Annotated in this window: 117 protein-coding genes and 1 tRNA gene (1 of these 118 only partly in view); 53 read left to right on the top strand and 65 right to left on the bottom strand. The window is 39.1% G+C overall.

All coding sequences use genetic code 11. The annotated features are described in order from the left end of the window. Positions 1-16: 16 nt before the first annotated feature. The 6 genes from OQ267_RS10000 to OQ267_RS09975 form a co-directional block, all read right to left on the bottom strand. Positions 17-532, bottom strand: coding sequence for a YdeI/OmpD-associated family protein (locus OQ267_RS10000; RefSeq protein WP_265835754.1), 516 nt, complete (start codon positions 530-532; stop codon positions 17-19). Positions 533-984: 452 nt separating this feature from the next. Continuing rightward, positions 985-3,996, bottom strand: a complete 3,012-nt coding sequence (gene dnaE / locus OQ267_RS09995) for a DNA polymerase III subunit alpha (protein WP_265835753.1) — start codon at positions 3,994-3,996, stop codon at positions 985-987. A 168-nt stretch (positions 3,997-4,164) separates the two neighbouring features. After that, on the bottom strand, positions 4,165-5,481 hold the full coding sequence (gene dinB / locus OQ267_RS09990) for a DNA polymerase IV (RefSeq protein WP_265835752.1): 1,317 nt from the start codon (positions 5,479-5,481) through the stop codon (positions 4,165-4,167). 292 nt (positions 5,482-5,773) lie between these two features. Then, positions 5,774-7,735, bottom strand: coding sequence for an OmpA family protein (locus OQ267_RS09985; protein WP_265835751.1), 1,962 nt, complete (start codon positions 7,733-7,735; stop codon positions 5,774-5,776). Between the two features lie 36 nt (positions 7,736-7,771). Beyond that, entirely contained in the window at positions 7,772-8,743 is a 972-nt protein-coding gene (locus OQ267_RS09980; protein ID WP_265835750.1) for a type IX secretion system membrane protein PorP/SprF, read from the bottom strand. Positions 8,744-8,804: 61 nt separating this feature from the next. After that, entirely contained in the window at positions 8,805-14,864 is a 6,060-nt protein-coding gene (locus tag OQ267_RS09975) for an Ig-like domain-containing protein (protein WP_265835749.1), read from the bottom strand. Positions 14,865-15,815: 951 nt separating this feature from the next. Here OQ267_RS09975 and OQ267_RS09970 point away from each other — a divergent pair. Beyond that, entirely contained in the window at positions 15,816-15,992 is a 177-nt protein-coding gene (locus OQ267_RS09970) for a hypothetical protein (protein WP_172406585.1), read from the top strand. A 17-nt stretch (positions 15,993-16,009) separates the two neighbouring features. Here the strand turns inward: OQ267_RS09970 and OQ267_RS09965 are convergent, their stop codons facing one another. From OQ267_RS09965 to proS, 5 genes are all read right to left on the bottom strand, one after another. After that, entirely contained in the window at positions 16,010-16,657 is a 648-nt protein-coding gene (locus OQ267_RS09965; RefSeq protein WP_088302994.1) for a response regulator transcription factor, read from the bottom strand. A 568-nt stretch (positions 16,658-17,225) separates the two neighbouring features. Beyond that, on the bottom strand, positions 17,226-17,750 hold the full coding sequence (locus OQ267_RS09960) for a Crp/Fnr family transcriptional regulator (RefSeq protein WP_253249089.1): 525 nt from the start codon (positions 17,748-17,750) through the stop codon (positions 17,226-17,228). Between the two features lie 205 nt (positions 17,751-17,955). Next, entirely contained in the window at positions 17,956-18,774 is an 819-nt protein-coding gene (locus OQ267_RS09955) for a TIGR02757 family protein (RefSeq protein WP_265835748.1), read from the bottom strand. Between the two features lie 170 nt (positions 18,775-18,944). Continuing rightward, the gene (locus OQ267_RS09950) at positions 18,945-20,084 is read right to left on the bottom strand and encodes a cystathionine gamma-synthase (RefSeq protein ID WP_088302996.1); all 1,140 of its coding nucleotides are present in this window, start codon (positions 20,082-20,084) and stop codon (positions 18,945-18,947) included. Between the two features lie 66 nt (positions 20,085-20,150). Continuing rightward, a complete protein-coding gene (gene proS / locus OQ267_RS09945; protein ID WP_088302997.1) occupies positions 20,151-21,623 on the bottom strand; it encodes a proline--tRNA ligase in 1,473 nt (490 codons plus the stop codon). Between the two features lie 198 nt (positions 21,624-21,821). Here proS and OQ267_RS09940 point away from each other — a divergent pair, with 198 nt between their 5' ends. After that, entirely contained in the window at positions 21,822-22,805 is a 984-nt protein-coding gene (locus OQ267_RS09940; protein WP_088302998.1) for a hypothetical protein, read from the top strand. A gap of 20 nt (positions 22,806-22,825) precedes the next feature. Beyond that, complete coding sequence (locus OQ267_RS09935; RefSeq protein ID WP_088302999.1) at positions 22,826-24,349, top strand: OmpP1/FadL family transporter; 1,524 nt, start codon at positions 22,826-22,828, stop codon at positions 24,347-24,349. 53 nt (positions 24,350-24,402) lie between these two features. Here the strand turns inward: OQ267_RS09935 and OQ267_RS09930 are convergent, their stop codons facing one another. The 3 genes from OQ267_RS09930 to OQ267_RS09920 all read right to left on the bottom strand — a co-directional run bounded on the left by OQ267_RS09930 (position 24,403) and on the right by OQ267_RS09920 (position 29,300). Beyond that, positions 24,403-26,814 (bottom strand): hypothetical protein, encoded by a 2,412-nt coding sequence (locus tag OQ267_RS09930; RefSeq protein ID WP_265835747.1) that lies wholly within the window; start codon positions 26,812-26,814, stop codon positions 24,403-24,405. 46 nt (positions 26,815-26,860) lie between these two features. Further along, complete coding sequence (locus OQ267_RS09925) at positions 26,861-28,696, bottom strand: UbiD family decarboxylase (RefSeq protein WP_265835746.1); 1,836 nt, start codon at positions 28,694-28,696, stop codon at positions 26,861-26,863. Between the two features lie 124 nt (positions 28,697-28,820). Further along, positions 28,821-29,300 (bottom strand): Dps family protein, encoded by a 480-nt coding sequence (locus tag OQ267_RS09920; RefSeq protein WP_088303002.1) that lies wholly within the window; start codon positions 29,298-29,300, stop codon positions 28,821-28,823. Positions 29,301-29,582: 282 nt separating this feature from the next. Between OQ267_RS09920 and OQ267_RS09915 the strand changes: the two genes are divergently transcribed. Together OQ267_RS09915 and OQ267_RS09910 are read left to right on the top strand one after the other, a co-directional pair. Further along, positions 29,583-31,118, top strand: a complete 1,536-nt coding sequence (locus tag OQ267_RS09915) for a LysM peptidoglycan-binding domain-containing protein (RefSeq protein WP_265835745.1) — start codon at positions 29,583-29,585, stop codon at positions 31,116-31,118. Next, a complete protein-coding gene (locus tag OQ267_RS09910) occupies positions 31,115-31,765 on the top strand; it encodes a uridine kinase family protein (RefSeq protein ID WP_088303004.1) in 651 nt (216 codons plus the stop codon). Before OQ267_RS09915 ends, OQ267_RS09910 begins: the two co-directional genes overlap by 4 nt. A gap of 100 nt (positions 31,766-31,865) precedes the next feature. Here the strand turns inward: OQ267_RS09910 and OQ267_RS09905 are convergent, their stop codons facing one another. From OQ267_RS09905 to OQ267_RS09890, 4 genes are all read right to left on the bottom strand, one after another. Next, positions 31,866-32,531: a CoA transferase subunit B gene (locus OQ267_RS09905; protein ID WP_265818372.1), complete on the bottom strand. Its 666-nt coding sequence runs from the start codon at positions 32,529-32,531 to the stop codon at positions 31,866-31,868. Positions 32,532-32,593: 62 nt separating this feature from the next. Next, positions 32,594-33,295: a CoA transferase subunit A gene (locus tag OQ267_RS09900; RefSeq protein ID WP_088303006.1), complete on the bottom strand. Its 702-nt coding sequence runs from the start codon at positions 33,293-33,295 to the stop codon at positions 32,594-32,596. Positions 33,296-33,848: 553 nt separating this feature from the next. Beyond that, positions 33,849-36,227: an endonuclease MutS2 gene (locus OQ267_RS09895; protein WP_265835744.1), complete on the bottom strand. Its 2,379-nt coding sequence runs from the start codon at positions 36,225-36,227 to the stop codon at positions 33,849-33,851. Between the two features lies 1 nt (position 36,228). Continuing rightward, positions 36,229-36,780, bottom strand: a complete 552-nt coding sequence (locus OQ267_RS09890) for a DUF4296 domain-containing protein (RefSeq protein WP_265818375.1) — start codon at positions 36,778-36,780, stop codon at positions 36,229-36,231. Positions 36,781-36,850: 70 nt separating this feature from the next. Here OQ267_RS09890 and OQ267_RS09885 point away from each other — a divergent pair, with 70 nt between their 5' ends. From OQ267_RS09885 to OQ267_RS09870, 4 genes are all read left to right on the top strand, one after another. Continuing rightward, a complete protein-coding gene (locus OQ267_RS09885; protein WP_265835743.1) occupies positions 36,851-37,555 on the top strand; it encodes a YggS family pyridoxal phosphate-dependent enzyme in 705 nt (234 codons plus the stop codon). Next, positions 37,552-38,019 (top strand): GNAT family N-acetyltransferase, encoded by a 468-nt coding sequence (locus OQ267_RS09880; protein WP_088303010.1) that lies wholly within the window; start codon positions 37,552-37,554, stop codon positions 38,017-38,019. Before OQ267_RS09885 ends, OQ267_RS09880 begins: the two co-directional genes overlap by 4 nt. 1 nt (position 38,020) lies before the next feature. Further along, complete coding sequence (locus tag OQ267_RS09875; protein WP_265835742.1) at positions 38,021-39,286, top strand: aspartate kinase; 1,266 nt, start codon at positions 38,021-38,023, stop codon at positions 39,284-39,286. 81 nt (positions 39,287-39,367) lie between these two features. Next, a complete protein-coding gene (locus OQ267_RS09870) occupies positions 39,368-40,552 on the top strand; it encodes a class I SAM-dependent methyltransferase (protein ID WP_265835741.1) in 1,185 nt (394 codons plus the stop codon). Positions 40,553-40,613: 61 nt separating this feature from the next. Here OQ267_RS09870 and OQ267_RS09865 read toward each other — a convergent pair whose 3' ends face one another. From OQ267_RS09865 to OQ267_RS09850, 4 genes are all read right to left on the bottom strand, one after another. Then, on the bottom strand, positions 40,614-40,811 hold the full coding sequence (locus OQ267_RS09865) for a cold-shock protein (RefSeq protein WP_088303013.1): 198 nt from the start codon (positions 40,809-40,811) through the stop codon (positions 40,614-40,616). 198 nt (positions 40,812-41,009) lie between these two features. Then, positions 41,010-41,645, bottom strand: a complete 636-nt coding sequence (locus OQ267_RS09860) for a peroxiredoxin (RefSeq protein ID WP_265818380.1) — start codon at positions 41,643-41,645, stop codon at positions 41,010-41,012. Positions 41,646-41,797: 152 nt separating this feature from the next. Continuing rightward, positions 41,798-42,895, bottom strand: coding sequence for a serine protease (locus OQ267_RS09855; protein WP_265835740.1), 1,098 nt, complete (start codon positions 42,893-42,895; stop codon positions 41,798-41,800). A gap of 8 nt (positions 42,896-42,903) precedes the next feature. After that, positions 42,904-43,470: an RNA polymerase sigma factor gene (locus OQ267_RS09850; RefSeq protein ID WP_088303016.1), complete on the bottom strand. Its 567-nt coding sequence runs from the start codon at positions 43,468-43,470 to the stop codon at positions 42,904-42,906. 191 nt (positions 43,471-43,661) lie between these two features. Between OQ267_RS09850 and OQ267_RS09845 the strand changes: the two genes are divergently transcribed. The 5 genes from OQ267_RS09845 to OQ267_RS09825 all read left to right on the top strand — a co-directional run bounded on the left by OQ267_RS09845 (position 43,662) and on the right by OQ267_RS09825 (position 46,817). Next, positions 43,662-43,880, top strand: a complete 219-nt coding sequence (locus OQ267_RS09845) for a hypothetical protein (protein WP_088303017.1) — start codon at positions 43,662-43,664, stop codon at positions 43,878-43,880. Positions 43,881-44,025: 145 nt separating this feature from the next. Then, entirely contained in the window at positions 44,026-44,247 is a 222-nt protein-coding gene (locus OQ267_RS09840) for a hypothetical protein (protein ID WP_029284797.1), read from the top strand. Between the two features lie 131 nt (positions 44,248-44,378). Beyond that, entirely contained in the window at positions 44,379-44,600 is a 222-nt protein-coding gene (locus OQ267_RS09835) for a hypothetical protein (protein WP_088303018.1), read from the top strand. A 232-nt stretch (positions 44,601-44,832) separates the two neighbouring features. Further along, on the top strand, positions 44,833-46,179 hold the full coding sequence (purB, locus tag OQ267_RS09830; RefSeq protein ID WP_265818381.1) for an adenylosuccinate lyase: 1,347 nt from the start codon (positions 44,833-44,835) through the stop codon (positions 46,177-46,179). 86 nt (positions 46,180-46,265) lie between these two features. Next, the gene (locus OQ267_RS09825; RefSeq protein WP_088303020.1) at positions 46,266-46,817 is read left to right on the top strand and encodes a NifU family protein; all 552 of its coding nucleotides are present in this window, start codon (positions 46,266-46,268) and stop codon (positions 46,815-46,817) included. A 169-nt stretch (positions 46,818-46,986) separates the two neighbouring features. Here OQ267_RS09825 and OQ267_RS09820 read toward each other — a convergent pair whose 3' ends face one another. The 8 genes from OQ267_RS09820 to OQ267_RS09785 all read right to left on the bottom strand — a co-directional run bounded on the left by OQ267_RS09820 (position 46,987) and on the right by OQ267_RS09785 (position 58,616). Then, the gene (locus tag OQ267_RS09820; protein ID WP_265835739.1) at positions 46,987-47,781 is read right to left on the bottom strand and encodes an inositol monophosphatase family protein; all 795 of its coding nucleotides are present in this window, start codon (positions 47,779-47,781) and stop codon (positions 46,987-46,989) included. Between the two features lie 51 nt (positions 47,782-47,832). Further along, positions 47,833-48,981, bottom strand: coding sequence for a prolipoprotein diacylglyceryl transferase (locus tag OQ267_RS09815; protein WP_265818384.1), 1,149 nt, complete (start codon positions 48,979-48,981; stop codon positions 47,833-47,835). A gap of 353 nt (positions 48,982-49,334) precedes the next feature. Then, positions 49,335-50,657: a tRNA (N(6)-L-threonylcarbamoyladenosine(37)-C(2))-methylthiotransferase MtaB gene (gene mtaB / locus OQ267_RS09810; protein ID WP_265835738.1), complete on the bottom strand. Its 1,323-nt coding sequence runs from the start codon at positions 50,655-50,657 to the stop codon at positions 49,335-49,337. A gap of 130 nt (positions 50,658-50,787) precedes the next feature. After that, the gene (locus OQ267_RS09805; protein WP_088303024.1) at positions 50,788-51,357 is read right to left on the bottom strand and encodes a UbiX family flavin prenyltransferase; all 570 of its coding nucleotides are present in this window, start codon (positions 51,355-51,357) and stop codon (positions 50,788-50,790) included. Positions 51,358-51,882: 525 nt separating this feature from the next. Then, positions 51,883-52,047: a hypothetical protein gene (locus OQ267_RS09800; protein ID WP_265818387.1), complete on the bottom strand. Its 165-nt coding sequence runs from the start codon at positions 52,045-52,047 to the stop codon at positions 51,883-51,885. A gap of 223 nt (positions 52,048-52,270) precedes the next feature. Then, the gene (gene treY / locus OQ267_RS09795) at positions 52,271-56,332 is read right to left on the bottom strand and encodes a malto-oligosyltrehalose synthase (protein WP_265835737.1); all 4,062 of its coding nucleotides are present in this window, start codon (positions 56,330-56,332) and stop codon (positions 52,271-52,273) included. Continuing rightward, entirely contained in the window at positions 56,325-58,196 is a 1,872-nt protein-coding gene (gene treZ / locus OQ267_RS09790; RefSeq protein ID WP_265835736.1) for a malto-oligosyltrehalose trehalohydrolase, read from the bottom strand. Before treZ ends, treY begins: the two co-directional genes overlap by 8 nt. Positions 58,197-58,382: 186 nt before the next feature. Beyond that, positions 58,383-58,616 carry a hypothetical protein gene (locus tag OQ267_RS09785; RefSeq protein ID WP_265835735.1) on the bottom strand — a complete coding sequence of 78 codons (234 nt, stop codon included), beginning with the start codon at positions 58,614-58,616 and terminating at the stop codon, positions 58,383-58,385. 298 nt (positions 58,617-58,914) lie between these two features. On the opposite strand from OQ267_RS09785, the gene OQ267_RS09780 reads away from it, so the two are divergent. Continuing rightward, positions 58,915-59,436: an RNA polymerase sigma factor gene (locus OQ267_RS09780; protein ID WP_088302368.1), complete on the top strand. Its 522-nt coding sequence runs from the start codon at positions 58,915-58,917 to the stop codon at positions 59,434-59,436. Positions 59,437-59,726: 290 nt separating this feature from the next. Here OQ267_RS09780 and OQ267_RS09775 read toward each other — a convergent pair whose 3' ends face one another. Further along, positions 59,727-60,590 (bottom strand): OmpA family protein, encoded by an 864-nt coding sequence (locus OQ267_RS09775; protein ID WP_265835733.1) that lies wholly within the window; start codon positions 60,588-60,590, stop codon positions 59,727-59,729. Positions 60,591-61,013: 423 nt separating this feature from the next. Between OQ267_RS09775 and OQ267_RS09770 the strand changes: the two genes are divergently transcribed. Continuing rightward, on the top strand, positions 61,014-61,331 hold the full coding sequence (locus OQ267_RS09770; protein WP_088302366.1) for an RNA recognition motif domain-containing protein: 318 nt from the start codon (positions 61,014-61,016) through the stop codon (positions 61,329-61,331). 174 nt (positions 61,332-61,505) lie between these two features. Here the strand turns inward: OQ267_RS09770 and OQ267_RS09765 are convergent, their stop codons facing one another. The 3 genes from OQ267_RS09765 to OQ267_RS09755 form a co-directional block, all read right to left on the bottom strand. After that, the gene (locus OQ267_RS09765) at positions 61,506-63,182 is read right to left on the bottom strand and encodes a sodium:solute symporter family transporter (RefSeq protein ID WP_265835732.1); all 1,677 of its coding nucleotides are present in this window, start codon (positions 63,180-63,182) and stop codon (positions 61,506-61,508) included. 89 nt (positions 63,183-63,271) lie between these two features. Continuing rightward, positions 63,272-64,426 carry a galactokinase gene (locus tag OQ267_RS09760; protein WP_265835731.1) on the bottom strand — a complete coding sequence of 385 codons (1,155 nt, stop codon included), beginning with the start codon at positions 64,424-64,426 and terminating at the stop codon, positions 63,272-63,274. A gap of 6 nt (positions 64,427-64,432) precedes the next feature. Further along, entirely contained in the window at positions 64,433-65,500 is a 1,068-nt protein-coding gene (locus tag OQ267_RS09755; protein ID WP_265835730.1) for a UDP-glucose--hexose-1-phosphate uridylyltransferase, read from the bottom strand. Positions 65,501-65,658: 158 nt separating this feature from the next. On the opposite strand from OQ267_RS09755, the gene OQ267_RS09750 reads away from it, so the two are divergent. The 11 genes from OQ267_RS09750 to OQ267_RS09700 all read left to right on the top strand — a co-directional run bounded on the left by OQ267_RS09750 (position 65,659) and on the right by OQ267_RS09700 (position 82,665). Next, entirely contained in the window at positions 65,659-66,357 is a 699-nt protein-coding gene (locus OQ267_RS09750) for an NUDIX hydrolase (protein ID WP_088302362.1), read from the top strand. 100 nt (positions 66,358-66,457) lie between these two features. Continuing rightward, on the top strand, positions 66,458-67,048 hold the full coding sequence (locus OQ267_RS09745) for an RNA polymerase sigma factor (RefSeq protein WP_088302361.1): 591 nt from the start codon (positions 66,458-66,460) through the stop codon (positions 67,046-67,048). 99 nt (positions 67,049-67,147) lie between these two features. After that, positions 67,148-68,176, top strand: a complete 1,029-nt coding sequence (locus tag OQ267_RS09740; RefSeq protein WP_265835729.1) for a FecR family protein — start codon at positions 67,148-67,150, stop codon at positions 68,174-68,176. A 171-nt stretch (positions 68,177-68,347) separates the two neighbouring features. After that, positions 68,348-71,734: a TonB-dependent receptor gene (locus OQ267_RS09735; RefSeq protein ID WP_265835728.1), complete on the top strand. Its 3,387-nt coding sequence runs from the start codon at positions 68,348-68,350 to the stop codon at positions 71,732-71,734. An 11-nt stretch (positions 71,735-71,745) separates the two neighbouring features. Then, the gene (locus OQ267_RS09730; protein ID WP_265835727.1) at positions 71,746-73,125 is read left to right on the top strand and encodes a RagB/SusD family nutrient uptake outer membrane protein; all 1,380 of its coding nucleotides are present in this window, start codon (positions 71,746-71,748) and stop codon (positions 73,123-73,125) included. Between the two features lie 21 nt (positions 73,126-73,146). After that, positions 73,147-74,625, top strand: coding sequence for a redoxin domain-containing protein (locus OQ267_RS09725; protein ID WP_265835726.1), 1,479 nt, complete (start codon positions 73,147-73,149; stop codon positions 74,623-74,625). A 424-nt stretch (positions 74,626-75,049) separates the two neighbouring features. Then, a complete protein-coding gene (locus tag OQ267_RS09720) occupies positions 75,050-75,727 on the top strand; it encodes a response regulator transcription factor (RefSeq protein WP_265835725.1) in 678 nt (225 codons plus the stop codon). After that, positions 75,727-77,079, top strand: coding sequence for a sensor histidine kinase (locus OQ267_RS09715; protein ID WP_265835724.1), 1,353 nt, complete (start codon positions 75,727-75,729; stop codon positions 77,077-77,079). The genes OQ267_RS09720 and OQ267_RS09715 overlap by 1 nt, the downstream gene beginning before the upstream one ends. 56 nt (positions 77,080-77,135) lie before the next feature. Continuing rightward, complete coding sequence (locus OQ267_RS09710; protein WP_265835723.1) at positions 77,136-78,404, top strand: TolC family protein; 1,269 nt, start codon at positions 77,136-77,138, stop codon at positions 78,402-78,404. Between the two features lie 28 nt (positions 78,405-78,432). Beyond that, positions 78,433-79,506: an efflux RND transporter periplasmic adaptor subunit gene (locus OQ267_RS09705; protein ID WP_265835722.1), complete on the top strand. Its 1,074-nt coding sequence runs from the start codon at positions 78,433-78,435 to the stop codon at positions 79,504-79,506. Between the two features lie 30 nt (positions 79,507-79,536). Beyond that, on the top strand, positions 79,537-82,665 hold the full coding sequence (locus OQ267_RS09700; protein ID WP_265835721.1) for an efflux RND transporter permease subunit: 3,129 nt from the start codon (positions 79,537-79,539) through the stop codon (positions 82,663-82,665). A gap of 86 nt (positions 82,666-82,751) precedes the next feature. Here OQ267_RS09700 and OQ267_RS09695 read toward each other — a convergent pair whose 3' ends face one another. Next, entirely contained in the window at positions 82,752-83,285 is a 534-nt protein-coding gene (locus OQ267_RS09695) for a DinB family protein (RefSeq protein WP_265835720.1), read from the bottom strand. Positions 83,286-83,566: 281 nt separating this feature from the next. On the opposite strand from OQ267_RS09695, the gene OQ267_RS09690 reads away from it, so the two are divergent. Beyond that, complete coding sequence (locus tag OQ267_RS09690; RefSeq protein WP_265835719.1) at positions 83,567-85,402, top strand: ABC transporter ATP-binding protein; 1,836 nt, start codon at positions 83,567-83,569, stop codon at positions 85,400-85,402. Between the two features lie 197 nt (positions 85,403-85,599). Here OQ267_RS09690 and msrA read toward each other — a convergent pair whose 3' ends face one another. The 4 genes from msrA to OQ267_RS09670 all read right to left on the bottom strand — a co-directional run bounded on the left by msrA (position 85,600) and on the right by OQ267_RS09670 (position 91,362). Continuing rightward, positions 85,600-86,091 carry a peptide-methionine (S)-S-oxide reductase MsrA gene (gene msrA, locus OQ267_RS09685; protein ID WP_265835718.1) on the bottom strand — a complete coding sequence of 164 codons (492 nt, stop codon included), beginning with the start codon at positions 86,089-86,091 and terminating at the stop codon, positions 85,600-85,602. A gap of 367 nt (positions 86,092-86,458) precedes the next feature. Next, a complete protein-coding gene (locus OQ267_RS09680; RefSeq protein WP_265818407.1) occupies positions 86,459-87,502 on the bottom strand; it encodes an NAD(P)-dependent alcohol dehydrogenase in 1,044 nt (347 codons plus the stop codon). Positions 87,503-87,645: 143 nt separating this feature from the next. Beyond that, positions 87,646-89,706 carry an ATP-binding protein gene (locus OQ267_RS09675; RefSeq protein WP_088302348.1) on the bottom strand — a complete coding sequence of 687 codons (2,061 nt, stop codon included), beginning with the start codon at positions 89,704-89,706 and terminating at the stop codon, positions 87,646-87,648. Positions 89,707-89,865: 159 nt separating this feature from the next. Beyond that, complete coding sequence (locus OQ267_RS09670; protein ID WP_265835717.1) at positions 89,866-91,362, bottom strand: PLP-dependent aminotransferase family protein; 1,497 nt, start codon at positions 91,360-91,362, stop codon at positions 89,866-89,868. Positions 91,363-91,426: 64 nt separating this feature from the next. On the opposite strand from OQ267_RS09670, the gene OQ267_RS09665 reads away from it, so the two are divergent. From OQ267_RS09665 to OQ267_RS09645, 5 genes are all read left to right on the top strand, one after another. Then, complete coding sequence (locus OQ267_RS09665) at positions 91,427-93,292, top strand: TonB-dependent receptor plug domain-containing protein (RefSeq protein ID WP_265835716.1); 1,866 nt, start codon at positions 91,427-91,429, stop codon at positions 93,290-93,292. A gap of 110 nt (positions 93,293-93,402) precedes the next feature. Beyond that, entirely contained in the window at positions 93,403-94,407 is a 1,005-nt protein-coding gene (locus OQ267_RS09660; RefSeq protein ID WP_265835715.1) for an SDR family oxidoreductase, read from the top strand. A gap of 369 nt (positions 94,408-94,776) precedes the next feature. Next, positions 94,777-95,583, top strand: a complete 807-nt coding sequence (locus OQ267_RS09655; RefSeq protein ID WP_265835714.1) for a phytanoyl-CoA dioxygenase family protein — start codon at positions 94,777-94,779, stop codon at positions 95,581-95,583. A 160-nt stretch (positions 95,584-95,743) separates the two neighbouring features. Next, positions 95,744-96,424, top strand: coding sequence for a CDP-alcohol phosphatidyltransferase family protein (locus tag OQ267_RS09650; RefSeq protein ID WP_265835713.1), 681 nt, complete (start codon positions 95,744-95,746; stop codon positions 96,422-96,424). A gap of 49 nt (positions 96,425-96,473) precedes the next feature. Beyond that, positions 96,474-96,935 carry a GtrA family protein gene (locus OQ267_RS09645; protein ID WP_088302342.1) on the top strand — a complete coding sequence of 154 codons (462 nt, stop codon included), beginning with the start codon at positions 96,474-96,476 and terminating at the stop codon, positions 96,933-96,935. A gap of 31 nt (positions 96,936-96,966) precedes the next feature. On the opposite strand, the gene OQ267_RS09640 is transcribed toward OQ267_RS09645, so the two are convergent. Then, entirely contained in the window at positions 96,967-97,959 is a 993-nt protein-coding gene (locus tag OQ267_RS09640; protein WP_265835712.1) for an MBL fold metallo-hydrolase, read from the bottom strand. A 116-nt stretch (positions 97,960-98,075) separates the two neighbouring features. Between OQ267_RS09640 and OQ267_RS09635 the strand changes: the two genes are divergently transcribed. Continuing rightward, entirely contained in the window at positions 98,076-98,429 is a 354-nt protein-coding gene (locus tag OQ267_RS09635) for a winged helix-turn-helix transcriptional regulator (RefSeq protein ID WP_265835711.1), read from the top strand. Positions 98,430-98,523: 94 nt separating this feature from the next. After that, positions 98,524-101,031: an excinuclease ABC subunit UvrA gene (gene uvrA, locus OQ267_RS09630; protein ID WP_265835710.1), complete on the top strand. Its 2,508-nt coding sequence runs from the start codon at positions 98,524-98,526 to the stop codon at positions 101,029-101,031. A 133-nt stretch (positions 101,032-101,164) separates the two neighbouring features. Here uvrA and OQ267_RS09625 read toward each other — a convergent pair whose 3' ends face one another. Then, positions 101,165-101,773, bottom strand: a complete 609-nt coding sequence (locus tag OQ267_RS09625; protein ID WP_265818416.1) for a GIN domain-containing protein — start codon at positions 101,771-101,773, stop codon at positions 101,165-101,167. 287 nt (positions 101,774-102,060) lie between these two features. Here OQ267_RS09625 and OQ267_RS09620 point away from each other — a divergent pair, with 287 nt between their 5' ends. After that, entirely contained in the window at positions 102,061-102,978 is a 918-nt protein-coding gene (locus OQ267_RS09620) for a hypothetical protein (RefSeq protein WP_088302337.1), read from the top strand. A gap of 55 nt (positions 102,979-103,033) precedes the next feature. Here the strand turns inward: OQ267_RS09620 and OQ267_RS09615 are convergent, their stop codons facing one another. Further along, a complete protein-coding gene (locus tag OQ267_RS09615; protein WP_265835709.1) occupies positions 103,034-105,829 on the bottom strand; it encodes a substrate-binding domain-containing protein in 2,796 nt (931 codons plus the stop codon). 252 nt (positions 105,830-106,081) lie between these two features. Between OQ267_RS09615 and OQ267_RS09610 the strand changes: the two genes are divergently transcribed. From OQ267_RS09610 to OQ267_RS09575, 8 genes are all read left to right on the top strand, one after another. Further along, the gene (locus tag OQ267_RS09610; protein WP_088302335.1) at positions 106,082-107,416 is read left to right on the top strand and encodes a sugar porter family MFS transporter; all 1,335 of its coding nucleotides are present in this window, start codon (positions 106,082-106,084) and stop codon (positions 107,414-107,416) included. A gap of 7 nt (positions 107,417-107,423) precedes the next feature. Next, positions 107,424-108,383 carry a carbohydrate kinase family protein gene (locus OQ267_RS09605; protein ID WP_265835708.1) on the top strand — a complete coding sequence of 320 codons (960 nt, stop codon included), beginning with the start codon at positions 107,424-107,426 and terminating at the stop codon, positions 108,381-108,383. Positions 108,384-108,502: 119 nt separating this feature from the next. Continuing rightward, on the top strand, positions 108,503-111,532 hold the full coding sequence (locus OQ267_RS09600) for a SusC/RagA family TonB-linked outer membrane protein (protein ID WP_265835707.1): 3,030 nt from the start codon (positions 108,503-108,505) through the stop codon (positions 111,530-111,532). An 18-nt stretch (positions 111,533-111,550) separates the two neighbouring features. Then, on the top strand, positions 111,551-113,248 hold the full coding sequence (locus OQ267_RS09595) for a RagB/SusD family nutrient uptake outer membrane protein (RefSeq protein WP_265835706.1): 1,698 nt from the start codon (positions 111,551-111,553) through the stop codon (positions 113,246-113,248). A 19-nt stretch (positions 113,249-113,267) separates the two neighbouring features. After that, the gene (locus tag OQ267_RS09590; protein WP_265835705.1) at positions 113,268-114,644 is read left to right on the top strand and encodes a DUF4960 domain-containing protein; all 1,377 of its coding nucleotides are present in this window, start codon (positions 113,268-113,270) and stop codon (positions 114,642-114,644) included. 24 nt (positions 114,645-114,668) lie between these two features. After that, the gene (locus tag OQ267_RS09585) at positions 114,669-116,228 is read left to right on the top strand and encodes a glycoside hydrolase family 32 protein (protein ID WP_265835704.1); all 1,560 of its coding nucleotides are present in this window, start codon (positions 114,669-114,671) and stop codon (positions 116,226-116,228) included. Between the two features lie 8 nt (positions 116,229-116,236). Further along, positions 116,237-118,198: a glycoside hydrolase family 32 protein gene (locus OQ267_RS09580; protein ID WP_265835703.1), complete on the top strand. Its 1,962-nt coding sequence runs from the start codon at positions 116,237-116,239 to the stop codon at positions 118,196-118,198. A 37-nt stretch (positions 118,199-118,235) separates the two neighbouring features. Then, positions 118,236-119,753: a glycoside hydrolase family 32 protein gene (locus OQ267_RS09575; protein WP_265835702.1), complete on the top strand. Its 1,518-nt coding sequence runs from the start codon at positions 118,236-118,238 to the stop codon at positions 119,751-119,753. A 247-nt stretch (positions 119,754-120,000) separates the two neighbouring features. Here the strand turns inward: OQ267_RS09575 and OQ267_RS09570 are convergent, their stop codons facing one another. The 12 genes from OQ267_RS09570 to OQ267_RS09515 all read right to left on the bottom strand — a co-directional run bounded on the left by OQ267_RS09570 (position 120,001) and on the right by OQ267_RS09515 (position 135,675). Beyond that, positions 120,001-121,401, bottom strand: coding sequence for an MFS transporter (locus OQ267_RS09570; RefSeq protein ID WP_265835701.1), 1,401 nt, complete (start codon positions 121,399-121,401; stop codon positions 120,001-120,003). A gap of 387 nt (positions 121,402-121,788) precedes the next feature. After that, entirely contained in the window at positions 121,789-122,964 is a 1,176-nt protein-coding gene (locus tag OQ267_RS09565) for a TlpA disulfide reductase family protein (protein WP_265835700.1), read from the bottom strand. A gap of 40 nt (positions 122,965-123,004) precedes the next feature. Then, the gene (locus tag OQ267_RS09560; protein ID WP_088302326.1) at positions 123,005-124,441 is read right to left on the bottom strand and encodes a PKD-like family lipoprotein; all 1,437 of its coding nucleotides are present in this window, start codon (positions 124,439-124,441) and stop codon (positions 123,005-123,007) included. 11 nt (positions 124,442-124,452) lie between these two features. Continuing rightward, positions 124,453-125,187, bottom strand: coding sequence for a DUF4843 domain-containing protein (locus OQ267_RS09555; RefSeq protein ID WP_265835699.1), 735 nt, complete (start codon positions 125,185-125,187; stop codon positions 124,453-124,455). Between the two features lie 13 nt (positions 125,188-125,200). Continuing rightward, entirely contained in the window at positions 125,201-126,634 is a 1,434-nt protein-coding gene (locus tag OQ267_RS09550; protein ID WP_088302324.1) for a RagB/SusD family nutrient uptake outer membrane protein, read from the bottom strand. A 26-nt stretch (positions 126,635-126,660) separates the two neighbouring features. Beyond that, a complete protein-coding gene (locus tag OQ267_RS09545) occupies positions 126,661-129,981 on the bottom strand; it encodes a SusC/RagA family TonB-linked outer membrane protein (protein WP_265835698.1) in 3,321 nt (1,106 codons plus the stop codon). Positions 129,982-130,192: 211 nt separating this feature from the next. Continuing rightward, entirely contained in the window at positions 130,193-131,386 is a 1,194-nt protein-coding gene (locus OQ267_RS09540; protein ID WP_265835697.1) for a FecR family protein, read from the bottom strand. 94 nt (positions 131,387-131,480) lie between these two features. Beyond that, positions 131,481-132,080, bottom strand: a complete 600-nt coding sequence (locus tag OQ267_RS09535; protein ID WP_265835696.1) for an RNA polymerase sigma factor — start codon at positions 132,078-132,080, stop codon at positions 131,481-131,483. 375 nt (positions 132,081-132,455) lie between these two features. Further along, on the bottom strand, positions 132,456-132,812 hold the full coding sequence (locus OQ267_RS09530; RefSeq protein ID WP_088302320.1) for a response regulator: 357 nt from the start codon (positions 132,810-132,812) through the stop codon (positions 132,456-132,458). A gap of 174 nt (positions 132,813-132,986) precedes the next feature. Beyond that, positions 132,987-133,568 carry a hypothetical protein gene (locus OQ267_RS09525; protein ID WP_265835695.1) on the bottom strand — a complete coding sequence of 194 codons (582 nt, stop codon included), beginning with the start codon at positions 133,566-133,568 and terminating at the stop codon, positions 132,987-132,989. Between the two features lie 244 nt (positions 133,569-133,812). Continuing rightward, positions 133,813-134,412, bottom strand: a complete 600-nt coding sequence (locus tag OQ267_RS09520; RefSeq protein WP_265835694.1) for a hypothetical protein — start codon at positions 134,410-134,412, stop codon at positions 133,813-133,815. A gap of 198 nt (positions 134,413-134,610) precedes the next feature. Next, a complete protein-coding gene (locus OQ267_RS09515; RefSeq protein WP_265835693.1) occupies positions 134,611-135,675 on the bottom strand; it encodes a response regulator in 1,065 nt (354 codons plus the stop codon). A 1,096-nt stretch (positions 135,676-136,771) separates the two neighbouring features. Between OQ267_RS09515 and OQ267_RS09510 the strand changes: the two genes are divergently transcribed. Further along, on the top strand, positions 136,772-137,893 hold the full coding sequence (locus tag OQ267_RS09510; RefSeq protein WP_265835692.1) for a Gfo/Idh/MocA family protein: 1,122 nt from the start codon (positions 136,772-136,774) through the stop codon (positions 137,891-137,893). Between the two features lie 56 nt (positions 137,894-137,949). On the opposite strand, the gene OQ267_RS09505 is transcribed toward OQ267_RS09510, so the two are convergent. Both OQ267_RS09505 and OQ267_RS09500 read right to left on the bottom strand, forming a co-directional pair. Then, the gene (locus OQ267_RS09505; RefSeq protein ID WP_088302314.1) at positions 137,950-139,734 is read right to left on the bottom strand and encodes an ABC transporter ATP-binding protein; all 1,785 of its coding nucleotides are present in this window, start codon (positions 139,732-139,734) and stop codon (positions 137,950-137,952) included. 563 nt (positions 139,735-140,297) lie between these two features. Further along, a tRNA-His gene (locus OQ267_RS09500) sits at positions 140,298-140,371 on the bottom strand. A 176-nt stretch (positions 140,372-140,547) separates the two neighbouring features. On the opposite strand from OQ267_RS09500, the gene rnhA reads away from it, so the two are divergent. Further along, complete coding sequence (gene rnhA, locus OQ267_RS09495) at positions 140,548-141,021, top strand: ribonuclease HI (RefSeq protein ID WP_088302313.1); 474 nt, start codon at positions 140,548-140,550, stop codon at positions 141,019-141,021. Here rnhA and fbp read toward each other — a convergent pair. From fbp to OQ267_RS09475, 4 genes are all read right to left on the bottom strand, one after another. Beyond that, positions 141,018-142,097: a class 1 fructose-bisphosphatase gene (fbp, locus tag OQ267_RS09490; protein WP_265818435.1), complete on the bottom strand. Its 1,080-nt coding sequence runs from the start codon at positions 142,095-142,097 to the stop codon at positions 141,018-141,020. The two genes, rnhA and fbp, sit on opposite strands and share 4 nt — an antisense overlap. A gap of 19 nt (positions 142,098-142,116) precedes the next feature. Continuing rightward, entirely contained in the window at positions 142,117-142,608 is a 492-nt protein-coding gene (locus OQ267_RS09485) for a metallophosphoesterase family protein (RefSeq protein ID WP_088302311.1), read from the bottom strand. Positions 142,609-142,711: 103 nt separating this feature from the next. Then, positions 142,712-143,413 (bottom strand): tRNA1(Val) (adenine(37)-N6)-methyltransferase, encoded by a 702-nt coding sequence (locus OQ267_RS09480; RefSeq protein WP_265835691.1) that lies wholly within the window; start codon positions 143,411-143,413, stop codon positions 142,712-142,714. 58 nt (positions 143,414-143,471) lie between these two features. Continuing rightward, a complete protein-coding gene (locus tag OQ267_RS09475) occupies positions 143,472-143,855 on the bottom strand; it encodes a VOC family protein (protein WP_088302309.1) in 384 nt (127 codons plus the stop codon). Positions 143,856-144,136: 281 nt separating this feature from the next. On the opposite strand from OQ267_RS09475, the gene purL reads away from it, so the two are divergent. Next, entirely contained in the window at positions 144,137-147,847 is a 3,711-nt protein-coding gene (purL, locus tag OQ267_RS09470) for a phosphoribosylformylglycinamidine synthase (protein ID WP_265835761.1), read from the top strand. Between the two features lie 227 nt (positions 147,848-148,074). On the opposite strand, the gene OQ267_RS09465 is transcribed toward purL, so the two are convergent. After that, a complete protein-coding gene (locus OQ267_RS09465; RefSeq protein WP_265835690.1) occupies positions 148,075-148,908 on the bottom strand; it encodes an energy transducer TonB in 834 nt (277 codons plus the stop codon). Positions 148,909-149,110: 202 nt separating this feature from the next. Between OQ267_RS09465 and OQ267_RS09460 the strand changes: the two genes are divergently transcribed. The 3 genes from OQ267_RS09460 (at position 149,111) to OQ267_RS09450 (ending at position 154,076) form a co-directional block, all read left to right on the top strand. After that, positions 149,111-151,285, top strand: a complete 2,175-nt coding sequence (locus OQ267_RS09460; RefSeq protein WP_265835689.1) for a glutamine synthetase III — start codon at positions 149,111-149,113, stop codon at positions 151,283-151,285. 691 nt (positions 151,286-151,976) lie between these two features. After that, positions 151,977-153,158: an AIR synthase related protein gene (locus OQ267_RS09455; protein WP_265835688.1), complete on the top strand. Its 1,182-nt coding sequence runs from the start codon at positions 151,977-151,979 to the stop codon at positions 153,156-153,158. 123 nt (positions 153,159-153,281) lie between these two features. Further along, positions 153,282-154,076, top strand: coding sequence for a S1/P1 nuclease (locus OQ267_RS09450; protein ID WP_265835687.1), 795 nt, complete (start codon positions 153,282-153,284; stop codon positions 154,074-154,076). 102 nt (positions 154,077-154,178) lie between these two features. On the opposite strand, the gene OQ267_RS09445 is transcribed toward OQ267_RS09450, so the two are convergent. Both OQ267_RS09445 and OQ267_RS09440 read right to left on the bottom strand, forming a co-directional pair. Next, positions 154,179-155,399 (bottom strand): M12 family metallopeptidase, encoded by a 1,221-nt coding sequence (locus OQ267_RS09445; protein ID WP_265835686.1) that lies wholly within the window; start codon positions 155,397-155,399, stop codon positions 154,179-154,181. Positions 155,400-155,789: 390 nt separating this feature from the next. Next, entirely contained in the window at positions 155,790-159,143 is a 3,354-nt protein-coding gene (locus OQ267_RS09440; protein ID WP_265835685.1) for a TonB-dependent receptor, read from the bottom strand. Positions 159,144-159,943: 800 nt separating this feature from the next. On the opposite strand from OQ267_RS09440, the gene lpdA reads away from it, so the two are divergent. The 3 genes from lpdA (at position 159,944) to OQ267_RS09425 (ending at position 162,865) form a co-directional block, all read left to right on the top strand. Beyond that, positions 159,944-161,332 (top strand): dihydrolipoyl dehydrogenase, encoded by a 1,389-nt coding sequence (gene lpdA, locus OQ267_RS09435; protein WP_265835684.1) that lies wholly within the window; start codon positions 159,944-159,946, stop codon positions 161,330-161,332. Positions 161,333-161,464: 132 nt separating this feature from the next. Next, positions 161,465-162,304: an MBL fold metallo-hydrolase gene (locus OQ267_RS09430; protein WP_265835683.1), complete on the top strand. Its 840-nt coding sequence runs from the start codon at positions 161,465-161,467 to the stop codon at positions 162,302-162,304. Beyond that, the gene (locus OQ267_RS09425) at positions 162,305-162,865 is read left to right on the top strand and encodes a GNAT family N-acetyltransferase (RefSeq protein WP_265835682.1); all 561 of its coding nucleotides are present in this window, start codon (positions 162,305-162,307) and stop codon (positions 162,863-162,865) included. 109 nt (positions 162,866-162,974) lie between these two features. Here OQ267_RS09425 and OQ267_RS09420 read toward each other — a convergent pair whose 3' ends face one another. Then, the gene (locus OQ267_RS09420; protein ID WP_265835681.1) at positions 162,975-163,535 is read right to left on the bottom strand and encodes a biliverdin-producing heme oxygenase; all 561 of its coding nucleotides are present in this window, start codon (positions 163,533-163,535) and stop codon (positions 162,975-162,977) included. 34 nt (positions 163,536-163,569) lie between these two features. Beyond that, positions 163,570-164,540: the final stretch of a TonB-dependent receptor gene (locus tag OQ267_RS09415; RefSeq protein ID WP_265835680.1), read on the bottom strand. The gene runs 1,360 nt beyond the window's last position; the window shows 971 of its 2,331 coding nt (coding positions 1,361-2,331); the start codon falls outside the window, past its right edge; its stop codon occupies positions 163,570-163,572.

Below are 164,540 nucleotides of genomic sequence, written 5' to 3'. Positions count from 1 at the left end.
ACTCATAACTATTAACCTACAACTCCAAACTCTTTTTACTTTCCCTGATCATTGTACCATAATCCTGTCGCTTTTCCATCGCATTAATAGTCATGACCAATCTTTTTGTACGCGTGGTTTCGGTTTTGGCCTCATTAATCCATCTAATAAAATAGTTCTGATGGGATTTAGGTTGTTGCATGAAACAAATAAGCAGCCTTTCATCTTCAGACAGGCATATTTCCAGGTCTGCAGGCATTTCAATTCTAAAATCTTTATCCTCTTCCAGCCATAACTCTACTTTAGCACCAGCTTCCTTTCTTATTTTTTTACGAAGTGTAGCGTTAATGGCAATAATAAAATCGCCCTCACCCATTGGTACGGTAGCTATTCCGGAAATATCAAAATCATCGATTTTCCCTTTTACCCTGAAAGAAACCTTACAATCAGGCTTGATTTCATTCGCTAAGACAGCAGGAATGAAGACATAACTCCAACCTGTTTTTTCGCCCATTTGTCCAAAACGCTCTATTTCTGCATTGATCTGAATCATATATTCATTTAATGTATAAAATCATTTGCGCTTATGTTAAGGGTTTTAATTACAAAACATGAGCTCCTGGCTATTCTCCAAAAAGAGAAGAACCTCAGTACTATCGGGTTTGACCTCATAAAACAGTGAAGAAATCTTTTTAATTAATCCCTGCCTTACTTGAGGATCAAAGCCTGTTTACTTGTAAATAAATGGCGAATTGCTAATTAACTTCAAGATTTTATTGAACTTCTAAAGCCCTAAGAAATGCCTTTAAAACTTTCTCTTGCATTTTATCCGGATGTACAAGGTAGTTCCCATTTTTACTTGATTTTTAGTTTAATATACAAATCTAAAAATTATTAGTAATAACTACTAAATCTGTTTCTATTACATCTATTACCCTATACTTTGCTAATTGGCTTAAAAAACAGCTGATTCATGAGCCGATTAGCCATCCCATTCGGCTACGATTAATGAACAGCTACCGGATTCATTACAATATCCAGTTTGGCAAACTTCAACACTTCCACACTGGGGAAGCCGAAATCTTCCACTATTCTACCCAAAATCAAATAGCAACCCTTTCCTGTAAAGGGATATATGGGTGTTGTATTTGGAAAATGGGTAGTATCAAAAAAATCACCTTTCACATCCAGAAAAGTACCAAACCACATTTTAGTATTTTTAACCGTATGCACAGTTTTTTCGCAGACATAATTCCCCACCATGCGCACTGTTTCACCTACATGTTTGCCCAAATCTGCTGCCATCACCTCTCCGCGGTAACTGGTTTTCAGGAAATCAAACATATTAAAGTTTAATGAGTAGCCTAACAGTTCCCATTCTACATAAGCATCTTCCAGTGCAGAGTTTTCTAATGCAGGCAGTACATATTCCTTACTTTCCAGATTAAATAATTCGGCTGAATGCGTTCGCTTTTGCCTATGCCCTAGATAATTATAAATCTCCCAAAGCAAGGTTTTCTTATCTTTCCCGGTACACCTTAAAGCTCCGAGCCGGATTAATAAAATGACTTGTTCCAGCGTAATCTGAGTACGTTTTACAAATTGCTCCAAATCTTTATAAGGACCATTTTTTCGGCGTTCTGCTGGTATTTGTTCGATCATTTTATTTTCTAATCCCATTATCCCCATAAACCCCAGGTAAACATCGTTGCCATTAATATTCACCACTTCATCGCTATGATTTACGCAGGGGAGATAAACCTTTGCGCCTGTTTTCTTTAGCTCATGAACATAAACCCAACGACTATAAAAGCCACCATAGTTATTTAAAACGGCCACCATAAATTCTTTTGGATAATAGGTTTTAAGGTATAAACTCTGGTAACTTTCTACGGCAAAAGATGCGGAGTGTGCTTTTGAAAAACTATAACCTGCGAAGGAAGAAATCTGCCGCCAAACCTCTACAATCAGTTCTTCTGCATGCCCCTGAAGCCTGGCGGATTGAAAAAATTTATTAACCAGCTCCTCAAAAGCAAGTTTCGACCGGTATTTGCCGCTCATGGCCTTTCGCAATACATCTGCATCGGCTAAATCCAGGCCTGCAAAATAATGACAGACTTTAATTACATCTTCCTGGTAAACCATTACGCCATAGGTTTCCTTCAGCTGCTCTTCCATTTCCTTACAAAGGTAAACCACTTGATCAGGTGCATGGTAACGCTCAATAAATGATTTCATCATGCCTGAACTGGCCACGCCGGGGCGAATAATCGAACTGGCTGCCACCAGTGTTAAATAATCTTCACACTTTAATTTTTTCAACAATTGCCGCATAGCAGGCGATTCGATATAAAAACAACCCACGGGTTGCCCTTCACGCAGAATCGCATTTAATTGAGGATCGTGTTTAAACGTTTTGAAATCATGGATATCAATCGCTTTACCTTGGTTTTTCTCGATCAGCTGAACAGCTTCGCGGATGTGTCCGATTCCCCGTTGACTTAATACGTCAAATTTCTCATAACCAATTGCTTCTGCTTCATACATATCCCATTGAACGGTTACATAGCCTTTCGGAGGCATATCAAGCGCAGTATAATAAGTAATTGGCTCATCAGAAATTAAAATTCCGCCCGCATGAATGGAACGCTGATTGGGCATACTTCTCATATACTGATGCACGGCAATTAATTTTTGGTAAGTTGTATTTTTCTGGTTTTCACGTTCTTTCGCCGGATCAGTAAAACCATCAATCTCTTCTTTTGGTAAGCCCAATACCTTTCCAATCTGCCTGATGATTGCCCGGTCTTTAAAGGTGCTCATCGTTCCTAAAAAAGCAACATGCCACCGAGGGTATTTTTCAAAAATATACTTTTGAATAACCTCCCGCTCATCCCATGCAAAATCGATATCAAAATCAGGTGGGCTGGTGCGTTTCTCATGTAAAAAACGCTCAAAATATAAATCAAGATCAATGGGGTCGACATCTGTAATCCGCATGCAATAGGCTACGATACTGTTGGCTCCCGAGCCCCGGCCTACGTGATAAAACTTATGTTGACCCATCGCATAGCGAACGATATCAAATGTGATTAAAAAATAGGCACAATAGTTTTTAAACTCTATGATACTCAACTCTTTTTCCATCCTTGCCCTGGCAACCGGGTGATCATTTCCATAGCGGTAGGCCAAACCCTTGTAAGCAATTCGCCGGAGCAGGATGCGATCAAATATTTCACCTTCTTTGGTATATGAAAACCTGTTTTTAGATTTCACCTGTGGTTCAAAATAAACGCTCAGGTCACAGGCATCTATAAGCCGTTGCGTATTATCAGCCATAAAAGGAAAGGCTTCAAACTTTGCTTTCAATGCCTTTTCTGTAATCAGGACTTCATCATCACCACATTTAGATGATTCGGACACCATACTTAACAGCGTATTCAGTTCAATTGCGCGTAAATACTGGTGCAAGCGGTGCTCTATCTTACTTCCCACCGTAACAGGATGCCAGATTACCAGTTTTTCCTTTTGCTGCAGTAAACTATGTTTATAAAGGTAATTTAGCTGGCTGCTTTTAATCCCAACAAACTCATTCGTTTTTAAAACCCGGTTAAAGCTTTTGATAAATGGATAGATAACAAAAACATGTTCAAAAACAGGCGCATTATCTGGTAAAGTTCTTCCTTCAATATTATGGATGCTTAAAAATTCATTAAGCTCTCGCATCCCTTCTTTATTTTTTGCGATACCAAAATACAACAGCTGATCATCTTTCCGGAACTCAATCCCGGCAACTGGTTTTAAATGATAAGGTATATTTCCTGACTGTGTTTCATCAGGTGCCCTGGCAATCCCCTGCTTATAACAGGTTCTGATAAATTCTATTGCCCCGGTAGAATTATTGATATCTGTCAACACCATCTGATGAATACCCAAAGCACGGGCCTTCGAAACAATAGTTGGGATATCCATTGTTCCATATTTTAAACTATATGCAGAATGTACGTTTAAGAACATTTTTGTTGTTTTCGTTATTCGTTTGTCATTCAGCGTTGTTCGTTTGCCGTTTAATGTTTTCAGCCTGTTGTCCTCTGTTTATAGCTGTTCAATGCGCTATTTCCTAATGACATTTCCTTAATCCTATTCGTCTATTTCCCATTTATACCTCTATTTCCGCAAATACTACTATCCATCCAACTTTGTAGCTGTACCCAAATCGGAATTGATAAAAGTTCTGATTCTTGATTTTTTACGCGCTTCAACGGGTTCACTTTCTTCCTCTGATTGTTTTTCCAGGTGCTTTTTTCGGGGATTATATTTAATCACCTTTCCATATTCGTCCCGTTCGGGTCGCTTGACAATACAGGCCTTAACTACTGATTCAATGCCATAATGATTTCTGACCTTATCCATTGCCTGGTACAGGTCGTACTCTTCTTCTGAGGTATGGTACAGGCCAATTTGTTCAAATCCACTTACCAGATGGGAAAGTTTAACCCCGATTAAGCGCAATAACATCCTTTTGGAATACAGTTTCTTAAACAAGTCATGCGCCTTGCTAATTAAAAAAGAATCAAGTGCGGTGTATGGAATCCTGGCCTGCTGGGTTACAGTTTCAAAATTGGCGTAACGGATGGTAACGGTAATGCAGGCAGTTAATTTTTGCTGACTGCGGAGTTCATAAGTTAAATTGCTAACCATCCCACTCAGTATGGCCTTCATTTTTGAGATATCCATGCTATCGTTCTCGAAAGTGGTTTGGGTACCGATGGATTTCCTTTCGCGATAAGGAACAACAGGAGAAAAGTCAATTCCATTGGCTTTTTGCCAGATGCCCAGGCCATGCTGACCTAAAATTTTAAACATCAGTTCCTGAGGAATTTCAGCTAAAGTCTGCACTTTACGCACCCCCATTTCACTTAGTTTTTTATGCGTGGCATCACCTATTCCAGGTATTTTATAAATGGCCAGCGGGTTTAGGAATGGGCGAACCCCGGGAAAGGGGATTTCCATTTCGCCATCCGGTTTACACTCATTGGTCACAATCTTAGAAACCGTTTTATTCACCGATAAACCAAAAGAAATGGGTAAACCGGTTTCCCTGATAATGGTTTGCCGGAGTTCGGAAGCAAATTTCATACAGCCAAAAAACTTATCCATCCCCGTCATATCGATATAATGCTCATCAATACTCGCTTTTTCAAACAATGGAACACGTTCGGAAATGATTTCCGTAATCTCATGTGAGGCTTTTGAATAATCGTCCATATTTCCTCTTAAAAAAACAGCCTGTGGACAAAGTTGCTTCGCCATCCGGCCAGGCATAGCTGCATGCACACCAAATTTCCGGGCTTCATAACTGCAGGAAGTAACCACCCCCCGATCAGAATTTCCGCCTACGATAACAGGTTTACCAATGAGTTTAGGATTCTTCTTCAACTCTACTGACACAAAAAAAGCATCCTGGTCCATGTGAATAATTTGCTTGTTCTTGTCCGTCATTCTCCTAGCCGTTTAAATTATTTTCGTATTTACCTCTAAACAAAAATACTAATATATTTAGCTTAAATACTTTCTTTCCAAGTTTAATTACCAACAAAATACTAACATTTTTAGTTTAAATTATTTGAGAATATTAGCCGCAGTGAAATCACACATCCAACAGGTTACCTGATAGATAAGCAGCGTTAGCGCATTTTAAATTTTAATTTAAAACACAAAAAAAATGCGCTGACATTTCTGCCAGCGCATTTAAAAAAATTAATTTACTATTATGGTAACCTGAGTGTACCTCTTATTGTTTAACAATTTTGAATTCTGTACGCCTGTTCAATTGATGCTCTTCCTCGCTGCAAGCCATCCCATTAGCACATGAATTGATTAACCTTGTTTCTCCGTAGCCTTTTGCTTCAATCCGGTTTTTATCTATGCCCCTTGAAATGATATACTCCACCACAGATTCAGCACGCTTTTGCGATAACCTCAAGTTAAAGGCATCATGACCGCGGCTATCAGTATGCGATTCGATCTCGATCCAGATGGTTGGATTATCTTTCATAATTTTGACAAGTGCATCCAGTTCAATTGCCGCATCAGGACGGACATTCCATTTTTCAAAGTCATAGTAAATGTTTTCTAACCTGATTTCCTTTTCTAATTCTATCGGCTCCAGGTGCAGATCCTGAACGATCGCCGATACCTTATCGACAGAGACTATGTCAAGGTTTACGGCATCAGTACGAAAATGACTAGCCTCTGCCGACACTGTGTAAGCTGATCCGGCTGATAAACTAAATTTATATTCCCCCTGATTATCTGTTTCTACTTTTGAACTTCCTCCGTTAATTCTGGTCAAGGTAACCAATGCACCGGCAACAGGTTGTTTGCTTTTACGATCATAAATTTTTCCAGTCAGTTCAACAGCACGGACAGACTTCAGATCAAGCAGATAAATATCGTCGCTACCCATCCCATTCAAACGGTTTGACGACAGATGTGCCACGCCGCTTTTCTGATTTAAACTAAAGGCAAAATCATCCTGAGGCGAGTTGAAAGGATAACCCAGATTTTCAACCTGCCAGGCGCCTGCAGTATTCTTTAATGCGTGAAAAACATCAAGACTGCCCATTCCAACATGGCCATCGCTTGCGAAATACAAATTATTCCCGGCTACAGCAAAGGGGCTACGTTCATTGCCTGCTGTATTGATTTGCTCCAGGTTGACCGGACTGCCCCACTTACCTGTATCATTTTTCAAACAAACATAAATGTCTGTCCCACCTTTCCCACCGGGTTTGTTTGAAGAGAAATACAGACTCCTGCCATCACCAGAAATAAAAGGATCACCAACAGAATATTCGTTGATCGCATTATGCACAAAAGCCACCGGTGCTCCCCAATTCCCACTGGCATCCTTCACGCTACTATAAATAGACACATTTACCGTACTGGGTTTATTTTTTATCTTCTTTAAGGATTCGGGAATCTTTGTCATCGTGAAGTACATCGTATTTCCATCAGCAGTAAAAGTGGCTGAGCCCACATGATAACGGGCACCGGTTTGCAGAGGAAACATTTTTAAACTGTCTGTAGAAGAAGTTTTGATATACAATTTCAGGTAACCATTACCTGTCCAGCCGTAGATCTTTTGATCAGGCATTTTTGCTCCATCAAATCTTAAAAAGGGCGATTCTGATACCAAACCGGGAGTAACTGTAGTTCGGTCTGACGTAAGCACAATGGCACCATTGTATCCAACAGATCCCCAGTCAGACTGCGGACTGTTCAGTTCTTTCTGATTAATTATTTCAACTTGCCGGGGATTCTTCATCCATTTTGAAGCTGAATCGCAGGAAGCCAGCCAAACGTTTGCATCTTCTTTGGAAATGTTCTGACCGAGCTTAATATATGATTTGTACTGAACTTTAGCTGCGTTATATTTTGAATTGCTTTGAAGTGCCTTGGCATAACCCAGTAGATTTTCAGGCTTGCTCCCCGGCATTTTTGCAGCTATGGCATACCAGCTTTCGGCCTGTTTATAATTATTGATAAAGGCATATGCCATGGCCAAACGCTCTGCCGTATGTAAATTTTCCTTTTTTCTAAAAGCTTGTTCATATAAATCAATAGCCTTCGCATAATTAAACAACTCAAACTGGTGATCTGCAGATTTTAATATATACTGGGCATTTACTGACCCTGATAAAGCCAACACGCAACAAACGGTAAAATATATTTTTTGTAGTTTTTTATTCATTATAATAGCTAAAAATTCCTTTAATAGTCGATTTAATTAAAATACCCTCGGTGTAGCCAACCTGATGTTTGGCTTAATAAAGGAATAAGCAATTGATATTTCATGCGTGCCTCCGCTGTAGCCTTGTAATGCACCAATGGAAAAATCATAGCCATAGCCAATCCGCAGCTTTTCTGAAGGAAAAATCTGAATGGATGCAACTGCTGAATTTCGCTGACTAAGATCTTTTTGAAGGTAACTTTTGTCGTAAATTTTTAATCCGGTACGGTAAGAACCACCTACCCACAAAACCTCCTTAATCATTAAAAATGCATTTAGATCTAAACTGGTGGGCCCTCCCCGGTCGTCTTTAAGCAAAAACGATGGCTTGATCTGAAAATCTTCAGACAGTGGAAATAATGCGCCCGCGGTTAAATAGTAATGGGGTTTTGGTTGGGAAATAAAAGCATAGCGATCAACATTGATGTAAGTAGCAATCAGGTTATCAACCGATAAACCAGCATAATAGCGATCATTAGCAAAATAAACACCTGCGCGTGCATCAGGGACGATTGTACGCTGCACTCCAACGGGTTGAAAAACCTCTGTATGATTTGGGTTGAGCATCGATCCGTCAATACCCAATTGTATCATACCTACACCTAATCCTAAAGCAAGTCTTGAACTCCCGTCATCATTCATCCGTATCCGGTAAGCATAATTCCCATAAATACTCAGATTCGTTTGTGCGCCTAATTTGTCGCTTGAAACCTGGAGCGCAAGGCCCACATTCTGGCGGTTTGCCGTGGCATCTACGGCTAATGACATGGTGCGCGGTGCCCCGGAAATACCTGTCCACTGACTTCTGTAAAAGCTATGTACATTCAGTACTTCTTTATAACCAGCATAAGCCGGATTGATATAAATCCCGTTAAACATGTACTGGCTAAACTGCGCATCCTGCTGCGCCACCGAATGCTGCGAGAGAAATAAAACGCAACAACCGATTAACAATAATATTTTTTTCATCATTTTAATATCCTTAACAGAAGTCCACCTTTTAACGGGATAACTTCTTAAAAGTCATTTTCTAATTTTTAAATGCCCTGATTAATGTAGTGTACCCCTTAAATACTTCCACTTCATTACTTCCGGTTTTTTTAACACGCAACAAGTAATAGTAAGTACCTTCATTTAAGCCCTCACCAGTCCAGTTGTTTTGATATCCTTTCGTATGGAAGACTTCATTTCCCCAACGGTTAATGATTTGCAGTTCATTTGACTGATATTGATTTAAGCCAATAATTTCAAATGCATCATTAACACCATCACCATTTGGCGTGAACAGGTTTGGAATTTTAATTTCTGTAAAACTGGCCGTAATTACTACTGATGCGATATTGGTATAGTATCCATTGGCATCTTTTAGCCTATAGGTAAAGGTATCGCTACCGGTAAAGCCTGTATTTGGCGTAAAGGTTACTGTACCATCTGCATTTATCACTATACGGCCATTTCTAGGCTGACTTACAATTTCTATGCTTGATTTTACAAAAGTCGAACTTCCGGCATCGTCATTTAACATAATATTGATGGTTACCGGTGCATTTGCCGTCACCACCGCGGCATCATCAACTGCTTTTGGAGATTTAGGAAAACTGGTAACCGTAGGGGCATCATTGTTTTCCTGTGTACCTGAAATATCACTCACATTAATATTATCAGCTGTTTTTGCATTTGCGGTTGCGGTATTGGTTACTGCACCCAGATCTTTATCTGTTTGTGTAATGGTATAAACAGCTGCATCAGTTACCGTTGCACCAGGAAGCAAACCTCCTGCAACAGCAATTGCCTTATTATTAATCCCAAGCCTGGAATCTGTTAAGGTTACACTGTTTAAAGTTACTGTTCCTGTGTTTTTGATCAGAAATGTATAAGTGATTTGATTACCGTTCAATGCAGCTGTTTTAATTAATGCAATAGAACTAATGGCAGGTATATTTATTGGGGTTACTGTTACCGGAATGGTTACGGTAGCGACTCCACCTTTACCATCACTTACTGTAACGGTGAATGAATCTGTGCCGGTATATCCTGTTGCCGGTGTATACACATAGGAGTTTCCGTTAAGGGTCACCGTTCCGTGAGCTGGTGTTACTGAAGTGTTGAATGTCATTACGTCGCCATCTGGATCAGATGCCGTAATAACTCCATTAAACGGTGTATTTTGAGTCGTGGTAATTCCAGGAGCACTCGCAACAGGAGCCCGGTTGTCTCTGATATTGACTACCGCAGGTGTTGTTATTGCGGTAATGCGCGGATTATCAGTAACGCCAACCATCGTTAAAACGACGGTCTCATTTCCTTCATTGAGGTTATCGTCCAGCACAGGCACGTTTAAGGTCACTGATGTTGCACCTGCCGGGATGACAATTGAAGAACCTAGCGAAGTATAATCTGATCCTGCAGTTGCTGTTCCTGATACAACAAAATCTATTTTGGTATCAGTTGTAGAAACCTGACTAAGTGTAAAGGTAAATTGCCCTGGAGTTGATGGTTCAGCACAATCTTTCGTTCCGGCTACGGTAACCGTTCCAGTTGTTCCGTCGATGATCATGATGGTTGCAGGTACGCGAAGGATCACCAGCGATGGATTGGTTGAGGTAGTCAACGTAGCCATTACAGTTTCGTTTCCTTCGATTAGACCATCGCTAAGCACCGGAATTTGAATCACTGCTGAAGTTACACCTGCAGGGATTGTCACTGTTTTTACCACTGGAGTATAGTCTTCTCCTTCTCTCGCAGTGCCGCTCAAAGTATAACTGATTACAGTATTGGTAGCAGATGGCTTGCTCAATGTAATGATAAACGTTCCATTGATAGTACCATTTTCATTACCATCATTTCCTGCCTTTATAGTGGCTATAAGTGGGCGGTTATCAAGAATAGTAGTCTGTATGGCCGCATTTCCAAGAGATGCCGGACCATTTAGGTTCTGAATGGTGATGGTATAATTTTCATCATCTTCATTGATACCATCATCATTAATGATCACCGGAAAAGTAATGGTACTGCCTGGCTGCCCTAATACCGTACCTGCAGGAAATGTAAGTGTTTGCGGGCTGAAATTATAATCATTGGAATTTGTTGTACCATTAATAATTGCGGTAACAACCGAAACCGGCGATGCCAGAACGGTACCCGCTGTTCCTGAAAGGGTTACCGTATAATTAACAGTTCCTGCGTTCTCATTTACCGAGGCAGGGCCTGATAATACCACTGTGGGATAAATAACCACCTTAACTAAAATAGGGTCACTCATCACACCATCAGCTGTAGTGAGCGTATAAGTATAAGTATCTGTTCCGGTATAGCCACTGTTCGGGGTATAGGTTACTTTTCCTAAAACATCAACAGTTGTTGAACCGTGGGTACCATTGGTAGCGGAAACTGTACTATTGGTCGCTGTTGCACCGTCATTCCCTTTTACGGTAGTAATAACTGGTGTATTTGTCAGGGTGGTGATCTCATCAGCAGTACCAACAGGTTTAACTTCAATGACAAAGGTTTGTACCCGACTCTGATCAACGCCACCGTTTTCAGTACCGCCATTATCATGAATGGCTACTGATACAGTCGCTCTGCCGGCAAAGTTACCCGAAGGTGTAAAGGTTAGATTTCCGTTAGAAGATACAGCTGGTTGAACACTAAATAAAGCATTGTTATCATTACTGGTAATAAAATCAACAACTTGAGCCGATTCGTTCACCGGACCGGTACTGATTCCTGACGCCCATCCGGTTACAGTTTGCAAACCTGAATTTGCATTAACTAGCTGATTGCTGCCTTTGATAAATGCAGGTGCATCGTTTACAGGAACAACTGTGACATTAACAGTTACCAATGAAGTTCCGCATACATTATCGTTCACCAAAACGGTAAAGGAATCAGGGCCATTATAATTCAATCCGGGCGCATAACTATATGTACCTGTCTCAGAAACCGTTACGGTTCCGTGTGCCGGATCTGAAGCTTTCGTATAAGTTAAATGATCGCCATCCGGGTCTGTTGTGGTTGCATTCCCAGTTAACATGACATCTTCATTGGTAGTTACCGCATAGGTATTGGCCGATGGCTTATTGGTAATATTAATTGTCGCACTGCCATTCATGGCCTGTATACAAACTGGCGTAGTAGAACTGGTGGCTGTTATGGTATAAGTACCGGCCCCGGTTTGATTACCGAACGAAATAGCAGAACCATTTCCTAAAACTGGATTTCCCGTATTGATGCCGGCCATTTGCAGTTGATAACTTACATCCGTTTGCGAGTTGGATAAACCGACCTCTACACCTGCCGTGCCTGCACAATAAATACCTCCGCCTGTTACATTGTAAATAGTTGGTAAAGGATTAACTGTGATCTGAACAACTCCGCTTACTGTTGGGATGGTGCAACTTCCAGAAGTGACCTGCCTCCTGAAATAGGTAGTTGAAGTGAGCACGCCAGGGTCGTAAGATAGCTGAGTCGCTCCGCTGATGTCGGTGAAATTTAAATTATCCAAACTAGACTGCCATTGATAATTGTAGCTGCCTGAACCATCAACAGGCACAGTACCTGTAATATTTCCCGGATCGCCACTTTCACAGAAAGCCGCGATGGCAGGTGCTGTGATGATATTATTGCTTAATGTAGATTGTATGGTAACGGTTAAGACATTTGTTGGTACAGGATCGCACCCCCCCCCTGTAGCACTGTCCATCCTTCTGAAATATGTAGTTTGATCTATAACTGGTGCATCATAAACAGCCGAATTAGCGCCTGATATATCTGTAAAGTTCGCTGTTGAACTTGTGGTAGAGGACTGCCATTGGTAACTATAGCTACCTGATCCTCCTGATGGAGCAGACTGTGTGAAAGCCACAGGATCACCTGTTGTACAAAATGTCTGATCTCCTGAAATCGTTCCAGCTGTTAATGCAGGAGTTATCGTAACTACGATCGGAATTTTATCGCTTTCACAGCTTCCATTGGTTTGGCTCACATAATAGGTTGTATTGCCTACTGCTGACGTTCCGGGAATTGGAGCATTGACACTCGAAGTTCCGTTTATACTTGTATACCACAATAAAGTATCACCCGAAGGCGGGGTAGAAACAGAAGAAACTAATGACGGCGCAGTTGTACCCTGGCAATACGTTACTGAACTTTTAATTATAACAGGATTTACCGGTGTAGAAAGCCTTGTGATACTCGTATTATTTGAGGTATTTTCAGGCGGTTCGATATCACTTGAAGCACTTGCCGTGTTATAGTTACTATAGGCAATTTTGGCTTCATCATTATAATTTCCTGAGCCTGTGAGACTGTAAGTGATAGGGAAATTATAATACCTGCCCCCTTGAACGTCTATCGGCTGATTACTGATATAGGTTACTGTAGATCCTGATTGTGAAATATCCCAGCCGGTACTTGAACCTGCAGTAAAGGTATATCCTGAAGGTATAGTTTTCGTAATGACCAAATGGTTACCAATTGCAGTATTGGAAAGATTTTCCATCGGCCTGTTGCCAACGTTACCAGCCCGCATGGTAAAAGTCGTCGTCGTATTACCAGAAGTATTCAGACAATAACGATCAGCTGTTTTATCGATGAAAGCATCTGTTCCTGTTGCCTGAACAGGAATACTGGCCACTGATGTATTATTATTTATATCCTGATCCTGAATATCCGTAGTAGTAATATTAACGGTGTTGTTAAGCACATTACCGGTTGGTATTGTATTCAGCGATCCCGAGACGACAATTTTAGCAGACGCGTTTGCGGCAATATCAAAACTACCGGCAATCCGGCCAGTTGTATTTGGGCTGGCAGGTGTAAAATTAGCACTTGTAAATCCGGTAGGAATAATGCTGTTAATGGTGAATGCCCCGTTGGAAAGCGCATTACCCTTGGCATCAGTCAGCTGATCATTGAATTGCACATTAGTCAATGCGGCATTTGTATCATTGATGACATCTAGCGTGTAGGTTACCTCGTTATTTGTGCCCGCCTGAAGAATGTCACGGTTTGCACGTTTCACAACCCTGATGTTACCAGGTGTAGTCACCAGTAAATTGCGGATCTCATGATAGTTGAAAGCGCCACCGCTTGATGCTGCAAAACCCATTTTCAGCGTTGCCGGCGGCACGTCAGGAGATAAATAATTGATCAATTCTGCAAATGGACCTTCAGCAGATTTTTCCATTCTCACAATTACCCGGTATTGCCCTGATTCCGGCTTGATTTCAATTTGTACTCTCCTAAAAAATTGTTCGTCGGTGGGCCTGGTATCTGAAAATGAATTTCCTGGTCCTGTACCTATATTATAATCAATTTCATTTCTTAGTCTGATATCACCAATATTACCATTTCTATTTCCTAAACGTACCCCGGTTAAAAATCTATTGGTTGGTAATATGCCGTCAACAGTCTGCTCAGTTCTGTTTGACGTGGTAATACCCCTTACAACAACGGTATTAGCTGTTTCGCTCGTACCAAAACCACCATTTCTACCCTCGATGGCATTTCCATAATTACCAAACGCATCCAAACCTACACTAATATAGCCGCCGGCTAAGCCATCAAGAACCGGGGGGGTTGATTGAATATTGGGAGCATAACCTAAAGACCCTCCAAAGCCACCTAACCTGAAAGGCTGACTAGCATCAAATAAGAATACAGCAATACCATCACCTCCATTATAATTATTTTCACTGTTTGCCGCATTGCGCCACATCTTGTATTCAAAGTCGATCAATACACCTAATGTTGAGGGAAAAGATTTGTCTACATAGGCATAGCCACGCTGATTAACAGTTGAATTGGTTAAACGCAACCATCCGGCACCAAGCGGATCAGCTACCCCTGAAGTTAAAATTGCCGTACCATCTGCTCCGCCAGGACCACCTATAATGATTTGCGGAGAACCAGATCCCCTAAAATTCTCTGTAATGGTAAACTGCGAAAATGCATCAACAGCGTATGCAGAGAACAGAAAAAAAATAAAAATAAATTTTATAAAACAATTTATAAACCTATTTGTTTCATACACAATAGGTGCAAAATCATTACGTAGGTAAATACGTAGATGAAATAAAACTTTAATCATACAGGAATAGAATATTAAATTGCAGCAATAAGATGTTGCAGTAGTTTTTTGGCTTTAAGGCACAGTTAATACCTATCTATCTTATAAAGAAGATGCTTTAAGTTCATTATGAAACTTACATCTCCTTATTTAAAATAAGGCTGCAAATATCCGGAAAGAATCTCAATTAAAAAATTAATGCCTGTATTTTTGCATTATTAATTATACATAAAATCAAAGACTTTGATAATTATCAAACGTTTTTTTTTGGAGATATAGGAAGTACAACTTAAAAACAGCGTGAATTAACAATATATCTGGCTGGAGCAAACAGGTTGGATATCTGATTCTGTTAGGATCAGAATTAAAGTCCTATAGGAGACGACATTTACTTGATAGGAACAGCTTAAAAAAGATATACGACTTGCTATAAGATTATAAAGATATAACCTTAAATAAATCGTTTATAAGAATAAAAGATCAGGCGAACACAAATTAATGTCATTTCAGATGATAAGATCGTATTTTTAGACACTGTTCATAACATGTAATTCTAGACCAATTACTGAATAAAACATATTCAGTTAACGTGAAAAAACATAAAATTTCTTAAAACATCTGTAGCACTTAAAATGCCTTACCTGAACAAATGGCATTAGTACCTTAAAAATAAATCCTCTTGGCACCCTGGATGTTTCCGGATTTTTACAAGAAGGGCACACTGGGCATACCCTTGATGGTGGATTATCAATTTGAGTTGACATAAAATAACTAAAAGTTTGATTGGTATAAACAAAAATATTTATTCTCAACGAAAAAACATATAGTTATGGCAACATATGCAATTAAAGTTGACAAAAGTATGCATAAAAAACTTCGGATAATAAATATTGATATTAATATTCCAACATTAATATAAAACTATTACTTCTTTTAATATGTTATCCTAATAATTATATAAATATTAATGATATGAGCACAAAAGATAATACCAGCGATAAAACACAAGGCACATCAAAAGAGAAAGCCACATTTGATCAGAATGGTAAAGGCGCATCTGAAAAATACGGACAATCAGGCGATACCCCAAATGAATCAGCAGATGAAAATGGAACAGGTACGGCTAAAAAACAAACCCATAAAAAATAGAAAGAGTTTAACTCTTTCTATTTTTCGTAAATACTCATTTTTTCAGCGAGTTCAATAATACTTTTGATTTTCAGCTTCTGGAACAATCTTAATTTATAGGTACTAACAGTTCCCATTTGTAAATTCAGCTGATTAGAAATATCTAAAACGCCTATTCCTTTGGTCAGAAGTTCTGCCACTTCTAATTCTCTACCAGACAGTTTAGTAAATGGATTATCGGCATCGTTTCCTAAAATGCTGTTGAACATGTTTTCTTTAACATTTCTGCTCGAATAACGGCTTCCTGCTAAAATCGTGGTAATAGCCGTTACAATTTCAGATTCTTCTGCATTCTTAGTCAAATAACCTGAAGCACCAGACTTTAAATAAGGAACAGCATAAATATTTTCATTCAGCGAAGAGAAAACCAAGATTTTAGCTGTAGCCTGAACAGATTTAATCTGGTCAATTACCTTTAAGTTATTCCCACCTGGAAGGTTAACATCAATAATAATTAAATTAGGCGCTTTCTGAGCTTCAACTAATGCCTCTTCCATTGTACTGGCATGGATAATTTCAACCCCTGACCAGAAATCAGATATTAAATTTTTTAACCCTCTGCGAACAATCTCATGATCATCAGCAATAAGTACAGTGAAAGTACTTCCCGTATTTTTTGGTTTCATTGTGTGTTTATAAAGTTGTAATTATTCTCAAAATTATCAATTTTACCATATTCCGTAGTCCGTTCCTTTCAAAAAAAGACTATTTTATTGATGGCTCAAATGTAAACATTATTATACAATTTTGCTTGTTTTTACATTTTTTTACGAAAAAAAATTTATTTGCATCTTCAATCCGTTTAATAACGTGCAAGCTATGAAAATCTTACTTATTTTTAGTAAAACGTTATACCAAGAATTTTCTCTGCACTAAATCGATTAATTTCGCTAAATACGTTCAAAAATTTGAATTTTAGCTGATTTTAATTAAGTATTACGAAAACATTCACCATTTTTACAATTATAGCAATGAAAACATCAAAAAATCAGGAGCCGGTACGATAAATAAAGATGGGAAGAGAGGAACTTAATTATGAAAACTGTTGTTAAGGAAACATCACATCATCACAAATTAAATAGTAATCCACAATAAGTTGTAACTATATGAATTTAACGATGAATAATAATCTGACTCAAGTTTAATCGTAATAGTCAGAACATATTTTCAACAAATGGCACTAACCTTATTTATTTAGATTTTTGCCCTGATCCGGCTTAAAGTTTCTAAACGAATGGCCAGAAAAGATGCAATGTGCTTAAGTGAAACGCGATGAATTAAATCAGGAAAAGACATCAGAAAGCGCTTATATCTTTTTTCTGCTGATGAGATTCTGCAAAGATAGGCCCGCTCTTCAGCAGAACGATAATACAACTCCATTATTTTCCTGCCTACAATATTTGCCTCAGGGAAGTGTTCAAAAAGATATTCTGTAAGTTCATGCGGAAGGGCAATCAAATCAACATCTTCCAGGGCCTGTAAATATTCTTCTGAATCAGCATTTACCCATAGATTACTGATTGTACCTACAATTTCATTTTCTTTTGAAATCCAGGTTGTAATTTCCAGATTGGCATCTTTAACAAAACCTCTGACTATTCCCTTTACGATTAGAAATAAATATTCATTTCGATCTAAAGGCGACATGATGAATTTATTTTTTTTATAGCTTACCGGAAAAGTATACTGATTGATGCGCTGTTCAATTTCTTTATTCAAAGGATGGAATTTTTTGAAAATCGATATCAATGGAGAAGAATTATTAAATCTTTTCCATTTATCTTCATCAGATAAATTAACAGCAATCATTTATAAACAACTAAGTAAAGGGCTAAAAAATGCCTAACTACGTGTACACACGAACAGTAAAACATTAATCCAAAGAAAAGAATTTTTTCTTGACATTTCTCAAATTTGACTTATTTTATAAAATTTTCTCTACTCCTAATCCGAATAACGCATAATCATATTTAACCGGATCATTAGGATCAAATTGTTTCAGATGCGCTGTCAATTCTACAGCAGTTTGCCAATCAGTTTGCTTTCTGTGAATTAGGCCTAGTAAGCGCCCTACCCGATCTACATGCACATCACAGGGACAAATCAAATCTGAAGAATGAAGTGTGTTCCAGATTCCAAAATCGACACCATGATCGTCTTTTCTGACCATCCAGCGTAAAAACATATTTAACCGCTTGCAGGTAGACTTTTGTTTTGGTGAAGATATATGCTTTTTGGTTCGGTGCGGAAAATCTTCCTGTGAGAAGAAATAGGCCCTAAAATAGTTCAAAGAATCTTCAATAGTTGACTGCCTGATGGGCTCGCCGCCGGGTACAGAAGTAGCCAATATTCCAACAGCATGATTTTGTGGAATTAAGAAGGCCTGCTCCAGGCTATCATAATTTTGATAATGTAGCTTAAAAAAAGAAATAAAATAAAGCAGATCCGTATCATTAAACGTACGATGCTTGAAACCCAGCAGTTGTTTTAAATCGCCATCTTCATGATTCACCATAAAATCATAAGGTGCATTATCCATTCTAAGCAGCAGTTCTTTACACTTATTTATAATGGTCTTGCGTTGACCCCAGGCCAAAATTGCAGCAAAAAAACCCGCTATTTCTATGTCTTGCTTTTTCTTAAAGCTATGTGGGATGCAAATCGGATCATTCACAATAAAATCAATCTGATTATATTGTTCAACCTTTTGATCAAGAAAGTTTTTGAGTTCTAAAAATTGCATTTGTACAGGATAAAGAAAAGTATCCAAACTTTCTTCATTAATTAATCAAATGATATAATTTGCAGGTTGCAGATGAAAAAGGATAAGCCAGCTTAGGATAGATTCGTGTGAATCAGAAATCGGATATATAAAAAGATCGGGCAAATGATCACATCTGCCCGAAAAATAAGCTATGCGAGGGCGTTCTCAAGATCTTCTAAAAGATCCTCAATATCTTCCACCCCAACGCTTAAACGAAGTAAATTATCAGTAACCCCTACTTTTTCACGTTCTTCCTTAGGGATTGAACCGTGCGTCATGGTAGCGGGGTGATTAATTAAAGACTCTACGCCTCCCAAAGATTCAGCAAGTGTAAATACCTTAAAATTAGAGGAGATCCTGAATGTTTCCTGTAGGTCTGCTCCTTTAAGCGTAATAGAAATCATTCCACCAAAACCACGCATTTGTTTTTTTGCCACATCATGATTAGGATGATCTTCAAAGCCCGGCCAGTAAATTTTATCTACTTTTGGATGGTTTTTCAGGAAATGAGCAATACGTTCACCATTTTCACAATGTGCTTTCATCCGCAAATGCAAAGTTTTGATGCCACGCAAAACCAGAAAGGAATCCTGAGGTCCTGGTGTTGCGCCGCAGGCATTGTAGATAAACCAAAGGTCTTTGTAAAGCTGCTCATCACTGGTTACCAAAGCACCCATAACCACATCAGAGTGGCCTCCAATATATTTGGTAACGGAATGCATCACAATATCGGCACCTAAATCAATCGGGTTTTGTAAATATGGCGAAGCGAAGGTATTATCAACAGTCAGGATCAGATTTTTCTCTTTTGTAATTTTTGCTACCCCTTCAATATCAATAATCTGCATGGTTGGATTTGTAGGTGTTTCAATCCATACCAATTTCGTTTTATCGTTGATATAAGGTAGCATATGCTCTGGTTTGGAAAGATCCAGAAAATGAAACTTAATCCCATATTTGGTAAAAATTTTGGTGAAGATCCGGTATGAACCACCATATAAATCATTTCCGGTAATTACTTCATCACCTGGTTGAAGCAATTTCAAAACGGCATCTGTAGCACCCATTCCACTCGAAAAAGCAAGGCCATACTTCGCATTTTCTAAAGCTGCAAGGCAATCTTCCAAGGCCTTTCGTGTTGGATTGGTACCTCTAGAATATTCATAACCTTTATTGTCTCCAGGCGATTTCTGCCAGTAGGTTGAAGTTTGATATATAGGCGTCATCACAGCGCCGGTTGTTGGATCAGGTTCCTGACCTGCATGTATTGCTTTTGTTCCGAATTTCATTTTTTCTAAGATTTGAGACAGGGAATCCAGAATTGAGTTTTATAATTCATCCCCTGTCATTACCAATTAATATGCTCTTGCAAACAACACTCTTTGGGTAGACGGTTTGCCTGAATAAATACAAATGCCATCTTCCAATTTGTTATCCAATGGAATACAACGGATCGTTGCTTTGGTTTCTTCTTTAATTTTTTGCTCTGTTTCAGGTGTGCCATCCCAGTGGGCAGAAATAAAACCTGCTTTTGTATCCAATAAATCTTTTAATTCCTGGTAAGAATTGGCTTCCGTAATATGTGCATCTCTATATTCCAATGCTTTATTGAACATACAAGTTTGGATGTCTTCCAGTAATTTGATGATATAAATATCAAGACCTTCCTGTGGCACCGTTTGTTTCAGCTTGGTATCCCTTCTGGCAATTTCAACTGTTTTATTTTCCAGATCTCTGCCACCAATAGCAATGCGAATCGGCACCCCTTTTAATTCATAATCAGCAAATTTAAAGCCCGGACGCTGGGTATCTCGATCATCATACTTTACTGAAACACCCATGCCTTTCAATCGCATGGTCAGTTCGTTCACATAGGCTGTAATTTTAGCAAGATCTTCTTCACCCTTGTAAATCGGAATGATCACAACCTGAACCGGGGCCAGTTTTGGCGGGATAATTAATCCTGAATCATCACTATGTGCCATAATCAGTGCGCCCATCAAACGAGTGGAAACACCCCATGAAGTTGCCCACACATGATCCAGCTTACCATCTTTACCTGTAAATTTCACATCAAATGCCTTTGCAAAATTCTGACCCAAAAAGTGAGAAGTTCCGGCCTGTAGTGCTTTACCATCCTGCATTAAGGCTTCTATACAGTAAGTATCCAAAGCACCCGCAAATCTTTCATTGGGCGATTTCCGACCTCTAATAACAGGTACAGCCAGCCAGTTTTCAGCAAAATCTGCATAAATATGCAACATGCGTTCTGTTTCCTCAATGGCCTCCTCCGCTGTAGCATGAGCAGTATGCCCTTCCTGCCATAAAAACTCAGCAGTACGCAAAAATAAACGGGTTCTCATCTCCCACCGCACCACATTGGCCCACTGGTTAATCAGAATAGGGAGATCACGATAAGACTGTATCCATCCTTTATAGGTATTCCAGATAATGGTTTCAGAAGTTGGGCGAACAATCAGTTCTTCTTCTAATTTTGCGGTCTCATCGACTACAATATTACCATTTCCATCATTCTTTAAACGGTAGTGTGTCACAACTGCACATTCAGTGGCAAATCCCTCTACATGAGAGGCTTCCTTTGAAAAAAATGACTTAGGTATGAATAAAGGAAAATAAGCATTACTGTGACCGGTATCTTTAAACATTTTATCTAATACGGCCTGCATTTTTTCCCATATGGCATAACCATTAGGCTTTATAACCATGCAACCCCTAACTGCTGAGTGCTCAGCGAGGTCGGCCTTTAATACGATATCATTGTACCACTGTGAATAATCTGCTGAACGGCTTGTAATTTCTTTGCTCATGTTATGTATTTGGAACGTAATTTGTGTGTTAAATAATGTGAAATTAGATCACAAATTTATAAATTTATGCCTACAAAACGATTATGTAGCGCTGGCATTTATAATAAGACATTAATCTGATTTAATAAATGGCGCAATTAAATGGCCGTAGCGTCAATTTTATTTAAATTTGTACACACACAACTAAATATAAGCACAATGAAACCAATCAATTTTTTACCCATTGTTATGATTGCCGCCGCAGGGCTGGTGGCGTCGTGCACTACATCCAAACTGGCTACAACCAGCCAGAATGATGATGTTTATAATTCTGTGGCAAAGGCAAGAGAGGTGGAAATTATTCCGCAGCAGCAGTACGCCCAGAACCAAAATGATAATCAGAACCAGGATGGTTATGACGAATATTATGGTACCAGTAACCCGTATTATGATATGGATTACTCTTCCAGAATCAATCGCTTTTCTAATGGTACCAGCTGGAGAGGATATTATGACCCGTATTATGATAATTTTTCATATGGTAATTCTTATGGCGCCACCAATTATTTAGGTTATGGTGGTTTAGGCTGGAGTAGTGGTTATGGATTAGGTGGCTGGGGCGGTGGCTTTGGTATAGGACTTGGTTATGGCAGCATCTGGAATAATCCTTTTTACTATGGCAACATGGGTTTTGGCTGGAACAATTTTGGCTGGAATAACTGGGGACCATATTCTTATTATGATCGCTTCGGTTGGGGCGGTGGCTGGTACGGCGGAGGCTGGGGCTATGGCGGTGGTTTCTACGGTGGCGGTATTTACACCGGCAACAACAGTTACAGGGCCAGACCAGGAAATACCATGAACAGCAGAGGTTATGGAAATAGCAATGGTGGCAGCAATATGGGCAGACCCAACAGATCGGGCGTAGCTCCTCAAAATGGTGCTTACAGACAAGGTTATGCACCTAATAACAATGCCGGAAGGCCAACCAGGAGTCAGGCTAACGGACAACAAGGTGGTTATTCAAGACCGGATGCCAATTACAGCAGGCCAGGCAGAAATGAAAATTATGCTCCTCAACCTCAAAGAACAGAAAGCAGGCCAACTTATTCTCCCCCTCCAACAAGCCGTGGCAGTAGCGGCGGCGGTTCTTATGGCGGCGGTGGCGGTGGCTCAAGACCATCAAGAGGAGGCAGAGGTTAATATTAGCAACACACAAATCAATGAAAAGATACATCCTAGTAACGATATTGGCTACAGTAGCCACTATAGGAACATCGTATGCCCAAAGTTATGCACCAGATGCATTTCGTTTTTCGCAAACAAATTATGGTAGCAGTGCCCGCTTTAAAGGTATGGGTGGTGCTCAAATTGGCGTAGGTGGCGACATTGGCTCCATCAGTGCTAATCCTGCCGGATTAGGCCTTTTTACAAAATCAGAATTTAGCATTACGCCGGAATTTAATTCCGTAGATAATAGCAGTTCATTTTTAGGGAATAACATTAAATCAAACAAAAGTCAGATTAACCTGAATAATTTAGGCGTTGTATTTTATAGTCCGGCGGCAAAGGCAAAAGGTTCAGATGTAAATAAAGGTTTAGTGAGCACTGTTTTTGGGGTAAGTTATTCACGTAATAATGATTTCTTAAATAATATTGATTACAACGGCATCAACAATAATAACTCTATCAGAAATGCTTATGTTGATCAGGCGAATGATTTTGGTACTGACGGAACGATTGCCGGTGATGCCTACAGAAGTAGCTTAATTAACTTTGGTGCACCAGGCTTTACAAATAGCTATTCTGCAGCTCCTTTCGGCAACAATAACTTCAGTCAAAACTGGATTGAAAACAGATCCGGTTCCACATCTGAATTTAATGTAGCCGGTGCTTTAAATTTTTCTAATAAATTATACTTAGGTGCCACAGCTAGTTTTGTAAATGTCAGATACATCAGCGATGCTGTTTTTACAGAATCCGGTATATCAAACTGGTATAATGAAACCCAAAAAAGCTTTTCTGGAAATGAAAATTATAATCTGACTCAAATCAGAAACCAGGAAACAAAAGGCGGCGGATTTAACCTTAAATTAGGAATGATTTACAGGCCGATTAATGAATTGAGAATTGGTTTAAATTTCCAGACCCCTACCTGGATGAACATTCAGGATAATACGGCTGAAACGCTACAGGCCAATTTAAGTGGTAACAGTAATAACGGACCGGATAGCTTTAATAACGCTCCTCAATATTATACTTTTACCTACAACCTTCGTACGCCTTTGAAAGCTTCAGCTGGTTTAAGTTATGTTATCGGTGGCATGGCCCTGATTTCTGCAGACGTGGATTATGTTGACTACTCATCGATTCGCTTTTCAGCAGATAACGGTTCCGATTTAAGAACCATAAATGTGAATAATCAGGATGTTAAAAACTTTTACAAAGAAGCTGTGAATTACAGAGTGGGTGCCGAGGTTAAAGTGAGTCCGGAAATTAGTTTAAGAGCGGGTTATGGTTTAAATGGTAATGGTATTAAAGGTGGTGATAAATCATTTTATCAGGCTCAATACTATACCGGTGGTATTGGTTACCGCATTGATAATTATTATTTTGATGTTGCTTATCAAAACTATAAAACAAATTTTAACTCATCTCCATATGAGCTTTATAACTTCACAGAGCCAGTTGCAGATGTAAAAAGCAACCGAAATAATGTTTTTTTAACATTTGGAGTGAGATTCTAGTCTAAATAATTTTCAACAAAACGGGCCTTTGACATAAACACCAAAGGCCCGTTTTATTTTTCAGCGACATTAATCTCTTTTTCCCCATAGGCGACTCCTTCCGAAGTGATGCCTTGCACAATGATTTTAAATTTCCCCGTAAGATCTCCTGTATTAAAAACAAGCCTAGTATTTCCCGACTCGTGAAGCACTACCTGATAATTCCAATAAATGGTTGCGAAACTAATTGGTTCGCTCTTATTGGAAACATCAGAAGTGTAAAATTCTTTAGCCAAATGAATACCTTTCAGCATTCGTAAATTTGGTTTATCTTCATGATCGGTGCAACCAGCATAAACTATTGTGCCTCCGCCAGATCGTGCGTAACTTTTCCCCTTAAGTGGCTTTCTATTGTCTTGGTATCCGGCATGATTTGCGCAGTTTAAAATATTATACCTACACACATAATCACCACATCGATTCGGTCCATGCTCAGCGAAATTTAGAAAATTGTCTTTTTTAGATTTAATCACTACATCTTTTAACGTAATGCCATTGGTGATATTTATAGATTGATTTAAATCATTCAATTTTGTTGTTTGATTTACCAAAAGACTGATTTTCTGATTTATTACTTCATTCCTAATCTCCTTTAAAGGATCATTTAAAAGAACTTCGTAATTGGCATATCTCTTATCGCCAATGTTTAGCCAAACTCTACCAAGATCTTCTGAAAGTAAATTAGCAGCAGTCAGATTAAATTTCCCTAAACTATCCGTATTAATCACATTGATATTTGAGCCAGCAAAAGTGTTTAATATCAGCGGTGTCTTCAGCTGCTTCCTGTTTTTTAATACTTCACCACTATATTCCAATGAAACGAGCTTCGGCCTAACATTCGGCAGGCTTTCTGTCGGCCATTGGTATCTCCTCCACCCTTTCACCATTAACACCTCATTCAAATAATTGATATCATTATATTTAATATTAAATTGATGAGTTGGCAAATCAGCAAGGAGTTGCTGAAAGAAATAAAAGTCTGTTATGTTTTGATTGTTATGGATCGACAATCGATTGGCCTGGACGCAACTTACAGAAACCATAGCTGGCAGGAGTTTATTCTGCCTTCCAATAGCATTCAGATCCAGCTCAACCGAATCTCTCGTGGTATAGTTTTCCTTATCTGTTATTACAGAAATTCGATTGATCTTATTATAATGCGCAAAAAAGATCCGTTCTGCAATGGGTTTATATTCATTATTTAATACCGTAAGTGCATACAAACCAATAGGAATAGAATCTAATTTGAACCGCATGTTTTGAGGACGATTTGCCTGCAGATCAAAACTTGATTGCAATAAAATATTTGAAAAATCATGAACCACAACATGAACCTGCTGCTGATCATTACTTTCTATCTGTGCTTTCAATTCGTGATTTGAAATTGCAGAGCCTAGTCTAAGCGCTACACCATGATTTAAAATAGTGGGCAGGTCATATTGATTAAAGCCAGCTCCTATTATCTGAGCATAATAACGTTTAAGGCGATTTGGCTGAAAAACGAAACTTCCAATACCTTGTAAATTAGTATAAATGGTATCCAGAACTTTTTCATTTTCATATAAAACCGCCATACCCTGAACTACATTTCCATTCTCAGTTTTGAGCTCAAAGCCAACCTTGTTTGTCAGGCCATCTATTAAATATCCACTTTCCGGATAAAAACTGAACTGATACATTTTTTCATCTTGCACTGGCAAGTTAAAATTCACATACTTTAGGTGATTATTCTTTTTAATCGAGATTTTAAGCAAATTGTTTTTCTTTGTAATTTTTTCAGCGGGATAATTTATCATCAGCTCACCAATCACACTGCTCTTTGCTTTGCCAGTTTTGATGGTTTCGTCAGCATTGCCGATCTGATAATTGATCTCGGCGTTTTCTACAAAGCGATTATTCCCGGATAAAACTTGCAATAACACTGTTCCGTTTTTCGTTTGCTCATCAAAATTTTTAAAAATTGAAACGTTGGCAGTTAAGGGATTAATTGTGGTCGATTTTACAGTAATCGGTTGTGTAAATTCTCCATCGAAATGATCATTAATCTTCATATTTGTATGGGCAACAAACCGATATCTGCCACTTGGTAATGAATCAGGCAGCGCTAAACTTCCGAAAGCAATCCCCTCTTTAATCAGGAACTTTTCCTGTAAAACGATGGAAGTGTCTGCGTTATTCACCAATGATAGATAAAGGGTGTGATATCGCTCAGATTCCGCTACCGTATTAAGCAAATAGCCTGTAAACCAAACCTGATCATTATTGGTATAGATATTTTTATCAAAATGAAGAAACAGACTGGAATGATCTGAGTTTAAACCATATTGTTTCAAATTGATAGCTACACTGTCCAGCCTAAAATTTTGTGCCTGCGCAAAACCATTTAAAAAAAGTAAGCAACAGATATAAATGATTTTTAAAGGCATAATGAGCGATATGCCTAAAATTCGAGATTTTATTTCAATTATTCAACTAAATCAGACCATAAAGTGCCTGGCCTTCTTTTCCCAATTCATCTATTTTTTGCTCAACACTAATGTCTTTGATCAGTTCTGGTGCGTGATGTGGTTTTTTCCTCGCATCAATAATTAGTGATCCCTTACATCCCCAGTGCTTGTTAATGGTAAAATCATTTACGCCATAAATATCTGCCGCAGGATTACTTCTGGTGAAAGCTACCCAAACTAAATTATCGATATTCATAGCCGTAAATTCGGCATCATCCGCGATAATGATCAGCGGCAAACCTGTTAAGTTTTGATCGGTTAAAGAGATATTTAAGGCAGCGATTTCTGCGGCTGTTTTTTCTGCACTGATATATTTATCGCATTCCAGCACCATTACCCCGGGTATAGCCACTTCTGCTTTATAGCAGCCATCACCTAACTTTAACTGCTCAGGGATTTTACGCCAAAGCTCACGTTTTTTTTCACCGGCGGCGGCAATAACGACTTTAGAACCACTGTTTAATCCATCGCCGCTATAATCCAAAGTATCAATAGTGGTATTGGTATAAAAATGTATATCACGTGTAAAATCAATTCTTTCTAAAATATGGATTAAAAAATCTTCGATGTGATGGGTACTTAATTTTTCATCATCTTCTCTTGCAGCAATAAAAACATATTTTGCCAAACTCAACTGATTTTTACCCAGAATATGATTGGCAATGGTTAAAATCTCCTGGGGTCTTCTCTCTTTTAAATATGGCGTATATCGCTCACTGCCAATGGCGAAAAGCAAAGGATGAACTCCGGCCGCATCAACAGCATGTACTTCTTTTAGACCATGAATTTCCTGCGGAATAGCTGAACCGGTGATTTCATGGATCAGGGCACCAAAACTGGTATCTTCCTGTGGTGGACGCCCCACAACGGTAAACGACCAGATCGCATCTTTTTTATGATACACATTATGCACCTTCATTAAAGGGAACGGATGGGTTAAACTGTAATAGCCTAAATGATCTCCAAAAGGGCCTTCGGGTTTATTTTCATTGGGATATACCATTCCGGTAATGATAAAATCAGCATCTGCAGAAATACAGAAACCTTCGTCATCGTAAAAGTAACGGAATCTGCGATCGCCCAAAGCTCCGGCAAAAGTCATTTCTGATAACCCTTCTGGCAATGGCATTACGGCTGCCAAAGGATGGGAAGGCGGACCGCCAACAAAGATACTTACCTTTAAAGGCTGGCCGAGTTTATTGGCTTTTGATTGATGAACACCAATCCCCCTGTGAATCTGATAATGTAACCCAATTTCTTTGTCCTGAAGGTATTCATTACCTGACAACTGGATCCTGTACATACCTAAATTGGCATTCAGGATGCCCGGCTTCTCTACATCTTCGGTATAAACCTGTGGCATCGTTACAAACGGGCCGCCATCCATTGGCCAGTTTACAATTTGTGGCAAGGCACCAATTGTGGTTTTTAAAAATTTGTGCTTAGCAGAAGGCGTTTTCATCGGCAATGCTGATAAAGCTGACATTGCGGAGCCTGCATATTTGAAAGGATTTTTCAAAGCTTTCATTGGATCATTCCGCAAGAAAACCAATTGCTGTACTTTTGGTAAAGTATCCCTGAAAATAAATTTCGACCGTTCTAAGGTTCCGAATAAATTGGATACGGCCGGAAAGGAACTCCCCTTAACTTTCTCAAACAAGATCGCCGGCCCTTGATTTTCATAAATCCTTAAATGGATGGCGGCCATTTCTAAATATGGATCTACTTCTTCTTTTATCCTGATCAGATGACCGTTTTTTTCAAGGTCAGATACACATTCTGCTAAACTTTTGTATGCCATATTCAAAGATAGATATTTAGTGTTTTGATAAACGAAAAAGTATTGTTTTGATAAACGAAAAAGCCTCAGATAAACAGATCTTAATAAATCTATTTAACTGAGGCAATGATCTGGTTGCTATCCGTTATTTTTTACCGGCGAATGAACGCAACATCCAGGTATTTTTTTCTTTAAACTGCATAAAACGGTTAACCATGTCGTTTGTTCCGTCATCTCCAGCCTCATCTGTAGCTTCTAAAAGTTCTCTTTCCAGTTCAATTAGTTTAGCCATATCATCTAAAATCGCATCAACCATATCAAGATCTTTCATGCCTATGGTATCAATTTCTTTAATATCAGATTCCTGAATGTAATCGGCGAAACGACTATGTGGTGGTTTTCCAAGCGTTAAAACCCTTTCGGCAATTTCATCAATGGTTAATTGTGCATTGGTATATAATTCTTCAAACTTTACGTGAAGCGTAAAAAAGTTCTGTCCTTTAATATTCCAGTGGCATCCTCTTAACTTCTGATAATGTATATGATAATTAGCCAGATAATCATTTAAAAGATCAACGACCGGTTTAACCTCTTTTTCGTTTAAACTTATTTCTTTAGCGTCCATATGAATTGTTTTTAATGTATTTAATGAGTTCGTAACAATTAAAAGAAACAAAAGTTTTAACCTTAATATCTCCCGGATACAATACCTTATTTATATGTTCGTTTATAATTCGATAAGACAGTAATTAACCTTCTTTACAAGTAATTGTGAATGAATTATATACTTCCAAAATCAGGTACAGGTTAAGGTATTTTTACAAAATACTGGTCTTGCTATCTGGATATGGTTTATAATATTATTCGTATAATTGCTTTCATTGACTTAGAAATTTATATAAAATAAATGCACAAAATATATTTATCTGCTGTTGTTTTGTTTGCCTTGAATGTGGCAAATGCGAAAGCTAACATAGCAAGAGACTCTATCGGCGTCGAAAATAACAATGGCAAAAAACTGATCGTTCATCAAATTGTAGCCAAAGACACGTATTATTCTGTTGGGCGGAGATACAATGTATCACCAAAAGATATTATAGCATTCAATCAGAATAAATACTTACAGGTTGGCGTAATCATTAAAGTGCCAACCAATATTCCATGGGGATCTGACAACAGTGCTCCTGCTGTTACGGCTTCAACTGAAGGCGGTGTTATTGAGTATATAGTTAAGGCAAAAGACAATTTAAACGCGATTGCTGAAAAGTACGGTACAACGGTTAATGAAATCAAGAAATTAAATAACCTTAAGGGAAATAATTTAAGCATCGGTCAGCTGCTTAAAATTCCGGCTAAAAATAGTACAGTTTTAAATACTCAGGACACTCCGGCGCAAACGGCAAAGGCCCAGCCAATACCTGCCGTACAACCAACACCTCCTGCTTCAACTGAACAAACCATGATTGAACATGTTGTGGCACCTAAGGAATTTCTGGGCAAAATTGCTGAGAAATATGGTACAACAGTTGAAGAAGTCAAAAAGGCCAATAACCTTTCAGGAAACAATCTCCGGATTGGACAGAAGTTAAAAATCCCTGCTACCAAAAATGTTGATGAGAATAAGATAGTCAGTGTTTCTGAACAACCTACTCCTGCAACAGATGCAACAAAACCTGTTGATGCGACCGGTACACATACTGTATTAAGAAACGAAACCATTTTCACTGTTGCCAAACAATATGGCATTACGGCTTATCAGTTGAGAAAATTAAATAACCTGCCTGATAATGCCATTACCATTGGCCAGGTGTTAAAAGTACCAGCTGGTATTGTTACCGATGTTCAGGTACCTAAAGATAAGCAGGCAGAACAAACTGTTGCAAAGCCAGCAACTGACACTTCAAAAGAGGAGAGTATCATTCATACAGTAGCAGATGGCGAAACTATTTTCACCATTGCCAAAAAATATAATGTTACGGCTTATCAGATCAGAACAGCCAACAAAATGGATGAAAACACCATTAAAAAGGATCAGAAATTGATTATTCCAAGACCTCCGCAGGCAAGATCTGTTAATGATTTATCAAGAGAAGAGCAGCAAAATGAGCCAGACAGCACGATGGTGAAAGACCCGAAACTTCGCCGCGATCCAAGTGTTTATGGCCTAAGCCAGATTGAAGAAAAAGGTACAGCCATATGGATTGCTGATGCAGATTTAGATAGTTCCAAAATGTTAGTGCTGCACCGCACTGCGCCTGTTGGCCGCGTGATTAAACTCACCAACCCAATGACAAACCGCACCACCTTTGCAAAAGTTGTTGGTAAATTTACGGAGAACGAATCCACAAAAGATGTTATTATTGTCATGACTAAAGCTGTAGCTGATTCATTGGGTGCTTTAGACAAGCGTTTTTTATGCAATTTAACCTATAGTGCGCAATGAGTTTAAACAAAAAGCCATTTGTAATTGGTATTGCCGGCGGTAGCGGATCTGGCAAAACTTTTTTTCTGAACTGTTTTCTGCATCATTTTAAACAAGATGAAGTCACACTGGTATCCCAGGATGATTATTACATTCCTGCCGGAGACATGACCCAGGAAGAAAATAAGCTCTATAATTTTGATCTTCCTTCTACAATAGATAGTCAGCAATTTCTAAAAGATATTAAGCAATTGCTGAATGGTGAGGTAGTTTATAAAAAAGAATATAACTTTAATAATCCGCTGGCTGTGGTTAAAATCCTGGAAATCAAATCGGCACCGATTATTATAGTTGAAGGTCTTTTTATCCTTCACTTTAAAGAAATTTCAGGGCTTCTGGATCATACCATTTTTGTAGATGCTGATGAGCAGGTGGCTCTAGACAGGCGTGTTAAACGCGATGGCCTGGAACGCGGTTATCCAGAAGATGATGTGATTTATAAGTGGCACAACCATGTGGTACCTGCCTATAAGGAATACTTGTTGCCCTATAGGGAAGGTTGTAATAAAGTGGTGATGAACAATACCAATGAACCAGATGAATTGATCACCATTACGGAAGAGATTTCAAATGAACTCCGAAACAATATTCTGGTGAATATATACTAAATAAGAAAAGGATGTTTTTACCATCCTTTTCTTATTTACAATGTAAGTCTTAATATTAGATACTACATGGCGATATCACTACTATCTTTTTTGGTTTAGTTTACACTTCCAGATTCATTTCCGGAATTTCTCCTTCTACGATTAATTTACCCGAAGTAGATTGGCGTATAAATTCGACACTTACCCCAGGTGCCCGTTCAACAAGTTGAAAACCGCCTTCAGGTAAAACATTTAAAACGGCCAGTTCGGTTACAATCTTTTTAATGCATTTTACACCGGTTAAGGGCAAGGTACATGCTGATAATAATTTACTTTCTCCAGCCTTATTAACATGCTGCATCGCTACAATGATATTTTTTGCGGAGGCTACTAAATCCATTGCACCACCCATTCCCTTCACCATTTTGCCCGGAATTTTCCAGTTGGCGATATCGCCGTTTTCTGAAACTTCCATCGCACCCAGAATGGTAAGGTCTACCTTCTGAGCCCTGATCATGCCAAAACTCATGGCCGAATCAAAAATAGATGAGCCAGGTAAAGTGGTGATGGTTTGCTTTCCGGCGTTGATTAAATCAGCATCCTCTTCCCCCTCAAATGGAAATGGTCCCATGCCGAGCAAGCCATTTTCAGATTGTAAAACAACGTTAATGTTCTCAGGAATATAATTAGCAACCAAAGTAGGAATCCCTATTCCAAGGTTTACATAATAACCGTCTTTTATTTCTTTTGCGATGCGTTTCGCGATATCTTCTTTTGATAGTGACATATATAGTTTTGAATGAACGGAATAATTAAATAATTATTGACTAAAGACTTTCGACTAAGGCATCAGGACTTAACCCTAACCGTTCGCTGTTCTATTCTTTTTTCATAATCTTTTCCCTGAAAGATACGGTGCACATAGATACCTGGGGTATGGATATGATCGGGATCTAATTCTCCAACTGGCACCAGTTCTTCTACCTCTGCTATGGTTACTTTACCAGCCATGGCCATTACCGGATTAAAATTTCTACTCGTCGATCTAAAAATTAAATTTCCTGCTGAATCTCCTTTCCAGGCTTTTACGATAGCAAAGTCAGCATCAAATGCATATTCCAGCAGGTAATCTTTTCCATCAAAATTCCTGATTTCTTTCCCTTCAGCCACTTCAGTACCTACACCTGCAGGAGTAAAAATGGCAGGCATTCCATATCCGGCGGCTAAACAACGTGTAGCCAGTGTACCTTGAGGTATCAGGTCTACCTCTAATTCACCACTTAACAATTGTCGTTCAAATTCAGCATTTTCACCCACATATGAAGAGATCATTTTCTTTACCTGACGCTGTTTCAGCATTAAACCGATGCCAAAATCGTCAACACCGGCATTGTTGGAAATACAAGTCAGGTTGGTTACAGCTTTCTTCACCAGGGCATTAATGCAATTTTCAGGAATACCACAAAGGCCGAAACCACCAAGCATTAGGGTAGCACCATCTGAAATATCTTTGATCGCTTCTTCAGCGCCTGATACCACTTTGTTTATCATATTATGAATTTTTGGTTAGTGTGCTAAATTAGTAAATGCCCTGATCAATTTCATACATCTACCTGTTTAAATCTTTTTCGACTATCATTTAATTGGAATTGATCTAAACAACACTTACCTTTGTTCTGCAATGATTTACGAGAGAGACGAAGACAAAACATTTATTATCCCAACAGATCCTGAATTTCAAAAAGGCATGGGTTTTATTTTTAGCTGTACAGCTGAACATAAAAAATGTTGTGAAAAATATAAAAAAGGAAAACGCTGCAAAAAATGTCCCGGAGAGAAGAAGAAGTAATTCAGCTTTTTCAAATAGTCGTTCTATATCAAACGTTTTTCGTTTCTCGTCTTGCGTTTTGAATAGCATCTTTCATCAACGTTTTACGTTTTCAATTTCACATTTCCCCTCTTCCATTTTCCCTTAACCGTTTCTCGTTGTACGTTTTTCGTCTTGAATTTCCCAATCTTCACTTACGGTTTTCCATTCTCTATTAACGTCCAGCATTTTCCATTTCCTATTATCCATCTTCCATCATCCCTTCTTCCACCTCTCCTAATTCAGATACACATACGTAATTCCGTCTCCGCCTCTATCCGCGTGTTCATCTTCCATCCTGTTTACCTGGCTATATTTGCGAAGATATTCCCTGATCATCTTTCTTAGAATACCATCGCCTTTTCCATGAATTAATTTGATAGATGGGAAGCCCAGCATAATGGCTTTATCCAGGTATTTCTCTACTTCAAACAATGCATCTTCAGTTCGTTTACCACGAAGATCCAGTTCAGCACGGAAACCGGAAACAGCCTCATTCATCCTGCCGGCAAAAGAACCGCCACTGCTTTGCACCACTTTTTTGGCTTCCTTATTGCTAATCCGCTGCACACGGCTTCTTTTTACTGTAGAACGTAAATCACCGATAGCCAAAACCAGTTCATTCCGATTAATTTCCAGTACAACCCCTGTAGTTTCACTGTCGGTAAACTTTACCCAGTCTCCAATGCTTATTTCACCACCCACTACAACAGGTGCAGGTTTCGGCCGCTCTTTCGGTAAGGTATTTTTAATCAGCTCCTGTTGCAAATTTTGACGAAGCACTTTGGTAACGGCTTTGTCGGCCTGATTTTCTTTAATCTCAGCGATAGTATTTTCTACCAGTTTATTGGCATTTTTAATAATATTCTGCGCCTCCTGCTTTGCTTCTTTAATTAAAACCCTTCTGTTTTCATCCAGAAATGCCCTTAATTTTTCATTTTCTGCGATTAAGTTTTTAGCCTTATTTTGTTGATTGGCCAGACTTACTTTTGCATCGTAAACATTCTTTTTATCTCGCTCTAAATCCACAAGCATGGTATCTACACGATTTTGGTTAGATCCCGTTTTCTCTCTGGCCAACTTAATAACTTCTTTCGGCAAACCTATATTCTGCGCAATTTCGAAGGCATATGAACTTCCTGGTTTACCCATTTCCAGGATGTAAAGCGGTTTCATTTTGGCATTATCGAAAAGCATGGACGCATTTTCCAAACCAGGTGTGTTCCCGGCAAACAACTTCAAATTAGAATAGTGAGTGGTAATCACACCGCGAACCTTTTTATTATTTAATACTTCCAGAACAGCTTCTGCCATTGGTCCGCCAAACTGCGGATCGGTACCTGTACCAAATTCGTCAATTAAAACCATTGTTTTCGGCGAAGCATGCTCCACAAAATAGCGCATCTTTTTCAGGTGAGCACTGTAAGTACTTAAGTCACTTTCTATCGACTGATCATCTCCGATGTCAGCAAAGATATTTTCAAAAATTCCCACCTCACTATTGGCATCTACCGGGATTAAAAGACCGGTTTGCAACATAATCTGCAACAAACCAACTGTTTTCATACAAACCGATTTACCACCGGCATTTGGTCCGGATACCAATACCACTCTGGTTTCAGCGTCAATATGAATATTCAGCGGTGTTACTGATTTTTTCTCTGCCGCGAAAGAGATGGCCAGAAGCGGATGCCGGGCATTGATTAGTTTTGTTTTCGGCTCCTTCATTAAACCAGGCATTTCAGCCTCAATATCCAAAGCGAACAAAGCCTTCGCCCGTACAAAATCTAATTTAGTCAGAAAGCCATGATAGGAAAGCAATAAGGGGGAATAAGGACGAAGGTCATCCGTAAGTGCCACTAAAATCTTAATGATCTCACGCCTTTTATCAAATTCTAAATCACGCAGCTTATTGTTAAGTGTAAATACTTCTTCGGGCTCAATATAAACCGTTTGACCTGTTGCTGATTCATCGTGTACAAATCCTTTCAGTTTTCGCTTATTTTCTGCTAAAACCGGAATACACATTCTGCCGTCGCGAATGGTTAAACTTCCATCAGCTACCCAGTTATTGGCTATTGCTTGCTTGTAAATGGAATCCATCCGCTTACGCACATCCTGCTCTGCACGTGAAATGGCGGAAGTAATTTCCTGTAATTCTTTCGAAGCATTTGGCTTGATTTTACCTTTGGCATCAATAACGGTTTCGATTTTACGGAGAATATTTTTTTCAATCGGCAAATGCTCAAAAAGCGCCTCCAGTGTTGGATAAACCTCTGCTCTTTCTTCAAAAAACCGCAAAACTGAAAAAACAGTTTGCAATGATGTGTAAACCTGAAACCACTCCTCTTCCAGGAGATAGGTGCCTTCCACCCTGATCTTATCAACCAGAGATTTGATATCAAAAAAGGTATTGATTTGTAATGGTTCCTGATTTTGCAGGATACTTTTAAACTCGTGGGTTTGACGTAAAAATTTATCGATCTGATCAAAACGGTTCATCACCTGCATCTTTAACACCATCGATTGGCCCATCGGACTTAAACAATGCTTGCTAATGAGTTGCCTTATCTCTACAAAACCTAAACGTTCTAAACAATTTTCGGGATATAACATATTATTGTACAGCTACTGATAATGGTTTATAATCACTGTTTTTTTTAGTGTTTATAAGCGAATCAGCTTGTGCCTTCTTTTTTTTAATTTGTGCTTCAGCTTTAACTTTGGATAAAGAATCCGTTTTCATCTTTTTTCTGATGGATAAAGAATCAGCTTTGAATGTTTTAACAATCTTAAGTGAATCTGCTTTAAATCTCTTTTTTTGCATCAATGAGTCGGCCTGCTTGAGTTTAAGCTTTTGATGGTCTAAACGAGCCGAGATGACCTTATAGATGTCCTGCAATTTTTCAGGGTTCTGGTAATAATAGTTTAAGCTTCTGGTATATTGTGCAGAATCAGTATTAAATTTTTTATAAATCCCCTTATAATAGGTAGCCGCCACTTTGCGTGCAGAATCCTGCACGTAAATGGTAGAGATATAACCGTCTACCACGTGGATATCATATAAAATCCCCTCCATTCTTTCCGTATCAATGATGCCTTCAGGTGTTTTGGATTTGCAGCCCAAACCCACCACAGCAACAATTAAACCCCACATTAATCTTTTCATGCTCAATTAAAATATTATTTTTTGCCCAAATTGCGGCAAGGTTGTTAATTTTACCCAAAAATAGTTATAAATGAGCATAGCTGATAATCTTAAACAATATAAAAGCGAAGTAGAGGCCGACGGTGTCAAGCTGATTGCTGTTTCAAAAACACAGTCGGCAGAGACCATATTAGAAGCTTACGAGGCAGGACAACGTATTTTTGGCGAAAATATGGTTCAGGAGATGGTAGATAAACAGGCACAGCTTCCCGAAGATATTGAATGGCATTTAATTGGTCATCTGCAAAGCAATAAGGTAAAATATATTGCCCCTTTCGTTCGCCTGATTCATGGTGTGGACAGCTTGAAATTACTACAGGAAATTAATAAGCAGGCACTTAAACATAAACGGGTTATTGACTGTCTGCTGCAAATCTATATCGCAGATGAAGAAACTAAATTCGGACTTGCCCATGATGAGGCTATTGAATTACTTCGCTCAGCTGAATACGCTGAAATGAAAAACATTCGCATTACCGGTTTAATGGGGATTGCAACAAACACCAAAAACGAAAAGCAAATTACAATCGAATTTAATGAATTGAAAGTGTTTTTTGACGGATTAAAAGCGAGCTTTTTCAAAAATGAAGATTGTTTTAAAGAGATTTCAACCGGGATGAGTGCCGACTATAAAATCGCGATAGAAGAAGGAAGCACGATGGTACGCATCGGAAGCAGTATTTTCGGGAAGCGCATCATCAAGCATTTTAAAAACACCTCAGAAAATCCTTCATGAATTTAAAAATAAGAGTAGCAGAAGCTAAAGATTGCAGCCGCATGATGGAACTTATTCATGAGTTGGCGGTTTATGAACGTGCACCGGAAGAAGTTACCGTAAGTCCTGAGCATTTTATGGAAGCAGGCTTCGGGCAAAACCCGGTTTGGAAAGCATTTGTTGCAGAAGTAAATGATCAGGTTATTGGCTTTGCCTTATATTATACCCGCTATTCGACCTGGAAAGGCTGTAGGTTATACCTCGAAGATTTTATTGTGACAGAGGAGTTCAGGGGCCGGGGCATTGGAAAGATACTTTTTGAAAAAGTAATTGAAACCGCTAAAAGCGGAAACTATAGCGGAATGGTTTGGCAGGTGTTAGACTGGAATGAACCTGCTATTAATTTCTATCATAAGTATCAGGCACATCTAGAAAGCGGATGGTTAAACGCCTCACTTTCTACAGATCAGGTTAAGGCATTTTAATATGGATATTTACAAATTCGGAGGTGCCTCAGTAAAAGATGCTGCTGGCGTAAAAAACCTTTCAGCCATTGTACGCGATTATCAGAACGGTAAATTACTGATCGTGGTTTCTGCAATGGGGAAAATCACAAATAAGCTGGAAGAATTAACAGCAGCTTATCTGAATGGAAGTGAGGATACATCTGTACGCTTTGAGGAAATCAAACACTTCCATTTTCAGATTATTGAAGAACTTTTTGAAGGCAAATCACATTCCATTTATGATGATGTGGCCAACACCTTTGTAGAAATTGATTGGTTAATTGAAGAGGAACCGGATAACGATGCAGATTATATTTACGATCAGATTGTATCTATCGGCGAGGTGGTTTCCACAAAAATCGTAGCAGCCTGGCTGAATGAATGTGGCAATAAAGCCTTGTGGACAGATGCCCGGAATTTTATCCAAACCGATAATACCTATCGGGAGGGAAAAGTTGACTGGACAAAGACCAGCCAGATCATTCAGAGAGACCTTGTACCTTTACTTGAGCAGAATATTATAGTTACCCAGGGTTTTATTGGTGGTACAAGTGAAAACTATACCACTACTTTGGGCAGAGAAGGTTCTGATTATTCTGCTGCCATATTTGCTTCCTGCCTGGACGCAGTAGCCTTAACCATCTGGAAAGATGTACCAGGTGTTTTAAATGCTGACCCTAAATGGTTTGATGAAACGGAACTGATTGCCCAGCTTTCCTATCATGATGCCATTGAACTCACCTACTATGGTGCTACAGTGATTCATCCAAAAACGATAAAACCTTTACAAAACAAGGGAATTCCGTTATTCGTGAGATCTTTTATTCAGCCTGAAGGTAAGGGCACAGCCATTACCAAAAATAATAATCCTTTGCCTGTACCCTCTTTTATATTTAAGATTAACCAGGCACTGATTTCCATTTTTCCAAAAGACTATTCTTTCATTATCGAAGAAAATCTCAGTAATATCTTTGAGCTTTTCCATAAGCATAAGATTAAAATCAATACCATGCTGAACTCGGCCATTAGCTTTTCGGTTAGTATTGACGATCATCCTGAAAGAATTGAATGCCTGATTAAAGATCTTTCTACCGAATTTACGATTAAGTATAATAAAGGACTTGAGTTAGTTACCATCCGTTATTACAACCAGAACACGATAGACAGGGTTACGGTGGATAAAGAAATATTACTGGAAGTAAAAAGCCGCCATACCTGCCAGATGGTGATGAAAAATAAGGCCTAATAAGATAAGCCTTTCAGAAATTAAGTATCCATCCGCTGTCAAACGAAACGAACGATGCTTCTGATGATTTAATTAAAAAAAATGAATGATCAACTTTTAACTAAAGCCGTACAGGAATACATCAATGCCAACCTGCATGCAGATGTTAACAAAATTGCTTTAGCTAAAAGTAAGTTTCCGGGTGTCAGTTCTGCCGAACTGGCGGGCCAGATTCTGAGTAAAAAAAAATCAGAAAAGAAATTACCAAGCTGGTTTCATACCTCAGGCATTTACTATCCGCCAGCTTTATCTATTGAGCAGACATCATCAGAAATTACGGCCAGCTACAAATCAAAATTAGCTGCAGGACGTTCATTAATCGACCTCACGGGTGGCTTTGGTGTAGATGCGCATTACTTTGCCAAACAGTTGGATACCGTTACCCATTGTGAAATTAATACGGAGTTATCAGGTATAGCGGCCTATAATTCCAGGGTGCTAAAATCAGACAACATTCATTTCAAACCTGTGAATGGCATAGCATATTTGACTGAAACGACAAAACAATATGATACCATTTATGTAGACCCTGCCCGCAGGGCTGGATCAGGCAAAGTATTTATGTTGAAAGACTGTACGCCTGATGTAAACACTCATCTCGATTTATTATTACAAAAATCGCAGCGGCTGATGATTAAAACAGCTCCTCTGCTGGATATTACGGCAGGTTTAAATGAACTTAAACAAGTTAGTGAAATTCATATTGTAAGTATAAAAAATGAATGCAAGGAGTTGTTATGGATTATTGATCATGAATTTAAAGGTGAGCCAACCATTTTTTCTGTTTCACTCAACGAAAAAGAAAAGGTATTTTCTTTTAAAAAATCAGAAAGCCATGTCAATCCACAATATGCGGATGAAATCTCTGACTTTAAATATTTATATGAACCTGATGCAGCCTTACTTAAATCTGGAGCATTTAATCTGATTGGGCAAACTTATAATTTAACGAAACTGCATCCACAAACGCAGCTTTATGTTGGCCATTCTGTTAATCATCTTTTTCCCGGAAGGATCTTCGAAATCCAGTCGATCCTGGCAGCGGCAGAATTAAAAAAAGCAACTGATTTAACCGGTAATATTATCGTAAGGAACTATCCTGCTGAACCTGAAAACCTGGCTAAAAAATATAAAATCAAGCCGGATCATGATCAGTTTCTAATCTTTACCAAGACCGCAAAAGAAGCATATCTCATTATCAAATCCAAAATTATACAGCACTATTAATAAAAAAGCCCTTCATCATGCACTGAAAGGCTTTTTTATTAATAGGTTTAAGGTGTTGGCCCTAAATTTTCTTTACATTTATCGCCTGCAAACCTTTTCGGCCTTCAGCCACTTCAAATTCAACTTTATCGTTTTCTTTCAGGCTATCAATCCCACCTAAAACATCTTTAAAATGAACAAAAAGATCTTTGTTATCTTCCTGAATAATAAATCCAAAACCTTTTTGTGTATTAAACCATTTAACTTTTCCGGTTGCCATAAAAAAATAAAAATAATGATAAATAAATAACCTTTTACGCTTTGTTTTTCATTTCCTTAAAAATTTGGTATTCAATTAGCTGGATTAAGCGTTAATTTTTCAAAACAAAACAATCAAATATAATAAATACACCTTAAGAGCAACATAAATACAGGTATGTTAACGATAATGTTGCGTATGGGCGGGGTTTTTATATGTTTATTTATTTGGCTGTGGTGTGGTCCGTAAATAAGGTTTGATTACCTGATGCCCTTTTGGAAATTTTTCAGGAATATCCTCTGTTTTAATACTGTTTACTACAATAACATCCTCACCATCTTTCCAATCTGCAGGTGTAGCAACGGCATACTGAGCGGTAAGCTGTAATGAATCAATTACCCTTAAAACTTCATTGAAATTTCTCCCTGTTGACGCAGGATAAGTAATGATTAATTTAACTTTTTTATCAGGACTAATCACAAACAGTGATCTTACGGTTAAAGTTTCGGATGCATTTGGATGAATCATATCGTAAAGATTCGCAACCGTTTTATCCGGATCGGCAATAATCGGAAATTCTACAGAAGTATGCTGGGTTTCATTAATATCGTTTATCCATCCCTTATGCGATTCAGCAGTATCAACACTTAAAGCCAATACTTTTACGTTACGCTTTTCAAACTCACCCTTTAATGCAGCGGTTCTTCCTAATTCTGTAGTACAAACAGGTGTATAATCAGCCGGGTGAGAAAATAAAACACCCCAGCTATCTCCTAAATATTCATAAAAGTCAATTTTTCCGATAGAAGTTTCTGCCTGAAAATTCGGTGCGGTATCGCCTAATCTTATACTCATAATTTTATTTTTTAAATTGAATGAAACAAATCTAATCAATACTATAGTAAATACATAGACAATATATTATTTAATGCATCCAAATTATAAACACAAAAAAACCCTAAAGTAGTTAGCTTCAGGGTCTCAACAATATTAATTTGTTTGGGTTATTAATTGTACACTTTAATCATAAAAACATAATCCTGCAATTTCTCAATTTGCTTTGTACGTTTTAAACCGGAAAGCATGCTTTTCTTGTTAGATGAAAGCCGGTTACTTCCTAACGAATCCTGAGGAATTGCCCTCATGGCTTCCAAGATATATTTAGATTTGATGGCGAATGCAGCCCCCTCAGTTTGATCTGGCTTGCCACTGATAATCCCCACTAAATTACCATTCGAATCTAAAAGCGGACCACCACTATTCCCTGGGTTCACTGGTATAGAAACCTGATATTGAGTGGTGTCACCTACGAAACCATTTTTCGAACTGACATAACCTTCTCCTAAAACTGCATCATCTTTAGGATAGCCTAAAGTATAAACCGTTTCTCCAATACTACTGGTATTCTTTTTAATGGTATAAGGTATGGATGATAAATGGCTGAAATTTTTATCACTTATTTTAAGGATAGCGATATCATTCTGGGGATCGGTGTAAATTGACTTTACTTTAAATGATTCTCCCTTATTATTCTGAACATATAAAGAATCAGCTCCGTTAATAACATGCAGGTTAGTCAGAATGTAACCATTGGTAGAAATGGCAAAGCCCGTACCTCCAAAACTATTCTGGATGGCTGGCTTTCCAGGAATGGTGGCATTGTTGTTTATTTTCCTGATTAAACTGTTTTGCGTTTTAATCGCTTTATTAACCTGGTTGCTCAACAACACAAGTTGTTCTTTTTGTTTGGTATTGTGCTGGATGGAATAAACCGAAACTAAAGATAAAACCAGAAAAGAAGCGGCAACAGCAATGGCAGATTTATGTTTTCTCCAGAGCTGCACTACCCGCGAAGGATGCGGTCTGAGTGAAGAAGCGATACTTTCCACATTAATTTCTCCATGAATATGATTTAATTGCGCTTTCAGGCGAATCTGTTCAGCAAACATGTCCATAGATTCCAGAAAGAACTTATGAGAAACCACCTTATGATCCACCGCCGGGTCACTTATACGTAGTTGTTCGAAAGCCAAAGTTTCCTGTGGATTCAGTTTACCTAAAAGATAATCTTCAATAATCGCATCTAACTCTAAATCGTTTCTCATTTCAATATTTATGGTTGAAAAAATATTTTCTTTAACCGCTGCAGGCACTTATACTTCTGTGTTTTTGCATTATCCGTATTGGTATAACCAAACTTTTCGCAAATATCCTGCATGGATAAACTGTGGATATAAAAATCCTGAATAATGGTTTTGCAAGGTTCTCCGAGGTGATCCAAAGCCGATTGCATTTTCACAAAAGCAGCATCTTTTTCCTCATGTTGCTCCACATCTTCCTCAACAGCAAATACATCTTCATAGTCGGTAATATTGCCCGTTTTTTTGCTTCGCTGATGAAGCTTTTTTAACCAAATCCTCCGGCAAACCGAATATATGTATGTTTTAAGTTTACTGCTGAGTTCAAAATTTCCTTCCTTAATTTTGTTATATAAAATAATGATAGCCTCCTGATACACATCTTTTGCATCATCTTCATCGCCACTATTATTCAGGATAAATTGCAAAACCATTGCATAATATGCCTTATATAACTTGTTAAGTGTATCTGCAGAGTTATTTAAAATACCTAAAATAACTTCCCTATCCGTTGGAACTGAACTCTTTAAACTGTTATTCACTGGTTAATACTTTTTTCGGTAAATGGTAACCCAATATTAGACAAAAAAAATTATAGGCTATAATAAGTTTAATCAACGTTATGCCTTGGATTGGCATGGAAAAAATATTTTTACTTTTTTAAAAAAAACCGGGTTACCTTTCTACCTTTGCGGTATTAACAAGAAAATTAATTACTTAAAAAAAATTCAAAATGAAAAATGCATTCAAATTAGGCTTTTTAGCTTTAGCTTTATCTTTATCAGTTGTTGCTTGTAACTCAGAAAAAAAAGCTGAAGGTGCTGATACAACTTTAACTGATTCTTCTACTATCGTTACTGATACTACTGCAAAAGACACTACAGTTAAAGATTCTACAGTTAAAGATACTACTGTAAAAGCGACTACAACTAAAACTGAAGTTAAACACTAGTCTGACTTTACTTATAAAAAATGGCCTTGAATGTATCTTTCAAGGCCATTTTTATTTTTATTTACTTTTTTTAGCCTTCTTGGGTTACCTTTTTGATTTAACTGTATTAAGGGTAAATTAATTAATTACTAAAAAAATATTTAACATGAAAAATGCATTCAAATTAGGCTTCTTAGCTTTAGCTTTATCTTTATCAGTTGTTGCTTGTAACTCAGAAAAAAAAGCTGAAGGTGCTGATACAACTTTAACTGACTCTTCTACTATCGTTACTGACACTACTGGTGTTGATACTGTTGTTAAAGATTCTACAGTAAAAGATACTACTGTAAAAGCAACTACTAAAACTACTGAAGAAGTTAAACACTAATCTGACTTTAATTATAAAAAATGGCCTTAAATTAATTTTTAAGGCCATTTTTATTTTTTTTTTATTTTACAGGGTTACCTTTTTACATAATGGGTATATAAAGGTATATATTCACCTAAAACATAATTAAAATGAAAAATACATTCAAATTAGGCTTTTTAGCCCTGGCTTTATCTTTATCAGTTGCAGCATGTAATTCAGAAAAAAAAGCTGATGGTGCTGATACAACTTTAACTGATTCTTCTACAATCGTTACAGATACAACTGGTGTTGATACTGTTGTTAAAGATTCTACAGTAAAAGATACTACTGTAAAAGCAACTACTAAAACTACTGAAGAAGTTAAACACTAGTTTAATCTTCCTATTAAATAAAAAGGTATTGATTTTCGAATCAATACCTTTTTTCATGAAAAAGCAAACCAAAAACCATTTTGCTCTTGGTTGCAACTCCACACCCTAAGCCAATATAAGTTACACATTACAGTATTCAGTATGTTTTCTTTTCATAAAGGGATTTCTTTCAAGCTGAAAGTCCGGAAATTCCATCAATTGTAGTAAATTTGCGGCAAAAATAATCCGCATAATGAATTTAACATCACTACAAGCCATTTCGCCAATAGATGGCCGATATAGAAAAACTACCGAAAGTTTATCCGCTTACTTTTCTGAAGAAGCTTTAATTAAATATCGTGTCTTTGTAGAAATTGAATATTTTATTTCATTATGCGAGGCTAACCTTCCTGGATTGGAAAAATTTGATAAAAACCAGTATACAGATTTACGTCAAATTCATGAAAATTTTTCTGAAACTGATGCTTTAGAAATTAAGGAAACAGAAAAAGTTACCAACCATGACGTGAAAGCGGTGGAATATTTTATTAAAAATAAATTTGATAGCCTGGCCCTTCAGGAATATAAAGAATTTATCCATTTCGGACTTACCTCTCAAGACATCAATAATACGGCAATCCCCTACTCTATTAAACTGGCTTTAGAAGAAAGTTATTATCCGGCAATTTCCACATTGATTGCAAAGATAGAAGCATTGGCTGCCGAATGGAAAGACATTCCCATGCTGGCACATACACATGGACAGCCGGCCTCTCCAACAAAACTAGGAAAGGAATTTCTTGTTTTTGCAGACCGTTTGAACATTCAGCTGGAAAACTTAAAGTCGATTCCCAACAGTGCAAAGTTTGGTGGTGCAACAGGAAATTTCAATGCACATCACATCGCTTATCCACAAGTAAACTGGGTTGATTTTTCCAATCAGTTTGTTCAGGAAACTTTGGGCTTAACCCGGGCACAACATACCACGCAAATTGAACATTACGATCAGTTTGCTGCACAATGTGATGCCCTGAAGCGCATAAATAACATTATCATTGATTTAGACCGTGACATCTGGACGTACATTTCCAAAAACTACTTCAAACAAAAAATCAAAGCCGGAGAAATTGGCTCATCGGCTATGCCGCATAAAGTAAATCCAATTGATTTTGAAAACGCTGAAGGAAACGCCGGGATTGCTAATGCATTATTCGAATTTTTTGCAGCCAAGCTTCCGATTTCGCGTTTGCAAAGGGATTTAACAGATTCTACCGTACTAAGAAACATTGGCGTTCCTTTCGGACATACCATTATTGCCATTCAATCCACCTTAAGGGGATTAAACAAAATTTTACTAAATGAATCTGCTTTACATGCTGATCTTGATGCCAACTGGGCAGTTGTGGCTGAAGCGATTCAAACCGTTTTACGCAGGGAGAATTATCCAAACCCATATGAAGCCCTGAAGGAACTAACCAGAACCCACTCCAAAATTAATGCAGACAGTATCGCTGTGTTTATTGAAGGATTGGAAGTGGCAGAAGCCGTAAAAGTGCAGTTGCGGACCATCACACCATTTAATTATACAGGCATTTTCTAAGCAATTAAATTGACGCTAAACAGACAGCCTGTAAAAGCTTTATTAATGAGTAATTGTTAATTTTGTTTATTCAAATTGATTAAGACATGACGATTAACGTATATACAGAACAGACTCCTAACCCGGCTACCATGAAATTCATGGTAAATAAGCTGCTGATTAACGGTAGTGAGGATTTCGCCACAAAAGAAAGTGCAGAGCATTCTCCTTTCGCCAAAGAGTTATTTAAATTCAACTTTGTGTCGGGCGTGTTTTTTGCCAGCAACTTTGTAACTATTACTAAAACAGATGATGCGGAATGGGCTGATATTGAAGCCATTTTAAAGGAATTTGTAAAAGGTGCGGTAGAATCTGAATTAAAAATTAAAGAAGCCACTTCGGAAGAAGCGCCATCTTTTGAAGGTACGGAAACTGAAATAAAAATTCAGCAAATCTTACATGATTACGTCCGTCCGGCGGTGGAGCAGGATGGTGGTGCCATTACCTATAAATCGTTTGATGAGGGTGTGGTAACCGTAGAACTCAGGGGATCATGCAGTGGCTGCCCATCTTCAACCATTACGCTGAAATCAGGCATTCAGAACCTGTTACAGAGAATGGTTCCTGAAGTGACTGAAGTGGTATCTGAAGCCTTATAACTGCCCATTTTTCATAGTAGATTATCATAATGAGAATGGCTCGCCGAAAAGCGAGCCATTCTTTATTTAAATGAACTTAAAAAAACTCTTGTTAGATAATATTGATACTAATTATATTACGATCTTGTTTCAGATGATGATGGAGCTGCTCCCCAGGTTTAAAAGCAACTTATAGTACAAAGTGCCTCTTAATCGCTTCCAGCATTTCAGCAGTCAGTTTGCCATTGGTGGCCAGTATTTCGCGTTTGGTAAAATATTCATCTCCACCTGAAAAATCAAAAACCTGTCCACCAGCCTGCTGAACAATAAAACATCCGGCTGCAAAATCCCATTGTTGTAAATTATATTCGAAAAAAGCATCGAAACGACCGCAGGCGGTATAAACCAGATCAATTGCTGCAGCACCAATGCGGCGAACGCCATGGCATTTCTGCATCATTTCTTCCAGCAACTTTAAATATTGAGTTTGTTTATCAAACTGATAATACGGAAAGCCAGTAGCCAGCAAACTGGAAGGTAGATCTGGATTGTTAGAAACATGAATTTGTTTCTTATTCATAAAAGCTTCGCCACCTTTATAAGAATAGAACATCTCACTTCTGTTCAATTCATAAACCACACCGATAACAGGTAAACCATCTTCATACAAAGCAACACTGATCCCGTAGGCAGGAATGCCATGTATAAAATTGGTAGTCCCATCTAAAGGATCGATAATCCAGGTATAGGTCTTTCCAACCCTGGTCATCGTTTTTTCTTCTGTAATGAAACCCGCATCGGGAATTAATTTTTCAAGGTTTTGAACCAGTTTCTTTTCTGCTGTCTGATCAACATAAGAAACCATATCATTTAAACCCTTGTATTCTATTTTACTCGCATCAAATTGTAAGGATTCTTTGCGGATGAAATTTCCGGTTAGCCTGACAATGGAGATGACTTTATTACATATTAACTCGTAATTCATAAATTTATATTAAAAATAGCTGGATGTTGATTGATTAAGCTTTTGCCTAAATTAACTGACCACATTTTTATTCCGGAGTGCATAAACACTTAAAGCAATCCCTCCAATAACCAAGAACGTCGAAATCATCTCTGCCTGTGTAAACGATAATCCGAATACATGGTACTTTGAGTTTACCCGAATCAGTTCGATACAAAAGCGTTCAATACCATTCAGGATCATGTAGATACCGAACATCAGGCCTGGTGCTTTAATTTTATCGCGAATACTCCACAGGAAGGCAAAAAGGATTAAACATACAATTACTTCATATAATGGCGTAGGATAAACGCCCTGTGCCAGCTCATTGCAAAATTTACCTGTACAGCCCGGGATGGGAATACCCTCACCCACTACATTATTTGGATAGGTATATGACCACAACCAATCAGGCAACCAAGAGAAAGGTTTTGGATGTGGGTTCACAATTCCCCAATCGCCATCGCCCGATAAATGACAGCCAATACGTCCTACCGCATAGGCCAGCATCATGCCTGGCCCACCAACATCCAGCATATGCAATGGCTTGATTCCATTTTTTCTGGCAATAATCAGCACTGCTGCACCGCCACAAATCAACCCGCCATAGAAGGTTAAACCGCTGAACGACAGCAAACGCTCAATAGGATGCTGAACAAAATCATCCCAATATTCTAAATTGTCAAAAAATTTAGCTCCTAGAAAACCCCATATTGCGGCCCATACAATCAGGTTGCTCATGATCTGGTAAGGATGTATGGTTACTTTAGTTTCTTTTGGCTGATCTAATTTTGTTTTATCTTTTTCCTTATAATCCCAATAGGCAAATAAAGCGGCGAATAATAAACCACCAATAATATTGCCCCTGGCCGACATCAGAATGGATTGGGCATCACTCACGAACAAAGAATAATTTAAGAGGGCATATACCAGTTTGTAGCCAATTAAAAATCCAAATAAGGCATTCATGATCAGCTCAGAGGTGGTGGCTTGCTTGCCAATTATAATTGTTTTAGTAATGGGATGAAGAATTCCTAACGACTCCTTCCGCTGTAATTCTTTGGTAAAAGCCCAATACCCGGCCACAAAGGCCAGCGCTACAAAAACGCCAAAAGTATTAAACGGCAATGGCAGGTTAATACCAAATAAATATTCTAAAAAATGGGAGACGGTAGGAAACATACAAATAATTTGTTGCGAAGATAGGAAAGAAAGCTGAAAGGCTAAAGCGGAAAGACTAAAGCACTAAAGATGAAAAGAAAAAGCAGATTAATTGTTAATAAGTGTCGGTAAAGTCGGCTGCTATCAATTTAGCATTGGAACTGGTACAAGCTTCCATAAAAAATTCGTCGTTGCGAATCAGATTTTTCATTTGCTGAAATCTTCGTCATAGATGCCACAAAAGTAGATTGCTTCCCAAAAAGTCGGGTTTACCTCCTCGCAATTAACGATTTACGAGAAAAACGTTTTCTTAAACTTGTTTGAGGATATTGACTCAAAGGGTACTAAACTAAATTCAGCATGTTAATTAAATGCTAATGATGTGCGTAAGCTGTTTCCAATTCAGCCACCTCAACCTCGCCATCCGGGGTCATTTCGAGAAGCTTAACAGCCTTTAGCTCATTTACCATTACCGGATCATATTTAGCGCGTACTTTTACATAGTTTTTGGTAAATCCATGCATATAACCCATTTTTTGATCAGCTTCAAACAGCACTTCTGCATTACTGCCAATCTGCGACTGATAAAAAGCCCTGCGTTTTTTATCCGACAGGATATGCAACATCTTACTTCTTTCGTTACGCTCGCTACCGGATACAACACCTTTCATTTCGGATGCGACGGTCAGTTCACGTTCGGAATAGGTAAATACATGCAAATAAGAGATATCCAGCTGGTTTAAAAACTGATAGGTATCCAGAAAATCATCCTTGGTTTCGCCGGGGAAGCCAACAATTACATCCACACCGATACAGCAATGCGGCATTACTTCTTTAATTTTTGCTACCCGCTCCACGTATAAATCGCTACGGTAACGGCGACGCATCAAGCCCAGAATTTTATCAGATCCGGATTGTAAGGGAATATGAAAATGAGGCACAAAACGTTTAGATAGGGCTACAAATTCAATAATCTCATTACTAAGCAGATTTGGTTCTATAGATGAGATGCGAATTCTTTCAATGCCGTCAACCTCATCTAATGCTTTTACCAGATCAAAAAACTTATCTTCCCTTTCGCCATTTCGAATGCCAAAATCACCAAGGTTAACACCGGTAAGCACAATTTCTTTTACCCCACTTTCTGCAATCATTTTAGCCCTGTTCACCACGTTCTCAATGGTATCACTCCGGCTGGCACCACGCGCCAATGGAATAGTGCAATAGGTACAAGGATAATCACATCCATCCTGCACTTTTAAAAAAGTACGCGTTCTATCGCCGATAGAATAAGATGCAATGAAATTATGATTTACTTTTTCTATGTTTTGCTGATGAACCACCGCTTTAGGTTGCTTGGTCAAATCAGTAATATATTCTACAATTCTAAATTTCTCCGCTGCACCCAGAACCATATCCACCCCTTCAATCTCAGCGATTTCCTGTGGCTTGAGCTGAGCATAACACCCAACAATGGTGATAAAAGCATTTGGAGAATATTTTAAAGCTTCTTTAACTACTTTACGGCATTTTTTATCCGCATGCTCCGTAACAGAGCAAGTGTTGATCACATACACATCAGCCTGATCCTGAAATTCAACCACAGCATAACCTGCATCGGTAAATAAACGACCGATTGTGGAGGTTTCAGAAAAATTTAATTTACAACCTAATGTATAAAACGCGACCTTTTTCATTGAGCCTGCAAAGATAAGAAATAAGTTTGGAGTTGACAGAATGGATCCTGCTGAACTGATAAATTACAGTGAGATAACATTAGGTGATCAATTGGCAATTCTCAGCTATCACCATGCAATTGAAACGGAGCTATTTTTCCTGCCAGCGATAACTTTCCTGCTCAAAACCAGCCAAATCCAGCACCCTGCTGATCACTGTTCCGGCTACTTCTTCAATTGTTTTTGGTAAGCTATAGAAAGAAGGATTCGCCGGACAAATAATTCCTCCTGCCTCTGTAACTGTTTTCATGTTATTTATATGAATCAAACTGAATGGTGTGTCTCTTACTACGGCAATTAGTTTTCTGCGTTCTTTTAAAACCACATCAGCCGCTCTTGAAATCAAATCGTTTGATATGCCATGTGCAATGCGACCTAATGTTCCCATGGAACAGGGCACAATAATCATGGTATCATACTTAGCTGAACCTGAGGCAAAGGGTGCATTAAAATCGTTTTTGCTGAAGAAAGTAAAATTGGTATAATCGGCATAGTTCTGGTTTCCCAATTCAAATTGCCAAACTTCTTTTGCGTTATCGCTCATTACCACACCAACAGCCTCAATTTGATCTTGAAGTTCTATCAATTTATCGAACAAAACTTTAGCATAAATTGATCCACTGGCACCAGTAACTGCAACAACAACTTTCTTCTTTATCATACCACAAACATACATTTTTAAATACTCCAAAAAACAAAAAAGGGCCGAATACAAGTATTCGACCCTACATCTACCTATGAAAAACATACCCTCGAAAGGGTAAGAACAAATATATATATTTTTTCAAGAAAAGATAAAGTGGAAACGTTAAATTATGTAAAATTAAAGGATAGGGCTGAAAAAACAATTAACATCCTGACTAACAGCTAAATAATTTTAAAAATTTCATTTTAAGATCACTATTTTTTAATTTATTTAAACGAAATACTTTAAAAAAGTAATATAAATTCGACAATAATTAAATTATAAATGATGCTTATTGTATACCAGATCCAAGAATTATCAGACAATCCCCTGATTTGATATTATTTAGTTATTAATTTAATGTTTACTAAATATTGTTTTTTATACCCAAAAAAATACAAATAGTGCTGCAAATTTTCAGAAATAAGATCATTCTAATGATGCAATAAATCATTAACGAAATGCTAACCTATGTAAGACCGTTTTACCTGATTCAAAGATTTACAACAAGCAAATATTGGTCGCCTCTAAGCCTTTAAGTAACAATTGAATTTCGAAGGATACCTTGGCATAGATATATGCTTCCAGGGGTAGATTAATCAGAGAAAAATAGATATCCTGAAAATTTTCATCCAGGATGGTTCCATAATTTTCTTCTGTATTCATGTAAACAATTATGCCTGATCTTCCAATATTCATAATTAAATCCAAAATTTCCGCAATAATAGCAATAAAGTAGATTTAAAAATACACATAATTAATAGTAAGCACAACTTTATGCTCTATAATTTGGTTTTAAACTTAATTTAAAATTTAAATCACGAACTTAAGTCACTCATTATTAAAGCCGTTTAACTGAAAAGTTTGGAAAACGATGTATTGATCATCACTAACGTTTTCTGTTACATCGTTCCATTTCCATCTTTAACCAGCCAATCAGGCTATTATCTAACTTTTCTTTGGTTAAGCGCCATTTCCAGTTCCCGGAATTTCTGCCAGGAGTATTCATTCTTGCAGATTCATCCAGATTCAGGATATCCTGAACAGGTACAATTGCTATTGCCGCAACAGCGGAATATACTGCCCTCAAAATGGTTTGACAGATATTTTCTTCATTCTGGCTGAAGCCGAAATACATATCGAGTCTTTTTTTGGTGTTGTCATCAGCTTCCTCTTTAAACCAGCCTAAAAGGGTATTATTATCATGTGTACCGGTATAAACCAAACAATTTGAAGAACTAAAATTATGCGGAATGTGTGTTGTGTTTATTAAATCACTTCCAAAGGCAAATTGCAGCACTTTCATCCCCGGTAATTTAAATCTTTCACGCAGTTGTTCCACGTCACTGGTAATTTCACCCAGATCTTCAGCAATAAATGGCAACTGCCCTAATTCGCTTTCTATGACTTCAAAAAAGTCATTTCCAGGCCCATCTATCCACTTTCCGTTAATCGCCGTTTTTGCACCTGCATCAACTTCCCAGAAAGAAGAAAAAGCCCTGAAATGATCCAGTCGCAATAAGTCAAATAATTCCATATTTTTTTTAAGTCGGTTTACCCACCAGGTATACCGGTCTGCTTTCATGGCCTCCCAATTGAAAATCGGCATTCCCCAGAGCTGACCGTTTTCATTAAAATAATCGGGAGGAACCCCGGCGATTTTAAGAGGTTTCAGGTCCTTGCCCAGCTTAAAAAATGATGGCTGAGACCATACCTCTACCGAATCCAGGTCGAGGTAAAATGGAAGATCACCTACGATCTGAATACCATGCTGATTGGCGTAATCTTTCAGTTCATGCCATTGCTGAAAAAAAATAAACTGCTGCCATTTAATTTCCTCTACTTCATCGGCGAACTGTTCAATAAACTCTGCCAACGCATTGGGATCACTAGTTTTTAACTGTTCAGGCCAATGGTACCATTCCTGTTGCCTGTTATTGGCTTTAATGGTTACATATAAGGAAAAATTATGAAGCCAACTTTTTTCTGCGGTACAAAACGTTTCAAAAGACTTGTGCAGTTCAGAATGAGGTGACTCCCTGAAGTTATGATAAGCCAATTTCAGTAAATGATGTTTATGTTCTTCCACGCGGTCATAATCAACCTGATCAGTTGATTCGAGTACAGCATTTTTCAGATCAGCTTCTTTCAATAAACCATCTGACCGCAGTAAATCAGGACTGATCAGTAAAATATTACCGGCCATGGCAGAATTACTGGAATATGGGGAGTGGCCGTTTTCGGATTTTGTAGGGTTCACAGGCAAAATCTGCCAGTATCTTTGCCCGGATTCGGTCAGAAAATCAATAAAACTTCTGCTTTCTGGCCCTATATCGCCAATTCCATAATCAGACGGCAGGGAACTAATATGCATTAAAATACCTGCAGAACGGTCATTTTCTTTGGATTTAAGTTTAACTAATCCCACCGGCACTTCACTTAAAATCTGATTGATCAGGATGCCTTTATTCAATATATCTTTCACGCCGGATGTGCCTGTAATCAAATCATCCCATTCCACCGGTGCCCCTGCGGGAAGTATAATTTCTGTATCTGCCCAATCAAACTTATTGGCGGCTTTAGCATCCTTATTCGCCACTGCGGCTAAGCCTAATGGAACGGCAACCACTATCCATTCCTGCCGGTGATACCTGGCAAAGGAAACAACATTGTGCTTAAATTTTCCTGAAACCTGAAGCGGAATGTATTGGCCATCTTCAAAAATTTGAGCATGATTTTTTCTGACGGTTGCCAGACGCTGGGTTAACCACAGTTTTATTTTCCCCGAATAACGTTCTTCCCATAACTCCTTTAAGGTTTGATCCTGTTGTTCAGACTGAAAACGGATTCTCTTATCATAATCTACGGGTCTGCGGTTATCAGGGTCTACCAGGCTTAAGTCCCACAATTCGGTACCCTGATAAATATCCGGAATACCCGGACAGGTAAATTTTAAAACCTGTTGCGATAAACTGTTGATGATACCAAAATCTGCAATTTTTTCAATAAATTGCTGAATGGCCTGATTGCCACTGTGCTCGGGTTTTATTAAAGCTGTTGCAAAATCTTTAACAGACTGCTCGTAATCTTCATCCGGCGATGCCCAACCTGATCGTTTTTTGGCTTCACGCAAGGCTTTTTCTATGTATTGGGCCAAACGGTTGTGAATATCATCCGTATCTTCACCTGGCATGGATAGCACACCTAAAATGGTTTGAATCACCAGGTACATATCATTATTATGCAACGCTTTAAAAGATTCATTTTCCTCCTTGAGCTGGCTGGTCGTTTTTAAAAGCGTTTCCACAACCTTGATCCAATCTTCCGGAAGATCTGTTAATACGTTTAACCTTGCCCTTACATCTTCACCCTTCTTGGTATCGTGAGTAGCACTTCCATTTAAAGAAAGCGGCCATTCCTCCTGCCTCTCTATCATTTTTGAATGAAAATCTTCGATAGAAATTCCAAATGCATGCGGTGCATCACCCACTTCAGTATGGCCAACGAAAAGATTATAAGTAAACATTACTGTATCTTCTACTCCTTTAGCCATTAGCGGACCGGTAAACTGCATACAACGTTGGTAGAACTGACTTATATTTTTAAGATAAACTGCATCTCCCTGCAAAGGCTTTTCAATAAAAATTTTCGTCAAAAAAGCTCCTGCCGGTTTTAATTCATCCTGAATAATCACTCCAGAAATTAATTTCTTCAATTCATTTAAAGCGTCATTTTTTAAAGGAAACTGGTAATCATAATAGCGGTAAACCGGCATTTGAATCATCATTTCACCGATTCCTTTTTTAAGAATATCGGCACCAATCTCATTTTCATCCGTATCAGCAATCAATTCCAGGTTTTTAGCCAACTGATATAAATTATCAAGTTCGCCACTCATGTGCTCATATAAAATAGTTTCTTTCTTTTCATGAATAAGCACTTCCAGATCCTGTGATTTTCCGGTTACTTTCTGGTATAGCTTATCAAATGATTGCTGTGCAGCTTGATTAGTAAACAGGTTGTTAGTGATGGCCAGAAAATCATAACCTGTATTTCCCTGCGTATTCCAGTCTGCCGGAAGTTTTTCTTCATATTCAAGAATTTTTTCAATGACAACGTATACCTCATCGCCAATCGCTTTCCTTAACCTGTCCAGATACATTTTCGGATCGTATAACCCATCAACATGGTCTATACGTAATCCCTGAAAAATACCCTCTTGTACAAATTTGAAAATATATTCATGATAGGTATTAAATACCGCTTTATCCTGAATATTCAAGCAGATTAAACTATTTACAGTAAAAAACCGCCTGTAATTGATTTTATGAAAAGTTTCCTGCCAGTTACATAGCCTGTAATGCTGTTGGTTGACGATTTCGAGTAATTCAGGTTTACGGCTATTAATTAATGAGCTATTTTTTCCCTGAAGATTTTGCTTCGTTGCTTCACTAACCGGCCAGTTGGTTCCTCCGTAACAAAGGTAATATTCCCCATTTTCAGCCGTTAGCTGCAGCGCACCATTGGCAATGGCATCATTTAAATCTTCCCCTAAAAACGGAACCATCAGTTTGGTTTCATGCGAAAAATCAATGTCAAAGAAAGAGGAATATGCAGATTTCTTTCCATTTTTCAATACGTCCATCAGCCAGGCATTACCGGTATGAAAAGCCATATGGTTAGGTACAATATCCTGCAGCCAGCCTATTCCCGCGGCTTTTAAATCAGCAGAAAGCTGGTATAATTCTGCTTCGGTTCCTATTTCGGGATTAATTTTATGAGGATTAATGGTATCATAACCGTGCATGCTTCCGGGGGAAGATTCAAAAATTGGTGAAGCATATATTGTATCTATCCCTAATTTTTTAAGATATGGAATGATGTTACGGAGCGATTGAAAAGTAAAATCCTGATTAAACTGGATTCGGTAGGTGCTGGAAGGTTTATACATTTTTACAATGAAAAATTAGGATCGATTCAGGTAATACGGTTATTTTTTCGGTAAATGAAACAGGTTCATCATCACTTGTGCCACCCCACATGACAGATGCGGAGTTAAAGATGTTCTGGTATTTCCGGGCGTGTTCTTCCAGAAGCAACACTTGTACCTGGCTAGAAAAATTCATGAGGCATAAGATCCGCTCATCTTCGTGCCAGCGCTCCAGTATTAAACAGTTTTGTGTTGCAATGGCTTTTACCTTTAAATTTTTCCGATTTAAAACAGAAAGTGCCGGGTGATCTTTACGCAGACTAATTAATGCTTTATAATATTGCAACATATGATGGTGAGAAGGGCGATTGATTTTTCGCCAGTCTAACTTTGACTGAAGAAAAGTTTCGATATTTTGGGGATCAGGTGTTTCCTCATCATGGTGAAATGCGGCGAATTCAGATTTTCTTCCCTTTCTTACGGCTTTAATCAAATCATGATCGCTGTGGCTGGTAAAAAACTGGAAACGGTTGGTTTCGCCATATTCTTCACCCATAAAGATAAGAGGTAAAAAAGGACTACAACATACTGCTGCCGCCAGTATTTTTGACATTTCGAAACCCAGCAATTCACTGGTTCTTTCTCCAAGCATCCTGTTGCCGACCTGATCATGATTTTGCGAAAAAACAACAAATTGTCTTCCATCATTATAGGTTGCCCTGGCACCAAATTTCTTTTGCCGGTGTGGCGAATATTGCCCGTCATAAACATAGGCATCTTTATAAGCTTTTGCCAGGTGCTCAATACCATTAAATTCCTTATAATATCCCTTAGGCTCCTGCCCCGCTGTAACGCGCAGAGCATGGTGAAATTCATCAGCCCATTGGGCATCCATCCCATAGCCACCACGGTCAATCGTATTAATATATTTAGGATCATTTAAATCCAGTTCAACAATTAACTGATAAGATTTTCCGGTATAAGCAGAAAGTTGGTCCACATGTTGCCGTATTTCCTGCAGGATATGGGTTGTACTAAAATCCTTAATGGCATGCACGGCATCCAGGCGGAGGGCATCTACATGAAAATCCCGGAACCACATCAACACATTTTCGATGAAGTAATCCCTAACCGGATCACAATTGGCATCATCAAAGTTAATGGCCTGCCCCCATGGGGTTTGATATTTATCCGTAAAATAAGGTCCAAAATCATTAAAATAGTTCCCTTCAGGGCCCATATGATTATAAACTACATCTACAATTACCGCCAACCCATTTTCATGGCAGGCATTAATAAGTTGACAAAGGGCTTCTGGCCCACCGTAAGAATTTTGGATGGCAAATGGAAAAACACCATCATAACCCCAGTTTCTATCACCGGAGAACTGAGCAACGGGCATCAGTTCAATTGCCGTAATCCCCAATTCTTTTAAATACCTGATTTTATTTTCAATAGCTTTAAAATCTCCGTTTTCTGTAAAGGTTCCGGTATGCAGTTCATAAATGATGAATTCTTCCAATGGTATTCCCTGCCACTGCTGATCCGTCCATTTAAATGCATTAAGCTTATAGGCCGTTGAATTTCCCTGTACCCCCTCTTTCTGCCACAATGAAGCCGGGTCTGCCCGTTGCAGGTATTTCATCCCATTAGAGGATGAAACGGTATCTTCCGACTGCAAAACTTCAAAGCCATATGCATCATTTTCAATGATCTGGCTGGTTTTCAAAAACCAGTAGCCATAATCTTCTTTAATCAGGCTGATTTTTCTGCCATTTGTGAGCAATGAAACGCCGGTTGCATAAGGGGCCCAGAGGTAAATTTCGGCTGCACCATTTTCATTAAAGTTTAAACCTATTTTTCTTTTGCGGATATCTATTTCCATATTTGTTTATACAGGTTTCACCTGATAATCGCTTTCGTTATTTTTTTACCATACCAAATTTGAACCGGGCCATATCCATTTGTAAGATTTGCAGGTTGAAAAGCTTCTTTCATTATGCCATAGAACAAGAATCTGATACAATGGTTTTCCATTTGGACAACCAAACAAATATCTCGTCATGAATGATTATTGATTCAGTGAGAAATGATCCACCGGCATCCCACGATGGTCAACCAAACTTATCATGGCAATGGTATCTTCACTAATCAGGGCGACGATATGTTGCTTTAAATCTTCAGCTAATTTTTTGGCATCAACTCCCTCCTTAACTTTAATTTCAATTGCTGCAGGTCCTTTTTTAAAAATGTTTTGTGCCTTGCTACCCAGGAAGCTTTTTACCTGGTTCATTAATTCTTCCATGTCTGAGGATTTATTAAAATAAAGTATTTATTGGTGTAAAAAGTTTTAATTAAATGCTGTATGGAATATTATGCAGCTTAGAAAAGTACTGTAAGGAAACCAAAATTCTATTAAGTATAAACCCCCGTATTTATACGCTATCTGCAAATGAACAGCGAAGCCCTAAAATACCTAAAACGCTTTAATCATATCATAGACCTATTTTTTGATCCGATTTTAAAATCAGACCAATAGTTGCAACCGCATCTTTTGGTATAACTATTGTTCGTTTGATTGCACATCCTTAACCTAAAACATCATGACACAATTCGAATTTAACAACATGGTTAACAGCCACTCTCTTTCGCTTAAAATGCATGCTTTAAATTTCACAAAAGACATCGAAGATGCTAACGATTTGGTTCAAGACACGATGTTGAAAGCCATCAGATTTTATCAGAATTTTCAGGAAGGCACCAATTTTAAAGGCTGGCTGTTTGTCATCATGAAAAACACATTTATTAACAATTACCGTAAATCTGCAAAAGCAAAAACCCTGATTACACAAGACGATGAAATATCATCAGCTAACCTGATGTATAGTTCTGAACGTAATGCAAGTGTGGGTAAGATGATTGTAGATGATATTCAGAAAGCATTGAATCATTTGCCGGAGGTTTACAGTGTTCCGTTTATTAAATATTTTGAAGGTTTTAAATACCACGAGATTGCAGATGAATTGCAGATTCCGCTTGGAACCGTAAAAACCAGAATCCATGTGGCGAGAGAAATGCTCAAAAAATATTTAAAAACCTACGCCAAGGAAGCTTATAAAGCATAACAACCTGCGAAAAGCCTCAGTTTATCAGCTGGGGCTTTTTTGTGTCCCTGATTTTCTGATGTTGATGCCAATTCAAAATCAACCGGTAAGCCTTTGCCTTGCACCCATTCTGAGGCTTATTTAACATCCTGGTACGTGCAGAAGTATTTTGAATACACCCCAGCGGGCATTTCTTGAGCACTGTTTAAGATTTATTTGCTTCCATAAGGTTGGTTAAACTTATCTTAAACAATTATTTCTTGCATAAAAAAGGGCAGCCCTTAAGAGACTGCCCTAAATATCTATAAATTTTATTTCTGTGATTGTTCCGGAGCTTTACCAATCAAATCCATAAACTGATCAAGCTTAGGGGTGATGATAATTTGTGTTCTCCTGTTTTGTGCCTTTCCTGCTGGTGTATTGTTATCGGCAACAGGGTTAAACTCTCCGCGACCTCCGGCCGTTAATCGTTTTGGATCTACCTGATATTTATTTTGTAATACCTGTACAACTGATGACGCCCTTAAAGCACTTAAGTCCCAGTTGTTACGAATATTCGGCTGTGTGATCGGCACATTATCGGTATTACCTTCAATCAGCACATCATAAGTACCGTAATCTTTAATGATTTTGGCAATTTTGCTTAGAGTTTCGCCAGCTTTATCAGAAACCTCATAGCTACCGGATTTATAAAGCATGTTATCAGCCAATGAAATATATACGACACCTTTTAAGACCTGAACATCCACATCACTAAGCTCTTCCCGGCTTAAAGAACGGGTCAGGTTATTGGTCAGCACCATATTAAGCGAGTCGCTTTTATTTTTAGCATTTACCAGTTGCTTAATATATTTATTGGAACTGTTAATTTCATCAACCAGTTTGGAAATGTTCACATTCCCCTGGTTACTGGAGTTTAAACATTTGTTTAAAGCATCCTGTAAGGCAGCAACATTCGATTTTTCTGAAGCAATTTGTTCTTCAAGGCTTTTCACCCTGCTGCTTGTACCTGAAAGCTCTCGCTGACTATCCTGGTATTTATTACTTAGCTCTTGATTTCTTTCTCTTAATTTAGAATAAGTATCCTGAAGTTCAGTATATTTCTTATTACTTACGCAACCGGAAATCATCACTCCAGCCAAGAGCATTATCGGGATTGATTTGTAAAATTTCATATTTTTATTTTTTTATTATTGATCAGCTTATCAATTAACAAATTCCTTGCCGTAATATTCAAAACCCTTCCTAAGCACTGTTAAAGGATGTTAATCAATCGTAAATTGGTTTGTTGAACAGAAAATCTATTGACAATTAATATAATCCCGATTGGTTATAGGAAATCATTTGCGCTTTCAAAAAGCGATCAATTGTTTTAAAACTGATAATAATTTATGGTAAACTTTAAACTTAATTGATTTATCCATGCTGCATTAACCTCAAGCAAATTAATGATGAGGAGAGAATGGGAAGCTTATAAGTTAAATCTGTTTTGTTTTCACCATTATAAATTTTTATTTTGCAAAAAATTAACACAAAACATAACGCTCGCGAAAACGTTATCAAAAGCGATATAAAACAGTAAACATAATATTCTGAAAATGAACAAGCTTTTCGTCGGTGGCCTGGCAGACAACATACAGGAGATGGATCTGGCAATTTTTATTAGTTTGCATGGCAAAATTGACACCATAAAGGTTGTTCGGGATCGGGCTACCGGAAAGTGCAAGGGTTATGCCTTTATAGAAGTAGCAAGTTTAGATGATGCTAAAAACATTATTTCCATGCTAAATGGAGAAACATTTAAAGGTAATGTGATTACTGTTAAGTTATCTGAAGAAACTGCTCCCAAAAAACCTGCTCCAAAACCAAGGTCAAACGATGCATTCAAATCTAAAAGACCACGCGTTCAGCGCTAAAAATTTTCTCTTTTCAACAATCACTTGTTCTGATAATGTCCTGTTATCAGAAATAAAATAACGTACCTTATTTTTTATATTTAACGATTAAGTTATCGATTGATGTGCAAACAAAAAGGATAGCATCAGCAGATACTATCCTTTTTGTTACGGTATTTCTAATGACTTAGCATTTTACCAGTAAACACTGTACAGTGCAACCAGCAAGCCAATAATAAGCAATGTTCCAACGGCAAAACTGGTACTGGTTTTAAACATTTTGGCATCAATATCCAGTCCTTTAGGATTCACACCTTTTCTGTTTTCAAATAAACTAATGATGATCATACCAATGATACAGAATATAAATACAAAGCCCATCCTGTCAAGGAAAGGGATTTCATAGATTCCTGATGCATTTTTAACTGAAAAGCCTAAACCAGATAACCAAGAAAGGTCAGCTAAATTTGGCAAAGCCTTAAGCAATAATGACATACCGAAACCACCTATGGTTGCGAATAAAGCAGCATTTGAAGTGGTTCTTTTCCAGAAGAAGCCCAGAATAAACATGGCAAAAATACCTGGTGACACGAAGCCGGTATATTCCTGAATATATTGGAAACCACCTTTTTTATCAATTCCCAGATGAGGAGCAATTAATACACCCAATATCATGGCTACAATAATGGAAATCTTTCCTGTCAATACCAGATTCTTTTCTGTTGCTTCGGGATTAATTACTTTTTTGTAAATATCCAGGGTAAAAATAGTGGCAATACTGTTCGCTTTACCCGCTAAGGAAGCTACAACGGCTGCTGTTAATGCTGCAAAAGACAACCCTTTCAAACCGGCAGGCAGTAAGTTCAGCAATACCGGATAAGCACGATCGGGATTGACAGACCCATTTTGCAACATCTCTGTCTGGAAGGCCCCGTCCTTATAAAGTACATATGCCGCAATACCCGGAAGCACCACAATAATCGGCATCAACAATTTCAGGAAGGCAGCAAATAATAAACCACCTCTTGCGGTATTTAAATCGGCACCCAAAGCACGTTGAGTGATGTACTGATTGCAACCCCAATAATTTAAGTTTACAATCCACATCCCCCCTATCAGCACGCTTAAACCTGGTAAATCGATATAATTTTCGTTCTCAGGCTTAAGAATCATATGAAAGTGTTCTGATGCTTTGGTACTCATAAGGTGGTAACCTTCAAAAATACCCGTTGTTCCGTAATGGGTAGATACCAGATTAAGCGCCAGGTAAGTGGTCGCCAAACCACCTAAAATCAGGAAGAATACCTGGATCACATCGGTATATCCAATTACCTTCATACCACCTAACGTAATGATGATGGCAAAGGCTGCAATGGCATACATACACAATTCGAGGTTGAACCCTGAAATACTGCTCACCGCCAGTGCACCTAAATAGAGGATAGAAGTTAAGTTAACCACTACATATAAGAGCAACCAAAAAACAGCCATAATCATAGCAACAGTACCATTATAGCGCTGGTGCAGGAACTGTGGCATGGTGGCAATTTTGTTTTTCAGGTAAACCGGAATAAAGAAAACGGCAACTACAATCAGGGTTAAACTCCCCATCCATTCGTAAGTGGCAATGGCCAATCCCATTTTAAATCCTGATCCACTCATCCCGATAAACTGCTCGGCTGAGATATTCGAAGCAATTAGAGAAGCACCAATTGCCCACCAGGTAAGTGAGCCTTCTGCTAGAAAGTAATCTTTTGAGCCCGTTGATTCGGATTTCTTTTTATTGTAAATGTAAAGGCCATAGGCTGCCACAATTACAAAATACACCGCGAATACGATGTAATCTTTTGCATCCAGAATATTATTTTTCATTCATTTATTTGTTTAGGTTTATTCAACTGGCCCAGATGGCATATCAAATTCTGATTATTTTTTATTTACATATTTTTAAAAAGCTCAGCTTAGGCGCTGATTAGCGTTGATCCATCTGCCGTTTCCACCACGTATGCATCCAGTGACAAACCAAACTCTTTTTCATAAAGTGCACTTACTTCTGAAATCAATGCATCTATTTCTTCATTTTTTACAATATTGATGGTACAGCCGCCAAAGCCACCACCCATCATCCTGGCACCAAGAACATGATCTAAATCTTTCACATAATTAACCAGAAAATCAAGTTCCTTACAACTCACTTCATATTCCTGACTTAGGCCTTCATGCGTTTCGAGCATGAGTTTGCCCAATGCAACTAAATTACCCTGTTTAAGTGCTTCTGCTGCTTTTTGAATCCGGCCGATTTCTTCTACTACATATTTACATTTCTGGTAAACCTCCGCATCATTTGGCTTTACAAATGTATCCAGCATTTTTAAATCGGCATCCCTTAAACTGCTTACCTCCGGATGGTGTGCACTAATCCAGGCTACACCTTGTTCACACTGTGCTCTTCTTTGGTTATAGGCAGAATCAGAAAGCGAATGTTTAACATTAGTATTGAGTAAAACAAGCTTGTGGCCTTCCAACGCCAAAGGAATATATTCATATTCCATGCTTCTGCAATCCAGTAAAACAGCATGATTCTGCTTACCAAAAACCGAAGCAAACTGATCCATAATCCCGCAGTTTACACCCGCAAATACGTGTTCCGCTTTTTGTGAAATTAAAGCCAGATCCATTTGTGAAATGCCCAGTTCATTCATATGGTCGAGTGCAAAAGCCGTTGCACATTCCAATGCGGCAGAAGAGGAAAGCCCTGCACCTAGCGGAACGTTTCCATCCAAATAAAGGTTGAAGCCACCAATTTTATAACCCCGGTTAACCAATTGATCGGCTACGCCCAATACATAATTCGCCCAGCTGAGATCAGATTTCTTTATGGCTGAAACGGAAGAAGTATAAGATGCCTGATAACTTTCAGAATATAAGTGAATTTCCTCATCATCTCTTTTTGATACCGCAACATATATGGCCTTATTAATGGCCGCCGGCATAACAAAGCCACCATTATAATCGGTATGCTCTCCTATAATATTTATTCTTCCAGGAGATTTTACCAGGATGGGTTCGGTTTGGTAAATCTCTTTGAATGCATTTTTTAAACGTTCAATATCCATTCGCTCTTAATGATGTGATTTGGTTAGTTTTAATTTATAATGTTCTGTAGACAATTCTTTTAATCGATTTGCAGCAAATTCTGGTGTGATGTCGCGCTGCGGATTGGCCAGCATTTCATAACCCACCATAAATTTCTTCACGGTCGCCGATCGCAATAATGGTGGATAAAAATGCATATGCCAGTGCCATTCCGGATGATCTCCAATATTTACAGGTGCCTGGTGCATTCCTGCAGAATAAGGAAACGAAGTTTCAAAAAGGTTATCATATTTACTGGTAAGCACTTTTATCGCATCTGCCAATGCTGCTTTTTCTGTAGGGTTAAAATATTTGATACTACTCACCTGCCGCTTACTGATGATCATCGTTTCATAAGGCCATACTGCCCAGAATGGAACCAGCACTACGAAATGATTATTTTCGTAAACAATTCTTTCATCCTTTTTTAATTCAATTTTAAGGTAGGCCGACAATAAACTTTCCCGATGAACAGCATAGTAATTTTTCTGCCGTTCAGTTTCTTTCACGATTTCCATTGGCACTTCGCTTTGCGACCAAATTTGTCCATGTGGATGTGGGTTGCTGCAACCCATAATTTCGCCCTTATTTTCGAAAATCTGAATATACTTGATCCATTCATTTTCAGAAAGGCTGTTAAATTCCTGCTGCCATAAGTCCACAACTGCAGTGATTTCATTCACGCTTAGTTCTGGCAGGGTTAAATGATGTTTCGGACTAAAACTAACCACTTTACAGATGCCACGCTCATTTTGTGCTACCAATAAGCCATCATCATTTAAGCCAGCAACAGGTGTATCTTCCAGCAAGGCTGAAAAATCATTTTTAAAAACAAAGCTTTCCTTATAATCCGGATTAACATCGCCATCTGCACGATCGTTTCCCGGGCAGAGGTAACATTTCGGATCATATTCCGGACGGTTATTACCCGCTATATCTTCAACCTTACCCTGCCATGGCCGCTTGGTGCGATGTGGTGATACCAAAACCCATTCTCCGGTGAGAATATTAAGCCTTCTGTGTGGATTTGAATCAAGATCAAATGTTGTACTCATGTATTTATTGATTAGAATGTTGGGCTACAAATGGAATTTGAATTCGGCTAAAGTATAAATAAATTATTATTTGTCAAAATGACATTTAATAATTTGCTGATATTTTCTATTTTCGTAAAATTTTGAAGATATTCAGGCACATTTAAATTAATTTCAGCATGATAGAATATTCAGGCCAACCGCATTATCTGGTGGCTGTAGATTGCATTGTTTTTGGTTTTGACGGAGAACACCTTAAATTATTGCTGGTGAAGCGTGGCCTGGAACCTGAAATTAACAAATGGAGTTTAATTGGTGGATTTGTGGGTGCCAATGAAAGTCCGGATGATGCAGCCAATAGGGTATTGAAAAAAAATACCGGACTGGAAGGAATTTACCTGGAACAGTTGCAAATTTACGGGGAACCTCATCGCGATCCAATTGAACGCACATTATCTGTAGGCTATTTTGCCTTAATTGATATTCATAAATATGAAGCGCAATTAAGTGATGAATATCACGCGGAATGGTTTCTCGTTAATGAAAGTCCCAAGTTAATTTTCGACCATGCTCAAATGGTGGCTGATGCACGGAAAAAACTACGTTACAAGGCTGCCCTCCACCCGATTTTATTCGAAATGTTGCCCAAAAAGTTTACCATTCCTCAGTTGCAGATGCTTTTTGAAGAGGTGAACGATACTAAAATAGATACCCGGAATTTTAGCAGAAAAATCAGTTCTACAGGTTTACTGATCAAACTTGAAGAAAAAGACAAATCAGGTTCAAAGAAAGGTGCTTTTTATTTTAAACTGGATAAGAAAAAATACAAGGCCAACTTTCAGGCTTTTTTAAACCTGATCCCTAATCTAAAATTATAGTGTCAGAAATGGAATAACTTTTAGTGCTATTGATAAAATGTAAAGCACATCGTGAATATAATCAAACTCAAAAACTTAGTTTAATTGATATATTAGCACCATGCAAAAGGAACTGACTGATGAGAACTTGATACTGGCAAAAATTGCCATTGGAGATCAGCAGGCTTTTGGCATTCTTTTTAATTTTTACCGCAACAAAGTGTACGGCTACGCACTAGCCATTCTTCAGGAAGATGCCGCAGCGGAGGAAATTGTTCAGGATGTTTTTATTAAGCTTTGGGTGAAGAGAACTCATTTAGTCCAGATTGAAAATTTTGGAGGATTTCTACGTACAACCGCAAGAAATGAAACGTTAAATGCATTAAAAAAAGCTACGGTAGAACAAAGGAATATCCTGAAGGCCCATCAGGAAACATCTGATGTAGATTTGGCTACAGAAAATGAGATCCAATTTAAGGAAACAAAGAAGTTATTGGAAACTGCCATTGAAAAACTTCCGCCACAGCAAAAATTAGTTTATCAACTTTGCCATATTGAAGGTTTAAAACAGGCTGATGTAGCTAATAAACTTAACCTATCTCCATTAACGGTAAAAACTCACCTGAGAGATGCTGTAAAATCAATTAAAAACTTCCTGACGACACAAGATCAAATAAAAGTTATTCCACTTTTATTATTTTTTGTAAAATAATCTCTCATCTAACTACCTCCTTTCCATTTTTGTATTGTCATTGTTTAAAAAGGGACAGATACATCTTCATTTCTACCTTAAGCCATCAAACTAAACAAAATGCAAGCGGATAGAGCCACCTATTTATTTGATCAGTATGTAAACAGAACATGCTCTCCTGCAGAATTGCAAGAGTTTATGACCCTTATAAAAAATGCGGATGATACAACAGTGCTCGATCTGGTAATGGATAATTTTTGGAATAAAAGTCCTGAAGCAGTGTTGAATGCAGGCAAAGCAGAACAGATTCTAAAACAAGTGATCTCCACTGATTCAAAATTTATAAAGAAAAAGCCGGACCTATCCAGGCAATGGCTGGGATGGGCAGCTGCTTTTTTTATCATTTGTTTTGCCGCGATATTATTTAAAGATCAAAACAAAATGCCACAGTGGATGGCGCAAACAGCAAACCGTCCAAAACAGGCTACGCAATCCATTACCTCATTAACGGTTAAAACAGAAAATGAGCACCAAAAGGTAAATTTACCTGATGGAAGCACAGTGATTCTGAATAATAACAGTTCAATCACTTATCCAAAAGTTTTTGGTGCTGAAAGGATGGTGACTTTGGTAGGTGAAGGTTATTTTGATATCAGGCATGACGCTAAAAAAAGTTTCATGGTACGTGCAGGCAAACTGAGCACCAAAGTTTTAGGAACGGCATTTAACATTAAAGCATATACCGGCAACCATAATATCGAAGTTACTGTTACCAGAGGAAAAGTAAGCGTATTGGATAGCCAGTCAGTTTTAGGTATTCTTGTTCCGAACCAGCAGATTATTTTTAATCAGAAAAATAAACGCATCAATTTTGTTAATGTATTGGCTAAAAACGCAATACAATGGCAGGAAAGCGATATTTTCTTTGATGATATTTCACTAGAGGAGGCAGCAAAAATTTTATCAAAAAGATTTAATACACCCATTACATTTGCAAATGAACTTCCAAAAAAATGCAGGTTTACGGCAACCTTTTTAAAGGGAGAATCATTAGAGGAGATTCTTAAAATCATCTGTTCCTACAATAATGCACAATACCAAACCAGCGCCGGCGGCATAACCATCAATGGCGTAGGATGTGAACCATAAATAAACCCAAAATCAACTAAACCAAACCACATGAAAAAAATTTACCAGCTGCGCATTTGAATGAATAAAAAAAACTCCTTGTCGCTAAACAAGGAGCCGGTGTAGATATAGCGCTAACTATATCTATGCGTTTAAACAATTTTCTAGGATTCATTTAAAACACTTAAAATTATGTATTTTTCTGCACAATCGGCAGAGGGTAGGAAGAAATATGTTTTCTTCTCTTCATCATCCCAAACACGATATCTAATTCGTCAGCTTATGCGCACCAGCCTCCTCATTGCTATCGTATTAACGGCTTCTCTCCAATGCCTGTTCGCTACTGATCTTATTGCTCAATCGGCACAGCAAGTAAAGATTTCTATACACATCGATCAGGAAAACCTGGTTTCGGCGATCAAAAAAATTGAAGCAAACAGTCAGTTTCGATTTTTATACCGCATCAATGAATTGAAAAATCTCCAGCCAGTGAGTATTCCGGAAGGAGAAAAATCAGTAACGGAGATCCTGGATTTACTTTTAAAAGGAACCGGACTCACCTATCAGCAGGTTGACAATAAAATTCTGATTACCAAAACAGCTAAATTAGCCCCAAATGAAGTAGTTAATGACACCCACTTAACGGGAATGATTACTGATGAGAACGGAAACCCGCTTCCGGGCGTATCTATTAGAATTAAAGGAGATAAAATGTTCAGCACGGCTACTGATCAAAACGGACATTTTAGTGTTACCGTACCTGATGGAAAAAGCATCACATTGATACTAAGCTATGTGGGTTATGTAACCCGGGAAGTTTTAGTCAATGAAAATACACTTTTAAAAGTTTCCTTAACGCCAGAATCGGGAAGCCTGAATGAAGTACAGGTTATTGGCTATGGCACCACCACCAGAAAATTAAATACGGGCGCTGTTGCATCTATATCTGCTGATGAAATTCAGAAACAACCTGTCGGAAATCCATTGGCTGCACTGTCAGGTAGAATGTCAGGAGTGCTCATCGCACAAAATAATGGGGTACCAGGTAGTACCGTTCAGGTGCAGATTCGCGGACAAAGTTCTCTTACTTCTGGTGGAATTCCACTTTATGTAATTGATGGTGTACCTTTTACTAATTTCAATGGCGGACAACCGGCAACAGATAACCTCAATTCATTCGGAACGTCAGGCGCTAGTGGTGGCATCAGTCCTTTTGGTATGATCAATCCATCTGATATTGAAAGGATAGACATTTTAAAAGATGCTGATGCAACTGCCATTTATGGATCAAGGGGGGCTAACGGGGTGGTTTTAATTACCACGAAGCAGGGAAAATCAGGAAAAGTTAAAGTTGGCCTAAACTTAATGTCAGGTTTTACAGAAGTGAGCCGCTTTATTCCAATCTTGGATCTTCAGGAATATTTAACTTTAAGAAGAGATGCTTTTCAAAATGATAATGTTACACCCAATACCACCAATGCACCTGATCTAACCGTTTGGGATCAAAACAATGGTACTGATTTTCAGAAATTATTAATTGGAAATCGCGGTCATTTGAATCAGGTTGATGCCTCATTATCTGGTGGCAATGATCAAACGAGATTCTTTTTCAACTCTGCTTACCGTAAAGAAACTGGTGTATTTTTAGGTGATAATGGCAATAAAAGATTTTCTTCGAGATTAAATCTTGACCATGTTTCGCAAAACAAAAAATTTGGTGCATCATTCTCGGTAAGCTACACTAATGATAATACAAACCTGCCAGCATCTGATGTGTCTTCGGCCTACAACTTACCACCAAACCTGCCACTTTATGATGCCAATGGTAAATTATTTTGGGCAAACGGTTTTACTAATCCATTGGCTACGCTACAAAAAAAATATACAGGCGTTACCAATAACTTAATTGCGAATTCAACGATCAGATATACCATTTTACCTGGCTTAACGGCAAAATCAAACTTCGGTTATACAACGACCAGAATTGAACAGGTTAATACTGATCCGGCATCTTCACAAAACCCTTCCAGGAACATTGTCAGCTCGGCAACTTTTGCAAATACTACAGCTCAGAACTGGAGTATTGAACCTACTCTCGATTACTCCAAAAATATTGGTCAAGGTAAATTTACAGCTTTGGTGGGTACCAGCTTTCAGCAGAACACTTCTAACGGCACACAAATTTTAGGAAACAATTACAGTGTGGAAGAACTGTTAGGTACACTCAGTGCTGCCGGAACAGTTACCGTTCTCTACAACAACATTGTGAAGTACAAGTATAATGCTGTGTTTGCAAAATTAAATTATAACTGGAAAGAAAAATACCTGATCAATGCCACATTCAGACGTGATGGATCTTCAAGGTTTGGACCTGAAAACCGGTTCGGTAATTTTGGTGCAGTTGGCGCAGCCTGGGTATTCTCTAATGAGGATTTTATAAAAGAAAATTTATCTTTTTTAAGTTTTGGTAAATTAAGAACCAGTTTTGGTACCACTGGTAATGACCAAATTCCAAATTATCTTTATTTGTCATTATATAACCCCGCCACACCTTATTTAGGCAGTGCCGCACTAATACCTAGTGGCCTTCCCAATCAAACCATTAGATGGGAAACAACCAAAAAGATAGATCTGGCAATTGACTTAGGTTTTTTAAAAGACCGCATTTCATTTTCAGCAAATTATTATAGAAACCGATCATCAGATCAAATTACATCGAGTGCTGTGGCTTCACAGAGCGGCTATAACTCTTACACGCAAAATCTTCCGGCTGTTATTCAAAATCAAGGTTTAGAATTAGAATTGAATACGACCAATCTGGTTTCTAAAGATTTTTCATGGAAGTCTTCACTGAACGTAACCTTTAATAATAATAAACTACTTGAATTTCCTAATCTTGAAAAGTCATTTTCAGCTTCTAGTTACGTTGTTGGAGAACCTCTTAACCTGTTTCGCCCCTACCATTTTTTAGGGGTAAATCCAGCTACAGGTGCAGCGACTTATGAAGACAGAGATGGAAATGGTGTAATCAATCAAAATGACAGATATATAGCTGATCTTGGAACACCATTCTTTGGCGGATTTAATAATACTTTTACGTATAAAGGTTTTGAATTAGGTATCTTTTTCCAGTTTAATCATAGATTCGGAGTAACCCAAATTTTAGACACCCGGCCGGGTGCATTGGTCAATCAAAATGACTATTGGTTAGGCAGATGGACACCGACCAATACATCATCCAATATCCCTGGAGCCTCTGCTACTGCTGGCACCACTATAGCAAACTCCTATAACCTTTATACCCAGTCAGATGCGGTTTATGGCGATGCTTCTTATCTAAAATTAAGATCTGTAAACTTATCCTATACCCTACCGCAAGAATGGCTTAAGCAAGTGAAGATTTCAAACGCAAGCATTTTTGTTCAAGGTCAGAATTTATATACCTGGGCCAAAAACAAATACACCCTGGATACAGAAACTACCGTTCAAGGTGGACCATCAGGTCTGGGTACAGGAACTATTGGCCAGGTATTGCCACCCTTAAGAACAATTGTATTTGGTATTAATTGCTCATTTTAATTTCGATCATTATGAAAAAGACATATAAAAATTTAATTTATAACACACTCATGCTTGGCGCTGTTTTGACCATCCCGTCCTGCAAAAAATTTGTAGAATTGGGTGCCCCGCCAACACAAATATCATTTGAAAATGCCTTTAAAACCGATGCCGCGGCACAGAGCGTGGTGATGGGTATTTATACGGCTGCTTCGGCGAATACCAATGCCTTTCTAACTTATATCACATTATACCCTGGAATATCAGCGGATGATGTACAGTATAATGGTTCGGATGCGAGTATACAGGAATTTTCGAAAAATGCTATCTTGACTAATAATAATTTTGTAAATAATACCTGGGGCAACTTATATCCAGGCATAAAAAACACCAATAATGCCATTAGCGGGATAACAGCTTCTACCACGCTAACCGCTTCTACCAAAGTGCAACTTTTAGGAGAGGCTAAATTTCTACGGGCTTATTTTTATTTCTATTTGGTTAATTTATTCGGCGATGTTCCTCTTCCCTTAAAAGATGATTACGCTGCCTTTGAAAATGCCGTTTTACCACGTTCATCTTCGGCTCAGGTTTATGCACAAATCATTAAAGATTTAACTGAAGCACAAGCTTCGCTGCCAACTGCATATGTTGGCACTTTTAGAGGCAGAGTCAATAAACATGCTGCCACTGCCCTACTGGCTCGTGTTTATCTGTATCAAAAAGATTATGCGAACGCAGAAGCACAGGCTACCCAAGTTATCAGCTCCGGAACCTATAGCTTACCGGCACCAGGATTGGCATTCATCAATAACAGTAATGAGATTATCTGGCAAATCGCAAATGTAAATGGATTTTCGGTACCTGGAAATAATTACGGGTCTGCAGCTACAGCCATTCCAAACTATTCTTTAGCCGACGGAACGTATCAGAGTTTTGAAAGCACAACGGATTTACGCCGCGCTAACTGGACCGCTCCCAAAACTTTAGGCGGCAAAACCTACTATTCCATCACCAAATATAAAGTGGCATCAGGCACTGGTAATGAATATAATGTGATGTTAAGATTAGCTGAACAATATTTGATCAGGGCAGAAGCCAGGGCACAACTGAATAACCTCAGCGGAGCTAAAACCGATTTAGATGCCGTAAGATCCAGAGCAGGTTTACCAGACATTAATGCAACCTTAACTCAGGCACAAATGCTTTCTGCTGTTGAACAGGAAAGAAAAATGGAACTTTTTGGAGAATGGGGCCATCGCTGGTTTGATTTAAAAAGAACCAATCGTGCCGATGCCGTTTTAGGTACACTCAGACCCACTACATGGAAAACCACTTCTGTGTTATATCCCATTCCCCAAGCGCAGATTTTGATCAATAATGCCCTAACCCAAAACCCCGGATACAATTAAAAACTACCTAAATTTTAAAAGATGAAAACTTTAAATATTATGCTTACATCGCTGCTGCTGTCTGCAACATTAACGCAGGTAAGCGCACAGACCAAGTCATTAGACAGTACAAAGACCGACCTTGAAAAATGGTTAACTTCTACAAAGCCAGAAGATAAAACCCTGCTGAACAATAAGCTAAAAGACCTTGCCGCATCAAACAGCGAAAAGGAAATGGATCTGGCCATTAATTACTATTATCGATTGAAAAACCAGAAAGTTAGCGACTCTTTACTGGAAGCTGAAGTAAAGAAGTTCCCTGCCGGCTCACGTGCCAGAAACAAAGCCGCTAATGATGAAATATATGACCTGAAAACACCGGCTGAAAAGGAGAAGGCTTATAAAGCCTGGATTCAGAAATTTCCGCCATCACATTTTAGTGGTGAAGATTTAATTGTTTATGACTATGTCACCAGTAGCATTGCCACGGGTTATGCCGAACAAAAAAACACCGCAAAAGCAATTGAATACGGCGAAAAATTAATGTTAGATTTCTGGAAAGGAAGCGGTTATGGCGGCTTGGCTGAAGCTTTTTATAAAGCAGGCGACTTAAAAAATGCGTCTATCTATTATAAAAAAGCCATGGAAATCGCAAAGGTATACTATGATGGTAAACTACCTGACCTAAATTCTTCCAAATTTGCAGCATCAGGCTATCCGGGTTTAACCATGACCTACGCCAACATTCTCTATGAACAAAAAAACTATAAGGAAGCGCTTAAATATGCAGCATTAGCATCAACGAATCCGAAAACAGCATCACCAAAGTCAAACTTCCAGTATGCAAAAATTCTGATGGCTTTAAACAGAAATGAAGAGGCCTATGCCAAACTGGAAGAGGCGGTAAAATCAGGAAAAGCCAATGATGAAATGAGTGCAGCATTTAAAACACTTTATATCAAAGTAAAAGGTAGTGATGCCGGTTTTGACCAGTATGCCGCTGAAATCAGAAAGGGAATTATCGCCAATCTTCAACAAAAATTAAACAAAGAGATGATAAAAAAACCAGCGCTAGATTTTACACTTACAGATCTGGATGGCAAGCAGGTTACTTTAAGCAGTTTGAAGGGTAAAACGGTGATTTTAGATTTCTGGGCAACCTGGTGCGGACCATGCAAGGCTTCTTTTCCGGCAATGCAAATGGCTGTTAATAAATACAAGGATGATCCAAACGTAAAGTTTTTGTTTATCCATACCTGGGAAAAAACAGCTACGCCTACCAAAGATGCCGGCGACTACATCAAATCGCAGAACTATAATTTTGAAGTATTGATGGACAATAAAGATCCTGAGACCAAAATCAATAAAGTGGTGAGTGATTACAAAGTGAATGGCATCCCCTCTAAGTTTGTCATCGATCCACAGGGAAATATCAGGTTTAATTTAATGGGTTTTGAAGGCAGCAATGAAGCCGCCGTTGATGAAATTTCAATGATGATTGATATGGCACGAAAAGGATAACTTTATTTATCCTTTAGCTAATCGCATTCAAATAACCATGTATGGAAGTTTGAATGCGATTTTTTTTTGCGTAAACACTATTGATCGTGTGTCCCACCGACCGAAATGATGATTGCTTAATGCCTAAACGTTTTCAAAATGAAGCGTTTCGATTGGTGAAGACACCATACTAACATTAATAAACATATTAGGCCACCGGGAATGAACGATTGCTCTAGCCACTCGTCATACTGAACCTGATTCAGTACCTTTCTTCAAGTAACTGAATTAGGCGAAATAATTGTAAATTAACATTTTAATAAATCCTGAGTCAAGTTCAGGAGGACGAACCTCTATAAAAGACGACCGTTCATAGTTGGTCTATTAATCTGACCTACTGCCCTATTTTAATCTCCTTTTAAGATGAGTTCATTACTTTTGTACTATGCTTAAAATAGGAATAGCAGAAGATGATCATAAAATTGCCGGACTGCTGAAATCAGCACTGGAAGAAAATGGTTACCAGGTTTGGAACGCCTATAATGGAACAGATGCCTTAGAAAACTTTATCAAAAATGATTTTAATCTTCTGATTATAGATATTATGATGCCAGGTTTAAATGGCATCCAGCTGTGCAAACACTTGCGTGAAAGCCAGATCAATATCCCTATTCTACTGCTTACTGCAATGGGAACCGTAGATGATAAAGTGATGGGTTTAGATGCCGGAGCGGATGATTACCTGGTTAAACCCTTCCATCTGAAAGAACTTCTGGCCAGAGTAACAGCCCTATTAAGACGTCAGTTAACGACCGAAGTTCCTGAAAGCCATCACCTTTGTTTTCAAGACCTTTGCCTTAACACCTCAAGTAAAGAAGTAAGTAGAGCAGACAAAAAAATTGAGCTAAGTGCCAAAGAATTTGACTTGCTTGAATTGTTTTTAAGGCATCCAAACCGATTGCTTTCCCGCCAGTATATTGCCGAACAGGTGTGGAACATCAACTTTGATACCGGCACCAATGTGATAGATGTGTATATCAATTTCTTAAGGAAGAAAATTGAAAAGGGTTTTGAGCGCAAACTGATTCACACCAAAATTAACATGGGTTACATCCTTAAATAATGAAAATAAAAGACCGCATTGCATTGTATTTTACCCTCATCAGCACCTCCATGCTGTTTGCGGTACTATGCATGGTCTATTTTACGTTCATGAAGTTTCTTCAGGCCGATTTTTTTGAACGCCTGACAGACCGCACCATGGTTACGGCGAAGCTCTACCTGGAAGCAGACGAGATGAGCAGAGATGCCTTGAGCAGTGTTCGACACCAATATTTACAGAAACTAAAGGGCGAAGTCATCCGGATTTATGATGCGCGGGATCGGGCAACCTTTATCGGAGATTCTGCCCAATACTGGACAAAGGCCACCATCGACCGGGTTAGAAACCAAAAACACCTGCAATACAAAGATGGCGAGCGGCAGGTAGTTGGCATTTACTATAAAGACAATCAGGGCGATTTCGTAATTCTGGCTTCTGCTACCGATCAGGGTACACATAACCGATTAGAAAAATTGCTCAAAATTATGGTGGTTACTTTTGTTTCCATTTCAATCATCGTTTTATTGTTGAGCAGGTGGGTGGCCGTAAAGATGCTGAAGCCGCTTAAAAAATTCATGGGAGAAGTAAAACAGGTTGGCTCAGAAAATCTGGCTTTCAGGGTGGAAGAAAACCAGACCAAAGACGAAATTAACCTGATTGCACAAAGTTTTAACCATTTAATGGAAGAGCTGGAACAAGCCTTTATCTTACAGAAAACCTTCGTAGCCAATGCATCACATGAATTAAGAACGCCTGTAACCAGAATGATGATGACTGCCGAGCTGGCGCTCTTGAAAGAAAGAGATGTTCAGGCTTATCAAAAAGTTATTCAATCCATTTTAGACGATGCTGAAAATATGGAGCACATCATCAATGGCTTACTGGCTTTGGCTAAAATGGATCTTGAACTAATTAATTCGCAGTTATCAGCTGTTCGATTGGACGAACTTTTAATCAAAATTCAGTCTGACTGGCAATTGCATCACCACCAACAGTTAGACATTCAAAATTTACTGGAAAACGGCAGCATAGCCCTTGTCTCCGTGAATGCTGTTTTACTGCAAATTGCCATCGACAATATGATTTCCAATGCCTTTAAATTTTCAGGAAATCAACAGGTATTGGTGGAACTGGAATATTCAAATCATCAATTCCTGGTTAAAATTATTGATCAAGGTCCGGGAATCCCACCGTCAGCTCATGAGGAAGTTTTTAAGCCTTTTTACACAAAATCTGCTGAAATCGGTCAGAAAGGTGAAGGCATGGGCTTGTATATGGCAAATAAGATCATTACACTGTTTAAAGGAAAAATAGAAATATCGGTTACAGCAAACCAACAGAATTGCCTCATCATCTACCTCCCTCAACTTTAATCTGCTTTTAATTCCGATTTAATTCGTGTTTAATTCGGCTGGGATAGATTTGCGGCATGATAAGGACAGGTACCCTGATTTTTTTATTGCTGGGCATTTTCACCACAATTACCCATGCTCAAACCGATACTTTAAAATTAAACCTGCCCCAGGCAGAAGCACTTTTTCTAAAACAAAACTTCGATTTACTGGCGGCCAATTATCAGATTGATCAGGCTAAAGCAGAAATCATCACCGCCAGGCTTTTTGATAATCCGGAACTGGAATACGAAAATTTATTGTACAACCATGAAACGGGTAAATTTTTGCAAACTTCCTATGCCTATGGTCAATTTGCAGGCTCCGTTTCACAGCTGATTAAACTGGCGGGTAAAAGAAATAAAAACATTAAACTGGCACAATCCGGCGTAAGGATGGCAGAAATGGAATATTTCGATGTACAACGAACGCTAAAATTTGAGCTGCAGAATACTTTCTACAAAGCATATTTCACTGCGCAATCAGTCAACGTTTTTGATGAACAGATCAAATCCACACAAATGCTTATTAAGGCATATGAAACGCAATTAAAAGCTGGGAATGTAGCGTTGAAGGATGTGATTAGAATTAAATCTTTACTGATCGGACTCCAGGCAGAACAAACCAATCTCCTGAATGAGCTGGAAGATCAATACCGCGACCTTCGTATGCTCTGTGGTTTAGCGCCAAATGCAAATTTATCTTTAGCCCTAGCGTCAGCTGAACCCGACCTTCCCCTAAACCAGATCCCTTACCTCACGTTATTAGATTCGGCCAGAAATAACAGAAGCGATTTAAAACGATCCAAAGCAGCCTTAGACTATAATGAACTCAGCTTAAAACTTCAGAAAGCAATGGCTATACCTGATGTTGAAATTTCATTAAGCTACGATTTGAAAGGAAATTACCCGGAGAAATATACTGGTATAGGTTTAAAAATTCCCATTCCGCTATTTAACAGAAATCAGGGAGAAATTAAAAAAGCCAAAATTGGCATTGATGCAGCAACGACCGAGGTTAACAAATATGAACTTTTGCTGAGTAACGAGCTTTTTAACAGCTACCAGACTGCACTTCGAAATGAAAAACTTTTTGAAGCAATCGATCCTGACTTTAACACCGGTTTTTCCAAACTGATCTCTGGCCTGATTAAAAATTTCAGAGAAAGAAACATCAGTTTGATGGAATTCCTGGATCTCTACCAATCCTACAAAGAAAATGTATTGCAGATCAATCAGGTTCAGCTACAAAGGCTAAGCTCAAGAGCAGAATTAAATTATGTAACCGGTACCAACCTATTTAAATAACATGATGCATTACATTTACAAAAATACAATGAAGGTATTTTTACTTTCTTCAATTGGTTTAGGCTTTGGGTGTGGCAGCCATCAAACAGAAGCTCCCCCCGAAAAATTTGCCATTACAGATTCATTACTGAACAGGTTATTAATTGATACGGTGCAACAGGCCAACAGTAAAGCAGATCTTATTTTTTCTGCCAGGATAACGGCTAATGAAGACCGCAAATCGGAACTTTTTCCTATGGTAAGCGGATTGGTAAACCGGGTAAACGTGCGCCTGGGCGATCAGGTGAATACCGGGCAAACTTTAGCTACGGTAACCAGTTCAGAAATGGCGGGATTTGATAAAGAAGTAATAGCCGCCAGGGCCGAAGTTCAAAATGCCAATCGTGCCTTAAAACAAGCTGAACAATTATATGAAAGTGGCCTATCATCTGCTAAGGAACTGGAAGAAGCTAAAAATGATTTCCTCATTAAGCAGGCAGAACTGAAAAGAGCTAATGCCGTTTTAAAGCTTAATGGCGGCAGCAACACCGGTTCATATGCCATTAAATCTCCCATTAGTGGTTTTGTGATTGAAAAAAATGTGACCAATAACATGCAGCTGCGTAGCGATAACGACAAAAGCCTGTTCACCATTGCCGATCTTTCTAATGTGTGGGCCATGATTAATATTTATGAGTCTAATATTTCACGCATCAAAGCAGGAGACGAGGTTAGTCTCTCTACCCTATCCTACCCCGAACAGGTATTTAAAGGTAAAATTGATAAAATATACAACCTGATTGACCAGGAAAGTAAAGTGATGAACGCCCGTGTAGTGATTGCCAATACCCAGGCTTTATTAAAACCAGGTATGCTGGGTACGGTTAAAGTATCTGCACATGCTGGTATTGATCTTCCGGCAATAAATGCGAGGGCGATTGTTTTCGACAACAATAAAAATTATGTGCTGGTATTAAATAACGAGAATAAGGTACGCATTCAGGAAATTGAAATCGGAAGAAAAACGGCCGACCGGGTATACATTAGTAAAGGCTTAACCGCTGGCGACCGCGTAATTGCTTCTAAACAGGTTTTTCTTTTTGAAAACCTTAAAACCCAGTAACCTCCGTTTCACCCAACAGATTTTTCTCCTATGAATAGATTTATCAAAAGCATCATCGGCTTTGCGCTGAAGAACAAATATTTTATTTTCTTTGCCACCTTTATCCTCATCCTGGCAGGTTATTTAAGTTTTAAAAACACCACTATTGATGCCTTTCCTGATGTAACCAATACCAACATTACCATTATTACGCAGTGGCCCGGACGAAGTGCTGAAGAAGTAGAGAAATTTGTGAGTCGCCCGCTGGAAATAGCGATGAATCCTACCGAAAAGCGGACGAGCATCCGTTCATCATCCCTGTTTGGACTTTCTATTGTTAAAGTAAGTTTTGAAGATGATGTGGACTATGCCGAAGCCCGGGTACAGGTAAATAACCATTTGGATGAAGCGGATCTTCCGGAAGGCATTCAGCCCGAAGTACAACCGCCCTACGGACCAACAGGTGAGATTTTTCGTTATACCTTAAGTAGTGATACCAAATCTGTCCGCGAACTTAAAACTCTGCAGGATTGGGTAATTCAGCGGGAGCTATTGGCTGTTTCTGGCATTGCGGATGTAGTGAGTTTTGGCGGAGAAGTGAAAACCTATCAGATTACGGTTGATCCGCAAAAATCCATTCAGTATGGGGTAACGGCAACCGAACTTTTTGAAGCCGTTTCTAAAAGCAACATTAATGTAGGTGGTGATGTGATTGTACAAAGCGGCCAGGCTTATGTGGTTCGTGGAATAGGTGTGCTCAATAACATTGATGAAATCAGGAATGTGGTGGTGGATAATATCAACGGAACACCAATTTATGTTAAAACCATTGCCGAAGTAGCAGAATCGGCCTTACCCAGATTAGGACAGGTGGGACGAGACAGCGATCCGGATGTGGTAGAGGGCATTGTTGTGATGCGAAAAGGTGAAAACCCAAGCGAAGTAATTGCCCGCCTGAAAGAGAAGATTGAGGTAATTAACAACAGTGTTTTACCTGATGATGTGAAGATTAAGGCTTTTTATGATCGGGAAGATTTGGTTAATTATTCCGTGCATACAGTGATGGGCAACATGCTGGAAGGAATTTTATTTGTTACCCTGATTGTATTTTTATTCATGGCCGATTGGCGCACCACCCTCATTGTTTCCATCATTATTCCACTGGCACTACTGTTTGCCTTTATCTGCCTGAAGCTGAAAGGAATGCCTGCAAATTTACTATCTATGGGGGCGATTGACTTCGGGATTATTATTGACGGCGCAGTGGTGATGGTAGAAGGGATTTTTGTAACGCTGGATATGAAAGCCAAAAAACTGGGGATAGAGCGCTTTAATAAAATGAGCAAACTGGGCTTCATTAAAAAAGCCAGCCTTGAAAATGGAAAAGGGATCTTATTTGCCAAACTCATCATCATCACCGGGCTATTACCTATTTTTACTTTTGAAAAAGTAGAAGGCAAAATGTTTTCTCCACTCGCCTGGACACTAAGTTTTGCCCTTCTTGGCGCCCTCATTTTAACCTTTACACTGGTGCCTGCAATGGCGAGTGTATTGCTTAAAAAGAACGTTAAAGAAAAACACAATGTGTTTTTAGAATGGATTACTAAAGTAACGCTTAAATTTTACGACAAATGTTTCAGTAAGAAAAAACTGGTGTTTTCCATTTCCATTTTGGTACTGGTTCTGGGGATTTTCAGTTTTAAATTTCTGGGAACAGAGTTTTTACCCAGCCTGGATGAAGGTTCTATCTATGTAAGGGCAACGGGGCCATTGAGTATTTCTTTAGATGAAACCAAAAAGCTTTCCAATGAGATGAGAAAGATCTTTTTAAGTTTTGAAGAAGTGAAACAGGTGATGTCGCAAACTGGTCGCCCGAATGATGGTACAGATGCCACAGGTTTTTATAACATGGAATTTCACGTGGATATTTATCCGAAGAAAGAATGGAAGCGAAAACAAAGTAAGGAACAGCTGATTGAACGGATGCAGGAAAAACTAAAAGGCTTTCCGGGCATTAGCCTGAACTTTTCTCAACCGATATCAGATAATGTAGAAGAGGCCGTTTCCGGTGTAAAGGGCTCCATCGTGGTGAAGCTATTTGGCGAAAATTTCGATTTTATGGAAAAAGAGGAAGAGAAAATTGAAAAAATTCTGAAAACTGTAGATGGAATCGAAGACCTTGGCATATTGCGAAACTTGGGTCAGCCGGAGTTACAGATTAACCTTGATCAGAAAAAAATGGCGCTTTATGGTGTTAGTACCGCTGATGCCAATGCCGTAATTGAAATGGCTATTGGTGGGAAGGCTGCCACGCAAATTTACGAGGGAGAGCGAAAATTTGATCTCATTATCCGCTATCCTGAAGATTTTAGAAATGATGAAAGTTCCATTGGCAAACTGCGCATCCCTACCCTTTCCGGATCAAATGTTCAGCTGGCCGAGATCTCAAGCATTAGGAAGATTACCGGCCCCAGTATGATTTACCGCGATAAACATAAACGTTATGGCGCCATCAAATTCTCGATTCGTGGACGGGATATGGGAAGTGTAATTGCTGAGGCACAGCAAAAAGTAAATGCTGAGATTAAGCTGCCAAAAGAATATAAACTGGAATGGGCGGGCGACTTCGAAAATCAGCAACGGGCTATTTCCCGCCTGTCACAAGCAGTTCCGGTTAGTTTATTGCTGATATTTTTTATCTTGTTTGTACTTTTCGGCAACATTCGCGATGCCCTATTGGTGTTAAACAATGTACCCTTTGCCATGATTGGCGGTATACTGGCCTTATTGGTCGCCGGGGTTAACTTCAATATTTCTGCCGGGATTGGTTTTATTGCCCTGTTTGGTATCTGTGTTCAGAATGGAGTGATCCTGATTACCAAATTCAAATCAAACCTGGCGGACTTAAAACACCATCAAAGCTGGACTTTTACCGATGCCATGCGTGATGGAATTGCCAGCCGATTCAGGCCTGTATTAATGACAGCACTAATGGCTGCTATTGGGTTAATGCCCGCAGCACTCTCTACCGGAATTGGATCTGAAGCTTCAAAGCCCTTAGCTATTGTGGTAATTGGTGGATTAATCACCAATACGCTTTTCAACCTTTTTGTTTATCCGATTGTTTTTTACTGGTCTTACCAGAAAAAGGTGCAAAAGGTTAATCCGGTTCAGGATTGATAACGCGCCTAAATGATTAACCAAAAAAGATTCAACATTTTAAAAAAGCCATTAACGCTTAATAAAGGGTTAATGGCTTTTTTAAGTTAAAATAATTTTTCTTGTGGAGGGGTAGTTTTAGCCAAACGCAAATAAACAGTGGTTTGTCCGCGGTGATGGGTTTGGTGTTCAAATCCTTTACCTAAGGCCTGCTCGCGATTCATATCAAAACGCCCAAAAAGTTTTACCTTTTCGTTTAGTTGAGCCGGAGTCATCTTTTTAATGGTGGCGATCATATAATCGTAACTTTCTAACACATCCTTAGTCACTGCAGACTTTGTTTTCTCAGTGGTTTTCTCCAGCTGATCTTTACCTTCCGGACTTTTCTCACCGGCAGCAGCAGCAGCAAAAACATAGTTATCTGCTGCCAGGTGTAACATCTGCTCAGCAAATGACCTCATTTCTGGTGTAGGTTTTAACGCATAACCTGTTTCTGGCATGGCATTTAAATATTCCGAAGTGTAAGTTTTAGCACGCTCCCATTCCTTCAATAAATCGGCAGTGGTAGTTTGTGCTTTGGCAACATTCATTAATACAAGAAACATGAATGTGCTGGTGAAGAGTTTTATAATTTTCATCATCTGTTTTTTTACAAAGTTAGCTTTCAGCTGTATATATTATGATCAGGCTGCATAGAAAGTTGTCAACACTGAAATATCAATATGAATTAAAGAAGGTCTTTAAGCAACTAAGAAAATATTAATCTATATAATTCAATAGACTTTAATGCCTTATATGCTAAAAAAATAATTATAACTTGAGACTTAAGAGCATGTTACAAACTTTAACTATCCAAAGATTTTACAAGCAACTGAATCTCTCATGCTGTATTAAGCTTAGCTTTGCAAGCGCTTCCCTACCTATGGCTAAAAACAGAAACACCATTTCATTAGAAAACATATCCTTCAAAGACAGGCTTACTTCACTCAAAAATTTACCAGATTTTTTCAACCTGGTTTGGAAAAGCAGTCCTGGAAAAACAAGTATCAGTTTTATTCTTCGCATACTGCGATCGGCTATGCCCGTTGCTTTATTATACGTGGGCAAACTCATCATCGATGAGGTGGTCGTATTAAACAGTCATGCCGGTAACGGAGATTTGCATAAATTATGGGAGCTGGTGGCTTTAGAATTTGCACTCGCTATTGTTACTGATGGATTAAACAGAATGATTAACCTGACGGATAGTTTACTGGGTGATTTATTCTCGAATTATACGTCAATGCGCATTATGCAACATGCGGCTACACTGGATCTGGATCAGTTTGAAGATTCTGTATTTTACGATAAACTGGAACGTGCCAGGCAACAAACCGTAGGCAGAACGGTATTGCTCTCACAAGTGATGAGCCAGATTCAGGATTTTATTTCCATAGCCTTTCTCCTCACCGGACTCATTGCCTTTAATCCATGGTTGATTGTATTGCTACTGCTCTCTATTATTCCTTCTTTTTTAGGTGAATCTTATTTTAATAGTAAAAACTATGCCCTTTCCAGAAGTCAGACACCTGAGCGCAGGGAACTGGATTACCTGCGTTATCTGGGAGCGAGTGATGAAACAGCGAAAGAAGTGAAGATCTTTGGCCTTTCAGATTTTGTAATCGGACGTTTTAAAATGCTGTCTGATCAGTTTTATGCAGATAACAGCAAACTAGCCGTCAGGCGTTCGGCTTGGGGTACTTTCTTTTCCGTGCTGGGTACTTTAGGTTATTATGCGGCTTATGGTTTTATCATTTACAATACTGTGGTCGGGAAATCCACAGTAGGTAGTCTTACCTTTTTAGCAGGTTCTTTCAGACAATTAAGCAGTTTAATGGAAACCATGTTATCCAGGTTTACCATCGTATCACAGGGTGCTATTTATTTAAATGATTTTATAGATTTTTTTGAGATTAAGCCCAAGATTACCAAGCCTGAAAATGCAATTCCCTTTCCGCATCCCATTCAAACCGGCTTTGTGTTTGAAAATGTTGGTTTTCAATACCATAATTCCACACGTTGGGCAAACAGAAACCTGAGCTTTGAACTTCGCCCGGGTGAAAAACTGGCATTGGTTGGTGAAAACGGAGCAGGCAAAACGACATTGGTTAAGCTCCTGGCCCGGCTGTACGATCCAACTGAAGGCCGCATTTTACTTGATGGAAAGGATTTAAAATCTTATGATCTGGATGACCTGAGACATCATCTCGGTATTATTTTTCAGGATTACATCCGTTACCAAATGACATTTTATCAAAACATTGCCGTCGGAAATATCAAAGAAATCGACAACCAGCAATTGGTTAAAAAAGCGGCTGAAGAGAGTCTTGCAGATCAACTGGCCGCCAAACTCCCGGGGGCTTACCAACAATGGCTGGGGAGAAAATTTAATGATGGTATAGAATTATCAGGTGGTGAATGGCAAAAGGTAGCTTTAGCAAGGGCTTATATGAAAGACGCACAGGTATTAATTCTTGATGAGCCTACTGCTGCTTTGGATGCCCGTGCAGAATATGAAGTTTTTCAACGCTTTTCCGAGTTAACAAAGGGAAAATCTGCTGTGCTGATTTCGCATCGCTTTTCTACCGCACGGCTGGCTGACCGGATTTTGGTTTTAGACCAGGGCACACTTCTCGAATCTGGTACACATGCAGAATTGCTGGAAAAGAATGGCAGGTATGCCGAGCTTTTTAACCTGCAAGCCAAAGGTTATCAATAGAAATTTAATTGCTGTATAAAATGGTAGATCATTTAATTGATTTTGGAGTGTGACCCCTATCCAAAGGTCGTCCTCTCGATTGTAGCGCAGCGTAACGGAGAGATCTTTGAACTTAGGTCTATTAATTACATAATTTAACTGGTTCAAAGATTCCTCCACTGCGTTAAGGATGATGAATCTTTATAATTCTTATCAACTTAGCTTAATTTCCACTCAGGCCTTTCAAAATGACAAGTATAACCATAAGGGTATTTTTGAAGATAATCCTGGTGTTCTTCCTCTGCATTCCAGAAATCTTCAGCAGGAACTACTTCCGTAATAATTTTACCTGGCCAGATTCCTGATGCTTCCATCTCCGCAATCAATTCAATTGCAGTTTCCCGCTGAGTATCATTTTCAAAGAAGATAGCAGAACGATAAGATGTTCCGACATCATTTCCTTGTCTGTTTTTAGTTGTTGGATCATGAATTTGAAAGAAATATTCCAATAAACGCCTGTATGATAATGTCTCCGGATCAAAAACAATCTCTATGGCTTCAGCATGTGTGCCATGGTTGCGGTATGTTGCATTTGGTACATCTCCACCAGTATAACCTACTACAGTGGAAATTACACCAGGCTGATGACGAATCAGTTCTTCTACCCCCCAAAAGCAACCGCCAGCCAGAATGGCTTTTTCAGTATTCATATTATATTATTTATGGATTAAAGTTAAAGGATGCTTATCTAAAACAGAAATATCTATCATCGATATGACGTCCTTATTGCGAATAATGTATGTATCCGCAATTAAAAATGACAACACGATAAAAGATATAAAGTTTTTGCACTTGGCTTACATCATCATTTCTACAGGTTCCGGTGAATTAAAGTTCAGCTTTTCCAATTACCTCAGATTTCCGAAGTTTTGATGGGTTGCATTCAGGAGAAACTTCGTAAGTTACTTTAAAAACAAACAAGGGATAAGCATTTGGCCATCCCTTGTTTGTACTAATTAACTGTTGTTGTCAGATGAATTGGTTTTAATAATAACCTATTGAAAGATCTGTTCAATCTTATAAGGTTGCCATATCAATTACGAAGCGGTATCTCACGTCACCTTTTTCCATCCGCTCATAAGCTTGATGAATGTTTTTCATATCAATGATCTCGATATCTGAAACAATGTTGTGTTCAGCACAAAAATCCAGCATTTCCTGGGTCTCAGCTATTCCTCCGATTCCTGAACCGGCAAGGCTTTTACGTCCGCCCAATAAACTGAATGCTGCAATTTCAGCTGGTTTTGGTGGTACGCCCACGCAAATATGTGTACCATTCGTTCTTAAAAGCGATAAATACATATTAAAATCGTGCTCGGCTGAAACTGTATCCAGAATAAAATCAAAGCTACCTTTTGCCGCAGCCACCTGATCCGGGTCTGTAGTCACCACAAAGTGATGTGCGCCTAACTTTTTAGCATCCTCTTCTTTTTTTGGCGAAGTACTTAAAACGGTTACTTCCGCTCCAAAAGCCACACCAAATTTAACCGCCATGTGGCCTAAACCGCCTAAACCTAAAACAGCAAGTTTATGGCCTTTGCCAACTTTCCAGTGTCTTAATGGTGAGTAAGTGGTGATACCTGCACAAAGTAATGGTGCAACAGCGGCCAGATTCAGCTTATCAGAAATATGTAATACAAATTCTTCCCTTACTACAATGTTATTTGAATATCCGCCATAAGTTGGCATTGAACCATCACGCTCCATGCCGTTATAAGTCTGCGTATTACCTTCAAGGCAGTATTGCTCTAAGTCTTGTTTACAGTTTTCGCAAACCTGGCAAGAATCTACCATGCAGCCCGTACCGGCAAGATCTCCTACTTTAAAATTTTTAACATGATCACCTACATTAATTACGCGACCAACAATTTCATGACCCGGAACCATTGGAAAAATACCTGGGAACCAGTCGTTTTTAATTTGATGTAAATCAGAATGGCATACGCCGCAGAAAAGTATTTCAAACTGTACATCGTGTGGTCCAACCTCACGGCGTTCAAAATCCCAGGGCGCCAGGTCTGTTTCGGCACTTTGTGCCGCATATCCTTTTGTTGCTATCATAAATATCTTAGTTGTTATTCTGTAAACAAATATAAATCGATTCAGTGTTCGGAATCAAAAATAAATGTCTGCAGTAATTCATTATTTAAAAAATAAGCGGTAAAAACACGATTATCAATGTGTTAAATCAGTCATACTAAATACTAATTATCCAGATCATCTGATTGAAGGATAGGTTGCGGGACAGCAGGAAGGCTAAAATTAAAAACAGAACCTTTTAAAATTTCACTTTCCACCCATATCTTGCCATTGTGTCTTTTCACAATCTCTGCACAAAGATAAAGACCAATTCCGAAGCCAGCTATGGATTTGGTATTGTGTTTTTCTACCCGGTAATAACGCTCAAATAAATGAGGAATATCCGAGGCTTCTATGCCCATTCCTTCATCACGAACACTAATCACCGAACCTTGCTTGTCGGAAATGCAGGAAATCCGTACTTCTGTACCCATTGGCGAATATTTAATGGCATTGCTGATAAAATTGTTAATTACCTGCCCGATTTTATCTTTATCCGCATTCACCCAGGCAGTTTCCACCGGATCAAAAATGACGGTATGTCCGTCAGCATTTAAAATGGTATCGTCTTCAATTTCACGGATAAGTACACTAATATCAAAAAGTTCTTTTTCTATGTAAATTTTTCCTGATTCCAGTCTGGATACATTCAGAAAACCATTGATCATTCTGGTCATCTTGGTGATTTGTTTGTCTGCCTTATCCAGAATATTTTTAGTGAGGATATCATCGATCCGCTGTGTTTTCAGTTGCAGGAGCTGCACAAACCCTTTTAATGAGGTAAGCGGCGTTTTAAGCTCATGACTTACCATTCCTATAAAATCATCCTTCCGTATATTGTCCTCTTTTTCTTCCGTGATATCCAGAATGGTACCTGAGAAATGGCCATCAGGTTCTTCTTCGGTTTTATAATGTTTTCCGGTTGATTTAACCCATCGGATCAGTCCGTCATTGCGTTTAATAATGGTATATTCCATATCAAAAACGAGATCCTCTTTAATCACCGCTTCTGCTGAACGGATGACCTGCTGCCGGAATTCGATACCTACCTGATCAATTACAGACTGAAAAGTCATTTCCTCATCATTGCCATAACCAAAAATTTCCTTCAGCCTGGCGGATGCCCACATTTTACCAGAAGTGCCATCAATGGTATAGGTTCCAAGCTTAGCCTGTTCAATCGCGCTACTCTGTTTCTGCTCACTCTGTGCTAAGCGGATGTAGGATGCACGAAGATCGTGACTCACTTCTTCCACCTTTTTTCTGGCCATTACCTGTTCAGTGATATCAATGGCCATATTAATGACACCGGTAATTCTGCCGCTTTCAATCAAAGGGCAATAAGTGAAATTATAATAGCAGGTGATTTCCTTATTTTTGCGAATCAGTTGTATCGCGTGTTCATTCACGTAAATGGTTTCACCAGTGCGGTACACTTTCTGTAATAACCCGTAAGCGGGCTGTTTGTCAAACTCAGGGATTGCGGAAAGGATCGGTTGGTGCAGGATGTTGGCTTCCTGACGTAAAAGTTCAAGCATAGGCGGATTAATTGCCTCAACCTGAAAATAATTACCTTTAAATAAGGCCATGGCAATGGGTGCCTGCTGAATGAGCATATGACTTCGCTGTTCGGCCAGAACAGAGCGCTCAAGCAATGCAGCATTTAGCTTTTCTGATTTTTCAAGCAAAGCCATTTTCCGGCGTAACTCCATCTTATCCATCACCTGCTTGGCCAGAATTTTTAAAGCCATACGCTGTGATTCGCTGAGTTTTCTTGATACAGAATCAATTACACAAAGTGAACCAATTGGGAAACCCTCTTCATTAATTAGCGGTACACCAGCATAAAAAGCAATGTAAGGCTGACCTGTTACAAGCGGGTTATGCATAAACCGTACATCTTTTTTGGCATCTTCTATTTCCATTAGTTCATAAGGATCCTGAATGGCATGTGCGCAGAAAGAATAATCCCTGTGGGTTTCTGTCACGTCCAGTCCTTTCCTGGATTTAAACCATTGCCTTTTCTCATCAACCAGACTAACCAGGGCAATGGGAGAATTACAAATAATGGAAGAAAGTTCTGTCAGATCATCAAACTCGCGTTCAGATAATGTATCCAGAATATGATAGGATTGCAACGCTTTTAAGCGCTCAATTTCATTAGCAGGCTGTGGCACAAACGACATTTAATTTATGAATCATAGTTGATCAAATATTATTGATTGAACCAGTAAAATTAATGGATATTTAACTCTCTGTCATTAACCTGATAAACTCAAAAAGATTTATGGGTTAATGGCTGACCGAAATAACATAAAAGGGGCTAAAATGTTTGACCTGAAAGGCTAATCATTACGTTTATTGAGCAGACTTTTAAGTGATCTGGCCAGAATATCAACCGCATTTTCCATCTCGTTCAGATTCATGCTGCCAAACCCCAGGCGGGTGGCGATCATATTTTTGGTTTGGTACAAAATGGTTTTGGGTAAAAACAGACCATTTTCAGCACATTTTTGCTGCATTTTAATGAGGTTAAAATGATCTAGCCATTCTATCCAGACGGCCAGGCCGCGTGTGGGAATATTAAACCGGATTCTTCCCTTCAGTTTATCGTTCAGCAAGCGTACAAAAGCATCACGCCGTGCTTTATAAATAAGTTTATTTTTTTTCGAAAGCCGGTGCACTTCCCCATCCTGAATCCAGTTTGTTAAAACCTGTTCTTTCATTACATCTATCCCTGGTTCCAGAATCCGCTGGTGCTTTTCCAGTTCTTTGATAAATGCGGCAGGCGCGGTAATAAAACCATAGCCAAAACCAGCAGGCAGTGATCTGGCAAACGACCCCAGGTAAACCACATGCTCATTTGCATCTATGGCTGCCAAAGGCAAAACAGGGTTACTATCCAGGTGAAAATCAAAGTCGTAATCATCTTCCACAATTACAAAACCGTATTGATGGGCCAATTCCAGCATTTCCATCCGTCTTTTGGCACTCAGCAAAATCGTACTGGGGTAATGATAAATGGAGGTGAGGTAAACCATTCTGATTTTTTGTGTTTCACATACTTTCTTTAACGCGGCTAAATGCAGTCCCTCTTCATCCACAGCAACAGGAATGATCTTTGCGCCACTGTCAGTTAAGGTCATATTGGATAAATAATAGCCTGGTGAACCCACTACTACATAATCACCTTCCGAAAGGAGTAATTTCGCCACCAGATACAGGCTTACTTCATGGCTGCTGGTGGTCAGAAGATTGGATTCAGAAATCCGCAGACCACGTGTAAGGTTTAAGAAGTTGAAAAACTGTTTTTTAAAATGCTGGTGAGCCTGTGTTTGTATTTGCGCCCAGGGTTCACGGACTTTCTGCCGTTTCAGTTTTGACACATATAGCCTTGCCACGATATCAGTATGAATCAGCCTTATATCAGGCAATCCATCATTAAACTGTAAAGGCAAATCACTCCATTCTACCGGGTTTTCTAGTACGGACGAGCATTTAAAACTAAAACCACCTGCTGCTTTGTTGCTTTTTTCAGCATTTGAAATCTCCCTTTTACCCTGATACTGCTTTTGATCTGATAAAATAAAAGTACCCTGATTGGGCCTGATCTCAATAAAACCCTGTGCTTCCAGATCCTGGAAAGCTTTAATCAGCGTATTTCTATTCACCAAAAGGATTTTACATAATATCCGTGTACCCGGAAGTTTTGTACCTTCAGGAAGCAAACCCAGTTGAATTGCCTTAATAAACTCAAAAATAATTTGTAGGTAAACTGGCGTAGCATCCTCGGCCTTGAGTTGAATAAAACTTTTAAAGGGAATTTGAACCGGACTATCCATTATATTAAAACTGGTATACTTTAGTGGTACGGCAAGGTAGTACTTTTGCCGAAAATTATAACAAATGAAAAAAATTTACCTGGCTTTATCACTCTTCTGGTGTACTAACTTATATGCCCAGCAAAAGCAAGATACCGTAATCACTTTTAAAGACGTGGTCATTAATGAAAATGGCTTTCATACACCCATATCCAAGCAAAACAGAAACGTGTATATCATTGATCAGGCCATGATTGCTAAACTGCCCGGACGTACCATTCAGGAACTTTTGCAATATGCCAATGGTGTAGACTTAAGGCAAAGAGGTCCCTTTGGCAGTCAGGCAGACATTAGCATTGATGGCGGAAGTTTTGAGCAAACGGTTGTGCTGTTAAATGGAGTCAAAATTATAGATACGCAAACGGCCCATAATATGCTCAACCTCCCTATTCCGGTAGAAGCTATTGAGCGCATTGAAATTGTTCGCGGACCAGCTGCCCGGATTTACGGCATCAACAGCCTAACCGGGGCCATTAACATCATTACTAAAAAATTTACCAAATCAGGCTTTCTGATTGACTCCTATGCGGGTTCAAATTTCAAAAAAAATGCTGAAGGTAACGGGAAAACATTTTATGGTGCTGGTGTTCAGGCCGGAGCAGTGTTAAGTCAAAAAAATAATCAGCATGCTATCTTTGGTTCACGCGATCAAAGCAATGGTTACCGTTTTAATACCCAGTTTGAAAACCTCAAATTACTTTATCAGGGCAATATTCAGATTGATAGTGCAAATGAAATTATGACTTCATTTGGTTATACCAAAAATGAATTCGGTGCCAATGGATTTTATGCCGCTCCAGGTGACCGGAATTCTACCGAAGCAGTACAAACCACATTGGCAAGTGTACAATCGAAACATAAACTTTCAGAAAAATGGCTGCTGATGCCCAGATTGAGTTATCGCTATAATTTTGATGATTACCGCTATTTTGGCAATACCAATCCTAATGCAGGCGTAAGCAGGCATGCTACCCATTCACTTGCAGCAGAAGTAAACAGTACCTATAAAACCAAAAGTGGTGAATGGGGATTGGGTGCAGAAGTAAGAAGTGATGCCATTAATTCCTCCAACATCGGCAAACACCAAAGAGAAAATATGGGTATGTATGCACAGTACAGAACTTTCCTCACCGAAAAACTGAATGTTAATCTGGGATCTTACGTGAATTATAACACATCTTACAAATGGCAGGTCTATCCGGGGCTTGATGCCAGTTACGCTTTTACGGAAGTTTTCAAAGTTATAGGAAGTATTGGTACCAGCCAGAGACTGCCATCATTTACTGACCTCTATCTGAACCAACGACCTGGAAACATTGGCAATCCAAATGTCGTCCCTGAAAATGCATTCCAGGGCGAAGCTGGTTTCAAGATTTTAAAAGGAGATTTCACCTTCAATTCTAGCTTTTTCTACAGGCGAATTACAAATTTTATCGATTACACCAGATTGGTCAGTACAGAACCATTTGAAGCCAACAATGTAGGTAACCTGATGACCAGGGGGTTCAATCTGCGATCCAACTATAGCCTTGAAATGACAGAAAATGCGAAGATGAATATCAATCTTGCCTATTCTTATCTTCAATCCAGATTTGGAGGCATGCAGCCAGGAATTGCTTCTAAATACCAGCTGGCTTCCTTAAAACACCAGGTAACCAATACCGTTGATTTTAAATACCATAATTTCACTTTATTGGTGGCCACACGTTTTAATCAGCGGCTGTCAGGATCAAGCTATTGGATCAATGATCTGCGGGTTAGTCAGTCTATTCAGAAATTTACCATATACCTGGATGCGCAAAACATTTTCGACACCCAATATTTCGAAATCGGTACTATTCCGCTCCCATCCCGTTGGGTAAGCCTGGGGGTAAAATTCGTAAGCTTTTAAAGTTGCGCGAATGATGTGATTTCCTGGTTTTGATTTATGGTTTATAGTTCATCAGATTTCTGAAACTTAAAAAATTTGAGCGGGTTATAAAGATAAACCTAAACATCATCATGGAAAACGAAAAAATGAGCAGACGAAAGGCACTGGGTGGCCTGAGTTTAGCAATGGCTGCCGTTGCAGCTTCTCCTATTTTAAGCAATGCCGCAGTGCCGGAAGATACAAAATTCGGCCCTGCGGATTTACAAGATCCCACTACAAAATATCCGCGCCCGCCCTTTACACATCAAAACCAACCCTGGCCGGCGCTGGCAAGCAAAATGGATCCCAAACCAGATCATGGTGAAACCAGCTACAAAGGATCAGGCCGTTTAGCAGGTAGAAAAGCACTGATTACCGGTGGTGATTCGGGCATGGGCAGAGCTGCGGCAATTGCCTATGCACGTGAAGGTGCCGACGTAGCCATTAACTATCTGCCACAGGAAGAACCTGATGCACGGGAAGTAGTAGAACTGATTAAAAAAGCCGGCCGGAAAGCCTTTGCTATTCCGGGAGATATCAGGGATGAAAACTTTTGCAAAAAACTAGTAGATGAAGCGGCCAGACAATTGGGTGGCTTAGATATCGTAATCAGTAATGCCGCCCGTCAACAATCTAATCCCTCTATTACAGACATTACCACTGAACAATTTGACTGGACCATTAAGACGAATATTTATGCGCCTTTCTGGATCATTAAGGCTGCATTGACCTATTTAAAACCAGGCTCATCCATTATCGGCACCACATCGGTACAGGCCACAGATCCCTCGGCAGATTTATATGATTATGCACAAACCAAGGCCGCTACTACCAATTTTGTGAAATCGCTGGCTAAACAACTCGGTCCGAGAGGAATACGCGTAAATGGTGTAGCACCTGGTCCGATCTGGACACCTTTGCAAATGGGTGGAGGATCTACACCAGAGAAATTAAAGGCATTTGGAAAGGATACACCGCTTGGCCGCCCCGGGCAACCTGCTGAATTGGCCTCCATTTATGTGCAATTGGCTGCAAATGATGCCAGTTTTTCTACCGGGCAGATTTATGGCGCAGCTGGCGGATCTGGTCAGCCATAAACTAAAATGCACTGATCTTAAGAATAAGATTAGTGCATTTTATCACAAGGATTAAAGCCGTTGTATTTTCCCTGACAAGATATTTTAAAGTGAAGCATTTACGCCTGTAAAAAATTGATCTCAACCTCAGTTTTCAAAGCCCTGATCTTGATTTTAAAAAATAATCAGAAAAAAACACTACATTGTTCTTTAGAATATTAAAAAAACATTAAGTTTGTGTTATACACTACTAAATCTATAGATTATGTATAATAAAACAAAGCTGTTTTATTTTCCGGTACAAAACTCATCGCGAATGCGAATGTATTGTTGCGGCGCATAATTTTCTCTTCTACCAATGCTTTATTTTCAACTATTAACTTTATTACAATGGCATCATCGTATCCAACCTTCACCCTATCAGAAAAACTCACCGATCAACAGGTAGAATTTTTTAATATTCACGGATTTATACACTTTAAAAATTTTATTACCCAACCAACCGTTGAATCCATTATACAGGCTTCGAAGGAAGTTCAGCAAAAATGGATTGATACCGACATCCAAAAGGTGAATGGTGTTCCTATAAAATATGGAAGAGATATAGATGGTGAAAAAATCGTACAACGTTTCGCTTTTATCAATCAGCACCATAAAACCTTAAGTGGATTATTAATGGATCCACGATTATCGGCTCTGCTGCCATTGGCTGGAGAAGATGCAAGATTAGGAGTAGAAGAAAAGGACGGGATGGTATTTAATCATTACGTGAACGGCCCGCAAAGTGGTTTCACTAAAATGGGTTGGCATACCGATGGTTTGAGGGATATTTTTTATGGCGGCAAACTAAACCCAATGCTAAATGTTGGTGTTCATTTAAGTACGCAAACCGAAGAAAACGGTGGTTTAAAAATTATTCCCGGTACCCACAAGCAAAGTATCTACCAAATGCTTTTCCGTAAAAAATACTTTCTGGATAACCGCACGGATAAAGATGAAATTTCCATTTTGCCTCAGGCCGGAGATTTAACCGTACACGATGGGAGACTTTGGCACCGTGTAGCACAATCTTCACTTCGGGGTGAACCAAGCCGCAGAAGGGTGATCTACGTCCCGATCATTGCCGGAAAATACGTGCCTAAAAATGAGAATAGTCCAACGGTGTTTTATCAGCGTTTCGCTGGAATAGTCAAATAACGTATGCTAATAATCCTATTTTTAAGTTATCTTGCGCGAACGGGCAAACTCAAACGTCAGCTTAGCCTGATCAAGTCTTTGCCTGGAAAAATCAATGGAAAGCTGATCAGATCCAAAATGGCCATACTGGCTTGCCTCTTAGCTTTTGGTCAATAATGGAATGGAAAATAAGATAACAGAACGGGCACAGATTTTTGCAGACAGAAAACGAACAAATATCTTAAAGGCAGGGGAACAACAATTTATTCATTTTTTACTCAGGTATATACCGGCCTTTATTTCTCCAAATATCATGACCGGAGTAGGCATGTTTGGATCAGTTATCGTATGCACAGCCTTTCTTTTGGCTGCAAATTTTGGACATGCATTTTTACCGATCGGAATTATCGGACTTTTTATCAACTGGATTGGTGATTCGCTGGATGGAAGATTGGCTTATTATCGGGGTATCGCCCGAAAATGGTACGGATTTGCTCTAGACATCATCATGGATTGGCTCAGCATCATCCTGATTGGGATAGGATATTACTTTTATGCTACAGATTCCACCCGGATCTTAGGTTTCATCTTTGTGGTTTGTTACGGCTGGTCTATGATTATCTCATTGCTCCGATATAAAATTATAGGGGTTTACCGAATTGATGCAGGTCTTTTAGGCCCTACTGAACTCCGCGTCATTATTGCGATGATCTTGATAGTGGAAACCGCTATTCCAGGCTCAATCACCTATTCTGCCCTGATCACCACAGTGATATTATTGGTAATTAACCTCAAAGATACCAATGCTTTACTGGATCTTGGAAATGAACGGGATCGCGAAGAAAGAGAAATAAAACCTTAAAAATTAATACGCAATCTATAAAGCTGTTGCTGATCAATCAGAAAATATCATGAGTAAAAAGAAATCGATTTTGGTTTTTCTGAAAGCACAGGTAGCTGCATTTGCCGGTGGAGTAACAGATTATGGCCTCATGATTCTTTTTACTGAAATGCTGGGTATTCACTTTACCATTTCTATTCTGCTTTCCGGCACATTGGGTGGAATTGTTAATTTTTGTATCAATAGGTTCTGGGCATTTAATGATGGTGCTGAATATGTTGCATCTCCAAAGAAACAACTCATCAAATTTGCAGTAGTCGTACTGGGAAGTATTTCCCTAAAATCAGCAGGAACTTATCTATTACAAAAGTTTTTTAATCTCGATTACCGCATCGGCCGACTATTGATTGACAGTCTTGTTTCTTACGGCTTTAATTACCCGATGATGAAATTTTGGGTATTTAAAACACAAGTGATGGAAACGGTACCCTGTGAATACGGTAATACCAATAAGCTGATAAATCAACGATAATAACTATCGGGCACACGACCAATAGACCTTATCATGATTCATCTGGCCCCATAGCCAACTGTTGTACCCATTCATATGCATTACCTTTTTTGCGTACATGCCCTAAGCCCGGCCATGGCAAATGATAAGAAAAAATCAGCGATCGTGATGCGGCTAAATCACTCATCACTTTTCTTCTGGTTTGTACCGCCTGGTTAAAATTGCTGTCTCCTTCGAAACCCCATTCTGGGTGGGCGACCACTAAAATTGCTGAATGAACCAAATCTGCAATATGATATAGCGATGCTTCATTCGAGAAAATTTTAGCCACACAATGACCTGGTGTATGGCCAGGTGCCAATTGCATGGTTATACAATCGATGATAGTATCTCCATCTTCAAAAAGATGTAATTGATCACCCAAAGCATTTATATTTTTTTTTGCCACATCTTTTACAAATTGGATTAGCTGCTGATCGGTAAGCTTACTTTTCGAAAAATCAGGATTTTCTGATAACCAGAAATCATGATCAATGCGTGATAAATAAACCTTTGCTTTTGGAAATAACAATTGATTTTCTGCACCTGTTAATCCGCCAATATGATCAGGGTGTGCATGTGTAATCACCACATCAGTTACGTCTTCCGGATTGATGCCAGCCTTTTGAAGGTTTTTAATCAATCCGCCAGACTGTTCGCCAAAATTTGCACCACATCCGCTATCCAATAAAATCGTTCTGCCTTTCGATTTGATCACCAGAATATTAATGCCCAGTTCAATATGGTCTGTTGAAGCAAAGTTTCGCTCCAGTTCCTGTTCAACCCGACGGGAATTGATACCTGGCGCAAAATTCGGTTGAATAGGTTTTATTACAATTCGGCCATCGCTGACTACCATCAGGTCTAATTCACCAAGTTTAAACTGATGAAAGCTATTCCTTTTCTTCCCTATAGCGTTTAGCGGCTTAGCCACCAAACTTCTGATATCTGTAAACCCGATGAGTGCGAGTCCGGCAAATCTTAATAATGCTGTTCTTCTGTCCATTTTTTTTCTTCAAAGCTATCATATTGATATCTTTGCGTCAAGTATGTACTTTTAAGTATCCTACATACTTTTTGTATTCTATTGCTAAAAATCAGCTACATAAAATGATAAAAAAAATGAGAAAGGAAAAAGACGAACCTTATTGCGCCGTTGATTTTGCATTCCAAAGGATCGGCGGAAAATACCGTGGCAGAATTTTATGGTATCTTCATTTACATCAGGTATTAAGATATGGAGAATTGAAAAGACTACTCAATGGAATTACAACTAAAATGCTTACCCAAACATTAAGGGAACTCGAACAGGACGAAATGGTTAACCGTAAAGTATACCTGGAGGTTCCGCCAAAGGTTGAATATTCCCTAACAGCAAATGCCAAAGAGCTTATTCCATTGATCAATGAACTAAGAGAATGGGCCGATCGCCGAATAATGGAAAATCCAAAAACTGGTACTAAAATGCCATGCTAGTGATATTATATTGTTGTTGAAACATCCATAAATTAAAAACTTAGTCTAGTCTCTATTGTTGCATAAATGAAATTGAAAGTCACTCCATAAAGTAATGGCAATAGATAAGCAGAGTAGCATGATCAGGGTTCGTGGAGCCAGAGAAAATAATTTAAAAGACATTAACTTAGACATTCCCCGGGATAAGCTGGTGGTATTTACAGGTGTATCCGGTTCGGGAAAATCTTCACTCGCCTTTGGAACCTTGTATGCCGAAGCACAGCGAAGGTACCTGGAGTCTGTTTCTCCCTATGCCAGAAGATTATTTAACCAAATGAGTGTGCCGGATGTAGACACGATAGATGGTCTTCCACCGGCGGTAGCCCTCCAGCAACAACGGGGCGGAACAAGTACCAGGTCATCAGTAGGAAGCGTAACTACCTTGTCGAATTTAATGAGAATGCTTTTTTCCAGAGCAGGAGATTACCCTGAACACCAGGAAATTATATACGCAGAAGGCTTCTCTCCCAATACCCCCCAGGGTGCATGCCCTGAATGCCATGGACTGGGCAGTGTGTTTGAGATCACGGAAAGCACGATGGTGCCTAATGATCAGCTGACGATCCGGGAGCGGGCGATTGCATCATGGCCGCTGGCCTGGCAAGGCCAGAATCAGCGGGATATCCTGGTATCTATGGGTTATAATGTTGATATTCCGTGGAAAGACCTTCCAAAAAAAGATCGCGAATGGATTCTCTTTACAGAGGAAACGCCAACCGTTCCGGTATACCCGGGATACTCTCCAAAAGAAACTGCCGAAGCGATCAAAAACAAAAGAACACCCGATTACATGGGTACTTTCATCGGCGCAAAACCCTATATCCTTAAAACCTTTTCATCCAGCCAATCTGAGCTGATGAAGAAAAGGGTAAGTCAGTATATGCGTAGTACTGTTTGTCCGCTCTGCGAAGGCAAGCGGCTTAAAAAAGAATCGCTATCAGTTAAATTTGATGGAAAGGATATTGCTACAATCTCCAGGCTATCTTTAGCTGAACTAGCCAAAATTTTCGAAAAACATGCCCAGTTAGGAAAAGATAAACGATCGGCAGAAAAGCAAATTGTTACTGGTCGTATTTCTTCAGATATCCTATCGCGGATTAAAGTCATGCTAGAGCTTGGCCTTGGCTACCTGAGTATGGAGCGTACCACACCTACCCTTTCTCCTGGTGAGCTTCAACGCCTGCGACTGGCTACCCAGGTACATTCTAATTTATTTGGGGTTATTTATGTGCTTGATGAACCTTCTGCCGGACTCCACCCTGCAGATACCAGGGCTTTATTGGGTATTCTTGACAAATTAAAGGCTGCCGGGAACACCATTTTTGTGGTGGAGCATGAGCTTGAGGTCATTAAACATGCCGACTGGATTATTGATGTGGGTCCTATGGCTGGTGAGGAGGGCGGTTACATTTTATACAGCGGGCTGCCTGAGGGACTAAAAAAAGTTAAGAAATCACAAACTTCGGCTTTCCTGTTTAATCAGGATGCGAGGAGAATCCTCACGCCAAGAATGCCTAAGGGCTGGCTGAGCATCAAAGATGGGTCTCGGCACAACCTGAAAAATTTAAATATCGATTTCCCCCTTGGTGTGATGACTTGTGTAACCGGAATTTCTGGTTCTGGCAAAAGCAGTTTGGTAAGTCAGTTGCTGGTAGAACTGGTTGCTAAAGGCCTCCATCAAAAAACTGAAGATCAAACAGATGAAATTACAGATGGACCGCAAATTACTGATACGGGCTCCATTAAAGGAAGCATAACCGCAGGCCTGGAGCAACTGTCCAGGCTAATTGTAGTAGACCAGCGTCCGATTGGACGCACGCCCAGATCAAATCTGGCCACCTATACCGGCCTTTTTGATCATGTGAGAAAGCGTTTTGCCGAAGTTCCACTCGCCAAAAAGCGAAAATATGATGCGGGCCGGTTTTCATTTAACGTTGCAAAGGGACGCTGTCCACATTGCCTTGGTGAAGGTTTTGTAATGGTTGAATTGCTTTTTTTGCCAAGCGTGTATACGCCCTGTCCTACCTGTAAAGGCACCAGATATAATGCAGATACACTTGAAGTAATTTATAAGGAAAAAAACATTGCACAGGTATTGGAAATGACCGTAACGGAAGCCTGCAACTTTTTTGATGAAGATCCGCTTATTTACCGGGCATTGGATATTGTCAGGGAAGTTGGGTTGGGATACCTCAAGCTGGGACAGGCCGCAACAGAACTTTCAGGAGGCGAAGCGCAGCGTATTAAACTGGCAACCGAACTCCAAAAGAATCAGAAAGGATCTGCCATTTACATTCTGGATGAGCCAACTACAGGCTTGCATCCCGCAGATGTTGAACGGTTATTGATTCAGCTCCACAAACTGGCTGATGCCGGAAATACGATTGTACTGGTAGAACATGATATGCAGGTAATCGCACAAAGCGACTGGCTGATTGATGTTGGACCAGGTGCAGGTGATGCAGGTGGAAAAATAGTTTATACCGGAACTTTAAATGGACTTGCAAAATGTAAAAACAGCAAAACAGCACCATTTTTAGCGAACTATTTAAATGGGCAGTAATTTTGAACAAATCAATATTTTAGAATTTATAATTATCCATCATTTAAAAAAAATCAAACACAATTCTTTATTACGCAAAAGAGCCTGAACCATCTTGCTGATGATCCAGGCTCTTTTAAAATGATGCTATAAATTATTTAGCGAGCAATGCTGTTTGAGGTGCATTAAAAAGAGCCTCTGATGCATAAGACTCTGATTTCATACAGGCAAAATTGTTCATTCTTACATTTTTCATATTGCTGGCAATAAGCGTGCTGTGTACTGCTGTACCATTTAATTTTACCACTGCCTCTTCTTTCACAACCATATAAAGACTTTTCGCAGTTGTTTTAATGTTAGCATTCGCACCCTGACTGATAAAGAGCTGAAGATTATTGACATCAAAGTTATTGCTCGTCACTACTACAGATCCTCCGTAAGCCTCTATCCTTTCCAGATCTTTCAGTGTAAGTTTAATCACCACTTCATTGGTTTCTTCTGAATTGATAAACAAGGTTTTTCCGTTGGTTGATATAGAAGTTTTGGTTGCATCATAATTCTCTGTTTCAGTAACACCTTGGGTTTTACCTTGTGTAAGCACAAGCTTAACATTTCCACTTACCCAGATGCGATTAACGGTTGATAATTTAACATTCATTGTGGTTGATGAAACCGGTTCGGATGCGAAGGCGGTTAATCCTGTTGAAGAGAGTACTGCTGCTGTAATTGCTACTGCGAATAATGTTTTGGCTAAAGTTTTCATATCTGTATGTTTTAGATTTTTTATTTTGTTTTTTGTTAATGAGACGCTGTCGCACCCAAAACGTTGCACAAAAAAACCTTGTATTATACCAGCGCAAGTAACTTCCAGACTAACGGCTCTTATTTCTCGACGAACCGGAGGTAACCGCTCCGGCTTTAAGTATGATAACCTGTAAATAGGTATCTGAACCATCACCAGTAATAGTTCAATAATTAGTGTAAAATTAAAGATGTACTTCACTGAGAATCAAATAAGAATCCTATCTTACACTTTCCAAATATGTTATTATGATTAAACGTCTCTCATCCTTACTCCTTTTACTGGTTTTATTTATCGGTTGCAAAAAAAAGGATTTACCACCTGAGATTAAACTTTTTGATGATCAGTACAAAAATCTACAATTAAACAGCGGTTTTAAAAATAACAATTTTACCATCAACGGATCAGATTGGTCAGTTGAATATGTGAAAGATGCGCTTTCAGGAGAGGTGTTTCTGGATCAGGCCGGCAAACCCGCAATATTGAAATCGTTAGGTAGTGTATCATTACAAAATGGATGGCTGAAATTAGAAAGAAAGCAAGCAGGTGATCAGCTTATTTTGTCATTGGAGGAGAATTTAAGTACTCATCCAAGAAAATTTCTGATCGGAATTCTTTCTGATGGAAATCGGGGTCAACTCTCTTTTACCCAAAGCCGTGGTCAGGGTTACGCAATTGTGAATAAACAAATTACGGAGATTCCGGGAAGCAGAAAAGAATATACCACTAATGAGGGTTTATATCCGGTAACCGTTACCAACAATGACTGGGTAGCAAAATATGTAGATATTTCAGATATCTACAGAGAGGTGAAGCATATGTCTGAATTCACTAGTGATGATGACAACGCATTCAATTGGGTAAATACACAGGATACAACAGTTTTTATGCAGGACATTCTGATAGATAACAAAGTTTACTGGTCACAAAGTGTACCTTATAAAAAGGGGCAGTCATTAACGCCTTATGTAAAAACCGGAGGTGGCAAAATTGAAATGCTGGTTAAAGCAAATAGCAGTGTTAATGTCAAAGGAAAGATAACCTACCTGTCACGAGAAAGCGATTATTCCTTTACGATTAAAAATCTGACTTCAGGTAATACCTTTGATGTGTCAGGCAAATGGAAACAGAAAGTACCAATATCAACAAGCGTTGAAATATATTAACGATTGATTCGTGATGGATTTACTCATCTTTCTGAAGTGATCATACCGCTTTAAATTAACTGCTTTGCTTTTTTTTAAATTCGCTTGGACTTATTCCATATTTACTTTTAAATAAAGTTGAAAAATAGGTTGGTGAAGAAATGCCTACTTTAAATGCAATTTCTGAAATCGAATAATCTTCATTTATTAAGAGGTAGCTTGCTTTTTTTAGCCTGCGGTTAAGAATATAATCGGTAATGCTACAGTTAAGTAAAGCCTTTACTTTTCTATAAAGCTGAATACGGGAAATGCCAATTGTCTTGGCCAGATCCTCCACGCTCAAGGCTTCATTACTGAGATGATGCTCCACAATTCCGGCAAAATCATTGAGGAATTTCCTATCCAGTACACTCAGCGTTGATTTCTTTTCGGTGTTGCTGCTGATATCACTGATATAATGTTCTTTCAATATCATACGGTTCATAAGCAGGTTCTGAATATTTGCCAGCAGATAATCAAAATGAAAAGGTTTGGTCATGTAAATATCGGCCATGCTATTTATGCCTTCAATCTGTTGTTCGGGGCTACCTTGAGCAGTAAGTAAAATGATGGGAATGTGCGATGTACGAAGGTCAGTCTTTAGCGTTTTTGCGATCTCCTTACCCGACATTCCGGGGATGACTACATCAGAAACAATTACATCAGGAATTTTCTCAAAAGCCTCATGCAGCCCCTGATTCCCCGTAGATGCAGTAAAAACCTCATAATTGGCTGCAAATTTTTCACGAAGATAATTCAACAAATCGATGTTATCCTCAATGATCAGGACAGCGTACTCTTTTATATGTTCCTGAATCAAATTTTGTGGCTTTTCCTCAACCGGTAGATCCTCTGTAATGAAAACTTTAACCTGTTCAGCTAAGGTGCTGCTACGGTCAGCTGCATATAGGGCTAAATGTTCTCCGATCACCGTTTTTCCATAAGGCAGCACAACCGTGAAAGTGCTTCCCTTCCATTTACTGCTTTGTACTTCAATAGTCCCCCCGTGTAAGTAAACGAGTTCACGTGTTAAGGAAAGTCCGAGGCCAGACCCTCTTGATTCGTTGGTATTGGATTGATAAAACTGATCCCAAACATGATGTACCTCCTCCTGAGTCATGCCACTACCATTATCCGTAACCTCTATGGAAAAATCATTTTCTCCACCTGATAATTTCACCTGTATCTTACCGTGACTTGGTGTAAATTTCAATGCATTACTTAACAGATTCAAAATCACCTTTTCCAGGATGTTAGTATCAAAATTGGCCACAATATCTTCTTGCGGTCCGGAAAGCTTTAAAGCAATACCCTTTTTTGATGCCCAGTAGCGAAAGCTTTCTACAATTTCATTTAAAAATGACTGGACCTTATTTCTGGTTGGATGTACCTGGAATTTTTGATGCCCGATTTTTCTGTAATCAATAAGTTCGTTCACAAGCTTAAGGAGGCGATATGCATTCTTCTGGATCATGATAAGTTCCCTTTTTTCTCCGGCGTTGATATTGCTTTTTTTAAGCAGATCTTCTAATGGAGATAGTATCAGGGTAAGAGGGGTCCTGAACTCATGTGATATATTGGTAAAAAAATTCAGCTTATCTTCGGTGGCAGCTTCAATCTTTGCTGAAGCATCCAGCAGCTGATTGCGTTGATCCAGTATCTCGGCATTTTTTTGTTCCAGGCTTTTGTTGATTTTCCTGTTCTCCAATAAGGAAAAGAATGCCAGTCCGCCAAATATAACGGCTAAAACAAGGGTAATGACAATAATGTTGAGCACCAACTTTTGACTATCATAAATCTGGAGCTGATCGGCCAACATCGTTTGCTGGCGTTCGATATCTTTTTGCTGACTTGATACCTTGGCCCATTGAAGTTTCATTAATTGCACCGATGTACTGTCTATCACTAAACTCTGCAGAATGTTTTCTTTTGAAAAGGGCTCTTTATTGAGAATTTTAAAAGCGATATTAATGGCTTCCTTTCCTCCTGTAGGATATAAAACACTGGCTGTAATTTTTTTATCACTTACCATCTGTAGTCCGCCGCCTGCACCGGGAAGCGCATCCACACCAATTACCTTGATGGGTTTACTTGATTTATGGTGGCGAAGAAATGCTCTTGCACTTGCGGCCATAACATCATTGTGGGCAAAGATGGCATCTGAGGCTAATATTTTCTCCTTGTTTTTACCCATTTCCTGGTATGTGCTTCCGGCGATCCAGTTGCCATAAAGCTGCGATTCCAGCTTTATTCCCGGGAAATTACGAAGTTCATCAGAGAATCCCTTGTCGCGTTCTATGGCTGGTGAAGATCCCGGCAGTCCAAGTATTTCAACCACCTTTCCCTTTCCATGTAACAGTTTATTGATGTATTGCCCGGCCATTTTTCCTACCTGATAGTTCTCTGCACCTACATAAGCGGTATATTGTGTGGAGGATGTTTTGCGATCCAGCACAATTACAGGTATTCCTTTATCATAAACCTGTTCAACAATAGCGGTTAAGGGAGAAGCCTCATTTGGAGATATAATTAAAAGATCAATACCATCAATGATCATTTTTTCCACTTGTTGAATTTGCTTCTTGCTGCTGTTGTTCGCATCCATATAAATGAAGTTGGTTCCCGAACGCAGGGAAAGTTCCATTTTCATTTCTTCGAGCATGGTCTTCCGCCATAAATCAGATCCTACACATTGGGAAAAACCGATAGTGAACTTTTTCGCTTCCTGTTTTTTGAAGCAGGAAGTGAGAAAAAACAGGCAAAAGATCAGGCTCGAAATGCGAATATTAAAACGTTGTATTGGATAAGTTTTAAAGAATATCTGGTTATTCATCTACTAAAGCTAGAGATTACTTTTCAATTTCGGAAACGCCGGATAAATCCCATCAGGCAGACATGTAACCATATTTAAAGAATTGTGTTCAAATATTGAAAGTATGGGGCATCCCGAAGCAATACATTAAATTAATACACTGATTTACAAATAGTTGAATTATTTAATTTTTTATAGGTTTTTGAAAGATTTTTAATAGCAGGCTTTTCTCATTTGGTATAATTTGCAACCCTTAACCAATAATAAACTTTTATGAAAAAACACTCTGTCCTGGCATGGTCCATGGTTGTGGCCTTAGGCGGCTTTTTGTTTGGCTTTGATACAGCGGTGATTTCAGGTGCTGAAAAATCTATTCAGGAATTCTGGAACCTCTCTGCATTCGCCCACGGACTTACCATATCCATCGCACTTATAGGAACAGTAATCGGCTCATTGGTGGGATCACGTCCCTCTGATTATTTCGGCAGAAAAAACACACTTTATTTTGTAGCACTGGCTTATCTGCTATCATCTGTAGGTACTGCACTTGCAGATAATTGGTATATATTTTTAATCTTTCGCCTGCTTGGCGGACTTGGTGTGGGCATCTCCTCTGTAACCGCACCCATTTACATATCAGAAGTGTCACCCGCCCACAGACGGGGCACACTGGTTGGTCTTTTTCAGTTTAATGTGGTATTGGGAATACTGATTTCCTATCTTTCAAACTATTTATTAAGTCAGGGTGGTGATGCTTCCTGGCGATGGATGCTTGGCGTTCAGGCATTTCCATCAATCATTTTTTTAGTACTGATTATCTTTATCCCCGAAAGCCCGAGATGGCTTATACTTAAACGAGGTGCATACGATAAAGCACTGGAAATTCTGCGCATCATCAATCCACTAAACTGCAATGAAGAACTTGCCGCTATACAGAAGTCAGGTCAGGATATGCAACAAAATAAATCATCTGACGGACTTTTTTCAGGCAAGTACAAAACACCTGTTATCCTGGCCGTGCTTTTTGCATTCTTCAACCAGGTATCGGGAATAAATGCCATCATTTATTATGCGCCAAGAATTTTTGAAATGGCAGGACTTGGTGCACATTCTTCGCTTTTATCTACTGTAGGTATCGGAATGGTCAATTTCATCTTCACGCTACTGGCCATTAACATTATCGATAAAGTTGGTCGAAAAACCTTGATGCTGATTGGTTCTGTAGGTCTTATTGTATCTCTTGGACTTGTTGCATTTGCTTTTCTGGGCGGTTCATCCAGCGGTTTCGAAATCCCGATTTATGTCATGCTCTTCATTGCCTTCTTTGCTTTTTCTCAGGGCGCGGTGATCTGGGTATTCATTTCTGAAATCTTTCCCAATCAGGTCAGGGCAAAAGGACAAACCCTCGGCAGTTCTACCCACTGGGTAATGGCAGCACTAATTGCATTTTGCTTTCCCTACCTGGCAGAATCATTCGGAGGTGCAAATATATTTTTCTTTTTCTCTGCAATGATGGTCCTGCAGTTGGTGTTCGTTTGGAAAATGATGCCTGAAACAAAAGGCAAGTCACTCGAGCAGATCGGAGAAAATGTTGTTTTGATGCATTAATTGATATATGAATAATATGATAAATAATCCAAACTATAGTTCTACTCCAGCTACATGTTATGGAGAAATTCTGTGGGATGTACTGCCAGATGGTCCACAGCCTGGAGGGGCGCCGTTGAATGTTGCTTATCACCTCAATAAGCTTGGCATGGACTCAAGTCTGATCACCCGGATCGGGAACGATGAAAATGGACAGAAACTTGTTGAATTGATGGAAGACTGGGGAATAAACACAGGGCTTTTACAAGTTGATAAGCAATATGAAACCAGTCAGGTTCTGGCCAGAATGAACAATGGCAATGAAGTAAGTTATGAGATCGTGTTTCCGGTGGCCTGGGATTTTATTGATCAAAGTCAGCAACTGCTCCAGCACATCAAACCATCAACTTACTTTATTTTCGGAAGTTTAGCGTCCAGAAATGAAACCTCAAGGAATACCCTTTATCATCTTTTGGATAATGATGCCATTAAAGTATTTGATATTAATCTCCGTCCACCTTTTATCAATCAGGCGCAATTAGGTCATTTATTATCGAAAGCAGACATTGTCAAGTTTAATGAGGCGGAACTGGGTATTGTACAAATCATGTTCGGAGGTTCTTTGAAAGGGGAAGCGGATAAAGTACGGTTCATACAAGACCGGTTTAACATCCCAGAAGTTATTGTAACCAAAGGTGAGTTTGGTGCCTCATACTATAATTTAGACAAAACCTATAATGTTTGGGGAAATGAGGTAAAAGTAAAGGATACCATTGGCAGTGGTGATTCCTTTCTAGCGGCCTTTATTGCGGCCCACAACCGCCGGGATCAACCTTTGCAAATCCTGAAGAAAGCAATTGCGATGGGTGCATTTATCGCAACCAAGAAAGGCGGATGCCCTGAATACAATTTTGACGAATACCAGGCCTTCTATAACGAATTATTTACGACAAAACCTGACAGTAACAGTGCGCATACTGCTGCTTAGAGGTTAAAAAAACAAATAAACTATAACCGGCAAATGCTGATTATATAGAAAAAACTAACCATTATAAACCATATTTTATGAGAAAAGTAATACTTTGCTGTGTTCTCGTGTTTTGCTTTATGGCAAGTACATATGCACAAATCCGAAACATTACCGGGACGGTCACCGATAAATCCTCAAAACCTGTTCCGGGGGCTTCCGTCTATAATGTAGAAACGGGTAAGTCCACCCAAACAGACGAAAAAGGGAAGTTTTTAATCCAGGCTGCAGCGGGGCAAACACTCCGGTTTATTTACATGGGTGCCCAGACGGTCAGTTCAAAGGTTGGCCCTACCGCTGTAGTAGACGCGCAACTCGAAGTCTCTGCCACCAACCTGAATGATGTGGTGGTAACGGGCTACCAGACGGAAAGGAAAAAAGATCTGACAGGTGATGTGGCCATTGTAGATGTAGATGAACTTAAAAAGCAATCTGTAGCCAATCCAATGAAAGCATTGCAAGGACAGGTAGCGGGCGTATACATCACAGGAAACGGAGCGCCCAGCGCTCCGGCAACCATTCGAATCAGGGGTATCGGAACTTTAAATAACAACGACCCCCTATACATTATTGATGGCGTACCCACAAAATCAGGCATGCATGAACTTAATCAGGCAGATATTGAATCCATGCAGATTCTTAAAGATGCTTCGTCTGCCAGTATCTATGGTGCCAGGGCAGGAAACGGTGTAATCGTTATCACAACTAAAAAAGGAAAAACAGGTAAGACACAGTTGAGTGGGAATGCGTATTCATCGCTTTCAACTTATGTCAATAAATTAGAGATGCTGGATGCAGAAGGTTATGGTAAAATTTTGTGGCAGGCCTATGTCAACAAAAACCTCGACCCCAATTCGAACGGATTGCGTTATCAATTCGACTGGAAGGTTGATCCAAACACCAATCAGCCCGTATTGAATAAGGTACTTTTACCCGAATTTCTAAACTCGACACAAACCCTTCGCACTTCAAATACAGATTGGTTTAAAGAAGTATCTCAGCTTGGTATTATTCAGAACTATGATGCCCAGGTTTCAAGCGGAACTGAAAACGGACACTACTTACTTTCACTCGGCTACTTTGACAACAAAGGTATTGTAAGAACGACCGGATTTAACCGTATTTCAGCGAGAATAAATTCAGACTATAAGTTATTCAATGGTGGATTAACGATAGGTCAGAACCTGAGCGTAACCAAAACAAAAGAAGTTGCTGCAGACATTATTAATTCTGCACTACAGGCATTGCCTATTATACCGGTTCATACCGTAGATGGCATAGGCTGGGGTGGTCCTGTTGATGGGATGAACGATCGCCAGAATCCTGTTCGGGTACTGGAAGATAATCAACAAAATGGCTATGACTTCATGAGGTTGTTTGGTAATTTCTTTGCAGATGTTAAAATCGCTAAGGGTTTGACATTCAAATCCAATTTCGGGATTGATTACGGTGACTATACCAGCAGGAACTGGCAAAAAAAATACCAGAGCGGTTACCTGGTTAATGATGTAAACAAAGTAATCAATACCCAGACACACAACGTGAAAACCACCTGGACAAATACCCTGAACTACAGCCTGGAGTCGGGCAATCACCGCCTGAATGCTTTTGCAGGAACAGAACACTTTGTGGAAAATAACAATACTTTTATGGCATCACGGGAAGGATTTGTTTTAGAAGATCCTGATTACCTTTATTTAGATGCGGGTACGGGCATAAAAGACAACAGCGGCAGTGGTGCAAAAAACGTACTGATGTCTTATATAGGCAGGGCGAATTATTCATTTATGGATCGCTACCTCCTATCTGCAACCATCAGAAGAGACGGCTCTTCCAGGTTTGGAGCGAACAATAAATATGGTTGGTTCCCTGCATTCTCAGGTGCCTGGAGAATTAGCGAAGAATCTTTTATAAAGAACAATACCTCCATTGTAGACGATTTGAAACTTCATGCAGGATGGGGAAAAACCGGTAACCAGGAAATTAACAATAACGCAATTTATAATATTTACCTGTCTAACTACAATATCACTTCTTATGATATTAATGGTAACAAAAGCGGCGTGCTTCCTTCAGGGTTTTATCTGTCTCAGAATGCCAATCCAAACCTGCGTTGGGAAGCAACAGAAATGAGCAATGTCGCCCTCGACTTTTCGCTCTGGAAACAAAAATTGTATGGTAGCATTGGCTATTACCTTAAAAACACCACCGGCATCTTATTGCTTCCTCCATATATTGGTGTGTTGGGAGAAGGCGGTAATACCTATGTAAACGGGGCATCCATGCAAAACCGTGGATTTGAATTATCCCTGGGACACAAAAGCAGCTTAACGGATGATTTAAGCATCGATGTGAACGGTAATTTCGATATGGTTAGAAATAAGGTTACCTATTTGCCTCCGGCAGTTGTAAACGCCTACGGAGGTGATGGCCAGGGACAGAATATCCTGGGAAGAACTTTTGGATCATTCTTCGGTTATGTTGCCGATGGTCTTTTCAGAACGCAGGCTGAAGTAGATAATCATGCTGCACAGCCCAACAAGGGACTTGGGCGAATCCGCTATGTGGATTTAAACAATGATGGCGTTGTCAATGCAAATGACCGTACCTGGATCGGAAATCCTTTGCCAAAATATACTTATGGCTTTAATGCAAACATCAACTACAAAAATTTTGATTTCTCTTTTCTTCTGCAGGGCATAGGTGATGTTGCTATATTAAATGAGGCCAAATCATATACGGATTTCTGGAGCGCCATTGAGTCCTCCTCAAATAAAGGGGCAAGACTATTAAATGCCTGGTCACCTTCCAATCCGAACTCCGATATTCCGGCAGTGGCACTGACAGATGATAATTTCGAATCCCGTCTTTCAACCTATTTTATAGAAAATGGATCTTATCTCAAACTGAGAAATGCGCAAATTGGCTACACATTTAATAAGCAGCTAATCAGCAAGTTAAAAATGCAAAATCTTCGTGTGTACGTAGGAGGAGACAATTTAGCCATTTTAATGAAGTCAAAATCCTTCACTGGTCTGGATCCGGAGACCCCAGGGTTTGGCTACCCTAATCCATTGGTTGTTACCGCCGGAATTAATGTAAGATTTTAAATAATTGAAGATTTTATTATGAAAAAATATATAATCACCCTTGCTGTCTCGCTGATATTAGCCACAGGCTGCAAAAAAGCACTTGAAGTTGGACCCAAAGGTTCGCTTAACGAAAACCAGGTTGCCACTCCGGCACAGGCCGAGGGATTTGTAACCGCTGCTTACTCACAATTGGGAAACGACGAAATTAACAGGGCATTTAGCATGTACCAGTATGGAAATATCCGCGCTGATGATGCCTATAAAGGCGGTGGTGGCATCAATGATGGAGATGTTTTCCATAATATGGAGACTTTTATTGCCTCCAGACCGGATCAATGGAACTATGATGTCATCTGGTTTAATATCTATGTAGGCATCAGGCGGGCAAATGAAGGCATCAGGGTGCTGAGCAAATTTAGCGAAGCGGAATATCCATTGGTTAAAACCCGTTTAGCCGAACTTCGTTTCTTACGCGGATACTGGTACCTGATGGTAGAGAACCTGTTTAAAAATATCCCGTATATTGATGATACAGTACCTTCAGATGAATACAAAAATATAAAAAACAACGCACTAACCAGGGATCAGATTCTGGAGAAGATTGCCGGTGACTTCCAGGCGGCGGCTGAGGCACTACCTGCAACCCAACCACAGATCGGAAGAGCCAACAAATTTGCGGCTTATGCTTTTTTAGCAAAAACACGTTTGTTCCAGGCGTACACGCAGAATACAACACATGCCGTAACCGGAATCGACCAGAACAGGTTGCAGCAGGTTATTGATGCATCAGATCAGGTGTTGGCTTCATCCTATAAGCTACAGGCAGATTTTGCAAATAATTTCACGTCAGGAGCATTCGAGAATGGCATTGAAGCAATTATGTCTGTTCAGTTTTCCAGTAATGATGGCGCAGGACGAGGCCGGGTGAACTTCGGTGATATGCTTACGGTACCACAAGGTATCGGATGCTGCGATTTCCAAAAACCGTCACAAACGCTGATGAATGCTTTCAGAACAACAACTACCGGAATACCATTATTTGATACTTTCAACCAACAGAATGTCGATTTCGCTACAAACACAGTCGATCCACGAGTAGACCATACCATATCCAGACCCGGAGCGCCATGGAAATATGATCCGACAAGAGTGGTTACGGCAAGTTGGAGCAGGAATATTCCGCTGTACGGAACTTATAATTCGATGAAAGAAAACGTATCCCCTGATTGTGACTGTTTTATAAATGTTGCTCCGTTTTTCGGCAATACAAAAGCCAGAATTATGATCAGGTTAGCTGATGTGATGTTATTTAAAGCAGAAGCGCTGATTGAACTGGGCAGGCAAAGTGAAGCTTTACCAATCATAAATGCGATAAGAGACCGGGCATCTAAAAGCACGGCAAAACTGGTGATGGCCAATGGACAGCCCACCTCCAGATACAACGTACAGCAATATGTTCCGGGAACAAATATAGTATGGGATCAGGCAAACGCCAGAAAAGCCCTGCGATTTGAACGCCGTTTAGAAATGGCGCTGGAAGGAGAAAGGTTTTTTGATCTCATCCGATGGGGCGTAGCCGATCAGGTGATCAACTCCTTTTTTGATTCGGAAAAAAGCTTCAGAAGCATCTTTACGAGCGCGAGATTCACAAAAGGAAGGGACGAATACCTGCCAATTCCTCAGAACCAGATATTCTTTAGTGAAAACAACTATGTTCAAAATCCAGGTTACTGAACCGCTAAAATATTAGAAAATGAAATTAAAGCAAATATTGAAAGCATTTTTTGCTTTTGTTATGGCCTTAACCATCCTGGGCTGCAAAAAGGATAAGAACAATGATTTTAAACTTGACAGTCAGGTACAACTCATGTCTTATTCGATTAATGGTATTGCTGCTACTATCGACCAAAAAACGGGTGCGATAAGCGTTAATGTTCCTTTTGGCACAGATATTTCAAATTTGATGCCTAAGCTGGAAATGCCGGATGGCGCAACAAGCTCCATGAATTTCAATAAACCCATCAATTTTACCGGTGTCGTAGATTTCAGGGTAGTGAATGGAAATCTCTTCAAAGATTATTCAACAACGGTTAAAATTACGCCCCCACTCAAAAGCGTTTCTGTAGGCAGCTTAAAGGCATCAATTAATCACGATAACCGTACCGCAACGTTAATCCTTCCTGACGGAACAGATTTATCTGGAATTAAACCAGTCATAGAATCAGAAGCAGATGTTGTGGTTAGCCCGCTAAGTGGCACGGCACAAAATTTCAATCAACCCGTAACCTATACGTTCACTAAAGGCAATTTTACAACAAGTTACCAGGTCACCTTTATCAGCAATTCGGTAAGTGAATACGCATTTTTAGGCACGGCAAGTTCAAGATCGGCAATAACTAACCCTGACGAAAAAGCAGCAAGTGACTGGTTTTTCTCCACCTACCCTACTGCAGACTATATTTCGTTTGGTGCTTTAGAAACCGGAAAACGCCTTTCTAACTATAAAGTAATCTGGTGGCACTTCGATTCTGCACAGGACCTCCCAACGCAGGCTACCAGTACGGCCAGTTTAACGGCCCTGAAAGCTTACCGGAATGGAGGTGGAAGTTTGCTGTTAACCTCTTTTGCCGGCAAGTATGTTGAAGCATTAGGCATAGTGCCAGCCGGTAAAGGGCCAAATAATGTTTTTGGCGACTTTCTCCCGAATGGATTTATCGAAAATGGCAGCGATTGGGGTATCTCTTTCAAAGGCAAGGAATCTCATCCTCTGTTTCAGGGTTTAGAAACCTATGAAACTGGTAAGGCCAACCTTCTGCAAAAGGGAACTTTCAGGCTTAACCACACAGCCTGGTGGTTTCTTCCGGAATGGGGAGGCTACATGAACGGTGCAGGATGGCGTCAGCAGACCGGTGGCATAAACCTGGCATCTGAAGCATGGGATGATAACCTCGACGGCCGTGTTGGCATTGCTGAATGGCCTCAGACCAATGGATCTGGAAATGTAGTAGTTATCACTTTTGGTGCCTACGACTGGTATTCCGAACCTCAAAATGGTGCACCTACAAGTAATAGATTCATCACGAATATTCGCAGGCTGACTAAAAATGCGATCGACTATCTAAAAAAATAATTCACAATTAAATAGTGAAATAACATGGCATTGAAAAGAATATTATTGGCAGGAATGGCGATTTCGCTTTTCCTGTCTTGCACCAAAGAAAAAACCTACGCCCCGGCGGAACCTTTTAGCGAAGAGAAATTTAACATTTTCCCGAAACCACAGATAAGCCCGAACTCTACTACAGGACAGGCCACGGGTTGGGTTGGAGATGTGATGCCCAGCTATGTGAACGGGCAGTTCGAACTGTTTTTTCTGCATGATGATCCGGATCAGGTGAAGCAAAGCAGCACTGGTCAGCATGCGATCCATAAGCTGAGCTCTAAAAACCTGCTCGATTTCAGCTATGATGGCGAGATGATTCCATATGGCAATAAATCTACACAAGATCACCTCATTGGCACAGGGTCTATGGTAAAGGCTGGAAATACCAATTACTTTTACTATACAGGTTATAATGCAAATAACAGCTGGTTGCAGAATAACAACAGCGCATTGGTTTCAGCCAATACCCGCGAAGCGATTATGTATGCCACCAGCAGCACAACCACCGGTTGGACAAAGAAGGCTGGTTTTGCGCTAAAAGCACCAGACGGTTATGCAACGACAGACTTTAGAGATCCTTATGTATTCTACAATACTGAATTTTCTACCTACTGGATGATGGTGAGTGCTCAAAAAGACAACAAAGGTGTAATTCTCGTTTACACCAGTGCCGATCCGGCAAGTGATAACTGGCAGTTAAGGGGGCCTCTTTCGGTTGAAGGTGATTACCTGATGCTCGAATGTGCGGATGTTTTTAAAATTGATGACAAGTATTTTATGCTTTTTGCAGAAGATTGGAGCACTAGTCCGGGAACGCATTACAGAGTTGCATCGTCTTCAGCTGGGCCATGGTTGAAGCCAACAGATGGCATGGATATGTTTGACGGGCATCAGTTTTATGCCGGAAAAACCGCAAGCAATGGTATTGAACGTTATGCCTTCGGCTGGGCACACCGCCGCAGTCCGGAAAATGACAATGGTGTTCGCACCTGGGGAGGAAACCTTATCAGTCAGCAAATTACTAAGCTGGGCAATGATAAACTTGCGGTAAAAGCCCCAAGTAGCGTAAAAAGTTATTTCAGTAAAAATGCTGACGCTACCGTGAGCGCTCAGATCGGCACCGTTAGCGGATCGGCTGGCAACTACACCCTTACCGGAACCTCTTCAGCTTCAGGCTACAGGTTTGCAGCGCTTAACGGAACAACTATGGTTAAAGGAAAACTCTCTTTAAGCAATCTTAACGGAACAGCCTCCTTAAACTTTAATGCAAAAACTGATCTTAGCGGATCTTACCAGATCAGGTTCGAACCGGCATCAAATCGCATTGCCGCCTATAACAATGGCCAGGAAGTTACCCGTGTTCCGTTTGTTTTCGAACAGGGAAAAACATACGACTTTAGTATTATCGTGGATGGATCAATCATCGTACTCTATCTTAACGATCAGGTTGCACTAACCAACAGAAGTTATAGCGCAAAAGGAACGCCATGGTCGCTGCTTGCCAATGGTGTAGAACTAAAAGTTACTAATTTGAAAATATCAACCCATTAATCCTAAAAATGATGAGCAATAAATCTGGTTATGGTTTTGATTTTCGGTATGTACTCGGACTGTTTTTATTGTTGAGCGGTTCTGTACAGGGCCAGGTAATCGATAGAAAAGCTCAGGAATACCGGCCTATGTATCATTTCAGCCCGGTAAAGGGATGGATGGGCGACCCGGATGGACTGGTTCATTATAATAATACTTATCATCTTTTTTGGTGGGGCCATGCGGTTTCGAAGGATCTGGTTCACTGGCAGGAAATGCCAAGACCTATGAAAGAGGGAATGGGATTTTCTTACTTCAGCGGGTCGGTGGTCGTAGATAAAATGAACACTAGCGGTTTTGGAAAGAATAGTATGATCGCTTTCTATACCAAACACCTTCCCGGTGATTCACTTCCTGAAACACAGGCTATTTCCATCAGTAATAATGAGGGGCAAAGTTTTGACTATTACCAGGGGAATCCGATTTTGGATATCAATAAAGTGTTTTTCAGGGATCCGCAGGTTTTCTGGTATGAGCAGGATAAAAGCTGGAAAATGGTTGTTTCCAGGCCTGATGTCCAGCAGATTCATATCTATCAGTCATCAGATCTCAAAAACTGGGCATTTTGCAGCAGCTTTGAAGGCCTGGGTGCAAAAAACTCATTCTGGGAATGTCCTGATCTTTTCGAGCTTCCGATTGAAGGAAGCAATAAGAAGAAATGGGTGCTAATCGTTGGAAGAGGTCCGAACCGGGTACAGTATTTTGTAGGCGATTTTAACGGAAAGGCTTTTGTAACAGATAAAAAACTCGCAGATTACCTCAGTTTTGGACAAGGTGTCAAAGGGTCTGTTTTTGAGGATTTTGAAGGTAAAAATTCAAAATGGCCGAAGTTTCCGGAAGGGCATGAAAACAAAGTATCTGGTGTGACTGATTATCTAGGTAAGCATTACCTGAGTACCGCAAATGCTTCTGCAACAGTTTTTCGGTCAAAATCTCAGCCTTTCACCATAAGCGCTAAAGCCATTAATTTTTTGGTGATGGGCGGAAATCACCAGGATAGTACCTGTATAAATCTTTTGGTAGATGGCAAGGTAGTGAAGACAACTCATGGTGATAATACCAGGGTTTTTAAATGGAACGGATGGGATGTACGCCCCTGGATAGGTAAAAAAGCACAACTGGAGCTTGTAGATTTGAGTAGAGATACGACTAACGGGTTCATTGCTATTGATCATGTTACGTTTTCTGATCAGTTAAGCAATCAACACCTTGAACACGCCTTGTGGCTGGATGACGGACCTGATTATTATGCTACCAGAACCTGGCGGGATTACGACAACAAAAATGGCCCAGCCGACACCGTTCATGCCATTGGCTGGATGGGGAACTGGGACTATGCACGCAAGGCGCCATCCAAATGGGGAAAGGGATTTCAATCTATTCCCAGGGTGATGACTTTGAGAGAGACGCCATCCGGATGGAGGGTTTTTCAGCAGCCAATACCGCAGCTCGCCCAACTTCGCGACAGCGGTATTCGTCAACAGTTACAGCTAAAAGGTGTTCAATCTATAAAAAACTTTAAGCCCGACGTAAATTCGTATGAACTCGATGCCACATTTACCCCCGGAACCGCTAAGGCTTTTGGATTGAACCTATTCGTTGGTGAAGGCAGAAAATTAGCACTCAGGTACGATCCGCAGCTTGGTGAACTTACCTTAGACCGGCGCAACTGTACCAACTTCAATACAGATACCGCTTTTACAAAATCGTTTGCAAAAAAGTATGCTGTACCCTTAGCTTTGGATAAAGGCAGCCTTCGTTTACATATCTTTGTCGATCGATCCTCAATTGAAATATTCGCAAATGACGGAGAAAAAGTGGTAAGTGCAACAACTTTTGCTGCTGACGCTCAAACCGGTCTGGAGACTTTTTCCGAGGGTGGAAATACAACATTAAATATCCAGGCATGGAAACTCAAAAGCATATGGTAAGCACTAATCATTTTAATTATATTTTAAACTTATAAAAATGGCAATAAAAAGAAATTTATACTTTGGTTTACTCGTTGCATCTTTTTTTTATGGATGTACGTCAACGAGAATGGTGCATCAAAAAAGCGCAGATATGGAACCCTATCGCCCGAAATACCACTTTACACCTAAAGCCCATTGGATGAACGATCCAAATGGAATGGTCTATTTAAATGGAAAATATCATTTGTTTTTTCAGTATAATCCCGATTCTACCGTTTGGGGCCCTATGCACTGGGCCCATGCAATAAGCAAGGATATGATTCATTGGGAAGAGCAGCCCATCGCCTTGTATCCGGATAGCCTTGGAACCATATTCTCTGGAAGTGCGGTCATCGATAAAGATAATACGGCGAGTTTTGGGAAAAACGCCATGGTAGCAATATTTACGCATCACAACAAGAAAATTGAAGATCAGAAGACAGGACTTCACCAATATCAAAGTCTCGCTTATAGTCTTGATGAAGGTAAAACCTGGACGAAGTACGCTGGAAATCCTGTTCTTCCTAATCCGGGTATCTGGGATTTTAGGGATCCAAAGGTAATGTGGCATGCGGCTACCGGAAAATGGATCATGACATTGGCCACCAAAGACCGGATCACATTTTATTCTTCTCCTGATTTAAAGAAATGGAGCAAGGAAAGCGAGTTTGGCGAAAAGCTGGGTGCACACGGTGGTGTGTGGGAATGTCCTGACTTATTTCCACTCGAACTTGATGGTAAAACACATTGGGTACTCCTGGTGAGCATCAACCCGGGCGGTCCAAATGGTGGTTCAGCCACGCAGTATTTTACGGGTGATTTTGACGGAAAAACTTTTAAACCAGATGCTGAAAAGCAAAAATGGATGGACTATGGTACGGACAATTATGCGGGTGTCACGTTCTCCAATACAGGGGCAAGAAAAGTGCTGATGGGATGGATGAACAATTGGAATTACGCCAATGTGGTACCGACTACGGCTTGGCGTGGCGCTACCACCCTACCCCGCGATTTAACACTTAAAAAAGTTGGTGAAGAGATTTATCTTGCTTCAACTCCTGTTAAAGAGTTGTCGAAACTGGAAAAGGTGGTATTTGAACGCAAAGGATTGACTGGAATTAATTCATTAGATCTTTCAACAGGTTTAATAGAAGGAAAAGGCACCAGGGTTGAGTTACAGGTTGATAGTCCCGGTGACTTCAGCATTGAACTTGGAGATGGAAAAAACCAGAAGCTTATTATCGGTTTCGAACAGAACAAAGGCTATTTTATTGACCGCAATAATGCAGGTAATGGTGCATTTGAAAAAAGTTTTGCTGGAAAACATTTTTCACCGCGGATTTCAGCTGCAGATCATAAAAAAATAATCGTCTTTATTGACGCCGCATCTGTAGAACTATTTGCAGATGATGGACTTACGGCGATGACTGCAGTATTTTTCCCAATCCAGAAAAACAGCTCACTGGAAATAAAAAGTCCACAGAAAATTGATGTTCCAGTGGTTAAAGTATCTACAATTGAACGCGCTAATTAAGCCCTGTGCTACGAAAAAAGCTTTAACATGATTATTAATTTTTATTAAGACTCGTCACATTGAGCCTGTCGAAGAACTTTTTCACAAATCCTTCGACAGGTTAGCATTGATAGGCTCCAAAAAAGGTCGTCATTGCGAGGAGAAACGACGAAGAAATCTATCATGCTAGCAATCCTTACTGTAAAGATTGCTAGCATAAAATGAACGCTTAAAAGCCAAACTTAAACAAATCCAGGCCATTGTCGGCTTATTTTAAATTCTCACCGTCTTTAAAATGCAGTCTTCGAAAGATAAAACCAGATAAAATTGTCAAAATGCCTACTACCAGGAAAGTATACCTGAACGCATAATGGATGTCATCATGTATCAGTTTTACATCCCCCCTGAATGCCTTCAGCACGATCAGTCCAAAGGCAACACCAAATCCAATAGCCAGCTGCTGATTCACTGAAATCAAAGAATTGCCACTGCTGGTATGATATTCACGCAAATCTGCAATCGAAATGGTGTTCATCGCGGTGAACTGTATGGAGTTGAAAAATCCCAATACGGCAATAATGGGTACATAATAATAGATGGACGCTCCAGTTGCGGGTATAGCCATAAAGCAGATCAAAACACCAATGATAAAAGTATTCGCCATCAATGTGGTTCTGTAACCAAATTTATTCAGAATTTTTATTACTGTTGATTTTGCAATAATTGCCGTTAATGCCATTGGAGCCACAATCCAGCCAGAGATTACAGCAGACTGGCCATAGGCAATCTGGATCATCATGGGCAATAGAAGCGGTATAGAACTGATGCCCAGCCTGGTCGCCAGATTGCCCAGTATCCCTACCCTGAATGTTCTAACCTTAAACAGGTTGATAGGGAAAATAGGATTGTTATCTGTTGTAGCATGCCGATAGTAGAAATACAACATCATCATACCAAATAACAGAATGGCAAGGGCGGGTGTAATATAATGTGCGTTTCCAAATAATTCAAGAGAGATGGAAAGCAATAATGAAGCTGCCGCAAAAATCAGAAAGCCTCTTAAATCAAAATCAATTACAGGGGAGCGATAGTCTGGCATATACCGTAAGCTCAGAAAAATGCCCGCCAGGCCCATGGGAATGTTGATCAGAAAAATCCAGTGCCAGGAGAGATAATCTACCATGTAACCCCCAACCAGGGGGCCCAATACCGGCCCGATGAGGGCAGGGATGATAGCGAAATTGATAGCTTTCAATAAATCTTTTTTTGGAAAGGTCTTTACCAAAGCCAGTTTTCCAACAGGCGTCATCAGACTTCCACCTACCCCCTGTATCATTCTGGAAATGACCAATTGTGTCAGACTGCCGGAGAGCGAGCAAAAAAGCGATCCCACACTAAAGAGTGCGAGGGCAAAAATAAATATCTTTTTGGTACCGAATTTATCTGAAAGAAAACCACTAACCGGCATAAAAACAGCCAGCGTAAGTACATAACCAATGATTGCGTTTTGCATATTGAGCGGAGATTCATTCAGATCTTTCGCAATGGACGGAAGAGAGGTATTCAGGATTGTTGAATCAAGCATCTGCATAAAAATTGCAGTGGCCAATATCATGGGCAAGACCTTTTTGGTAGTTTCTATTTCTTTAATAGATAAATTTTGAATCATAGTTAACTTTTTATCCGGCTAAGCCACTTCTCTCCTCAATTGAGTACGCTTTTGATCAAGCTTCCCGCTAATCGCTTTATGGCAAAATAAACACAAAAATATCTGTCATGAAAGTAACAGCAATAAAATGACAGTTAAGGGAAATTCATGGCAAAACATAGGTATGCTAACTTTTAGCAATTGGCCGAAATATGGTTATCTAAGATAATTTATTCAGAAAGCAGCAAAAAATCTCTTAAGGATGCTGTTTTGCATTAAAGGAATATCATCCACCTGGATAAAGATAAATACATACTTACATTTAATTCATAAAGAAAAACCCTCATATACCATTTGGCATATGAGGGTTTAATAAAGTATGGTTCAGCCATATTGGGCTGCCTAACTTTACCTCGACATCTCTATCATGGTTGAAAGTTGTCTGACGGCAACCTCATTTGGCCAAAGCAATCCCAGTTCCTTAAAGCGTATTTTACCATTGCCATCAATAATAAACTTTGCGGGGATTCCCGATACGTCAAATGACGATACTGCAGGATTCTTTTTTGTAACGGGATCTTTAGTATCCATATACAAAGGCAAATCCAGGTTATGGGTCAATAAATAGTTTACCGCATCATATTTTGGGTCTGAAACCGTTTCCCAGGTGTGTATAAACAAAAACTTTACCGTTGGGTCGTTTTTATATTTATTAACCATCATTTGCATCGCCGGAAGTGATTTTTTACAAGGTCCGCACCAGGTTGCCCAAAAATCAAGCACAATGGTCTTTCCCTTAAAATCTGATAAGGATACTTCTTTACCATTTATATCTTTGACTTTAAATTCAGGTGCCTGCTCTCTTATCATTTTGGCTGCTATTTCTGCTTTATATTTGTCGTCAAACTGCTTGGTTAAAGCAGCCAGGTAAACATTTGAATCTTTTCCCGGATGAATGTTCTCATAAGCATTTTTCAGTTCATTTTTATAATCATCATTAGCCAAACCTGACAAAACCGCTTTTTCCAGCTCCGGAAGTGCTTCCTGGTACCGGCCTGTTTTGCTCATTAAATAATAATATTGTGCGGTCAAGCCTGCACTTTTCCTGGTCGCCTGCTCATAGCACTCCTTAATGGCGGCAAAAGCTTTGGCGTGATTGCCCATTTTATCCATTACCTGACTATATAGCTGTAATAGGTACAACCGCTCCTCTTTCGCATTTTTTGGGTTATTCAATTCTTGTCCAAGCAATGTTTCAGCAGCTTTCAGATCGTAGGCCATTATCCCTGTTGCAACATTTTCCACATACATGATCCGTGCAGTTTGTTGAATCTGGTTGAAATAATGTAAAGCCTTAGCTGAGTTTTTTGCAATCACAAAGTTATCAACCAATATAGCCCTGGATGGGTCAAAATTATCTTTCGGATGGGCTTTGACCAGGTGATTAAGAATGGTCTCTTTTTTTGAAAGATCGATGAAGATCTTCAAAGAATCAAGACTTGCCTTATAAGCCGGTTGCGCCTGCTGGGTAAATGCAGACTTTCCTATAGCCAGGATTGCAAGGAGCAGGACTATTTTTTTCATGATGTATATGTTAAATAATTATTTAAAATTCAATTGGTGTCTACAGGTTCTGTCTGGCAGGTGCTATTTGTATAATTTCACCAAAGCCTGTAAATTTCTTAGCGAAAGTAGCATTGGTAAATTCTCCCTGGCCATTGATGCTGAAGTAATACACTTCACCCGCCGTACCGTTATTCACGCCAATCACCAATTGTTTGCTGGTACTACGCAACATTTCAATGTCTTTAATTGCATAGCCTGCCGGGAAAGTGTAAATCAGACGTGCGGCGTTTGCAAGCATGTCGTACAAATAAACCCTATTACCAACCGTGTAATAGAGTTGTTTTAAAATAGATGAGGTTGCAAAGTTCGTTGCACTACCTATTTCCGGACTGTTCATCATTTTTTGATTAACTCCAGGGAAACTATTATCAGAGTCACCAGTCAGGGACATCAGGTAACGGCCGTTATTATCTTCCATGATGTAATACCACTCAATTCCTTCCTGAGATAAGGTTGTTACCCCACGATCATAGGCTATCATTTTCTTACCCACATTTGCCATATCGAAAGGCCTAGATGGTGTTGCACGAGACGGTTGTAGAACTCTTGACAATATGCCCATCTCCATAAAACTCATTGTTGTATTATCATAAAAATAGGTGGTGTTAAAATTGCCGGGGAAAACGCCCGGGAATAAATCATAATTACCGGGAATGCGTTGTGATAAAGGCTTCAGATTCTCCGCGTTTGTTCCTGAAACGCCAACATATAAATTACCATCTGCGACAACATACTGCTCAAATTTTGAGGTATTCATTATAAATGCCGGTGCTGCCTTAAATGGAAGTGGTGTTGCCAATCCCGGAAGTATCGAACTTCTATCACCAAGTTCCAACCAGTCATTCATGTTAAAGCGATACACATTTTGGTCAGTGAAATAATAAAAGAAGCTACCTTTTGCAAAATTATATAAGGCTAATGGTTTCCCCGGATAGGTTTTATTATTGGCTACTTCCATTGGGTTATCAAAAATCACATCATCCGTACGAATCAAAGAAGCTTTGCCTTTTCCATCCTTACTGTTAAGAACATACCAGCCGTCCGGATAGGCGCCGTTGACAGTGATGGTATATTGCTTTAGCGTATAAATACCATTTCTATTGCTCCTCACTTTGTATATTACCGGATAAAGGCCAGGGCTTAATGTTACTTTGATGCGGAGATTTTTTGTTGTAGCAATTGTTGTTGTATCTGTTGCTGTATTAAGTTTCCAGCTATAGGTAAATGAATCACCTTCGGGCATTGTTTGCGACAAAGTTGGCGTGATGATTAATGAATCCAGTTGAGAAACCGTAAAAGCTATCGTTGCATCAGTTATTTTAATGTCGTTGATTTGATCATATTTAAACGATTGATTGTCTTTTTTACAGGCAGCAAATGCCAGCATAATGACAATAAAAACTGGACTGAGCTTTAAAAAGTATTTTAAATGCATAATATTTTAAATTAAGGGAACGATATTTCCTGACCGTTCTCATCTAACAATGGACCATTTGCAGCCTCATAAGCGGCCAGTGCATTCCTTAGTGTAACCGGAAAATTCAATAAACCATCAGAACCAATTTTATCGTAATTAAAATCAGTAATACCTAATGTCTTCACCATGAACTTGTATTTTACGGCACTGAATTCCCCGAAATCCTGAAGGAGGTAGATCCAATAAGCTGGTTCGATGTACTGGCTGGTTACATCTACCTTCAGGTATCTGAAGTTTTCCTCCGGCTGGGTAGTGTTGGTCCTTGGAGTCTGGCCCAAAGTACCCAAAATAAAGTCTTTAGTTTCTGCTGGCTCCAATACAATTCTGTACACATTTTTGGCCATTCCGGCAGAATTGAGTAATATCAGGGGATAATTAAATTTCGATGCGCCTGCCGGAACGGTGAATTCTTTCAGCTCAAAGTCTACTCCCGCGGTAGCGGTTGTTCCCTGAGCCGTTTTCAACATTACCGTACGTGGCTGATCGGTTAGCTTCCCGGTAATGCGCATGGGTATAAATAGGGTATCCCTCTGCTTTTGAGTTGCCTGTAAGGCAAAAGAGTAATTTCTAACAGCTGTGGTATGTAAAAGTTCGAAAGTGTAGGCAAAGAAACTCACGCCATCCTTTCCCTGATAGGTCTCAACGGTTTCTTTCTTACATGAAAAAAGACAGACCACTATCATTATATATAATAAATATTTCATAATACGCGTTTGATTAGTTTCCATAATTCGGATTAAATTGAAGTTCTCTATCTGGAATAGGTAGTTTGTAGTCCGCCGGTGTCATATTGATGTTGCGGAATTGCATTCTCGTTGCCTTAATACGTTTATAGTAGAAAAACAACTGTCCTTCTGCATAAAATTCTTTCTGGTATTCCTTAGTGATTGCAGCGGTAAGATCTGTAGCTGTAATGGTTGTTGCCAGGTTAGAGATGCCCCTGTTTTGACGCACTGTATTTAAATAGCTCACACCTGCAGCCGGTGTTTCCGCTGTTTCAGCGAGGATATAATACATTTCTGCAAGGCGTATGCCTGGAACATACTGATCCAGTAAGTTGTCACTAATTGTAGTGGTAGCATCGGAGGCTTGCCAGAATTTAGAAGGGAATAAATTTCCGCCATCCTGTTCGATACGGTAAACGTACCTGATGTCTGAACCGCCGCCGGATGAAGTTTCATACAGCGTAGCAAAGTTAGCAGGGCTACGCGTAAGACTTTGATCTAAACTACCTCTAAACCGGAAATAGCGTTGTACAGTAGGCAATATATCCCTAACCCGGATCATAAATACCTGTTCATTGAAATATAGTCGGTCTCGTACGGTTAAACCTGAACTAATGGCACCGGCCGCAGCCTGGGTTACGAATGCATATTTACCTGAACTGATTACTACATTTGCTGCTGCAGCAGCACCTGATTTATCACCACTGTATAGTCTTATTCTGGCTTCCAGTGCTTTTACGCCGTAATAATTCAGCTTATTTCGTCTGCTTCTTAAATCGCTGGTCACGATCGGGTCGACCGGTTGTAGTAAATCTGCTGCTTCTTTCAAGTCGGCTAATGCAAATTTAACCACATCAGCAGTTGTAGAAGGAATAATTGCATTTTCGTTTACATCTTTTTTATAAGGGATGGCCTTCAGGTTTGCACCTGCCGTGTACTCCGGACCGAACATACGCAATAAATCAAAATGTAAAAATGCCCTTAAGGCCAAGGCTTCGCCGCGCAGCTGTGCATATGAATTATTGCTTAACACAGAACGGTTTATTGCGGTATTTGCAATTATCTTATTCGCAGCGGCAATTGCACTATAACTGGAAGACCAGATGGAATCGGTATAATTTATTACTTCCGTTGAAGCGTAGTTAAGAAGTTGTGTTTGTTGCAGCGAAACGGCTGCACTGATATTGAGTGTTGAATAATTTTGTGCCAGGGCAGAAACGAAGCCCATAGACAGGTTATCTCCGTAAAGATTAGTTCCGGCCAGTTTTCCGTAAACACCCGACAAAGCCTGTTGAAAGCCAACTTCTGAAGTATACAGCTGTTCTTCAGCCAGACTCGTTTTCGGCGTTACATCCAAAAATTTCTTACAACCGGAAAACACCGCAACTATTGCCAGGATTCCTATAATTAATGTTGTTCTTTTCATTGGGATATGAATATGTTTTTTTGAACTTAAAATCTTGCACTTAAACCAAATGTATATTCTCTGGCAAAAGGATTATCTGTACCACGTTCAATTTCAATTGAACTAAAAGTGCCCAGGTTATTCGTTGTGGCACTCACGCTAAGGTTCTGTAAGCCTAATTTTTTTACAAATGTGGTTTTGAACTGATAACTCAAGTTTATGGAACTGAGCTGAATGTTATTATCGCGTTGAACAAAGCGTGAGGTAAGCTTTGTTGGTGTCGGGAAGGTTGTAATTCTGCGGTAAGGGCTCAAACTTCCGGGTCCGGTCCAGCCCAGGTCGTAGGCTCTGCGGTCTACGTTGTTACGTGCATCTACAGCCTCCACCCTATTTAATAACGTACTGTTATACAGGTCAGCACCATAATTATAATTGAAGCTAAAATTTAAGGCAAAACCTGCATACAGGAAGTTTGAATTGATGGCACCTGTCCATTTAGGACGTGTATCGCCAACATAGGTTTTATCATTAACGTCCCATACAAAGGTTGGGGTACCATCTGCTTTTAGATAAACTTCCTGACCAGTAACCGGATCAATACCCAGTGACCTCACCGCATAAATGGCTGTGGTTGATTGTCCTTCAATAAATTGAACATTTTCGGTTGTTTGATCAGCGTTATTCTTATTTAATGCAGCGTTAAAGGCTTTAAGTTTATCAGAAAGTTCTTTTAACACCGATTTGTTAGTTGCTGCATTTACAGAAACATTCCATTTCAGGCCTTTACGAGGTTCAGATAGTATGGTATAACCCAGGTCAAATTGTAATCCCCTGTTTTGAATCTTACCTAAATTTTCGGTATAAGAAGGGAAACCGGTACTAGGTGCCAGGGAAACCGTAGTCAGCGCGTTCTGCGTGACTTCATTATAAAATTCCGCATTGAAAGTTAAACGGTTGTCCAGAAATGCTGAAGCAATACCAATGTTTGACTTCAGTACCTGTTGCCAGCTCAGATTAGGGTTGCCCAATGCGCCGGGAAAAGCCCCTACTTCACCGAAATAACCTGTGGATGTACCCAGGTTATATCTGAATTGTGCGGCATAAGGGTCTTGCACAGATGTACCTGTAGAACCATAACTTCCGCGAATCCTCAGCAGGTTAATTGTTTTGCTTTCCTTCAGGAATTTTTCGTTGTTTATGTTCCATCCTAAACCTGCAGACCAGAAATTACCAAATTTATTATTCACTCCATAGGCAGAAGAACCGTCCCTGGTATAGGTAAAATCGGTAAAATACCGGTTGTCATAAGAGTAGTTTGCACTTCCTGTATAGGAAAGATTGTTTATTGTACTTTCAGTTCCGGTAGGCCTGCTGTCTAAATACTGCGCAGCAAACAAGATGTTATCCAGACGATCGAAAGGGAAACCCTGCGTTGATACTTTATATGAATTTAAGCTTGTGCTGGCAAGCCTGAATCCTGCATATACGGTAATACCGTGTTTCCCAAGATTCTTGTTGTAATTTACAGCACCTGTTCCATCCATGGTAAAAGCATCGCTATTATCTTTCGAATAGCTACCTCTGGCACTCAAATCTGCGATACCATTGAAACGGCTGTCTAAAGCGGAATAGAAATTATCTATTGTGCCGTTCACTTTTGTAATGCCCAGTGCACCGGTAAACCATAAGGACTTGCTGAAGTCGTAACGAACAGATGTATTGTTTCTTAAATTAAAGTTTTTATTTCTGTTGTTAATGGTATTGTAGGTAACATCCATCAATGGGTTCAAAACAACAGAACCTGCCACGCCGAAGCCCAGATCGATGTTTTCCAGGTACTTGTTTATATTACCGTTCTGATCGTAAGGCTTCCAATATGGGTTCAAATTTAGGTACTGACTAAATTCTCCGTAAGGTGAGTCGTTGGAAATGACCTGGGTGGCGATTGTATTGTTTTGGAATGTTAATTTATTGGTTCTATAACTCAAGGTAAAACTTCCCGCATAATTTTTCCGGTCCTGTTCTTTCATTACACCCTGTAACAAATTTCCGCTGAAAGTAAGATTGAAAGTCAATGACTGGTCGCCACCACGTAATGACAGATTGGTTCTGTTATTAATGCCTGTTTGAACGGGAATAGATTTCCAGTCTGTATTCACACCACTCACTACAGCTTTATATCGTTCTGCATTAATGGCCTGTCCTCTATAACTATTTAGAAAACCTACACGACGTTCAAAATCCAGTTTCTCTTCCGCATTCAGCATATGGTAAACAGAAAGATCAGGTGATGATAAAGTGAAGTTATTGGTAATGGAAACTTCTACTTTTCCTCTCGGCGGAAGGATTGTTGTAACAACCATTACACCATTACCCCCACGTGAACCATACATGGCGGTAGCGGAGGCATCTTTTAATAAAGTTACAGATGCAATTTGATTCATATCCAGATCTGCGATGGCTTGCAACGAAACCTGAAATCCGTCAAGAATAAACAATGGCGTATTGGGGTTTCCAACCAGTTCTGAACCCAGCGTTGGGTAAGAAGTCTGTCCACGCATGGTGATTTCAGGTAGCGCATTGATGTTGCCTCCAATTTTATTGTTGGGGATAATTCTGAAAGAAGGGTCGAGGGCGGAAATGCCGGCAAATATGTTTACCGGACTTACAGCCTTAAGCTCGGCTCCGGTCATGGTTTTAGCCGCTCCGGTATAGGTACTTACCTTCCTGTCTACCATACCGGTAATAACGGTCTCATTCAGTGTGAGCTGATCCTCCTCCATGTAAATGGAATAATTTGAATTAGGCGTGATGGGTACATTAACAGTCTTGTAGCCTATAAATCTGAATTCCAAAGATTCTGCGCCTGCAGAAATGCTGATGGTAAATTTTCCATTTTTATCCGTCTGGACTGCAGACTTTGTTCCCTTAATTGAGACCGTAGCACCTACAATGGGCTTGCGGTCTTTGGCATCACCTACGAAACCGGAAATCACTTCCTGTCTGGCCGGTGTACCTGCTTTGATCACCACCGTTTTGTTGTGTATCGTAAAATCCAGGTTTTGTCTGGCAAAAATCTGGTTAAGTACAGCGGGTAAATCAGCATCTTTAACGTTGATGGTTACAGGAGACGAATTTTCCAACAAATTGTCTGTATAAAAAAAGTTATAACCTGTCTGCTGGTTCAATTCTTTAAAGACAGACCGGAGTGAAGCACTTGACTTGGTTAGCGTCACTTTTTGAGCAAGACTTGATGCACTTACCTGCATAAAGCATGCTATTAATATTACGATGGTTAAGCGCATGATTAACAATAATTTGAGGCACAGCCATTTAGGCATACCTAGTTTGCTTGATTTTTGATACATTAGTAGTCGGTTTGGTTAAGCAGCCTCTTTTGCGTTGGACCGTATAGAGGGCTGCGGTTATTAGTTTGATTTTCAATCGAATGCTCCAAACTTTTACCAGGTTCTGATGGCTAATCGGGGCCTGGTTTTGTTTAAAACATTTTAGTTAGTATAGTTTTCTTTCATGCAGTTTAGTTATAGATTAGTATTCTGTTAATTATAAGTTTAGGTATTATTTTGATACGTATACGGTTCTTCCACTAACTTTGAAACGGGCTTCTCCGGTTGATTCTACGATTTCAAGAACTTTTGACATTTTATCAAACCTGGACACTTTACCACTGAACCGCTGGTTGGTTTTTTCGCCGATATAAACGACCTCTACATTATACCAACGCTCAATCATTTTCATAATGGTTTCAATGTGTTCACTCTCCACTACAAATTCATTGTTTTTCCAGGCCACGGCAAGGTCAGGATCTGTTTCATTAACCTGTATTTTACCACTATACAGCTTAGCTTGCTGCCCGGGTTTTAACATCCTCGAATTACCTGATGCCGTTAACTTCACGCTTCCTTCCAGCAAGGTTGTTTTCTCCACTTCATCATCAGCATAGCTACTGATGTTAAAATGCGTTCCCAATACTTCCACTTCCTGTCTGTTCGTTTTCACAATAAATGGGTGCAGCTTATCTTTCGCTACTTCAAAATATCCCTCTCCAATGAGTTTAACTACGCGTTTTCCATTTTCAATGAGCGCAGTGCTATAGGTAAGGCTTGACGCTGCGTTTAAATAAACAAGTGAACCATCAGGTAAACGTACCTGATAAGTCTCACCCCGGGCAGTCGATAATGTATTCAAGGCATTTGGATCAGAAACCTTTTCATCAATTTTGTACACCAGTCTGCCCTCATCGGTTTTAGTAATGATAATTCCCAATTCTCGCCCTATTTCCCCCTTCGATACATTGGCTAAACTGATCTTCCGGCCATTTGCCATTGTAAGTGTAGCACCAAAGTCACCCGGACTCACATCCGGTGCAGCTGATTTAACAGCAACCGGAAGCTTTGCTGGTTTGTAATTAAAAAAATAAATTCCTGAGCAAATTATTGTCAGAACAGCAGCTACGGCAGCAATTTGTAGCCAGAGCTTAAGTTTTTTGTTTTTACCTTCAGGCGCAGTTGGTGTTGCTGATTGAATCTGAACGAACAAATCACGGTCAACCTTGGCCAATACCCCAGCAATGGCAGAATCGGTTTCTTTATGTTCATCCTGAGCTTCTAAAACGTCGATGAGGATCTCTTTTAACTGTTCCCTATTTTCATCCTGATGAAAGTAATTCATCAGATGCTGTGTTTCTTCAGGACTACAGGTATTGTTTAAGTACTTTTTGAAGAGAATATGGAGTTGATCAGATGGTTTCAAGGTTAAATTTTACAGCTAATACGGAGCTCAGCAAAAAAATCCTTAGTTAGTTAACGAAAAATTAACAATTAATTTACGAAAGGAATGATTTGGTTTAAAAACCTTTCAGTAAAACACTTAAAACCAATGAAATGGTAAGTGCGGAAGAATCTTTATAATACGCCCTGAGAAATCTGTTTGCCTGCAGCATATGGCTACTGATGGTTTTAGCATTGATACCCATAATCTCCTCAACTTCTTTATAGGATTTACCTTCCAGTTTGCAAAGTGTGAATACCATTTTACGTTGAATGGGCATCATATTGATGGCCTGCTGCAGCTTTTGGGCTTCCTCTTTATTCAGCATGTCTTCTTCAATGTGCAGATATAGCTCTGAACTTGAAGCAACCACTTTAGCCAGTAAACGTTTATCTTTTGCAACTTTCCGGAAATAATCATAGACCAGATTCTCTGCTATTCGAAAGAGATAGGATTTAAAAGACTTTTCAGGATCAATCTGTGCCCGCACTTCCCATATTTTAAAAAAAAGCTCCTGCAGGATCTCTTTAACCAAGTCGTCAGATTTAAGAAGTTTGAATAAATTTCCGGCGATGCGGAATTTATAACGATTGTAAAGTATTTCGAATGCACGCTGATCACCGTTCTTCAGTTGAAGCAATAAAGCCTGCTCATCAATTCGATCAACGTTAACCATCGTAAACAAATATACAGTTACTACAAGAACAAGTTAGAAATATTTTTTGAACATCTGAAAGCCCAATGGTATAAATTAGCATGACTAATTAACATTTTTGAAATGACATCCAGACTTAAGCTTCATTTTATTAAATTTTCATTAAAAATACATATAAAAAGGATAAAAAACAGATAAATACGATCAAAGGCCTGCTCATTGTCACTTTAAAACTGAAAAGGCAATTCATCGCTACCTTCCAAACTAACTGAAATCATAATATTTGCATGTAGGGATCAAATTTAAAGAAACATAACTATAAATTTAACAGAGATATCTGAAATGAAACATTTTTTCACCGATAAAAAGCTGAATATCGATAATAACCTTCGGTGATTATAATAATGTATTTATAGTGAGCAAAAGATTTTGCATATGATAAGGTTTCCCCAGTATGGCATCTGCCATACAGTCAATTTTGCTTATTTCATTGAAAGAAAGGCCTGTAACAAGAATTATCGGTATATGTTCAGTGAATGAATTTTGCTTCATTTCATTGCAAAGAAGCCTTCCATCTTCATTTCCTAATCGGATATCCATCAAAATCAGGTTAGGCGTAAAGTCCATCAGAGAATCTGCGATCAGAGTTGGTGAGTTGATTGATTTGACATGATAACCTTCTGACTCCAACAATAGTTCGAGTGAGTCCAGCACAGACTGATCATCATCAATAACCAAAATTTTATAAATCATTACTATCGTATATTAAGAGGTACCAAGGTATAAATTATGGATAAAGCACATCATAACAGTTCAAAATAAGCTGTATTAATCAAGCACGAAGGCTTTAAATTATTGATTTTAAAATGATACAAAACAGCTATTTAAATATATCTATAAATCAGAAATTTCTTTTAACATTATGGCTTATTTCCGTTCTATGAGTGCCCTGTGGCTAAATGGATCATAATAAAAGTTAAATTCGGCGCAATCACCAATATACAAGTCTGTTGAGTGACTTTCTGATACTGAATGAGGTGCTGAAGCTTGCCCTGAAACCAAGCAACTTGCTACGTTTGAATCAACTCCTGTAAGCATCATAAAACCGGTAATAACACAGCTTATCCCAAAGAAGTGAAAACATAGATATCCTATTTCAAACCGACTGGTATGAAACACAACGATCCACAGTAATACACAAAGCAGCATAGTGATGAATGCTATTGGCAATATGATTACAGGACGAATTGCATTAATGTTGAAAGCTAAGATTAAAAATGGTAAAATACCACTAAGAAATGACACAAACTGGAAAAAACTTTTTGACCTGGTTTCTTTAATCCAGTTAGCCATTATAAAGATGATACACACCAGAAGCGGAATGACTACTGCAATTATGGCCTGCTGCCAAAAAGTAAAATATCTTTGTGAAAACAACAACTCTTTTATTTCAGCAAGGCTGAATATTGCTATTCCGAACCTTTCAAAGTAATAGATTTCGCCATACATATTTAATAGCAGCAGGAAAATGATGGATAGCACAAAGTATATGGTATAACACTTAATCATCATGGTATAAAAAAAACCATATGCGCCATGCAGATCCCATTAAGATCCGGCTTATGGCAGGGAAATAAAAAGTATAGTTTATTCATTCTTAAAACACACACCATTTTTTCTCTGAGAAGAAATGAGTGAATAAATATGTTATGAGAAGTATGTAGAAAAAACATCAGCAGGAACAAAAATTAAATTAGAGCAACTGTCCGCTGGCATATGTATTATATATTCTTTTTGGAACACGTTCAAATAAGCCCGGGTATGCTTTCATAAAGTAGTTGAGTTTTTCACCTGTTGAATCTAACTTGTTCAATAAGGTATGATGATCAAGTCCCATAATGGCATTAGGAAAAATCAGGTGAGTAAAAAGCCGGTGCAGGAGTGGAAAATCCTGAGTAGCAGATTCCAGTTGCGCCTGAGAAATAAGCAACAGTATGGTAGGTTCTATAGCTTCTAAATTTATTAATGTTGGGTTTCCATTGGCACTTTTGTAAATAAATACACCTTTATGCTCCGCCAGCCAGATATCACACCTGTGCCCCATCGGAGAAAGAATATAACCGCTTACCAATCCTTTCATGATAATAATAATATTATCTCCATTTCCCATAAGACTTGCTGCAGGTTGCTCATCCCTTTCCGAAAGTTGAATAAATTTCGAATGAATGTAGAGATACCTTAAGCTCGCTTTATAATCGCCTTTTAAAATCGGAGCAAAGAGTTTAAGAAATGCTTTTCGCTCAGAAATGGTTCTATGACCAAGGCAATTTTGATCAATATGATTTAATTTCATAAATATCTGTTTTTAATTGAGCGATTATAAACCATGTCCAGGATTCCTACCTGAAAATATCTGTAAGAAAGAACGAGGTTAAATCGCTTTAAAATTCCCAATCCTCAAGCACAATAAATATAATTTCGGACAACATGTTTATTGATTTTTTTCAAAGCATACGCTTTAATCAAATTTCAAAACGACTATATTAATTAACTAAGTTTCAGATGTAACAGTTTTCGTATGCTCAAGCTTTTTCAAAACAATGGCATTCCCGTCCTTTTCAATCAGATCTTCCTTGGCAAAATCACCCAAAATCCTACTTAATGTTTCGGCTGCAATGCCAATTAAACCGGCCAGGTCGTTTCTGGTGAGGTTAACACGCTTTTTTTCGGCAGGACTCTTCCCCTCTCCCGCCAGCCTGATTATAGTTTTAGATACTCTTTGTTTAACGGTACTGTATGCCAGCTCCAGTGCCTTGATATCCTTTTTATTCGCAGTATCAGCTAATTTTTTCACGAAAAAACCCAGGGTTTCGGGATGTTCAACTACTATTTTATTAACCTCATTTAAAGGAATGGCAATTATTTCGGAATCATCAATTGCTTTCACCGTATTAAAGGCAGCGGCGCCAAGAGCGAAATCCTGTATTCCAAAATAATCTCCTGCGGTGTAGAGGTCGGTAATCAGTTCATGTCCGGACGTATTGGAAATGAATGATTTTACTTTGCCGGAGAGCACATAATAGAGTCCCCCCCGTGATTCTCCTTTGTAATAAACCACCTGGTTTTTTTTAAAAAACCTGGCTGTGAGCTTCGCACGGTGAACATCTAACCAAAATAATTCTCCGGAATGAGACGGAATTTTTTGCTGAAAATGTTGTTTTAAAAAAAATTCAACCTGGAGTCGTTTTTTCCTCAGGCGTACCTCTACCTGATTCAAAAGCTCTGCATCATCAAAATCCCCCATAAGATACCCTTCTGCCCCAATTTCCATGGTTCGCCGCACGCCATTGTGATCTCCTTTTTTTAGCAACATCACGATAGGAATATTTGCGGTATCAATAAATTTATTCACCATACGAAGCACACCATAACCATCAACGCCGTACAAATCAATTCCACAAATGATCAGATCTGGTGGATGGCCTCTAACAATTTCTATGGCTGTTTTGCCATTATCTGTAGACTCAACAACATATTTGCTGATGCGGAGTATATCGGAAATCTTTGACCTTGTCTCCGAATCCTTAAGTATAATCAAGATCTTGGATCCTTCCATTCAAATCGTATTTTGCCTCACCTTAAACGCCTCCTGCTTTAACCGGAAATTAATAAGTGCTTGAATAAAACAATTTCAGCAATCCATTATTATCTGATAAACAATTCTTTTAAGGAAGACGATATCATTCCGGTACTTATGAGATATGCAATTAATATAACGCCTAAAATAAGTAGGTGGTTGCCGGCTACTGCAGCCCAGATCCACCTATAAGTTTTATACAAATTCAGAAAAGTATCTTCCAGAAGAATTTTGATAACGCTCAGGATATGCTTCATTTTATTTTCTCCATTGCAGGATACTTAAATCTCCGGAGAATTATCATATAAGGTAACTCTATATCTTTTGGATATTTCATCCTATGTATACTTAATGGTTTGGAACAGACGTTTTTATTAAAGAATTCTAGATTCTCGAATCCGGCTTTAGATCACCTTTCCCAAAGGTTGTAAAAATAAGCAAAAAAGTGATTGACTTTTGTCAATCTAATATTTGACCATGATCAATAGGTGTTTGACGAGTTTAAAATCTACCATTTATCAAAACCATAAATCATTTCTATATTTATAAGACATAGAAATGCTATCCTTGAGAATAGAAATAAATAACTTACAACAAAAACCCCAAAATTGTATTATTGAACATACAAATATAGGATTTTTTGTTAACATTTAATAAGATTTATTACATCTCCCTACCCTGTAACGATCCATAAATTTTAAAATCAGTTAAGCAAACTCTTCCTTTAAAAATCAGCTGACAATAGTTTAACTAAGGTTTACAATAACCAATATAAGCCGTTAGGCCCGTCATCTAATAACCATATTACTTTCATCACGGCCATAAACTCAATTCGGAGCGTCCGGTGTTTTTGGAGCATATAGGCTGTCCTGAAAGCATCAGTACTAAAAAGAGTCGGGAAGTTTATTATGTAGTTATCAGGAAGTCAAGACCAGCTCCAAATATATTTTGAAAACCAAATATAGCAGGCCGGTGTTAAATTTATAGGGTAAATCTAGAAGTTAAGCGGTATAAATGCGTGATTAAATGTATTGCTTAATATTTTGTTGAACGGATACATAGCTATAGAACACATATGAATACTAGAAGAGATTTTCTACAAAAAATGGGCGCATCAGCATTGATGTTGCAATTGAGTTCAGTAATTACATTTGCAAACACTCCCGACCAAATCGAACAACCCTATGATGGTAAGGTACTCCGGGTTGCCATCATGGGTTTAGGTGGATATGCCACTCGTGTAGCAGAAGCAATGAAAGCCTGTACTAAAGCAAAGCTGGTAGGCATAATTAGTGGTACGCCCTCAAAGGTTAAAGACTGGCAAATGAAGTACAAAATCGCTGAAAAGAACTGCTATAACTATGATACCTTCGATCAGGTAAAAAACAATCCTGATATTGATGCAATTTATGTGATTACGCCGAACGCACTTCACCACAGTCATGTTATCCGTGTAGCGAAAGCCGGGAAACATGCCATCTGCGAGAAACCAATGGCATTGAATACCAAAGAGGGACAAGAGATGATCGATGCCTGTAAAAAAGCAAAAGTCAGGCTACTGGTCGGCTATAGGATGCACTTCGAACCCCAAACGCTAGAGGTAATTCGAATGCGGAATGCAGGTGACTTTGGTAAGATCATGTTTTTTCAGGGACAATGTGGTTTTAAAATAGGCGATCCCAAGCAATGGCGATTAAACAAAGCACTTGCAGGTGGAGGATCAATGATGGATATTGGAATCTATGCCATCAACGGGGCAAGGTATATGGTTGGCGAAGAGCCGGTTTGGGTGACGGCTCAGGAAACCAAGACTAATCCGGCGATCTTTAAAGAAGGTGTAGATGAGACCATCCAATTTCAACTGGGTTTTCCAAGCGGTGCGGTCGCCTCCTGCTTGTCTAGTTATAATATCAATCACCTGGATAGGTTTTTTGTGAGTGGCGACAAAGGGTTTGCAGAAATGCAACCTTCTACCGGTTATGGTCCAATTAAGGGCAGAACGCACAAAGGTGAACTCACACAGCCCATAACCACTCACCAAACTGTACAAATGGATAAAATGGCCACTATTATTTTTGAAGATGACAAACCAGTGGTGCCTGTAGATGGTGAGGAAGGTTTGAGAGATCTTAAAATTATTGAGGCCATCTACCAGGCTGTAAAAACTGGAGAAAAGGTTAAGTTAACGGCTAGCTAAACAAGGTTTAAAGCGGGATAAACCCGCTTTAAACCTTAAATTTTGAGAATACTTCATCAATTGAGTAACAATTCATCAAGTTTATTCATTTCTTCAACGAGTTTACGTCTGCCTATCTGCTGGCGCCACATGGCGTAATAAAGCCCTTTTTGCTCAATTAATTCTTCATGATTACCACTCTCGACAATTTCGCCATTTTCCAAAACATAAATTCGGTTAGCATGCATGATTGTTGATAAGCGGTGGGCGATGATCAGGGTAATATGATCTTTAAGTTCAGATAACTTATTTACCGTTTTGGTAATTTCTTCTTCTGTCAGGGAATCTAACGCCGAGGTGGCTTCATCAAACAACAAAATATTGGGCTTTCTTAATAATGCCCTCGCTATGGATAACCTTTGCTTTTCGCCACCAGAAACTTTTACACCGCTCTCTCCAATCAGCGTATCAAGGCCATCTTCCGCTCTCGACAACAATGACTGGCAAGCAGCTTTTTTAAGTGCTTCCATACACTCCTCATCCGTCGCATCAGGCCTAACAAACCTAAGGTTGTCTCTGATATTGCCGGAAAACAGCTGTGTATCCTGAGTCACAAAACCGATCTTTCTTCTCAGCTCATCAAGATGGATTTCGTCTGTATGCGTCTTATTATAAAATACATCTCCTTTGAATGGTTTGTACAAGCCAACTAATAATTTAATCAATGTGGTTTTCCCTGATCCGGAAGGCCCTACAAATGCAACTGTTTCCCCTTCTTCAGCATGGAACGAGATGCCATTCAAGGCATTGCGATTGCTGTTTTTATATTTAAAGAACACGTTCTTAAATTCGATATGATCAATTTTATGCAATGAGGTTGGGTCCTCGGGTATGGCTTCCACAGGCATATCCATAATACGCTTGAAATTACCGAAAGATATTTGAGCTTCCCGCCAGGTTAAAGCCATGTGTCCGAATTCCTGTAACGGCCCGAACAGGAAATAAGAGTATAATAAAAAACTAAAGTATTGGCCTGCTGAAAGTTCCTTGTCAAAAATCAGCATGAGCATCACTACAATCATTACACTCCTCACAATATTAACGGTACTACCCTGAATAAAACTCAGCATCCGCAAAATTTTGGTTTTTACAATTTCCAGGTTTAGAATCTTATAAGTTGCCGTATTTAAACGATTAATTTCCTGTTCGCCTAAGCCGTGACTTTTTACCAGTTCGATATTTCTAAGTGACTCTGTGGAACGTCCTGCCAAAACTGACGTCTTGGATATAATTGCCCGGTGAATAACCTTTACCTTCTCAGAGAGCTTCCAGCTTAAATAAGTGATAATCGGGACGGAGGCAACGAAAACCAGTGTAACTTTATAGCTGATTAAAGCAGAATATACGCTTACAAATATGATCCCAAACAAAGCCATAAAGGTGACATTGATGGAAGATTTTATAAAGTTCTCCGAGTCGCTTCTCACCCTACCCAGCATGTCTAGCTTTGCTCCGCTTCTTTGCTCCTCAAAAACATAGTATGGCATATCCAAAGAATGTTTCATTCCGTCGGCATACATTTCAGCCCCGGTTTTCTGAGCAATGGTGATGGTAAAAAAATCCTGAAAATTATTGGCAATTCGAGATATTAGCGCTGCGCCTATCCCCAAACCAATTAAAGTCATAATTCCGGTAAAATATTCATGTCTGGTGAGTAAATCTCTTTTATTGATGTAATCATCAACAAGTTTTCCAGTGATTAATGGCTCAACGAGCGAAAAGCCCTGATTAATTGCTGTCATCAACAATGCCAATAAGACAATATACTTGTGTTTTTTAAGGTAACTTAACAAAATCTTCATAGGTTCGGCAAATTTAACGAGATATTTATAACGAAATAAAACTTATTTTATGATTTCATTTTAAAATTATCAAAAACTATTCTTTTTTTTAATCATCAATGACCATATAAACAGTCTTATATCTTTTCTCGCCTTTCTACCACAATCAATTGGTATTTTTTTAATAACGTTCCTGGCTTCTAGGGATAAAGTATAGCCAATGCTGCGCAGATCAATGTGAACGGCATCTTCACGCTGGTAAAAGCTGACTGGCTAATCTGATTTTCTTTTTCAGTTTGGAAATTCAGATTAACTGAGCTCAACAATCAAAAATAGAACAGTACTGAACATTTGCCAATGCAGGTACAGCAATTAAGAATTTAACGAATCTTGATTTATTTTATGAAAACTCCAGTATAGAAGGCAAAAGATACCTGGTAAGCTGCCTTTTTCCTAAAAAAAATGGTATATGATATCAAACACTTTTGGTTAATGAAATCGCAGAATTCGTACCATATAATCGATTGCTATGCCTGGCATACAACAAAAAAAGCAGCTCTTTTCAGAACTGCTCTTAAAACCTGGGTGGCTGATGGGGCTCGAACCCACGACCCTCGGCACCACAAACCAATACTCTAACCAACTGAGCTACAGCCACCGTATTTTTTAGTGTCACAAAAGTACGACTTTTAATATTCCTTGCAAATATTTTTTTCAAAGTTTTCACAACTAATTTTTAATTCCTTAACATTCAATAATTTGAAATTGAAAAAAAAATTCACCAACAGATAAAACAAACTATTTTAAACCTAAAAACATAACTTTACCCCGTTTATGATCGAGATTTACACAGACGGAGCAGCTAGCGGAAACCCCGGACCAGGGGGTTATGGTACAATTTTAAGGGCAGGCCAGCATTATAAAGAACTCAGCGGCGGCTTCAGGATGACCACCAACAATAGAATGGAATTACTGGCTGTTATTAAAGGGCTGGAAGCCCTGAAAAGTTTAAATCAGCAGGTAACCGTTTATTCTGATTCAAAATATGTAGTAGATGCCGTTGAAAAAAAATGGGTTTTCGGCTGGGTAAGCAAAGGTTTTAAGGATAAAAAAAATAAAGATCTCTGGATGCGTTTCCTCGAATTGTATAAGCTTCACCAGGTAAAATTCATCTGGATTAAAGGCCACAACGACCATCCGGAGAATGAACGTTGCGACCGTTTAGCTGTTTTCGCTTCTCAAGACAAGCAAAATCTGGCGATAGATACTTTTTTTGAAGCAGAAAGAAATAAAGCAAACCTGTTTTAATCAATCCCGCCAATTACATTTAGATCTTCCAGTTTTGCTGCTACATGAGCATCAATTGAAATCGATTTTGCCGTGTGGAGCAGCATCATTTCTTCTGCCTTTTCTACCATTTTTCTGGAACCAATAAAAATCGGCACCCTCTGGTGTAATTCGGCAGGGACAATATCCAGGATGCGCTCAAAACCGGTACTTGCCTTTCCACCGGCCTGCTCGATTATAAAAGCCATCGGGTTGCACTCATATAACAATCTCAATTTCCCGTTAGGAGAGCGCGAAGTGGTCGGATAAATATAAATTCCGCCTTTAATTAAATTACGGTGAATATCTCCTACCATCGACCCGATATAGCGTGAGGTATAAGGCCTGTGGGTAGCTTCATCCTCTACCTGGCAATATTTGATGTATTTTTTTACGCCTTCAGGAAAGTGCACATAATTCCCTTCATTAACTGAGTACAGATAGCCCTCTTCAGGGATTTTCATCTGCGGATGCGAAAGGCAAAACTCGCCTATGGATGGATCCAACGTAAATCCATTTACACCCTTTCCGGTGGTGTAAACCATCATGGTAGAAGAACCATAAATTACATAACCTGCGGCAACCTGTTCCGTCCCTTTCTGTAAAACATCTGTCAGACTTGCTTTTCCATCAGTCGACTTTCTCCTGTAAATGGAAAATATAGTCCCAACCGCCACATTTACATCGGTGTTTGAAGAACCATCCAAAGGATCGATGCAAACAATATATTTAGCGTTATTGGAAACCGGAGATTCGATATGAATAATCTCGTCTTCCTCTTCAGTTGCCACCATACAGCATTCGCCACCACTGGTTAGTGCGGCAATAAATTGTTTATCGGCATAAACATCTAATTTTTTTTGTTCTTCTCCCTGGATATTGGTAGTACCCATATCACCAAGAATATCAACCAAACCAGCTTTATTGATTTCGCGGTTTACGATTTTTGCGGCAATGCCAATGTCTCTCAGCAGCCTGGAGAGTTCACCTTTGGCATAAGGGAAATCTGCCTGTTTTTCTATAATAAATTGTCCTAGTGTTTTAACGCCACAAACCATACTTAGTGTACATTTTACATTATCTACCCGATAACTCTATAACCTCTAAGGTATGAATATTTTCGTCAGTAATGCAAAACCTGATCAGTGTACGTACCTTGTGCCACCCGTGTTTTCCTGCCGCACCAGGGTTTATATGCAAACATTTTATTTTTTCATCAAACATTACTTTTAAAATATGCGAATGCCCGGTGATAAATAATTTAGGCGGGTTAGTGTAAATTTCAGACTTAACAGAAGCAGCATATTTCCCCGGATATCCTCCAATATGGGTCATCCATACATCGACCTTTTCACAGCTAAATCGATTTTTTTCCGGAAACTCAGCACGGATGGCAGCATCATCAATATTTCCATACACGCCACGCAATGGCTTGAACGCGGCTAAAGGAGCGGCAACATCCTGACCAAAATCACCCGCATGCCAGATTTCATCTACCTGATCAAAGTGTTTAAAAACAGCATCATCCAGGTAGCCATGCGTATCAGAAATCAAACCTATTTTTTTCATATTGTAATTGATGTGAGTGATAATTATACAGCTTTCTCAGGGTTTTATTTTTTTTTCAGGATTATTTACACGCATATCGATATCAATAAAGGGTATAATATGCCTAGTAAGCCAGAAAAAAATCGCTTAATAAGGCTTCGTATGATTCGGTATGTTTACCTCTTGATTGGTAGATATAAAAATGTGATTCGGTTAAGGGGTGTGCTATTCTCCCTAAACCAATAACCTGCCTGAAAGCAGCTTTGCTTTCATCAGAATGTATATAGATGCGCTTGACAAGTGAGATCTGACACTTTAAAGCTTCTAGAACGACTTCGTTTGCCTGCTTTACCGGCAGTATGAGCCACAGCATTCCCGAATCACTGAGCAATTCATTGGATTTCTGAACGAGCATGTTAAAGAAATGATGATCGGCATGCCTGGCGATTCCTTTTCTGGCTTCTTCGTTTTTTAAGTCATTCACGAAAAAAGGCGGATTGGAAACGATCATGTCAAATTTCTCTTGATGGTGGTATTGTTCAATTGCGACATGATCAATGGTTAACCGATCATTAAAAACGGAGGCCTTAAAGTTTTTTCCGGCGGTTTCAGCAGCCTGCTGATCAATTTCTACCGCATGAACATGAGCTTCAGGAAAACGCTGGGCCAGCATCAAGGCAATAACTCCGGTACCTGATCCAATATCCAGAATGTTTTCAGCCTCCTCATGATTGGCCATTGCAGCAAGCAACACCCCATCGGTATTGATCTTCATGGCGCAACCTGCCTGATCTACTTCAAACTGTTTAAACTTAAAAATGCTCATAGCAATGCAATAACCAACTAACCATCTTTACAACTCCACATCTACTACCTGACCGGCTTTATACCTCATACAACTCCAGCGGCAAACCATCCGGATCAGCAAAAAAGGTAAATTTCTTTCCTGTAAATTCATCTACCCGAACAGGTTCTGTTGTAATGCCCTGATGTTGTAGCCTGGCTATTTCGGCTTCTATATCATCTACTTCAAACGCCAGATGCCTTAGGCCCTGCGCCTCTGGCTTAGATGGCCTGGCTGGTGGATTTTCAAAGGAAAAAAGTTCAATCTGATATAAGCCGTTCACCGCCAGATCCAATTTATATGATTTCCGCTCTTCCCGATAAACCTCAGCAAGAATGGTAAAACCCAGCTTGTTTACATAGAAATCTTTTGATTTTTCGTAGTCAGCGCAAATAATGGCAATATGATGAATTCGGTTGAACATCTTGAAATGAGTGAATTTGAATGATAGAATGTAGCAAAGTTGCAGAAAATGATTCAAATTTTTACCATAGCAACCTCAAGCGACAAAACACAGTTTTCTAATTTATTGCACCATACCTGATGATTTTACATTAGCCATTCCTAACTCTCTCATTCAATCATTTGATCATTCAATCCTTCATTCATTTCTGGGCGTTATTTCTCATTTCCTATTCAATATTTCCGCTACTCTCTCCACAATCACGTCATTATTTCCACATTTGCTCATTCTATCCCACAATCATTCAATCATTCGATTTAAAAAACCTAAATTTGCAACTTCAAAAAAAAAGCATGATTCATTTCTTCCTTAATCAATCGCAGGCGGTTTTTGCACTACAAACAGACAAATCGCTTAGTATCAATGATATTACTAAACTCGAATGGTTGTTCGGCGGCGCCAAAATCTCACCAGAAACTGTGCTCAGCGGCTTTTTCGTCGGACCAAGGGCAGCCATGGTTACCCCCTGGAGCACCAATGCGGTAGAGATTACGCAGAACATGGACATACAGGGCATCATCAGGATCGAGGAGTTTAAAGCTGTTGCAGAAGATTTTGCAGATTATGACCCGATGCTTTCGCAAAAATACGGCAAACTTGACCAGGATGTATATACCATTGATATTAAGCCTGAACCTGTTTTAGAAATTACAGACATTGCAGCCTATAATAAACAGGAAGGTTTATCCTTAAGTGATGAAGAAGTTGAATATTTAAATTCATTAGCTACCCGATTAGAAAGACCTTTAACGGATTCAGAAGTCTTTGGTTTCTCACAAGTAAATTCAGAACATTGCCGGCATAAAATATTCAACGGAAAATTTGTGATCGATGGCGTGGAGCAACCTACTTCATTATTTAAACTGATCCGTAAAACTTCAGAAGAAAACCCTAACGATATCGTTTCTGCCTATAAGGATAATGTGGCTTTTATAAAAGGTCCGACAGTGCAGCAATTTGCGCCAAAAAGAGCTGATATTCCAGATTATTACGCTACCAGTAATTTTGATTCGGTGATTTCATTAAAAGCAGAAACACATAACTTCCCGACCACTGTTGAACCTTTTAATGGTGCGGCAACAGGTTCTGGTGGCGAAATCAGAGATCGTTTAGCTGGCGGACAAGGCTCTTTACCTTTAGCCGGAACCGCAGTTTACATGACGGCACTTTCCAGATTGGAAGAAAACCGTCCCTGGGAAAAAGGTGTGGAAGAAAGAGCATGGCTGTATCAAACCCCAATGGATATTCTGATTAAAGCATCAAACGGCGCTACAGATTTTGGAAATAAATTTGGCCAGCCACTCATTACAGGTTCGGTTTTAACCTTTGAACACGAAGAGGACGCTCGCAAATTAGGTTTCGATAAAGTGATCATGCTTGCCGGAGGTATTGGTTATGGCAAAGCCAGTCAGGCGCAAAAACTGAAACCACAGGAAGGTGATAACATTGTGATCCTGGGTGGTGAAAATTATAGAATTGGCATGGGCGGTGCAGCAGTTTCATCAGCTGATACTGGTCAACACGGATCGGGTATTGAACTCAATGCGATTCAAAGATCAAATCCGGAAATGCAAAAACGTGCGGCCAACGCCGTTCGGGGCATGGTCGAGAGCGAACACAACTCAATCATCTCTATTCATGACCATGGTGCAGGAGGCCACCTAAACTGTTTATCAGAACTGGTGGAAGAAACAGGTGGATTAATCAATCTGGATAAATTACCTGTGGGCGATCCTACCCTTTCGGCAAAGGAAATTATCGGTAACGAATCTCAGGAAAGAATGGGATTGGTAATTGGCAACGAACACATCGAAACTTTACAAAAAATTGCTGATCGCGAACGCTCACCGATGTATACCGTTGGTAAGGTCACCGGCGATCATCGCTTTACTTTCAAATCTGAAACTTCTGGCATTAAGCCGATGGATTTAGAATTGAAAGACATGTTTGGTAGCTCGCCGAAAATTGTAATGGATGATCAAACTATTGATCGCAAATACGATGAAGTTGTTTATAACAAAGCTGATTTAAATACTTATTTAGAGCAGGTTTTACAGTTAGAGGCGGTGGCATCGAAGGATTGGTTAACCAACAAGGTTGACCGTTGTGTAGGTGGCCGCGTAGCCAAACAGCAAACTGCTGGTCCATTGCAGTTGCCATTGAACAACTGTGGCGTAATGGCACTTGATTTTCAGGGAAAAGAAGGCATTGCCACTTCAGTAGGCCATGCACCACTTTCTGCCTTGATTGATCCGGCAGCCGGCAGCCGCAATGCCATTGCCGAATCTTTATCCAATATTGTTTGGGCACCATTAAAAGATGGACTGAAAAGTGTTTCACTCTCCGCAAACTGGATGTGGGCCTGTAAAAATGAAGGTGAAGATGCCCGTTTATATGCCGCTGTTAAAGCCTGTTCTGATTTTGCAATTGGTTTAGGCATCAACATCCCAACCGGAAAAGATTCGCTTTCCATGAAACAGAAATATAAAGATGGCGATGTGATTGCCCCCGGAACGGTGATTATTTCTGCAGGTGCCAATTGTAATGATATTACGAAAGTAATAGAGCCTGTATTGCAAAAAGACGGTGGTTCGATCTATTACATCAATCTTTCAAACGATACCTATAAATTAGGTGGTTCATCTTTTGCACAAATTCTAAATAAAATCGGAACGGAAACACCTGATGTTAAAGATGCGGATCTGTTCTCGAAAGCATTCAACACGATACAACAGTTAATAAAAGAAGATAAAATTCAGGCCGGACATGATATCGGTAGCGGTGGTTTAATTACAACCTTACTGGAAATGTGTTTTGCTGATCGTGATTTAGGTGCATCAATTGATCTTTCTGCTTTAGGTGAAAAAGATATTGTTAAATTATTATTTGCTGAAAATATTGCCCTGGTTTTCCAGGCCGACGCATCAGTAGAAGATACGTTAACCCATGCCGGTGTTAATTTTCACAAAATTGGAAAGGTCACATCTTCAGCTGCTCTTGAGGTGAAGAATGGAACAGATCATTTCAATTTTGAAATCAATCATTTACGTGATGTCTGGTTTAAAACATCATACTTATTAGACAGCAAGCAAACCGGTAACGGATTAGCAAAAGAACGTTACGACAATTATAAGAATCAGGTATTAAAATATAATTTCCCGCCACAGTTTGACGGAAAAAAACCGGCTATTGATGCTTCAAAACCTCGTCCTAAAGCCGCGATTATCCGTGAAAAAGGAAGTAACTCTGAGCGTGAACTGGCGAACGCCATGTATCTGGCAGGCTTTGACGTGAAAGATGTACACATGACCGACTTAATCACAGGTCGCGAAACCCTGGAAGATATTCAATTTATCGGTGCCGTTGGTGGTTTCTCCAACTCTGATGTTTTAGGATCAGCTAAAGGCTGGGCTGGTGCCTTTTTATACAATGAAAAAGCAAGAGTGGCTTTAGAGAAATTCTTTGCCCGCCCCGATACTTTATCTGTAGGTATCTGTAATGGCTGTCAGTTATTTATAGAACTTGGTCTGATTAACAAGCAGCATGAAGACAAACCAAAAATGCTGCATAACAAGAGTGGCAAGCACGAAAGTATTTTCACTTCACTAACCTTACAGGAAAATAATTCGGTAATGCTTTCTACACTGGCTGGTAGCACGTTAGGTGTTTGGGTATCGCATGGCGAAGGAAGATTCTCGTTACCATATACCGAAGATCGGTATAAAATCGTGGCCAAATATGCTTACGAAGGTTATCCTGCAAGTCCGAATGGTTCTGATTATAATACGGCGATGATGTGTGACGAAACTGGCCGCCATTTGGTCATGATGCCACACATTGAGCGTTCCTTATTCCAATGGCACTGGGCCAACTACCCTGCCGGCAGAAAAGATGAAGTATCGCCTTGGATCGAAGCATTTGTAAATGCCAGAAAATGGGTAGAAGAAAATTAGAGGCTTAATTGCTACATCACTTTAAATAGATTGAAATAACATGATAAAGGCTTGAGCAAAACTCAAGCCTTTTGTTATCGTCACACCATTTTTAAATGTGCAATTGGCGATATTTTCGTATTGCATTATCCTGAATCAAGTTAAGGAAGACAAAACATTCCATTAATCCAACATCTCCCCAACTAACCGTCTACACCATTAACCAATGCCCCACCTAACCCTTCCTGCTACATTAAATTAAAATTAATCGGCATATTATACCTTACCCTTACCGGAATTCCTTTATTTTTTCCGGGTTTCCAGAGTGGAGATTTTTTAATCACTTTCATGGCTTCCTCATCGCAGCCATAACCTATGCCTCTTAATACTTTAACATCAGTGATCGAACCATCCCTTTCCACAACAAAACTGACAAATACCTTACCTTGAATGCCATCTTCCTGTGCCTGGGAAGGATAGCGTAAATTGCGCTCCATATATTTTGCAAAGGCCTTCATTCCGCCTGTAAATTCTGGATATTCATCCACACCCATGCCCTCTATAATTGCATTCGAATCGCCATTATCTCCTTTAGCCAATCCATCGCCGTTACCAGTGGCTACAGCAGTATTGACGACCAGGTTTGGCTTAACTTCACCCGCCTGGGTTTTATCACTGATTACAGCATCCTGCATGTCTTTAATACTGGGCGGTTCAGGAAGTTCTTTTTTGTCTACGACCACAATTTTAGAGGATACCGCTACGGTTTTCACTTTCACCGGATCTGATTTTACAGGTTTAGCCTTTTTTTCAGGTTCAGTCTTTTTCATCTGGTGGATCACATTATCCAGTTCCACTACCTTTGGAGCATCAGCAACTTCAACGACAGAAGGAAACATTTTGCTGTAAACTAAAGGCGCAAAGCCGGCAAAAAGAAATAAACCTGCAGACACCAGCAGGGCTTTAGTCATGATCTTAGCAGATTTAGATCTTAATTCATAGGCGCCATAAGTTTTGTTGCGGTTAGCAAATACAAGATCGAGCCACTCGGTTTTGTACACATTGATTGATGAATTGAACATAGCTTTTTAGTTTTAAGCATGATGTAGCAAAATCAACAATTCCATAAAACAGTTAAAAAATCTGCTTTCTTTACCAAAAATGAAATTTTTGATCGCTGAAACATTTTTTTATTTCATATTCAATAAAATTCACATATTTCTTGCGATTGTTTTATAAAAATTAATAAAATATCCTATTTTTGACAAAAAACATAACAAATTAATGAAAAGCTTAAGAACCATCGCATTAAAAGAGGCTCAAAACAGAATTTCACCAGAAGTTAAATCACCATCTTCAAAAATTTCTGATTTTTTTGGCGCTAATGTATTTGATAAGAAAAAAATGAGAGATTTCTTATCTAAGGACGTGTATGAAAAATTAATCTCATCCATTAACCAGGGCGAGTTAATTAATTCTGACGATGCTAACCAGATTGCTACGGCCATGAAAGCTTGGGCAATGAGTGCTGGTGCAACGCATTACACGCACTGGTTTCAACCACTAACCGGTACAACAGCAGAAAAGCATGATTCATTTTTTGAGCCAAGTGGCGATGGTGCTATCGAAAAATTTGCCGGTAGTGCATTGGTTCAGCAAGAGCCTGATGCATCCAGTTTCCCTAACGGCGGTATCCGTAATACTTTCGAAGCACGTGGTTATACCGCATGGGATCCTTCTTCTCCAGCCTTCATTATGGAAAGCAAAGCAGGTAAAACACTTTGTATCCCGACTGTTTTTGTATCCTATACCGGTGAAGCATTAGATTATAAAGCACCATTATTAAAAGCATTAGCAGCACTTGATAAAGCAGCTGTAGATGTTTGCCAATATTTCGATAAAAGCATTACTAAAGTGAATGCATCTTTAGGTATCGAACAAGAATATTTCCTGGTTGATGAGTCTTTATTCAACGCCCGTCCGGATTTATTGTTAACCGGCCGTGCTCTATTTGGACACATGTCTGCCAAAGGTCAGCAATTAGAAGATCACTATTTCGGATCAATTCCTGAGCGTGTGTTCACGTATATGGTTGACTTCGAAAATGAAGCTTTAAAATTAGGTATTCCGTTAAAAACCCGTCACAATGAGGTGGCACCATCTCAATTTGAATGTGCGCCTATTTATGAGGAAATCAATTTAGCGATTGACCACAATCAGTTGTTAATGGATTTGATGGAAAAAGTGGCCCGCCGTCACCATTTCCGTGTTTTATTACATGAAAAACCATATGCAGGAATCAACGGTTCAGGTAAACATAATAACTGGTCGTTAATTACAGATACCGGTAAAAACTTATTGGCACCAGGTAAAACACCTAAAAATAATTTAATGTTCCTGGCTTTCTTTGTGAATACCATCAAAGCCGTTAGCGAGCATGCTGATTTATTACGTGCCAGTATTGCATCAGTAAGTAATGATCACCGTTTAGGTGCTAACGAAGCACCACCGGCAATCATTTCTATCTTCCTGGGTTCGCAACTGAACGATGTGTTAGATGAAATTGAGCACTCACGCATCAGCAAAAAAATCAAAGAAGATAATGCCCTTTGGTTAGGTATCCCTAAAATTCCACAGATTTTATTGGATAATACTGACCGTAACCGTACCTCTCCTTTCGCCTTTACAGGAAATAAATTTGAGTTAAGGGCAGTAGGTTCTTCGGCTAACTCTTCAGCACCAATGACGATTTTAAATGCAATCATGGCTGAGCAGTTAACCAAATTCAAAGTGGAAGTAGATAAACTGATCAAAAAAGGGGATAAAAAAGATATCGCTTTATTAACAGTAATTAAAAAATACATCAAAGAATCTAAAGCTATCCGTTTTGAAGGAAATGGTTATAGCCAGGAGTGGGAAGATGAAGCGGCAACCCGCGGTTTATCAAACATCAAAACAACGCCTAAAGCCCTTGATGCTTATTTAACGGAAAAATCTGCTGAATTATTTGCCACAACTGGTATTTACAGCGCCCGTGAGATTCATGCCCGTCATGAAATCATGTTAGAGAATTTCTACAAAAAATTACAGATCGAAGCCCGTGTAATGGGTGAAGTAGCCAATACGGCCATTATTCCGGCTGCAATTGCTTACCAGAACTCATTAATCGAGAATGTAAAAGGATTGAAAGACTTGGGTATTGAAAGCAAATCTTCTCTTGATATTGTAAAAAAACTATCTGAGCATTTAGATATCGTCAAAGCCAATATCGATGCCATGTTGGAAGAGCGTAAAGTAACCAACAAAATCGAAGATACACGTGAGAAAGCAATTGCTTACGATGAAAAAGTGAAGTCTTACTTTGATACGATCCGTTACCATGCAGATAAATTGGAGCAGATTGTTGATGATAGTGTTTGGCCTTTACCAAAATTCAGAGAATTATTATTCATGAAATAAGAAAGGCATAAGCTAAAAGGTATAGGGCGTAAGGTGAAAACTTTACGCCCTTTTTTATTAGATCATTAATCATTGTTTCGTTAGTGATTGGTTGCCTTTGCAAGTAAACTGTCAAATGAAAACTGTAAACTGGTTAATCGATTAATTATTAAAACTGGTTACTGTTATCCCACATTATAACGTCCTCCTGAACTTGGTTCAGGAGCTGATTGAAAAGTGGTTTACGTTTATAAAGGTTTTTTTGGAAAGCAATACCTGTGCTCATCCGATAAAACAGTCCTGCTTTCCTTTCTGCTTTAAATTTTTCACCATCTTTTTTAATTCGTCGTTTACAGCATCCATGCAATCAGGTTTATTTAACATAGGTCAAGGCAGGGCAGGGAAAAAACCGCCACAATGAACGAACCCCGGTAAACTAAGCCCGATTGTACGGATGCCGTTTTAACCGAGAGTTTTTAATACACGACATTTAAAACGGCAGGAGGAAAAGCGGGGCTGCAGGCTCCTATGAAAAACTACCTTTCACTTCCAAAACCTTTTTCAATATATTGTTAAGAAAAGCCGTGCAGGTAAAAGCCTCTACTCCACACCGATATTTGATCTATTAACTCCAGACTTCTGACGCCCGACTTCAGACTTTCTATCTTCTACCCTTTTACCTTCCACCTTAAAAAACTATCTTTGCCGCAACATGAGTGATAACAGGTACAATCAGCGCGGCGTTTCTGCCTCAAAAGAAGATGTGCATAATGCCATCAAAAATATCGACAAAGGAATTTTCCCAAAAGCATTCTGCAAAATCATTCCTGATATTTTAGGTGGTGATGAGGCTTTCTGCAATATCATGCATGCAGATGGTGCAGGTACGAAATCATCACTGGCTTATGTTTACTGGAAAGAAACCGGTGATATGTCAGTCTGGAAAGGTATTGCTCAGGACGCCATTATCATGAATCTTGACGACCTGATTTGTGTGGGTGCTACAGATAATATCCTTTTGTCTTCAACCATCGGAAGGAATAAAAATCTAATTTCAGGAGACGTGATTGCTGCGGTGATTAACGGAACTGAAGAAATTCTGGCTGATCTCCGGGGGCAGGGAATTTCCATCTACTCAACAGGTGGCGAAACAGCTGATGTTGGCGACCTGGTCAGAACCATTATTGTAGATTCTACCGTTACCTGCAGGATGAAACGTGACGAGGTGATCAGCGATGACAACATTAAAGCTGGAGATATTATCGTGGCTTTGGCTTCATCCGGACAAGCCACCTACGAAACGGAATACAATGGTGGAATGGGATCAAACGGATTAACCTCTGCCCGTCACGATGTTTTTGAGAAATCAGTAGCAGACAATTATCCGGAAAGCTTTGACCCAGCGGTACCTTTTGATTTGATCTTCTCTGGTCAAAAGAAATTAACGGATGAAATCGAAATTGAAGGTTTTGGTAAAATTACCGTAGGAAAGCTGGTTTTATCCCCTACCCGTACGTATGCGCCGGTGATTAAAAAAATATTAGCCAAACATCGCCAACAAATTAATGGTATCGTTCATTGCAGTGGTGGTGCACAGACCAAAGTATTACACTTCATCAATGAGGATATCCATGTCATCAAGAATAACCTGTTCCCTGTTCCGCCGCTATTTAAACTGATACAGGAACAATCAGGCACAGATTGGAAGGAAATGTATAAGGTATTTAATATGGGCCACCGCATGGAGCTTTATGTACCACAAGAGATTGCTGAAAGTATTATCGAGATCTCAAAAAGCTTTAACATTGATGCACAGGTGATCGGCCGTGTAGAAAAAGGTGACCGGAAACAGGTAACCATCGAAAGCGAAAAGGGGACTTTTATTTATCATTAAGATTTTACATTTAAATATCGGATAGGCTTTGGATAAAACCCAAAGCCTATTTTTTATTGGAGGAGAATTGTAATATTTCTAAGTCAGGAAAAACCCGTCGGTACAGATTAATATCTTCGTAGCATGAAAAGAATAATTGTTGGATGCGTACTAATATGTACAGCCATCTTTTTGAGCTCTTGGGGATTTTTCGGACACAAAACTGTAGCTTCCATTGCAGAAAAACACCTGAATGATGGGGCTAAGCAAGCCATTAAAGAACTGCTTGGCCAAGAAACATTAGCAGATGTTGCCTCCTGGGCTGATGAGGTTCGCAATCAACCAGAATACAAGAATACAGCCGGATGGCATTTTGTGAATCTTCCCATGGGTTTAAGCCGTCGAAAATTCAAAGACGCTATTGAAAGCTTAAAAAATGAAAACTTGTTGACAGCGCTGACATTGAATGAATCGGTCATCAAAAATCCAAACGCCACTAAAGACCAAAAAATAATTGCTTTAAAATTTATTGTGCATTTAGTTGGAGATGCGCATCAGCCCATGCATGTAAGTCGGGCCGAAGATAAAGGTGGTAATACCATCCAGGTGCAGTTTGATGGAAAAGGAACGAATCTTCACAGCCTTTGGGATAGCAGGTTATTAGATCACCAGGGGCTTAGCATGACACAGCTTGTGGCAAAAGATGATGTGGGTAAATCCAGAATAAGAAAATGGCAAAGGGCCACCCCTACCGACTGGTTATTTGAAAGTTACAAAATCAGTTCCAAGCTTTATCAGGAAGTGGAGAAGAATAATAAATTAGACGATGCTTATTACCAATCGCATATTGCTATTGCAAATAAAAGAATAGAGATGGGCGGGATCCGTTTGGCTGGGGTATTGAATGAGCTGTTTAAAAATGGAGTTAGCTATAAATAGGAATGATACACGCATATAGTAAAAACAGTCTTATCTTTTAAAAACTGAAAGGCTTTGGAATTAAAAATCCAAAGCCTTTTCTTGTAATTAAATTAATAACTATCAATTATACCTAGCTACACCAAATCCATTTAATATACCTACATTTCCAAGACCATCATAGAAACTACCTGCCTGCATACCCATGCTTCCATTATAATGTATACTTGTAGATACTGGCCATAAGCTTACACTTGATGATCCGCGAGGAGCAGTGATTTCATAATACATTCCATATGTGGTTCCCTGTTCTGAATATTGGTATTGAGTTTTGGTATAATTTACTCCAAATGATATATCTCTTTGTATTTCAAAAGGGATAGTAAAAGATGGATCACTGTAAAACCTGACTTCATAGATTGAATCATATACATCATTCCAATCATCTTGTTGATATACCTCGTTACCTAAATATACAATTCTATAATATATAATAGAATAAAGAGCAGTTACCCCTGCAATATCTCCTTGTGAGAGGTAATAGTTATTATTCCAGATAGAACCATCTTTTCTGGTCATTTGTGGTGAGGTATTTCCGTTTAAACTTACTTCAGGTGCATAAGAACGATATAGCATAATAGAATTAAAATCAAACGTTCCATTTTCAGAACCAGCAATTCCATGAGCACTATATATATCATACTGAGATCTCCAACTCGAGCTAATATTATTATAATTTACATTAATAAACTGATCACGATCTGCTCTAGTTTGCTCGTGCATAAGACCTACTGCATGTCCTATTTCATGAATTACGGTACTTAATGCTGCATTTGCGTCCAACTTAATTTCTTGTCTACCACCAACCATTCCTAATTGAGAAGATCCTCCACCCTGCTCGGGAGTACCTGCAAAATCCACATAATTATTTTGATTAGTTCTTTGAACAAAGCGTATTAGCGTATTCGCTTCCCAATGATTTATGGCATCCACAATATATGAATGCTTACTAGGATTATTAATAGTATAATACACAATACCACCAGGCCACAATTTTTGAAGTTCATTAGTAAAGGTACTCTCAGTTGTCACAGTTTTATCATCACCGATTTTGTTACATTCAAGATATGCGATTTGATTTTTAGACAAAATTACATCTCCTCCTACAACATATTCTCCTCTATTATTAATCACAACGGTAACCTGCCCGCCATTTTTAAGATGATAGACGATAACCTTCCCTAAAGCGACTTTCTGTTCTGGAGACTCTAAAGTATTTGATTCCTTTTTACAAGCACTTACCAGTAAAACCAAAAGTGCCAATGTGTAATAAATTTTTTTCATGTAAATGATTTAAATAGTTAATCCTTATTAATTACATAAACAATAAAAAATCTGAGAAAAGCGCAGGAATTTAGGTTGATGATTTATTAGAACGGAGGTGGGTATATCATTAATACTAACAATACATTTAAGTTCTAATGATGGGAATTAGTTTTTTTCCACAAAGAGAGATGCACATTTTTCTATGATAGTTTTTGTTTTCCAAAAACTAAAGTAAATACACTGAATAAACAATTCCACTTTTTTACATATAGTGATCATTTTATTACACGAACTGCAAATTAATCATCAATTTTAATAAATAAATAAATACTATCAAATAAGATTTTGAAAAACAAAAAGCCCCGACAAAAAAGTCGAGGCCTTGAAAAATTGGTATTTTAGATAGTATTAGTTAAAATTATAGCGAATACCAAATTGCATGTAATAAGTTGATAAGATTGTTTGGGTAGTTCCAAATGTATCTCTGATTACGTCACCACCTGCTGTATTCAATCTAAAAGTTGGTTTGGTTGTATTGTTAACCTGAGTGGAGTTTGTTGGCACTAATACTGATGTATTGTTTACAAAATTTCTATTTCCCCACTTACGATTCAATAAGTTACCTACATTAAAGATATCAACTGTGAATTGGAATGAATTTTTAGTATTGCCAAAATTTTTAAAAACTTCCTGCGTTAATCTTAAATCAAATTGATTTCTCCAAGGTAATGTTGCTCCATTACGTTTTGCATATTCTCCTCTATGTTCGCTTAAGTATTTATCTTGCGCAATATAATTTTCAAATATTTGACTTTGTTCTTGAGCACTAAAAGTCCTTACTGTTCCATTACTTTGTGTAACGTTTTGAGCTACAAAATCAATCTCACTTGCATTTCTAGGAATATACATTAAATCATTACCATTTACACCATCACGATTGAAATCAGCTCCATAAGTATAAGAGAACCTTCCTTGTTGAGCTCCTTCATAAAATACAGATACATAAGTAGCTAAATTTTTTAAAAATTCCTTACGGTAAGATACACTAGCAATAATACGATCTGGAGTAAGGTTATTAGAATAACTTAATGTTGGCTCATTTGGATTACCTGCTGTTTGTGGGATTGACCATAAGTTACCTAATTGATCTCCAGCTCCATCACCATAATTTCTTTGATCAGAACGTGTATAAGCAATCATTGCTGAAACTCCACTATTAAATTGTTTAGTCAATTGAGCAGTAAGTTGCCAGTTGTAACCTCCTTTTGCGTTCGTCATTTCTGTAACGTTTAACGCACTAGTACCATTTGTAGTAGGTATACCTGCTGAATTGATATCAACTACTTGTCTACCAGCAACAGAATTTGGAAACATAGGTCTTGTATCGCCATAACCTGAAATGGCTAAATTAGTAGGATCTTCAAGGTTTACATTTTTAGCTACAGCTACTCTTAAATCTTTTCCATAAATCCCCTCTAATGTACCAACGATACCCCAAGGTAATTTTGCATCAATTGCTAAACTTGATTTCCACGTTTGAGGGAATTTCAAGTCAGGAGACATTACACTAATTGTACCTGGTATAGAAGTTCCGGCTGCAGGTTTAGTAGCAGTTAATAAGTTTGGTGCAATACTTGGATTAAACAAAGGCACATTATTACCAGAATACACTTGTAAGTATTGCAATAATCCAGCATCGCTAGACTGAGAAACAATCCATACGAAAGGTACACGGCCAGTAAAAATACCAGTACCACCACGAACTTGTAGTGAACGATCACCCATTACATCCCAGTTAAATCCGAAACGAGGAGAATAAGAAAGTGTATTTCCTGGTAATACACCAGTATCTACTTTTTTACCATTGGCAAAAGTTTGAGCAGCAACTAGTGGGTGTGTTTGTATTTCTGTAGCATCAGGATAAGTTGCCTGTTCTATACGTAAGCCTGCTGTTAATTTTAAACGATCTGTAACTGTAAATTCATCCTGTAAATAAGCTGAATATTGTGCAAATTTAAAACTTGGATAAGCCTGTGATCCATCTGCTGTTAGCGGATAGGTTACTGAATATTGTAATGGTGCTCTATTGTTTTTGAAATCATCCCATGATTTAAAAGTATAAAAACCAGTACCAAAACGTTGGAAACCATTTTTTGTAGTACTAAATTCTGCTTGTAAACCTAAAGTAATGTTATGTTTTCCTAATGCTAAACTTAAGTCATCACTATAAGTATAACCTTTAACATCTCTTAAGTTACCATAAGTAAATGGCTCATATCCAAAAGTAGTTAATACGTTACCAGCGTTAGCATTTGTTTGTGTTCCATCTAAAATATCAACTAAAGGAAATGGAGAACTATCAGAATTTCTTGGGTCATTCTGGTGTGAATAAGTTACACGGGCAACGTTGGTAATTTTACTACCAAAGTTTGAGTTTAATTCTGCTACAGCTGAATATAGGTTTGCTGCTTGATAATAATTAGAATTATAGAAAGGCATACCTGCGTTACGAGTAGTTCCTGATCTAACGTTATTATAAGACAATGTACCTGTTACCCCTGAATTGGTAACTGAAGTACTTGCAAATGATGGAGTTTGACTTTCTACCTGATTGTAACGAACACTGAAACGATGATTTTTATTAATGTTCCAATCTAAACGGGCAAACATTTTTTCATTATCGCTCACATTCTGGTAACCTTCATAAGGACCTGTTTGATAACCATAACGATTATTTAAATAGGATGACACTTCATTTAAGAAAGACCTGCTTGCCTGAACAACATTTGGATTTGAAGGAGAATATGGAGTTTCAGGAGTTGCCGCTAAACGCTGCGTTCCAGCTTCAATAGTGTGCTTTTTCTCATAGTTAACAAAGAAGAATAATTTATCTTTTACGATTGGGCCACCTAGGCTAAATCCATAATTTTTCTCATCCAATGGTTGTAAAGTTGGAATTCTATAAGTATCTCCAATTCTTTTACCTTGATTATCTTCTGTTCTCATGGTATAGAATGCATTACCACTGAATGTATTTGTACCAGAACGTGTAACGGCTGTAACAGAACCACCGGTAAAGCCAGTCTGACGAACATCAAATGGAGTTACATTAATGGAGATTTGCTCTAATGCATCGATTGAAATCGGAGAACCTCCTGCAGGAATGTTCTGACCGATACCAAACTGATTATTAAAGTTAGCACCATCTACAGTAAAGTTATTCGAACGGTAGTTACCACCACCAATTGAAGTACCATTTGCTTGTGGCGTTAAACGTGTTAAATCATTTACACTACGTGTAATGGTTGGTAAACTTTGAATTTGCTGTTTTCCAATAACTGTAGAAGTTCCGTTTCTGTTAGAATTTAGAATACTATTTGTACTTTGACCTGTAACTTTCACTTCATCTAGTGTTGAACTATTATCAACTAATTCAAGATTAAGCAAATATGGCTCACCTAACTTTAAATAAATGTCGGTTAACTTAGCTGGTTTATAACCTACAAAACTAACCTCAACGGAGTAAGGTCCGCCAACCCGCATTCCACCAATAGTAAATCTACCATCACCGTTTGTGGAAACAGTGTAAACAGAACCTGTTGGGGTATGTGTAGCTTTTACGCTTGCTCCAGGTAAGGTGCCTTTTGCATCCCTGATAGTACCCGTCATTGATGATGTAGTTACCTGCGCATTGGAGACAGATACAAAACCTACAAAAGCAAGAACAATTACTACAATTTTTAATAGTAAAGTTTTTTTCATCCTTTGTTTTTTAATGTTTTTGTTGTTGAATAATAAATTGGGGTGATTTTATTGCTGCAAATGTATGTATTAAAATTTAACACATTTTAACATCCAATGTTAAATTTACGTTAACAAACACAAAACTTTTCAACAATTCAGCTCTTCATTTAACACCATAACTTTCACTTTATCAAAGGATTGCTTAAACAACTAAATAATTAACATAAAACTGAATTAAAACTTAAAAATAATGCAGCAAATCCTAAATAAATCTGACAGTTCCCTAATAATCGTTCTTAACGATCGTGATGCTTAAGAATTTTACCAGATAATACATGCATCAGGCGTAATTTCTTAAAATAAGAAGTCATACTTAGGTATTCCAACCTAATTGGTATTAATTTAATAACGTAAGCAAATTTCCTGGAAGACTTTTGAATAAGCAGCCAAATAATATAACTTCATACCCGTAAACTGTTAATAAAACTTCATTGTAAATTTTTTAGTTTTTACATGACTATCGAAAGAATCACCCTATCAATTAACATTTTTTTTTTAGTTTTGGGCTGTTGTTGCGTAAATGAAAAAGCGCAGGCATGTAATATCCGAACATTTAAAGATGTCAGAAGAAAATCAATCTGTTCGATTAGCGACTTTTTCATCAGGATATTACAGCAAGAAAAGAAACAATTAAAAAGAAATCTCTATACAGATAGATATGAACCGTCCATAATTAACTGCAACCATTCTTAATGGAAATGATAATTTTAATGATGGTACGCTCCATCTGACAGATATAAAAAAACAAAAAAAAACAGATGAATTACGATGTTATTGTTTTAGGCAGCGGCCCGGGTGGTTATGTAGCTGCAATCAGAGCTTCTCAGCTAGGAATGAAAGTTGCTATTGTAGAGCGCGAATCACTTGGCGGTATTTGTTTAAACTGGGGCTGTATCCCAACTAAGGCACTGTTGAAAAGTGCACAGGTTTTTGAATATATTAATCATGCAGCAGATTATGGCATCACCACTGCAGAAGCCACTGCTGATTTTGCCGCTGTGGTAAAACGCAGTCGTGGTGTAGCCGATGGCATGAGTAAAGGCGTTCAGTTTTTGATGAAGAAAAACAAGATCGACGTGATCATGGGCACGGGTAAAGTAAAGCCAGGTAATAAGCTGGAAGTTAAAGGCACTGATGGTTCTCAAAAAGAATTGACGGCCAAAAACATCATCATTGCTACAGGTGCCCGTTCAAGGGAATTGCCGAACCTGAAACAGGATGGTAAAAAAATTATCGGCTATCGCCAGGCCATGGTACTGCCTGAATTGCCTAAAAGCATGGTTGTAGTGGGTTCTGGTGCAATAGGTGTTGAATTTGCCTATTTCTATGCCACCATGGGTACAAAAGTGACCATTGTGGAGTTTATGGAAAACGTTGTTCCGGTAGAGGATGAAGATGTTTCCAAACAATTATTAAGAAGCCTGAAAAAAGTAGGTATCGATGTGATGACTTCTGCTTCCGTAGAATCAGTAGATACCAGTGGTGCCGGCTGCAAAGTTTCGGTGAAAACGGCTTCAGGTATGCAAACGATAGAAGCCGATATCGTGCTTTCGGCGGCAGGTATTGTGGCGAATATCGAAAATATTGGCTTAGAAGAAACAGGCATTAAAACGGAAAAAGGCAAAATCGTTACAGATGAATTCTATAACACTTCAGTAAAAGGTTATTATGCCATTGGTGATGTGGTGAGCGGACAAGCGCTTGCCCACGTCGCTTCTGCGGAAGGTATTATCTGTGTGGAGAAAATCGCCGGTCAGCATGCTGAACCTTTAGATTATAACAACATCCCGGGATGTACCTATTGCACACCAGAGATTGCCTCTGTTGGGTATACCGAAAAAGCAGCGAAAGCTGCAGGTTATGAATTGAAAATTGGTAAGTTCCCTTTCTCAGCTTCGGGTAAAGCAAGTGCGGCCGGTGCAAAAGATGGTTTCGTTAAACTTATTTTTGATGCTAAATATGGTGAATTATTAGGCGCACACATGATTGGTACCAACGTAACTGAAATGATCGCTGAAATTGTAGTTGCCCGTAAACTGGAAACTACCGGACATGAAATGATCAAATCTGTTCACCCGCACCCAACCATGAGCGAAGCCATTATGGAAGCAGCAGCTGATGCATACGGCGAGGTGATTCATTTGTAGTCATTAGTCATTAGTCATTAGTCATTAGTCATTAGTCATTAGTCATTAGTCATTAGTAAAAATTACAAACCCTTTAGATTGTTCTAAAGGGTTTTGTAATTTTACCTGTTTATTTCCTAACCACCTCATTCCATGAAACTCCACACCATCAACACAGGCTTATTTAAATTAGACGGCGGTGCCATGTTTGGCGTTGTGCCTAAAGCCATCTGGCAAAAAACCAATCCGGCAGATGCCAACAACTTATGTACCTGGGCCATGCGGTGTTTGCTGATCGAGGAAGGCAATCAACTGATTTTGGTGGATACAGGGATCGGAAATAAACAGGATGAAAAGTTTTTCAGCCATTATTACCTGCACGGTGATGATACCATGGAAAAATCACTGGCACAATTGGGTTTCGGCATGGCGGATATTACCGATGTCTTTCTTACCCACCTGCACTTTGATCACGTGGGTGGGGCAATTGTAAGCGAAAATCAAAAACTGATCCCTGCTTTTAAAAATGCAACTTACTGGAGTAACGAAAAACACTGGCAATGGGCAATTGAACCCAACGCAAGGGAAAAGGCTTCCTTTCTGAAAGAAAACATTTTACCTATACAGGAAAGCGGACAACTCAAATTTATAGCTGAAAAAGAGAACATCGAATGGCAACCAAACATCAACATCAGCTTTGCTTACGGCCATACTGATGCCATGATGCTACCAAAGATCTATTATAAAGGAAGAACAATCGTTTATGTGGCCGATCTGTTACCTTCTGTCGGACATTTGCCACTACCCTATGTGATGGCTTATGATATGTTTCCATTGAAAACACTAACTGAAAAAAACGCTTTCCTTGAAGAAGCAGTAGATCAGAACTACATCTTATTCTTAGAACATGATCCTATTCACGAATGCTGTACCCTTCAGAGAACCGAAAAAGGCGTAAGAGTAGCAGAAACCTTTAATCTGAGCGACATTTAAATGATCCGGCCAGCAGCACCTTCCGATTCGAAATTTGTTGTTCCACTAATCATTCAGGCCATGGGTGAATTGGCTGGTAAATTTGCAAACTCCAGTGATCCCAAAATCATTGAGCAATTATTTGAACATTTCTTTAAACAGAAACACAACCAATATAGTTACGAGAACACTTTAGTATTTATAGAAAATGATCAGGTATTGGGCTCGGTTAATGCTTATGATGGAGGCAAACTCCTTGAATTAAGAAAAACGTTCCTGAATCACCTGGCCAAAAATGATAATCTTCTAAATTTCTATCCAGAACCTGAAACCGAGGCAGGTGAATTTTACCTCGATACCATTAGTGTTCATCCCAAAGCACAGGGAAAAGGAATTGGAAAGGCTTTAATTAAAGCCGGCATTGAATGGGGAAAAAGCATGGGCCATAACCGCATCGGCTTACTAGTGGAAGTAGAGAACCAAAAAGCTTTAAAACTCTATCAGAATAAAGGATTCAGCATACAAAATCAAAAATTATTCATAGGCGGCTTATATTATCACATGGTCTATACCATTCAGTAACCTGTTCTTATTTTCATCACATTTTAAAAGCAACGGGATTTTAAACATTAATAGCCTCTGACTGAGTTAATCGTGAACTCAATCAGAAACCATATGCTCAAAATAAATGCTAAACGACGTCTACAGTAGCGAATACATCAGAAAAATGAGTAAAGGTAGCATTAGCAGTTTTAATGGCTAAATCTTCGTCAGCAGTTGTTTTTGCAGCATTGTTTAACGCGGCTATAAATTTACCCCACATTTGCCCCGTTTCAGAACCATAACCAGAAAAGAATGAAATACCTTTATTAATGCCACCTTTAGCAAGCATCTGAACGATGATACTCCCACCCATAATAGATCCCTCCATCACATACAGTGCAGCCAGGGCTTCCAGTACATTCGAAATTTCAGGAACAGTAGTTGAAGGCAAATCTTCAATAGTAAACCCTAGTGCTTCAATATCACTTTTTAAATACCCCGAATTTCTCCGATCACGGTAATCTGGTAATATCTCAACATTCAGGTAAGGCAGAATTTGGCGCTCCAAATGACTAAAATAGGCATAAAAGTGTTTCAGGAAATCTGCATATTCTGCCTCACTCCGAATAGCCTTGAGTTTTTTAATTACTTTAACTTCTAATTGTTGATGGGCAGTTTTAGTTGCCTCTTTAATGTTTGTGCTTAGCATAATGTTATGTATTTATGGTTGTTAAGTTGAAGTTTTAATCCTTGAATAACCTATAGGTGATTCCGGCTAAAATTACCCTTCCAGGTTGCCCTGGCATTAGTCTATCAGTATAACCTAAAATATTATCGGCCGTTAACCTAATACTTAGATGTTGTTTTAAAATTTTCTTTTCCAAGGCAGCATTTAATATCCAGAAACCGTTTACGAAAGTATCATAACGATCAATAAACTGATTTCCATTTCGATCTCCAAAGGGATATTTGCCCCTATAATTTAACCTAACATTCATGCTGGTATCCCAGGGGCGATAATTATAAAATGACTTTATGTTTAGCATGTGCCGGGAGCGGTTTTCTATCCCCCAATAATCAGCAGCACTTGCCGGATAGGACTGGCCTGTTTCCGGATTATGAATATTCTGGTTGTATGGCCAATTCCCTTTTTTAATACTATCCATTACACTTAAATCCTTAGCAATCAAATACTGATAACCTGCACCAATTTCCAGATCTTTAAAAATATTAATAACTAAAGAAGCGTCTATTCCCTTATTTACCGCTTTAGGCAGATTTTGATACGTAAAAATATTTCTGTTTCCACTGCCTGTGGCCACTTGTATACTGTTAATCTGGTTACGCAGCTGATGATGAAAAACCCCTGCCTCCACTTTTATATTTGGTTTAGGTTTCCATTCCAAACTTAAATTAACAGAAGTACTCCGCTCAGCCTGTAAATTGCGATCAAGTTGATTAAGCAAATACTGTCTGATTTCACTAATTTCATCTTGTTGCTGCAACTGATTTAAGGTTTGCCTTAATACCTCATTTCCAATCACCAGATAATTAGCCGTTGGATTATAAAAAACCAGGTATCTCGATTTAAAATCTGGCGCTTTAAAGCCTGTACCAGCGCCCGCCTTAAAAGTTAAAGCAGGCAGAATATGGTATTGTAAACCCAAACTAGGGTTAACCTTACTTGCGTATGCATTGGTATAATCATATCGAA

Source organism: Pedobacter sp. MR22-3, assembly GCF_026240075.1.
Taxonomy (GTDB): Bacteria; Bacteroidota; Bacteroidia; order Sphingobacteriales; family Sphingobacteriaceae; genus Pedobacter.
Note: the sequence above shows the minus strand (reverse complement) of the source record. Positions and strands in the feature narration are given on the sequence as shown.

Bases quoted from the DNA above. Each gene is read 5' to 3' on its own strand.
- OQ267_RS10000 (WP_265835754.1), bottom strand. From the start codon at position 532: ATGATTCAGATCAATGCAGAAATAGAGCGTTTTGGACAAATGGGCGAA.
- dnaE (WP_265835753.1), bottom strand. From the start codon at position 3,996: ATGTTCTTAAACGTACATTCTGCATATAGTTTAAAATATGGAACAATG.
- dinB (WP_265835752.1), bottom strand. From the start codon at position 5,481: ATGACGGACAAGAACAAGCAAATTATTCACATGGACCAGGATGCTTTT.
- OQ267_RS09985 (WP_265835751.1), bottom strand. From the start codon at position 7,735: ATGAATAAAAAACTACAAAAAATATATTTTACCGTTTGTTGCGTGTTG.
- OQ267_RS09980 (WP_265835750.1), bottom strand. From the start codon at position 8,743: ATGAAAAAAATATTATTGTTAATCGGTTGTTGCGTTTTATTTCTCTCG.
- OQ267_RS09975 (WP_265835749.1), bottom strand. From the start codon at position 14,864: ATGATTAAAGTTTTATTTCATCTACGTATTTACCTACGTAATGATTTT.
- OQ267_RS09970 (WP_172406585.1), top strand. From the start codon at position 15,816: ATGAGCACAAAAGATAATACCAGCGATAAAACACAAGGCACATCAAAA.
- OQ267_RS09965 (WP_088302994.1), bottom strand. From the start codon at position 16,657: ATGAAACCAAAAAATACGGGAAGTACTTTCACTGTACTTATTGCTGAT.
- OQ267_RS09955 (WP_265835748.1), bottom strand. From the start codon at position 18,774: ATGCAATTTTTAGAACTCAAAAACTTTCTTGATCAAAAGGTTGAACAA.
- OQ267_RS09950 (WP_088302996.1), bottom strand. From the start codon at position 20,084: ATGAAATTCGGAACAAAAGCAATACATGCAGGTCAGGAACCTGATCCA.
- proS (WP_088302997.1), bottom strand. From the start codon at position 21,623: ATGAGCAAAGAAATTACAAGCCGTTCAGCAGATTATTCACAGTGGTAC.
- OQ267_RS09940 (WP_088302998.1), top strand. From the start codon at position 21,822: ATGAAACCAATCAATTTTTTACCCATTGTTATGATTGCCGCCGCAGGG.
- OQ267_RS09935 (WP_088302999.1), top strand. From the start codon at position 22,826: ATGAAAAGATACATCCTAGTAACGATATTGGCTACAGTAGCCACTATA.
- OQ267_RS09930 (WP_265835747.1), bottom strand. From the start codon at position 26,814: ATGCCTTTAAAAATCATTTATATCTGTTGCTTACTTTTTTTAAATGGT.
- OQ267_RS09925 (WP_265835746.1), bottom strand. From the start codon at position 28,696: ATGGCATACAAAAGTTTAGCAGAATGTGTATCTGACCTTGAAAAAAAC.
- OQ267_RS09920 (WP_088303002.1), bottom strand. From the start codon at position 29,300: ATGGACGCTAAAGAAATAAGTTTAAACGAAAAAGAGGTTAAACCGGTC.
- OQ267_RS09915 (WP_265835745.1), top strand. From the start codon at position 29,583: ATGCACAAAATATATTTATCTGCTGTTGTTTTGTTTGCCTTGAATGTG.
- OQ267_RS09910 (WP_088303004.1), top strand. From the start codon at position 31,115: ATGAGTTTAAACAAAAAGCCATTTGTAATTGGTATTGCCGGCGGTAGC.
- OQ267_RS09905 (WP_265818372.1), bottom strand. From the start codon at position 32,531: ATGTCACTATCAAAAGAAGATATCGCGAAACGCATCGCAAAAGAAATA.
- OQ267_RS09900 (WP_088303006.1), bottom strand. From the start codon at position 33,295: ATGATAAACAAAGTGGTATCAGGCGCTGAAGAAGCGATCAAAGATATT.
- OQ267_RS09895 (WP_265835744.1), bottom strand. From the start codon at position 36,227: ATGTTATATCCCGAAAATTGTTTAGAACGTTTAGGTTTTGTAGAGATA.
- OQ267_RS09890 (WP_265818375.1), bottom strand. From the start codon at position 36,780: ATGAAAAGATTAATGTGGGGTTTAATTGTTGCTGTGGTGGGTTTGGGC.
- OQ267_RS09885 (WP_265835743.1), top strand. From the start codon at position 36,851: ATGAGCATAGCTGATAATCTTAAACAATATAAAAGCGAAGTAGAGGCC.
- OQ267_RS09880 (WP_088303010.1), top strand. From the start codon at position 37,552: ATGAATTTAAAAATAAGAGTAGCAGAAGCTAAAGATTGCAGCCGCATG.
- OQ267_RS09875 (WP_265835742.1), top strand. From the start codon at position 38,021: ATGGATATTTACAAATTCGGAGGTGCCTCAGTAAAAGATGCTGCTGGC.
- OQ267_RS09870 (WP_265835741.1), top strand. From the start codon at position 39,368: ATGAATGATCAACTTTTAACTAAAGCCGTACAGGAATACATCAATGCC.
- OQ267_RS09865 (WP_088303013.1), bottom strand. From the start codon at position 40,811: ATGGCAACCGGAAAAGTTAAATGGTTTAATACACAAAAAGGTTTTGGA.
- OQ267_RS09860 (WP_265818380.1), bottom strand. From the start codon at position 41,645: ATGAGTATAAGATTAGGCGATACCGCACCGAATTTTCAGGCAGAAACT.
- OQ267_RS09855 (WP_265835740.1), bottom strand. From the start codon at position 42,895: ATGAGAAACGATTTAGAGTTAGATGCGATTATTGAAGATTATCTTTTA.
- OQ267_RS09845 (WP_088303017.1), top strand. From the start codon at position 43,662: ATGAAAAATGCATTCAAATTAGGCTTTTTAGCTTTAGCTTTATCTTTA.
- OQ267_RS09840 (WP_029284797.1), top strand. From the start codon at position 44,026: ATGAAAAATGCATTCAAATTAGGCTTCTTAGCTTTAGCTTTATCTTTA.
- OQ267_RS09835 (WP_088303018.1), top strand. From the start codon at position 44,379: ATGAAAAATACATTCAAATTAGGCTTTTTAGCCCTGGCTTTATCTTTA.
- purB (WP_265818381.1), top strand. From the start codon at position 44,833: ATGAATTTAACATCACTACAAGCCATTTCGCCAATAGATGGCCGATAT.
- OQ267_RS09825 (WP_088303020.1), top strand. From the start codon at position 46,266: ATGACGATTAACGTATATACAGAACAGACTCCTAACCCGGCTACCATG.
- OQ267_RS09820 (WP_265835739.1), bottom strand. From the start codon at position 47,781: ATGAATTACGAGTTAATATGTAATAAAGTCATCTCCATTGTCAGGCTA.
- OQ267_RS09815 (WP_265818384.1), bottom strand. From the start codon at position 48,981: ATGTTTCCTACCGTCTCCCATTTTTTAGAATATTTATTTGGTATTAAC.
- mtaB (WP_265835738.1), bottom strand. From the start codon at position 50,657: ATGAAAAAGGTCGCGTTTTATACATTAGGTTGTAAATTAAATTTTTCT.
- OQ267_RS09805 (WP_088303024.1), bottom strand. From the start codon at position 51,357: ATGATAAAGAAGAAAGTTGTTGTTGCAGTTACTGGTGCCAGTGGATCA.
- OQ267_RS09800 (WP_265818387.1), bottom strand. From the start codon at position 52,047: ATGAATACAGAAGAAAATTATGGAACCATCCTGGATGAAAATTTTCAG.
- treY (WP_265835737.1), bottom strand. From the start codon at position 56,332: ATGTATAAACCTTCCAGCACCTACCGAATCCAGTTTAATCAGGATTTT.
- treZ (WP_265835736.1), bottom strand. From the start codon at position 58,196: ATGGAAATAGATATCCGCAAAAGAAAAATAGGTTTAAACTTTAATGAA.
- OQ267_RS09785 (WP_265835735.1), bottom strand. From the start codon at position 58,616: ATGGAAGAATTAATGAACCAGGTAAAAAGCTTCCTGGGTAGCAAGGCA.
- OQ267_RS09780 (WP_088302368.1), top strand. From the start codon at position 58,915: ATGACACAATTCGAATTTAACAACATGGTTAACAGCCACTCTCTTTCG.
- OQ267_RS09775 (WP_265835733.1), bottom strand. From the start codon at position 60,590: ATGAAATTTTACAAATCAATCCCGATAATGCTCTTGGCTGGAGTGATG.
- OQ267_RS09770 (WP_088302366.1), top strand. From the start codon at position 61,014: ATGAACAAGCTTTTCGTCGGTGGCCTGGCAGACAACATACAGGAGATG.
- OQ267_RS09765 (WP_265835732.1), bottom strand. From the start codon at position 63,182: ATGAAAAATAATATTCTGGATGCAAAAGATTACATCGTATTCGCGGTG.
- OQ267_RS09760 (WP_265835731.1), bottom strand. From the start codon at position 64,426: ATGGATATTGAACGTTTAAAAAATGCATTCAAAGAGATTTACCAAACC.
- OQ267_RS09755 (WP_265835730.1), bottom strand. From the start codon at position 65,500: ATGAGTACAACATTTGATCTTGATTCAAATCCACACAGAAGGCTTAAT.
- OQ267_RS09750 (WP_088302362.1), top strand. From the start codon at position 65,659: ATGATAGAATATTCAGGCCAACCGCATTATCTGGTGGCTGTAGATTGC.
- OQ267_RS09745 (WP_088302361.1), top strand. From the start codon at position 66,458: ATGCAAAAGGAACTGACTGATGAGAACTTGATACTGGCAAAAATTGCC.
- OQ267_RS09740 (WP_265835729.1), top strand. From the start codon at position 67,148: ATGCAAGCGGATAGAGCCACCTATTTATTTGATCAGTATGTAAACAGA.
- OQ267_RS09735 (WP_265835728.1), top strand. From the start codon at position 68,348: ATGTATTTTTCTGCACAATCGGCAGAGGGTAGGAAGAAATATGTTTTC.
- OQ267_RS09730 (WP_265835727.1), top strand. From the start codon at position 71,746: ATGAAAAAGACATATAAAAATTTAATTTATAACACACTCATGCTTGGC.
- OQ267_RS09725 (WP_265835726.1), top strand. From the start codon at position 73,147: ATGAAAACTTTAAATATTATGCTTACATCGCTGCTGCTGTCTGCAACA.
- OQ267_RS09720 (WP_265835725.1), top strand. From the start codon at position 75,050: ATGCTTAAAATAGGAATAGCAGAAGATGATCATAAAATTGCCGGACTG.
- OQ267_RS09715 (WP_265835724.1), top strand. From the start codon at position 75,727: ATGAAAATAAAAGACCGCATTGCATTGTATTTTACCCTCATCAGCACC.
- OQ267_RS09710 (WP_265835723.1), top strand. From the start codon at position 77,136: ATGATAAGGACAGGTACCCTGATTTTTTTATTGCTGGGCATTTTCACC.
- OQ267_RS09705 (WP_265835722.1), top strand. From the start codon at position 78,433: ATGAAGGTATTTTTACTTTCTTCAATTGGTTTAGGCTTTGGGTGTGGC.
- OQ267_RS09700 (WP_265835721.1), top strand. From the start codon at position 79,537: ATGAATAGATTTATCAAAAGCATCATCGGCTTTGCGCTGAAGAACAAA.
- OQ267_RS09695 (WP_265835720.1), bottom strand. From the start codon at position 83,285: ATGATGAAAATTATAAAACTCTTCACCAGCACATTCATGTTTCTTGTA.
- OQ267_RS09690 (WP_265835719.1), top strand. From the start codon at position 83,567: ATGGCTAAAAACAGAAACACCATTTCATTAGAAAACATATCCTTCAAA.
- msrA (WP_265835718.1), bottom strand. From the start codon at position 86,091: ATGAATACTGAAAAAGCCATTCTGGCTGGCGGTTGCTTTTGGGGGGTA.
- OQ267_RS09680 (WP_265818407.1), bottom strand. From the start codon at position 87,502: ATGATAGCAACAAAAGGATATGCGGCACAAAGTGCCGAAACAGACCTG.
- OQ267_RS09675 (WP_088302348.1), bottom strand. From the start codon at position 89,706: ATGTCGTTTGTGCCACAGCCTGCTAATGAAATTGAGCGCTTAAAAGCG.
- OQ267_RS09670 (WP_265835717.1), bottom strand. From the start codon at position 91,362: ATGGATAGTCCGGTTCAAATTCCCTTTAAAAGTTTTATTCAACTCAAG.
- OQ267_RS09665 (WP_265835716.1), top strand. From the start codon at position 91,427: ATGAAAAAAATTTACCTGGCTTTATCACTCTTCTGGTGTACTAACTTA.
- OQ267_RS09660 (WP_265835715.1), top strand. From the start codon at position 93,403: ATGGAAAACGAAAAAATGAGCAGACGAAAGGCACTGGGTGGCCTGAGT.
- OQ267_RS09655 (WP_265835714.1), top strand. From the start codon at position 94,777: ATGGCATCATCGTATCCAACCTTCACCCTATCAGAAAAACTCACCGAT.
- OQ267_RS09650 (WP_265835713.1), top strand. From the start codon at position 95,744: ATGGAAAATAAGATAACAGAACGGGCACAGATTTTTGCAGACAGAAAA.
- OQ267_RS09645 (WP_088302342.1), top strand. From the start codon at position 96,474: ATGAGTAAAAAGAAATCGATTTTGGTTTTTCTGAAAGCACAGGTAGCT.
- OQ267_RS09640 (WP_265835712.1), bottom strand. From the start codon at position 97,959: ATGGACAGAAGAACAGCATTATTAAGATTTGCCGGACTCGCACTCATC.
- OQ267_RS09635 (WP_265835711.1), top strand. From the start codon at position 98,076: ATGAGAAAGGAAAAAGACGAACCTTATTGCGCCGTTGATTTTGCATTC.
- uvrA (WP_265835710.1), top strand. From the start codon at position 98,524: ATGGCAATAGATAAGCAGAGTAGCATGATCAGGGTTCGTGGAGCCAGA.
- OQ267_RS09625 (WP_265818416.1), bottom strand. From the start codon at position 101,773: ATGAAAACTTTAGCCAAAACATTATTCGCAGTAGCAATTACAGCAGCA.
- OQ267_RS09620 (WP_088302337.1), top strand. From the start codon at position 102,061: ATGATTAAACGTCTCTCATCCTTACTCCTTTTACTGGTTTTATTTATC.
- OQ267_RS09615 (WP_265835709.1), bottom strand. From the start codon at position 105,829: ATGAATAACCAGATATTCTTTAAAACTTATCCAATACAACGTTTTAAT.
- OQ267_RS09610 (WP_088302335.1), top strand. From the start codon at position 106,082: ATGAAAAAACACTCTGTCCTGGCATGGTCCATGGTTGTGGCCTTAGGC.
- OQ267_RS09605 (WP_265835708.1), top strand. From the start codon at position 107,424: ATGAATAATATGATAAATAATCCAAACTATAGTTCTACTCCAGCTACA.
- OQ267_RS09600 (WP_265835707.1), top strand. From the start codon at position 108,503: ATGGCAAGTACATATGCACAAATCCGAAACATTACCGGGACGGTCACC.
- OQ267_RS09595 (WP_265835706.1), top strand. From the start codon at position 111,551: ATGAAAAAATATATAATCACCCTTGCTGTCTCGCTGATATTAGCCACA.
- OQ267_RS09590 (WP_265835705.1), top strand. From the start codon at position 113,268: ATGAAATTAAAGCAAATATTGAAAGCATTTTTTGCTTTTGTTATGGCC.
- OQ267_RS09585 (WP_265835704.1), top strand. From the start codon at position 114,669: ATGGCATTGAAAAGAATATTATTGGCAGGAATGGCGATTTCGCTTTTC.
- OQ267_RS09580 (WP_265835703.1), top strand. From the start codon at position 116,237: ATGATGAGCAATAAATCTGGTTATGGTTTTGATTTTCGGTATGTACTC.
- OQ267_RS09575 (WP_265835702.1), top strand. From the start codon at position 118,236: ATGGCAATAAAAAGAAATTTATACTTTGGTTTACTCGTTGCATCTTTT.
- OQ267_RS09570 (WP_265835701.1), bottom strand. From the start codon at position 121,401: ATGATTCAAAATTTATCTATTAAAGAAATAGAAACTACCAAAAAGGTC.
- OQ267_RS09565 (WP_265835700.1), bottom strand. From the start codon at position 122,964: ATGAAAAAAATAGTCCTGCTCCTTGCAATCCTGGCTATAGGAAAGTCT.
- OQ267_RS09560 (WP_088302326.1), bottom strand. From the start codon at position 124,441: ATGCATTTAAAATACTTTTTAAAGCTCAGTCCAGTTTTTATTGTCATT.
- OQ267_RS09555 (WP_265835699.1), bottom strand. From the start codon at position 125,187: ATGAAATATTTATTATATATAATGATAGTGGTCTGTCTTTTTTCATGT.
- OQ267_RS09550 (WP_088302324.1), bottom strand. From the start codon at position 126,634: ATGAAAAGAACAACATTAATTATAGGAATCCTGGCAATAGTTGCGGTG.
- OQ267_RS09545 (WP_265835698.1), bottom strand. From the start codon at position 129,981: ATGTATCAAAAATCAAGCAAACTAGGTATGCCTAAATGGCTGTGCCTC.
- OQ267_RS09535 (WP_265835696.1), bottom strand. From the start codon at position 132,080: ATGGTTAACGTTGATCGAATTGATGAGCAGGCTTTATTGCTTCAACTG.
- OQ267_RS09530 (WP_088302320.1), bottom strand. From the start codon at position 132,812: ATGATTTATAAAATTTTGGTTATTGATGATGATCAGTCTGTGCTGGAC.
- OQ267_RS09525 (WP_265835695.1), bottom strand. From the start codon at position 133,568: ATGTATGGCGAAATCTATTACTTTGAAAGGTTCGGAATAGCAATATTC.
- OQ267_RS09520 (WP_265835694.1), bottom strand. From the start codon at position 134,412: ATGAAATTAAATCATATTGATCAAAATTGCCTTGGTCATAGAACCATT.
- OQ267_RS09515 (WP_265835693.1), bottom strand. From the start codon at position 135,675: ATGGAAGGATCCAAGATCTTGATTATACTTAAGGATTCGGAGACAAGG.
- OQ267_RS09510 (WP_265835692.1), top strand. From the start codon at position 136,772: ATGAATACTAGAAGAGATTTTCTACAAAAAATGGGCGCATCAGCATTG.
- OQ267_RS09505 (WP_088302314.1), bottom strand. From the start codon at position 139,734: ATGAAGATTTTGTTAAGTTACCTTAAAAAACACAAGTATATTGTCTTA.
- rnhA (WP_088302313.1), top strand. From the start codon at position 140,548: ATGATCGAGATTTACACAGACGGAGCAGCTAGCGGAAACCCCGGACCA.
- fbp (WP_265818435.1), bottom strand. From the start codon at position 142,097: ATGGTTTGTGGCGTTAAAACACTAGGACAATTTATTATAGAAAAACAG.
- OQ267_RS09485 (WP_088302311.1), bottom strand. From the start codon at position 142,608: ATGAAAAAAATAGGTTTGATTTCTGATACGCATGGCTACCTGGATGAT.
- OQ267_RS09480 (WP_265835691.1), bottom strand. From the start codon at position 143,413: ATGAGCATTTTTAAGTTTAAACAGTTTGAAGTAGATCAGGCAGGTTGC.
- OQ267_RS09475 (WP_088302309.1), bottom strand. From the start codon at position 143,855: ATGTTCAACCGAATTCATCATATTGCCATTATTTGCGCTGACTACGAA.
- OQ267_RS09465 (WP_265835690.1), bottom strand. From the start codon at position 148,908: ATGTTCAATTCATCAATCAATGTGTACAAAACCGAGTGGCTCGATCTT.
- OQ267_RS09460 (WP_265835689.1), top strand. From the start codon at position 149,111: ATGAAAAGCTTAAGAACCATCGCATTAAAAGAGGCTCAAAACAGAATT.
- OQ267_RS09455 (WP_265835688.1), top strand. From the start codon at position 151,977: ATGAGTGATAACAGGTACAATCAGCGCGGCGTTTCTGCCTCAAAAGAA.
- OQ267_RS09450 (WP_265835687.1), top strand. From the start codon at position 153,282: ATGAAAAGAATAATTGTTGGATGCGTACTAATATGTACAGCCATCTTT.
- OQ267_RS09445 (WP_265835686.1), bottom strand. From the start codon at position 155,399: ATGAAAAAAATTTATTACACATTGGCACTTTTGGTTTTACTGGTAAGT.
- OQ267_RS09440 (WP_265835685.1), bottom strand. From the start codon at position 159,143: ATGAAAAAAACTTTACTATTAAAAATTGTAGTAATTGTTCTTGCTTTT.
- lpdA (WP_265835684.1), top strand. From the start codon at position 159,944: ATGAATTACGATGTTATTGTTTTAGGCAGCGGCCCGGGTGGTTATGTA.
- OQ267_RS09430 (WP_265835683.1), top strand. From the start codon at position 161,465: ATGAAACTCCACACCATCAACACAGGCTTATTTAAATTAGACGGCGGT.
- OQ267_RS09425 (WP_265835682.1), top strand. From the start codon at position 162,305: ATGATCCGGCCAGCAGCACCTTCCGATTCGAAATTTGTTGTTCCACTA.
- OQ267_RS09420 (WP_265835681.1), bottom strand. From the start codon at position 163,535: ATGCTAAGCACAAACATTAAAGAGGCAACTAAAACTGCCCATCAACAA.